Below are 229,025 nucleotides of genomic sequence, written 5' to 3'. Positions count from 1 at the left end.
CTCAAATGGCAGGAGAAACCTAAGGCGCAGTTCGCGGGAAAAACTGCAATTCTTGAATTGCCTTGAACATGAAAATGAAGACCACAGGCTTCGAGTTCGGCTCTACTGATCCAGGAAACTCCGCAGTTTCCGTGACCGGCTTGGATGTTTCAGTTTCCTGAGCGCCTTCGCCTCGATCTGTCTGATCCGTTCCCGGGTCACGCTGAACTGCTGGCCGACCTCTTCCAGGGTGTGATCGGTATTCATGCCGATGCCGAAGCGCATGCGCAGCACCCGTTCCTCGCGCGGGGTCAGGCTGGCCAGAACCCGGGTTGTGGTCTCTTTCAGGTTCTCCTGAATTGCGCTGTCCAGCGGCAGAACCGCGTTCTTGTCTTCGATGAAATCGCCAAGCTGGCTGTCTTCCTCATCGCCGATCGGGGTTTCCAGCGAAATCGGCTCCTTGGCGATTTTCATCACCTTGCGCACTTTTTCCAGCGGCATTTGCAGCTTTTCGGCCAGCTCTTCCGGGGTCGGCTCGCGGCCGATCTCATGCAGCATCTGGCGGCCGGTGCGCACCAGTTTGTTGATCGTTTCGATCATATGCACCGGAATACGGATCGTGCGGGCCTGATCGGCAATCGAGCGGGTGATCGCCTGACGGATCCACCAGGTGGCATAGGTGGAGAATTTATAGCCGCGGCGGTATTCAAATTTATCCACCGCCTTCATCAGGCCGATATTGCCTTCCTGAATGAGATCAAGGAATTGCAGGCCCCGGTTGGTGTATTTCTTGGCAATCGAGATCACCAGACGCAGATTGGCCTCGACCATTTCCTTCTTGGCCTGACGCGCCTCTTTCTCGCCCTTCTGGACCTGGTTCACGATCCGGCGGAATTCGTTGATATCCAGCCCCACATAGGTGCCGACCTGGGCCATGTCGGCGCGCAGTTCCTCCACCTTCGGGCGCGACCGTTCCATCAGCGCCTGCCAGCCGCGACCGGCATTGTCGGCCATCCGGTCAACCCAGGTCGGGTCAAGTTCATAGCCGCGATAGGCCTCGATAAACTCCCGGCGGTTGATCCGGGCCTGATCGGCCAGTTTCACCATTCCGCTGTCAATCGACATGATCCGCCGGTTGATCCCGTAAAGCTGGTCAATCAGCGCCTCGATCCGGTTGTTATGCAGGTGAAGCTCATTCACCAGCTCAACGATTTCCGAGCGGAGTTTCTGATAGGCTTTTTCTTCCTTGGAAGAGAAACTGCTGTCTTCGTTCAGTGTGGCCGAGATCCGCAGATCCTGCATCTCAGACAGTTTCACATAATCGCGCGCGATCAGGTCCAGGGTTTCAAGCACGCGCGGTTTCAGCGCGGCCTCCATCGCCGCCAGGCTCATATTGGCCTGTTCGTCCTCATCATCCTCATCGTCATCCCGGGTGATCGGGTTGCCATCGGCATCCAGTTCCTGCTGCGCTTCCTCTTTGGGTTTGGCGGGCGCGGCATTGTCGTTCGACACTGGCGCAGGCACGACCGGTTCAACGCTTTCCTCGCCTTCCATCGTGCGCCCGAATGTTGCGTCAAGGTCGATCACATCGCGCAGGAGGATATCCTCGTCCAGCAATTCGTCGCGCCAGATCGTGATCGCCTGGAAGGTCAGCGGGCTTTCGCAGAGGCCCGCGATCATCGTGTTGCGGCCGGCCTCGATCCGCTTGGCAATCGCGATTTCGCCTTCACGCGACAACAGCTCGACCGAGCCCATTTCGCGCAGATACATGCGCACCGGGTCATCGGTGCGGTCAAGCTTTTCGGTCTCGGTTGCGGAAACCGCCACCTCGCGGGAGGTCGAGGCCTCAACCACATCGGTGCCTTGTTTGCTGTCGTCGCTGTCTTCGGCCTCGTCATCCTCAATGATGTTGATGCCCATTTCCGACAGCATCGACATCACATCTTCGATCTGTTCGGAACTGACCTGTTCCGGCGGCAGAACCGTGTTCAGCTGATCATAGGTGATGTAGCCCCGCGTGCGCGCCTCGGCGATCATCTTTTTGACGGCGGTTTGGCTCATATCGAGGCTGATTTCCGCCTCGTCGCCGTCTTGCTTGCGATCATCCGTATCTTTGGCCATACGCGATTTCCTTTCACTACAGGGTGATTCGCACCCGTGGCGTCAATTGATGTCTTAGCGCGAATCACTGATTCGCACACCCATATCACCTTTTTTTCTTCTCCCATGCGCGCCGATCTATCAAGTCACGCAGATGGGCCGACATTGCGGCGCGATCTTCGCCCTGATCCGCAGTTTCCGGCGGCTCGGGATGATCGGCGCGATGCCGGGTCTGGATGGCGTGATTCAGGCGCCAGGACAGGTGGCTGTCTTCTTCGGTTGTCTCAAGATCTTCCAGAGCTTCGGTCAGTTCATGGTCGATGCCGCGTCGGGCGGCCAGTTTGGCGAATTCCTCTGCCAGGCACAGCGCGGCCTGTTCGGCATCGCCATCAGGGCGCAGAAAGGGTGCGATGCGCACATGGCCAAGGGAAGACAGGGTTTCAAGGGTTTGTGTCAAATTTGCACTATCAAGTTCGGCATTCAGGCTGTCCGTATCGCGGGCATTTGTGTGCAGCACATGCTGTGCCAGCCGGGTCTGATCGGGGTTCCGCGGGGCCAGACGCTCAAGATCGGCCTCGAACTGGTCGATCAGGCCCGGATAATGGCAAAGCGTGGTCAGTATCAGCGCCGCGCGCAGGTCCGCATCACTTAGGGAGCCCGCCGCCAGAGCCGAGGCGCGGGTTGCCGCAACCGGGGCGGTTGCGGTTTTCGGTCTGAACCCGCCCCGGCCCGGCATGGTGCGATTGCCTTTGAACAACTGCCAGCGCAGATCATTGATCGCCTCGCCATAGTGACGCCGCAGCGACGGGTCCTGTATTTTTGCAATGGCGTTGCGCAGGGTCCTGTCCAGCGCGGCGCGGCGCTCGGGGCTGTCGAAATCCTTGCCATCGGTTTCCCGCCGCCACAGCAGATCCACCATGGGCTGCGCGCCCTCGACCAGTTTGCGCATCGCCACAGCGCCTTTGGCGCGAAGCAGATCATCCGGGTCCTGCCCGTCGGGCATCAGCGCAAAGCGCAGCGATTTGCCCGCCTCCAGCAGGGGCAGGGCCAGGTCGATCAGGCGCATTGCGGCGCGCAGTCCGGCGGTGTCGCCATCCAGCGCGATCACCGGTTCATCGGCGATCCGCCACAGCAGGCGCAGCTGATCTTCGGTGATCGCGGTGCCAAGGGGGGCAACCGTTGCCTCAAACCCGGCCCGGACCAGGGCGATGACATCCATATACCCTTCGGCCACGATCAGCGGCTGGCCCTTGCCTGCGGCCTCCCGCGCGGGGCCGTGATTGTACAGCGCACGGCCCTTGTCGAACAGCGCGGTCTCGCGGCTGTTGAGGTATTTTGCCTGCGCATCGGCGGCCATCGCCCGCCCGCCAAAGCCGATGCAGCGTCCGCGCCCGTCGCGGATCGGGAATATGATCCGGTCACGGAATGCGTCATAGGGCGCGCGCCCGTCATCGGGTTCGCGGGCGATATCGGCGGCGACGATATTCTCGGGCGGAAGGCCCTTGTCGGCCATCGCCTGAAAGGCCGTGTTCTGCCCTGCGGGGGCATAGCCGATCTCGAACCGGTCCAGCGCAGCCTCATCCAGCCCGCGCTGCGTCAGATAATCGCGGGCCGCCCCGCCCGCAGCGGTTTTCAGTTGCAGGCGGAACCAGGCCAGCGCGGCCTCGGTCACTTTGGTCAGTTCGGTCCGGTGATCGGCCTTTTCCCGGGCCTCCGGGTCGCGCGCGGGCATTGGCATGCCGGCCTCGCGGGCAAGAATCTCGACCGCTTCCATAAAGCCCACATTCTCGGTGTCTTTGACAAAGCCGATCGCGTCGCCTTTGGCGTGACACCCGAAGCAGTAATAAAACCCCTTACGGTCATCCACATGGAAACTGGCGGTCTTTTCCTGATGGAACGGGCAGGGCGCCCACATATCGCCCTTGGCCTGATTCGATTTGCGACTGTCCCACACAACCTTGCGCCCCACGACCTGGGTCAGGGAAATGCGGGTGCGCAGTTCATCAAGGAAACCGGGGGGCAGACTCATGCCTTTAAGTATTGGGGCGGGGATGGGCGAAGTCCAGACACAGGCGGTGACCCGGATATCCATTTCGAGTTTGGGATAAAAACTGCATAGAAACAATGGGATAATGGCATAAAGCACCCCGCCATTAACCTGAGTTATGACGTATCGCCAATATCCCGAGAGTGCCGAAAGCGTGGCAGGGCATCGGTGATGCAGGTTTAAGACGGGGTACTTTAGATGTGGTCTGTATCAGATTTCACGCGAAGCGCTGTGCTGCCAGATGCGCCGCAGGGGTGGAAAACTCCAGTTTTCCACGCGGAATTCCGGAGAATTCCACCTCAAAGCGGTTTGCGTTTGATCTGTATCGAAAACCGCTGCCCCTCCCCTTCGGGTCGAACGCGGGTTTCGATGGGGTTGCCTCCTGTAATGCGCAAACCGCTTTTAAAAACTCCACAGAACCAATGGATTGCTGGCATAGTCTGGCCACATTTCTTTCTTAAGCAGTGATTAACCATAACAGGGGCCCGGTTTGCGAAAGGGTGCCTGTCGATGACAGCGACCTGAACAAAATATCTGTGAGGCAGATGTATACCCGCGTACCTATCGTTGAATTCTGCACCGATGAAACCGGTGCCGTGACCGTCGACTGGATGGTTTTGACGGCTGCTGTCATGGGCCTGGGCCTTGCTGCCTGGGCCAATATCGCAACCGAGGTCGAGGATCTGGCGGGAGAGACATCTTCCAGTCTGACCGAGGCCGATATCGTTTTCCAATCACGGTATATGGGACGCAGTATCGAGGATATGGCGCTGGATATGCCTGTCGGCAATCGCGGTGACGCCTGGAAAACACGGCGGGTGAACAGCATTCAGGGGCTGACCGATACGCAATTGACCAATCAGACCCAAACCTGGAGCAACCGCACAGCGGAAACCTCCAATTTTTCGCAGGAACGGATTGATTTCGAACATGATGTGCGCGCACTGGAGATGCAACGGCGCGGGATTTAGAGCGGAATCAGGTGGTTTTCTCTATGTTTCCAACGCTGCGCGGGCAGCAATGCCGGTCATTGCGGTCTCCAGCTCATGCACCGCGGTTGCGGCCATGGATCGGAAGATCAGGATGGTAAAGCCTTGCGCGCCGGTGCGGGTGATCAATACAGACATATGACCGATCAGGCTGCGCGCAGTATGGCCCCGTTTGAAGACGGCACTGCGCAGGTCAAGCGGTGTCAGCCGGGCGAGAGTGGCGGCGGCATCCTTCCCCTCAAGGCGCAGAACGGCCCAGGCATCTGTCTGATCCACCAGCGCGGCGGTTGCCGCCAATGCGGGATCGGGTGCGCCACCGATCAGAAAGGCCTGATCCATGCCCGACCAGCAGGCGGTGATATTCTCGCCGCGTGTGCTGCGGTTCGGCCCCGGGAAGTTCAGCCCATGGGCGGTTTTCAGCGCGGTTGAGGTGGCGCGGGTCTGGCCCGCATAAGGCATCAGCGCGGTGATCGCCCCGGGCGTCTCTTCGCTCAGCGTGACAGTGCCGATCTGACGCGGCAACAGGCCGGAGGCGGCGGGTTTTGCGATCAGGCTAGCCACGAACGCGTCCTCCCTCAGGGTCGAAAAAGACCGGGTCACAGATTGTGCAGAGCGTTTCGACACCGCGCAGATGGTCCACATGTTTCACGGTTTCGCCATGGCGCGCGCGCCCGTCTTTCAGAAAACCCAGCCCCAGATAGCTGCCCAGAGTGGGGGAGTAGCAGACCGAGGTGACATAGCCCTGATCGTTGAGGCGCACCGGGTCGGCACCGGGATCGAACAGATGCGCGCCTGCGGTCAGCTGTTTCACCTCTCCAACCGGTTTCAGGCCGATCAGTTGTTCCCGATCCGGCCCGGTCAGGCCCGCCCGCGCGGCGGCGGTTTTGCCGATACAATCCTTCTTGGCAGAGATCATCCGCCCCATGCCAATGTCAAACGCGGTGGTGCGGCCATGGATTTCCGCATGGGTGATGAACCCTTTCTCGATCCGCAGCACATTCAGGGCCTCCATCCCATAGGCGCCCCCGCCCATGGTTTCGGCCCGGGCCAGAAGATCGCGGAACAGCGCATCGCCATAGCGGGCAGGCACGGCAATCTCATAAGCATGTTCGCCCGAGAAGGAGATGCGGAAAAGCCGCCCCTCGACACCATGAACCCGAACCGGCCCGCAGGCCATGAAGGGCCAGGTGTCGCTGTCGATCGGCGTATCGAGGATGGTGTTCAGCAGGGCGCGCGCTTCGGGGCCCGCCACGGCAAACTGCGCCCATTGTTCCGTCACCGAGATGAAGCGCAGGTCCAGATCAGGGCGCAGCGCCTGATGCACGAATTCCAGATGCGCCATCACCGGTCCGGCGGCGGCGGTGGTGGTTGTCATCACGAAATGTGTATCCGACAGCCGCGCGGTGGTGCCGTCATCTATCACATGCCCGTCTTCGCGCAGCATCAGCCCATACCGCACGCGCCCGGGTTTGAGGGTGGAAAAGCTGTTGGCATAGACGAAATCAAGGAACGTGCCTGCATCCGGCCCCTGAATGTCGATCTTGCCCAGGGTCGAGACATCGCAGATGCCGACGCTTTGGCGGACCATCCTCACCTCGCGGTCGCAGCTTTGCCGCCAGCTGGTTTCCCCCGGCGCGGGGAAATAGCCGGGCCTGTACCACAGTCCGGCCTCGATCATCGGTGCGCCGCGTTGCAACGTGGCCTCATGCGAGGTGGTCATCCGCTCGGGTGCGAAGCCCTTGCCCCTGGCACCTGCGGCTATCGCGCTGATCGAGACCGGCACATAGGGCGGGCGATAGGTTGTGGTTCCGGTCTCGGGGATGCCGCGCCCGGTGGCATCCGCCAGCAGCGCCAGCGCCGCGATATTGGAATTCTTGCCCTGATCCGGGGCCATGCCCTGGGTGGTGTAGCGTTTCATATGTTCGACCGAGCGGAAGTTTTCCTGCGCCGCCAGTTTCACATCCTTCGTGGTCACGTCATTGGCGAAATCAAGCCAGGCGCGCTCCTTGCCCTCCACATACCAAAGCGGCTTGCTGCTGCCGGTCTGGTCGCTGGCCGCAGGAATATCGGGTTCAGGCGCGGCTTTGCCAAGCGCTGTCAGGGCAGTGAGTGCGGCCTGCGCACCTTCGCGCAGGCAGGCATGGGTGGCATAAATGCCGTTGCAGGCCCCGGCAGGGGTCAGGCCGGGCACCGCGCCCTCGGCGGGAACAAAGCCCATGATCTCAGGGTTCCAGACCGGGCGGCTGTTCATATGGCAGGTCAGATGGACCGAGGGGTTCCAGCCGCCGGATATGGCAAGGCAATCCGTGGCGATCTGCGTGTCACTGCCATTGTGGTGGATGGTGATCTCTCTGACCCCGTGGCGGCCTTTGGTGCCGATCACCTGCCCGCCGGCGATCAGCCTGTAATCGCCCTGCGCCTGTGCATCGCTGCGGCTGTCGATCACGGCGGCAACGGGAATACCCGCCTCGATCAGGTCGCGCACGGTGCGGTGCGCATCATCATTGGTGGCAAAAAGCGTGATGTTGCGCCCCGCCGCCACCCCGTAGCGGTGCAGATAGCTGCGCAGGGCGCTGGCCATCATGATGCCGGGGCGGTCATTCATCGGGAAGGCGATGGGGCGTTCCAGCGCGCCTGCGGCCAGCACCGCCTGTTTTGCATGGATGCGCCAGAAACATTCCACCGGCAGGTCGGGATTGTTGCCCGGCACATGCTGACCGACCCGTTCCAGCGCGCCATAGGTGCCGCCATCATAGGCGCCGGTCACAGTGGTGCGGGGCATGATGCGGATGCTGCCGGTGTCCCGCAGGGCAGTCAGCATCTCCGCGACCCACAGGGCGGCCGGTTTCCCGTCAATCTCTTCACGCTCCGACAAAAGCCGCCCGCCGGGCTGTGCGGCCTCATCGGCCAGGATCACATCGGCCCCGGCCCTTGCGGCGGTCAGCGCGGCCATCAACCCGGCGGGGCCTGCCCCGATCACCAGCAGATCGCAATGGGCGAACGCCTTTTCATAGCGGTCCGGGTCGGGCTGACCCGACAGCGCGCCAAGGCCCGCAGCGCGACGGATCACCGGTTCATAAAGCTTTTCCCAGAAGGCGCGGGGCCACATGAAGGTCTTGTAGTAGAACCCGGCGCTCAGAAAGGGGGAGAGCAGATCATTGACCGCCAGCAGGTCATGGGCCAGAGGGCCGATATGGTTCTGGCTGCGGGCCTCCAGCCCGTCGAAGATTTCCTGCATGGTGGCGCGGATATTGGGTGTTTTATGTGCGCCGCTGCCGATCTCCATCAGGGCGTTCGGTTCTTCCGAGCCTGCAGTCAGCACGCCGCGCGGCCGGTGATATTTGAACGACCGGCCGATCAGTTTCACACCATTGGCCAAAAGTGCCGAGGCCAGGGTATCGCCCTCAAAGCCGCTGAAACCCTGCCCGTCAAAGCGGAAGCTGACCGGCCTGTCACGGTTCACAAAGCCCCGGTTTTCAATCCGCATGCCCGGCCCCCGCTTTTGCCAGATCACGGGCCAGGGTGACGCCGGTAATCTCATGGGTCACCGTGTTGCGGTCGACCACCAGCCAGGCGGCACAGCCCGCGGTGTGAAACCACAATTCCCGCGTTGGCCCGGCGGGGTTGTCGCGCAGGTGCAGGTGGTCATCCCAGGCCTCGACACCGGCATCCGCATCGGGGCGCTGCATATGGGTGATATGGCCCTTGGGGGTGAATTCCCGCAAATCCCGATCCCCGCAAAGGGGGCATTTGATGCGCATGGGGCTACACCTTTGCCATGGCAGGGGGAAAGGGGCGGCACCCCTGCGCCATTCAGTGGAGATTATGCTGCGCACCGGTGCCCTCCTCATCCATCAGGTTGCCATGCCGGAACCGGTCAAGCCGGAACCGGGCCGCAGGGTCGTGGTGCCGGTCGGTGGCGATCAGATGGGCGAAACTGAAGCCTGAGCCCGGCACCGCCTTGAACCCGCCATAACACCAGCCGCAGTCGATATAGAGCCCTTCCACCGGCGTCCTGTCGATGATCGGTGACCCGTCCGGTGTCATATCCATGATCCCGCCCCAGCTTCGCAGGGTTTTCGCCTTGCCGATCATCGGCATCAGGGTCAGCCCGGCCTCCATCACATGTTCGGCCATCGGCAGATTGCCCCGCGCGGCGTATGAGCTGTAGAAATCCAGATCGCCGCCAAAGACCAGCCCGCCCTTGTCGGACTGGCTGATATAGAAATGGCCCATGCCATAGGTCACCACCATGTCGATGCAGGGTTTCAACCCCTCGGTCACAAAGGCTTGCAGAATGTGGCTTTCAACCGGCAGGCGCAGGCCCGCCATGGCGGCAACCTGGCCCGAGCGCCCGGCCACCACGATCCCCACCTTTTTGGCCCGGATCGCGCCGCGGGTGGTTTGCACGCCGGTGACCTTGCCGCCTTCGATGTCGATGCCGGTAACCTCACATTGCTGGATCAGATCGACACCGCGCTGATCGGCGCCGCGCGCATAGCCCCAGGCCACGGCGTCATGGCGGGCGGTGCCGCCGCGCGGATGGTAAAGCCCGCCATAGATCGGGAACCGGGTCTGGTCATAATCGAGATAGGGCAGTTTTCGGCGGCACCCGTCCCGGTCCAGCAGGATGGCATCATCGCCCTGGTTGATCATCGCATTGCCGCGCCTTGCATAGGCATCACGCTGGCCATCGGAATGGAACAGGTTGATGATGCCCCGCTGGCTGTGCATCACGTTATAATTCAGTTCGGCTTCCATTCCTTCCCAGAGTTTCAGGGAGTGGGAATAGAACTCGGAATTGCCCGGCAAGATGTAATTGGCCCGCACGATGGTGGTGTTGCGGCCCACATTGCCACCGCCAAGATAGCTTTTCTCAAGCACGGCAATGTTGCGCAGCCCATGTTCCTTGGCCAGATAGAAAGCCGTGGCCAGACCATGACCGCCGCCACCGATAATAAGAATATCATATTCGGGCCTGGGGTCCGGGTCGCGCCAGGCGGGTTTCCAGCCTGTGTTGCCGATCAGGCCCTGGGCCAGAACCTGCAACCCTGAATAGCGCATGCGCCGTCTCCCCGTTCACCGGTGGTCAGTCAACCGGTTTCAGACATACTATTCAATCCCGATGCAGGAAGGAAAGCGCAGCCGCGACATCGGGTTGCCCCGGCGCGACTTGCTGCGTTTCAGCCGGGGGCGAAATGGCCCTGATCCGTGGGGTCGGACGGAACGTCTGAACCAGCCATGTCGCCTGGTAGACAAGGAATCAAAGATGGGCGAGGGCGGCGCGGGCCAGGTCGGTGGCGGCCTTGGGGTCATCCAGCATTGTATCGGGCAGGTGCCAATAGGGCATGGCGGTTTCCTTGCCGCCATCGCGGGTATAGGTCCAGCGTGTCAGGCCCATTTCCGTCAGGTCCTTCTGAAACGGGCCAGCGCCCTTGATCCAGATCGAGCCATCGGAATGCAGCATCGAAAAGATCGTGCCCTCGTGATAGAGGCAAAGCCCGCCCATCATCTTGCGGCTGGTCAGCGGGCCAAGACCGGCAAACAGCTCTTTTGCAAAGGCGATATCGGCGTCAGAGACGCTCATGCCGGTTTTCCGAGCGCCTCGTCAAACTTGATCGACTCGCCACAGCCGCAGGCATCGGTGACATTGGGGTTGCGGAATTTGAAGCCGGATTCCAGCAGCGAAACCTCATAGTCGATCTCGGTTCCGAACAGGAACATCTGTGCCATGGGGGCAATCATCACCCGGGCGCCATCGGCTTCGACCACCTCGTCATTCGGGTCAATCTCGGTCACGTAATCCATGGTGTATTCCATGCCCGCGCAGCCACCCTTCTTGACGCCGATCCGCAAACCCTGATGGGTGTCGCGGGCCATCAGTTTGGCGATCTGCTTTGCCGCGGCGGGGGTAATGCTGACCGCCTGTTTGCCGGGAATGCCGAACATGGTCATGCTCCTTGGACTGACAGATGTAACTTAGGCGACCGGGGCCGGTTGCTCAAGGGTTGCGGGCGTAGATGTGAAAAACCGGGCCAATGCGGTCAGGGCGGCGCGCACCGGCGGCTCGTGGCGGCCTTCATGATGGCTGACCAGCCAGCGTTCCATGCAAAGCTCGGGGATCGGGTCGGACAGGCGGATCAGGCCGGGCGCGCCATCGCCCACAGGAAGGGGCAGCACCACGCGGCCAACGCCCGCGCGGGCCATCTGATAGGCGAAGAGCGGCAGGTTGGAACGGGTGACAATCTGCGCGCCGTGATGAGCCTCGACCCATTGGGCCGAGCGGGTGGCGGCGGCGTCATCGGCGGGGCCGATCCAGCCGGTGATCGCCTTATCCGTCGCATAGATCGCAAATTCGGTGGTGCCGACGCGCTGACCGGCCAGCCAGGGTTGTTCCGGCCGGCGGTTGCGAATGCCGATATCAATCTCGCGGCGGGCGATATCCATCGGCAGTTCACAGTGGATGAATTCCGGCAGCCAGGGGGCATCCGGGCGCCAGATTTCGTCAAGCCGTTCAGAGATATGCAGCGCCGTCCAGGTGCCTGCCGAGATGCGCACCGGAACCGGCCCGGTGGATGTCTGCCGCCATTGGGAGATATCGGCGGCAGCGGTTTCCATCCGCTGGATTTTATCCCAAAGGGTCCGCCCCTCGGCTGTCAGGGTGTAGCCGGACGCACCATGCAGAAACAGGCGGCGGCCAAGCCGGGCCTCGAAAGCGCGCATCCGGCGGCTGAGCGTGGCGGTGCTGACACCACTGGTCTGCGCGGCGCGGGCGATGCCGCCGGTGCGGGCGACGGCGGCGAAATAGGCGTAATCATCCCAATGGGGCTGGCTTTCCATTTTTGCAACTCCAATCGCGGTTCCGGCATCTGCAGGCGGAGGGGGCTGGCAGATATGTATCTCCTGTAGATTAAGCACAGGAGGCCATAATGATGTCCGTAATCAGATCAATTGATATCGAAGATCAGCCCTGGACGGAATACCAGAAAGAACAGGCCGTGTTTGCAAAAATGCAAATGGAGTTGCGGGTATGGTGGCCAAAACGGCTGTATCATGCGCTGCGGCGGCGGCTGTTGCAATCAGGGCGCTGACCCTACATGAAGCCCAGTTCAAGCCGGGCTTCATCGCTCATCATGTCCATGCCCCAGGGCGGTTCCCAGGTCAGTTGAACATTGACGGTCTTGACCCCGTCCAGAGGCTCGATCGCCTCGGCCACCCAGCCCGGCATCTCACCGGCCACGGGACAGCCCGGGGCGGTCAGCGTCATGGTCACATCCACATCGCTTTCGGGTCCGATCTCAACCGTATAGACCAGACCCAGATCATAGATATTCACTGGAATTTCAGGATCATAGACGGACCGGCAAGCCTCGACCACGCTGTCATATAACGGGTGATCCGTGCTGGAGGGCCTGATTAGGGGCGTGCCTTCAAGATGCTCTGGGCTTTGGGTCATGGCGGCTTTCACTGCGCGATTGTTGACAGAAGATATAAGGATTGGAACGGGGGCCGTAAAGGGCCGCTGCGATGCGCAAAAGAGTTGCTTGTTGCGCGCTGGCGCGCATGTGAAGCTGGGTTTTCATGTTTGCGGCGGAGGAGAGGGCCGATATGGACTGGTTGGAGATTGCGCGCCCCTGGCTTGCGCATGAACGTGAGATCGAATTGTCCCATGCCCCGGTGTTGCAGGCTCTGATGGCGCGGACAAATCTGCGTGAAGGCAGCCGGGTTCTGGATATCGGGATCGGGTCGGGTGCCAGCCTGTTGGCGGCGGCAGAGGCCGTGGGGGCCGAGGGGCATGTGCTGGGCCTTGATATTGCGCCGCCTTTGGCCGCCCGCGCGGCTGAACGTGCCCCTGCCCATGCGGAAGTTGCGCTGGGCGATGCCCAGACCCATGCTTTTGCGCCCGCTGCGGTCGATACGGTGATTTCCATGTTCGGCGTGATGTTCTTTGCCGATCCGGTGGCGGCGTTTCGCAACATCCGCTCGGCCGTGAAACCGCAGGGCAGGCTTTGCTTTGCCTGTTGGGCGGACCGCTCTGCAAACCCATGGTTCAGCGTGTCTGCCGAGGCTGCCGCAAGTGTTATGGGGCCGGGGGATACGCCGGATGATCCTCATGCGTCCGGTCCTTTCGCCTTTGCGGATGCGGCGCGCGTCCTGGCGATTTTGCAGGCTGCGGGCTGGCAGGCAGAGGTCAGCACCCGCGATCTGCATCTGACCCCCGGCTGCACTGCGGTGGCGCTGGCCGATCTGCATACAGGGATCGGCCCGGCAACGCGACGGTTGCGGCAGGAGAATGCGGATGAGGCGACACGGAATGCGGTGCGCGCCGCGCTGGTCGCGGGGTTTGCCGGGTTTGAAGAGGCGGGCATGGTGCGGGTGCCCGCGCGCGTGCATCTGTTCCACGCGGTCAATCCGGGCTGAGCCTGCCGATTAAACCTGCCGGGGCTTTGCCAATCCGGGCAATTGGCGCTATCGGGGCCGAATGACCAAATCGTTTTCTTTCGCGTTGACCGCAACCGATGACCGGGCCCGGACGGGTCTGATCTCCACCCCCGGGGCGATATCCGCACACCGGCCTTCATGCCCGTGGGCACGGCGGCCACGGTCAAGGCGATGCTGCCGGAACATGTGCGCGCCACCGGTGCCGATATTCTGCTGGGCAACACCTATCACCTGATGCTGCGCCCGGGGGCGGAGCGGGTCGCGCGTCTGGGCGGGCTGCACCGGTTCATGAACTGGGACAGGCCGATTCTGACCGATAGCGGCGGGTTTCAGGTGATGAGCCTGGCGGATCTGAGAAAGCTGACGGAAGAAGGCGTCAGTTTCAAATCCCATATCGACGGGTCCAGACATATGCTCAGCCCGGAACGCAGCATGGAGATTCAGAAGCTCTTGGGCTCTGATATCGTGATGTGTTTTGACGAATGCCCGGCCCTGCCCGCGGATCGTGACAGCATTGCCAACAGCATGCGCCTGTCGATGCGATGGGCCGCGCGCTCGCGGGAGGCGTTTGGCGACCGGCCGGGCCATGCGTTGTTTGGCATCCAGCAAGGCGGGCTGGAACAGGATTTTCGTGCGGAAAGTGCAGAGGCGCTGAAAAGCATCGGGTTTGACGGCTATGCGGTGGGCGGCCTGGCCGTGGGCGAAGGGCAGGCGGCGATGTTCGACTGTCTGGACTATGCCCCCGATATGTTGCCGCAGGATAAACCGCGTTATCTGATGGGGGTGGGCAAGCCCGATGATATTGTGGGCGCGGTGAAACGCGGGATTGATATGATGGATTGCGTGTTGCCCTCCCGCTCTGGCCGGACGGGGCAGGCCTTCACCCGGCGCGGTGTGGTGAACATCAAGAATGCCCGCCATGCAGAGGACCCGCGCCCGTTGGATGAAAGCTGTTCCTGCCCCGCCTGCACGCAGTATTCGCGGGCCTATCTGCACCATGTGTTCCGGTCTGGCGAGATCATCTCTTCCATGCTGATGACATGGCATAATCTGCATTATTTCCAGATCCTTATGCAGGAAATGCGTGATGCGATCGCCGGAGGCCTGTTTGAAAGCTGGGAGGCCGGGTTTCATGCGGCGCGGGCCGAGGGCGATATTGAGCCGCTTTAAGGGGGCAGAGGATCCATCTTCGCAGGGGCATAAAAAGTCATAAGACAAGCGCAATCGTTTTACTCTGAACCACCCTGCATCACCTTCCCACCCGGCGGCACCGCCGGGCAGCGCCCGCACAGCCCGCACGGGGCGGGCGCTTCGCTTCCTGCCCCTCGATCCGGACGCTGCCCTCTGCGCAATGTATATGGCGCAGAATTTTGGGTGGGTGATTTAGGGTCAGGACCTAAAGCACCCTGCCTTAAACTTGAATCACAAATACCCTGCCACGCTTCGCGTTCTCGGGACATTTGTGATGCGCGATGTCTCAGGTTTAAGGCAGCATGCTGTATTCATTCCGTGTAACATGCCTGCCTGTTTTGCAGGCGGTGCTGTGTCTTGTGCTGATCACGATCTGTGGAGATGTTGATCCGTTTGTAGCCCGCGGAGATCAAATGATCGGGAAACCAGACCCCGCTATTGCCTGTACACCCCCATATTTTGTGGTTTTTTCATGTGGACAACCCAGATCGTGATAAATGTTGCGTTTACCTGACATGCGGCTTGCGCTAAGTGAAAGTCTCATGCGCGGTTGAATTCGCCCCGCCACTGCCCCAGATTAAAACCTCCTGAACCGGAGAGGGCCAGGGGGGCTGCTGCCAAGTCAGGGCCTCGTGCCCTCTTGCCAAGAATAAGGAAGGCAAGATGCCTGAAAATCAGACAATATATCCCGTCCTGCCCCTGCGCGATATCGTAATGTTCCCGCATATGATGGTGCCGCTGTTCGTCGGCCGCGAAAAATCCGTGCGGGCGCTGGAAGAGGTGATGGCCGATGACAAGCAGATATTGCTGTCAGCGCAGATCGACCCGGGTGTCGATGACCCCACCACCGAAGGCATTTACCGGATTGGTGTGCTGGCCAATGTGCTGCAATTGCTGAAATTGCCCGATGGAACCGTGAAGGTGCTGGTCGAGGGCCGGGCGCGTGTGCAGATCACCGGTTTTGCCGACAACCCGGAATTTTTCGAGGCCAGCGTTGCACCGCTGGAGGAAACCCCGGGGGATCAGGCCTCGGTGACCGCGCTGTTGCGGTCGGTCGGCGAAGAATTTGAACGTTACGCCAAGGTGAAAAAGAACATCCCCGAAGAAGCGCTGAGTTCCGTCGCTGAAACGCAGGATCCCGCCAAACTGGCCGATCTGGTGTCGGGTCATCTTGGCATCGAGGTGCATCAGAAGCAGGAGCTTCTGGAAACGCTGGATGTGGGCGAGCGGATGGAGAAGGTCTTTGGCCTGATGCAGGGCGAAATGTCTGTCCTGCAGGTTGAGAAAAAGATCAAGACCCGCGTCAAATCCCAGATGGAGCGGACACAGCGCGAATATTATCTGAACGAACAGATGAAGGCGATTCAGCGGGAGCTGGGCGATGGTGAGGAAGGCGCGGGCGAAGTGGCCGAGCTGGAAGAGAAAATCGCCAAAACCAAGCTGTCGAAAGAGGCCCGCGAAAAGGCCGAAGGCGAGATCAAGAAGCTGAAAAGCATGTCACCGATGAGCGCCGAGGCGACCGTGGTGCGCAATTATCTCGACTGGATGCTGTCGATCCCCTGGGGGGTGAAATCCCGGGTGAAGAAAGATCTGGGCCGGGCCGAAAAGGTGCTGGATGACGATCATTACGGGCTTGAGAAGGTCAAGGAACGGATCGTGGAATATCTGGCGGTGCAGCAACGCTCGAAAAAGCTGAAAGGGCCGATCCTGTGTCTTGTCGGACCACCGGGCGTGGGCAAAACCTCGCTTGGCAAATCCGTGGCGAAAGCCACCGGGCGGGAGTTCATTCGCATCTCGCTGGGCGGTGTGCGCGACGAAAGCGAGATCAGAGGCCACCGGCGGACCTATATCGGCTCGATGCCGGGCAAGATCATCCAGTCGCTGAAAAAGGCGAAAACCACCAACCCGCTGATCCTGCTCGATGAGATCGACAAGATGGGGCAGGATTTCCGGGGGGACCCGGCCTCGGCCATGCTGGAAGTGCTGGACCCGGAACAGAACGGCACATTCGTCGATCATTACATGGAGGTGGAATACGACCTGTCGAATGTGATGTTCCTGACCACGGCAAACTCCTACAACATGCCCGGCCCGCTTCTGGACCGGATGGAGATCATTCCGCTGGCTGGCTATACCGAGGATGAAAAGGCCGAGATCGCCAAACAGCATCTGATCGCCAAACAGGTCAGGAACCACGGTCTGAAAGCGGCCGAGTTCACCCTGACGGACGGGGCGCTGACCGATATCATCCGCTATTACACCCGCGAGGCGGGGGTGCGGAACCTGGAACGTGAGATCGCCAAACTGGCGCGCAAGGCCGTCACCATGATTGTGCGCGGCGCGGCTGACACCGTCACCGTGACGCCGGACAATCTGGAAGACATGCTGGGTGTGCGACGGCATAAATTCGGCCTGGCCGAGGATGATCACCAGATCGGGGTTGTGACCGGTCTGGCCTGGACATCCGTGGGCGGCGATCTGTTGTCGATCGAGGCATTGCGCCTGCCGGGCAAGGGCCGGATGAAGACCACCGGCAAGCTGGGCGATGTGATGAAGGAGTCGATTGATGCAGCTTCGTCCTTCGTGCGGTCAATCAGCCCGTCCATCGGGGTGAAACCGCCGAAATTCGACACGATCGACATCCATGTCCATGTGCCCGAAGGCGCGACGCCAAAGGACGGGCCCAGTGCCGGTGTGGCCATGGTCACCTCGATTGTGTCGGTCCTGACCAAGATACCGGTCCGCAAGGATATCGCCATGACCGGCGAGGTCACCCTGCGCGGCAATGTGTTGCCCATCGGCGGGTTGAAGGAAAAGCTGCTGGCCGCGCTGAGGGGCGGGATCAAGACCGTGCTGATCCCGGCGGAGAATGAAAAGGACCTGCCCGAGATACCCGACAATGTGAAAGCGGGGCTGAAGATCATCCCTGTGTCCCATGTGACCGAGGTGTTGCGCCATGCGCTGATCGAGACGCCGGAGCCGGTGGAATGGGATGAGGCGGCCGAGGAAGCCGCCGCTGCCCAGGCCGCCCTGAAGAACAGCTCTGGCGGCAGCGGCGCCGTCGCGCATTAAGCTCAAAACACCGAAAAAGGCGCGTCCCACCCGGGCGCGCCTTTGCCGTTTGCGGGGGCTGACTATGGCAATACTCGCATCACCCTCGCGCCCGGCGGCACCGCCGGGCAGCGCCTGTACCGCCGCCACGGGGCGCGGGCGCTTCTCGCCCACTCCTCGGTTCGGGCGATGCCCTCCGCGCAATGTATATGGTGCAGAAATTTGGGTGAGTGATTTAGTATTCATTCGATGCATCGGGCCTGCCCCGGATGATCAAATGCCTTGTTGTGTAAGCCACAGGTCTGACCGGTTTTGTCACCGGGGCTGGCCGTATCGCCTATAGACCGTTAACATTTATGACAGCTCAAACAATAAGCAGGGGTCCACTCCCATGGCCACAGCCGCAAAGCCACGCAAATCGACGCCCGCCGGGCGCCGCCCCCGGAAATCACCCGCGACGGCCAGTGCGGCCAAAGCAAAGGTGAAAAAGAAAGAGATATTGCCGGTTCAGAAGAGGGCTGCGGCTGCACAGGCGGAGGACCTGCCGGACACCAAGCCCGAGAAATTCAAACGCGGCGATCTGATCAATGCCGTGGCCGCGCGCAGCCCGGTGAAGCGCAGCGATCTGCGCCTGACGGTGGAACTGGTACTGGACGAGTTGGGCAAGGCGCTGGACAGTGGCAAGGATCTGGTGATCCCGCCCCTTGGAAAGATCACGGTCAAACGCCGCAACCCGGCGAAAAACGGTGATATTCTGGTCAGCCGGATCAAGCTGCACAAGGCGGCGTCCGAAGGTCTTGCGGATGAGGGCGAGGACAGCTAGAAACCCGCTCTACGGGTGATTAGCTCAGTGGTAGAGCGCTTCGTTCACATCGAAGATGTCGGGAGTTCAAATCTCTCATCACCCACCATCCCCACACTTAATAAAATCAATTACTTATCAAAGCCCATCGCTTCTCGGCATGGTAACTCTGCAAAAAGATGATAATTGAATGGCGTTCGAACAATCGCTTAGCACTCTGTTGAGCGTATCCTATAGCGCAAGACCATAATCCTGCAACGCATAGGCATTGCACGAGGGCATCGCCCGAACCGAGGGGAGGGCGAGAAGCGCCCGCCCCGTGGGGGCGGCTCAGACGCTGCCCGGCGGGGCCGCCGGGCGGAAGGGTGATACGGGTGTTTCAGAATTTCAGTCCGAATCTATAATCATCTATTCTACGCTTCTGCCCGCTACCTTTAGGTCGCGCAGGTCCAGATATGGGCAGGCAGCTACAGCAACGAGTTCAAACGCGATCCCCGTGCATCTGCGCACAAATCCTGTTCCCTCACCGGCCTGCCCAAACCGGGCTCAACATTGTATTTTCCGTCAACCAACCCCGTTTGCCGGAGCGCTGATATGAGCTGGAACCCCGCCCTTGACCCGGAATACCCCATCGGCGATGCCGTGGATGCCATCGAAACCGTGATCGTGCCCCGGGCCCGGGATCTGGGCAATTTCGAGGTGCGCCGGGCGCTGCCCGCGCCGAAACGGCAGATGGTCGGCCCGTTCATCTTTTTCGACCAGATGGGCCCGGCGGAGTTTGTTACCGGTCAGGGGGTGGATATCCGCCCGCATCCCCATATCGGCCTGGCCACGGTCACCTATCTTTTCAGGGGCAGCTTTCACCACCGCGACAGTCTGGGCACGGATCAGTGGATCGACCCGGGCGCGGTGAACCTGATGACTGCGGGCCATGGCATCACCCATTCGGAACGGGTGGATGGCGCGGTGCTGAAGGCGCCCTATACGCTGTTCGGCATCCAGACCTGGATCGCTTTGCCGAAAGGGGCGGAGGATGGTCCGGCGGCGTTTGTGCATGCGGGCAAATCCGATCTGCCGCTGCTGGAGGGGGAGGGCAAGGAACTGCGCCTGATCCTGGGCCGGGCTTATGGCGCAGGCGCACCGGTCAAGACCGCGTCCGAGATGTTCTATGCGGATGCGGCTTTGCAACCGGGGGCGAAACTGCCGATGCCCGAGGATCACGAGGATCGGGGCGCCTATGTGGTCTCCGGCACGGTTGAGGTGGCGGGGCAAAGCTTCGGGGCCGGGCAGATGATGGTATTCCGGCCCGGCGACCGGGTCTCGATGACGGCGGGGGCAGAAGGTGCGCGGGTGATGATTCTGGGCGGCGAAACGCTGGAGGGTCCGCGCCATATCTGGTGGAATTTCGTCGCCTCCTCGAAAGAGCGGATCGACGAGGCGAAAGAGGCCTGGCGGCAGGGTGACTGGCAGCATAGCCGGTTCCAGCTGCCGCCCGGGGATGATCAGGAGTTCATTCCCCTGCCTGAAAGATGAATGGGGCAGGGCGGCTGCTCATGGACTGGGGAAAGCCCGTCCGCAAGGGCGCGGCCCGCGCCGGGAAAGCCTGCAATGGGACATGGGTATTTTTGCCGGTTTGCCCGCTTGACGGGAGCCGATGCGCAGCATAGACCACACGGCACGCCAAGACGGATCTCCCGCTGGCGGATGGTGAGCGGTTGTAGCTCAGTTGGTTAGAGTACCGGCCTGTCACGCCGGGGGTCGCGGGTTCGAGTCCCGTCAACCGCGCCACCACCATCCGACCCGGCTGCTGAATTGCGCGCCTGTGCGGTTGTAGCTCAGTTGGTTAGAGTACCGGCCTGTCACGCCGGGGGTCGCGGGTTCGAGTCCCGTCAACCGCGCCAGACCGGAGTCAGGTCGAACTCCGACGAGGTGCAAGCTGTTCTTAGGGTCAGGCCCCCTTAAATCCATGCCATCAGTCTGGCAGATTTTTCGCGTGACGAGGCGCAGGGCTGCCGGAATAGTGGTTCTATTTCAAAGGCCTGCAACGATGCTCACGCGGGACATCCGCCAAACCCGAAGGGCGCCGATTTCACATCATCTCAGCGGCGTGCGCCGCTTGACCGTAGAACACCTATGGCCGGCGCGACGCAACCCACTGATATGTCGTGAAATCGGCGCTGACGGTATGGATTTAAGGGGGCCATCGACCAGAACTCGAACCAGGCACTGTTGTCATCCTCGACACCCTCGCGACACACAGGAATGCCGCAGCCGCCAAAGCCATGCGCGACGCCGGATGCGGGTTCCTGTTCCTGCCGCCCTACAGCCCTGACCTGACCTGACCTGACCTGACCTGAACCCGTGTATGGTTGGCTCCTGCATGGCAAGGGTTTTGTAAGCTTCTGGCATCTGGTCGGCTGCGGCCATGTATTCGGCGTCGTTCTGCAGCAAATGTGCTGCGCGCCATGATGAATGTCCGCGTCGGCTGAAGGCTCCCACTCAATCGAACGCGCTCGGCGGCGCTTCGGATTCATCGGGGTGTTCCTGTTCGCCGTTTCCGTCATTTCGCCATCACCTCACGTTGGCCTTACCATTCTTTGAGACCCTTCTCAGCCGGGTACTTCTCCGACCTGCGGTCTATAGCTCGTTCCGTCACGCAAAAGCGCAAAGATGGTTCTTGCCATGCGCCTCGCCAAGGCGATCGCAACGACCCTTGTCTCCTTTGTCGCCAGCTTTCGCGACAGCCAGTCGGTGCCCATGTGGCGACTTCTGCGCCGGACCATGATCTGCGCCATGGCCCCAAGGTAAAGCAGGCGCCGGATATAACGGTTGCCCATCTTCGAGATGCCACCGCTTCGGGGCTTCCCGCCGGTCGAGTGCTGCTTCGGCGTCAGGCCGAGCCAGGCAGCATAGTCCCGCGCCGAGCCGAAATTGCTGACATCCGGTGTCGTTGCGGCAATCGCGGTTGCGGTCAGCACGCCGACGCCTGGGATCGATGCCAGACGGCGGCTCACTTCGTTGTGCCGGTGAACCTCCTTGATCTCGTCGGTCAGCTGCTCGATTCGCGATTGCGTCTCTGCCAGTTGATCGAACAACACCCGGAGCGGAAGGCGCGCGGCCTCGGGCAAGGCGTCCAACTCCTCTGCCAGGCTCGCGACGCGCTTTGATCCCTTCGCCGTAACGATACCAAACTCAGCCATGTGAGCGCGGATCGCGTTGCCGGTTTGCGTGACCTGACCGACGAGAAAATCCCGCGCCCGGTGCAGGACAAGCGCCGCGGAGTCCGCCTCGCTCTTCACGGGAACAAACCGCATCGAAGGCCGGGTGACCGCTTCGCAGATTGCCTCCGCATCGGCCGCATCTGTCTTGTTCCGCTTGACGTAGGGCTTCACATAGGACGGCGGCATCAGTCGGACCGCGTGGCCCATCTCTTGTCGTTGTCGTCCCCAGTGATGGGATCCCGAACACGCCTCGATGCCGATCAGGCATGCTGGGCGCTCTTCGAAGAACGTGAGAAACTGACCTCTCCGCAGCTGACGCCGAACCACAACATTCCCGTCGCAATCAACGCCATGGATCTGTATGACATTCTTGGCGAGGTCGACGCCGACTGTGCTAACTTCATTCATGGATGGCTCCTCAAGTTGGGACAATGACACCCCATCATGGCGCATCGCGACGCCGGGAGCAGGAGCCATCCACACCATCAATTGAGATGGCGTTCTCGAAACTCAAAGCACACCTACGCAGGATCGGCGCTCGAACCTTCACTGACACGTTCCACGCTCTCACAGAAATCTGTGACCTCTACACGCCAGACGAATGCTGGAACTACTTTAAGGCTGCCGGATATGTCTCAAGTTAAAAGTCGGATGACCTGAGCTAGGCGGCGTCTGCATTTAGGGGATTCCCAAATCGTCATCTGTTTGATTCAAGGTCGAAAACGGGAGGTGATCTTGAGCAGACGGGTTTTGACAGACAGGCAATGGGCGATCATCGAACTTTTGGTTCCATGCAAGCAAGGGGATCGGGGGAGAACGGGCGCGGACAACCGGTTGTTCTTGGATGCGATCCTTTGGCTGGCGCGTGGTGCATCGCCCTGGCGCGACCTGCCGCCGGAATTAGGGAACTGGCGCACGGTCCATTCCCGGCTCCGTCGCTGGAGTGAGCCATGGGAACGCCATCGGTCCGAGAGACGATGGCGAACGCGGGGGTTTGGGAGAATCTTTTCAAAGCGTTAAGCCAAGACCCGGACTTCGAATACGTGCTTGTCGACGCCACCATCTGCAAGACGCATGCGGACGCCACGTCTCAAAACCCTCTCGGCAGATTGCTTGCGCAATCGCCTGCCGGTCAATGGGGGGCTTGAAGCTGCCGGTATTGGCCGCTCCAAAGGCGGCCTGACCACCAAAATCCACGCTGCGGTCGATGCCCTCGGCCTGCCCATTCGGACGATCATTACACCCGGTCAGTGGGGTGACAGCCCGCAGGCGCGCGGGCTGATCGAAGGGCTTACAGCAGCCCAGCACGTCATCATGGATGCCGCCTACGTCGGCTCTCGCGCTTTCCGTTGCGGCTGGCAGTGCATTCGCGGATACAACCATCCGTTTCGCTCACATGAATTCCGAAGGCCACTTCGTGAATGAAGCAGGCACCGCGATGGCAGAGGCCGTGACCGAACGGACCGGCGGTGCCGTCACCATCGAGATGTTCCCGTCCGGTCAGCTCGGCGAGAACTCGCAGATCACAGAACAGATCACGCTGGGTGGCGATCTGATCGGGCAGGTCGGCCCCGGCACCATCGCCAACTACGTGCCGGATTTCGGCGTGATGGTTTATCCGTTCATGTATGCGGACTACAGCGATGCAGAACGACTGCTGGGCAGCGACCTGTGGGCTGGTATCGAGGCGCAGGCCGAAGAGCAGCACAACATCAAGGTGCTGTGCTATTTCGCCTTCGGCATCCGCGATCTCTATACGCGCGAAACCCCGGTTGCCGTGCCGGAAGACATGTCCGGCCTGCGCATGCGCGTCCAGCCTGTGACCATCTACACCGAGATGGTTCGTCAGGTTTTTGACGCCGCGCCGACCCCGATGCCTTGGCCCGAGGTTTACAGCGCCTTCGCACAAGGCGTGATCGCGGCAGGCGAAGCTCCGCCCGCCGCGATCCTCGATCAGCGTCACCACGAGCACGCGAACTACCTTATCCAGACTAACCACATCCTGGACCTCTCGCCCATTGTGATGAGTGCAAGCCTTTACAATGGCCTGAGCGAAGAGAACCAGATGATCGTGCAGGAAGAGGCTGACAACGCCTGCGCCATCATGACCGACACCGCGCTGAGCGGCTATCAGGCTGGCATCGACGAGCTGGAATCGCTCGGCATGACGATCATCTCCGACATCGACTTGTCGCTCTTCGCCGCCCGCGCTGGCGGCATGCCGAGAGCTTCCCGGAGTGGACCGACGGTGTCTTTGATGCTGCACGCGCGGTTATCGAAGCCGAGTAAGCTAAACTATAGTTGCGGAGCCGGGAATCTCCCGGCTCCGCATGTTTACATTTGCTCGCTATGAGGTCGTCGATGAAACTCTACAAGTGGCTCGGCAATGCCGAATTTGCAGTCGTGGGATTGTTGATGATTGCAATGGTTGTGCTCGTCGTTGTGGCCGTGTTTATGCGCTACGTCGTCGTTGCGCCTTTGATATTTTCCTTCGATCTGTCGACCTTGCTATTTGCATGGATCGTGTTTCTGGGCCTCGCGCTTGCCGAGCGCAATCAGGCCCATCTTGCCGTGACGGTGGCTGGCCAGCTGCTTCCGTCGCGGGCTGCGCGCGTCTTGCGCCTGACACGGCAGCTTTTGCTCATCGTCGTTTCCATTTTCGTCACCTGGTACGGGTGGAAGCTGTTCCAGCGCGCCGGGATGACCATTCCGTCCATGCGGATTTCGATCGGCTGGCTTTACGCGAGCTTACCCATCGGTTTCGCACTCCTGACTCTCGCTCAGATCGTGACCTTCGCGCGTATTCTGATTTGCGACGATTTCGACAATGAGGCGACCGACCCATGATGCTTGCGTTAACGGGGATCCTTTTCGTCGTTCTCGTCGCGGCGGGCGTTCCCATTGCCATGGTATTTCTAGCCTTGACGGGCCTGTGGATCGCGGTCGAACCGGCGATCCTCGATGTGGTCGCGGCGCAGCGCCTCGTCGCTGGTACGCAGAGCTTCCCGCTCCTGGCCATTCCTCTTTTTATCCTCACCGGTGAGTTGATGAACATCTCGGGTATCACCCGGCGGGTGATGAAATTCGCCCGTATCCTGACTGATGGCATCACCGGCGGCATTGCCAAGACCAACGTGCTTTTGTCCACGCTTCTGTCGGGCATGTCGGGGTCGGCCAATGGCGATGCGGCCATGCAAGCCAAGATCCTCGTGCCGGAAATGACCTCACGCGGTTATCCGCTCGCCTTCTCGACAGTGGTAACTGCCAGCTCCGCGCTGATTGCGCCGCTGATCCCGCCGGGCATCAGCCTGATCCTGTTCGGCTTCGTCACAGACACCTCGATTGGCGCGCTGTTTGCAGGTGCGATCATTCCAGGCCTGTTTCTGGCGGGCGCCATGCTCTGCCTTGTGCATGTGTTGAGCAAACGCGCCGGTTGGGATCCGGCCGTGCCGAAAGAGAACCGGAAAAAAGAGCCGCTTTTCCCAGCCTTCCTCAGCGCCTTGCCCGCGCTCTTGATGCCGATGCTGATCATTGTGGGGATCCGGGCCGGCATCTTCACGCCGTCGGAGGCCGGCGGTCTGGCGGTGGCCTATGCTCTGGCCTTCCTGCTCTTCTACCGCGAAGCCACCTTCGCGCAATTCCTGACCGCGCTGCGCTCGGCGATCATCTCGACCTCTGCCATCATGCTGGTGCTTGCGGCGTCTGCTGCGTTTACCTGGATTCTCACCTTCAAAGGGTTTCCGCGCGCCGTGGGCGAGGCCTTGTTGACAGCGACGAGCCAACCGCAGCTGATGCTCATCCTGATCGCCGTCATTCTCATCATCGCCGGCATGCTGGTCGAAGGCACCGCGCTGATCCTCGTGCTGGCCCCGATGCTCATGCCGGTGGTCAACGGCCTCGGGATCGAGCCGGTGCATTTCGGCGTGGTCTTCGTGTTCCTGATTCATATGGGGGGGATCACGCCGCCGGTCGGAACGGTGATGTTCACAACATGTACCATTACGCGCCTGCCGGTCACATCTTTTGCCCGCGCCGTGTTGCCTTTCCTTGGCCTCTTCGCCTTGGTGGCTTTGGTGCTGATCATGGTGCCGCAATTGTCGCTGCTACTGGGAGGTTGACGCCGATATGGGAAAACAAGACAAACCACCAGGGACATATCAGGCCCCGGCCGTAGACAAGGCGATCGACGTGTTGGAGTTCCTCGCCAAGCAACCGGAGGGGGCAACGAAAAAGGAACTCACGCAGGCGCTCGATAGATCGATCAGCGAGATCTACAGGATTATCCTCGCTCTCGAAAACCGCCGTTTCCTGTACAAGGATTCCGAAACAGACAGGTATCACCTGTCTCTGAGGATGTTTGAACTGTCTCACAAGTTCCCGCCAACGGCGCGCCTGATCCATGCAGCGCTTCCGGTGTTGGAAGAACTCGCGGGCGAGGCCCTGCAATCCTGCCACCTTGGTGTGGCCGAGGCCGACAAGCTGGTGATCATCGCTAGCGCCGAAAGCCCAATGCCGATGCATTACGGGGTCAAGACGGGCGCTTCCTTTCCGCTGCTCGAAACGGGGTCGGGCGTGGTTCTATCGGCCGATATCGCGCCGTCCCGCGCGACACGTCTGCTGGCCGATTTCTCGGAAGCGGAAAAGCAAGAATACCTCACCCGGTTCGAGGCAATCCGGAAAGCTGGCTATGAGGTGGGGCCAAGTAGCGTGGTCGACGGCATGACGAACATCGCCTTCGCGGTGCGTGACCATAACGACCGTTCTGTTGCGGCGATCACCGTTCCCTACCTTGCTCAATCGCGCGCCAACCAAAGCATTGAGGCTGTTACTGAAATGGCCAGGCGGGCGGCGGAAAGCTTGAGCGCGTCACTGGGCAGCCCGCCTTCTGAAAAGTTGGAGCAATGACATGCCGCTGATCGAGATCTCCAACCTGATGCCCGGTGTCCGGCAGTTGATGTTCAACCGGCCCGACAAGCTCAACGCGCTCTCCACGCCATTGATGGAAGAGTTCGACGCGGCGCTCGACGCGGCGGCGGATGATCCCGCGGTTCGCGTGATGGTTCTGCGCGGGGCCGGTGGAAAGGCCTTCGTCGCCGGGGCAGATATCGCCGAATACCAGGGCGACAAACGCGCGGAGTTCATCGCCTATCAGATGAACTCGCGCCGGGTTTTCGACAAACTCGAGCGGCTGCACAAGCCGGTGATCTGCGCGATCGACGGGTTTGCGCTTGGAGGCGGGTTCGAGATTGCGCTCTGCTGCGACATCATCCTGTGTGCCGAGGCGGCGCAGCTTGGCCTGCCCGAGGGGCGTCTTGGCCTCAACCCGGGCGGTGGCGGCACGCAGCGGCTGGTGCGCGCGGTGGGCAAATACGCCGCCTCCGACCTGATGCTGGCGGGCTGGCGCATGTCGGGTCAGCGGGCCTACGAGCTTGGGGTCGCGGCCGAGGTGACGGATGATCTGGACATGGCAGTGGCGAAACGGGCGCGGGCGTGCCTGAAGATCGCGCCGCTCGCGCAGGGTGAGATGAAGCGCCTGATGCGCGAAGGCGCTGATGCGCCGATCGAAAGCGCCAAGAGCTACGAGCAGGAGGTTCTGTTCCGGCTCTATTCCTCCGCCGACGGGCAGGAGGGCATCGACGCTTTCCTCGAAAAACGCGAACCGCAGTTCAAGGGGCAGTTCAAGGGGGTGTGAGCGGTGAGTTCCGATGTCTTGCAGATGGTTCGCGCCAGCGCCGAACGTATCCCGATCCAGCCGCCGAAATACAAAGGCCTGACGTGGGATCACCCTCGTGGGTATGATGCGCTTGCGGAGGCTGCGCGTCGTGTGAATGCGGGTCGGTCGGAGCCTTTGATCACCTGGGACAAGCAGCCTCTTGAAGGGTTTGAGAGCGCGCAGATCACCGATCTGACCGCGCGCTATGACTTGGTCGTGCTGGACCATCCGCATATCGGCGAGGCGGTGGCGGAGAATTGCCTGATCCCTCTGGAAGAGATGTTCAGCGCCGAGCAATTGGCGGACTGGGAGGCCGAGAGCGTTGGGCCGTCGTTCCGCTCCTACCAGTGGGACGGGTTGCACTGGGCCTTGCCCCTCGATGTCGCCACGCAGGTCGCTGCGCGCCGTCCCGACCGTATCGCCATCGCGCCAACCTCTTGGGACGAGATCGACGAGATCGCGCAAAGCTTGCCCGTGGCGCTGTCGCTTGGCGGGCCGCACGGGTTTTTGAATCTGATCTCGATGGCAGCCAGCGAGGGGGTGATCGTGGCCGGGGACGAGATGCTGCCTGATGCGGTAGCTTTGCCCGTGCTGGAACGCCTGCAGCGCCTTGCCCGCTTGGCGCCGCAAGGCACCGCCGAGATGAACCCGATTGCCCTGCTCGAAGCGATGGGACACAGTGACGAGATCGCGCTGATCCCGCTGGTCTTCGCCTATGTCACCTATGCCCGGGCGGGCCATGCGCCCCATGCGGTGGCGTTTTCCGATACGCCGCGCGCGCCGGGGGGTAAGGGCGGTGTCCTGGGCGGGACGGGGGTCGCCTTCTCGCGCCGCTGCATGCCAGATGCCGAGCTGCGTGCCCATACGGCCGCGCTCCTATCGCGCGACACGCAGCGCCAGCTCTTCCCCGAGTTTGGCGGCCAGCCCTCCGCGCGCAGCGCCTGGACCGACCCGGCCGTGAACGCGGCCTGGGGCAATTTCTATGCCGACACGCTGGAGACAGCCGAGCACGCCCTGCTGCGCCCGCGGTTTGACAGGTTCCCGGCCTTTACCAATGCCGCAGCTTCGCGGATACGTCTGGCGGTCGAAACCGGCGAAGACGAAACCAGAACTTTTTCCGACATCCGCGCCCTGTGGCGCGAGTCCCGCGCCAGTGCGCGCGGGGACCTAGACGACAAGCGAGACTGACCCATGACTGACAAAGCGCTTTCCCACATCACGATCCTGGATTTCTCGCATCTGCTGCAGGGGCCGTTCGCCACGCAGCAGCTGGCCGATATGGGCGCCAATGTGATCAAGATTGAGCGCCCCGGAGCGGGCGACCTGTTCCGCTCACTGACCTTCCGCAACAAATGGGTCGGCGACGGCGAAAGCCCGAACTTCCTTGCGTGGAACCGCAACAAGCGCAGCGTGGCGCTGAACCTCAAATCCCCCGAAGCCCGCGCGATGATCATGAAGATGGCCGAACAGGCCGACGTGGTGGTGCAGAATTTCCGCCCCGGCGTGATGGCACGGATGGGCTATGGCTATGAAGACTTCAAGGCCACGAACCCGCGCATCGTCTATTGCTCGGGCTCGGGCTATGGTGAGGACGGGCCTTACGTGAACCGCCCCGGACAGGACATGCTGGTGCAGGGCCTGACCGGCATCATGAGTGCAACAGGCCAGTCAGACAATCCGCCCACCCCAGTGGGGGCGGGCTTCTCCGACCAGGTCGGCGCGATGAACATGGTTTACGGCATCCTGACCGCGCTCTTGTGGCGCGAACGCTCCGGCAAGGGGCAGGAGGTCAAGGTCAACCTGCTCGCCGGGATGCTCGCCCACCAGAACCAGGAAATGGTCATGGCGATGAACTTCAACGAGGACTTCCAGCGCCCCAATTCCGGCATCGGCCACCCGGGTATGGACGCGCCCTTTGGCACCTACCCGACCAGCGACGGGTGGGTCACCATCGCGATGAGCCCCTACAAGACGCTTGTCGGCGTGCTCGGCAATAACGATCTGCTGCGCTTTGACGACCCTGAAACGCTGTTTGCCGAGCGTGACGCGGTGTGGCGCGCGCTGGCCGCGGAGACCGGCAAATGGAACACAGAAGACCTGATCGCGGCGCTGCTTGAGGCCGATATCTGGTGCGGCGAGGTGAAAACCCATCTCGAGGCCGCCGCCGACCCGCAGGTCGCGCATCTCGGGCTCATGCAAAGCTACGAGCACCCGCGCGCGGGCACCGTCAGGGTCGTCGGTCCCGCCGTCGGCTTCAGCGACACGCCCGCCGAAATCCAACGCCCGGCACCGCTCGTCGGTCAGCACACAAGCGAAGTGCTCAAGGAGTTCGGGATCACCGATGCGGACATTGACGCAGCAATCAAAACCGGTGCGGCAGAACAGGGTGCTTCGTAGATTGATCAAATCTTGTTCTGTGCGAAAGGTCATTCCTGAAAGCCAAGGGGGTCTTGGGATGTCATGGTTGCTTTTGAGACCGTTGCCCCACAAGCCAGTCCGGTGAACACGCCCTGCCAAGTGACTGCTTTCTCGGAGTTTTTGTGATGCAAGATATTTAAGGTGTTTCGAGAAGTGCTTTAATACCCTGAAGGGTAAGGTGGTTCTGGCAGTTCGACCCCCTCGATCTCATGTCGATTACCCTCTCACCCTTTCGCGGTCATCGCATCAAGGGCGATGCGGAACATCTGCATTTCGCCCTGGGCCAAAAGCTCAGGCATCAGTTTCTTCTGGTTGATCCCATTGACGGTACCCAGACAGAATGAGGCGCAGGACACATCCAGCGCTTCTGCCGCGGTCAGAAGTGCCGAGGTTTCCATATCGGCGGCCAGAACCCCGCCATCGCGCAGCATTGCCCGGGTTTCGCCGGCGCGTTTATGGCCTGCCGCATCAATCCCGAACATATCGCGGTAGAAGGCATCAAAGGTGGCGAAGATGCCGGTTTTCGGGGCCGCCCCCCGTTTGGCGGCCGAGGCCACAAGGGTTTGCACAAGCGCCGGATCCGCGACCGGGGGGGCGTCGGATATGGTATAGGCCGCCGATGTCCCTTCAAAGGACAGGGCCGAGGCGCTGATCACGAAATCACCGGGCAGGGCGGGGGGGAAATACATGGCGGTGCCGATCCGCAGAAAGGTTTTGATCCCCAGATAGGCCAGTTCATGCAGAACAATCGTGGCGATCGGGGCCCCCATGCCGAAGGCGGCGATGGTGACCCGTTGCCCGTTATAATTGCCCGTCACGGTTTTCAGCCCGCGCGTTTCCGGCAGGAAATCGGGGGCCTCCAGCAAGTCAGCAATACGGGAAACACGGGCCGGATCGCCGACCAGAATCGCACTGTTCCCGATCTTGTCGGCGCTATGTCCAAGGTACCAGGCGGTTTTCACGAGTTGGTTTCCCTTCGTCTTTTGGTCAACATGTGGCTCACGGCGGCAATGCCCTGACCGGCTGCATATGTGGCGTCGGTGATGCCGGTCATCTCGGCGGCGATATACCCGCCTGCGAAACAATCGCCCGCGCCGGTATTGTCCCGGATGGCCACCGGGGTGACGGGCAGGGTCTGGGTGGTGCCGTCCTGTTCAATCGTCACACCTCCCGGCCCCAGGGTCTGAAGGATGGTCGCCCCGGTTCCGGTGATCATCGACCGTTCGGCCTTGCTGCAGAAAATCACATCGGCACTGTCTTGCAGCCGGGCGATGATCCTGGGGGTGAAACAGGCCGGGTCATTCTTGACGGCCCAGTATAGCCGGGCTCCGGCCGGGCGCAGGGCCAGAATTTCCTCCAGCAGATGCGGCGGGCCGACGGTGATGCAAAGATGGCTGGCCAGAGAGATTGCCCGGCGCTGCGGGTCGGTCAACTGCTCGGCCCCGGCGGGGCCGGGATCATAGAGACAGGCACAACTGCCATCCGCCTGATAGGCCATCACCGCAGAGGGGGATTTCGCCCCGGCTATGGTCGATACGCCATCGGTGTCGATGCCCGAATCTGTCAGGCAGTTTAGCAGGCTGCTCCCCGCCGCATCATTGCCAAGCCACATGACCGGCGTGACCCTTGCCCCCATAAGGGTTGCCTGTGTCGCAATATAGGTCGGGCAGCCGCCCGCGCGCGGCCAGGCATATGGCGTGCGCTTGCACAGCGTTGTCCGGTCGCCCGCAATCTGGCCCTTCAATTGCAGAACGTAATCCAGGCTGGCATATCCGGTGACGACAAGATGGGTCATCGAAGCATCTCCAGCGCGTCGGACTGGCCGATCACATGGCCCAGATAGCGGGCGATATCTTCCAGCGCCGCCTCTCCCAGATGGGGGCGGTTGGTGTTCACCGCGTCGCGGACCACATGAACCTCGAACCCGTTTGCAAACCCGTCCTGTGCCGTTGCGCGGATACAGACATTGGTTTTCACACCGCAGAGGATCAGCCTGCGCACTGCCTGTTCGCGCAGAAACAGGGTCAGATCGGTGCCGAAAAACGCGCTGTAACGGCGCTTGACGATCTCGACCTCGCGCTTGCGGCCCCGGGGGCCGAAGCCGTCGTAATAAGCGGCATTGAAGCTGCCGCTTAAGGAATGCACCGGCAGGTGGATCTGCTCGAAATCCTCGAACCCCTCACGGTGCCTGTCGGCCACATGCACGATCACCGCACCCGTGGCATCGGCCTGTGCGATCAGGGCCTGCACATTGCCGATGATATCGGCGGCTGCGGGATAGGTGTTTTCGCCGGATGGATGCAGAAACCCGTTCTGCATATCAATGACGATCAGGGCCGTGTTCATATCATCGTCTTTCGTTTTGCGCGGATGCTGGTGAAGATCAGGGCCAGAAGGACCATCAGATAAGGGATCATGCCGATCAGTTTCGGCGGAAAGCCCGTGGTTTGCAGGCGAATCTGGCTGGCATCGAGAAAGCCGAACAGCAGACAGGCCATGGCGGTCTGAAATGGTCTGTCCCGCCCGAAATAAAAGGCGGCCAACGCGATGAAGCCGCGCCCGGCGGTCAGCCCCTCGTTGAAAAGGCCAAGCGAGGCCAGCGCCAGATGCGCGCCTGCCAGCCCGGCAAAGGCCCCGGCAAAAGCGGTGGAGGCATCCTGTATCGTCGGGCCATCAAGCCCCAGGGCGCGGATGACCTGCGGGGCATTGCCGGTCGCCCTGATCCAGAGACCGGCCCTGGTATTGGCCAGAAGGAAGGGCAGGGCCAGAACCGTGGCCCAGGACAGAAGGGTCAGCGGGTCAAGATCGGCCAGGGCCGGACCGATCACCGGCAGCCTGTCGATGGCCTGCGGCAGGATATGGGGCAGCAGCACCACATCGGGTTGCCTGAGCGTACCTGAAGAGGAAAACACCCAGGCCAGGATAAACCCGATGGCACCGGCCACCAGCACGTTCAGCCCCAGCCCCGCCACGATCATATTGGCGCGCGCGCGGGTGATGGTCAGCGAAAACACCCAGCCGATACCGGCCCCGGTCAGCGCTGCGGCCAGACAGGCCAGCAGCCAGCTTTGCGTTGCCGATGACACGATCACCGCCACAAAGGCGCCTGCCAGCATCTTCGCCTCAAGCCCGATATTCACGATCCCCGCCTGCCGGTTCACCAGACCGCCCATGGCGGCCAGCAGGATCGGCGTGGTCAGGACAAGGGTGGATACGAGGATCTGTTCAATCAGCATATTGACCGCCCCCCGTTTTGCCGCCTGTCTTCCGGCGGTGCAGAATATGGCCGATCTCAACCACCGCGAAGATCATCACCGTGCCCTGAATGATGTTCACCAGATCCAGCGGTATGTCCGAGAAAAGCTGAATCGTTGTCCCGGCCGAGGCCAGCGCGCCGAACAGCACCGCACCCAGGGCAATCCCGACCGGTGTGTTCCGGCCCAATAATGCCACAGCCATGCCGGTGAACCCGTAACCGGGCGAAAACCCGTCACTGAACCGGTGCATCTGGCCCAGCCCGTGCACGGCCCCGCCAAGGCCCGCCAGAATGCCTGACAGCACCATGACCAGAATGATCATGCGCGGCACCGAGATGCCGACCGCGCGGGAAAACCGTTTGTTCAGCCCGACCAGCGCCCCCTCAAACCCCGACGGGGTGCGGACGCACCAGAGCCCATAGGCCGCAACGCAGATCAGCCCGATCAGAAACCCCGCATGGAGCGTGGAGGGTGGCATCAGGCGGGGCAGGAACGCGGCCTCATGGATCAGGGGCGTGACATTATTCCCCGAAACCGGCGACAGCAGCGGCCCATTCACCAGATAGCCGGTGATCGCGGCGGCAATGAAGTTCAGCATCAGGGTCGAGACGACCTCATCCACCTCATATCTGGCCAGCAGAGCCCCGGGCAGATACAGCCAGATCGCCCCCAACAGGGCCGCGAAAGCCAGGCAGATCGGCACCAGCGCAAGGCCCAGAGAGGCGGGCAGGGTAAACCCCAGAAACACCGCGCCCAGACCCCCCACCAGAAACGCACCCTCCACCCCCACATTGAACACGCCCGATCGAAAGCAGATCGCCGTGGCGGTGGCGGTGAACAGCAGGGGCGTGGCTGCCGACAGGGTGGCCGCGAGCCGCAGGGCATTGCCAAACGCCTCACCCGCCATCAGCGAAAAAACCGCAAACGGGTTTTCGCCGATCCCCAGCAGGACAAGACCGCTGATCACGAAAGAGACCGCAAGCGGCAGGGCCAGCCCGATACTGTTTTGCAGGGCGGCCCCTTTCATCCGGCGGCCCCCACCATCATCCGGCCGATCTCGGCCCGCCCGGTCTGCGGGTCGCTTACGCATCCGGCCACGGCGCCATCGGCCAGAACGATGATCCGGTCTGACAAAGCCTGCAACTCGTCCAGTTCCTCGGAGGCCAGCAGCACCGCGCCGCCGGCTTCGCGAAAATCGCGGATCACATTGTGGATCGCGGCAATCCCGTTCAGATCGACGCCCCTTGTGGGTTGCGAGGCGATCAGCAGGGCGGGCTGCCCGGCACTTTCGCGGGCGAAGACCAGTTTTTGCTGATTGCCGCCTGACAGGCTGTCGGCAGTATCGCGCAGGCGGTCATAGGTGACGGCCAGCGCGGCCAGCCGATCCCTGGCCACCCGGCGCATGGCCGCGCGGTTGAGAAAACCGGCCTTCGCGATGGGGGGGCTGCGATGGCTGCCTGCGATCACATTGGTTTCGATACTGGCCCCAGGCGTCAGCCCCTCATTCTTCCGATCAGCACTGATATAGGCCAGGCCCTGCTGGCGCCGCGCAAGGGGGGTGTCATGGCTGATATCATGGCCTTTGAAGACAATGCTGCCCGCGTGACTGCCCCGTAACCCGGCAATGCATTCGACCAGTTCCACCTGCCCATTGCCCGCTATGCCCGCCAGCCCGAGGATTTCACCGGCATGGAGCGTCAGCGAGATATCCTGCAGGGCCTGGGATTTTTCCAGTGACGGGGCAGACAGGCCGCGTGTTTCCAGCACCATTTCGGTTTCAGGGGGCTTTGGCCGAGCTTTTGCGGGGAGGGCATCGCCGGTATCGCGCATGATATGGGTGGCGATCTCCCCGGCGCTGGTCCGGGCTACGGGTCTCTGGAAAACCGTTTCCCCCTGCCGGATGACGGTCACCTGATCGGCCAGTGCCATCACCTCGTTGATCTTGTGGCTGATGAACAGGATCGTGGCGCCGGTCTCGCGCAGGTTGCGCAACAGGGCAAACAGGTCCTCAACCTGGGGCGGGGCCAGAACAGCGGTGGGTTCATCCAGGATCAACACGGTGCAGTCGCGGCGCAGAAGCCGGATGATCTCGACACATTGCAGAATGTGAACCGGCACGCCTGAGGTGCGGCGCTGCCAGTCGATCCGGGCGCCGATCCGTGTTGCCAGCTCCTGCCCCCGGGTCTCTGCCGCGCGCCAGTCTATGCGGGAGAAGGGCCCCCGGGGCCGGGTCACGGGTTCATCCCCCAGCACCAGATTTTCCAGCAGCGTCAGATCGGGCGCCATCATGAATTCCTGATGCACCATGCCGATGCCGCGCGCCAGCGCATCGCGCGGGCCGCGCAGGCAGACCGGGGCATCGTCAATTATGACATGGCCCCGATCCGGCGGCTCAACCCCCTGCAGCATGCGCATCAGGGTGGATTTCCCCGCGCCGTTCTCGCCGACGATGGCATGAATTTCACCCGGGGCCAGTGCCAGTGAAATACCACGATTGGCCTGAACCGGGCCGTAGGATTTATGAAGGTTCTCTGCCCCAAGCGCGACAGAGATGGCTGGTCGCATCGCCATAACCGGCATGGCCTTTCATGAAATGTCGGGACGCGCGTCTTTGCGGGCATATGTGGTGCTGGCCACACCCGCGCCCCGGATAAGCGCCGATGGCCCTAATTGGTGAAGAAATCCGGGTAGCCCATTGTGGAGACGTCCCAAACCTCGATTTCCCCGGCTATGATATCGCTGCGCATACCGTCGACACGCTCAAGATAGGCGGCGGGAATACGGTCCCGCGTATGGGTCATGTCAGACAGGGCAACGCCGTTTTCGGCCAGACCGAAACTGATCACCTCACCGCCGGGGAAACTGCCCCCGGCATAGGCCGTGATGATCCCGTCAACGGCAACATCGACCCGTTTGATCATCGAGGTCAGAACATGGCCCGGGGCCAGACCATCCTGATCGGTATCCACGCCGATGGCATAATGGCCGCGCGTGGCCGCCGCCTCGATGATGCCGATGCCGGTGCCGCCGGCCACCTGATAGACGATATCGGCCCCCTGATCGAACATCGCATTGGCCATCTGCGCGCCGCGCGCCGGGTCGCCAAAGCTGTCCGCATAGGCCACGATCACGTCAATATCCGGGTTCACGGCCTCGGCCCCCTGAATGAAGCCGACAATGAACTTGTCGATGCCCGGGGCCTGAAACCCGCCGATCACCCCCAGAACCGGGGCCTCGTTGATCCCCTCGATCGAGCTGTCCACCGTTACCTGCGCGGCCAGCGCGCCCGCCAGGAACGAACCTTCATGTTCCGCAAAGACAACCGAGGCGATGTTGTCGCCCGCGCGGGTCTGGTTCATGATCACCCAGTCGGTCTCGGCGTAATCGCGGGCCAGCATCTCCATCGGCTCGCCATGAATCCATTCCAGGCTGATCACCAGACCGAACCCGACATCGGCGGCGCGTCGCATGATCTCTTCTCCCTGGGCCACCACATCGGCGGATTCAATCGGGCGGCCCTCCAGCCCGGTGCTGGCCAGGCCCGCCTCGAACCCGGCAAAGGCGGTGTCGTTCCACGACCCGTCGCCCAGACCGCCCTGGGCGACGATCATCGCAACCGGCCGGTCTTCGGCGCCAGCGGCCCCGGCGGCCAGCAGGGCCATGCCAGAGGCGGTCAGCGCCTTGAATAGATGTGTCATTGTAATTCTCCTAGCTGTCGGTATCGGGAGTGTTTTTGGATTTTATCTGGAAGGGAATCTGATGGGCGATGCCGCGCAGCAGAGAGACCTCATAAGCGTAATACCCGCTTTGATAGATGGCCTCTGTCACTTCGATCAGGCGGCCAAAGCGATCCGTGCTGCGCCGGTTGACGACCATCACGGCCGCTGGCGGGGGCATCGACAGGGCTTGCATCTCGTTCGGCAAGGCAAGGCGGGAGGTGATTTTTTCTTCGGCATTGGTGACCTGAATCCCTCCCGCCTCGAATGCCGCATAAAGAGAGAAATCCGTGATGCCCCGATCGGTCATGCGGCTGGCATAGGCGGGCGGAATTTTGTCCATCACGGTGTTCGGGATGACCGACACATGCAGGGAACTGGCGATATCATCCACCAGTCGCAACCGTGTCAGGCAGACCGCAGGTTCGAAACAGCCGACGGAATTGCATTGCGTCTCGCTGGCCGGTTTCATCGACAGAATTTTCTGGGTGGCCTGCTTTCCCTGGGCCGCGACGGTTTGCGAAAAGCTCATCAATCGCCCGGGTTCGCGGCGCAAAGAGGTGCGGGTCACAAATGTGCCCGCCCCCTGGCGCCGCACGGCGACGCCTTCTTTCACCAGCAGGTCAAAGGCCTTGACCACCGTTCCCCGGCTGATCGCGTAGATGCGGCAGAGTTCCTGTTCAGAGGGAAGACGATCCCCGGAAGCATAGGTGCCGTTCAGGATGTCGCTGCGGATCACATCGGCAAGTTGCTGATATCTGTGGGAGGAATCGGGTTGTTGCATCCGATTATGAAAGATTCGACCAGTTGACTAGTCAAGTATTTTGCAGCCATCCGATCCGTTCCCCCGGAAGGTGCGTGCAGATTGCGCATTTATTATACGATCTCTCTGCAATCCGGTCCTCTCTGTAATCCGGTCGGTCCGCTCGGTCCGTGCCGGGCTTGGCTGTGAGTTCTCCCGGTTATTCACGCGCGGCCTTTCTGAAACACTGACGTTTGCAACAACCGGGCTTTTCGGGCGGTCACGCCTCTTTGTGAAAGCCAAGCGCGCGGATCTGTCTGTCGGCCAGATCGCATAGCAATGTGAACGGCGCGCTGCCGCTGAGGCTGCGGCGATAGATCATGCCGGACTGGAACGAGGCTTTTGCGGCCTGTGTCGCGACCGCGCTGATCCCGGCCCCGAAGCTGGAGGTGATGAAGCTGCTTGGCAGGAAGGACAGATAATCCCCGCGCCGCAACAGCTCAAGCGCCGTCAACATGTTCTCGCAATGCAGGTCCGCCTGCTTTTTCTTGCCGGTCTCGGCGGCGATCATCTCCATGATCATATCCAGATAGGCGACATCGCTTTGATAAGACAGCCAGGAACAGTCGAGCAGGTCCTGCGCCCCGATCCCGGGAAGGGCATGGATCGGATGGGTCTTGCGGGCGACAACGGTAAGGCTGGATGTGAATATGGGGGTGCGGACCAGAAACGAGGACAACCCTTCCTGGCGCTGAAACCCGCCGCAGAAGATGTCGATCTCGCCACTATGCAGCAGGGGGATCGCCTCGGTATAGCTCAGGGATCGCATGGCGAGGGTCAGCCTTGGATAGGCGCGCTGCATCTGTGCGACCGCACCGGGCAGGATAGAGGACATCCAGACCGGGGCACCGGCGATGTTCAGATGGCCGCTTTCCCCATCGCGCAATGTGGCGACATCGGTCCGGGCGAAGGCGCATTCGCGCAGGATGCTGCGGGCGTGTTCCGTGACACGTTCCCCCAGGGGGGTCAGGTGCACACCGCGTCCGTGCCGGTCGAACAAGGGCGCGGCGGCGCTGCGTTCCAGCAGTTTGATGCTGCGGGTGATGGCCGGTTGCGTCAGCCCCAGATGTTCTGCTGCTTTGTGCAACGTGCCATGGTCCACAACGGCGACAAGGCGGGTGAGGTTTTCCAGGTTGTCAAACATATTGATAAGTTTTTGTTATCAATTACACCATTCTGTCAACTGGTGTTTAATGGTGACCCCTGTCACTGTTGCCGCAACATAAAGGTTGAACCGGGGAGGATTCATCATGTCTATCACGCGTATGCGCGGCCTGTCGCGCCGCCATTTCCTGCAATCATCTACAGCGGGGGCCGCCGCATTGGGTCTTGGCGCCGGGTTCGGCCTTGGCCCGGCCATGGCGCAGGGGATACCGGCGGCGATCAATGATATCGCATCGGGCGCCTCGTTGCGCTGGATCGACAGCGGCGATCAGAAAGCGGTGTTCTATCGCCAGTTCTTTGCGGAATATGCCCAGGCGCGGGGGGTGGAGATCATCTATGATCCGCTGCCCTGGAACGAGATCGCGCAGGTCGTGCCGCTTGGGGTGCGCAACGACACGGCCCATGACGTGTTTGCCCTGCCGCAGAACATCAACCCGGCCGATGCCGTCGCCCAGGACTGGGTGCAGCCCTATGATGATTTCATTCCGGATATCGAGGCATGGAAAGCCGGGTTCCCGCAGGGCGCGTTCCTGCCCGGGATCAACGAGTTTGACGGCAAGACCTATGGCCTGCCTTTCACCTCGAACAAGCGCTACGGCACACATCTTCTGTTCAACCGCGCCTATATGGAGGCCGCCGGGTATGCCCCGGAAGATCAGCCCCTGACCTGGAGCGGGTTCCGCGACGCGGCCCGCAAGATCACCGAGGCCGGGGCAGGGCGCTATTACGGGTTCATCATCGGCGGCTCGCAACTGGGCCGCTGGGCGCAGACCGTGCGCAATATGGGCCGCATGGCGGGCGCAAGTGCTGGCGGGGACAGTGTGGTCGAGGCCGATATCGACTTCCGCACCGGGGAATATGTGTTCGACAGCGACGAATATATCGGCGCGGTGGAGCTTCTGATCGCGATGCAGGCCGATGGCAGCATCTTCCCCGGGGTGATGAGCATGAATGCACCGCAGGCGCGGGCCTTCATGCCGCAGGGGGCGGCGGGCATGATCCTGCAGGGCCCGTGGAATATCGGCGGATGGGAAGGGGAACATCCCGATTATGATTTCGGTGTCGCCTCGGGCCCGGTCCCCGATGAAGGCCCGACCGGCAAGCTGACCATCGGGCAGGGGGCTTTGGCGCCGAACACGATGTTCATGTACAAAAACTCGCCGAACGGGGCGATTGTGGGCGATATCTTCCACTATCTCGGCACGCTGGAGGGGCAGACCGCCTGGGCCAATATCGTCGGCGCGGGCGACCCGCCGATCTTCCCCGAGGCGCTTGAACATGCGGATATGTCGGACCGGTCCAAATTCGCGCTCAACATGTTCAATGAACAGATCCGCGTGGGGCCGAACCCGGTTGTCGGCAACAGCGACATTGCCCAGGTCATCGGGGCCTTCCAGGCGCCCGAGGTCAATTTCGCCCGGACCGTGCAAGGCCTTGTCGCCGGTGAACTGACCGGTGTGCGCGAACAGATGAGCGCCCTGAAAGACCGCTATAACGCAGCGCTTGATGCCGCTTTTGCAGAAGCAGGCGCTGCGGGCGCGCAGGTTGACCGGTCTGATCTGGTCTTCTCGAACTGGAACCCGGATGTCGATTTCGGCGCGTCGGATTACTGATACGTTCTCCCTCTGGGGGGTGCTGTGCAGACGCAGCACCCCCCTTTTTTGACTTTTCACCGCTATTCAGCAGAGTGTTCCCATGCGGCGTCGCACCTTCATTCACCGCTATCGCCATCAGTATCTGATGCTGCTGCCGGGGCTGGTGCTGGGCGGCATGTTTGTCTTCTACCCGATTGTGGCCGCCGTGTTTTTCGCGATGCAGGACTGGTCGGGCTTTAACGCCGACAAGGTTTTTGTCGGCTTTGCGAATTTCACCCGGTTGATGAGCGACCCGTTTTTCTGGGCGGCGTTTTCCCGGTCCTTGGTCTTTCTGCTGGGCACCGTGCCCATTCAGATGATCCTTGGGCTTGTGCTTGCGGTCATCCTCAACGACCGGTTGCTGAAACTGTCCAACCTGTTCCGCACCTTCATCTTTCTGCCGGTGGTCACGCCGGTGGCGGTGATCGGCATTGTCTGGACCTTCATGCTGTCGCCGTTCAACGGGCCGATCAACGGGTTCTTGCTGGATATCGGCCTGATTGCGCGCCCGGTGGATTTTCTGGGCTCATCCGACACGGTCATGCCCTCGGTGATCGGGGTCTATGTCTGGAAATGGCTGGGCATCACGGTGATCTACTGGCTGGCCGCGCTGCAGACCGTGCCATCGGATGTGTATGAGGCCGCGCGCCTCGACAATTGCAAGGGCGCCCGGCTGATCTGGTATGTGATCCTGCCCATCGTCGCGCCCTTTGCGGTGATGATCCTGCTGATTTCCGCAGTCGCGGCGCTCAACGTCTTTCCGCTGATCATGTCGATGACAAATGGCGGCCCGTTCTTCGCCTCGGAGGTGATGGAGATTTTCGTCTACCGCAAGGCCTTTGCCACCGGCGACGGGTCGATCCCCGAACTTGGCTATGCGGCGGCCGCAGGCGTGTTTTTCGGGCTTGTGGTGCTGGCGCTGACACTGTTGCAGGCGGTGATTGCGCGCCGCACCCGCCGGGGGCAGACCGCATGAAGCTTCCTGCCGCTCTCAGCCCGCGCCGCATCCTCTTTGGCAGTCACCGGCCCACGGCCCGGGTGGCGCTGGTCAGCCTTGGCCTTACCTGTTTGTGCCTGATCTGGATCTATCCGTTCCTGTGGATGATCTCGACCAGTCTCAAATCAACGGGTGAGATTTTCGCCGGCACCGGTCTCGTCCCGCAGGAGATCGTCTGGGAAAACTACAGCCGCGCCTGGGTCGAGGCCAATATGGGCCGCTATTTCTTCAATACGCTTTTCGTCACCCTGGGCTCGGTTGTGATCGTGACATTCTGCACCGCCACCATGGGCTATGTCCTGGGCCGTTACCGGTTTCCGGGCCGCAACATATTGTTCCTGGGCTTTGTCGCCACGGTGTTCATGCCGCAGGGCTTCACCATCATCCCGATTTTCGAACTGCTCAGCGCTTTGGGCCTGTCCTCCAACCTGATTGGTCTCACCATTGCGACCTCTGGCCATGCGATGGTGATTTTCGTTCTGCTGTTCGCGGGATATTTCAGCCAGTTGCCTGACGAACTGGAAGAGGCCGCGCGGGTCGAGGGGGTCAGTTTCTTCAGGATATTCTGGTATGTGATGCTGCCGCTGGCGCGCCCGATTGTGGTGACCGTGGTGATCATGCAGGTGCTGCACGCCTGGAATGATTTCCTGCTGCCGCTTGTCATCACCCTTGCCAACCCGGCGATCCGAACGCTGTCGGTCGGCATCTACGCCTTCAAGGGGGAGCAGTTTATCGACTGGTCCGGCATGGCGGCCGCGGCAACCATCTCGATCATTCCGATCGTCGTTCTGTTCATTCTTCTGCAACGCTATTTCGTCAACGGCCTTGCAGGGGCGGTCAAGGGTTAGGCAAGGGGCAGTCAGGGTATGAAGCGACCAAATATTCTCCTGATCACCACGGATCAGCAGCATTTCTCGGCGCTTGGCGTGGTGAATGACAAGATCAAAACCCCAAATCTCGACCGGCTTTGCGCGCGTGGAACCCGGTTTGACCGGGCCTATTGCCCAAGCCCTGTCTGCACGCCGTCGCGCGCCAGTATCATCACCGGGCTTTACCCCTCGCAGCACGGGGCCTGGACCATCGGGGTCAAACTGCCCGAAGAGGTGCCGACCCTTGGCGGGCATCTGTCAGAGGCGGGCTATAAGACCGGCCTGATCGGCAAGGCGCATTTCCAGCCCCTTGCCGGGGACAGCCTTGAGCGGCAGCCGACCCTGCGCGATATCCCCTTCTGGCGCGGCTTCAATGGCCCCCATTACGGGTTCGACCATGTGGAGCTTGTGCGCAACCACGCCGATGAATCCCATGTCGGGCAGCATTATGCGGCCTGGATGGAAGACAGGGGCCTGACCGACTGGCAGGACTATTTCCAGCCGCTGCCGGGTGTCAGCGCCAGCCATGCCCCGAAACAGGCCGCAGGCGCGCCCTATTGGGCCCGGCAGGATCGTCACTGGGCGCTGCCCGAGGCGCTGCATTACACCCCGTGGATTGGGGAACGCTCCTGCGCGTTCATCAAGGCCGCTGTTGCGGAAGAGGCGCCGTTCTTCCTCTGGACCAGTTTCCCGGACCCGCACCCGCCCTATACGGTGCCGGAGCCCTGGGCCTCAATGTATGACCCGGATGATATGAAACCCGGCGCGCTGGTGCCGGGAGAACATGACCGCAACCCGCCGCATTTCGCCATGACCCAGGAACAGGACCCGGATTTTTCCGCCTGGCATGACCCGCATGAGGCCCATGGCTGCGCCAGCCATCTTTACCCCCATGATGAGCTGAAAAAGGATATGGCGGTCTATTACGGCATGATGAGCTTCCTTGATCAGGAGGTCGGCCGGATTCTGGATCATCTCGACGATCTTGGCATCGCCGATGAGACGCTGATCGTGTTCACCACCGATCACGGGCATTTTCTGGGGCAGCACGGTCTGGTGGCCAAGGGGCCGTTTCACTATGAAGACATGCTGCGCATTCCGTTCATCGTGTCCTGGCCCGGCAAGGTCCCGCAGGGGCAGGTCAGCGAGGCGATCCAGAGCCTTGTTGATCTGACGCCAAGTTTTCTGGAGGCCGCCGGTCTGGGGGCGCCGGATAATCTTCAGGGCGTATCGCAACTGGATGTCTGGACGGGGCAGGCCGCCTGCGCACGGGATTTCGCGATCTGCGAAAACCGCCATAACCCGCGCATGCCCCATGTGGTCAGCTATGTGAATGCGCGCCACAAGATCAGCGTCTATCGCGAGGGCGGGGAGGGGGAGCTGTTCGATCTTGACCGCGACCCGAGAGAATTGCGCAATCTCTGGTCCGAGCCGGAGGCAGCGGCCGTGAAACAGGCCATGCTTCAGGAAATGGTGCAGGGTTTCCTGAAATCCGAACCGATGAAAATGCCGAGGCTGGCCCAGGCATAAATCCGGCCCATGCGGTCACGCCGAATGCGATAGCGCGGGTCTGAAACTCTGCACCACATATATTTTGCGTGGAGGGCCGGGCCCTGCCCGGCGGGGCCGCCGGGCGGAAGGGGCATGCGGGGGCATTTACCTGTCGCCCGAAGCCGTTTTCCTTGAGGAAAACCAGTGGAAAACGCGCGTTTTCCGGCCCCTGGAGCGGTTTTCGATTCAGATCAAACGCAAACCGCTTCACCTGATCCGCGCGCCGGTCTCCTCATCAAACACCTGAATCGCCTCTGCCGATATCACGAGGTCAACCGGAACATCCGGCGTGATGTCCGCATCCGCCGGATATTGAACCGTCAGTTTTGCGCCACCCGGTGTTCTGCAATAGGCAATCTGGCTGCCCCCCAGATCTTCGATCAGATGGGGGGTGACAGTCAGTTTTGCGCCGGAGCCTGCATTCATGTTTTCCGGGCGGATGCCGATGACGACACGGGTCCCATCGGCAATGGTGACCGGCACGGAAATTTTGAAATCAGGGTCATTGTCCAGTGAGATCATGGTCTTGTCCGAGGATGTGCGGAGGGCTCTTGCCGCAAGAAACGACATTTTGGGTGTTCCCAGAAACCCGGCAACAAAGATGTTGTCAGGATCGAAATACAGTTCTCTGGGTGTGCCCACCTGTTCCAGGCATCCGTCGCGCAGAATGATAATCCGATCCGCCAGCGTCATCGCCTCGACCTGATCATGGGTCACATAGATCATCGTGCGGCCAAGGCGTTTATGCAGTTCGGTCAGCTCCAGCCGCATCTCGACGCGCAGTTCAGCGTCCAGATTTGACAGCGGTTCATCGAACAGAAACACGCCGGGGTCGCGAATGATCGCCCTGCCGATCGCGACCCGCTGTTTCTGCCCGCCGGACAGTTCAGAAGGCCGTCGGTCAAGATAGTCCCCAAGGCGCAGAATCTCTGCAACCTGTTTGATCTTGTCTTCCAGCTGCGCCTTGCTTGCCCCATGCACACGTGTGGCAAAGCCGATATTCTGCTCGACACTCATATGCGGGTAAAGCGCGTAGGACTGGAACACCATGGCCACTTTTCGCTTGCCCGGATCAAGCGATGTCACATCCTTGCCGTTGAAATGAATTTGGCCGGAATTGGCGCCCTCCAGACCGGATATGACCCTGAGCAGGGTCGATTTACCGCAACCCGATGGCCCGACGATGACAACAAATTCGCCATCTTCGATCTCGAGATTTATGTCTTTCAGAACCGGCAAACCGCCGAAAGATTTCTGAAGTGCCGTCGTCTTGATATGGGTCATGTTGTAAAACCAGCCGCGGTTCTGATGGTTTTGATTTCACTCGGATCATACGGCATTCCTTCGGGATGCAGCAGATCATGAAACCATTCACTGGCCTCACCACTTGCCTGCGGGTGGTCCGCAATGACTTTCGGCCAGGGGATATGGGTTTGTGACCGCCCTTTGACCAGGCCCCACTGAAACGCCCCGACCTCATGTTGGCGCAAGACCGGCAACTGGTCCTGAATCCGGCTCCCCATCGGGCGCGCCATCCATTCGGTACAGAAAAGCGGGCGCCCGAACTTGTTGAGATACGCAATCAGAACTTCCATCCTCTCGACGGTGACATATCCGTGGAAGGATATGATATCCGACATTTGCAGCATCGCCTGATCAATGGCATTTTGGTAAGGAATATCATCGGGGACAGTGACATTGTCAAAATCCCCATGGCGCCATGCCCCGGATGTCAGCGGATGTATCGGGTTCACATGAACCGCGGCGTCAAAAGCCTGCTTGAGGAAGTCCAGAGAATTGGGCTCTAACTCAGCTCTCACATCTCTGGTTGTTGCCGCGTTCAGGAAAATCGCGCCATTGCCGGGTTCGTTATAGATATCCCAGAACAGGATACGGGGGTCATCTTTGAATTTTCCGATGACATCCTGAAGAAAATCCAGACAGAATGACCATTGCGACCGGTCCATAACAATCTCGCGGCCCGGGCTGGCCAGGGCCCGCCCGTTATGCACGCCGGGTCTGGGGTCCGGTTGCAGATCGGCATTCGCGGGATCACCGGAAAATCCGCAATCGTCGAACAGGCAGGGCACAACCATGATGTTGTTGCGGCTGGCAATCTCAAGAAAGCTTTCGAATATCCGGGTTTGCCCGGCAATGTCATCAACCCATTGCAGATATTGCAGATTGACGCGCACGGCGTTCATGCCGACAGAGGCGGCCCATCCCAGTTCCCGGTTAATGGCCAGCGGATCATAGGTTTCCTTATGCCACATATCGACAAAGTTTACCGCGTAGCCGGGCAGGAAGTTACAGCCAACAATCCATGGATGAGATGCCTTCCATTGCCATGCTTTATCGGCATCCCAACGGGGATTGAGTGTCTCGTCATCTGTCATATGAGGTCTCTCTGAAAGCGGTCTGTATTATTTATAAAGGCAATGGAGGGCCCCGGCTGTGCTTTGGGGGCCCTCCATCTGTCGGTTACTGGTCGTCCAGAATGTCCTGAACGCCTTCATTGATCGACACCAGAGCCTCGTCAATCGGCACGTCCGCCAGATAGGTGGATTGCAGGATCGACTTGACCACGTCGCGGATGCTCCACGCCACGGTAGACCGGGGCAGGGACCGTGCGATCTCTGCCGAGCCGGCATATTCAGACCGGTGCGGCAGAGTGTTATAGGCCTCGCTGGCCAGAACCGATTCACGGACCGAGAGATGGCCGGTCTTGGCCCAGGCCAGATTGTTGTCATTCAGGAAGTCAAGAAACCCGATGGCGGCCTGATAGGTCTCGGGGTCGTTTGCCTGCAATGATGCCGGAATGGCCCAGGCATGGCTGCCGCCCCAGGTCGCGCCCACATCAAAAAGCGTAGGCTGTGTGGCGACATAATAGTCTGACAGGGCACTTTCCGGGTTTGCAGCCTCGGCGGTGAACTGGTCAACCACCCAGGTGCCGTTGATCAGAATACCCGCTTGCCCGTTGAAGAAATCAGCCTGAGCCGCCGGATAGTCATTGGTGGGGTTTGCAAAACCCTGTTCGACGATATCGACAATCAGCTGAACCGCATTATGCATTTCTTCGGTGTCGAAATTCGCTTCGTCATCAACGATCAGCTCGGCATTCTGCTGAAGCGCGAGCGCCACAACCACATGAGAGCCGATATTCCCGTTCAGATCCAGCGCCAGATAATTTACCCCGGTTGCCTCCTGGAACTGCTGTGCATGGGCCAGCAGCTCTTCGGGTGAACCGGGCAGGATCGGCGCACCATCCGCAACAAGGCCCGCCTGTTCCATCAGCTCCATGTTCACGTGCCAAAGAAGGGTGTGGAAATCCAGCGGTACGGCATAGATCGCGCCATTATGGCTGGAACCTTCCAGGGCGCGGTCTTCCCAGTCCTCGATATCAATACCCGCCGGTGCCAGATCTTCGGACATATCCGCCAGCAGACCGATATCGGCGAATTCGGGAATCCGGCTTTGATGGATCACATGAATATCAGGCGGCGTATTCGCCGCATATCCCGCTTTCATCTGGTCATAGAAACTGGCCCAGGCCACTTCGCGGGTTTCCATTGTGACGCCATTATCCGCCTCGGAATAGGCATTGATCAGGGCCTGAATGATGCAGGCCTCCCCGACCGCATTGGCGAAATCCGTGCCGGCATTCTCACACGCGCCGAAAAAGCGCGCGATCGACAGGGTTGTATCGGCCTGAACAGGCCCCACCATCCCGGCGCAGGCCGCCATCATAATCAAAGTTTTTTTCATCTTCTCCTCCATTTAGATGTTATTTTGTTTGTTTTCAGCCTTTTGAGCCGCCAAGCGCGATCGCCCTGACAACGTATTTCTGGAATATGAGATAGAAGACGATCACCGGGAGCGATGCAAAGATACCCGATGCCATCAACCGTCCCAAACCTTCGGTCTGCGCAAAATTTTCCTGCGATGACGCGATCCCAACTGCCAGCGTGTAATCGGCGGTTCTCTGGATGGCGACAAGCGGCCAGAGATAATCGTTCCACGCGTAAAGAAAGGTCACGATGGCCAGGGTGATCATCGCGGGCCGCATCAGCGGCAGAACAATGCTGAAGAAAATGCGCACCCGGCCGATGTCATCAATCATCGCCGCTTCTTCGATTTCGCGCGGCACACCGCGCATGAACTGATACATCAGAAACAGCCCGATGGGGGTTGCGATACGGGGAATGGCAAGCCCGTGATAGGTGTTCAGCCAGCCCAGATCGGCAAACATCGTGTACATCGGGATGAAAATCGCCTGCTCCGGCACCGCCAGGCCAATCAGGCAGAGCATCAGCAACACCCGCTTGAACGGAAAGTTCATCCTTGCAAAAGCATAACCCGCCGGTGCCGCAACAAGCAGAACACCCAGGGTGGTCATTACCGCAACGATCAGTGAATTCATGAACCAGCGCGGCGTATTGCTCAGCGACATGACGGCGGCATAATTGTCGAAGGTGAATTGCGCTGGGATCAGCCCAAAGGCCACATCCGTCGTGGTGCGTTGCAGCAGATCATTCGGCTGAAAGGACAGCGACAGCATCCACAGGATCGGCACCAGCCAGATGAAGGCGGGGATCGCCATCAAGGTGACGAAAAGCCTTGTATTTACATGTTTGCCCATCAGTCCCGCTGCCCCCGGACAATCAACACCTGCAGGATCGAAAACAGCGTGATGAACATCAGCAGCACGGTGGACATGGCCGTGGCCCGCCCCAGTTTGTTTTCCTGAAACCCGGTGTCATAGATCAACACGACCAGCGACTCGGTGGTTTCCACAGGGCCGCCATCTGTCATCAGCCTGACCTGACCGAAAATCTGAAAATGGGCGATCACGGCAAGCACCATCACCAATACGATTGCGTGGCGCAGATTGGGCAGTGTTATATAGAAAAATGTTCTGACCGGCCCGATATCATCAAGGCGGGCCGCATCATAGATTTCATCCGAGATATCCTGAAGCGCTGCAAGAAACAGCATCATGCTGATCCCGGTCCCCCACCAGACCGTCGCCATGATAATGCCTGCATCGGCAAAACCCTCTGTGGTCAGCCAGGCGATCGGTTCCAGTCCGAATCGCTCAAAAATGCCCGAGACCAGCCCCTGGTTGGGGGACAGCGCCAGTTTCCAGATCAGGGTCACAACCGTGACCGACAGAACCGTCGAGACGAAGAAAATTGTTCGAAAGACTGCAGCCGCCAGGGTTTGCCGGTTCAGCAGGACCGCAAGCACCAGGGCAACAGCGGTCACAAGCGGCACAATCCAGGCGACAAGAAACAGGGTATTCCCGACCCGGGGCCAGAACTGGCGATTATACCAGCGCCCGTCTTCCCCGGGGGCCCAGCCAATTACAAAGGCGGCCACCAGGGCAACAGCGGCCAGAAACCAGTATAACGTCCGGTCATGGGCATGTTTTGCACCTCTATAGGCCAGTAAGGCCGCAAGCGCGACAAGGCCGCCCTGCCACCAGGGCTTCTGCACGGCGCTCCATTCCATGTCCCGGCCCCAGAGAATGCGTTCATAGTTTCTGAAGCCGACAAACTCGACGGCATCGGGGTTCATCGCCACCCTGAGCAGATGCCAGTCATGCAGGGATATCCAGAACCCCTTGAGCATCGGATAAAACAGGAAAAGCCCATAGGCGATAAGAAAAGGGGCAAGAAAGACAAACGCTTGCCGCTCGGTACGTATCAAGATTTTTGCCCCCTGAATTATTAACTAAATATTTTACTAATATTATTTGATTGTCAACAGTCCACCTGCTGCTATGATATCCGCACTGTGTGACTGGGGAGAATATCGAGTTGACGCGCAAACCCACCATGCGGGATATTGCTCGCCTTGCGGGTGTTTCGCAGACAACTGTATCTTTTGTGCTTAACGATAATCCCAATATCTCGGTCCAGGAAAGCACCCGTCAGGCCGTGTTCGACAGCGCAGCCGAGCTTGGCTATGAGCAGGCCAGGCGCAAGCGTCGCAAAAGTGCGATACGGACCATCGGATTTCTGATTGACGAGGTGGCCAGTTCCTCACTGGTCGCAGAGCTCTTCGAAGGTGCGACCGATTTTGCAAATCAATATGGCTGCCAGTTGCCGGTTGTCATCACCAGAGGTTCCCAGGCCGCCGAAGAGGCCGCCCTTGAGGCATGGCGCAACACCGATCTGGTCGGTGTCGTCTATAGCACGATCGTGACGCGCCCGGTGACGCCGGGTGACAAGTTCAGGGATATCAACACCGTACTGCTGAACTGCCACGCAAAAACCTCTGATTTCATCAGCGTCCTGCCGGGGGAAACTCTGGGTGGTCTCAGGGCGACAACCAGATTGGTAGAGGCCGAATGCCGGGACATCATTCATATCACGGGCGAATCCTGGCTGGAGGCGACCCAGAAACGGATCGACGGATTTTATACCGGCCTGGCCACGGCCAATATTCCGGCAGATGAAGGGCGCGTCTATTGTTCAACCTTCAGCATTCAGGGCGGATACGATAATCTGAATGCCATCCTGTCGGAACGCGACTGCCCGGATGGCATTTTCTGCGGCAATGACTGGATCGCCCAGGGCGTCTATCAGGCCCTTGTGGAACATGGGCATCGCCCGGGCCTGGATGTGAAGATCATTGGCTATGACAACCTGTTTTTCTCTGAATACATGGCGCCGCCCCTGACCACGATCAACCTGCCTTACCGGGACATGGCGCAACTGGCGATTGAGCTGCTTCTTGATGCGGAAAGCCAGTCTTCAACAGGCCCCCGGCAGGTGAAGCTGCCCTGCAATCTGGTCCCCAGAGAGTCGGCATAACGCGCTGTTGCGGTCGGTTAAGGTTTCCCTGACTTGTGAAGGCCCATAGGCATGCTCCGCTATCCCCCCTGTCGTCCTTCCAGGACGTTTTTTGTCACCGCCTGTTGATCGCGAAGGTTTTACCGGTCTGTCGCCGGGCTCTCATATCACTGTGGGGGAAAGCTTTATTCTTACATCCAAATCCCGGTTGTATTACGTATGTGGCAACCCGGGGAATGTCATGACACACTCAACAACCACCCGCCCCAAAGTTGTTATCATTGGTGCCGGTTTCGGTGGCATCTCTGCCGCTAAAACGCTGGCTCGCGAGCCTGTCGACATCAAGATCATCGACCGGCGCAACTACCACCTTTTCCAGCCGCTGCTCTATCAGGTGGCCACGGCGGATCTGTCGCCCGCAGACGTGGCCTGGCCGATCCGGGGCATCTTTTCGCGCCAGAACAATGTCAGCGTCGCGCTGACCGAAGTGGTCGATGTTGATCTGGCGGCCAGACAGGTGGTGGGTGAAACGGATCGCTATGAGTACGATTACCTGATTGTCGCCTCCGGCGCGCATCACTCTTATTTCGGGCGGGATGACTGGGAAAAACACGCCCCCGGTCTCAAACGGATCATCGACGCCACCGAGATCCGCAAACAGGTGCTTGTGGCGTTTGAGCGGGCCGAAATCTCGAATTCCGACGCAGAACAGCGGCGCCAGCTGACATTCGTGGTTGTGGGCGGCGGGCCGACCGGCGTTGAAATGGCGGGCGCCATCGCCGAATTGGCCAACCATGCGCTGGCCCGCGATTTCCACCGGATCAACTCCCGCGATGCCCGTATCGTCCTGATCGAGGCGGGTGATCGTCTGCTCAATGCCTTCCCAGAAAAACTGTCGAATAAAGCACAAAAATCCCTCGAAAAGCTGGGGGTCGAGGTCATGGTTGACACACGGGTCGAGGATATCACCGAAGAAGGGGTTCACCTGCAGGGCAGCTTTATCCCTGCGGCGTGCAAGATCTGGGGCGCAGGTGTGGTTGTCAAGAATGTGGGTCAATGGCTTGACGTCGAAACGGATCGCAGCGGTCGCATTCCGGTAACAAAAGACCTCTCCCTGCAAGGCCACCCCGAGGTTTTTGTGATCGGGGATGCCGCCCGGGTGCCTTGGAAAGACGGGCTTGACGTGCCCGGCATCGCGCCGGCCGCCAAACAGGGCGGCGCATATGTGGGCAAACGGATCAGCCAGATGCTCAAGGGCAGGGCCGCAACCGCCCCCTTCGCCTATAAACATGCCGGAACCCTTGCCACCATCGGGCGTCATTCTGCGGTCATAGATTTCGGCAAATTCCAGATGTCAGGCTTCCTCGCATGGTGGCTTTGGGGCATCGCACATATCTACTTTCTGATCGGTGTGCGTAAACCATTGATGGTCGCATTCAACTGGTTCTGGTCTTATCTCACCTTCTCCAAGGGCGCGCGGCTGATCACAGGGTTAAGACCGCTCTATGAAGACCGCGATACCGATCCAAAGCCCACCGCAAGCAAAGCGGGATAAACCGAAACGGCCCTGTTGAGGGGGGGATCAGACCTTGCTTGCCATCTTGATCGGCCCGGATGGCTGGCCTCTGCGCCAGGACGCGACTTTGCTGACCATCTCATGTCTCTCATCGGGTCAGGCTTACACTTTCTCCCGCACTTTGTTATCATAATATGAAAACTGTATCTTTGAAATTGAGAATCATGCATCTCGAACGGCTCATTCGCATCCTTGAAACTGTCGCCATGTCCGGCGGGGGCAGCACAGTCAATGATATCTGCGCGGCAACAGGGTTTCCCAAACCTTCGATCTATCGGCTGGTGCAGGATCTGGTCGCGGCGGGGCTTCTGGCCTCGCCCGAGAAAGGGGTCTTCTGCATCGGTCAGCGGGTCCACCGTATTTCGCGCATGGACAAAAGCGATGCCGAGATCAGCGTCATCGCTGAGCCGCTTTTGTCGGATCTGTCAGACCGGTTCGGGGCCGCCTGTTTCCTGTCACGCCTGCGGGGCGACGGTGTCGAGATCACGCAGGTCGAGGTGCCGTCTGACAAGGCCATTTCGTTTCTGCATCCCGGCCTTGGCCTTCGGCCCATGCATGCATGTTCCTGTGCCAAGGTTATTGCGGCTTATGCAGATGAAGAAACCCAAACCGATGTGATCGGCGGGCGTTTCCGGCAATATACCGATTACACCCAGACCGAGCCCGCCGCATTGAAACGCGAGTTCCACGCGATCCGCGTGCAGGGCTACGGGGAATGCATCCAGGAACTGGAGCTTGGCATCTGTTCTGTCGCGGCACCGGTGCATCTGGACGATCTGGGTGTGGGGCTGAGTGTGGGGGCGACGGGGTCGATCCGGGTTTTCACACCGGAGTTTCGCGCCAGGATCGGCCCTGCATTGATCGCCCTTGCGGAGCGCCTGGCCGAGTGTCTTGGACATCCGGCGCAGACGACTGAAAGATACGCTGCATCATAACATGTGCAGAATACGCCCGCAGCGCACTGGAATTGGACAGGTCATGAAATACACCTCGGCCCATTGGGGCAGCTACCGCATCACCGATACCGGGCTGGAACCGGTGGCCAGTGATCCCGAACCGGCAGTGGCGGGGCAGGGGTGGCTCAGCTCTGCAAGCAACCCCGCGACGCGGATTGCCCGCCCGGCCATTCGCGAAGGATGGCTTGCCTCGCGCGACACCAACAGAACCGGCGATGCGGGTTTTGTCGAGCTTCCCTGGGATGAGGCGCTTGATATCGTTGCCGGGGAACTGAACCGCGTCCGGAATCTGCATGGCAACAGCGCGATCTATGCAGGCTCCTACGGTTGGGCAAGCGCCGGGCGGTTTCACCATGCGCAATCGCAATTAAAGCGGTTCCTGAACTGTATCGGCGGCTGCGCGTGGTCGCGTAACACGTATTCACATGCCGGGGCCGAGGTTCTGTGGCCGCATATCACCGGCGTTACGAACCGGGATTTCACCCATGATCAGACAAGCTGGGACCAGATCGCGGATCATTGCAGGCTTTTGGTGGCGTTCGGGGGGATTTCACCGCGCACCGCGCAAATCTCTTCTGGCGGAACATCGAGCCATGGGGTGCGGGCCTGGCTTGATCAGATGCGGTCCGGCCAGTGCCGGATGATCAATATCTCCCCCATGGCAAGCGATCTGGAAGGGGCAGAGTGGCTGTCGATCCGGCCCGGCACGGACCGGGCGCTGATCCTGGCGCTAAGCCATGTCATCCTGTCGCGCGGGCTGGAGGATCGGGATTTCCTGGCCCGCTGCACGGTTGGCGCGGATCGCTGCCACGCCAGCGTGACGGGAAAGCTGGATGGCATTGTGAAAACACCCGCCTGGGCGGCCCGGATCTGTGGCATTCCTGCGCCCGAGATTGAGGCGCTGGCGCTTGCAATGGCCGAAAACCCGACGATGATCTCGATGGCCTGGAGCCTGCAACGGCAGGACCGCGGGGAAGAGACAATCTGGGCCGCGTTCAACCTTGCCTGCCTGCTGGGCCAGATCGGCCAGCCGGGATGCGGCTATGGGTTCGGATACGGGTCGATGAACACCTCGGGACGTCCGGTGGATCGGTGGGCATGGCCGTCTTTACCGCAGGGGCACAACCCGGTGCAGGATTTCATTCCGGTGGCGCGCATCACCGAGATGCTTGAAAATCCCGGCGGGACGTTCCGTTACAACGGGGCCACATACCGGTTTCCTGACACAAGACTGATCTGGTGGGCCGGGGGCAACCCGTTTCACCATCACCAGGATCTCAATCGCCTGGCCCGCGCCTGGCAGCGGCCCGATACGGTGATCGTCAATGAACATAGCTGGACCGCCACCGCCCGGCGCGCCGATATCGTTCTGCCCTGCACTTCGCCTCTGGAACGCGAGGATATGATGATGATGCGCAAGGACCCGGCGCTGGTCTTCATGTCACCCGCCCGCCTGCCATTTGGTGAGGCGCGGAACGATTATGACATTTTCGCAGATTTGGCAGACCGCATGGGCGTGGCCGAGACCCATGGCGAGGGACGGTCATTGCAGGACTGGCTCAGATGGCTATGGGACAAGGCGCAGGCGGGAGCCAGGGAGCGGGGCATTGCGCTGCCTGATTACGAGACATTCCGGGATACCGGCTGGTTCAACCTGCCCGATGCCGCCAAAAGCACGACGGTGTTTGCGGATTTTGTGAAGGCGCCCGGTGAACATGCCCTGGCGACCCCTTCGGGCAGGTTCGAGATGGCCAGCGATGTGATCGGGGCCATGGGGGGTGACACGGCCGAAACCCCGGGCTGGACGGAGCCGGTGGAAGGGCTGGGCGGGGCCGAAGCCGATGAGCTGCATCTGATTTCGGCGCAGCCGCTGACCCGGCTTCATGCACAAAACGACAGCGGGGCCGAGACGCGGGCCCATAAGGTAAAGGACCGGGAGGTCTGCCGTCTGCATCCCGACACCGCAACGCGCTACGGGCTGGCAGAGGGTGATGTGGCCGAGCTTTTCAACGCGCGCGGTGCCTGCCTGACCGCTGTGGCGATCACAGCCGATATCCGCCCGGATTGCGTTGAACTGCCAACCGGAGCCTGGATGGATACGGTCGAAATGGATGGCCGTCTGATCGAGGTTCACGGCAATCCCAATGTCCTGACGCTGGACAAGGGGTCGTCAGAATTGAGCCAGGGAAATTCGGCCCATACAACGCTGGTGCGGTTGCGAAAATGGCAGGGCAATCTGCCACCCGTTCAGGTCTTTGACGGGCCGCGGTTCGTGATGCGGCCCGCCTGACCCGAAACCAGACCGCCAACGGCGCCAGCCTTGGGGGAACCTACAGCATGCTGCCTTACACCTGAGACATCGCGCATCACAAATACCCTGGGAACGCGAAGCGTGGCAGGGTATTTGTGAGTCAAGTTTAAGGCAGGGTGCTTTAACGCATATCAAAGGGATACCTGCGGAGAAAAGGCCATGCCAATGCCCGTTGCCGTCAAACCGGACACAGACGTTCATAGCTGTGTGAAAGCCCTTGCCGAGACACGGGACAGGCCCCTGCATTGGATGATGTGCGAGGCTTCGGCTGCGGTCTGAAAGATGACCAGAACTGTCGATACCGTGTCTTTTCAGACCATGGAAAGCAGAAGCTTTCGTGTGTTTTCCGGCGTCATCTCAACGGGATTTCCACCAACGCTTGGATCCTTCATCGCACCCTCGACGATCTTGTCAATATCCGGGGTCTCAACCCCCATCTCGCCGAGTGTCCTGGGGATGCTCATCGAGGCATTGAGTGCATCGACATAAGCGCAGAACCCTGTAAAGCCGCCGGCGATGCCCAGATAGGCCGCGGCCTGATCAAAGCGGGTTTCAATGGCGGGTTTGTTGAATTGCAGAACGCCTGGCATGCACAGCGCGTTCGTGGTGCCGTGGTGGGTATGGTATATCGCACCAATCGGGTGCGACAGAGCATGGATCGCGCCCAGGCCCTTTTGGAAAGCCGTGGCCCCCATGGCGGCGGCGGCCATCATCTGGCTGCGCGCCTCAATATCGGTGCCGTCGGCATAGGCCCTTGGCAGGTAGTCTTTCACCAGACGCATGCCTTCCAGTGCGATGCCTTGGGACATCGGGTGAAAATGCGGGCTGCTATAGGCCTCAACGCAATGGGCGAAGGCATCCAGCCCGGTGCCCGCAGTGATGAACGGAGGCATGCCAACGGTCAGTTCCGGGTCACAGATCACGACGGCTGGCAGCATTTTGGGATGAAAGATGATCTTCTTTTCGTGGGTTTCAGAGTTCGTGATGATGCTTGCGCGTCCAACCTCTGATCCGGTTCCTGCGGTTGTGGGCACGGCCACGATGGGTGCGATCTTGTCGGCATCGGCCCGCGTCCACCAATCACCCACATCTTCAAAATCCCACAAGGGTCGCGTTTGGCCCGCCATGAAGGCGATCACCTTGGCAATGTCGATCCCCGAGCCTCCGCCAAACGCGATCACCCCGTCATAGCCGCCGTCGCGGTAGTCTTTGATACCGGCAGCGGCGTTCATATCGGTGGGGTTTTGATCGACATCCGCGAACAGGCCACGGCCCATCCCCGCAGCCTCCAGATGATCAAGCGTGCGCGCCGTGATCTCCATCGTGGCGAGGCCGCGATCGGTGACAAGCAAAGGTTTGGATATACCGGCAACGGTGCAAGCATCCGCAATCTCAGTGATACGTCCCGCGCCGAACCGAACCGATGTGGGGTAGGACCAGTTTGCGGTGATGCACATGGTGTCAGGCTTTCTTAAGGTGATATGATTTTGGCCGCGTAAGATTGTGATAGCCGATGACGGATAACCCGCCGCCGCGTCCGGTATCTTTGCAGCCGGTCCAGCACAGGCCCGGATCAAGATAATCGGCGCGGTTCATGAACACCGTGCCCGTTTCGATCCGGTCGGCGATGGCTTCGGCCCGCTTGGCATCTTGGGTCCAAAGCGATGCGGTCAGGCCAAAGTCGCTGTCGTTCATAAGGGAAATCGCTTCGGCATCATCGCTCACGGACATGATGCCCACAACCGGGCCAAAGCTTTCCTCGCGCATTACCCGCATGTCGTGGGTCACATTCGTCAGAAGTTGCGGCATCAGATAAGCGCCGCCATCTTCCTGGAAGCGGGCCGGGTCGATATGGGCGATGGCCCCCGCCGCGATGGCGTCAGCGGTTTGGCTGCGCACAACGTCTGCAAAGCGTATATGGGCCATGGGGCCAAGGGTGGTGTCGGGGTCCAGCGGGTTGCCCAGTTTATAGCCGTTCACGATGGCAACGGCCTTTTCGACGAAGGTCTCAAACAGGGAGGCATGGACGTAAATCCGCTCAATCCCGCAGCAGCATTGGCCGGAGTTGAACATTGCGCCGTCGATCAGCGTCTCAACCGCCGCGTCGAGATTTGCATCCTCCATGACATAGCCCGGATCTTTGCCCCCAAGCTCCAGCCCGATGCCCGTGAACGTGCCCGATGCCGCCGCCTCCATCGCGCGGCCACCGCTGACCGAGCCGGTGAAGTTCACAAAGCCAAAGCTGCGCGCCGCGATTAGATCTGATGTTGTCTGGTGGTCGAGGAAAACATTCTGGAACACGTCCTCCGGGATGCCAACGGAATGGAACGCCCTGGCCATACGCTCCCCCACCAGTGGGGTTTGCGAGGCGTGTTTGAGCATCACCGCATTGCCTGCGATCAAGGCCGGCGCGACGGTGTTGATCGCGGTCATATAGGGGTAGTTCCATGGGGCCACGACCAGCACAAGACCGTGGGGGACGCGTTTGATTACGCGGCGGAAGGCATCGCTGTCTTCCACCTCGATGGGGGCCAGCGCCTGTTCCGCAATCCCGGCCATATAGGTTGCGCGTTCATTGAAACCGCCAAATTCCCCGCCATACCGCACCGGCCGCCCCATCTGCCAGGCGATCTCGGGCACGATGTCGTCATTCATTGCACCCACGGCGACAACGCCCGCCTGTACAAGCGCGATACGGTCTGACAGGGCGCGCGCGGCCCATTCAGATTGCGCATGTCTGGCGCGCGCGACGGCGGCATCGGCCTGCGTGCGCGACAGCGTCTCGCGGGTCGCATAAACCGACCCGTCAATGGGCGAGATGCATTGGATCGCCATAGGTCTAAGCCCTTTCGAAACCGCGTGCGATTTCCCAATCGGTGACAACCCGGTCAAACTCTTCCTGTTCCCAGGTCGCCGCACGGGTGTAGTGATCCACCACGTCATCGCCCAGGGCGTCGCGCAGGAATTGCGAGGCGCGCAGGGTGTCTGTGGCCGCGCGCAAAGTCTGTGGAATCTCCACGGCGTTTGCGTCCTCATAGACATCGCCCGTGGTCGCCGGGGCCAGCTCCAGCTGATCCTCGATGCCCTGAATGCCCGCCGCGAGCATCACGGCCTGCGCCAGATAGGGGTTCAGGTCGGACCCGCCGATACGGCATTCAACCCGCACAGCTTTGGTGCCTTCACCACACAGGCGGAAGCCCGCAGTGCGATTGTCGACGGACCAGACGGTCTTGGTCGGCGCAAACGTACCTTTTGCGAAACGTTTGTAGCTGTTGACGTTGGGGGCCAGAAAATATGTGTAATCGGGGGCGAACCTGATCAGGCCCGCCATGTACTGCTTCATCAGGGTCGACATGCCATGTTTGGCAGAGGCGTCAAAGAACGCGGCTTCGCCGTCTTTCCACAGGGATTGATGCACATGGGAAGACGATCCCACACGGTCCTTGTGCCATTTCGGCAGGAACGTCGCAGCCCGGCCATTTTGCCAGGCGATTTCTTTGATCGCATGTTTCGCGATGGAATGGTGATCGGCGCAATCAAGCGCGGGGGAATAGCGAATGTTCAGTTCTTCCTGACCCGCTTCCGCCTCACCTTTGGAATTCTCAACGGGGAGCCCCGCCGCAAATAGGTGGTTGCGGATCGGCCGCATCACGGTTTCTTCCTTGGTGGTCTGGAGGATATGATAATCCTCGTTATAGCCGCTGATCGGCTCTAGATCACGGAACCCGCCCTTGCGGATATCGTCAAAGCTTTTCTCGAACAAAAAGAACTCAAGCTCGGTGGCCATTTTGGCCTCAAACCCCAAGGCCTCAAGGCGGGCGATCTGACGTTTCAAGATTGCGCGGGGCGAATGGGGGACGGGCTGATGGGTATGGTGATCAAGGACATCGCACAGCACCAGTGCGGTGCATTCCAGCCACGGGACAGGGCGAATGGTCAACAGATCGGGCTTCATGACATAATCGCCATATCCCGTCTGCCACGAGGTCGAGGCATAGCCATCGGGCGTTGCCATCTCCAGGTCTGTGGCCAGAAGGTAATTGCAGCAATGGGTTTCCTGAAACGAGGTCTCCACAAAATTCACACCGTGGAATCGCTTGCCCATCAACCGGCCCTGCATATCCACAAAACACGCAAGGACCGTGTCGATTGATCCGTCGGCGACGCAGGTCTTCAGCTTCTCAAAGGTCCAGTTTCCGGGCATGTTGTCTTTCTTTCTGCGGATGTGGAGGCCGCCATGGCAGCCCCCACAGGTGATGCGTTCGCCTTAACCGTAGCGGTAGGGGCGCCCCGCACGAACCATATCGGCATTGTACTGCCGGAAGATATCAACCACGCGACGTTTGGTTTCGCTTTCGGCGGCGATTTCTTCCCAGAATTCCTGCGCTGCCGCTTCGACGGTCGCCCATTCCTCATCCGGGATCGTGGTCAGTTCCAACTTGTCGCCATTGACGCGCAGGTTGGCTTCACCCCCCCAATACCACCACTGACGGTAGTAATGTGATTGGTCACAGCACACACGGAACAGCGTTTGCAGGTCTTCCGGCAACTCGTTCCAACGGTCCATATTGGCAAAGAACGATCCCGCCCATGCGCCCGAGATGTTGTTGGTCAGGAAGTAGTTGGTCACGTCGGCCCAACCCACGGTGTAATCCTCGGTGATGCCGGACCACGCGATGCCATCCAATTCGCCCGTCTGCATGGCAACTTCGATGTCTTCCCAGGGCAGGTTCACCGGAACCACCCCGAACCGCGTCAGGAAGCGGCCAGCGGTGGGGAAGGTGAAGATGCGCTTGCCTTCCATATCCGCAAGGCTGCGGATCGGGTCACGGGTGGCGAAATGGCAGGGATCCCATGCGCCGGCCGAGATGTGTTTCACACCAACTGCCGAATACTGCTCGTCCCAGATCTCGTTCAGCCCATACTGGTTGAACAGCACCGGTACGTCGAGGGAGTAGCGCGAGCCGAAGGGGAAATAGCCGCCAAACACGGTGACCTCGGTGGGGGATGCCATCGAGTCGTCGTCAGATTGCACCGCGTCAATTGTGCCGCGCTGCATGGCCTGGAACAACTCTCCGGTAGGGACCAGCTGGTCTGCGTAAAACAGTTCAATCTGCATGCGGTCGCCCGCGATCTGGTTGAACATCGCGATGGCCGGGTCGATCACCTCGGCGGCCAATGCGGCGCCTGCATAGGTCTGCATCCGCCATCTGATCGTGCTTTGCGCCAATGCCGGTGTGGCCAGCGCTGCGGCAGCGGGCGCCATGGCAGCCGCTTTGATAAACTTGCGTCTTGACGTCATTTCTTTTCTCCTTGGTTGGGGACGACCACCTGGACGGCAGTTCATTTATGGTTGGTTATACACGTAGTCAGGAAGCCAGGTGGCGATTCCGGGGAAGATCATGACGAGGGTCAAAGCCACCAACATGATCATCACAAACGGTGTGATCGAGGCATAGATATCGCGCACTGAGATTTCGGGCGGGGCCATCGCCCGCATCAGGAACAGGTTGTAGCCAAAGGGCGGCGTCATATAGGCGATCTGAGTCGTGATCGTGTAAAGGATGCCGTACCAGACCAGGTCAAACCCCAACGCGCCCACCAGCGGCACATAAAGCGGGGCAACAATGACCAGCATCGCCGTGTCATCCAGAAACGTGCCCATAAGGATAAAGCTCAACTGCATAAGGACCAGGATCATCCAGGGGCTAAGGTTCAGGCGTTCGGTGAAGACGCCCTCAATCGCGTTCACCGCCCCCAATCCGTCAAACACCGCCCCAAAGGCCAGGGCCGCGAGGATGATCCACATGAACATACAGGTGATACCCAAAGTGTTGCGGACCGAGTTTTCAAACACCTCGCGGGTCATCCGGCCCTTCAAGATCGCCGCCACAAAGGCCGAGATCGCGCCGATGGCCGAGCTTTCCACAAGAGACGTCCAGCCGTTCACAAACGGCACCATCATCATGGCGAAAATGACCACCGGCAGCAGCCCGGCGCGCAGAAGCCGCAACTTTTCAGCCAGCGGAATGTCACGCTCGCCGGCGTCCAGCACCGGACCCAATGCAGGGTTCAGGCGGCACCGCACGACAATATAGATTACAAACAACGTCGCCATCATCAGGCCAGGAACAACACCGGCCAGCCAAAGCTGACCCACAGGTTGCCGCGCAATCATCGCGTAGAGGACCAGAACCACCGATGGCGGCACAAGGATGCCAAGGCTTGACCCGGCCTGAATGACCCCGGTCACCATGCGCTTGTCATAGCCGCGTTTCAGCAGTTCCGGCAAAGCGATGGTTGATCCGATCGCCATGCCCGCCACGCTCAACCCGTTCATGGCCGAGATCAGCACCATCAGCCCAATCGTGCCGACGGCCAATCCACCGCGTAACCCGCCCATCCAGACATGGAACATTTTATACAAGTCATCGGCGATTTTGCTTTCCGACAGAACGTAGCCCATGAAAATAAACATCGGCAGCGTCAGAAGCGGATACCACCCCATCAGCCCCATCGAGGCCGAGAAGGCGATGTCAAAACCACCTCTGTCGCCCCACAAGAACAGCGCCGCGATGACGGCGACAAACCCAATCGCGCCAAACACCCGCTGCCCCGTCAGCAACATCAGCATCATCGACGAGAACATCAGCGTGGCAATCAGTTCATACGACATCAGGTCAGGTCGCCTTTGATCCGCAGAACGTCTTTGAAAAGTTCTGAAATACATTGAAGGAGCATCAAAAACATGCCCGTCACCATCATAGTCTTGATCGGCCAAAGGTAAGGCCGCCACGATGACGAGGATCGTTCCATGCGCCCGATCTCCTCGGCGCCGGTCACAAGGCCCGCAAAGAAGGAAAACGGCTGTTGTCCCCAATAGCCCAGGGAATAGGCTGTCGAGGCTACCGCGCCGTATAGCAGCACACAGAGATAGAAGATCAGAAACAGGATGGTGAACAGATCGAACCACGCCTTTTTGCGCAGCGACCATTCCCCGTAAAGCAGATCCATGCGGACGTTTGATCCAAGCTGGATCGAATATGGCCCGCCAAGGATATAGTATGTCACCATTACGAACTGCGCCATCTCAAGTGTCCACAGCGTCGGCAAGAAAAACGTTTTGCTGAACGAGGACCACAGCAATATCGCCATCAAAACAAAGATGCCGTACATCATCACACGCCCCACACGGTAATTGACCGCATCCACGGCGCGGATGTATCCCTTCATCAGGCCCGACATCGTAAATCCCCCGGCACCGGCATCTGCGAGACGGCCTCCACAAGCCATTTCGATAGCATGGCGGCCACCGCCTTTTGCTGCCGGGCCGTGGAAATCAGATCATTTCGGATCTCAAGCATAACGTTCAGATACCCCGCGCTTATGGCATGTTCTTTCAGGGTGTGGGTGACGCCATCTTCCGGCCCATAGGGTTGGTTACGTTCCACTTTACAGGCGGTATGCGCGGGCGCGATGTTCAACATCGCATCTGCAAGGCGCGTATCGCTGTCGTGCAGAATGCCGATCTCTACGACCCGCGGTTTGCCATAATAGACTGGCGTAAAGCTATGAACCGTCACGATAATAGGGTCCGAGACCCGTTGGATGGCGCGGCGCACCGCGTCACGAAACGGGTGACAATACGCGTCGATGCGTGCCTGCCGCGATGACGGGCTGAGGTTGCGATTGCCGGGAACGTCAATGACTTCACTGCGCGCGGGCATCGCGTCCGCCGAGCTGGGAGGGCGGTTGCAGTCATAAACCAGACGCGACACCCGCGCCGCGACCAGGCCGGCGTTCAGATGATGTGCCATATGTTGCGCCACCGCCAACGCGCCAGGGTCCCAAGCCGCATGGCTTTTGCGGTCAGCCTGTGACAGGCCAAGGCCGTCAAAGACGGCCGGTATGTGGTAGGATGCATGTTCACACACCAGCACCACAGATGACGCTCCGGTCGCCTTGCCTGCCTGGTCATGATCTTTGGGTAGATGAATGTTGGCTTGCGACACGGCCCCTCCGGTACGATAACCGTCTTGCAGCCCCTGATTTTTGTCAACGGGTTTCGATAAAAATTTACCATGTCGTATCGGGCTGATATTTTTTGATCAAAGAACGGGCAATGCCGATGACCGAAGGCACTTTTACCATCTCGGATCGCATCCAGACACAGCTGGATGATTTGACGCGGGCAGAACGCCAGTTGGCGCATTCCATTCTGGAAAACTATCCCGCGTCAGGTCTGGGGCCGCTCAGCGCGCTGGCCAAAGACGCCAAAGTGTCCGTGCCGACGGTTGCCCGTATGGTCCATAAACTCGGGTTCAGCGGCTATCCCGAATTCCAGACAGAACTGCGCGAAGAACTGAAAGCCAAGGCAAAAAACCCGATCGCCAAGCACGATACATGGGCTGAACGCGCCCCGTCTGAGCATCTTCTGAACCGGCTAACCGCTGCCGTGATGGACAATATCCGGCACACATTGGGCCAGATCGACCCCAAAGACTTTGATGCGGCATGCGAAATATGCGCCGACACGGATCATCATCTCTACATCGTTGGCGGTCGTATAACGCATACTTTGGCCGAATATCTGTTCCTGCACATGCAGGTGATCCGGCCGCAGATCACCCATATTCAATCCACCTCCAACGCATGGCCGCATTACTTATTGGATGTGTCTGCGGGGGATGTGTTCATCATTTTCGACATGCGACGCTATGAGAACAACACGTTAAAATTGGCGGAGATGGCACATAAAAAGGGTGCAAAGCTCATCCTCTTCACGGACCAATGGCGCTCTCCCGTTCATCATCTGGCGGACCTCAGCTTCAGCAGCCGGATCGTTGTGCCGTCTGCATGGGATTCCGCAGTCATGCCGCTTCTCCTGCTGGAGACGATGATTTCGACGGTTCAAAACCTGACCTGGGGCGATACGAAGGATCGCATGGAAACGCTTGAGGCGATGTTCGATCAGACAAAGCTCTTCCGGAAATTCACCTAGATGTTTGATCCCGGGTGTTGATGGCGCCTTGTTTTCCGATGCATGGAGGAAGCACTATGGGGCAGGTTTTGCGCGGCAATCGGCTGCCGAGACGGGCAAGAAGTTCATATTCGGTTATCCCATGCTCAAAGGCGCAGGTCTCCAGGTCGTGTTGGTGATTGATCAACGAAACGATCTGGCCTTCTCGACAGGCGCGGTCCGGCACATCGCTCAGGTCGACGAACAAAGTGTCCGATCCGCCGCTTCCAATGACCGGGGCTGTGTGAGTATCAAGAAAAACGGAGATTTTCTGACCGGGTCGCGGTGAAAAGAGAACGCCGTCCATCGCACCGAACGATACGATCCCGACCAGCATATCTTGTTCTGCTGTAAAAGACCGGTCATACCCGAACCGGGTTCCGGCCTTGAGGTGGCGGCGCTGTATGATCCTGCTTTCGAGGGTTACAACAGGCAGCATCGGGTTCGCCGATCCCCGCATCGGGTTGATGCCAAACAGGGCACTGCCCGGTCGGACGACATCGAAATGGAACTCTGCACCCAGGAATATCCCGGAAGAGGCGGCGACGCTTTTGCGAAACCCCGAAAGCTGAGCCGTCATTTTCAAAAACCTGTCGCGGTCTGCCACATTCCTTTGAGACAACCGGTCATTGCCCGAGGGCAGATGTGCAAGCATCAGGTCCGGCACCATTTCTGCGCACCATTGCGGATCCGAGATGAGGTGGTCCAGTTCTTCCATACCGAACCCGAGCCGATGCAAACCGAGATCGAGTTGCACCGCCATCTGCCCGAACCAGTTTGGGTTGCGACAACGCCCTGGACGCCGTCGCGAGCGAGACATTCGCCTTCGATATTTCTGAACGGTCGGGGGCTGTCAGCGGGTCACGATGTGGTCCGGCGGCCCTGTTTCAGGTGTGTCTGCCGCCTTATCGGGCAAATGCCAGGCATTGCTGCGGGCAAAATGCCGAACATGCAAAAAATGTTGACTCGATCCATAATTCCTTACATTCTAAATATCAGTACAAATGTGCTGATATATAGCACAACAGGGAGACTGAAATGAAGACTATTATCGCAGCTGCTGCAATTGCGGCGACCAGCGTTATTGCCCCTCAGATGGCGGCAGCGCAAAGCGCTACAGTTCAGCAGATTATGGACCGTGGCACGTTGCTATGCTCGGGCCATAACGGCAGCTATTTCGGGTTTGTCGAAGTGAACGATCAGAACGAATGGAAAGGCCTTGATATCGACCTTTGCCGCGCTTTGACGACGGCTATTCTTGGTGACCCGGACGCAAACCAGATTGTACCGCTAAGCTGGGCGCAGCGTTTTCCTGCTTTGCAGTCGGGCGACGTAGACGTGATTATCAAGGCAACCGGTTGGACGATGGGCCGCGACACAGAGCTTGGGCTTCAGTTCAGCCTGCCATACTTCTTTGGCGGTACGCAGTTTATGGCCCATGGCGATCTGGGTATTACCGATGCGACCGGTCTTGAGGGCGGCACGATCTGCGTCGAGGCGGGCACGACAATCGAACGTCTGGCTGCCAATTACATGACAACGATTGGCGTTGAGCACACCATGGTGTCTTATGAAAGCCAGGCGGAGCTGCGCGCGGCATACCTTGCCAACCGCTGTGACGCGTTCGCGGGGTGGGGGCCGAACCTTGCGGTTCTGCGTGCCACTGAACTGGATAACCCCGATGCCCACATCATCCTGAGCGATCAACTGTCGAGCGAGCCGATTTCTGCGGCCATGCGACAGGGCGATGAGGGTTTTGTTGATGTGGTGAACTGGATGCTGGCCGCTTTGTTGATCGCCGAAGAAGAAGGCATCACATCTGCCAATGTCGAAGAGATGGCGGCGAACCCTGCCAACCCGCGGGTTGCACGTCTGCTGGGGGTTGAACCCGGCATGGGCGAGCGTTTGGGTATGCGCGACACATGGGCGCGCGAAATGATTGCTGCGGTAGGTAACTTTGCGGAAATCTATGACCGCAACCTCGGCACAGACAGCCCCTATAACCTTGATCGTGGCTTGAACAGCCTGTGGAGCGAAGGTGGCGTCTTGTACGCGCCGATCCTCGATTAAGACTGCACGAAAGAAAGCTGGACCGCCCCTGTCGTGGGGCGGTCCACTGTGTTTTGACATCCGAGGGGCGGTATCATGGCGACAGCCGAGGAATTGCGTAGATCTGCAAGGCGCCGCAGTCTCACCATACAATCAGCCATTGTGATTTTGATCGTTGTCGCCGTTTGGGGCGCTGTGTCGAACGCACAGTACAACCTGACGCGGTTGAACATGACGAGCGGGTTTTCATTTTTGGAGCGGGACACGGGGTGGGATTATTCGTTCTCCCTGATCGAGCGCTCAATCAGTGACCGGTATTACTACACCCTGTTTATAGGCCTGCTGAACACGCTTTTCGTGGGTTTCATTTGCATCATGACCACCACGTTTTTCGGATTTATCATCGGCACGATGCGCGATGCCCGCCATCCTGCACTTAACTTTGCGGCCAATGTCTATGTCCAGATTTTCCGCAACATCCCGCTGATCCTCCAGGCGGTCTTTCTCTATGCGCTTCTGATTCATATGGGCGGACCTCGGCAAGCCTTGAACATTGGCGACATCGCCTTCCTTTCGGGACGGGGTCTTATGCTGCCGGGCTTGAATGTCAGCCCGGGTGTGGCTGTTGGTTTGCTCTTGGCTTGCGTGGGGATTGCGATTGGATTGATCATCGCGAAGGTGCCCCTTTGGCGGGGGGCGCCATGTGGTTCGGTGGGACAATCGTGCTGTCAGTGCTGACTGCGATGGTTGTACGCCCCGAGGGGGAGGGGCTGTTATCCATTCCCGCGCTGGCAGGTCTGCGGTTTCAGGGGGGCATTTCCGTTCCCATTGAATTGCTGGCATTGATTGTGTCGATCACACTCTATGGCAGTGCCTATATCGCCGAGATCGTGCGCGGTGGTCTTGCCCAGGTGCCACGCGGACTGGTCGAGGCGGGGCAGGCGCTTGGCCTGACGCCTATGTCCATCTGGTCGCGCATCAAGGTGCCGATGGCGCTGCGCAGCATCATTCCCCCGCTTGGCAATCAATGGATTTTCATGATGAAGGCCACGACGATCGGCATCGCCATCGGATTTAGTGATCTGTTTTACATCACCGTCAATTCGATCAGCCAGTCGGGCCAGACGCTTGAGCTTATCCTTATTCTGATGCTGACATTTCTGGGCATTAATTATGCCATCGCGGTCTTCACCAACTGGCTGAATGCGCGATTGCAGTTGAGGGAGCACTAGATGACCGTCACAGACATCGCCCCGCCCGGACGGTTTTCTGAGATCCGCAAGCGGTTCGTCAAGACGGGCTTCGGCTCCCCCCTAGCGATTGTCATCTCCGTCCTCGTGTTCACTTTGCTGGCCTATATCGTCTACCAGTTTTTGGATTGGGCCGTATTTCGCGCCGTGTGGTCGAAAGAGGATGTGGAACTGTGTGGGGATCACAGCGGGGCCTGCTGGTCGGTGATTGATGCGCGGCACCGGTTGATCCTGTTCGGAACATATCCTTTTGAAGAACACTGGCGGTCAACCTTGGCTGCGATCGCGATTGTGGTCACGGTGCTTGTTTCTTGCCTGCCGGCGATGTGGCGCGCGGCGCGCCTTTCCCTGCTGTGGATCGCGGGGTTCGCGGCATATTATCTGTTGATGGAAGGCAGTCTGCTGGGCCTTGCACAGGTCACAACCGACGGCTGGGGGGGCTTGTCGCTGACCCTGTTCCTGTTTGCATCCGTGGTCTTGTTGGGCATGCCGATGGGGCTTGGTCTTGCGCTGATGCGTCGCTCTGCAATGCCGGTGGTGCGGTGGTTCGCTTTGGCGATCATTGATACGGTGCGCTCGCTCCCGCTGGTCACCACCTTGTTCACCGCTGCGGTCGTCGTCCCCCTGTTCCTGCCCGGCTGGCTGGAAGGGGACAAGATCTGGCGTGTGATTCTTGCTTTCGCGCTGTTCTTTGCCGCCTATCAGGCGGAGGTGTTTCGTGGTGGGTTTCAGGCCATTCCAAAAGGGCAGTTTGAGGCCGGCCGCGCCCTTGGCATCAGCTATTGGAGCATTCTGGGCCGCATTGTGTTGCCGCAGGTGTTCCGCCATGCGCTGCCCAGCACGATCAACATGGTCGTGGTGACGTTTAAGGAAACCGCGATTGTGACAATCATCGGGTTCTTTGACATTCTCGCGTCGGGCAAGACCGCCTTTGGCACCGCCGAATGGGCCCCTTATTATATCGAGGTGTTTCTATTCGTCGCCGCGATCTACTGGGTGTTCATTTTTTCGCTTGGCCAATATGGCGAATATTTGAAAGGCCGGATGGCAATCTCGGAACATTAAAGCGGTTTGCGTTTTAGATGAGACAGCCCCATCGGAAACCGCGTTCGAGCGGCTTGCGGTTTGCGCGGTATGGCCCGCGCAAGCCGTCTGTGTTCAGTCGAGGGTAACAGCCCCGTTGGGTGTGCTCACGGTAAAGGACAAGGCGGCATCGCCCGCCTGCACCTCGGCCAGATGATCGACGCGCAGCGCTTTCAGGATCGCCGAAAGCGTGACGGGGGTGGGATAGGTCAGGTGAACCTTGTCCAGAGTGACAGCAAGATCCTGTTGACCTGTGCTTGGGTGGGGCCCGGGTGACCATTCGATGAAGGCGGGCAGCAGGCCTCCCATCGGCAGATGTCCGTCCTTTGGCACCGTTAACCGCCATGACCGGTCCCCACGGGTGAACAGGACGACGTCGCCCAGATCGACAGGGCTGGCCGCGATGACAGCGTCCAGATCATCCGTGCCCACCACCCAGCACAATGCGCGCGGACGCTCTGCCAGCCGTGCCTTGGTGGTTGGATCATCCAGTGTAAACCACCGCACGCGGCCCGGATCGGCAGGGGCGTCCGGGTCAATCGCGATCAGTTCGAAGAAGCTCTCGTTGCCAGACTGCATCACGCAGTTATGCGTGCTCATCGCTTCGTGTTTGCCGCCGCGTGGAACAGTCACACCCAGCTTGGCCTCCATGGCTGCGACTCCCTGGTCCAGCGTGTCTGCACCAATGGCAAAATGGTCTATCTTGTTGTGCATGGTTTACTCCGCTGCGGTGTTGAGATGGGGAAGGGCGGCGGCAAGCTTCGCAAACAGCCCCGTCGCCCCCAGTTCGAATGGCATGTCATATTCACAAGTATTATGTTCTTTGACGTTGCCAGCCACAGCGGAGAGTGTCAATATTCGGCATAAGTGTTTTGTATAATAGCACATTGGTGGCCAGATGAATGAAGACGTGAAAAAGCTGACGGCAAGCCATTGGGGCGTTGGCCTCGCAACAATTCGGGATAACCGCATCCTGGCGGTAACCGGCCACGCGCGCGATCCTGCAACAGCCGGGATCAATAAGAACATCCCCGGCAGCATCCACGGCAAGGCGCGCGTTCTGCGCCCCGCTATCCGCAAAAGCTGGCTTGAGGGGGTGCCGAAGGCTGTGCCTCGGGGGCGCGATGGCTTTGTCGAGGTGAGCTGGGATCATGCGCTGGACCTGATTGCGCAAGAGATGACGCGTGTGCGCCGGGATCACGGGAACAGCTCGATCTTTGCGGGCTCTTACGGGTGGTCAAGCGCGGGGCGATTTCACCATGCGCAAAGCCAGCTCAAGCGCTTTTTGAATACGCAGGGCGGGTTTGTCCGTTCCGAGGGGAATTACAGCTATAACGCAGCGCTTGGCCTGATGCCTCATATTGCAGGACCATTTCGCCAGCATGTGGCCCAGGCAACCCGCTGGACTGTTATCGCAGAACACACGGATCTGGTTGTGATGTTCGGCGGCATGGCGCTGCGGAATACGCAAGTGAGCGACGGTGGTGTCAGCAAACACCGGATGCCCGGAAATCTGGAGAATTGCGCCAAGGCAGGCGTTGAGTTCGTGAATATCAGCCCATTGCGCAGCGATGCCGAAGACGTGCTGAAGGCCGAATGGATGCCCGTACAGCCCGGCACCGACACCGCCTTGATGATGGGGCTGGCGCATACGCTATTGGTTGAAGGCCTGACAGACACGGCTTTTCTGGACAGGTACACAGTCGGGTTCGACATGCTCAAATCCTATCTGCTGGGCGCAGCGGACAACCAGCCAAAGGACGCGGATTGGGCGGCTGATCTGTCAGGTCTTGATCCGGCTGCTATCCGCGCACTTGCACGTCGCATGGCCGCTGGCCGCACGATGATCAACGTGAGTGCCGGGGTGCAGCGCACCGATTTCGGCGAACAGCCGATGTGGATGGGCATTTCGCTTGCAGCGATGCTGGGTCAGATTGGCCTGCCCGGTGGCGGGTATACTGTCGGCTATGGCGTCAACGGCAATATTGGCAATATCGAGCGCCCGTTTCGCTGGGCTGCGCTGTCGCAGGGGCGCAACCCCGTGGACGATTTCATTCCTGTGGCGATGATCAGCGAGATGCTGCTGAACCCGAAGGGCCGTTACCAGTATCAGGGCCGGAAACGGAGCTTTCCCGACGCGCGGCTGGTCTGGTGGGCGGGCGGAAACCCGTTTCACCACCATCAGGATCTGAACCGGTTGCACAAGGCATTCCAGACGCCAGAGACGGTCATCGTGAACGAAATGAACTGGACGGCGACGGCCCGTCACGCGGATATCGTTCTGCCCATTGCTGCCGCACAGGAACGAACAGATTTTGGCGCCGGGAAATCAGACAATGCGCTGGTGCCGATGCCGCAACTTGTGACCCCGCCGGGGGAGGCGCGGGTCGAGTATGATATCTATGCGGATCTGGCAGCGCGTCTCGGGCGTGCAGATGACTTTACCGAAGGCAAAACCAGCGACGCATGGCTGCGCGAGATCTGGGATGTCACCCGCGCACGCGGGCAAGAGAACGGCATCTCTTTGCCGGATTGGGACAGTTTCATTGCAGGCGACGTGATCGATTTACCGGACCCCAGCCCGAACCAGGTGTTTCTCGCTGATTTCCGCGCGGACCCTGTGGCGCAGGCCCTGCCCACGCCAAGCGGGCGGATCGAGATTTTCTCGGAAACGATTGCCGGATTTGCACTGCCCGACTGCCCGGGACATCCCAGTTGGTTCCCGCCACGCGATCGCGCGCAGGACCCTGATGGGGCGTTCCCGTTTGCCATGCTGTCGGGCCAGCCCAAGACAAGGCTGCACAGTCAGCTCGACAATGGTGCCTATAGCCTCAGCCACAAGATTGCAGGGCGCGAACCTGTCTTGATCCATCCAGAAGACGCAGAGGCTTGTGGAATTGGGCAAGGCGATGTTGTGGAACTTTTCAATGCGCGGGGGCGGTGCCTTGCCGGCGCAAAGATCACGGATGAGATCATGCAAGGCTGCGTTTTTCTTTGGACAGGTGCCTGGTTCGATCCGGACTTTGACGCCCCCCAGGCGCGTGACCGCCACGGAAACCCGAATGTTCTGACCCATGATATGCGGACATCATCGCTTACACAGTCCCCGGCAGCGCATTCGACAATGGTTCAGATGCGTCGGTTTGAGGGCACAGTCCCTGCGATCCAAGCTCATGACCCGCCACCTTTCGAACCCGGGACTTAACTGGTAGTCCAAACAGATGGATGCGCAGGATCAAGTGACGGCTATGCCAACAAAACAACCAAAGGTTGATTCCACCCTGTCAAAAGGGTTGCTCATTCTTGAAAATCTTGCCCGCGCGCAATCGGGCAAAGGCGTGACCGAGCTGTCAAAAGAGCTGGGGCTGACAAAGTCGAATACATTTCGCCTTCTTCAAACCCTGACAACGCTTGGATATGTGCAGCACATGCCGGACAAGTCCTATTCGGCAACGCTGAAGACCTGGCGCGTCGGGCGTGCTTCTGTCGAGAACCTGAACCTGCGCGAGATTGCAGCACCTGAATTGTCCTATCTGTCGCGCGAAACGGGAGAGGCGGTGTATCTTGGGGTCCGCGAAAACCTCAACGTGGTGTATATTGACAAGCTGGACAGCCAGAAACCGATCCGGTCATGGAATACAATTGGCGATACCGCGCCTTTGCATTGTGTCGGGACGGGCAAGGCGATGCTGGCAGCCGAATTCGCAAAACTGCGCGACCAGATCAGTGTTGCGCTGACCCATCACACGGATAAGACACTGACGGATATGGCCGCCCTCGAAGCCGATATCGCGCTGACGCTGACCCGCGGCTATGCGTATGACACAGGGGAGTTTCGGGAGCGCATCCTAAGCTTCGGCGCCGCGATTACGTTGCCGGGCGGTGAAGTCGTCGGGGCCCTGGGGATATCGCTTCCGGATATCAATTTACCCGCAGGCGGCGTTGAACAGTTTGGCGGCTTGGTGGCACATGCCGCAGATAGTGTCTCTGCAAAGCTGGGCCGCATTTAAAGCCTTTCGAGTTTTCATTGAGACATGATCATCGCTTTTCGCGTTCGACCGAAGGGAGAGGCCGCGAACAAGTGATTCAATGTTAACTTGAAAGGCTATAGGGCTTCTTTTCTGGAAACGCTATGGGGCCACCCTGTTTCTCCCATGTGGAGAAGCCTTCTTTCAGATGGGCGGCTTTGAAACCCATATCCTGCAACGTGGCCGTTGTGATGGCAGAGCGCCAGCCGGAGGCGCAGTGGAAAACGAATTTCTTGTCTTCTTGCGCAAAGATATCTTTGAAATAGGGGCTGTCAGGATCGACCCAAAACTCGATCATTCCGCGTGGTGCATGAAAGCTGCCTGGAATGAAACCACTGCGCTGGCGTTCGCGTATGTCGCGGATATCAACGACAACGACATCGGGGTCTTCCAGCATTGCAATCAGATCCGTGGTTTCGATTTCTTCGATACGGGCGCGGGCGTCTGCAACCATTTGTGCGGATGACATTTTGAGTTTGGTCATGAGCAAGCCTTTGTATTGATATATGGAACAGTTATTTCGAATATTGACACAAACGGAGTCGTGGTGCAACCTTTCCCAAGAGGATCAACGGTTCGAATTCGGGAATCAACACATGACGCAGCAACACGCCATTTCGCTTTGGGATGTCTCTGCCAAAGAGCAGGATTACCATGCGCCGATGGAGGCCGATAGCACCGTTGATGTGGCGATTGTCGGCGGGGGTTTTACTGGCCTTTCGACGGCACTGCACTGTGCTGAAAAGGGGCTTTCCGCGCATGTTCTTGAGGCTGAACAAATCGGCTTTGGCGGGTCGGGCCGCAATTGTGGGCTGGTGAATGCCGCGCTTTGGCTTCCGCCGCAGAAAGTGCGTGAAAAGCTGGGGCAAACCTATGGGCCGCGTTTCATCCGGAAATTCGGAAGCGGGCCGGAATATGTGTTCTCGCTTATCGAAAAGCACCAGATCCAATGCGAAGTTACACGTAGCGGAACGATCCACGCGGCACACGGCCCCAGTGGCTTTGCCGATCTGAAGGAGCGGCATAAGGAATGGCAACGCCTTGGCGAACCGGTTGACCTTTTGAGCCGTGCAGAAGTTTCGGATATGATCGGGACCACCCATTTCCACGGCGGGCTTCTGGATCAGCGCTGTGGGACGATCAACCCGATGGGGTATTGCCGCGGCCTTGCACGGGCGGCCCTTGCTGCCGGAGCCAAGATCAGCACCGGTGCGCGGGTGACAAAGCTGCGGCGTGATGGCAATCTTTGGAAAGTTGAAACCGCACGAGGGGTGGTGACGGCCAAAGCGGTCGTACTTGGGACCAATGCCTATACAGATACGTTGTGGCCGGACCTGAACCGCGTTTTCACAATGATCCACTATTTCCAGCTGGCGACCAAACCGATGGGGTCGGGGGCGGATCATATCCTGCCCGGCAAACAAGGGTTATGGGATACCGGCCAGATCATGTTCAACATTCGCCGCGATGCCGCCAACAGGCTGCTGGTCGGATCAATGGGCAAGGTTGTCGGCAGCAAGGATCGCGGCCTTTCGCACCGTTGGGCAAAGAAACAGATTGCCCGCATTTTCCCCACGCTTGGTCCGGTTGAATTTGAAGAGGCCTGGCACGGCCAGATCGCCATGACCCCCGATCATTTGCCGCGGATCTACGAGCTTGCGACGAACCTCTTTACGCCCATCGGATATAACGGGCGCGGCATCACAACGGGAACGATGTTCGGTGAAACCATGGCCGGGCTTTTGACAGGGATGGATCGCGCGGATCTGCCGCTTCCAATGACAGAGCTCAGCACCGCGACTTCGGCGCCGATCATGTCGCGGATTTACCAGTCCGCATTTACAGCCAATCAAATTCTAAAGGCGATCTGACCCTTGACAGTTTTCATGAATCGCGTCGGCGTTGATATTGGCGGCACATTTACAGATGTCGCACTCTCCCATGCAGCGGGTCTTGATACCTGTAAGGTTCTGACCAATTACGCCCAGCCGGAACAAGCGATACTCGATGGTATTCAAATCGCGGCGGACAAGGCAGGCGTTGCGATGAGGGATATCGGTCAGGTCATCCATGGCACGACCCTTGTCACCAATGCACTGATAGAGCGGCGCGGCGCAAAGCTGGCGTTCATTACAACCGAAGGGTTTCGCGACGTCATAGAAATGCGGTCAGAAAACCGGTTTGAGCAATATGACCTGAACCTGACGCTGCCAAAGCCCATGGTGCCGCGCGAGGATCGCCTGACGCTTCATGAGCGTATGGGGCCGAAAGGAGAGGTGCTGCTGGCGCTTGATCCGGCCGAGGTCGATGCGATGGTCAAAACCATTCTGGCGGGGGATTATGAAGCTGTTGCGATTGGTCTGATGCATGCCTACGCCAATGATGCGCATGAGGTGCAAATGGCCGAAGCCCTGCGCGCCGCCGCACCTGAGATGTCGATTTCATTGTCTTCGGTTATCTCTCCGCAGATGCGCGAATTGCCGCGCTTTAACACAGTGATCGCCAATGCCTATGTGCAGCCGCAGGTTGCCGATTATCTGGGGCGGCTGGTCAGACGACTGGGTGAGGCGGGTGTTACGGCCCCCGTCTTTATGCTCCATTCCGGGGGTGGGTTGATCTCGGTTGATGTCGCATCCGAGCAACCGGTGCGGCTTCTTGAATCCGGGCCTGCCGGCGGTGCCATTTTCGCCGCTGATTTTGCCCGCGGTCACGGGCTGGACAGCGTGCTGTCTTTTGACATGGGCGGGACCACGGCGAAGATCTGTTTGATCGAAGAAGGCGCGCCCAAAACCGCAAACACTTTCGAGGTCGCGCGCACCTACCGGTTCAAAAAGGGATCAGGCATGACCGTCTCGACCCCTGTCGTTGAGATGGTTGAAATCGGGGCCGGTGGCGGGTCAATCGCGTCTATTGATACGTTGGGGCGCGTTCAGGTGGGGCCCCGCTCGGCCGCCTCGGAACCGGGCCCTGCATGCTATGGGCGCGGGGGCGAAGACCCCACAGTGACCGATGCCAATCTGGTGTTGGGGCGACTTGACCCGGATAATTTTGCCGGTGGCGCAATTGCCTTGTCCCTGCAGGCCGCGGATCGTGCCATTGATGCGAAGCTGGCCCGAAGGTTGCAGATGAACGCGCCAGAGGCCGCCTCTGGCATCACAGAGATGGTCGATGAGAACATGGCCAATGCCGCGCGGGTCCATACGGTCGAAAACGGGCGGGACATCGAGCATTTTACCATGATCGGTTTTGGCGGAGGCGCGCCTTTGCATGCCTGCCGCCTGTGCGAAAAGCTGGGCATCAGGGAATTGATCATTCCCCCGGGTGCAGGTGTCGGATCCGCCATCGGCTTTCTGAAAGCGCCGTTTAGCTATGAAGCTACACGCGGGCTGTTCCAGCGTCTTGACCAGTTCGATGCACAGGCGGTCAATGCTGTGCTGACCGACCTGGAGGCAGAGGCGACGGCCTTTGTCAGCGCAGGCGCAAAGGATGCGGTAACCACCACCCGGGTGACGGCATTCATGCGGTACGCGGGGCAGGGCTGGGAGATTCCGGTTGTCTTGCCTTGCAAAATCTTCGCGGATGCTGATCAGGCTGAGGTGCTTGCGGCGTTCGAGCGTGCGTATCGCAAGTTGTTCGGGCGTGTCATTGACGGGCTTGCGATTGAAATCACGAACTGGTCGCTGGTTGTGGCCTCTGCGCTGCCAGCCACCCCGCCGGTTGAACGCCACGCGCATGGGGCCTCGGTCACGCCGTTGCGCACAAGACAGTTCTTTGACATGGCGTTGCGCAGGATTGTTGATGCGCAAGAGGTTGACCGGGCCGCGATGACCGCTGGAAAAGCCGTCGAAGGCCCCGCGATCATTATCGAAAACGAGACAACCACCATCGTGACCTCCGGGTTTCGCGCCATCGGCCAGGGTGATGGCAGCCTGCGCCTGATCCGCAAGGGAGACAGCTGATGACCCCATCCGCGATTGACTATCAGATCATGTGGAACCGCCTGATTGCGGTTGTCGAAGAACAGGCGACAACGTTGATCCGCACCGCGTTTTCCACCTCTGTCCGCGAGGCGGGCGATTTATCTGCCGGGCTGTTTGACCGTCAGGGCCGGATGATGGCACAAGCCGTGACCGGCACGCCGGGGCATGTGAACGCCATGGCCGAAAGCGTGACCCATTTCGTCCGTGAAATCGGGTCCCAGAACATCTTTGAAGGGGATGTGTTCATCACAAATGATCCCTGGCTTGGCACAGGGCATTTGCACGACATCACCGTGGTGTCGCCGACATTTCGGGATGGCATGCATATCGGGTTTTTTGCCTGTACCGCGCATGTGGTTGATATCGGAGGGCGTGGGTTCGGGCCGGACGGGACTGAGGTTTTCGAGGAAGGCTTGCTGATCCCGATCATGAAATTCGCTCAACGGGGCGAGGTCTCGGACGATCTGATCCGCATTGTCCGCGCAAATGTCCGCGAGCCTGATCAGGTGGTGGGCGATATGTATTCCCTTGCGGCCTGCAACGAGGCAGGGGACCGCCGTTTGCAGACCATGATGGGCGAGTTCGGGATTGCCGACCTTGACGGATTGTCGGATTTTGTGATCGAGACCAGCCGCAAAGCCACCCATGCCGCAATCGCCGCTGTTCCCGATGGGGTGTTCACTCACAACATGCAGGTTGATGGCTATGACGAACCTGTCCTGATGGCGGTTCGGCTGGATATTGCGGGCGACAGGATCAAGGCCGATTTTGACGGCACCTCAGGGATGAGCCGCTTTGGTGTGAATGTTCCGGAAGTCTATACACGCGCATATGCCTGCTATGGGTTGAAATGCGCGATTGCGCCTCAGGTGCCCAACAACACCGGCTCGCTTGAACCGTTCGAGATCACCGCCCCCGAGGGATGTATCCTTGCTGCGAAACGTCCCGCACCAGTGTCGGTGCGCCATGTGCTGGGGCATCTGGTGCCGGATGTCGTGCTGGGGGCTTTGCATCAGGCATTGCCGAACACGGTGCCGGCCGAGGGGGCAAGCGCGCTGTGGAACATCCAGATTTCTGCCAGACCCAGCGACCCCGAGAGCGGATTGCGCAATGCCGAGGTGTTGATGTTCAACTCTGGCGGAACGGGTGCGCGCCCGGCATTGGACGGGTTGTCTGCAACAGCCTTCCCATCCGGCGTGTCAACGATGAGCGTCGAGGCAACAGAACACGTAGGTCCGATCACCGTCTGGCGCAAGGATCTGCGCGAAGGGTCCGGCGGGGCAGGGGCGCGGCGCGGCGGGCTTGGCCAGACAATCGAGATTGAACCGCGCGCTGGCTACGATATCTACTTCAATGCCATGTTTGACCGCGTTGAAAACCCGGCGCGGGGACGCGATGGCGGCGGTATGGGGCAGGCGGGCCGTGTCGAGCTTGCGGATGGGACAAGGCTGCGCAGCAAAGGTCGGCAGCTTGTGAAGACCGGGCAACGCTTGAAGCTGAGCCTGCCGGGGGGGGGTGGATATGGCGATGCCAGACAAAGGGCGCAAGATGATGTCGCCGCAGATTTGCGTGCCGGGCTGGTAACGCCAGAGCAGGCTAAAAATGACTATGGATTTGAAGGATAAACCATGACTGACAAACCTCTCGCTCTGATTACCGGCGCCGCTCAGGGCATCGGCCTTGCCTGCGCGGAAGCACTGGTTGAGGATGGTTATGACGTGATCCTGTCTGACATCAACGCAGATGGGGTGACAGCTGCTGGCAAGAAGATCGGAGCTGTCGCGGCGATTGCCTGCGACATGGGCGACCTTGGACAGATTGAAGCGATGTTCGGCCAGATTGCTGCGGATCACGGACCGCTTAGCGCCCTGGTCAATAACGCAGGTGTTGCCATGCCGGGTGATTTTCTGAGCTATGATGTGGAGACCTTTGAAAAGGTGATCGACATCAATTTGCGCAGTGTGTTTGTCGCAACGCAAATGGCGGCGCGCGTTATGGTTGAACACAAGATTGCAGGTGCGATCGTCAATATGTCTTCGATCAACGCACAAGTGGCAATTCCTGCGATCCCTGCCTATTGCGCGTCAAAGGGCGGTGTCATGCAATTGACCAAAGTCGCAGCACTTGCGCTGGCCAAGAACAATATCCGCGTCAATGCCGTCGGTCCCGGTTCCATTGATACGGAGATGATGGCGGGGGTGAACGCAAACCCCGAAGCTTTCAAAACCGCAATGTCGCGTACCCCTTTGGGCCGCGCAGGGGATGCGCGCGAAATCGGCGATGTGGTGGCCTTCCTGTGCTCGAAAAAGGCCAGCTATATCACCGGTGAGACGATTTATGTGGATGGCGGCCGACTTGGCCTGAACTACACCTGTTAAGCGCGCCCGATATGTCGCGATATCCCGCCACAGACGCTGCCTGGCAAGCTGATCCTGTTGGCTTCTGGGAAGAAGCGGCAATTGATGATCCAGCCATCCTTGATGACATCACGGCGGCGTTGATCGCCCGCAACCTGATCGGAAATGCAAATGATTGAACGGATTCACACCTCTGAGCGGATGAGCAAAATCGTCAAACACAACGGCACGGTTTATATCTGCGGACAGGTCGGCGCAGGCGAGAATGTGGCCGCGCAAACAGCCGATTGCCTGTCGCGCGTTGACGCGTTGTTGATCGAAGCCGGATCAGATCGTGAAAACATGCTGCACGCGACCATCTGGCTGGCGGATATGGCCGATTTCGCTGAAATGAACGCTGTCTGGGACGCGTGGGTTCCAAAGGGGCACGCACCTGCACGGGCCTGTGGCGAGGCAAAGCTGGCCCGCGATGTCCTCAAGGTCGAAATCATCGTCACCGCTGCTGAGAAAACATAGCAAAAGGAGAACGGCCATGAATGCTGCTGTTGAGATGAGGAACGTGAACAAATTCTACGGCACTTTCCACGTCCTTAAAGACATCAATCTGACCGTCACCAAAGGTGAGAGGATCGTGGTCTGTGGCCCTTCCGGTTCAGGCAAATCAACAATGATCCGCACCATCAACCAGCTTGAAGAACATCAGTCAGGGGATATTCTGATCAACGGTGAAACCATCAATGCAGATGCCCCGAATATCGAGGAAATGCGGCGCGAAGTCGGGATGTGTTTTCAGCATTTCAATTTGTTCCCGCATCTGACGATCCTTGAAAACTGCACCCTTGCCCCGATGCTGGCCCGCAAAACACCGCAGGCTGACGCCGAAGACGTGGCCATGGCGTTTTTGAACAAAGTGCAGATTGGCGATCAGGCAAAAAAATACCCTGGTCAGCTATCTGGCGGTCAACAGCAACGTGTCGCGATCGCCCGTGCGCTTTGTATGAAACCCGGGATATTGCTGTTTGATGAACCAACCTCTGCCTTAGACCCGGAAATGATCGGTGAGGTTCTCGACGTCATGGTAACGCTGGCCGAAGAAGGCATGACAATGGTTTGTGTCACCCATGAAATGGGCTTCGCGCGCAAAGTCGCCGACCGGGTTTTGTTCATGGATGCCGGCGAAATCATCGAGGAAAACGACCCGGAGACATTCTTTACGTCACCCGAGAATGCCCGAACGCGGACCTTTCTGGACCAGGTTCTGACCCACTAAAGCACCCTACCTTAAACTTGAATCACAAATACCCTGCCACGCTTCGCGTTCCCGGGACATTTGTGATGCGCGATGTCTCAGGTTTAAGGCAGCATGCTGTAAAGCCTTTCGAGTTTTCATTGAGACATGATCATCGCTTTTCGCGTTCGACCGAAGGGAGGCGTCACGGTCGATGCCATAGTGGCGGCAATCAGCAGTGAAATGGTGACCTGACAGAGGGTTTGAGAAGAAAAATCTTGCCGATCTGCCCGTCAGGGAGAAATCCTTGTTCTCCGGTGCTCGCAATGAAGATCAGATTCCTGAAACAGTTACTTCGGTATAGGTTTCTTGGCGCTAACGTTTTTAAGGGCTTTTGCAAGCTCTTTAGTGACATCTTGGCGGGGTGAACTTTTACGCGTAATCAGTGCAACTTGCCGCTCCAGGCTTGGGCCCTGGAGAGGAAGATAAACAACGCCATCCATTGGCGGATTATTCTTTCGCCGGGGCAAGATAGATACACCGAGATTATGTGCGACCAGAGCCTCTACGGCTTCGATGGACGTCGCCTCCATTCCCGGGTTCACCCGGATGCGATTTTCCCGCAGGTAATAGGCCACTTGCCTGGACAGGAGGCTTCTTTGGTCAAACCACAAAAATGGCCAGCTTCCTAGCAGCTCTGCCTGGCTGTCCGAAGTCGCACAGACCGGGGCAACAAGTTGATACGGTTCTCCGCAAATTGGAATAATTGATAGTTCGTCAATGGCGTCTTCCGGTTCGGTTACCAAGCCCGCGATGACATCGCGGTCCAAAACCCTTTGGATCAGCCGGTTCGACAGGTCTGTATGCAATTCGACGTCCAGTGCGGGATGCTCAGATCGCATTGCAGCCAATGCGGGGACCACCAGATGGGTGATTGTAGATGGCACTGCGCCAATAGATATTTTGCCATGCAGGTCCGACCTCTCGCTGAGAGATAGGATGTCGTCAACGATAAGCCTTAGACGTTTCGCGTGTTCGACCAAGGCCCATCCTTGTTCTGTCAATTCCGGTGGTCGCCGGGATCGGTCGAGTATCCTGATTTGCAATTCGTCTTCCAGGCTGGAGACCTGAAGACTGACTGCCGAATGGCTGAGGTTCACGCTCTTGGCCGCTTCCACCAACGTCTTTTGTTGCGAGATAGCGACCACCGTGTCCAGAAAACGGAGGTTCATGCGACCACAGTATTGTTAGATTTTCTCAATGTATAGTTAAAAAGATACCGTTTTTCAAAGTATATCTAAATCTGCTAGCGTGTTTCATGAACTTGCGAGGAGATCGGGATCATATCTGGGCCGCTGGAAAACCTGCGCGTACTTGACCTCAGCCGCATCTTAGCTGGTCCTTCCTGCACGCAATTGCTTGGAGATCTAGGCGCAGATGTCGTCAAAATAGAGAAACCTGCATTTGGTGACGACACGCGTCTGTGGGGGCCAGCTTATGTTGATCCGATAGATGGTCACCTGCCGCTGAACCCGATCAGGCTTTCGAAGATCCCCGTCACTTATCGGCATTCTCCTCCGAAATGTGGGGCAGATACCGAAAGAGTTTTGAAAGAACTGCTGTCACATCAGACCATGGGAATATCGCAATGAACGACATGAGCCACGCACATGCAGCGGCGCAGGGCGCGGGTACGAGAAATCCATTTTTGCAACGAGCGAAGGATTTATCCCCCGGTTTTGCGGAGCGGGCGAGCCGGTGGGACCAGACCCGCGAATACTGTTGGCCGAATGTTGCTGAAATGGCTGAGCAGGGCCTTATGGGCATGACCATCCCGTCACAGTTTGGTGGCGGCGGCGCGAGCTTTTTGCAGTGCGTTGAAGTGATTGAAGAAATTTCTCGATCCTGCACCCTGTCTGCCCGTATTCTGGTCGAAGCGAATATGGGTGGCATCAGTGCAGTGATGGCCTATGGAACAGACGCGCAGCGCGCCTTTGCGGCCCCCATCGTTCTGGCCGGAGACAAGCCCGCGATCTGCATCACCGAGCCAGGCGCGGGGAGCGCAGCAACCGAGATGACCACGACCGCCCGCAAAAAAGGCGGCGTCTGGCGTTTGAATGGATCAAAGCACTGGATCACTGGCGGTGGGGTGTCAAAGCTGCATCTCATCTTCGCCCGTGCGTTTGACGAAGACGGATCCGAGCTGGGTATTGGCGGTTTCATCGTTCACGTCGACCCCGATCGGAACATCGCGCCCAAAGGGTTCGAAATCACCCGCCGGGAACGTACCATGGGCCTTTGCGGCATGCCCGAGGCAGAGCTTGTCTTCACCGATCTCGAAGTCGCCGATGACATGGTCTTACGCACACCATCGGGCTTCAAGCGCGGCTTTGCCGATTTGATGACGGCTTACAATAGTCAACGCGTAGGGGCCGGCACCATCGCCATGGGTGTCGCCGCTGGCGCCCTTGATCATGCTAAGCGCTATTTGAAAGAGCGGATGCAATTCGGTCGGCCTTTGGCGGAGTTCCAGGGGTTGCAATGGATGATTGCAGATATGGATACCGCTGTTCACGGTTCTAGGCTGATGCTGCACGAGGCTGCGGCCTCTGCAGAATGGGACGGTAACCGCTTCCCGGACTTGACACTTGCTGCACGTGCCAAAATGTTTGCATCTGAGAGTGCTATTAAGGTTGTCAACGATGCACTCCAGATGTTCGGCGCGCGTGGGTATGGAAGCGAAGAACCATTGGAACGCATGTATCGAGATGTCCGAATGTTCACTATCGGCGGTGGCACGGCTCAGGTCTTGAAAACTCAGGTTGCGGCCGGTGCTCTGGGCATCAAGACACCGCAAACACGTGACGGCTATACGAAACTGGCCGCGCAGGCCCATGCAAAGGAAAGCTGAGATGGTATTGAAGGAACACGACGATCCGCATGGCCTGGCCTTTACGGCCAGTTCGCCTGAAAGTGCCGAAAAATTCGCTCAGCTGACATCCTCTTATATGGGGTTTCGACCGGAAACAGGCGCGGTGCTTAAGGACCTGGTCCAATCCGACCCGGACATGCCGATGGCGCAATGCGCCAAAGGCTATTTCGCCAAGCTGATCGGCAGCGCCAATCACTCCGAGCGGGCGGAGAGGATATCTGCCAGCCTTGACACCCATGTGGAAAAGGTCGGCGCGAATGCGCGGGAAAAGATGCATGCCGCCGCCTTGTCTGCCTGGTGTACGGGCGCGTTGGAAAAGACCACCCAGATCTGGGAAGACATCCTGCTTGACCACCCCAATGACGGAATGGCGCTGCGTTTGGCGCATTTTACCCATTTCTATTCCGGTGATGGGCGCCAAATGCGCGACTCCATGGCCCGCATCCTGCCGCTCTGGTCCGAATATCACCCTGATTACGGGTTCTTGCAGGGAATGTATGCCTTTGGCCTCGAAGAGTCCGGCGAATATGAAAAGGCCGAGAAATTCGGGCGCATGGCGGTTGAGCGTAATCCGCGCGACGCCTGGTCGGTGCATTCGGTCGCACATGTGCTTGAGATGACCGAACGCCACCAGGAAGGGATCGAATGGGTTCACGGGCTTGAAAACGACTGGTCCACCGTCAACAATTTCCGCTTCCATCTTTACTGGCACAAATGCCTTTATCACCTTGAACGCGGCGAGTTCGACATCGTCCTGCAAATCTACGACGCTCAGATCGTGTCGGACATCGAATCCGATTTTTACCTCGATATCTGCAATGCGTCCTCGCTGTTGTGGCGACTGGAGATGTTCGGCGTCGAGATCGGGGATCGCTGGGCGAAGCTGGTCGAAGTCTCGACAAAGCATGTGCATGACACAGACCTGATTTTTGTCAGCCTCCACTATTTGATGGCGCTTATTGCGGGGGGTGACAAGGCGGCGGCAACGAAGATGATCGACAATATCCGTCAATGGTCGAGGCTGGATGCGACACAAGCCAAAATTTGCGCAGACGTTGGGTTGGCCTTGGCGGAAGGCCTATATCACGCCCGCAATCATGATTTTGAAAAGGCAATCCGCCTGATGGAGCCCGTGCGTTACGCGATGGACCGAATTGGCGGAAGTAAGGCGCAACGTGATGTATTTCATATGATCCTGCTGGATGCCACGAAGGCCAGTGGCGATGCGTTGCGGGCCCGGGGCCTGTTTGCAGAGCGGCTTGGACACAAAGTGCACTCCAGCTGGACTTGGAAAAACTACAGCGGGATTCTCGAGGCTCTTGGTAGCGACACGCTGGCAAAGGAGGCTGCAAACAATGCGGCTGCTGCGCTGGTGCAATAGGTTTCTTGGGTCGCAAAGAAAGTCGAAGTCTTCGCTGATCTCGATCTGGTGACCCTAAGAAAAACTGCGGGAGAATTGATTTGACTGGGAGTGTTGCACGCCCGAACAGACAGGGCCTCGCGCCGGGTTCGCATTCTGGCCGTGAATGATGACTGCTGCCGAGAAACCCTTTGCCTGATGGCGGATACCAGCATCTCAGGTACCCATGTGGCGCGGGAACCAGATGCGCTCGTCCGCTTGTACGGCAAGCCCGTCGCCATTGTCAGCGACAACGGGACAGAGTTCACCAGCCGGGTGATCCTGAAATGGGCCAACGATAACAATGTCGATTGGCACTACATTGATCCGGGCAAGCCGCAGCAGAACGCCTTTATCGAAAGCTTCAACGGCAGTCTGCGCGATGAACTCCTGAACGAGGAGATGTTCGACAGCCTACAGCATGCTGCCTTACACCTGAGACATCGCGCATCACAAATACCCTGTGAACGCGAAGCGTGGCAGGGTATTTGTGATTCAAGTTTCAGGCAGGGTGCTTTAGACGATGCAAGGCGCAAGCTGGCCCTATGGCGATACGACTACAACAACGTCAGGCCACACTCCCCGCTTGGCAACAAAACACCCGCAGAAGCGCGCCGGGCGCTTGAGCAATTTGAGGACTCTGCTCCCGGCGCGCTTGTCCAAACCGAAACCGAAGAATATGAAAAACAGAACTGCAAACTCTCATTATGAATGAGGGAGCCTCGGGGGGCAGGTCACAGCTATGCCGCCTGCTGCAACCTCGCAGCTACGCTTATCGAGTCACGTTGATTGTCCACGGACCCTAAACGATTTCTGCTCTATTCGGCGGTGATGCAGGCCGGGTCAAATGGCATATCAGCCAGGGCGCGTTTGTCCATTTTCGCGATCTCGGGATGGGACAGCGGGTTGCGCCGCCATTGCTGACATAATGGGTCTGGGGATGATTGCCGCCGGATTTTGCGCCATTGGAAGGGGGTAAGGATGCGTTTCATGACTATAGGGGTACTGCCGTATCACCCTTTTTGGTATGGAGTAGTTTGTAAGCTGAGTTTAGGAAATCTAAATGAGAGAGCTGAACAGGGTACATCTGTCCGGTTTGCGCGCGGTTGAAGCTGTCGGGCGGTTGCAGGGGTTGCAGCCTGCGGCGGCGGAACTGGGCGTGTCTGTCGGGGCGGTCAGCCAGCAGGTCAAGAAAACCGAATCCGCCCTGGGCCGTACCCTGTTTCACCGGACGCCCGCAGGCATGCAGCCGACCGCTGCCGGAGCCGAGGTTCTGACCCATCTCAACCGGGGCATGGCAGAGCTGGCCACCGCTATACGTCTGGCCGGACGCGGGCAGGAGGACCGGCTGGTCGTTTCGGTCGCGCCGATCTTTGCCAGCCGCTGGCTGGTCTGGCGGTTAAGCGATTTTCATTGCCGATACCCGGATATCCGTATCCGGGTGGAGCCGGATGTGGCGCTGGTGAACCCGGATGAAAAAGACGTGGATGTGTGTATTCGTGTGGGCCGTGGCGGCTGGCCCGGGGTCGGGGCCGAAAAGCTTCTGGATCAGCGGATTTTTCCAGTCTGCTCGGCCGGGATCGCGACCTGCCTGACAGACATTTCGGATCTGGCCCATGTGCCGGTGATCCGCGAAAATGAAGCCCTGTATGGCTGGGATGTCTGGCTTGGGGCGCAGGGGTTAAGCGCCGATATTCTGGGCGAGGGGCCGACCTATGCGGATGCCTCGATCTGTCTGAACGCGGCAATTGCGGGGCAGGGGGTGTTCCTGGCCTGGGAAACCCTGGCCTGCCCGGCTTTGGATCTGGGGCAGTTGGTGGCCCCGTTCCCGCAGCGGTTTCCATCGGGCGTGCATTACTGGCTGATCACCCGGCAATCCGGCTTGCGGGCCCGGGCGATTGCACAATTTTCGGCCTGGCTGAAAGAGGAGATGGAAGCCTCGGTCCGGCAATGGCGAAGCTGCGATGTGATGCAGAAACCGCAACAGGAATGATGATGGGTGAATGGGAAAAAATGCAGGCCGGGCAATGATATACATGTCTGGATGAAGATCTGGAAGCGCGCCGCCGGACCGCCCGCCGCGCGGTGCATCAGCATGCGGTGATGGACCCTGATGCCCGCGGTGCGATGGCGCCCCTGCTGCGCGCATTGTTTGCCCATGTGGGCACAGATGTGATGCTGGAGGCACCGTTTCACTGCGCTTATGGGGTGAATATCTCTTTGGATGATCAGGTGTATCTGAATACGGGCTGCGTGATCCTGGACACAGCCCCGGTCCGTATCGGTCCGCAGACCATGCTTGGGCCGGGGGTGCATATTTATTGCGCCGAACATGATCATGATCCGACCCGCCGGGCCGCAGGGGTCGAGATTGCCCGGCCGGTCACCCTTGGCGCTTCGGTCTGGATCGGGGGTGGCGCGACCCTCATGCCCGGGGTCAGCATTGGCGACGGGGCCATTGTCGGGGCGGGTGCGGTGGTGACGCGGGATGTGGCCCCCGGGCAAACCGTGATCGGCAACCCGGCACGGGTCCGGTGAGCGGCGATCTCTGCTCTATAGATTCGGTCTGAAATTCTGCACCACCCCGCACCACCTTTCCCGCCCGGCGGCACCCTCCGCACTATGTATATGTGTTGCAGAGTTTTGGGCCGACGCTATAAAACTGCGATTGTCGAGGGCGCATCAAAGGCAGCAGATCACTCCGCATTCGGAAAAAACAATTGCTGGCCATCGACCATGAAACCTGCAATCGCGGCTTGCCCCGGTGCCGAGATCAGCCAATTGGTGAAGGCCGCCGCGCCGTCTGCATTCACGGTTTCGCAGTGATCGGGGCTGACCGGGATCACGCCATATTGGTTGAACAGGTCCGGATCGCCTTCAAACAGAATCTCATGATCTGCCTTGTTTTCAAAGGCCAGCCAGGTGGCCCGGTCGCTCATCGTATAGGCGCCCATGCCTATGGCAAGGTTCAGCGTGGCGCCCATGCCCGCCCCCGCCTCGCGATACCAACTGCCGGACGCGGCGGCGACATCGGCCACGCCTTCCCACAGGCTGGTCTCCTTGCGGTGGGTGCCGCTGTCATCCCCGCGTGAGGCGAAAGGAGCCCCGGCTGTTGCGATCCTTCCCAAAGCCCCGGCAATATCATCGGCCCGGCGAAGCCCGGCCGGGTTATCCGACGGGCCGATAATGATGAAATCATTATACATCAGATCATGGCGTCCGGTGCCGAACCCGGCCTCGACAAATGCCTCTTCCGCATCGCGGGCATGGACGATCAGCATATCCCCGTCGCAGCGTTCGGCATTGTTCAGCGCCTGCCCCGTGCCCACGGCGACCACCCGAATATCCAGGTCAAGCGCGGCCTCGGCCAGGGGCAGGATATGATCATAAAGCCCGGAATTCTGGGTCGATGTGCTGGATTGCACCAGCAAGATATCCTCGGCCAAAGCAGGGCCGGCCAACAGGGCAGACACCGCCAGAACCGGGGCAAAACGGATCACAGCAACAACCCTCCATCAAGATAGGCGCGGGCTTCCGCGCTGTGCGGTTTGGCGAGAAACACGGATTTATCCGTCACTTCAAGGCATTGTCCGCGATGGATAAAGGCAACCTCATCGGCAAGCCGCTGGATCTGGCCGGGGTCATGGCTGACCAGCAGAACCTTGGTGCCGCGCGCCGCGATCCGGGTGGTGAGGGTTTCCACCGCATGGGTTGCCGCCGGGTCCAGATGGGCGGTCGGTTCATCCAGCATCAGCAAAAGCGGGTTGGCGGCCAGGGCGCGGATGATGGCAAGGCGCTGTGCCTCGCCGCCTGACAATTGCCGCGCGGGCCGGTCCGCCAGCACCGTCAGATTGCCCAGAGCCAGCAACCCGGCCAGCCGGTCAGCGCGATCGCGGCGGCGTACCCGCGCCAGACGCAGCGCATGGGTCAGATTGCCCCGTACCGTGCGTCTGAGCAGCACCGCCTTCTGAAACACCAGCCCGACGCGGCCCTGCATCGGCAGCGGCAGGGCGATCTGCCCGGCCTCTGGCGTCACCAGCCCGGCAATCACGCGAAGCAGCAGGGATTTCCCGGCACCGTTCGGCCCGACAATCGCACTGATCCCGGTGGGGGCCAGCGCCATATCCAACCCGTCAAGCAGGGTGGTCCTGTCGCGTGTGACGCGCAGGCCCCGCATATTCAGGCCCGCCTCTGGCAGGGCGGGGGCGGGAAACGGAATGACCTGCGGGGTTTCAGGCATGGGCGGGGCCTTCCAGCCGGGCGCGCAGGCCCAGAACAGCGGCGTTCAGCACAAGCGTCAGCGCCAGAAGAATCATGCCCAGACCAAGGGCCAGCGGCAGCGCCCCGCGGGATGTCTCCAGCGCGATGGCTGTGGTCATCACCCGGGTGACATGGTCGATATTGCCACCCACCAGCATCACCGCGCCCACCTCGGCCAGGGCGCGGCCCAGACCGGCCAGAAGTGCTGTGACCAGAATGAAACGGGCATCCCATAACAGGGTGCCGATCACATCCAGCTTTCTGGCGCCAAGTACCTGTAATGTCTCACGATATTCGCCATGCATCTCGGTCAGCGCGCCCCGGGTCAGTGCGGCGATGATCGGGGTCACCAGAATGGTCTGGGCAATGATCATCACTGCCGGTGTATAAAGCAGCCCCAAAACCCCCAAAGGCCCCGAGGCCGAGAACAGCAGATAGACAATCAGCCCCACCACCACCGGCGGCAGCCCCATCAGGGCATTGATCAAGACCACCAGCGCCCCGCGCCCTGGAAACCGCAAAACCGCCATCGCCGCGCCCAAAGGCACCCCGATCACGGCTGCCAAAGCCACCGCGCTTAACGACACCTGCAGGGACAGGCCCACAATCCCGATCAGATCGGCATCGCCCCTGAGGATCAGGCCAAGGGCTGTCAGAAAACTGTCGGAAAATGTGGGCATTGGTGCGAATTCCCCCCTTTTTGTCTTTGGCCGCAGAATGCAAACCGGTTGTGGATGTGACAACTGCGATTGCGACCGGATCGGTCATGTCTGCGTCACAAGACCCCCCGATGGCCCAGCAAAAAGGCGCGGCAGGTTCAGACCCGCGCGCGCCCTGTTCTCTTGCCGGATCCGCGGTTTACTTCGCCGGTCCGATCATCATCACCATCTGGCGGCCTTCCATCTTGGGCATGTTTTCCACCTTGCCCATACCTTCGATATCAATGGCAACGCGTTCCAGCAATTCGCGTCCCAGATTCTGGTGTGCCATTTCGCGACCGCGAAAACGCAGGGTGATCTTCACCTTGTCGCCATTTTCCAGAAACTTGGTCACGTTGCGCATTTTCACGTCATAATCATGGGTGTCGGTGTTGGGGCGAAACTTCACCTCTTTCACCTCGATGATTTTCTGCTTTTTGCGCGCCTCGGCCTCGCGTTTCTGGGTCTCGTATTTGAACTTGCCGAAATCCATGATTTTGCAGACTGGCGGGTCCGCATTGGGCGAGATTTCAACCAGATCCAGACCGGCATCTTCGGCCATCTGCAGGGCACGTTCGGGGGTGACAACGCCGACATTTTCGCCTTCGGCGCCGATAAGGCGTATTTCTGTGGACCGGATGCGATCATTGACCCGGGGGCCGGTGTCGCGCGTCGGCGGCGCATTATGAGGTCTGCGGGCTATTGGATTTTTCCTTCTGTAGCCATGTGTTCGAGGTCGCAAATCTAACCGCAGGTGCCCCGTCTTTCAAGACGAATTGCTGGCGATGACCTGCCGAGGGGAGATCGGGCTGCGGTTTCCCATTGTGTCCGGCATTGGTCGCAATTATGAGGCTACTCAGATGAAATTGAACACCCTCGGGGGAGTAATAATTATGAATCGCATTTTGATCATTGTGGCCGTGCTGGTTGCTGTGGCTGTGGGCGGGTATTTCGTGATCCAGAACCGCGAAGAGGCGGCGGCGCTTGAAGAAGCCGCTGCTGCTGCGGAAGCCGCTGCGGAAGAAGCTGCTGCCGCTGCAGAGGAGGCCGCTGCCGCTGCCGAGGCAGAAGCTGCTGCTGCCGCCGAAGAAGCCGCTGCTGCTGCAGAGGCGGAAGCCGAAGCTGCCGCTGAAGAAGCGGCTGCTGCCGTGGAAGAGGCTGCTGCCGCCGCCGAGGCAGAGGCCGCTGCTGCTGAGGAAGCCGCTGCCGCCGCCGCCGAAGAAGCCGCTGCTGCCGCCGAAGCCGCTGCTGAGGAAGCAGAAGCTGCTGCGGCTGCTGCGGCAGAGGAAGCTGCGGCTGCTGCTGCCGAGGCCGCAGAGGCCGCCACCGAGGCTGCCGAGGCAGCCACACCTGATCTGGCGTCCATCCTGTCGGTTGACGGATTCGATGCCGATGCCGCCCTGGCCGCAGTTGACGGGTCAGATCTGAACCCGGTGATGAAAACCTCGCTCAGCACCGCTATCGAAGGCGCACGCGACAATCCGGCGTTGGTTGAAGGTGTTGTGACCCAACTGCGCGAAGCGCTTGGTCTTTAAAGGGGGGCAGGTTGCGGCGCGGCAATGCGCCATGACCGCTGATATCCCGACAGACAGAAAAACCCGCGCTTACCGGCGCGGGTTTTTGCTTTTCCGGCCCTTACCCCGCGGGCGGCCCGTCAGTCCAGAAACGCCTTTTCCACAACATATTGCGCGGGCCGTGAATTGGCGCCTTCCTCCAGCCCGTATTCTTCCAGCATCGCTTTCAGCTCAAGGTTGAAATCCAGATTGCCGCAGATCATCGCCCGGTCATGTTCGGGGCAAAGCGGTGCCACATCCAGATCGCGATAGACCTCGCCCGAGCGTATCAGATCGGTGATCCGCCCCATCTTCGGGCTCTTTTCGCGGGTCGTTGTCGGGTAATAGCGAATCTTGTCGGCAAAGCCTGCGCCGAACAGGTCCGCCAGCACCTCATCCCTGCGGATACTGTCGATCAGCTCCGCGCCATAGGCCAGTTCGCCTGCCTCGCGGCAGGTATGGGTGATGATCACCTCGTCATAATCCGCATAGGTCTGCGGGTCGCGCAGCAGGGAGGCAAAAGGCGCAAACCCGGTGCCGGTGGCAAAAAACCAGATCCGTTTGCCCGGGATCAGCGCGTCATGAACCAGGGTGCCCACGGGTTTGGGTTTCAGAATGATCTGATCGCCCGGCTGAATATGTTGCAGTTTCGAGGTCAGGGGGCCATCGGGCACCTTGATCGAATAGAATTCCAGTTCATCCTCCCAGGAGGGGGAGGCGATGGAATAGGCCCGCAGCAGGGGCCGGGCCTTGCCATTGGCACCCGGCTCCCCCATCAGTCCGATCATCACAAATTCGCCCGACCGGAACCGCAGGGATTGCGGCCGTGTCACGCGGAAGGAAAACAACCGGTCCGTCCAGTGTTTCACGAAGGTCACAACCTGCGCATCGGGCAGGGCGGGAACCGGTTGGGCAATGGTCTGTGTCACGGGGGTTTGCTCTGTCATGCTCATATCGCGGCTCTAACGCCGCCCTCTGTCTTAGGCTTTGATCCGGATCAGGGAAAGGGGGTGTCAGCCGCGCAGGCGCGCCTGATAATCATGGTCCCGCCAATTGGCGCGGGCCTGCCATTGATCTTCGGGCTGACGCGCGGCCAGATCGGCGCTGATTTCCACCTCGTCAAACCCGGCCCGGCGCGCCATCGCATATTGGTCGGCCAGCACATGGCCAAAGGCGCGCAGACGGCCCTTATAGCCAAGCGCACGCAACTGGCGGGCCAGGGTAAAGCCGCGCCCGTCGGCAAAGCCGGGAAACCCGATGCGAATGATCTCGACCCGGTCCAGATGCCCCGACAGCGCCGCCGCATCATCGGCGGGTGTCATCTCCAGCCCGGGTGCATTGGCGGCGAAGCCATCGGCCAAAGCCACAAACCCGCCCTGCCAGTCATCCGCGCCAAACCCGGTATCGCGCACCAGCACCTGATCGCCCATCACATTCCCGCTTTCTTCTTGTTCCAAATACGCATCTGCCACATTTCCCCCGATCACGACACCTGCCGCAGGGGGCCGCGTATCATCCGGCCATCGACAAAATGGATACCGCATTCTTCCTTGTCCTGCCCCTGCCAGCGACCCGATCGCGGATCCTGCCCCGCGGCCACCGGGGCCGTGCAGGGCGCACATCCGATCGACGGATATCCCTTTGCCACCAACGGGTGCCGGGGCAGGCGGTTATTGATCATATAATCCTGCATATCCTGCGGTTTCCAGAAGGCCAGAGGGTTGATCTTGATCCGGATATCGTCCTCTGCCTCGAAAAATTCCAGCCCGGCGCGACTGCCGTTCTGAAACCGTTTCCGGCCGGTGATCCAGGCATCAAACGGGGCCAGCGCATGGGTCAGCGGCTGCGTCTTGCGCAGGGCGCAGCAGGCATCGCTGTTGCGGTGATGCAGATCGCCATCAGGGTCATGGGCGGCCAGCGCGGTCTGGCTGGCGCGGATGATCCGCAGATCTTCCAGACCGAAATGATGGGCCAGATCCTGCTGATAGGCCAATGTTTCGGGGAACAGCATTTCGGTGTCGATAAACAAGACCGGAATGCGCCGGTCGCGGACCGAAATCATATGCAGCAACACCGCCGATTCCGCACCGAAGGCGCTGACCAGGGCAATCCGGCCGATTTCGGCATCGCCAAGCGCGCGGTCGATCACTGCGGCCGCCGAATGGTGCCGGTAGCGGGCGTTCAGGCGCTCCACACGTCTGGCAACCGGGGCAATCGGAACATCACGCGGCATCGGCCTTTGCCTCCTCAGCCGGATAAAGCGCGGCCTTGAACGGGGCCATGCCAAGACGGCGATAGGTGTTCAGGAACGTCTCTGAGCGGTCTTCACGATGGGTCAGATACGCCTGGATCAGCCGTTCAATCGCCGGGATGATGTCATCGGCGCCAAACCCGGGGCCGGCCCGTTCGCCAAGCGTTGCCTCGGCACTGCCGTCGCCCCCAGGGTGATCTGATAATTTTCCACCCCCGCCCGGTCGAGCCCGAGAATCCCGATATGCCCCACATGGTGATGGCCGCAGGCATTGATGCAGCCCGAGATCTTGATCTTCAGCGGGCCGATATCCTGTTCCAGTTTCAGGGCTTCGAACCGGGTGGCGATTTGCTGTGCGACGGGGATCGAACGGGCCGTGGCCAGGGCGCAGTAATCCATGCCGGGGCAGGCGATGATATCCGAGATCAGACCGATATTGGCGGTGGCCAGCCCGGCCGCGCGCAGGGCGGCATAGATCGCCGGCAGATGCCGGCGCGGCACATGGGGCAGGATCACATTCTGCTCATGGCTGATGCGCAGTTCATCATGGGCGTATTTTTCCGCCAGATCGGCCATCACCCGCATCTGACCGGCGCTTGCATCCCCCGGTGTGGCACCATGGGATTTCAGCGAGATCGAGACAATCGCATAGCCATCCTGCCGATGCTTATCCACATTTGTATCCACAAAGGCGCGGAAGCCCGGGTTTATCGCATATGTGCTATCGAAATTCCCGGTTTCAGGCGATATGAATGGCGGGGATGCAAAGTGAGATTTGATTTCTGAAAGCAGTTTTTGATCCGCCCCGGCAAAATGCGCCTTGCGAATGGCGAATTCATCCCCAACCAGACGGCGGATTTCCTCCAGACCCGTCTCATGCACCGTGATCTTGATCCGGGCCTTGTATTTATTGTCGCGGCGACCCAGCAGATTATAGACCGCCACCACGCTTTCCAGATAGGGTAACAGGTCAGCCCCCGGTACAAATTCCGCCAGCACCTTGCCGATCATGGGCGTGCGGCCAAGCCCTCCGCCGACCAGAACCTGATAGCCGATCTCACCCTCGCGTTTCACGATGCGCAGGCCGATATCATGGGCCGCGGTCACCGCCCGATCCCCCGGGCTGCCGGTCACGGCGACTTTGAATTTGCGCGGCAGGAACTGAAACTCCGGGTGGTCGGTGGACCATTGCCGGATCAGCTCGGCCACCGGGCGCGGGTCGGCAATCTCGTCTTCGGCGGCGCCTGCGAAATGATCGGCGGTGACATTGCGGATCGTGTTGCCCGAGGTCTGGATCGCATGCATGCCGACCTCGGCCAGGGCATCCAGCATATCGGGCACATCTGCCAGTTTCGGCCAGTTATACTGAATGTTCTGCCGTGTGGTGAAATGGCCATAGCCCTTGTCCCACCGCTCGGCGATCATCGCCAGTTGCCGCATCTGTCGTGCATTCAGCGTGCCATAGGGGATCGCCACGCGCAGCATATAGGCATGCAGTTGCAGGTAGAGCCCGTTCATCAGGCGCAGGGGTTTGAATTCATCCTCTGTCAGCGATCCGTCGATCCGCCGTTCAACCTGCGCACGGAACTGGGCCGCGCGTTCGGCGAGAAAGGCGGCATCGAACTCGGTGTAACGGTACATTTGCGGGTGCTCCTTTTGGGACCGGTCGTCGTTTTCCCCGGGGAAAACGGCTGGAATTCTCGAGAATTCCAGGGCTCAGCCCATCTCCTGCTTGCCATGGGGGTAGTTTGACGGGCCTTTCGCGCGAAAGGCCTCGCGGAAATGCACCGGTGCGGGGCCATCGGGCCCTGGCCTTGCATCGGCCAGATAGGGGCCAACCACCTGACCGGGCTGCATTTCCGCATCCAGAAGGCGCAATTGCGCATGGGCTTCATCTTCAATCAGCTCGGCCTCTGACATCCGACGGGTCCACCGGTCATCATCGGTCAGATAGACCACATCCCCCTCTAACAGGGCATTCGCGGTCACGATTTTGGGCGTGAAAGCTAGGGGCATCAGGCGTGATCCTTTTGCAGAAGGGGCAGGGCGGCCTCGGCGGCGCGGGGGGAAAGGCCGTAAAGCAGAATGGCCGGCCCGGTCAGCGCGGCGCTGTCGATATCGACGGGCAGTCGGGCAAGCGTGGTGGCAAGCGTCCGGCCCCCGGCCCGTGACGCGTTTTCGACCACCGTCACCGGTGTGTCGGCAGAGGCGCCATGCATCAACAGCCGCCCTTGCAGGAACCGCGCGCCTTTCTTGGCCATATAGATCGCCGCAACCTCGCCCGCGCGCGCCAGCCCGCGCCAGTCATGTTCGGCAAAGCCTTTGACATCATGGCCGGTCAGAAAGCGCAGGGCCGAATTGCGCCCGCGTTTGGTCAGGCTTTGCCCGATCCCGGCGGCGGCGGCCGAGGCGGCGGTGATGCCGGGAATAACGCTCCACGCGAGACCTGCGGCCTCAAGCGCGTCAATCTCTTCATCCAGACGGCCATACACCGTTGGATCGCCGGATTTCAGACGCACCACATAGGCGCCCCGGGCTGCGTGATCGGTGATCAGCCTGCAGATATCGCTTTGCGACATGGAGGGGCCGAACCCCTCTTTTCCGGCATGGATCATCTTTGCTTCACGTCTGGCGAGGTCGAGGATTTCAGGCGCGACAAGCCGGTCATAGATCACCACATCGGCCTCATCCAGTGCGCGGCGGGCCTTCAGGGTCAGCAGCTCCGGGTCCCCCGGACCGGCCCCCACCAGCGCAACACGGCCCGGGGCCGCGCGGCGTGACAGATGGTCCGCAAGAAGGGTCTTTAGCCCCCTTTCAACGATCCCTTTGCCTTCACTTACAATATGTTCCGGCCCGGTCTTGAAGTAATAGTCAGACCAGAAATCGCGCCGGGCCCGGCCCATGGGCAGGGCCTCCACCGCTTTGCGGAAGGTTTTCCCGATCCGCGCCAGTGGTCCCAGATGGGCTGGCAGGCGTGCCTCCAGATCCGCTTTGATCGCGCGGGCCAGAACCGGGGCCGCGCCTTCGGTGCCGATGGCCACGGTGACCGGGTCGCGATCAACGATGGCGGGGGTGATGAACTGGCTTTGGGCCAGATTATCGACCCAGTTGGTCAGCGCACCCTCCGCCTGCGCCAGTCGGGTCACGCGGGCATCTTCGGCCTCATCCTCATTGGCGGCATAGAAAAGCGCGGCACTTACTGCGTCACCGGGGGCCAGGGCGCGTTCTGTCAGGGTCAGGCGTCCCTCTGCCGCCCAAAGGCGGATATCGGGCGCAGGCGCGCTGGCAAAGACGCAGAGCCGCGCTTCGGTTTTCAGAAGCAGGCGCAGTTTGGCCAATGCAGCCTCCCCCCCGCCGGAGACGATGACACGACGGCCCGCTATGGCCAGAAAGATCGGGAAATGCTGCACGGCTATCGAACCTTTTGGCTGCGAATTCCTGATAAAGATAGAATATTTTCCCGTTAATTGGCAGGTATGTCTTGCGAATAGGAACATATGTTCTGTATGCCCTGTGAATGAAGAGTTCACGTTTCGCCATGGGAAAGGGCCAGGAATGTCTGTTCAGATTGATGAGATGGACCGGAAAATTCTACGCGCCCTGCAGGAGGATGCGAGCCGGTCGCTGGATGAGATTGCCCGCGAGGTCGGCTCGTCCAAGACCCCGGTCTGGACCCGGATTCGCAAATTGCGCGAGGCCGGTATCATTGGCCGACAGACGGTCATTCTGGATGCGGAAGCGCTGGGGCTGGAAGCCTGCTTTTTCGTGCTGATCCGGACATCCGAGCATGAGGCAGAATGGCAGCAGGCTTTTCTGGCGGCGCTTCAGGCCCGCCCCGAGGTGATGGAAGCACATCGGCTGGCGGGCGAGATCGACTATATCCTGAAAGTGCGGGTGCCGAATGCGCGGGCCTATGACGCCTTTTACCAGGCGTTGATCTCAGAGGTGCGGATCTATAACGTCACGGCGCTTCTGAGCATGGAAGAGATCAAGTCAACGCCGCTTCTGCCGCTTGCGACAGGACCGTAGAAATCTCGGCACTTTGCTCCAGGCTTTTGTGAACAGGGCATTTATCCGCGATATCCAGAAGTTTCTGGCGCTGTTCCGCATTCAGATCGCCGGTCAGGGTGATGGCACGGGTGAAATGATCCAGCGGCATGGCCGGTCCGGCCGCATCCTGCCCGTGCACCCGGTTATGGGTCACATCGACGGCCACATGATCCAGCGGCCATTTCTTGCGACGGGCGTACATGCGGATCGTCATCGAGGTGCAGGCGCCCAGCCCGGCGGCCAGAAACTGATAAGGCGTCATGCCCTTGTTGGTGCCGCCATAGCTGAGCGGTTCATCCGCATAGACGTGATGAAACGGGCCTGCCTGCACATCCTGCAAAAACCCGTCCGGGTGCGCCTCCGACACGCGGGTGATGCCCTCGGGCGCGCCGATCGGCGGGGCGGGCGGGCGCAGATTGACATAGCGGCTGGCCCAGGCGGCGATCACTTTGGCGGCATATTCAGCATCTTCCTGGCGGGTCACCAGATGGTCGGCACTGTCCAGCGTGACAAAGCTTTTGGGGTGTTTCGCGGCACTGAAAATCTGTGTGGCATTTTCGATCCCCACGATGTCATCACGCGGCGCGTGCAGGACCAGCAAAGCCCTGTTCAGGCTTGAAATCGCGGGCTGAATATTCTCTGCATGCACATCCTCGACAAAGCCCTGGCCAATGCGAATGACGCGCCCGCCAAGTTTTACCTCCCCCACGCCGTCAGCGGCGATCTTGTCCAGCGCGCCGCCGAAATTATGGGTCACATGCCCCGGGTCGAAAGGCGCGCCGATGGTGGCAACCGCGCGGATCGATTCCATCTCGCCCGCGGCGCGCAGAACCGCCGCGCCGCCAAGGGAATGGCCGATCAGCAGGGATGGCGCCATGCTGCGTTCGACCAGCGCGTTTGCCGCAGCGTGCAGATCCGCGACATTCGAGGTGAAAGAAGTGTTTTCGAACTCGCCTTCGGAATGGCCCAACCCGGTGAAATCGAACCGCAGAACCGCAAACCCCATCGCTGCCAGCCGGGCCGAGATGCGCCGGGCTGCGGGAATGTCTTTGCCACAGGTGAAGCAATGGGCCAGAATTGCAGTTGCCAGATGTGGACCGACCGGCAAATCCAGCCGTGCGGCCAGTTCTGCGCCGGTGGAACCGGGAAAGGTAAAACGGTCACTGGGCATTATGCGGGCTCCTTAGCGAGTTGGACCGATAGAATGTGCGCCACTGCGATCTGAAACAACCCGTAGATACTGGATGTCACGGTCTCGTGGTGGAATGTGCGCAGAGGTGAAGGGCCGGGTGTGTTGAAGACAGGATAACAGGCGCGGCGGATTATCCACCCATCAGCCGTTCATCGAACGGGTAATGGGTCAAATCCTCATACCCGTCTTCGGTGATCAGCACCTGGTCTTCCAGCTTGATGCAGAAATCGCCGCCCTCTTCCCCCACCAGCGCCTCGGCGCATAATGTCATTCCGGGTTCCAGTTCATAATCGAACGCGCCTTCAATGATGGTTTCGGGATAGGCGATCAGCGGCCATTCATCGCACAGCCCCACGCCGTGGAACCGGCAGGAATATTGCCGCGCGACATATTTCCGGTCCAGTTGATGGCCACCGAATGTCAACTCGCGGAACGAGACGCCGGGTTTCAGCATCTGTTTATTGACCATGATATGCTCATGGGCGTGCTGCATCGCCGCGATCATATCGGGGCGCGGGGGCCCGTCGCCCACCCACCATGTGCGGCTGATATCGACGCATATCCCGTAGCTTCCGATCAGATCGGTGTCGAAGGCGACGATCTCGTTATTCTGCACCACACGGGGGCCGCATTCCTGAAACCACGGGTTGGTGCGCGGACCCGAGGACAGCAGCCGGGTCTCGATCCACTCGCCACCGCGTTTGATGTTTTCCGCATGCAGTACCGCCCAGATTTCATCTTCGCTGAGGCCGGGCGCGCAGGTGGCCTCCATCTCGGCCACGGCGGTCTCGCAGGCATGGGAGGCACAGCGCATCGCCAGAATCTCATCGGGGCCTTTGATGACCCGGGCCTTTTCGGTGACCTCTTCGCCTTCACATAGCGTGAAACCGGCGGCTTCCAGCGCCCGGGCGCCATGCAGCATGATCTTGTCCACGGCCAGGCGTTTGTTGCCCCCCGCATGGGCGGCCATCACTTCGGCAATCTGGCCGGCAAAGCTATCCGCTGCGGCATCGGTTTTATCACCGACAGAGAAATAGAACATCGACGCGCCGGAGCGGGTCTCGCGCACCAGCGGGTTATGGTCGGCCAGAAAGGGGGAATTCTTGTAATCCCACAGCACCATATGGCCATCGGCCGTCACCAGACAGGCGCGGAACGGGTTATGGGTGTTCCAGAGCTGCATCGAGGTGGAATCGGTCGCGTAGCGGATGTTCAGCGGGTCGAACATCAGCAGCCCGCCATAATCGCGTTCCACCAGTCTTTCGACCAGCCGGTTCAGCCGGAAGGCCCGCATCGCGGCCAGATCGGGCAGGATCAGACCGGCGGCCTCCCATTCGGCAAAGGCCAGAAGGGTCGGCCCGATCTCGACCCGGTCATTGTCATTCGGGGTGCCATCGGGCAGGACTGCGCCCTTGCCGGGGTCGATCTTGCGCTTGGGCAAGCGATAGGCTTCATTCATCGCGGGCATCCTCCACCCCAGGATTTTGGATCAGCCTGCGGGGTCAAACCGGCCCGGGCGCGCCAGAACGCGGCACAGGAAAGGTCGGATTTGGAACATATCTGCCAGAAAACCCTGCCATATGCGCCGTGGATGGCGCCTGTGGGCCGTCGCCTGCCGGGGGTGCAGCCATTGGCAGATGGGGCGGATTGGCTGATGCTGGACGAGGTTTATGCCGATCAGATGGCGCTGCGCCTGCATCTGACCCGGGTAAGGCCCCGGGATGTCATCGCCGCCCTGCCGGGGGCCGGGGACGCCATCGAGGAACTGTATCAGGAGGTTCTGGGCTGGTGTGACGGGCGGCAAGGGTTTCATCGGCACAGGGACCGGATGCATTGCCCCGATGGCCGGGCCGTTTCGCTGAAGGCTGAGGACAGGCTGAGTGTGATCGCGCATCTGGTTCAGGAGGATATCTGCCTGCTGCAAAAACCGGACGGGGCTGGTGAGCACATACTGACCGCCGCGATCCTGTGCTTTCCCGCCTCCTGGACGCTGGCCGAGAAGATCGGCCATCCGCTGGGCGCGATCCACAGACCGGTTGCGCCTTATGATGCGGATATGGCCCCGCGCGTGCAGCGCCTGTTCGACCATCTGCATTGCGACAGGCCGCTTTGGCGTCAGAATGCGCTGCTATATGAAAACCCGGCGCTTTATCAGCCCCGGCGCGCGGCAGACCCGCGCAGGTCAGTGACCGGGCCCCCCGGGTTTCTGCGCTCTGAACGTCAGGTCATGCGCCGCCTGCCGCGCACGGGCGCGATTGTCTTTTCAATCCACAGCTGGGTGGTGCCGCTTGCGGGTCTGACCCGGGAACAACAGGCGTCGCTGGACGAGCTGCGGCAAGAGGATAGAAGCCCCCCATGAGCGATGTCACCGAGCAATATGACGCCTTTCCCTATCCCGAACGCGACCCGGGTGATGAGAAAAAGCGCCTGATCACCGGATCACCCAGCCATCCGCTAGAGATCGACCATTTCCTTTTCGCCGGGCAGCGTGACTGGTCCGTGCCGTTCCGGGTGCTGGTGGCGGGCGGCGGCACCGGCGATGCGCTGATCCAGCTTGCGCAGGTTCTGACCAGTGCGGGAAAGCCTTATGAAATCACCTATCTTGATCTGTCTGCCGCTGCCCGGGACGTGGCCGAAAGGCGCGCCGGGGCGCGGGGGCTGACAGGGATCACATTCCATACGGGCTCTCTGCTGGAGGCCGCCGCATACGGGCCGTTCGATTATATCGATTGCTGCGGCGTGCTGCACCATCTGCCCGCGCCGCAATCGGGGTTCGACGCGCTTGGCGCGGCGCTGGCCGATGGCGGCGGGATCGGGCTGCTGGTCTATGCGCCCTATGGCCGGGCAGGGGTGTACCCGCTGCAGGAGGCATTCGGGGGCTTGTTGCAGGGCAGCCCGCGAGAGCGGCTGCGCCAGGCAAAGGCGATTTATGCGCGCCTGCCCGGCGGCCATCCGTTCAAGCGCAACCCGCATCTGGGGGACCATAATCAGAGCGATGCGGGCTTCTATGACCTTTTGCTGCACAGTCAGGATCGGCCCTACACGATCCGCGAGCTGGTGGAGACACTGGCGGCGGCGGGGCTGGAACTGGTCGGCAGCCCGCAGGCCTATCTGTATGACCCGGCGCCGATGCTTCGCGATCCGGGGCTGTTGGTCGGCATGGATGATCTGACCCGGATGGAACTGGCGGAAAAGCTGCGCGGGACGATCAAAAGCCATATCCTCTATGCGGCCCATAACCGGGCCGGGCGGGTTGCGCGCCCGGTGCCGCAGGCGGTGCCGCATCTGAAAGGGGTGACCGGGGCGAAACTGGCCGGTGTGATTGCCAAAAAAGGCGTGTTGCCGGTGACCCTGCCGGATGAGAAGATCGAGCTTCCGGTCTCGGCCATGGCGGCGGGATGTCTGCGCCATGTGAACGGGCGGGCCAACCTGTCCGAGATCGGGCAGGCGGCGGGGCTGGACCCGATTGCGTTTTCATCGGTCTGGGCGCCGGTGTCAGAGGATCTGACCCGGTTCGGACTGATGTATTATTCCCGGTTATTGAGCGGGTAAGGCATTTACCCTTGTGTCGAGACGCGGTGGAGCGGCCCGGCTCACGCCCCCTGCGGGAGCATTCGCCGACCCGCGTGCCTCTGGCGGGGATATTTCCGAAGCAGAGAAGAGGGGCGGGCGCTTACATTTTGAAATGTTTGGAGAGTTTCAGCCCCTGGCCCTGATAGTTCGAGGCCATGTCGGCGCCATAGAGCCGGTCGGGCAGGGCGGCCATTTTCTCATAAACCAGGCGGCCCACAACCTGGCCGTGTTCCAGCACGAAGGGGGCTTCGTGGCAGCGGACCTCCAGCACCCCGCGCGCGCCGGTGCCGCCAGCTTTTGCATGGCCGAAACCGGGGTCGAAAAACCCTGCGTAATGCACGCGGAATTCGCCGACCATCGCCAGATAGGGGGACATTTCGGCTGCGCAATCGGGGGGGATGGTGACCGCCTCGCGGCTGACGAGAATATAGAAAGCGCCGGGGTCGAGGATGATACGCCCCTCGGAGCTGCGCACATCTTCCCAGAAATCCGCCGGGTCGTAGCCTGCGATTCTGTCCAGATCGATCACGCCGGTATGGGGTTTGGCGCGATAGCCGACCAGATCGCCGGTGGCCGGTTGCAGATCGACGGAAAAGCCCAGACCGTCATCTATCACCGGTATGCCCGAGACCAGCGGGCTTTCCCCGTGGCGCGCGCGCAGATCCGCATCGCTGAGCACCGCCTGCCCGGATCGGAACCGGACCTGGTTGAGCCGCATGCCCGGGCGGACAAGAACACTGAATGAACGGGGGCAGATCTCGGCATAAAGCGGGCCGGTATAGCCGGGGCCGATACGGTCGAATTCCACCCCGCCATCGGTGATTGCCCGGGTCAGAAGATCAAGCCGCCCGGTGGAGCTTTTGGCATTGGCGACCGCGCTGACATTATCGGGAAGCGCCAAGGCCTCCATCAGCGGCACCACATAGACGCAGCCCTTTTCCAGCACGGCGCCGCCGGTCAGATCGACCTTGTGCATTTCAAATTCGGTCAGCCTCTCGGCCACGGGCGCATCGCCGCCGGCCAGAAACGAGGCGCGCACCCGATAGGCGGTTGTGCCAAGGCGCAGATCAAGGCTGGCCGGTTGGATCTGATCCGCCGTGGGTGGCAGCGCGGCGGTGATTTCGCCCCGGTCGATCATCGCGCGGATTATGTGGTCTGGCAGAACGCCCTGCATCTGTGTTGTCCCTTTCTGACCCATCAAAAAACCGCCCTGCCCAATCGGGCCGGGGCGGTTTTTGACGTGGTCGGGCTAGCAGGACTCGAACCTGCGACCTTCCGTCCCCCAGACGGACGCGCTACCAGGCTGCGCCATAGCCCGACGTTCCGCCCTTCTAGCGATTTTGCGGCCATGCGCAAGGTGGAAACCGGGGGGATCACGGGCTGCGTATCAGGGACGCGGTTTGGCCAGCCTGTCGCGGAGCGTCTGCAACCGGGCGAGCGCAAGCGCCAGGTCTGTGCGGCGATCTGCGGGCAGACTGGGGCGGCGACGGGCCAAGGTACGCAAGCTGGTGATCTGCTCATCCGTTTCCGCGATGTCTTCGGGTTCTGGCGGGGCTGGTTGCGCTGGTATCGGTTCCGGTTCAGGCGCGGGTTCTGATGCGGGTTTGGTTGCCGTTTCGGCCTCTGATGCAGGGCCGGTGGAGAGGGTGACGGGCTCTGCTGGCGGGGCTGTTTCGGTCACCGGCTCCATCTCCAGAACATAATTCCCGGGTTTGTGATCGCCTTCCCATGCGCCGTTCAGGGCCTCGGTTCCGGCCTCCTCGAAAGGCGGGCTCAGGCTGGCGATATGGGCGACACCCTCTTCGCGGATCATTTTCTGCACGCCGCGAATGGTCAGGCCCTGATCATGGAGCAGCACTTTGATACCGCCCACCAGGGCCATATCCGCCGGTCGGTAATAGCGCCGGCCACCGGCCCGTTTCACCGGTTTGATCTGCGTGAACTTGCTTTCCCAAAACCGCAGCACATGGGCCGCAACGCCAAGCCATTCCGCCACCTCTCGGATGGTGCGGAAGGCCTGCGGGGATTTGGACATCGGCGCGGCCTTACTTGCGGTTGCCCGCAGCCACGCGATCTTTCATCAGATGGCTGGGCCGGAAGGTCAGCACCCGGCGCGGCAGGATCGGAACCTCCTCGCCGGTTTTGGGGTTGCGGCCCACACGTGCGGTTTTGCTGCGCACGGAAAACGTGCCGAAAGACGAGATTTTCACCTGCCCGCCTTCGACCAGATCATCTGACATGATCTCCAACACCCGTTCGACGAGTTGTGCGCTTTCATTGCGTGACAGGCCGACCTCGCGAAACACCGCTTCGCTCAGATCCATTCGTGTAAGTGTTTTCCCGGCCATACTGTTTTTCCCCGTTGATTTTAGGGCAGCATGAGTGATGGGATTTCTCAAGTCAATATCAAGGGCTTGTGGACAAGCGCTGATTTGCCACCCGAACCGGGTTTACCAGCGCAGAACGACAGCCCCCCAGGCCAGCCCGCCGCCAATGGCTTCCGTCACCAGCAGATCGCCCGGTTTGATCTGCCCGCGCGCCACGCCCACGGACAAGGCCAGGGGAATCGACGCCGCCGAGGTGTTGCCATGATCCTGAACCGTCACAACCACCCGATCCATACCCACACCCATTTTCTGGGCGGTACGGCTGATGATTCGCAAATTCGCCTGATGCGGTACGATCCAGTCGACATCATCGGCCCCAAGACCGGCTTTTTGCAGCGCCAGATGCGCGGTTTCCGCAAGCTTTTCAACCGCATGCCGGAACACCTCGCGACCCTGCATGCGCAGAACCCCGGTGGATTGCGTGGCCGAGACACCGCCATCCACATAAAGCAGATCGCGGAATTCCCCATCGGAATGCAGATCAACCGACAGGATGCCGCGATCTTCCGATCCGCCGGTGGCCTCCTGCCGCTCCATGATCAGCGCGCCCGCCCCGTCCCCGAACAGGACCGAGGTTGTGCGATCCTCCCAATCCATGATCCGGCTGAAGGTTTCCGCCCCGATCACCAGGACGCGGTTTGCCTGACCCGAGGTGATAAACGCATTCGCGGTTGACAGGGCATAGACAAACCCGGCGCAGACCGCCTGGACGTCAAATGCGAACCCGGTTTTCAGGCCCAGCCCGGCCTGCACCATGGTTGCGGCCGATGGAAAGGTCAGATCCGGTGTCGAGGTGGCGACAATCACCGCGTCAATATCTTTCGGCTCCAGCCCCGCATCGGCCAGGGCGGCGCGGGCCGCCGCGATCGCCATTTGCGAGGTGGTTTCCCCCTCGGCGGCGAAATGGCGGCGTTCAATGCCGGAGCGGGCGCGAATCCATTCGTCGCTGGTGTCGATCCGGCTTTCAAACACGGCATTGGGCACCACCCGTTCAGGCAGGTAATGGCCAACACCTACGGCAACTGCGCGACAGGTCATTCTGCGGCGCCTCCGTTATCCAGCATTGCCGCGGCGGCGGCGGCCTCGGCATTGCTCAGCCGCGCGGTCAGCCGTTCGGTAAAATCAGAGGCCGCCAGACGCGCCGCCAGTTTCACCGCTGCCGCGACACCCGTGGGGTCAGAGGAGCCATGTGATTTCACAATAGTGCCGTTCAGCCCCAGAAACACGCCGCCATTCACCCGGCGCGGGTCGATCCGCTTGGACAGGCGGCGCATCGAGGTCAGGGACAATATCGCCGCGATTCTGGACAGGGGTGAGTAGCGGAAAGCCTGTTTCAGCAATTCGCTGATCATCTGGGCCGTTCCCTCGCCGGTTTTCAGCGCCACATTGCCGGTAAACCCGTCTGTCACAATCACATCCACCCGGTCCGAGGGCAGATCGCCGCCTTCGACAAAGCCCACAAATTCGAAATCGGCGGCGGGGGCCACCCGTTCGATCAGTTCATGGGCCATCTTCAACTCGGCCCGGCCCTTATGTTCCTCGACCCCGACATTCAGCAGGCCGACGCGGGGCCGCTCCAGATCAAATCCATTGCGGGCATAGCTTGCACCCATCAGCGCATATTGCAGCAGGTCCTGGGCATCGGCGCGAATATCGGCGCCCGCATCCAGCATCACGTTAAAGCTTTGCGGGTTGCGCGAGGGCCACAGGCAGGCAATGGCCGGGCGGTTCACACCTTCGATCTTGCGCAGCCGCAGCATCGACATCAGCATCAGCGCCCCGGTATTGCCGCAGCTGACCGCCACTTTCGCCTCGCCCGCGCGGACGCATTCCACCGCCGACCACATCGAGGTGTTGGACCCGCTGCGCATCACCAGACTGGGCTTTTCATGCATCGTCACCACGGCATCCGCATGGCGAATATCACAGCGCCCGGCCAGAATCTTCTTGCGTTCAACCAGAGGTGTCAGCTGCGCCTCATCGCCATGGATAATAAATTGCAATGCAGGGTTTTTCGATGCGGATTTGGCAATGCCGGACACAACAGAAGAGGGGCCAAGATCGCCCCCCATAGCGTCAATAGACAGAACCGTGCCGGGAACATCAGCCCCGGTCAATGCTGCCGTATCGGTCATGTGCGCTTAGGCCGCGTCGTCGTCGAGATCAATCTCGTCGGCCTGGGCGACCACTTCACGATCCGCATAATACCCGCATGAGGGGCAGATGTGATGGGGGCGTTTCAGCTCCCCGCAATTGGGGCACTCATTGGGGTTATCAGCCACCAAAGCATCATGGGCACGGCGCATATTGCGCCGCGATTTGGTGATTTTGTTCTGGGGGACAGCCATGTCTCAACCTCAAATTTCCGCGGGGTCGGCCTGGCCGGTTTTACCCCTGGGTTCCGTCTTGTCTATTCCTATCATCTCGCCTGCGCCAATTGCCAACCGGCAGACCCCGTCTAACCGGGCGCAACCTTGGATAAAGATGCGTCATTGCTTGGCTGCGAATGAGGCCGGGAACATACTCGGATTTCCGGGCCATGCAAGCCCTAATCCGGGCCTGTCCACAAAGGCGCTACCCGCCGTCATCCCCGGTTTCGGGATCGCTGTCTTTCAGGGTGTCGCGCAAAGCCGCCAGACCGGCGAACGGGCGGGCATCCTCGTCCCGCATGGGTAGAATGCCGGGGCCGGAAAATACAGCCTCTTCCAGATCGGCGTCTTTGGCTCTTGGATAAAGCGGCAGGTGCAGTGCCAATGCCTCGATCATCACCTCGGCCAGGTCGATGACCGGCTGCAAGGGGTCGATCGTCTCGTCCTCGGGCATTTCAACCTCTTCCTCTGCCGGATCGGGCTGTGGCATATCGGCCAGAAAGCGGCGGATCACATCGGCCTCGACCCGCGTGGTCACCGGCGCCAGCGTGACAACACAGGGCTGAATGACGGTTGCGCCAAGATGGCCCGTCAGATGGAGTTCACCCTCGGCCACCATATCCAGCGTGCCGGCAAACCGCAGCTTGCGCAGCCCGTCGATCTTCAGCGCATCGGCCATCGCCGCCATCTCCGGGGCGGTCGGGATCAGCAAGAACTCCCTGGCCTTGTCACGGCGCAGATCGTGGACGCGTTGGGGCGCGTGGGGCAGGGCGGGGTGTGATATGGTCATTCCGGGACAGCTCCCATGGTATTGTTGACATGCGCACAGCTTGCCCTGTGCGCGCGGGTCGGGTAAGCCGATAAAAAGGATTTGCGGGCCTTGCAAGAGCCTGCGGCAAAAGGGTTGGGCAATGGTGATTGGGCAAAACTCCCCCATTTGGCAGCGGCTGCGGCTTGGATTGGCGGCGTTGGCGGTGTGTGGCGCAGCGGGATGTGCAGCCACGTTCAACAATCACGGGTATATCCCACCCGAAGAAGAACTGACCGCAATTGTGCCCGGCGTGGATACACGCGAAAGTCTGGAAACATCGATCGGCACGCCCGGGGCTGCGGGTGTTATGCGCGATGAGGCCTGGTTCTATACCGATTACCGGGTGCGCAATTTCATCTATCGCGCCCCGCAGATCACGGAACGCAACATTATTGCGGTGTCCTTCGATGATGAGGGCGTGGTGCAGAATATCGAACGGTTTGGCCTGGAAGACGGGCAGGTGGTGCGCCTGTCTCGCCGGGTGACCGATGGCGGTATTGAAGAGGTCACCCTGCTGCGCCAGATCCTTCAGAACTTCGGCCGGATCGACGTGGCCAGCATTCTGGGTGCCGATAACTGATCGGGTGGTATGCATGCGCGCATACCTTTCGACCGCCGGACCAAAACTCTGCAACACATATACATTGCCCGGCGGTGCCGCTTAACAACACATAAAAACTGCTTTAATGGGGATGGGGACAGCGTTGGCTATGCCCGCATCCTGACCCAGGGCCCCGCAAAAGCAGGAGCTTGAGCCTATGTTGAGTTTGTTGAAAGGACGTTATCGCGCCCGGTTTGCCGAAGGCGAGGCGGATCTGCAAGCGGCGCAGAGGCTGCGCTATCTGGCTTTTTGTTCCGGTGCCGGGGGCGGGGCGCAGGCAGGTCTGGATGCGGATGCCTATGACCCGGTTTGCGCCCATGTGCTTGTGGAAGAGGTGAAAACCGGGCGGCTGGTCTGCTGTTTCCGCATATTGCATCTGACGGATGGGGCCGAGATTTCGCGGTCATATTCGGCGCAATATTATGAACTGTCGGCACTGACGGAGTTTGATGGCCCGATGGTGGAGATGGGGCGGTTCTGCATCCACCCCGCCTGCCACGATCCCGATATTCTGCGTGTCGCCTGGGGTGCGATGACCGCCTATGTGGATCGTGAGGGGGTTGAGATGCTGTTTGGCTGTTCCTCCTTCCACGGGGTGGAGGCCCGGGAGTATTATGATGCTTTCGCCCTGCTGAGGGATCGCCATATCGCGCCGAAACGCTGGCTGCCCCGGGTCAAGGCCCCCTCGGTCTTTCGATTCGCCAGCCGATTGCGCCGCAAACCCGATCTGAAACAGGCCCGGGCCAAGATGCCGCCCTTGCTGCGCACCTATCTGTTAATGGGTGGCTGGGTCAGTGATCATGCGGTGGTCGATCTGGAGTTGAACACATTGCATGTGTTTACCGGGCTGGAAATCAGGGCGATCCCGCCTGCGCGCGCCCGCCTGTTGCGCGGTGTTGCCGGATAGGGTGTCACTTTCGCGACCGGTCTGACGCATCCGGCGCCGGGCCCCGATCACCGGCGCAAGGATCGCACTGTCCAGCCATGTACCGCCGAGGTCCCGGATGACCGCCCCGCTGCCGCGTTTGAACCGGGCCAGACCCGGGGTCTGATCGGGCGCGTAATCCCCCAGGTCGAGTATGCGGTGCCCCGATGCGCCAAAGACCTGCATCGCCTGCCATAGCAGCAGATTATGGGCGGATGTTGCCCGGCCCTGCGGATTGGTCCAGCCGATATGGTAACTGGCCACGCTGCCCTGACACAGAAACAACATGGCCGCCATGATCCGCCCATTGGCGCGCGCCGTGAACAATTGCACGGCACCCGGAGACGCGGCGGCCATGGCCAGAATGATGTTATGGGGCAGGGTGCGATACCCCCGACGGTGCTGTTGCGCGATATCATGGGCCAGAAGCCAATGATGCGGGTCGGGGGGAAACGCGGTCTGGCGGGTCACTAGACCGGATTTCTGCCCGTGGCGCAGGCGGTTGCGCCATTTCACACCCATCGCCGCCCAGAAATCTGTCACCAGACCGGTCAGGGGCAGCTCTGCCACTTTGCGGGGGGCGGCGATGCGCAAAAACCCCGCCGCGTCCAATGCCCGGGCATCCGCCGCTGTTTCCGCATTTATGATCAGGTGGCCAAGACCCGCTGCGCGGCGCAGCCCGACCAGCGCCTGATACCCGGGCAGCCCGGCCCAATACGGCCCGCGCGAGATCAACCCGACCGTGCCCAGCACCGGCCAGCGCCGCCGGATCACCAGCGCCTGCCCGCCGGGCAGGCTATGTTGCACGACCGGAACGCCGATACCCGCAAGAGCCTCGGCATAGAGGGGCGATTGTTGCAAGGGCAGAGCAGGGGCAGATGGGTGGCGCGCGGCGTCTGGAGTTTCGGCCTGAAATTCTGAACCACCCCACATCACCCTCCCGCCCGGCGGCACCGCCGGGCAGCGCCCGAGCCGCCCCCCCGGGGCGGGCGCTTCTCGCCCACCCCTCGGCTCGGGCGCTGCCCTCTGCGCACTGTATATGTGTTGCAGATTAAATGGGTGATGCTCTGGCATTAGGCAACCTAAAGCTTTTTGAGTTTAACCTGAAACATATGTCATCACTTTTCGCGTTCGACCGAAGGGAGAGGCAGCGAACAAGTGATTCATGTTTAACTCGAAACGCTATAGCGCCCGATTGCCTAACCGGCGGTTAACCGTAACGGTGCCTGCGCCTGTCGTTACCCCAGAACCACCAGCGCATGGCGTTTCCTGCCCGCGCTCAGTTTGATGGGCTGGCTCAGATCGGCTGCCGAGATCATCAGCCCCGCATCGCTGAGCGGCGCATCATTCAGCCGCGCGCCCTGATCGGCGATCAGGCGTTTGGCCTCTTTCCCCGATTTGGTCAGGCCCGAGCGGGTGATCAGCTGCACAATAGAAATGCCTCCGCCAAGCTCCTCGGCGCTCAGGGTCAGCGTTGGCAGGTCATCGCCCGTGCCGCCATGTTCAAACACGTCGCGCGCGGTCGCCTCTGCCGTTTTCGCGGCATCAACTCCGTGCAGCAACCCTGTGACTTCATTGGCCAAAATGATCTTGGCATCATTGATCCCGGCGCCATCCAGCGCCCCCAGACGGTCACATTCCTCCACCGGCAGTTCGGTGAACATTTTCAGGAATTTGCCCACATCCGCATCGGGCAGATTTCGCCACCATTGCCAGAATTCATAAGGCGACATCATGTCGTCATTCAGCCAGACGGCCCCATCGGCAGATTTGCCCATTTTCTTGCCATCGGCGCGGGTCACCAGCGGGGTGGTCAGGCCAAAGGCCTCTGTCCCCTCGACCCGGCGGATCAGATCGGCACCCGACACGATATTGCCCCATTGATCGGACCCGCCCATTTGCAGGACACAGCCATAGCGGCGATGCAATTCCAGATAGTCATAGGATTGCAGCAACATGTAGTTGAACTCGATGAAAGACAGGGCCTGTTCCCGGTCCAGCCGCGATTTGATGCTGTCAAAGGCCAGCAGCCGGTTGATGGTGAAATGCTTGCCAATGTCGCGCAGGAAATCAATGTAATGCAGCTTGTCCAGCCATTCGGCATTGTTCACCAGCGGCGAGTCCGTCGGGCCATCCCCGTAAGAGATATAGCGCGAGAAAACCTTGCGGATACCGGCGGCATTCTCGTTGATCCTGTCGACTGACAGGATCTTGCGCATTTCATCCTTGCCTGACGGGTCGCCAACCTTGGTTGTGCCGCCGCCCATCAGCGTGATCGGCCGGTGCCCGGTCTTTTGCAGCCAGCGCAGCAGCATGATCTGCACCAGATTGCCGATATGCAGCGAGGTGGCAGTCAGATCAAAGCCGATATAACCGGTCACCACCCCGTTTATCAGGCGGTCATCCATCTCCTGCAGATCGGTACAGTCCTGAATGAAGCCCCGGGTTGTCAGTTCACGAAGGAAATCGGATTTGGGGTGGTAGGTCATGCGCGATGCGTCCATTCTTCTGGCAACGGGTCTATAGCGGGGCGGGTCGTGAAGGGAAAGAGCGAAGCAGGTCCGATGCGCGTTGCAGGTGCAATGTCGGGGACCTCGCTGGACGGGGTCGATCTGGCGGTGATCGAAAGCGACGGTGTGGCGATCACCGGTTTCGGGCAGACCGCATACCGCCCCTATTCCGAGGTGGAGCGGGTGATCCTGCGCAGCGCCCTTGGCCTTTGGCCGGGAGAGGCGGGCGTGGCCGAGGCCGCCGAGGTGATCGAGGATGCCCATCTGGATCTTGCCCGCGATCTGGGCCCGATTGCCGCATTCGGGTTTCACGGGCAGACCCTGGCCCATGCGCCGGGTCTGCGCGGCACCCATCAGGCCGGTGATGGCGAACGTCTGGCGCGGGAGCTTGGCTGCCCCGTGGTCTGGGATTTCCGCAGCTCGGATGTGGAACTGGGCGGGCAGGGCGCGCCTCTGGCGCCATTCTTTCACTGGGCCTGCGCCCGCTGGATCGGGGCCGGGGGGGCCCCGCTGGCGTTTCTTAATCTGGGCGGTGTCGGCAATCTGACCTGGGCGGACCCTTTGGCCGCTGCGCCGGATGCACCGGGGGCCTTGCTGGCCTTCGATACCGGCCCTGCCAACGCCCCGCTGGACGATCTGATGCAGGTGCGGGGGCTGGGGGCGTTTGATCTGGATGGCGCCCTGGCATTGGCGGGGCAGGTGGACAGGGGCGTTGTCGCGGCGTTTCTGGAAGACAGGTTTTTCGTGAAAATACCTCCCAAATCCCTGGATCGGGGGCATTTCGGCCATCTGGTCGAGAAGGTTTCGACCCTGCCCGATGCGGATGCGATGGCCACTCTGGTGGGCTGCATCCTGGGCTCTGTGGTGCGGGGCATGGAGCATATGCCGGCCCCGCCTGCGCAATTGCTGGTGACCGGTGGCGGGCGCAAGAACCCGGCCCTTATGACGGGCCTGCAGACAGCGCTGGATATACCGGTTCTGCCGGTTGAAGCGGTCGGGCTGGACGGGGATTTTCTGGAGGCGCAGGCCTTCGCATATCTGGCGCTGCGGGTGATGCGGGGCATGACCACATCAGCCCCCGGCACAACCGGCGTGGCCGCAGCGGTCGGGGGCGGGCGGATCAGTCAGTAGGGAAAGCCGGGGGGTTAAAGCGCCCGGCCTGAAATTCTGAATCATAATCACCCCCACATCACCCTTCCGCCCGGCGGCACCGCCGGGCAGCGCCCGTACCGCCCCCACGGGGCGGGCGATGCCCTATGCGCAATGTACATATGGTGCAGAATTTTATAGCGTTTCGACTTTACATTGAAGCAGTAGAACGGCTTTCGCGTTTGAGCCAAAGGCGAAAGGCAGCGAAAGGCGTTTCAACATAAAGTCGAAACGCTATAAAGCACCCTGCCTTAAACTTGAATCACAAATACCCTGCCACGCTTCGCGTTCTCGGGACATTTGTGATGAGCGATGTCTCAGGTTTAAGGCAGGGTACTCTAGGAGGACGCTCCATGTCTCAGCGGGTGTAATATGGCCACCTCGCTTCATGATATCTGTGGCCCCGCCAGAACGGGCGGTGCTGCCGCTTCAGCGGCGCAGAATGCTGCGCCCGGCATAACTGGCGGTCTCGGCCAGTTGTTCCTCGATCCGAATCAACTGGTTGTATTTCGCCAGCCGGTCCGAGCGGGCGAGGCTGCCGGTTTTGATCTGCCCGCAATTGGTGGCGACCGCAAGATCGGCAATCGTGGCATCCTCGGTCTCGCCAGAGCGGTGTGACATCACGCAGGTCATCCGGTTGCGATGGGCCAGGTCCACTGCGGCAAGCGTTTCGGTCAGGGTGCCGATCTGGTTGACCTTCACCAGAAGCGAATTGGCCGCGCCCTGATCAATGCCCATTTGCAGTCGGGTCGGGTTGGTCACAAACAGATCATCGCCCACAAGCTGCACCTTGCCGCCAAGGGCGTCGGTCAGCATCTTCCAACCCTCCCAGTCATCCTCGGAACAGCCATCCTCGATCGACAGGATCGGATAATCGGCACACAGCGCCTCAAGATAGGCGACATTTTCGGCAGCACTCAGGGATTTTCCTTCCCCGGCAAAGACATATTTGCCATCCCTGAAATATTCCGTCGCCGCGCAATCCAGCGCCAGCATGATGTCATCCCCGGCAGAATACCCGGCCTTTTCCACTGATTTCAGGATGAAATCCAGCGCATCGCGGGTCGAGGACAGATCGGGGGCAAACCCGCCTTCATCACCGATCCCGGTGGACAGACCCGCCGCCGACAGTTCCTTTTTCAGCGTGTGGAACACTTCCGAGCCCATCCGCACCGCCTCGGCAATCGAGGTGGCGCTGACCGGCATGATCATGAATTCCTGAATATCAATCGGGTTATCCGCATGTTCGCCGCCATTGATGATGTTCATCATCGGCACCGGCAGCACATGGGCCTGGGTGCCGCCCACATAGCGATACAGCGGCTGTGTGGTGAAATCAGCGGCGGCCTTGGCCACGGCCAGCGAGACACCCAGCATCGCATTCGCGCCCAGACGGCCCTTGTTCTCGGTTCCGTCCATCTCGATCATCGTGGCATCAATCGCGGCCTGTTCGGTGGCGTCAAACCCCACCAGACCTTCGGCCAGCTCGCCATTCACGGCGGCCACGGCCTCCTGCACGCCCTTGCCCATATACCGGGTCTTGTCGCCATCGCGTTTCTCGACCGCCTCATGCACCCCGGTGGAGGCGCCCGATGGCACCGCCGCGCGCGCCATGGTGCCGTCTTCCAGCAGCACATCGACCTCAACGGTCGGATTGCCCCGGCTGTCGAGGATTTCGCGGGCGTGAATGTCGATGATGATGCTCATTTGGGTCCTCACAGATCTGATGTTGCAGGGTCTATAGCAGGGCTTGCGCCCGGATCGTAGGTGTTTGTTAGCGGTAACAGTGCCATTGCCCCCCCGTGTCATTTGGCTCGCAATCTCGCCTCGCGGGCAAAGCTGTAGAGCCCGGTTGCAATCACAATCGCCGCGCCGATCAGGGTCAGCGCATCGGGGCGTTCGCCAAAGATCAGCAAGGCGATGATCAGGGCAAAGATCAGGCGGGTATAGCGGAACGGCGTCACCGCGCCGATTTCGCCCACCCGCATGGCTTTGGTGATTGCGAAATAGGCAATCAGCCCCATGGTGATCGCGCCGGTCATCGCGCCCCAGATCAGCGGCTCGGGCCAGACAGCCCCGCCCCCGGTGACCGCCAGAACCGCCAGACCGCCGGGGATAATCGCCGCCAGACTATAGGTCGACAATTGCGCCGCCGAGACAGAGTTGGGGACAGCCCGGGTCGACAGATCGCGGGATGACATGAAGATCACCCCCAGAACCGCGAAGACAACGTTGATATCAAACCCGTCCATCCCCGGACGGATGATCAGCAGCACACCCGCCAGCCCCACGGCAATCGCGCTCCACCGGCGCCAGCCCACAGGTTCCCCCAGAAACAGTGCCGCGCCAAGCGTGACCAGAAGCGGATTGGCCTGCAAAATCGCCGAGAAGGTGGAAAACGGCACCAACGCGATGGCCGAGACAACGCAGATCGTGCCGCACATCTCCGACAGGTTGCGGATCACGACCGGCGGCGTCAACAGAACCGGGGAGACCAGCACAGCCCCCTCACGTTTGGCCAGCGCGGCAAAGATCACCGCGCCCCCAAACCCGAACATCGCCAGAATTTGCCCCACAGGCAGCGTATGGGAGGCGAATTTGATGAACATATCGGCCAGGGCAAAGCCCAGCATCGCCAGCGTCATCCACGCCATGCCACGTATGTTTTCCATGTATCGGGGGCCTTTTTGTCTCGGCTGCCCGTCTGCTCTAACGCCGCAATCAGGCAAGGGAAAGCTCTGGCGCCGGGGCCGGCCCGTTTTCCTTGAGGAAAACCGACGGAATTCTGGAGAATTCCGTTTCCGGGGGCAGTCAGTTCTTTTTCAGAGGCACGCCATAGAGTTCCAGCCTGTGACCCTTCAACTGATAGCCCAGCTTTCTGGCGATCTTTTCCTGCAGGGCTTCGATCTCGGGATCGACAAATTCGATCACCGCGCCGGAATTCATGTCGATCAGATGATCATGATGGTCCCGCTCTGCATCCTCATACCGTGCGCGGCCATCGCCAAACTCCAACCGCTCAATGATACCCGATTCCTCGAACAGCTTCACGGTGCGGTAAACCGTGGCGATGGAAATCCGCGGGTCGCGGGCCGAGGCACGGGCGTAAAGCTCCTCCACATCCGGGTGGTCGGCGGCCTGTTCCAACACCTGCGCAATCACCCGCCGCTGATCTGTCATCCGCAGACCTTTTGTTTCGCAGCGTGCCTCAATCGTGTCGGTCATGGCCGGATCTCCGCCTGAATATCAAATGGGAGTTTTACAGCAGGTCGCATTTTTTCTGAAATACCCTTTTTCAAAATATATGGCCATGCGCCAAAACCTGCGGCGGCCATCGGTCTTGCCGAAATCAAACGCAGAAAACCTTAAGGCAAAGCGACCTGTGCGAAAACCCTGACCATGGGCAATCCGAGGTTTTATAGCGTTTCGAGTTAAACATGAATCACTTGTTCTCTGCCTCTCCCTTCGGTCGAACGCGAAAAGTGATGACATATGTCTCAGGTTAAACTCGAAAAGCTTTAGGTCAACCGTTTGGCCAAAGCCCCCACAGTCAGCCCCTGAACGATGATCGAGAAGACCACCACCATATAGGTCGCCCCAAGGATCAGCGGTTTCCAGTCTCCTTCGGGCAGTGACAGCGCCAGAGCGACCGAAATACCGCCTTTCAGCCCGCCCCAGGTCATGATCGGGATCACCCCTTGAGAAAAATCGCGGAACGGGCGCAGCATCAGAACCGGCACCGAGACCGCAACCAGACGGGCCAGAAGCGCCAGGGCGATGGCCGCAGCCCCGGTGCCCGGAAGGCTCCAGTCGAAGGCAATCGCAAACACCTCGACCCCGATCAGCAGGAACAGGATGGCGTTCAATATCTCGTCGATCAGTTCCCAGAACGCATCCACATACGCGCGGGTGCGTTCCGACATGCCGCCCTTGGGGCCCGTATGCCCGATCAGAAGGCCAGCCACCACCGCCATGATCGGGGCCGATACATGCAGCGCGATGGCCAGTTCATAGCCGCCAAAGGCCAGCCCAAGCGTCAGCAGCACCTCAAGTGAGGGGTCATCAATCCGCCGCATCACCCGAAAGGTCAGCCAGCCAAGCACGGCGCCAAGCGCGGCCCCGCCAAACGCCTCCTGCACAAACAGCAAACCGGCCTCGGCCAGCCCGCCGCCCCCTTCGCCACCGCCATGATGGTCACCGCCGGTGAAGGCCAGGCCAAGCAGGATCAGAAACACCACATAGGCCACGCCATCATTGAACAGGCTTTCGCCGGCAATCTTGGTTTCCAGCGATTTGCGCAGATTGGCGGCCCGCAGCACCCCCAGAACCGCCACCGGGTCGGTCGGTGTGACAATCGCCCCGAAGGTCAGCGCAATCAGCAGGGGCATGCCGGTGATCCAGGAAAATCCGACCCCGATCAGCACCGTTGACAGCCCCACACCGATGGTTGCCATCAGGGCCACCACCCGCCACTCGGCGCGCAGATCCTCGATCTTCACATGCAGCGCACCGGCAAACAGCAGCAGGCCCAGCATCCCCTCAAGCAGGGCTTCGGAAAAGTCGATGCCGGTGACCAGCGCCCGGGCCTGATCGGTGATGCCAAGCGCGGGAAAGACCAGATCGACCCCAAGCGCCACCAGCGAGGCGGCCAGTGCCACCACCAGAATGCCGATGGATGAGGGCAGGCGCAGGAACAGATAATTCATCGCGCCAAAGCCTCCGGCCAGAACGATCAAGAGCGATGTAATCTGTAACAATGTCATGCTGTCCGGCCTGGTCAGAAGATTTTCCTTTTCCTTATCACGGGTCGCTTGCCGTTGACACCGGCGGATGATCCCCGTCTGGTCTGCGCATCGGGCAAGGGGGCAGGGATGCAGCGCAAAGACAATCTGGATGCGTTCGGGGTGGTTTCCCTCACCGGGTTTGCGCTGTTGCTGGCGGTCAATCAGGTGGTGATCAAAGTCAGCAATGACGGGCTGCAACCGGTTTTTCTGGCCGGTCTCCGCTCGCTTGGCGGGGCGGTCTGTATTCTCGCCTGGATGCGGTTGCGGGGCCTTTCCCTGCGAATCGCGCCGGGCACACGACCCGCCGGGCTGTTGGTCGGCGTGATATTCGCGGCGGAATTCATCTTTCTGTTTCTGGCGCTTGATATGACAACCGTCACCCGTTTGTCGGTGATTTTCTACACCATGCCGGTCTGGATGACGCTTGGCGCGCATCTTCTGCTGCCGGGGGAAAAGATCACCCCCGCCAAAGCCATCGGGTTGATCCTGGCCGTTGCCGGCATGGCCTGGGCGATCTTCAATCGCGGCGGGCCTGATGGGGCGGCCTCCCTGACCGGTGATCTTTTTGCCCTCGCGGCCTCGATCTGCTGGGCGGCGGTTGCCTTATGTACCCGCGCCACCGCATTGAAACAGGTCCGCCCCGAGATGCAGCTTTTGTGGCAACTGGTCGTGTCCACCCCGATCCTGCTGCTGGCGGCGCTGTTCTTCGGGCCCTTGTTGCGGGAGCCATCCCTGATCCACTGGCTGGGTCTGGGGTTTCAGATCGTGGCGGTGGTCAGCGCGGGGTTTTTGTTCTGGTTCTGGTTGCTTGGCATCTACCCTGCGGCCTCGGTGGCGTCTTTCAGCTTCCTGTCGCCGATTTTCGGCGTGATCCTGGGCTGGGCCCTGCTGGGGGAACATGCAGGGCCCGAGATATGGATGGCCCTGGCGCTGGTCTGTGCCGGGCTGGTCCTGATCAACCGTCCGTCACCACATCGGCCCAGACCGGCAGATGATCCGACGCCCAGCCCGCCGCGCCCGCGCGCATGACCCCGCTTTGCGCAAGGCTGAGCCCCGGGCCGGTGGCAATCCGGTCCAGCGCCGCGACGGGCCGGAAGGACGGAAAGCTGCGCCCGGGCCTGTGAAGCCGGAAATACGGATCCAGCGGCGCAAACCCCGCCGCCGGGGCCCATTCATTCAGATCCCCCAACAGAACCGTGGGCCAGGAGGGCAGGGCCGCCAGCTCGGCCATGATCTGGGTCATCTGCCGCTGCCGGTCACGTCGGCGCAAACCCAGATGGGTGGTGATGACACGCAGCACGCCATACGGCCCGTCGAGATCGGCAAACACCGCGCCCCTTGGTTCCAGCCCGATCAGCGGCAGGCGGTGGATATGCCCGACCCGCCATCCCGGCGCCAGAAGCAGCGCATTGCCATGCCAGCCCAGGGAAACCGAGTTGGTGGCCAAAGGCGCCACCTGCATCCCGGTCTCTTCCCGGATCAGGGCGCGGGGCAGGGCGGCGCGGCGGGGGCCAAGCCTGCGATCCGCCTCTTGCAGCGCCACCAGATCGGCGCCCAGCCCGGCCAGAACCCGCAGAATCCGGTGCGGATCGCGGCGTTGATCAAGCCCCACGCATTTGCGGATATTATAGCTGACCAGCCGCAGATGCTGCGGGTTTTTTGGGGGCGGTATGCTCATCGGGGTCACAGTGGCAGGCCAATACAGCGTTTCGGGTTTAACCTGAAAACAGATCGTATCGGAAAACGCGTTCGATCCAAGGCTGACCCGAAACGCTTTTCGGCTCTGGGAAAGCCCGGTCTGACGGCATAGACTACAAAGATGGGGATCCTGCGCGGACAAACACCTGTTACCTATGCGGTCTGGAGCATTCTGCTTGCTGCCGCCCTTGTCGGGTTGGGCACGGGGCGATGGACGGTGGTCTTTGTGTCACTTGCCACATTGGCGGTGTCCATGTTGCCGCTGCTGCTGGCACCGCGCCTTGGCATCCGCCTGCCGCGCCGGTTCATCGCGCTGATCGTGGTGTTCACGTTTTCCACCCTGTTTCTGGGCGAAGTGTTTGATTTCTATGAACGCTACTGGTGGTGGGATATTGCCCTGCACGGGCTGTCGGCGGTCACGTTCGGCCTGCTGGGCTTTCTGCTGATCTTCCTGCTGTTTGAAGGCGACCGCTATGCCGCGCCAGCCTGGGCACTGGGCCTGATCGCCTTTTGCATGGGCGTCACCATCGGCGCGGTCTGGGAGATTTTTGAATTCGGGATGGACCAGATTTTTACCCTGAACATGCAGAAATCCGGGCTGATGGACACGATGTGGGATCTGATCGTCGATTGCATCGGCGCGGGTCTGGGAGGTTTCGCGGGATATCTTTACCTCAAAGGCCGCGATCTGGGGGGCAGCCGGGCGATGATTGACGAATTCATCCGCCTGAACCGCCGGTTTTTCAGCCGGTCCCGCAGCCGTTAGAGAGCCAGACCAAAATTCCACACACTCTACGTTATACTTCCGCCCGGCGGCACCGCCGGGCAGCGCCCGAACCGCCCACACGGGGCGGGCGCTTCTCGCCCACCCCTCGGTTCGGGCGCTGCCCTCCACTCTTTCCCGAAACGCGTCAGGTGCCACAGAAGGTGCGTGTGACGGTCTCTTCCGGGGCCGGGGCCGCCTGATAGGCGCGGTTTTCGGGCTGGTCCTCGAAGGGGCGTTTCAGGATGTCGACAAGCTTGAAAAACGGATCGTAATCCCCTGACAGAGAAGCCTTAATCACCTCTTCAACACGGTGGTTGCGCGGGATGAAGGCCGGATTGACCGCTTCCATCGCCGATTGCCGTTCTGCGGGGCTGCGCGTCTCCCGGTCCAGCCGGGTCTGCCAGCGCAGGAGCCAGGTATTGAACGGGCCGGGATCGGTGAACTCGGCGGCGGTCTGTGCCGGGTCAGCGCCCGACAAACCCCGGAAGTAGCGGGTGAAATCGGCCTGTGCCTGCTCCATCAGGGTCAGCAGATCGAAGGCCAGCGCCACATCCGCCTCTTCGACCCGCGCCAGGCCCAGTTTGGCCCGCAAGACCCGGTGCCATTCCAGATCAAAGAGATCGGGGAATGTGTTGATCTCATGAGTGAAAATCTCAATTGCGCTGTCACGCTCCGGCATCAGCGGTAACAGCGCCGTGGCCAGTTGCGCCAGATTCCACACCGCCACATTCGGCTGATTGCCGAACGCATAACGCCCGAACTGATCAATCGAGCTGAACACTTTTTCGGAATGATAGGCATCCATGAAGGCGCAGGGCCCGTAATCAATGGTTTCTCCGGCAATCGACATATTGTCGGTATTCATCACCCCATGGATAAAACCCACCCCCATCCATTTTGCCACCAGCCTTGCCTGCGCCGCGATCACCGCCTGCAACAGGCCAAGCGGGCCGTCCGCGTCGGGGTAGTGGCGCGCAATGGCGTGTGCGCTCAACGCCTGCAACGCCTCGACATCCCTGCGCGCGGCGAAATACTGAAACGTGCCCACGCGGATATGGCTGGCGGCCACCCGGGTGACAATGGCGCCGGGCATCGCCGCCTCGCGCAGCACTGGCTCGCCGGTGGTGACGGCGGCCAGCGCGCGGGTGGTGGGAATGCCAAGGGCGCACATCGCTTCGGATATGATATATTCCCGCAGCACCGGGCCCAGCCAGGCGCGCCCGTCACCCATGCGCGAATAGGGCGTGGGGCCCGCGCCTTTCAACTGGATATCGCGGCGCTGGCCAGCCCGGTCGACCACTTCGCCCAACAGCACCGCCCGGCCATCGCCAAGCTGCGGCGCCCATCCGCCAAATTGATGCCCGGCATAGACCTGGGCCAGCGGGGTGGCCCCATCGGGCAGGGTGTTGCCTGCAAAAATCGCGGCAATCCCGGTGTCATCATTGGGCAGGGTGATGCCCAGCTCTGCCGCAAGGGGGCGGTTCACCGTGATCAGGCCCGGGGCGGCCACGGGCGTGGGCGGCTGCGCGGTGAAAAACCGGTCGGGCAGGCGGGCATAGCTGTTGTCGAACGGGATCTGAACGGTCATCGAACGCTCCTTGCCTTCAGAGGTAGGGCGACAAGACGGGAAATGCCAGATCAGAACCGGGCGAGGCGTTCGGTCAGCAGATCGAAAAACCCGGCCGCATCCACATCCCCCATGAAGGTGGCATTGGGCGCACGGTCGGTCACACGCCACCAATCGGCCACGGTCATGCCCAGGGTCAGGTCTGACCGGGTTTCGACCTCGACATTGATGAACCGGCCCTTGAACAGATCCGGGCGGATCAGCCAGGCGATCACACAAGGGTCATGGAGCGGCGCGCCTTCCGAGCCGTATTTTTCCTTGTCGAAGCGCTCGTAAAAATCGGTCCATTCCGCCACCATCCGGCCCACATGGGTGCCCATGGCGCGAAACGCGGCCACCCGGTCGGCGGTGGTCAGCGCCTTATGGGTCAGGTCCAGTGGCATGATGGTTATGGGAATACCTGATTTAAGCACGATATCTGCGGCTTGCGGATCGACATAGATGTTGAATTCTGCCGCCGGTGTGATGTTGCCCACCTCGAAATAGGCGCCGCCCATCAGAACGATTCCGGCGGCTTTTTCCGCGATATCGGGCGCACGGTTCAGTGCTGTGGCGATATTGGTCAGGGGCCCAAGCGGGCACAGGGTGACGCTGCCGGCGGGTTCGCGGCGCAGGGTGTCGATGATGAAATCAACCCCGTGCTGATCCTGCAAAGGCATGGTCGGATCGGGCAGTTGCGGGCTGTCGAGCCCGGTTTTCCCATGCACATGTTCCGCCGTGATCAGCTTGCGCGACAGCGGGGCGTCACAGCCCGCAAAAACCGGGATATCAGTGCGCCCCGCCAGTTCACAGACAATCCGCGCATTCCGTTCGGTCAGGGCCAGCGGCACATTCCCCGCAACGGCGGTGATGCCCAGAACCTCAATCTCCTCGGGACTGGCCAGCGCCAGCAGGATCGCCACCGCGTCGTCCTGGCCCGGGTCGGTGTCGATAATGATCTTCTGGGTCATGGGAGCCTCTTATTGCTGCGGATGGGTCAAATTCGCCCAGGCAGCAGAAAGAGTCTATGCCTCCGGCGGGGATATTTTGGGACGCAGAGAAGGGGGCCCAAAAAGGGAAAAGACCGCCCGGATCGGGGCGGTCCTTGAAGCGGGTTCGGCGATCAGCGTTTTTCGATATCCACATAATCGCGATAGGACGCACCGGTATAGAGCTGCCGGGGGCGGCCGATCTTGCCCGACGGGTCTGCGATCATCTCTTTCCACTGGGAAATCCAGCCCACGGTGCGGCTGACCGCGAAGATCGGTGTGAACATCGAGGTGGGGAAACCCATCGCCTCAAGGATGATCCCGGAATAGAAATCCACATTCGGGAACAGCTTTTTCTCAGAGAAATACGGGTCCTGAAGCGCCTGTTTTTCCAGTTCCTTGGCCACTTGCAGGATCGGTTTGTTCTCAACCCCCAGAAGGTCCAGAACCTCATCAGCGCTTTCTTTCATCACCGTCGCACGCGGGTCGAAATTCTTGTAGACCCGGTGACCAAAGCCCATCAGGCGGAACGGGTCATTCTTGTCCTTGGCGCGGGCAATGAAGTCCGGGATCCGGTCCACCGTGCCGATCTCGTTCAGCATCTCAAGACAGGCTTGGTTCGCCCCGCCATGGGCCGGGCCCCAGAGACAGGCAATACCAGCCGCGATACAGGCAAACGGGTTGGCCCCGGACGACCCTGCAAGGCGCACGGTCGAGGTGGAGGCGTTTTGTTCATGATCCGCATGCAGGGTGAAAATCCGGTCCATCGCGCGCGACAGGATCGGGTCGGGCTGGTATTCCTCGGCCGGGACGGCGAAGCACATGCGCAGGAAATTCGTGGCATAATCGCAATCGTTGCGCGGGTACACAAACGGCTGTCCGATCGTGTATTTATAGGCCCAGGCCGCGATTGTCGGCATCTTCGCGATCATCCGGATCGAGGCCACTTCGCGCTGCCAGGGGTCGTTGATATCGGTGCTGTCATGGTAAAAGGCGCTCATCGCGCCCACCACGCCCACCATCACCGCCATCGGATGGGCGTCGCGGCGGAACCCGCGGAAGAAATTGGCCATCTGTTCGTGCAGCATCGTGTGATTGGTCACACGGCTTTCGAAATCCTCGGCTTCTGCGGCAGAGGGAAGCTCCCCATAGAGCAGCAGATAGCAGACCTCCAGAAAATGGGATTTCGCCGCCAGCTGGTCGATGGGATAACCACGATGGAGCAATTCGCCCTTTTCGCCATCAATGAAGGTGATCTTGCTTTCGCAGGCGGATGTGGAGGTATAGCCCGGATCATGGGTGAACACATCGCCTTGGCCGTAAAGCTTGGCAATATCGATCACATCCGGCCCGGCAGTGGGTGAATGGATCGGTAAATCAAGTGTTTTACCGTCAAAACTTAGCGTGGCGGTTTTACGATCAGCCATGTCTGTCCCTTTTTGATTGGCCACACCCGACAAGACTGTCGGGAGGGTCGTTTCGGGGGCCTGATCAGGCCCAAGTCCTCATGGCTGACGCCCAAGCGCCATTATCGGGCGGGGGCGGTGGCCTCCGTCAGGCGGGCGATGGTTTCATCGCGGCCAATGACGAGCATCATGTCATAGACACTTGGGGTTACGGTCCGACCGGCAAGGGCTGCGCGAAGCGGTTGCGCCAGTTGACCGAATTTGAGCCCATGCGCCTCGGCCACCGAAGTCAGGATCACCTCTAACGTGTCACGGGACCAGCTATCATTCTGCAATTGCTCAGTCAATTCCGACAGTATGCCACGGGATACATCCGTCAGCGCCGCCTGAGATGCCTCATCCCGGTCAATCGGCCTGTTTTTAAGGACAAACCGGGCTTTTTCAAGCAGGTCAGGCAGGGATTTGGCCCGGTCTTTGAGGCAATACATCGCGCTCAATACTCCGTTATGCTGCGCCTGCGAAAGGGCGGGCTGACCGGTCAGCGCAAGAAATCCCGCGATTTCGGTCATCAGATCGGCATCCGCCATCTGCGCGATATGCCAGGCGGAGACAGAGGCGAGCTTCCTGAAATCCAGCCGGGCAGGCGATTTGCCGATCCCGCCCAGATCGAACCAGGCCTGTGCCTGCGCATCGGTGAACAGCTCATCATCCCCATGGGACCAGCCAAGCCGGGCCAGATAGTTGCGCATGGCTGCCGCAGGGTAGCCCATGGCGGCATATTCCCCGACCCCGAGCGCCCCGTGGCGTTTCGACAGTTTCTTGCCATCTGGCCCGTGGATCAGCGGGATATGGGCGAAGACGGGCAGCGGCCAGCCCATCGCGTGATAGATCTGCGCCTGCCGTGCCGCGTTGTTCAGGTGGTCATCACCGCGGATCACATGGGTGATGCCCATATCATGGTCATCGACCACCACGGCCAGCATATAGGTCGGCGTCCCGTCCGAGCGGAGCAGGACCATATCGTCAAGCTGATCATTGCGGGTGGTCACCTGGCCCTGAACCGCGTCATCGATCACGGTTTTCCCGTCGCGCGGGGCTTTCAGGCGGATCACATGGGGCGCATCCGGGTGGTCTGCGTCGGCCCTGTCGCGCCAGGGGGACAGAAACAGGGTGGACCGCCCCTCGGCCCGGGCCGCCTCGCGGAAGGCGGCGATCTCTTCCTGGGGTGAGAAACACTTATAGGCCGTGCCACTGGCCAGCATTTCCCGGGCGATCCCGGCATGGCGGTCGCGGGCGGCAAACTGGCTGCTGGCCGGGCCATCCCAGTCCAGCCCCAGCCAGTCCAGCCCGTTCAAAATGGCCTCTGTCGCCTCGGGCGTGGAGCGGTCGCGATCCGTATCCTCGATCCGCAACACGAACCGGCCACCCCGGGCGCGGGCATAGAGCCAGTTGAACAGCGCCGTCCGGGCGCTGCCGATATGCAGAAACCCGGTGGGCGAGGGCGCAAATCTTGTGACCACTTGGCGGGCTTGATCGGTCATCTTCATCCTTTCGGCGCGGGCATCCCCTCAGGCGCGTTAACGTCTTGGAAACCATGGAGCGGATAGGTGTCAAAACGCGTGTTTAGGCAACCAGGCGAAAGGTGACAAGGGTGCGCCTGTGGCATCTGATCGACCGGGTTCAACAGGGCCAGCGCGGGGCGTTGATGCCATGGGCGCCGGTGTTTCCGGGCCTTGGCATCGTCTGGTATTTCACCCGGGCGGCAGAACCGGGCTGGCCCGTTTATGTCCTGACACTGCTGTTTGCCTTGCTTGCGCTTGTCGCCGCGCGGCGCTGGCGGCAGGGGGCAGGGCCGATTCTGACCGCGCTTTGCCTGATTGCCATCGGGTTTTCTGTGGCTGGTCTGCGGGCCCATCTGGTCACGGGGCCGGTTCTGAGCTTTCGCTATTACGGGCCGATCGAGGGGCGGATCGTGCGGATTGACCGCTCGGGGTCTGACAAGCTGCGGCTGACACTGGATCAGGTGGTGCTTGAGCGGATGGAGCCGGCGCGGGTGCCGGCCCGGGTCCGGGTCTCGCTTCATGGCGATCAGCGCTGGCTGGTGCCGGAGCCGGGCGCGCGGGTGATGATGACCGGCCATCTGGGCCCGCCGCAGGGCCCGGCGGAACCCGGCGGGTTCGACTTTCAGCGCCATGCCTGGTTTCTGGGGATTGGCGCGGTTGGCTATACCCGCGTGCCGGCTTTGCTGTTGCAGCCCCGGGCGCCGCGTGCGCTGCCGCTGACCCATTTGCGGCTTACGCTTTCGGCGGCCATTCAGGCCCGTATTCCCGGCGCGGCCGGGGCTTTTGCGGCGGCGGTTCTGACAGGCGACCGATCGGGCCTTTCATCTGGCCCGCTTGAGGATATGCGCCGGTCGAATATCGCGCATCTGCTGGCGATTTCAGGTCTGCATATGGGGCTTTTGACCGGGTTCGTCTATGCCAGTCTGCGGTTTGCGCTGGCGCTGATCCCCGGGCTGGCCCTTGGTTATCCGATCCGCAAATGGGCGGCGGTGGCGGCGCTGTTCGCGGGCGCGTTCTATCTGGCCCTGTCCGGGGGCAATGTGGCGACGGAACGGGCGTTTATTCAGGTGGCGGTGATGTTTACCGCTGTGCTTCTGGACCGGCGGGCGATCACGCTGCGCTCTGTCGCGATTGCGGCGCTGATCGTGCTGGCCCATCGGCCCGAGACCCTGATGAGCCCGGGGTTCCAGATGTCTTTTGCCGCCACCACCGCCCTGGTGGCCGTGTTCAACGGGCTGCGTGGCCAGTCCTGGCTGACGGATTTGCCGCCCTGGATCAGGGCAGGGGTGATGCTGGTGATCTCGTCGGTTGTGGCGGGCGCGGCCACCGCCCCGTTCTCGGCGGCACATTTCAACCAGATCGTCGTCTACGGGTTGATCGCCAATCTGCTGAGCGTGCCGGTGATGGGCAGTCTTGTGATCCCGGCGGCGGTGTTTGCCGTGCTGCTCTGGCCGTTTGGGTTGCAGGATGCGGCCTTCTGGGGGATGGAGCAGGGGTTGAACTGGATACTTGCGGTTGCCCATGCGGTTGCAGATCTGCCGGATGCGACCCGGCCCGTTATGGCCCCGCCTGCCGGTGTTCTGGGCCTGATCGCAATCGGGGGGCTGATCTGCATGCTGTGGCAGGGGCGCGGACGCATAACGGGGCTGTTGCCGCTGGCCCTGGCCCTGCTGATCTGGTCTGGTACGGACCGGCCCGATATTCTGCTGTCCCCCTCCGGTCGGCTGGCGGGCGTGATGACAGATCAGGGGCGCGCGCTGAGCAAACCGCGCGGCGATGGGTTTGTGGCCGGGATCTGGCTGGAAAATGATGGGGACCGCGCCGATCAGGAAGAGGCTGCAGCGCGGCTGGGCTGGCAGGCCGACGGGGCGGGGCAAAGGCTTGATCTGGCTGATGGGCAAAGCCTGTGGCATGGGGGCGGCAGACGGGCCGCGCGGGAGGTGGGGGAGGCCTGCGCCCGCCATGACATTGTGCTTGTTTCGGAACAGGTGGAGGCGTTTGCGCCTGACCTGCTGCCGCTTGCCCGCGCCGCGGGCCGGTTGCTGTCAGGTCACGCGCCTGTCACGATCCAGCCTGCCGGGGCAGACCCGGCCTTGACCCCCTGTCTGCTGATCTCTGATGAGACCTTGCAGCAGACCGGCGCCATTGCATTTGAGCAAACCGATGCCGGTCTTCAGATCACCACCGCCCGCAATGTTCAGGGTGCGCGGCCCTGGGCCAGAGGGCGTTAAAGCACCAGACCCAATATATACATTGCGAGTAGGTGGCGACCGAACCGGGGGGAAGCGAAGCGCCCGCGCCCTGCAGAACCGCCGGGCAGATGGGTGATGCGGGGTGGTGTCGGTTTCAGGTGAAACGGCATGGTGCCAGATGCACCGCAGGGGTGGAAAACTCCAGTTTTCCACACGGAATTCTGGAGAATTCCGCCTGAAAGCGGTTGCATTTGATCTGAAGCGATAACCGCTATCTCTTGCCGCTGGTTGAAACGCGAATTTCGATCAAGGCTGTTTCAGTGAAAATGCCAGCCATGCCTTAATATGTGCGGATCAACCCAACCAGCTTGCCCTGCACTTTCACCTGATCATCGCGCAGCATGCGTGTTTCATAGGCCGGGTTTGCGGCTTCCAGCGCAACCATGTTGCCCTTCTGGCGAAAGCGTTTCAGCGTCGCTTCCTGATCTTCGACAAGGGCCACCACGATATCTCCGTTATCGGCGGTCGCGCCTTCCTCGATCACGACGATATCGCCATCATTGATCCCGGCCTCGATCATCGAATCGCCTTTGACCTCAAGGGCGTAGTGATGTTTGCCGGTGCCGATCATCTGCTGCGGCACGGTCACATGGGCGGCGATCTGGCTGATCGCCTCGATCGGTGTGCCGGCGGCGATCCGGCCCATGACCGGTACATCCAGCGCACCATTGGCCGAAACCGCCATCGCGCCTATGGGCAGATCGCCCCTATCCCCGTCTATCACCCGTGGCCGGAAGCCTGATTTCGCCTCCAGCGCCTCGGGCAGTTTCACGATTTCTATTGCGCGCGCCCGATGGGCCAGCCGCCGGATAAACCCGCGTTCCTCCAGCGCCGTGATCAGCCGGTGAATGCCGGATTTCGACCGCAGATCCAGTGCCTCCTTCATTTCGTCAAAAGAAGGGGGCACGCCGTCGCGTTGCATCCGCTTGTGAATGAATTCCAAAAGATCGAGCTGTTTCTTTGTCAGCATCCCGGGTTTCTCCACCTGTTTGATATCGCCTCGTTCAGGGTATGTTCTACCCCTGTTCTTGGTCTGTGTCAACGAATCAGGCGGGTTCGGGCGGATCCAGCAGAAGCGATGCCAGATCGGACAGGCGGCTTAACGGGTCTGTCAGCCCCAGAATGGTATTGGCCAGGGCCTGGCTGCGAAGGGTTCCAAGGGCCGGACCGGCAAGGTCTGCGAATTTCTCGGCAAAGGCGCTTTGGTTGAGCGGGCGCTGCGGGTCGCCGCGCGCATGGGTGTCGCCCGAGGCCAGGCTGCGCCCATCGGTTGTGGTGATGATCACATCGGCCATCCGGTTGGCGGGGAAACGGGCATCATGGCGGGGCGTGCTTGCGACATCAATCCTGCCATGCATGGCAATGGTGTCAGGGTTGATCAGCCCGGCGCCTTCGATCTGTTCCAGTGTGATCCGGCCATGGGCCAGAAACGCGGCCAGGGCGAAGGGCAGGGAGTATTGCGCCTGCGAGCTGGTCTGCGGCAGGCCGGGGAACAGGGCGGCGGCCTCGGCAAAGCTGTTGACCTGCACATGGGCGATATCCGCCGGGGTCAACCCATGGGCCCGCACCAGATCGCGGGCGGCGTCAATCGCCCCATGGGCCCAGCGGCAGATCGGATAGGGTTTGATATACTGATCCTCGATCAGCCAGTTCTGCCCCAGATCCTCCCAGTATTCCGGGGCCTGTTCCACGGTAATCGCGGGGGCGCCGGTAAAGCCCTTTTCGGCCAGAACCGCCGCTGACAGCCCAACCAGAACACCCCAGCCCGACCCGTCATGGAGCATGGTCGGGCTGGCGATCTCGCGCATCATCTGGCTGCGCGGGCCGTGATATTCGGCAATCCCAAGCCCGTGTTGGAGCATGGCCGCATCATGGTTGCGTATCCGTGCCGCCATCGCCGCCACTCCAAGCGCGTTCCAGGCCCCCGATGTATGGTAATCGCTGACCGTTCCGTGGAGCGCTTTTCCGGCCCGGCCCGCAATCTCATAGCCAACCACCAGATGGGCCAGCGCTTCGGGCCCCGACATATCGGGGACGCCCTGCATCAGCGCCGACAGCGCCGGAATGACCGCCACCCCGATATGCCCCTTGCAGGGGTTATAGCCGTCATGGGCGTCCAGATTGTCGATCTGGGTTGCGGCGGCATAGCCCGCCCCGGCAACGCTGACCATGCGTCCGTCAAACATCATCTGCGCGGCAAAGCGGCGCTCTGCACTGCCGTAAAGCGCCATCGCGGTTTCCCGGGCAATGACACCGGCCTGCATCGGGCCTGCGGCCGCCGCCACGCCCACTGTATCAAGCAACAATGACGCGGCCGTGCTTAAGGCGCTGGCGGGCATTTCGGCCCATGACCGTGTCAGCGCAAACCCGGATATCTTATCGAAGTATTGTAACACAGTATCATAGCGACATGGGCAGGGGCGCCGGTCTCGCAATGAAAACGGGGCCTCCCACAAAAAAATCGACACCATGGCGCTGTTTTTTCTTCCCAATCCCATAAGAATCCGTGACAAAACTCTCGGAGAGGCGCGCATGGAGCACCGACCTTATCTAAACTATATCCGGTCTTTCGAGGCTGCGGCTCGGCATCTGAGCTTCACCCTTGCCGCTGAGGAATTGAATTACACACAGGCGGCGATTTCAAACCATGTGCGTTCGCTTGAGGAATATCTCGGCAAACCGCTGTTCATTCGCCATGCCCGCAGTCTGGAACTGACCGGCCCGGGGCAGGCCTATCTGCCGGGCATTCGCCGCGCCCTGCACCAGATCGGCGATGCGACCGAGGCGATTATCACCCGCCCCCATGACCAGAGCCTGGTGATCTCCTGCCCGATCAGCCTGGCAGAGAACTGGCTGGCGGTGCGGGTGGCCCGGTTTCTGGCGGAATATCCCGATTACGCGATCACGCTGAACGGCACGATCTGGGCGGATACAACGGGCGAGGTGGCCGATCTGACGGTCGAGATCAAACCCCAGGACAAGGTCGCCCTTGGTGATGCGCTTCTGGCGCCGGAGCATCTGACGGTGGTGTGCGCCCCGGAATATCAGGTCGGATCAGAAATGCTGTGCCGCCCGGATCAGTTGAGCAGGGCGCAGCTGATCCATATCCTGACGCGGCAGGATTGCTGGGGGCGGTGGCGACACGTCTGGGCCTGGATAATCTGGACCTGCATGGCGGTGTCCGCTCAAACTCGTCCAATGTGGCGCTGGAACTGGCGGCGAACGGGTTGGGCTGCGTGGCTGTGCTGCGCTCGCTGGCCCGGCCCTATCTTGACCGCAACCTGCTGATCGAGCCGTTCCCCTGCGCGGTTGAAAGCCCGTGGAACTATTACCTGACCCGGCCTGCGCACCCCCTGAAACCCCCGGCCCGGCGGTTCCGTGACTGGTTGCTCCGCAACGGTGTGTGATCTTATTGCAGTTTGCGTTTTACAGGGGGCACCCCGTCGCAAACCCCGAGCGCCGGAATTCTCCAGAATTCCGGGTGGAAAACTGGAGTTTTCCACCCCGCTGCAGAATTATAAAGCACCCTGCCTGAAACTTGACTCACAAATACCCTGCCACGCTTCGCGTTCCCGGGACATTTGTGATGCGCGATGTCTCAGGTTTAAGGCAGCATGCTGTAGTCTGGCGCATTACCTGTTTACCCCCGCAATCTTACCCCCTCCGGGTCAAATGGCGGGGCGCTTAGAACCCGGGCGCTATGGGGCTGGCCCAGAACATGTATCTCCACGGCACCCCCGGGGCTGGCAGTGCCGGTTTTGACAAATCCAAGGGCCAGGGATTTGCCGGTATAGGCGGAATAGGCGCCGGAGGTGACCCGGCCGACTGCGGTGCCATCGGGCAGAAAGATCGGCTCTCCGCCGCTGGCATCGGCGCCATGCACCGCGTCCAGTTCGAATATCGAAAGCCTCTCGCGCGGGGTGTTGCCTGCGATGGCCTGATAGGCCTCTTTATGCAGGAAATCCTTGTCCAGCTTGATCAGCCGCTCCAGCCCCACCTCCTGCGGCCAGTATTCCGGGCTGTATTCCCGCCCCCAGGAGCCATAGCTCTTTTCGATCCGCAACACGCCAAGCGCCCGGCCGCCCACCGGCCCGCCGCCCAGATCCCGCGCGGCCTCAACCAGCGCCGTGTAAAGCGCCACCTGCTGATCGGCCTCGCAATGCAATTCCCAGCCCAGATCGCCGGTGAACGAGACCCGCAGCGCGATCACCGGCACACCTGCCACCACCATCTGCCGCGCGCGCATGAAGCGGAAGGCGGTGTTTGACAGATCCTCATTGCTGAGCCGCTGCAACAGTTCCCGCGATTTCGGCCCGGCGACATTCATCCCGCACAGCGCATCGGTGCGGTTGGTGAATGTGGTGCCTTCGGGCAGGGGCACCATGTTGAAAAACCGCTGGTGATAGCGTTCGGCCATGCCAGAGCCGATCATCATGTAATGATCCCCGGCCAGTTTGGTCACGGTGAAATCACCCGCCACCCCGCCACGCACCCCGATCAGCGGGGCCAGACAGGCGCGCCCGGTTTCCGAGGGCATGCGATTGGCCAGAAGCGCCTCCAGCCAGGTTTGCGCGCCCGGCCCCCTGATCTCGTAAGTCGCGAAATTCGAGATATCGAGGATGCCGACGGCGTTCCGCAGCATCAGGGCCTCATCGTTTACCGGGTCAAACCAGTTTTGCCGTTTGAACCCGACGCTTTCCTGAACCCCGGGCCGGTCCGCGAACCACAGCGGATGTTCCCACCCGCAATTCAGACCAAAAACCGCGCCCATGTCTTTCTGCATCCCATAGGCGGGCCGCACCCGGGCCGGGCGCCCGGCGCTGCGTTCCTCATTGGGGAAATGGATCGAAAAGCGGTTGGCATATTGGTCTTCCACCCGGGCCTTGGTGAAGGCTTTACCGGCCCAGGCCCCGTAGCGGGCCAGATCCCAGCCGAACATATCCAGTTTCGGCTCGCCTTGTATCATCCATTCCGCGGCCAGAAGGCCCAGCCCCCCGGATTGGGAAAACCCCGGAATGATCCCGTTGCAGCAGAAATAATTGCGCAGTTCCGGCACCGGGCCGAACAGGGCGGAACTGTCCGGTGACCAGATCATCGGCCCGTTGATCACCCGTTTGATCCCGGCCGAGGCGGCCACCGGCACCCTGTCCATGGCGCGTATGACATTTTCCATGATCCGGTCCAGATCATCGGCGAACAGCTCATGCCCGAAACCCTGTGGCGTGCCGTCCTCGGCCCAGAACCGCATGTCTTTCTCATAGGCGCCGATCAGCAGGCCCTGACCTTCCTGGCGCATGTAATATTCGCCGTCCCGGTCGGCGATCGAGGGCAGGCGGCGGCCTTGCGCGGCCACTTCCGCAATCGTTTCGGTGACGAAATACTGATGTTCTGTCGGCAGAAGCGGCAAGTCCAGCCCGGCCATCGCGGCGACCTCCCGGCCCCAGAGCCCGGCGGCGTTCACCACCCAATCGGTGTGGATGCTGCCATTCGGGGTTTCCACGATCCAGCGCCCGTCGGGTTGGGGCAGGGTGGCCGTGACCGGGGTGAAGCGATGAATTTCCGCCCCCAGGGCCCGCGCGCCTGCCGCATAGGCCATGGTCACGCCGGACGGGTCCACATTGCCGCCATCGGGTTCATACATGATGCAGCGGATACCGTCGAAATCGGCCAGCGGGTGCAGGCGTTCGGCCTCATCCCGGCTGACCTCGTGAAAATTCATCCCGTAATAGCGCGCCTTCGCCTCTTGCAGGCGCAACTGGTATTCCCGGTTTTCGGTCTGGGCCAGATAAAGCGATCCGGGCTGAAAGACGCCGCAGCCCTGACCGGTTTCGGCCTCCAGCTCTTTATACAAGCCCATCGTGTAATGCTGAATCCGGCTGATATTGGTGTTGTCATGCAAGCCGTGGATGCCCGCCGCCGCATGCCAGGTTGAGCCGGATGTCAGCTCGTCACGTTCCAGCAGAACCACATCGCGCCAGCCCAGTTTCGCCAGATGGTAGAGGATGGAACAGCCGACGAGCCCGCCGCCGATCACCACGGCCTGTGCATGTGTTTTCATCGCCTGTCGATCCTTTTCACCGTGGTGTCCTATGCACGGCTAAAGCGCCAAGCCAAAATTCTGCACCACATATGCAGTGCGCGAAGGGCATCGCCCGAACCGAGGGGAGGGCGAGAAGCGCCCGCCCCGTGGGGGCGGTACGGGCGCTGCCCGGCGGTGCCGCCGGGCGCAAGGATGATGTGGAATGTTCCAGAATTTCAGTCCAAATCCATAAAGAGGTTTGCGTTTTCGCTGCATGGAAAACCGCTGTCTCATATAAAACGTGAACTTCAATAGGGGGTTGTCAGCAGGTCAGCAAAGAAAAATATTTATGGCAATGACCTTGGTATTTCGGGGTCATGAACCGGGCGCCGGTCAGAGAGGCACCACTTCAACCACGGCACCGGCGGTCAGCGCGCCCTGATCCGGCGGGCGGACCAGCAGCGCATCCGCATCCGATAACCGGGTCAGCAGCGCACTGTCCTGAGAGGTGAACGGCGTCACCTCTGCCAGATCCGCCCCGGGCGTCACCTGTGCCCGCATGTAATGTTCCCTCGGGCCATTGGCGGGCAGATCGACGGCCAGCCGCGCCCGGGTGCGGCGGCGTTCCCCACTGGGCAGGCCCAGAAAGGCCCGCAACATGGGGATAATGAAGATATGCCCGCAAACCATTGAGGAAACAGGGTTTCCGGGAAGTCCAACCAACGTGGACCCGGCCAGTCGCCCGGCCATGAGCGGTTTGCCCGGGCGCATGGCGATCTTGTAGAAGGCACGCTCCAGCCCCATTGTGTCGGCCACCTGACCGACAAGATCATGATCCCCGACCGAGGCACCGCCAATGGTCACAATCATATCTGCGCCGGCGGCCAGCCCCAGAACCTGTTCCAGGTTTTCGGGCGTGTCCCGGGCGATCGGCAACAGCCTTGCATGCCCGCCTTCAGCCTCGATCATCGCTTTCAGCCCATAGGTGTTCGAGGCGATGATCTGGTCCGGGGCCGGGATCTCTCCGGGTTGCACCAGCTCGTCGCCCGTGGCGATCAGCGCCACATTGGGGCGGCGGGTCACCGGCAGGATCGGATGGTTCATCGAGGCGGCCAGCGCGATATCCGCCGGTGACAGCCTGCGCGGTGCCTCGATCCGGTGGCCTGCGCGGAAATCCCCGCCCGCCGGTCGGATATGCAGGCCCTCGTCCAGCCGGTCGCCCAGGGTGATCTGATCCCCTTCACGGGTGACATCTTCCTGAATGATGATCCGGTCCGCCCCTTCGGGCACCGGCGCGCCGGTGAAAATCCGCACCGCCTGCCCGGGGCCGATCTGCCCCTGCCACATATGGCCTGCGGGGGCCTCTCCGATAATTGTGAAACGGGCACCCGGTGCCACGCCTGCACCCTGAACCGCATAGCCATCCATGGCCGAGGCGGCAAAAGGCGGCTGGTCGCGTTTTGCCAGAACCGCGCGGGCCAGAACCCGGCCTGAAGCCTCGGCCAGCGGCACGGTTTCCGTCTCCAGCACCCGGGTCAGGGCCAGACAATGGGCCAGGGCCTCAGCAACCGAAATCACGTCTCCGCCTCGAACCGCCCGGATTTGCCACCATCTTTCAGCAGCACCCGCAACCCGCCGATTTCCATGCCGCGATCCGCTGCTTTCAGCATGTCATAGACCGTCAGCGCGGCAGTTGAGGCAGCGGTCAGCGCCTCCATCTCCACCCCGGTCTGGCCATTGGTCCTGACGGTCGCGGTGATCCGCACACCGGGCAGGGCGCGGTCGGGGTCCAGCGCCATCGACACTTTGGTGACGGGCAGGGGATGGCAAAGCGGGATCAGATCGGCGGTGCGCTTCGCCCCCATGATCCCGGCCAGCCGGGCCACGCCCAGAACATCCCCCTTCTTGGCAGACCCTTCTTCCACCAGATCAAGGGTTTCGGGCAACATCTTCACCCAGGCTTCGGCCATGGCGATCCGCGCTGTCACCGGTTTGTCCGAGACATCGACCATATGGGCCTGCCCGGCCTTGTCGAAATGGGTCAGCCTTGGCATCAGAGTTGCGCCGTCAGCGGGTTGGCCAGCAGACTGCGCGTGGCGCTGGCCACATCCTGCTGCCGCATCAGGCTTTCGCCGATCAGAAAGCAGCGCGCGCCATATTGCGCCATATCGGCCAGATCATCGGGGGTCGACAGCCCGCTTTCCGCCACCACCAGCCGGTCATCGGGGATCATCCGCACCAGCTTTCGGGTCACATCAAGGGAGGTCTCGAATGTATTGAGATCACGGTTGTTTATGCCCACAAGGCGGGAGGAGAGACGGCTTGCACGTTCCAGTTCGACCGCGTCATGCACCTCGATCAGCGCCTCCATGCCCCAGTCTTTGGCCGTCGCTTCAAGCTCGGCAGCCTGACCATCCTCCAGACTGGCCATGATCAGCAGAATGCAATCCGCCCCAAGCGCCCGGCTTTCGGCCACCTGATAGGGATCATAGAGAAAATCCTTGCGCAGAACCGGCAAGTCGCAGGCGTCCCGCGCGGCGGTCAGAAAGGCATCATCGCCCTGAAAGCTTGGCCCGTCGGTCAGAACACTCAGACAGGTCGCGCCCCCGGCGGCATAGGCCGCGGCCAGGGCGGGTGGGTCAAACTCGGCCCGGATCAGGCCTTTCGACGGGCTTGCCTTCTTGATTTCGGCGATCAGCCCATAGCCTTCGCGGGCGGCCGCACTCAACGCCTCGGCAAAGGGGCGGATGGGGGGGCCGCGCGGGCATCGGCTTCGACCATGTCCAGCGGGCGGGCGGCCTTGCGGGTCGCCACCTCCTCCAGCTTGTAGGCCTTTATCTTTTCCAGAATGGTGGGCGTGGTCATGCGGCCTCCGAGGTGATGCGGGCAAGCGTCTTTACCGCATGTCTGGCCTTGCCGCTATCTATGCTGTTGCGGGCCAGTTCCACACCCTCGGGCAGGGTGGTGACCTGATCCGCGACAATCAGCGCTGCCGCCGCGTTTAACAGAACCGCATCGCGATAGGCGCTTTCGACCCCCTCGAGCAGCGCGCGCAGGGCCTGGCCGTTTTCTTCCGGCGTGCCGCCCAGAATATCCCGCAGGGGGTGCACCGGCAGACCGGCCTCTTCGGGGTGAACCTCACGGCCCCTGATCCGGCCATCCTCCAGCACCGCAACCGAGGTCGGGCCCGAGATCGACACCTCGTCGGTGCCATCCGCACCATGGACCAGCCAGGCCTTTTCGGCCCCAAGCTCCTGCAGGGTTTCGGCCATGGGATAGATCAGGTCGATGGCAAAGGCCCCGGTCAGTTGCCGTTTTACGCCTGCAGGGTTGGTCAGGGGGCCGAGGATATTGAAGATCGTCTTGCAGCCCAGATCCTGGCGGACCGGCATCACATGTTTCATCGCCGGATGATGCATGGGCGCCATCATGAAGCCGATCCCGGCTTCGGCCAGGCCGCGTTCCACAATATCGGGGCCGACCATCACATTGATCCCCAGGGCGCCAAGCGCATCGGCGGCACCGGATTTCGAGCTGAGATTGCGGTTCCCGTGTTTGGCCACCGGCACGCCCGCGCCCGCGACCACAAAGGCGGTGGCGGTGGAGATGTTCAGGGTGCCCATACCGTCGCCGCCGGTGCCGACGATATCCATCGCCCCTTCGGGTGCGGCCACGGCAACGCATTTGGCGCGCATCACCGCGGCGGCGGCGGCGTATTCGGCCACCGATTCGCCACGGGCGCGGATCGCCATCAGCAACCCGCCGATCTGGGCCGGGGTTGCGGCCCCTCGAACAGGTATTCAAACGCCTCTTCCGCCTGCGCCCGGCTCAGCGGCCCTTCGGAGGCGCCATAGATCAGGGGTTTCATCGCGTCGCTCATGCGGCTTCTCCGATCCGGGCTGTGTCGAGGAAATGCTGCAACATCCGGTGCCCGTGTTCCGAGCGGATGCTTTCAGGGTGAAACTGCACCCCCTCGATCGGCAGGTCGCGATGGCGCAGCCCCATGATCGTGCCATCCTCCAGTTCTGCGGTGACCTCAAGCGTATCGGGCAATCCGTCCCGGGCCACAACCAGCGAATGATAGCGCGTGCCCAGAAGCGGCGAGGGCAAGCCTGCAAACACGCCTGTGCCCTGATGCCGGATTTCCCCCAGCTTGCCATGGACGATCTGGCTGTGCTGCACGACCCTGCCGCCAAAGGCCTGGCCAATGGTCTGATGCCCCAGGCAGACCCCCAGAAGCGGTGTGCGGGTTTCCGCCGCCGCCCGGGTCAGATCAAGGCAAATGCCCGCGCGATCCGGGTCGCAGGGCCCGGGGCTGAGCATAATCGCCTGCGGGCTCAGGGCCATGGCCTCCTGCGCTGTCAGGGCGTCATTGCGCAGCACCTGCACCTCGGCCCCCAGTTCCCCCAGATAATGCACCAGATTATAGGTGAAACTGTCGTAATTATCGATCAGCAGCAGCATGGGGCCCGGGCCTTTCCGAAAGGGGTCGAAGGCGACGCGCGCCCGCGTTATACATGTTCAACAGCCGCGCGGCAGGGTCAAGGGACCGGGCACAACCGACGCGGGGCGCAGAATGAGCGGAATGAGGAGCGTTATGGGCAGAGGTCTGATTGTCGGGATGTTCTGGGGCGCGTTGTTTTCGACGATGCTTCTGGTGGTCGTGTCCCTGAACGCGCCCCTGCCACAGCGCGCAGAGGCGGGCGTGGAGGCCGTGCGGCAGGTCTCTGATGAAACCTCTGCTGTTGCGCCTGCACCCGATGCAGCCAGCCCCGTTGTGCAGCAGACAGAAACCCCGGTCGAAACGCCGATAGCGCCTGATCCCGTGCCCTCGCCAGAGGTGGAGACGCCGCCGGAGACGCCGCAGGGTGCAGCCTCGGTCGATGACAGCGGCCCCGAAGATACCGGCCCTGAAAATACGGGCTCCGAAAATACGGGCCCCGAAAATACTGGCCCGGCTGATAATGTGCCTTTGCCCGCAGGGTCGGAATTCAACCGTCCGCCACCGGAAGAACCCGCCGCGCTGCCCGCCAGCGACCTGGCCCCGTCGGCCACGCCCCCGGCAAGCAGCCCGGCGCCGGCGCCTGACCTGCTGACCACATCGCCGGGGACCGACACAAGCCCGGCCCCGCAGCCCGCTGCCAGCGCAGCACTTGATCTGCCCCAGGTGGTCAGCCCGACCCCGGATAGCAGCACCCCCGAGGTGACCGATACCAATGCCGACCCGCTGGCGCCTCCGCCTGAATTGCAACCCACCCCCCTGGGCCTGCCGCAGATCGAAACCGGCCCCGTGGATCCGACCACCGAACCTGCGCCAGCACCCGTTCCGGTTTCCGAGGCCGCGCCTGAAACGGATATGGCGATGGCAGAAACGCCTGCGGTGACCCGCCCGGCTTTGCCCCGGATCGGCGACAGCACGGAAGAGAGCGCAGGGGAGACAGAAGAGATTGCCCCGGCCCCGCCGGAGACAGGGGATGCAGCCGATAGCCGTCCGGCGGTTGAGGCGTATGCCGCGCCGTTTGATGCGGGCGAAACCCGGCCCCTGATGGCGGTGATCCTGATCGACGATCCGGCCTTCGGGCTGGATCGCGGCCTGCTGCAAAGCTTTCCCTTTCCGGTCAGCTTTGCCATTGATCCGACCCGGCCCGAGGCCGCCGCGAATGCCGCCGCCTATCGCGCGGCAGGGTTCGAAGTGCTGCTTCTGGCCGATATGCTGCCCGAGGGGGCCGTGCCTGCGGATGTGGAGGTGGCCCTGGCCGGTGCGTTTGAGATTCTGCCGGAAACGGTGGCCCTGCTTGATACCGAGCAGAACCGGATTCAGGGGGACCGCCCGGTTCTGGATGCGGTGGTGGCGGCGTTGCAGGCATCAGGTCACGGGCTGGTGGCCTATCCCCGCGGGCTGAACGCGGCAGAGCAGAGCGCGGAGCGCCTCGGCGTGCCTGCCGCGACATTGTTCCGCCAGATCGACAGCGAACGGGAACGCGCCACGGTGATCACCCGCTATCTGGATCGGGCCGCCTTTGCGGCCGTGCAGGATGGCAGTGTGATCGTGATTGGCCACACCTATTCCGACACGGTGACGGCGCTGTTTTCCTGGGCGCTTGGCACAAGGTCGGAAAGTGTGGCCATAGCCCCGATCTCGGCCGTTCTGACCCGCTGACACGGGCGGGGGCCTGGCGGTTCTGATGGCGCATTCAACGATATTGAGGCCCGTGGCCCGGGCCACATGATGCTGGATCGGCGCCCGGGGAGCTGCGGGCGGGTCATTGGCCCCGATCCAATCCATCAGATGCCGGGACTGAACACCTATAGCGTTTCAACATAAAGTCGAAACGCTATAGTGGTCCCGTACAGTAAACTGATATGCCCACATCCAGTGTGGGCATATCAACGTGATATTTATCCGTCGAGTTCAGCGATGAGTTCGTCCAGTGACGTACAAACTGCTTCCTGATCACCAGTCGCTGCAGCAGCAGTCATCGACTCCTGCATTCTGGTGGCAATCTCCTGCATTTTTGCTGGATCAGTGGCTGCCAGGGCTTGCATGCTTGCGGTCAGGGCCGCTGTCTTTTCCTGTATGTCCTCCTGCGTGCAGTCAGCGAACGCAGTTGTTGCAAGCATGCTCAAGACCAAGCCGCCAGCTACTTTAATAAAAGTCAATTTCATATGTTTCTCCAATAAAAATTATAGCGAAAACCAGCTGAAAAACTGACTATTGCTGAAAGTGCGGATTGCACATGCAGCACCGGTATGTGCGTTGCAGGGTAAGGACAACATACAAAAAACTGTCGCGCGATTTTCTGCGAAAATCCGCTAACGACATACATTTTTGACCACACTTCTCTGCCGCATGGGGGGGTATACGGGTCAGCTGTTTCCGCGCGGGCTGAACAGGCCCGCATCCTCGGCGGCTTTGCGGATCGCCCGTGATTTGTTCACGGTCTCCTCGAACTCAGCCTCCGGGTCGCTGTCATAGACCACGCCGCCGCCCGCCTGAATATAGAGGGTTTCATCCTTCACCACGGCGGTGCGGAGCGCGATGCACATATCCATGTCACCCCCGGCGCTGAAATACCCGACCCCGCCGCCATAGACGCCGCGTTTTTCCGGTTCCAACTCGTCGATGATCTCCATCGCGCGGACCTTGGGCGCGCCCGAGACGGTGCCCGCGGGCAGACCGGCCAGAAGCGCCGAAAGCGCATCATGATCGTCGCTGAGCTCACCCACCACGTTGGAGACGATATGCATCACATGGGAATACCGCTCGACGATGAATTCTTCCGTGGGGCGCACTGTGCCGATTTTCGACACCCGGCCCGTATCATTCCGCCCCAGATCCAGCAGCATCAGATGTTCGGCCAGTTCCTTTTCATCGGCCAGAAGATCGGCCTCCAACGCCTTGTCCTCATCCGGCGTGGCACCTCGTTTCCGCGTGCCTGCAATGGGCCGGATCGTGACCTGCCCGTCGAACACGCGCACGAGGATTTCGGGGCTGGCGCCGACCACCTGAAACGGGCCGAAATTGAAGAAGAACATGAAGGGCGACGGGTTGGTGCGGCGCAGCGCCCGGTAAAGGGCAAAGGGCGGCTCCGGGAAGGCCTGTGTCCAGCGTTGCGAGGGGACAACCTGAAAGATGTCGCCTGCGCGGATATAGTCTTTGGCCGTTTCAACCGCAGCCAGATACGCCGCTTTGGTGAAATTCGAGACCGGTTCCGCCACGGCGCGGGTGGCGCCCATTTCCCGCGCGGCGCCCATGGGTGCACGTTCCAGATCGCGCAGCGCATCGCCGACCCGCTCAGCCGCCTGTGCATAGGCCGCGCGTGCCGACAAGCCGCCCGCAACCCAGGCCGGCGCCACCACGGTCACCTCTCCCTTGACCCCGTCCAGCACGGCGATGACCGAGGGCCGGATCAGCACCGCATCGGGCAGACCCAACGGGTCGGGGTTCACATCGGGCAGATGTTCCACCAGGCGGATCATGTCATAGCCCAGATAGCCAAACAGCCCGGCGGCGGCGGCAGGCAGGTCATCGGGCATGTCAATGGCGCTTTCGGCCAGCAACCCGCGCAGCGCCTCCAGCGGCGGGGCATCGCAGGGCGCAAACCTGTCGCGGTCAAACCGGGCGTCGCGGTTGATCCGGCTGTCCGTGCCCCGGCATTCCCAGATCAGATCGGGTTTCAGCCCGATGATCGAATACCGCCCCCGGACCTCGCCGCCGGTCACGCTTTCCAGAATGAAACTGTCGCGGCCCGCATCGGCCAGTTTCATCATCACCGAGACCGGGGTGTCCAGATCGGCGGCCAGCCTTGCATAGACCAGTTGGTTGCGGCCCGCGGCCCAGCCTTCGGCGAAGGCGTCATATGACGGGATCAGGGCCAAAGGTCAGGGGAATTGCGCATGGACGGCATTGATCACCGAGGGGTTCAGCGAAATGCCCACATCGGCCTCAAGTGCCTGGCCGAAGCTTTCGAACACATCCTGGGCGATGGATTGCGTGGCCTGTTCCTTGATCAGGGCCACAAGCGCATCGGTGGCCGGGGTGCCGCGCTGGCCGGAATGGATGGCATCAAGCCGTGCGATCACCGCAAAATCCGCCCCGGGGATCACCGCGGTATCGCCGGCAGCATCCAGCTGGAACATCTGCGCGACCAGGGGCGGCGGCAGATCGGGGATGAAATCCTGCCGGCGGATCTGCACCTCCTGCGTGATCGGGGGGCCCAGATCCTCCAGCGCGGTGCCGGTCACCATCCGGCTGACCAGATCCTGGGCATGGGCGGCCAGTTGATCGCGCCGATGCGCGGCCAGCCAGCTTTCGGCCACCGCGTCGCGGATTTCTTCCAGCGGCGGCAGGGTGGGGGGGGTGATCTCATCCAGGCGGAGCGCGAAGACCCCGCCATCGGACAGGTCAAGCAGTTCCGGGAAATCACCATCGCGCAGCAGCGCGGCGGCCTCGCGGAACGCATCATACCCGGCGATCCCGTCATCCGCGCCCGGCACCCAGGCAATCTGCCCCAGGTCCAGCATCGTGTCATCCGCCAGCTCTTCCAGCGTCGCGCCCCCGGCCAGCAGGTCATCCACGTCATTGCGGATGTCGCTGATTGTGCGGCGGGCGGCCTCGGCGGCCAGTTCCGCGCTGAGATCCTCTTCGGCCTCTTCAAAGGGGATGTGATTGGCGTCCAGCACCGCATTCACCCGGAAAATCGCCGGTCCGAACACGCTGTCGACCGGGCCGATAATCTCGGTGTCTTCGGTGCTGAACACGGCCTCGGCGGCGGCGTCGCTTAAATCATCGCGGGCCACCTCACCCATATCCACATCGTCCAGAGACAGGCCGCGGGCCGCAACCAGCGCATCATAATCGCTGTCGCCCGCATCCAGGGCGGCGCGGGCCGCATCGGCCTCCTCCCGCGAGGGGTAGACCAGACGTTCCAGCAGCCGCCGCTCGGGCTGGTTATATTCTGCGCTGCGCCCGGCATAGAGGCTGCGCAGGGCCTCTTCGTCGATTTCCATGTCATCCATGATCATCACCGGGCGGACCCAGGCATAGGTGATCATCCGGGTTTCCGGCCGGGTGAACAGGTCTTCATTGGCGGCATATTCCGCTTCAAGATCGCTTTGGGTCGGGGCGGCCAGCCCGGTGGGCAAATCGGCCTCGCTTACACGCAGGAGGGAAAAATCGCGGGTTTCGGTCTGATAGGCGGTCAGCACATCTGCGAACAGGTCGGGCGCGTCCACCCCGCCGACAATGGCAACCTGCAATATTGAACGCGCCACATCCTCGCGCATATTCTGTTCAAAATCCGCCGGGGTCAGGCCTGCATCGCGCAGGGCAAATTCATATCCCGCCCGGTCAAAATTGCCATTGTCATCCATGAACCCGCTGTTTTCCTGCACCTGACGGGCCAGTTCCTCATCGCCGATCGAGATCCCCATCGCGTTGGTTTCATGGGCCAGGGCCGCGCGGGCAACCAGCCCGTCCAGCACCGCCCGGTCGATGCCCTGCGCGGTCATCTGGCCAAGCGTGGCGGGCCGCCCGGTCTGGGCGGTCTGGGTGCGCATTTCGCGTTGCAGGGCCTGGGCATAATCATTGGCGGTGATCCGGGCATCGCCGACGCTGCCCACAAGGCTGGCCGAACCGCTGAAACTGGTGATCCCGAACCCGGTCAGCGCGATCATCAACAGGCCCAGAATGATCCAGACAAAGATATTCGAGGCTTTTTTGGTGGCGGTTCTGGCCATCGTGGCTGGGTCCTCCCATGGGCGTTTGGGGTGATCTACGCGCTGTGGCCCACGGCGGCAAGAGGCGGGTTAAAGCCGCAGGGTTTTCAGCCGGTCCACCACCCGGGCCAGCCCGGCGCTGTCGGCATTGGCAAAGGCGATCCGCAGGCTGGCCTCGGCCTGGCCATGGCCACCCTGATCGCGGGTCGGGCCGAACATCGTGCCGGGCAGGACCAGAAGCCCCGCCTGATGCACCAGCGCGCGCGCCACCTGATCCGAGGGCCGGTCAAACGGGTGCCGGGCATAGGCGAAATAAGCCCCGCAGCCCAGAAGCTGCCATTCGGGCAGACGCTGGAACCCGGTGATCAGCGCATCGCGGCGGCGCAGGATCTCCAGCCGTTCGCCCGCCAGCCAGTCGCCCAGATTTTGCATGCCCCAAAGCGCGCCGATCTGGCCGATCTGCGGCGGGCAGATCGCAACGGTATCGAGAAATTTCTCCGTCTCAGCCAGCCGGGCGGGAGAGGCCATGACGGCCCCCACCCGGTGCCCGGTCAGCCGGTAGGCTTTCGAGAAGGAATAGAGATGGATCAGCGTCTGGTCCCAATCGGGATCGTGGAACAGGTCATGGGGGGTGCCTGTCGCGGAATGAAAATCACGATAGGTTTCATCGAGGATCAGCGCCAGCCCGTGCCGTCTGGCCAGATCGTAAAAGCCGCGCAGCAGCTCTGCGGGGTATTCCACCCCGCCGGGATTGTTCGGGCTGACCAGAATGATCGCCCGGGTCCGGCGGGTGATCAGCGCCTCTGCCGCGTCCGGGTCGGGCATCAGATCATCGCCGGTGGTCAGCAGAGAGGCCTCGACCCCCTCCATATCCAGCCACATCTTGTGGTTGAAATACCAGGGCGTGGGCAGAATCACCGCATCACCGGCGCCCGCAAGGGTGGACAGAACCGAGGTGAAAGCCTGATTGCACCCGGCGGTGATGGCCACCTGATCGGGGGTGATCTGCCCGCCATAGCCTGCGCTCCACTGGCTGGCCAGTTCCGCGCGCAGGGCGGGCAGGCCCAGAACCGGCCCGTAAAGATGGCTTTCCGGCCGGGAGAGCAAGGCCTCGGCCATCGCGGCGCGCAGGGGGGCGGGCGGCGGCGCGACAGGGGCGGCCTGGCTCAGATTGATCAGTGGCCGGTCATCGGGAAACACAATACCGTCAATCCAGCGCCGCGCCTCCATCACCGGGGGGCATGGGTTGCCGTATACCGTGGGTTTACCGGTGTCGGGGCCATGTTCAGGTGCAGATGCTGATGCGCATGGCTCAGAACGGGATCTCGTCATCCATATCACCGCCGCCCATGCCACCCGCAGGCGCGCCACGGTCACCGCCGCCACCCGGCGCGCCGCCACGGTCATCATTGCCATAGCCACCCCCACCACCGCCGCCATATCCGCCACCGCCACCGCCTTCATTGCGGCTGTCCAGCATGGTCAGGGTGCTGCCAAAGCCCTGCAACACAACTTCGGTCGAATAGCGGTCGGCGCCGGATTGATCCTGCCATTTGCGGGTCTGCAACTGGCCCTCGATATAGACTTTGGAGCCCTTGCGCAGATATTGCTCGGCCACGCGCACCAGACCTTCGCTGAAAATCGCCACCGAATGCCATTCGGTTTTCTCGCGCCGTTCGCCGGTATTGCGGTCTTTCCAGGTTTCCGAGGTGGCAATGCGCAGGTTGCAGACCTTGCCACCATTCTGAAACGAGCGCACCTCCGGGTCTGCCCCCAGATTACCAATCAGGATCACCTTGTTGACGGAACCGGCCATGTCACCTCCAAGAAATATCGTCGCGCGAATCTGCGTCTGACCCAGAGTTAGACCATCCGAAATTGGTGAATGGAAGGTGAATTGCCCGGGCGATGTGTCACCGGGTCTGGAAACGGCTGTGATTTTCCGTATGATGCATGCCTAAGAGAAGGGTGTCGAAGGGGCAGCATGGCGATGGGCGAAACGGGAGGTCTGCGGCAGCGCGTGGCGCTGGTGGCCGGAATGGCCTGTCTGTGTGCCTCGCCGGGGCTTGCAGATAATCTGGACCGGTTCAATTCCGCCACCCGGCTTTTGGACAGTCGCGCCTCGACCCAATATGCCGCATCGGTGCGTCTGACCCCCAATTACAGCGAAGGCGCTGCGGTGGCTTCGGGCATCGTGCCAAGCTGGACCGGCAGCTATCGCGGCCCCTATCTGGATATGGCCCGCACCGCCGCCCGCCGCCATGGCATCCCCGAGGATCTGTTCCTGCGGCTGGTCAGCCAGGAAAGCAACTGGAACCCCAATGCCATCAGTCATGCAGGCGCCATCGGTCTGGCGCAATTGATGCCGGGCACGGCGCGCCTGCTGGGTGTGAACCCGCGCGATCCGTCACAGAACCTTGATGGCGGCGCGCGCTATCTGGCCCAGCAATACCGCACCTTCGGGTCCTGGCGTCTGGCACTTGCAGCCTATAATGCGGGGCCCGAGGCGGTGACCCGCCATAATGGTGTGCCGCCCTTCCGCGAAACCCGGAACTATGTGCGGATCATTCTGGGCGCGGGCTGATCCGGGTTTTGGGTCCGGGCGTAAACTGCCAAACGAACTCCATGAAACCTGTTTACATACAGCAGAGGGCAGCGCCCGCCCCGTGGGGGCGGCTCAGACGCTGCCCGGCGGTGCCGCCGGGCGAAGGGTGGTATGGTATGTTTCCAAATCTGAGGTCAAATTCCTGTAGCAGGTCTCGGAAAACCTGACTCATAAAGGCCCTGCCAAGCGATTACGTTGCCGGGGCTTTTGTGATGCTGGATGGTTCAGGTATGTCGCCAAGCGTTTCAGATCGCCCCCATATCCCGCAATCTTTGCCGCAGGTCGGCCGCCTCTGGCGCGCCTGCCTCCAATGCGAAGACATAGGCATGGGTCAGATAAAAGCTCTGCGCCTGCGGGGTTTCCGCCGCCTCCGAGGCTGCCATGTATAACCGGATCAGCGCCGCGCGATCCCCCGCCTCATGGGCCGCCAGAAGGGCGGCATCCAGCGTCTCTGCATTCATTCCCGCCCGGCGGCCACGCGGCCTGCAACCCAGGCGTGAAACAGATGTGTCGGCCCGTCCATCACCGGTGAGAACCGCCCGCCATCGAAGCCCGGGGCGGCGCGGCCCTGCTGCATGCCCTCGACAACGAAGATGTCTTCCTCGAACACCTCGCGCCATTGGGCGGCATTGCGGTCGCGCAGGGCCGGGTCGGTATCGGGTGCGGCGTAGTAGATATTCACATGTTCGCGGGTCTGCATCGCACTGACCGGCTCCAGAATGATCGAATAGGCATGGTCGCGATGCACCCCGAACAGCACATTGGGAAAGAGTGAGATATATTCCGCGCCGGTCTCCCAATGTTCTGACAGCCCGTCGAAATCGGGGAATGTCCTGCCGGCCTCGTCGCGCAGCTGGCGATAGACATAGCTGCCCTGACCGGAATACTGGCCCGGCGCTTCGATATGGTAGTGATCTTCCAGCCGGGAATAGCTGTTCAGGCCCGGATGCACCCAGGGCAGATGATAGCTTTCACAGTAATTCTCGACCGCCAGCTTCCAGTTCGTCGCCACATCCAGAGTGAACCGGCTGCCCGTGCCCCCATGATAGAGCGGTTGTTCGAATTCGGTCCATCGGGCCATGACATCTGCGTGCATATCGGCAAATTCCGGGGCGTCGCCGGACAGGTTCACAAACACCACATCGCGCCAGATATGGCTGCGGACCTCGATCAGCCCAAGCGTGGCCCGGTCGATCCCGTCATGGCTGTTCTGCCCGGGACCACCCACATGGGGGGTGGCCACCAGACGGCCTGTTTTGGCGTAGCACCAGGAATGATAGGGGCAGCGGATCGCGCCCTCGATCCTGCGCGGCTCGGCCACCAGGATCATGCCCCGGTGGCGGCAGATATTCTGAAACACCCGGACCTGACCGGCATCGTCCCGCAAAAGCAACAATGGCTGGCCCAGAAAGCGGATCGGCACCGCGTCGCCCGCTTCGGGTATGTCGGCCCCGGTGGCAAGCCCGGCCCAGGTCGAGGCAAGCACCGCGTGGTTTTCCTCGGCAATGGTTGCGGGATCGGTGTAATGGGCATTGGGCAGGCCATGGGCCCTCTCGATCGGGGCCTGAACATCTTCCAAGCCGGTTATGCGCATATCATCTGCCATAAGAACGGGCCTTTCGCTGTCATCCGGTGACACCAGGCTGGCGGGGCCGGGCGCGCACGTCTTCTTCAGGCGCGACATGGGGTATGTCGCGAACAAGCCGTGATACGCAGGGGTGGGATGTACGGGGGCAGTGGAAGGTCAGCTCTTGAGCCCACCCTGCTCTCATCTGTTTATCGAAAAGCCGGAAGGTTCCTTCGGAGACAGTATGTCATCATCATCCGTGCTCATGTGTCAGCCCGCCGCTTTTTTCCGCATCTTGGTCGCTTTGCGTTGCTTGGCTTCCATGACCTTGCGCTGTTTGCGGTTCATAGATGGCGCGGAAGGCGAGGCCGGCGCATGTGCAGGCCGTTGAGCCCGGTTTTTGGCTGTGGGCGCATCCGGGCGGTTGGCGAAGGCAGGCGGGATGTTCGGCTTGGGCTTTGTCCGGTTCATCGTGCTGTTGGGATTGAAGCCCGCCAAGCTGTCCGGCGCGGGCATCCGTGTGCCGATCTGTTCCCATTCGTTTGCGAGGTAGATATCTTCCAGCGTCACAGCCGAGCGGGCGAGAATGTAATCCTCTGGTTTGGGCAGCTCTTCACCATGCGCATAGGGGAAGAGGAATTTCTGCTCCTGAAGCGCGCCATCCTCACCTTTCATCATGGCAACCATGTAGCCATCGTCAGAGACCCGCCAGCCTTCGTTTGCGGCCATTTCCATGAAGGACATATGCCGCCCATCCGGCAGAATGATCCATGTGCCGAAGCGGACTTTGCCCTGCTTGGGTTCTGTCCATGAGCCATCCGGCGTTTGCTTCCTTGCCGAGGCGTGGATCATCATGTCGCCCATGGAACCAACGTCACAGTTGGTGGCGGCGCGAAACATTGTGCCATCGCTGCGCATGAGTGCGCCGTCCCTGCGCAGGATATCCATGATCGGGGCGTGCTCGCCTTTGAGCGGCCCATCGGCGCAGTGATACGCATGGCCGGGCGTGGTGCCTGTGCCCCAGAAATCCAGAATATGCGTGGAACTGTTGGTCATGGTGCGTGACACCCGACCGGGTTGCAGACGTCCTTGCTTGTCGTAGGACACAACGAGATCACCGGCTTGCATTTGGTCATGGCGCTTATACCAGACCTTGGAGAGCACCAGCTCTTCGTCATAGCTGCCATCCGGGCGAGGTTTGATTGAGGGATCAAGCGGCCACATTTGAACTGTGGAATCCTCAAGGAAGCAGTATTCAGGGCGGGGGACTGGGCGGAGGGAAGAATCGAGACCGCGGCTATCGAGAATATCGTTTCGAATGGCTCCGAGTTCTGCGTCGGTAAGCAATTCAATATTGATACCGGGTGTCAACCTACCTGTGATAGCTCGGACATCCTCGACTGTGTAACCGAGGGCACGAAGAGTCGTCATAGCTGCCATCCGGGCGAGGTTTGATTGAGGGATCAAGCGGCCACATTTGAACTGTGGAATCCTCAAGGAAGCAGTATTCAGGGCGGGGGACTGGGCGGAGGGAAGAATCGAGACCGCGGCTATCGAGAATATCGTTTCGAATGGCTCCGAGTTCTGCGTCGGTAAGCAATTCAATATTGATACCGGGTGTCAACCTACCTGTGATAGCTCGGACATCCTCGACTGTGTAACCGAGGGCACGAAGAGTCGTCATAGCAACGCTGTTGCTGTTTGTGTTCAAGACCTGATATGAAATGTTTTCCGCATTGATGGCTTCGACAACCGCTTGGATGACTCTCAAATCGTCTTGGAGACCGCTCAAGGGACGTTCTGCTAAGGTATCGATAGAGCGAGTTTTAGGGGAATTAAAAAATGTTGGATCATTCGGCCCCCATAAATATCCGTTAATATCGTGCCCAGTTATAGCGGCTCCTACTGGTGAGATCGAACCATTAGGGGAAGTGGCAAGACCATTTATTTCAACAATTCTGTTTCCCGAATCATCTAAAAATCTGATAGAAAGATGCGCTCCGGCATCCAAGGATGCCGTGCTCACCAATCTCAACTGTGTATGTGTCGTCACCCATTTTGATACCCTCTTATTTCACCATTTTGGTCAAAGCATACTGGCAAAAACTCGCGTCGTGCGAAGAATCCGTCAGGCAATCCTGAAACTGAGCGCCCTTCGTCTATCCATCGCCAAGGATATTCAATTTCTTCGTCTGGGACTCTGATGCCATATCTGTCTGGCCCATCGTGGTCTGTATGATTAATGCACACACTGGAGTTGGTCACAGAGAAAGTGACTTCTGATTGAAAGGAAATATCATAGACTGGCCTTCCGGGGCGAGCGTTAATCAAATGTCTTGTGCGACACTCACCTTCGGCAGGAAGAAGTTCATTTTGCCAAACATCAGTAGCCATCTGAGACAGGGTGCTCAGAATTAGATTTCTGTGAACACCAACGCCTAGAGAAGCAGAGTTTTGGTTTACTATTCTTTCGTATGCCTCAATTTGGCAGCTCGGGTCTGTATTTGTTAAATAAGAGCTTTCAACCGTTCTGTCTGTGCAAGACAGCAGAACGAAACCAAGTAGAAAAGAAAGACCCAATATTAACTTGTTCAAAATAGTTGCCCAAGATGTTTATGTAACTCAATGCACCCAAGCATAAAGGGTGGATACTGGTGAAAAACTCGACCATGCGCCAGCGCAGCCCACTTTGCGAGTATTCTGTCCTGCTGGTTCGTCGGACAGGGCCCTATCAGGGACAAAAAGGCTTGATAGTAGAACGTTTGTTCACTTTCTGAGGCCAAGCTTAAGATCAACGGAGTTTTTCACCAGTATCGGTGGTTTTTGTCACGCGTGCAATCTGAGCGCGAGCGGTCAAGGGCTTAGGCGTTACAAAACCCCATGACAAAACATTTGGCGTTTTGGAAGGTTTTTGGCATCATGCTGCACGCCGTACGAAGGCCCGCTTTGGCGAATAAATCTCCCCAGATGTGCCATCGTTTGAGCGGCTTCCGGCGTTTAAGGTAGCTTGGCAACAATCGACGAGCTGCCGTCTCAGGGCTGAACAGGGGCGCAACATGGCAAAGAGCTTCGATCCACCACATGTCTGGAGCCCTTTCGGGGCCTTTTCTCAGTCTGTCATCTCAGGTGACGGGAAAACAGTTTATCTCAAAGGACAGGTCTCGCTCGGGCCGGACGGTCAGATCATCGGCGACGGTGATATGGCGGCTCAAGTGGCGCAAGTTCTGCGAAATATCTCCGACATCCTTGGCGCGGTGGGCGGACAGATGAGCGACATCGTATCGCTTCAACAATTCACCACAGATATTCAGGCCTTCATGGGGTGTGGCGAGGTGCGGACACGCTTTTTCGAAGCGCCATATCCGGTGACGACCACTTTGGAAGTTTCGTCACTGTACGATCCAAGGCTGCTTGTCGAGATCACCGGTATTGCAGAGATCCCATTGAACCGCTTCATCATGCCTGAAACGGCTCAGGAAAAGCATCAATAGCGCAAAATGAACGGGCGGGCTCGGCTTTCAGGTCTGATGGGGGTGAGCCGCGTTCCAGCACCGAAAGCCGCAGGCCGGAATGGTGTGGCCCGCGCCCATGCAATCCGGTGCGCGGCTTTGCCCCGTATCTGTCGGCGGGGGCTGGCCCAAATGCGTGGGGCATCGGCAAAGGATGGCTGGTGCGGATTTGGATCGGCAATGGCTTGCCGGGGGCAGGGCGCGGATTTCAGCGGCCTGCTGCCGGATTTTCCGATGCCGTCGGACAGGGGGTGAAACCGGGGCCGTCCGGGTCTTGGTATGTGTGGGGCCCGCATGTGGCGGGTTCCGGACACCAACTGTTCTCAAAGGAGATACTACGGATGACCTTTTCCCAAACCACACAGGCCACCGGCCGCCGCACTGTTGCTCTTTGGCTCGGCGCTGTGGCGCTTGTCATGGGGCTTGTTGCCGCCAGTTATGCGATGGGCCAGGGCTCGGCGCTGGATACGGATGGCGACGGGCTGGTCTCATATACCGAGCTTCTGATGGCCATGCCCGATATGACCGAGACCGATTTCGCGACGCTGGACGCCGATGAAAGCGGTGCTCTGGATGCTGATGAACTGACCGCAGGGCAAGAGGCCGGCATCATTCCCGCCAGCTAAGGCGGGGATCGCGTGCATCCGTCCCTTGCTTATCCCCGATCCAACCGGGGCGGATGTCATGCGGAAACCGGTGCGGCTGTTTATGCCTCAGCCGCGCCGGTTTTTACGTTTGTGACTTTAGGGGATAAGCCGCCGCGGGGTGGAAAACTCCAGTTTTCCACGTGGAATTCTGGAGAATTCCGTGATCCGGGTTTGCCGCGCCTCCAATCTGGTGCCATTGGGTCAGGCGGCACAGCAGCATACGCTCAAGCTTACTCTCTCAATGCCCTGCCATGATTTGACGGGCGATTTTTTCGCGTTTGGGCAGGGCAGCGGTTTTGGAAATACCGGCCCCTCCGGGGGGCGTATTTTTGACAAGAAGAAGCGGCAGGCGGGGTTATGTGCCCCGGGCGATGGCCGCCACGCCGGTCCGGGCCAGGCGCACATCGCCAAGCGGGCGCATCAACTCGCAAAACGCGTCGATCTTGTCAGGTGTGCCGGTGATCTCGAACACGAAGCTTTCCAGAGTGGAATCCACCACATTGGCGCGGAAAATCTCCGCGATGCGCAGCGCCTCGACCCGGGCCTCGCCCTTGCTGATGACCTTGATCAGCGACAATTCGCGGCTGACAAACGCCCCTTCGGCGGAGAGGTCCGACACCTCATGCACCGGCACCATCCGTTCCAGTTGGGCCTTGATCTGCTGGATCACCTGCGGCGTGCCGCTGGTCACGATGGTGATGCGCGAGCGGTGGCCGGTATGGTCGACTTCGGCCACGGTCAGGCTGTCGATATTATAGCCCCGGCCCGAGAACAGCCCGATCACGCGGGCCAGCACGCCCGGTTCGTTTTCCACCAGGATTGCAAGCGTATGGCTTTCGATCACATCCGACAGATGGCTGCGGAGGTCATAGGCGGAATGGCTGGTGGAGCCTTTTTTGATTTTGAGCGGGGGCATGAGGGCGTTCCTATGCGGAAGAGGTCTGATATTATTCGCAGCGTATTGCCGAGATGAATTCAAGGTTGGAAGGCTGAGTATCATCCGCAAACCGCACCACAACATCTGTAATCGGGGTTTCGGTTTCCAGAGATTGCAGGATTGGCAGGAAAAATACGCGCGCAGAAGCCTGCGCTGTCTCGTGGATGTTTTCGTTGGATTCCAACATCACTTGTTCTGCACGGTCGATACGTTCATGCGCATTTCTGATTGCCACACGGATCATGCGTTGCCACCGGTTTCCATTTGCCGGGTCGATTTCGCGCGTAGAGGTAAATTCCACATAATGCGGACTTAGCTGTTCGAGAGCCGGGAGGTCGATAAGGGCCGTCCCGTCCTCGGATTGAACTACATTCCATTCCCAGTCAGGTGGAATATCGACACCGAATGCAAAGAGGAAGGACCAGTCGAACAGAACCAGACCTTCGCCAACGCCTTGATCATCAAACACTTCACACTGATCAGTATAGTCCTGTTCGGCAAGGATAACCCGATTGACCGCTGAAAGCTGGCCGAAGCTTGGCGGGTGTGTCTCTTGTTCCTGTGCTTCGGTATAGAAATAGAAGGTTGACCCTGCCAATCCTGCGATCAGTGCGCCTGCCAATAATGTAGGAAGAGAGTTGCTCATACCAGCACCCCGCCATCTGCGCCGATAACGCCCTGGGTTTCCGCCTCGCCCAGCAACATCTCGTTATGGGCCTTGCCCGAGGGGATCATCGGGAAGCAGTTTTCGTGTTTCTCCACCAGGCAGTCAAAAATCACCGGGCCGTCATAGGCCAGCATCTCCATGATCGCGTCATCCAGATCGGCGGGATCGGAACACAGGATGCCCTTGGCCCCGAAAGCCTCGGCCAGTTTCACGAAATCGGGCAGCGCCTCGGACCAGCTTTCCGAATACCGTTCCCCATGCAGCAATTCCTGCCACTGGCGAACCATGCCAAGCCGTTCATTGTTCAGGATGAACTGTTTGACCGGCAGGCGGTACTGCACCGCGGTGCCCATTTCCTGCATGTTCATCAGCCAGGAGGCTTCCCCCGCCACGTTGATCACCAGCGCATCGGGATGGGCGACCTGCACGCCGACCGAGGACGGGAAGCCGTAGCCCATCGTGCCCAGACCGCCCGAGGTCATCCAGCGGTTCGGGTCCTCGAAATTCAGGTATTGCGCTGCCCACATCTGATGCTGACCGACCTCGGTGCAGATATAGCGGTCATGGTCCTTGGTCAGGGCTTCCAGCCGTTGCAGCGCATGTTGCGGTTTAATGGTTTTCTCGGAGGTTTTGAAATCCAGACAGCGGGTCTGGCGCCAGGTGTCGATCTGATCCCACCATCTGGCCAGCGCCTCGGATTTGGTTTTGCTTCCGCGCGTCTTCCAGATGCGGAGCATGTCTTCCAGCACATGGGCCACATCGCCGATGATCGGGAAATCCGTATGGATCACCTTGTTGATCGAAGACGGGTCGATATCCACATGCGCCTTGCGCGAGCCGGGGCTGAAATCGGCGATCCGCCCGGTGATCCGGTCATCGAACCGTGCGCCGATATTGATCATCAGATCGCAGCCATGCATCGCCAGATTGGCCTCGTAAAGCCCGTGCATGCCCAGCATCCCCAGCCAGCTCTTGCCCGAGGCCGGATAGCTGCCCAGACCCATCAGGGTCGAGGTGATGGGAAACCCCGTGGCCTCGACCAGCTGGCGCAGCAGCGCGCTGGCCTGGGGGCCGGAATTGATCACCCCACCGCCGGTATAGAAAACCGGGCGCTCGGCGGTTTCCATCGCCTTGACCAGATCGGTTATCATTTCCGTATCGCCTTTGACGCGGGGCTGGTAATGGCTGATCTTCACATTCTGTTTTTCGGTGTATTCGCCGGTTGCGAACTGCACATCCTTGGGGATGTCGACCAGAACCGGGCCGGGGCGCCCGGCCATGGCGATATGGAATGCCTCATGGATGGTCCCGGCCAGCCGGTCGGTTTCCTTCACCAGCCAGTTCATCTTGGTGCAGGGGCGGGTGATGCCGACCGTATCAGCCTCCTGAAACGCGTCAGAGCCGATCATGAAGGTGGGCACCTGGCCGGTCAGAACGATGATCGGGATCGAATCCATCAGCGCATCGGTCAGCCCGGTGACCGCATTGGTGGCGCCGGGCCCCGAGGTCACCAGAACCACACCGGGTTTGCCGGTGGAACGTGCATAGCCTTCGGCCGCATGCACCGCGCCCTGTTCATGGCGCACCAGAATATGGCGGATCTCGTTTTGCTGGAACACCTCGTCATAAATCGGAAGGACCGCACCGCCGGGATAGCCGAATACCGTATCGACGCCCTGATCTTTCAGAGCTTCAATCACCATTTTTGCGCCGGTCATCTGACGTGTCATCTTCTTCTCATGTCCTTTTGCGGGCCTGACGGGGCAGGCTGCCAGTATCGCGTTAAAAACGCCGGTGTCGCATAAAAAAGCCCCCGGTCTTAACGGGGGCGCATGGGGAACCGATATGGTTGTCGTCACCGACCCATGCGCATCAATCCTACAAGTACGAGAATGCGGTGCATTCCAGAGAGCTCCTTTACATTGCGGGCGGAGAGTAGGAGCGGCTGAAAGACCCGTCAACAGGCAAATCCGCGAATAAACTGTCCTGAGGGCGTTTTTCTGCGCAACTTTCCTGCGCGAACGGGGCGTGGGTTGATTGACAGGCCCGCTGGCGAATCCTATCGTTCCGGCGATTGCCGAGAGAGGACCGATCATGTTGACCCATCCTGTGGTACCCGGACGACAGCGCCTGGGCCGGTAACGGTTCCCATCTTGTGATGTGATGCGCCCCCGATCGCCTCGGGGGCTTTTTTTATGCCTGACGCCGAAACGGATATCACCATGCCCCCGAAGATACGCACGCCGCCCAGGGTTCTGACGCTGATCTGCCTGACAGGTGTGGCGACGCTGTCGCTTAACATGTTCCTGCCCTCGCTGGTGAATATCGCAGAGACGTTTGAGGCAGGCTACAGGCTCGTCAGCCTGTCGGTCGCGGGGTATCTGGCGGTGACGGCGGTTTTGCAGATGCTGATCGGGCCGTTATCGGACCGCTATGGGCGCAGGCCGGTCCTGCTGGCCGCCTTGGCATTGTTTTCAGTGGCCTCTCTGGGCTGTCTGCTGGCGCAGAATATCTGGGTGTTTCTGGCGTTCCGGTTGTTGCAGGGGGCGATCATTGCCGGGTCTGCGCTGGCGCGGGTGGTGGTGCGCGACATGATGCCGCCCGCGCAGGCGGTCAGCATGCTGGGCTATATCGCCATGGCAATGGCCGTGGCCCCGATGCTGGGCCCGATGGTGGGCGGGGTGCTGGATGATCTGTTTGGCTGGCGTGCCAGTTTTCTGGCCTTCACCCTGATCGGGGTCGCGCTTCTGACATTGACATGGGTCGATCTGGGAGAGACCAACAAGAGCCCGTCGGACACCTTCGGGCATCAGATGAAAGCGTATCCGACCCTGCTGCGGTCCAGGGTCTTTTGGGGCCATTCCGGGTGCATAGCGTTTTCCACCGGGGCGTTTTTCGCCTTCATTGCCGGGGTGCCCTTGGTGGCAAGCCTTCTGTTTGACATGTCTGCGGGCAGACTTGGCCTTTACATGGGCTCAATCACTGCGGGGTTCTTTCTGGGCAGTTTCTGCGCCGCCCGTCTGGCACAGCGGGTTGCGATGCCCGTCATGATGCTGGCTGGCCGGATCATTGCCTGTTCCGGTCTGGTTGCGGGGCTTGTGCTGCTTGCGGCGGGAATTGTGCATGAACTGACGCTGTTCGGCGCGACGATTTTTGTCGGGGTCGGGAACGGCATCACGATGCCAAGCAGCAATGTGGGGGTGATGTCGGTCCGCGCTGATCTGGCGGGGACGGCCTCGGGCCTGTCCGGCGCGCTGACTGTTGCGGTCGGTGCCGGTCTGACATGGGCTGCGGGTGTTGTTGTCACCGAAACCACCGGGGCCATGGCATTGCTGGGGCTGATGCTTGCGGTCTCTTTCCTCGGTATGCTCAGCGCGGCATGGGTCGCATATCTTGTGAAAGACCCGGCCTGGCAGAGGGGCGCAGGTGACGGCTGATAAAGAAACGCCGCCGTTGACACCCGGGAATTCCGTTCGTTCCCCTTGGAGGGAAACGTCACCTATGCAGATTGCGGGCTTCAATTCCACACGCATTCATACCGCGCAGGCGGTCTGTTTCGCCTGCATGACCTTTGTGTTTTGCCGAAACCTCCAACACCTGTTTAGGTTAGCGTTAACGATTTGCACGCATAAGCCGAAAATCGGCTGAAAACTGCATTTTGGTAAAAAAATTTGACAGATTTTCCTGTTTCAGGTTGAAAACTGTTTGCTGTGTCACGCGGCTTCGCTAACGTGCGCATACTATAAATCAATAATCCATTGTCTGAAGGGCAATGGAATTCCGAATGGGGAGGATACTATATGGACCGTCGTTCTTTCTTGAGAACGTCTGCGCTTGGTGGCGCGGCTGCAGCATCCACAACGTTGGCAGCACCGGCTTATGCTCAGGGCAACCGGACACTGACAATGGTCACAACCTGGGGCCGCGGCCTTGCCGGGGTGCATGATGCCGCCCAGCATATCGCGGATTCGATCACCGCGATGACCGATGGCCAGCTGACCATTGATCTGAAAGCCGCCGGGGAGCTTGTGGGCGCGTTCGAAGTGTTCGACGCCGTGACCTCGGGTCAGGCTGACATGTATCACGGTGCCGACTATTACTGGGTCAACCAGCATCCGGCCTATGCGTTCTACACGGCGGTGCCGTTCGGCATGACCGCGCAGGAACTGGCCAACTGGTACTACCATATGGGTGGTCATGAGCTGCATAATGAGCTGAACGAGATTTTCGGTCTCAAAGGCTTCCTTGGCGGCAATACAGGCGCCCAGGCGGGTGGCTGGTTCCGCTCGGAAATCAACAGTCCGGAAGATTTCCAGGGCCTGCGTTTCCGTATGCCGGGCCTGGGTGGTCAGGCATTGGGTCGTCTTGGTGCCTCGGTGCAGAACCTGCCCGGCGGTGAGGTTTATCAGGCGCTGGCCTCCGGCGCGCTGGACGGCACCGAATGGATCGGCCCCTGGGCGGACCAGTCGGCGGGCTTCCAGGAAATCACCCAGATCTATTACACCGCCGGTTTCCATGAGCCGGGTGCGGGCCTGTCGGTGACCACCAATCTGGACGTGTTCAACAGCCTCAGCCCGGCCCATCAGAAGGTGATCGAGATTGCGGCGGCCGAAGCGCATCAGTGGAGCCTGTCGCAATTCCTGTCGAATAACGGCTCGGCCCTGCAACAGCTGATTTCCGGTGGTGTTCAGGTCCGCGAATTCCCCGACAGTGTCTGGGATGCGTTCGGCACGGCCTCGGCCGAGGTGCTGGATGAGAATATGAGCGATCCGCTTTTCGCGCGCACCCGTGAAAGCATGATGTCGTCGATGATGGCCTCATCATCCTGGCTGACTGCGTCAGAAGGCACCTATCGCGCGCAACGCGACCGCGTTCTGGGCTGATTTCTGGCTAAGTGTCTGGCCCTGTCCCGATCATCGGGGCAGGGCTGTTTTTAGACCGGCGGGGCCTGTTTCTCCGCATTTTCGACCGAAAAAGGGAGCCTTCCGATGGAGGAAGACGTCGCGGCATCCGGGACTGGCTTTTTCGCAGCCCTCTCAACGCTTGCCGATGGTGTGGTCTGGTTCGTGCAGAACATATTGATGGCGTTCTACAATTTCTTTTACGCCCTGACCCATCCGCAGAGCTGGCTGTTCTGGGGCGATGGCGCGGCGCTGGCGCGGTTCATCTATTATGGCGGGTCGGTCGAATTCTTCTTTGTGGTCTTCACCCTATTTCTGGTGATCACCGCCCTTGGTATGGCCTGGAAACGGCAAATCCTCTGGGGCGGCGTGATCGGGCTGGAATTCATGGCCAACTGGGTTGGCCGTTTTTTTGCCTGGGCGGGTCTGATCATGGTGATCCAGCAGGTGATCATTGTCTTCAGCCAACGGATTTTCGCGCAGGCCTCGCTGACCTTCGGGTTCGGCACGCCGGTGCAGCATGACATCAGCTGGTGGTCGGAAGAGCTGAAACTCTACAATGCGATGATCGTCTGTCTTTGCGTGACCTACACATTCGTGCAGGGCGGGCATGTGCGGGTCGATCTGGTCTATGCGGCGGTATCCCATCGCAGCAAACGCGTGATCGACATGCTTGGATCGCTGTTTTTCATGATGCCCGCGATTGTGCTGACCTGGCTCTTTGCCTGGTATTTCATGTGGCGCCATCTGGTGAACCCGCCGCCCTCGGCCTCGACACCGCTGGACCGGCTGTTGACCCAAGGGGATCGGGGCGTTCTGCGATGGAGCGTCGAGACCACCGGTTTTTCGCCCAACGGGTTCAGCGCCTATTTTCTGTTCAAGGTTCTGCTGGTGCTGTTCTGCGCCATGGTGTTCCTGCAGGCGGTGGCGTTCTTCTGGCGCTCTTACCTCGAATGGCTCGAAGGGGAAGAAAGCGTCGGCAAATATATCGACAAAGACAAACTTGGGGATACGGAGGCCGAACTGGCCGCCGAGATCCATTAACCGGCCAGGGGCGGAACCATAATGTTATTCGGACTTGATGGCGTCGAAATCGGTTTGATCATCGTCTTCCTGTGTCTGTTCGGGGGGATCATGACCGGGTTTCCGGTGGCCTTTGCCATCGGCGGCTCGGCGGTGATCTCTTTTGGTATCATTGCCGCGCTCGACAGTGCCGGTATCCTGACCCATCACGCGATTGATCAGGGGTCACCGGAATATGCGGCACTTGTGGCCGAAGGGGTGGTGCGCGAAAGCATATCGCTGTTCCGATACCCCGATCTGCCCCGGATCGAGGAACATCTGTTCCCCGGTGGCTGGGAAACCGCGCTGGACCGGAATCTGGGCTTTATCGTCAACCGGATGAATGAACGGGTGATCGCGGGCCAGTCGATCGAGACGCTGCTGGCGGTGCTGATGTTCGTGATGATGGGCATCACGCTGGAACGCTCGAAAATTGCCAATGATCTGCTGACCACCATGGCCCGGGTCTTTGGCCCGCTGCCGGGCGGGCTGGCGGTGTCGATTGTTCTGGTGGGCGCGTTTCTTGCCGCCTCGACCGGGATTGTCGGGGCAACCGTGGTGACCATGGGGCTTCTGGCGCTGCCGACGATGCTGCGCAACAATTACTCGCCGGAACTGGCGACCGGGGTGATTGCCGCCTCAGGCACATTGGGGCAGATCATTCCGCCGTCGATCGTGATCGTGCTTCTGGGCACGCTTGCGGGCGATCTTTATGCCACGGGGCAGGAAACCCGGGCGCAACTGGCCGGGTGCCGGGATGCGTTGAGCTATCTGGGCGAACCTGCGGTTCTGTCGGTGGGCACGCTGTTTCAGGCGGCCCTGCTGCCCGGCGTGTTCCTGGCTTTTCTGTACGGGGCCTATGCTTTTGGTTTCGCGCTGCTGAACCCGTCAAAAGCACCCGCGGTCCAGATGGGCACCACGGCGGGAGAGGTGGTGACCCGGAACGAGGCGCTGACCTGGTTTCTGGCCGCGCCCGTGTTGATGATCGGGGCGGTCATTCTTGGGGCCGGGTCCGGGCTGGTGGGCAGCCAGTCCATCCATATCTCAAGCTACAGCGATTCAGGGGAAACCGCATCGCTGCGCACCAATGTGCCCGAGCAATGCCAGATCGCCATGATCGAACTGCACGGGCAGGAGGCCTGGGACGCAGCCCTGGCCGAACAGGCCGCGATCGATGCCGCCGGCGGGGTGGAACAGGCCCATGAACGCAGCGCCGAGGAATTGCTTGCCGCACGCGAAGCCGCGCTTGAGGCCACAGCCCCCATCGGGTCGGGCGTGGCCACGATCTTTGTGATCCTGGCGCTGGTTCTCAGCACCGCGCGGGGGATCTCGCCCTCTTCGGCCCCTGCGCCCTTGCTGATCGGCGGGCTGGGTGTGGTGCTGGCCTTCCTGTTCGACATCCTGTTCATCGGCCCGCTGACCGGGGCCGGGGCCAGTTTCATGATCCTGGCCGTGCCCTTTGCGCTGACCCTTTATGGCTGCGCAGCGGGGATGAAACGGCTGGCCAGGAATGACCTGCTGCGCGTGGTCTTCCCGCCGCTGGTTCTGATCGTGGCGGTTCTGGGCTCGATCCTGGGGGGCATCACCAACCCGACACCGGCTGCCGCCCTTGGGGCCGCAGGCGCGATCATGCTGGCGGCCTATCGCAAGCTGCGTGAAGAAAACACCTCCCCCCGGATCATCCTGATGGCCAGTTTCGCCCTGGTGATCATGATTCTGATCGGGGTGAATTTCGACTTGCGGGTGACGAGGTCAGACGTGGCGGCCGAGGATTGGCTGGCCTATCTGGCGGCGCAGGGCTGTTATCACTTCGCGTTTTTCGGGCTGCTTTATGCCTGCTGGATTCTGTTCCGCAAAGGCGTGCTGACGCCGGTGGTGCGGGAAACCGCGAAAGTCACCTCGATGGTGTTCACCATTCTGATCGGGTCGCAGCTTCTGAACCTTGTGGTGATCTCGTTCGGCGGGGAACATTACATTCAGGATTTCCTGCGCAGTTTCGACAATGAGCTGGCGGTGTTCCTGATCGTGATGCTGGTTTTGTTCATCCTTGGCTTCGTGCTGGATTTTCTGGAGATCATCTACATCGTGATCCCGATTGTGGGCCCGGTGATCTATGGCGGCACGATGGACCCGAAATGGGTGACGATCATGATTGCGGTGAACCTGCAAACCTCGTTCCTGACGCCGCCTTTCGGCTTTGCGCTGTTCTATCTCAGGGGGGTTGCGCCCAGATCGGTGACCACCGGGCATATCTATCGCGGGGTGATCCCGTTTGTGCTGATCCAGGTTCTGGGTCTGGCGATCCTGTGGTTCTTCCCCGGGATTGTGACCATCGTGCCTGAATTGCTGCCCAGCAACTGAGTCAAAGGCGCGGGGGCGCTGCAGCGTCTGAACATGAAATCGAAGCTCTTTATGGAGCGCCAGACTGAAATCCTGCAACGCATATGCATTGCGCAGAGGGCATCGCCCGAACCGAGGGGTGGGCGCTGCCCGGCGGTGCCGCCGGGCGGAAGGATGATGTGGGGTGGTTCAGAATTTCAGTTCGAAGCTATGGGCCGCGCAAGCCTGTTCCGGCGTTGGTGGATAGGCGCGCCCGTAACCGCAAGGTCCTGTGGGGGTTGCGGGGTTCGGTCCGCCTCCGGCGGGCGTATTTGGGACAAGAAGAAGGGGCGCGCCCTGATTTGCGGGCTCCCCCAGGGGTGTACCGGGTTTCAGTCACTTTCAGTGGGTGCGCGGGTGTCGGGCAGGGTGATCTGCGCGACCTGTTGGGCGATGGGGTCCACCGAAAGCGGATGGGTCTGGTTTGAGTGATCCTCGGGCTGGCCGATATCCTGCCATGCTCCGTTGAGATAGATTTCCACGGCGGCGAATTTCGCCTTGTAGCCCATCTTGTTCGATCCCGGCACCCAATAGCCCAGATAGACATAAGGCAGTCCGGCCTCGCGGGCGATGTCGATATGATCGAGGATCACATAGGTGCCAAGCGATTGTGCGGGCAGGTCGGGGCGAAAGAAGCTGTAGACCAGGCTGAGCCCGTCATCGAGCACATCGGTCAGGCAGACGGCTGTCAGCGTATCATCCGCAGTGTCGCGATATTCGATCACCCGGGAGCGGACCGGGGTTTCTTCAATCATTGCGGCGAATTCGAATACATCCATATCGGCCATCCCGCCATCCGCATGGCGGCTGTCGAGATAGTGGCGGAACAGCGCGTATTGTTCTTCCGTGGCCCAGGGGGAGCGCGCGATACGGGTCAGATGGGCATTGCGGCGGATGCTGCGGCGCTGGCTTTTCGACGGGGTGGAATCCGCAACCCGGATCCGGGCCGACAGGCAGGCGGAACAATCCGCGCAGGATGGGCGGTAGAGGACATTCTGCGACCGGCGAAAGCCCTGTTTCGACAGGGAATTGTTCAGCTTATCCGCATGTTCCCCCTGCAGGGCGGTGAACAGTTTGCGTTCCCGCCGTCCTTCCAGATACGGGCAGGCCTGGGGGGCGGTGACATAGAACTGTGGGGCAAGGGGAAGTGTGTGGCGCATATCCGGCAGGTTAAGTTCGTGATGTGTCTGAACAAAGCCTGCACCAGCCGCCCCCATAGGAGCAACCGGTTTTTAAAGGATTAGGTCCTGACCCTAACGCTGCTTTCAACGGGGCCGGTTAATTGCGGCGGACCCGATCAGCATGTCGTGGAGACCCTGATGTCTGTTTCCGGTCACCATCAGCACCAGCGACAGGAGTTGCGGCAGGGCAAAGGCCGAACAGGTCAGATAGGCCAATGTGTGGACCGCCGCCTCGGTGCCCGACAGTTTCGCGCCGGTGGCGCCGCGCAGCTGAATATTCATCACCCGCATGCCGATGGTGGCGGATCCTCCGGCGATGGTGGCGCTGCGGTAGAGAAAGCTGAGCACCAGATACCAGACCGGCCAGATAAACAGCGGAATGGTCAAGAGCATCAGCCCGAGGATCAGGGCGATCAGGGTGGTGATCACCACATCAATCAGCCAGGCAAACAGCCGTTTGGCGGGGATGCCGTCGTAAAAGACGGATTGGTAATGCGGATCGGGCAGGCGAGATGTCATGGGAACAGACATGGGCTGGTATGGCCTTTTTGAAAAGGGGGGATGGAAAAATGCGGCCCCGGCTTCAGGGATAAGGGGCGGGGCCGCAGGGGTGTCGGGTCAGGCCATGGCCGGGGTTGCACTGTCTTGCGACCCGCGATTGGTCGCGGCGCGTTTGTCGAGGAACCGGTCAAACTCGGATTTGTCCTTGGCCTCGCGCAGCCGGGTCAGGAACCCTTCGAACTCGGCCTGTTCCTGTTCCAGCCGACGCATCAGCGCGTCGCGATAGGCGTCAAAACTGGCATTGCCGCTCGATTGTGGTTCGGGCGCGGGCATATTGGGGCGCAATGATTTGATCCGATCATTCAGAGCGGCCTGGCCGTTCAACGCCGGCAGCCGGGCCCATTGCCAGGCAAAAAGCACGGCCAGAACAACGCCGATCACGCCAAACAGCGCCATGGCGACAATCGAGACCGAGATCGCGAACCCGGCATAAAAAATCAGGGTGAGAATCTGCACCGGCAGGGGGATATAGGCCGGGGCGTGGTCGGCGGGATCGGTTTGGGTGTCAGATGTCATCTTGTCCTATCCTGTTGCTGAAATGTGGGGACCGGGCTTTAACCAGCAAAACATGATGCGGCCCCGGGGGGAAGGGGCCCGCATCTGGCATCCGCGCGATCAGGCGTCTGCCGGTTCTTCGTTTTCGACCGGTTTCACCTTGGAGCGATCCTCCATGAACTGGTCGAACTCGGCCTTGTCCTTGGCATCCCGCAGGCGTTGCAGGAACTCTTCGAAGGCGCTTTGTTCCTCCTCCAGCCGACGCAGGGTGTCTGCCTTGTAGCTGTCGAAGGCGGTGTTGCCTGATGTGCGGAACTTATGGCCATGCATATGGGCATGACGGCGGGATTTGCAGGAACCATTGAACATGCGTTTGCTCCAGATCATATAGAACAGAAAGGCCAGTCCGACGGGCCAGAAGAAGATGAAGCCAAGGATCATGGCGGCCAGCCAGGCACCTTTGCCCTTGCTGTCCAGCCAGGCCTCGGCCCGGGAAAACCAGCCCTGAGCGGTTTCGGCGGAGGTGGCAACGACGGTGGTGGTGGTCATCTGTGTGTGCTCCTTTGTGCTGTCGTTTCTATGTTAATGTTAATCACATTAACTCATATGGTATCTCATATGCGGGACGCAAGAGGGGGTGTGCGGAAAAGTAAATCTTTTTTACATTTTGTGTGTATGTATGTAGCGCGACACGAGGTTTTTCAGTCTGTGACACAGAGTTTTTCAGCAACGCGTTTTTGCGGATTCGACGTTTAGGGAGGTTCTATTACCTCACCCGGACCTTCTTTAAACGTCATTTAAAACCTCTTTCAAAGCTCCCCACGCGCGCGCTGCAGCCAGCGGGACCACCCCATTACCGGCCGCAGCGGATCGGTCCAGCCCATAGGCCAGCCCATCAGATGGTCGGTAAATTCCGGGTTTAAGGCCGGGCCGCTCGTCGAGTATTTCTCCCCACAACCGAAACTCACCCGGACCTGGTGCGAAGAGGGGAACGGTGCCGGCGTCCAGCCCGATGCGATCAGGATATCCCAAAACAGCGTCCACGCGCTCGCGGCATTCTTGATGCCGATCTGTTTGCCTGTCTGATTCAGGTCGGTCTGGAATTTCAGACCTTCCGGCCCTGCCATGATGCAGGCTCTGTTGCCGCTGCCCTTGTAGGTCGGTGTGGGCCACAATGAAGAGACGATCGCGCCGGTGCGCCGCGCCGACTTCAAGCGCTGATTGGATGCGCGCAGCAACCCGATAGCCCATTCGTTGAAGGTCTCCCACGACGTCTCTGAGACCAAGGGTGAGATGGCCGGGGACGTTTTCGAAGAAGCACCATTCCGGCAGAACCTCTCCGATGATCCGGGCGACGTCAGGCCAGAGATGGCGTGGGTCATCTTCTCCCTTTCGCAGACCGCTGAGCGTGAAGGGTTGGCACGGATAACTGAATTATATTTTCGATGTCTCTGCTCATGGCGTCATTTAGCCACTACAGGCCCACTCAGCCAAGCCTGTAGTGGCCACTCATTGCGGGACTAGCCTCTACGGGCTAGTTTGCCGCATGGACCCGATTCTAGACGCAATTGATCAAGCGCTTAAAAAAAAGAACCTTTCTGACGCCGCTGCTTCACGATTGGCAGTCGGCCATCCATCATTGATCAAAAATTTTCGGATGCCTCGAGATGGGGAAAAACGCTACAACGTGCCTTCTTTGCAGAGGTTAGCCGACGTTTTGGAGCTTGAATTCTATTTCGGGCCTCCACGTGACGCAGTAGATTCGTCTAAGTCAGTGACCGTTGAACACGCACTGATTGAAGGCGAGAGCTATACCGCGCTACCGCTGATGGATGCTGACGTCTCTGCCGGCCCAGGCGCAGAATCGGGAAGCCAGGAGATTGATGGCCTCATCGCATTTCGAAGCGATTGGCTGTCCTCCGCCAATATCTCAGCTTCTGACGCCTGCATAGTTCGGGTGCGCGGCGGCAGTATGTTGCCGCGCCTGCGCGATGGTGATCTGGCCTTGATTGATCGGTCACGGCGCACGATCCGCAATGGCGCCGTCTATGCCTTCACCGATATCGACGAGCAGCTTAGGATCAAGCGGCTTGACCGGCCCGATGAAAAAACCCTTATTCTTCACTCCGACAACCCGGACAATCCCTCGGAACTGCGACGCGGCCTCGATATAAACCGCGTCATCATTCACGGTCAGCTGGTCTGGTCTTGCCAGTCGTGGGGTTAGGGGAGGTATCATAATGAAGTATTTCAAAACTCTTTTTGTGTGTCTTGGCTTACAAACGCTTCTGTCTACGACGGCGCAAGCGGATGACGGTTTTGAGGCCGCCTGCTTGGCTTATTTAGAGTGCATCATACATGACCACGCTAATATTGAGATATTAAGTATAGGGGAGCTTCAGCGTGCTGAAGCGGCTTTCGAAGATTACTTTGGGATCGCAGATGATGACATCAGGGCTTGGAAACTGGCAATGCGGATCGCCAACCCCTCGGAAAATACCCGTTACATCCAGGCTCAAATGGATTTCGACAATAACGATTATGATTTACTCTCGTTTCCGATCAATTTCCACCATAACCCCGCCTATGGTGGCCTGCCATTCCGGTCTGTCCGGTGCAGTGTGGTTGTTCCGGCGGGTCTTAGTTATGATGAGGCAGAAGCTGTCTCACTCTCTATGTTCGGCGTACGGATCAACGGCGTCGCACTTTATGATCGTGTGCTTTCCGGCCGTCCACTTTAGCTAAAATCAGTTCCCAGTTGTCAACGTCAACTAACTACCCATTCAAACCCTTAACTTACTGATTTCATATCTTTTACCCCTTTCTGGGAAGACGGTCGCGAACCGGGAAGCCGATTTCCCACTTCTTCCCAGTTCGGTTTGCTCGAACCGGGGGGCAATACACCGTTAAAACACCAGTTATTCCCATATTTAAAAGGCTATTTAAGCGCTCGCCCCGCGACGCCGCCCTGCGCGCCCGTTTTGTCGTCACTGCAATCGTAGCGCCCATTTAGGTGCCTCACTGCAAAACCTTCGCACATCGCCTGGCGCCACCTCTCAAGCACCCAATCACCCTTATTTCATTGGGCCATTCTGCCACTTCCGAAATAGTCCGGGGTCATCCTGATTCCCTGCAGAACTCTGTGTCATAGCTCAACTTCGCTTTCGGCGCTGGATTGTCATTTTATAGCGAATCAGTTATATAATGATTAAAGCATATAAAGGAGGCCGCGATGCAGCTTGACCGCACGTTTTCCGCCCTGTCCGACCCCACCCGCCGGGCAATCCTGGCCCGGCTGGCCGAGGGGGAGGCCACCGTCACTGACCTGATGCAGCTGTCGCAGATCAGCCAGCCGGCCATATCCCGGCATCTGAAAGTGCTGGAACAGGCCGGGTTGATCGCGGCGCGCGTGGCCAGGCAATCCAGACCCCGGGTGCTGAAGGCCGAGGCCTTGACCCCGGCGCGCGACTGGCTGGAGGCGACCCGCGCGGCCTTTGAACAGAATTACGCCCGGCTTGATACGCTTCTGGCAGAGTTGCAGGGCGGGGCAGAAACGGGAGAGGCAGAATGACAGAGACCACATATACGGCACAAGTCTCACAATCAGGCGAGACCGGGATTGAGGTGCGCCGCCGTTTTGCAGCCCCCCGAAATCTGGTTTTCCGCGCCTTCACCGACCCGGAACTGATGCAGCGCTGGCTGCTTGGCCCGCCGGGCTGGACCATGACGGTTTGCGAGATGGACCTGCGTGTGGGCGGCGCCTATCGGTGGCAATGGAAAAACACGGGCGATGGCACGTATTTCGGGCTGTTCGGCACGTTTCTTGAGGTTGTTGTGCCCGAACGGCTGGTCGAGACGCAAACCTATGACCCCGGCACATTGGGGGGTGAGAAAGGGCCGCCCTGTACCTTCACGCTGAGTTTCGACGATCTGGATGGGGAAACGCAGGTCACCACGCGCATCGTCTATGCCACGCCCGAGGCCCGGCAGGCGGCACTTGATTTTGGCATGACCGCCGGGATGGAGCAAAGCTATCAGGCGCTGGATGCGCTGATCCCGGACGTGTCGGGTTAAAGCCGGGGTGCTGTAGGGGGTACGGCGCAGAAGCGGCAGACAGGAGATGCCCGATACCCGAGACCTGTTCTGATCCGGCCCAAATATCTGCCCCGTTGGATGCCGGGATCAAGGTTTAAGGCTGTTCCGGTAGAGGAGTGGCACGCCGACTGTGCCAGACGGCGCGCAGAAAGTTCCAGTGCTTCGCACGTTTGCGGGCAGACAGCAGCATAAGAGGGGAGAGCAGTTGCACGAGGCCGACCGCAAGCGCATGGACAAACGGGCAGGGGAGGCCATGCTTGCGCGCCGCATAGACCCGGGACTGTCCCATATGCCGGGCTTTCAGGGCTGCGATTTCCGGGCTTCGGGGGCTTGACCTTCCGCCACTATGGTGGATGCGCGCCTCATGGATATACATCAGAGGGCCAGATTCCGCCTTCAGCCGTAAACTCAGATCATCATCCTCATGATAGAGAAAGATATGCGGGTCAAATCCGCCAATCCTGTCGAATGCCTTGCGCCGCACAAGCAAAGCGGCGCCTGAGAGGATCGGCACCTCTGTGTCTTCCGAAGGGGCCTGGCGTGGCAGCCACATATGACGCGGTAAAAGCACACTGGAGCGGCGGAAAGCCGGGAGACCGCTTGCCGAAAGGATGGCCGGATTGAAGGCGGACGCCTGCGGGTAACGGTCTGCGCCAGCCAGCAGAGCGTTGATCGCGCCCGGCGCAAGGGTCGTGTCGGGGTTCAGAAACAGGATCAGTTCGGTTGTGGCGCGGGCGGCCCCCAGATTGCAGGCCCGGCCAAAGCCCAGGTTTTCAGGGCTTGCAACACATGTTGCGCCATGGGCTTCGGCCATTGCCTCGATCTCTGCCACATCTGCAGAGCCATTATCGACCAGCACGACCGCTATGTTTTCCGGCAGCGAGGCAAGCATGGCAGGAATGACCGGGCTGCTGTTGAAGCATACGCTGACAAGAGTGATCCGTTCCAAGGGTCTGGTCCATATCGGTTGATGCAAATGAGGGACTTGGAGCTTGCCCCGTTTTGGTCCGGGCTTCATGCGACCTTTCGGGTTTCGTTCAATTGGGCTGCAAATTCACTCGGCGTCAAGGTGCCGGGCGAGGAATGCGGCCCGCCCTTTACCCGCGCCCGCGCGCCTCAAACCGGGGCAGCATGGCCGAGAAATCCTGACCCTCGCCACCTTCCGTCTCGACAAATTGCTGGTAGAGCGCGGTTGCGGCCTGGCCCATGGGGGTATCCGCATCCGCCGCATCCGCCGCCTGTTGGCTCAAACGCAGGTCTTTCAGCATCAGTTCGGCGGCAAAGCCGGGTTTATACCCATTGTCAGCCGGGCTTTGCGGGCCCACACCCGGGGCCGGGCAATAGGCATTCATCGTCCAGCTATAGCCAGATGAGGTTGAGACCACATCGAACATCGCCTGCCGGTCGAGGCCCAGCTTGTCGGCCAGGGCAAACGCCTCGCAGGTGGCGATCATCGTCACTCCCAATATCATGTTGTTGCAGATCTTTGCGGCCTGTCCGTTTCCGGCCCCGCCGCAATGAACGGCTTTCTGGCCCATGATCTCAAACAGCGGTGTGGCGGTGGCAAAAGCCGCCTCATCCCCGCCCACCATGAAGGTCAGTGTCCCCGCCGAAGCCCCGCCGACACCGCCCGAGACCGGCGCGTCAAGAAAGCCCAGACCCGCCGCCGCTGCGGCCGCACCCGTCTCGCGGGCGGCGTCGACCTCGACAGTTGAACAATCCACCAGCACCGCCCCGGCTGTCATCGCGGGCAGGATTTCCTCTGCCACGCGCCGCAGGATCGCGCCATTGGGCAGCATGGTGATCACCACATCCCGACCGCTTGCCGCTGCTGCGGCGCTTTCGGCTTTGGTCACGCCGCCCGGCATATCGGCCACCAGGTCGAACCCGGTCACCTCATGACCGGCTGCCGCCAGATTGGCCGCCATCGGCGCCCCCATATTCCCCAGGCCGATAAATCCGATATTCATGGTCTCTGTCTCCCTTATATCTCTGGCGCGTCTTCGGCCCGGACCGGGCGCAGCATCTGTGCAACCTCGGCGGGGGATACATCGCGCGGGGCGCCATGGGCCCATTTCGGTGCCCGGTCCTTGTCGATGATCTGGGCGCGGATGCCTTCCAGAAAATCCCCCTGTTCCATCGACCGTGAGGTGAACCGGTATTCCTGCCTCAGGGCCTCGGCGATGCTGTCGCGGGTCCGGGCGCGATGCACAAGCTCCACCGCACAGGCCATCGCCAACGGGGCGTTGCGGTTGATCTTCTTCAGCGCGTCGCGGGTGAATGCGCTGTCTGTTGTCTCCAGTATCGTCAGAATATCGCGCAGGGTTTCGCCACCGAAAGCCCTGTCGATCTCGGGCTGTGCAGCGGCCAGCGGGCTGTCCGGGGCGGGCAGGGCGCTGCGATCCACGGCTTGCCAGTCAGCGGTTTCACACAAGGTGTCAATCAGGGAGGCCCAATGGGCGCGGGGCATGTAATAATCCGCAAACCCGGCGAATATGGCATCGCCCGGCCCCATACGTGCGCCGGTGATGCCCAGATACTCGCCAACCCGCCCGGGCGCCCGGGCCAGAAGCAGCGAGCCGCCCACATCAGGGACCAGCCCGATGCCGCATTCGGGCATGGCGATCTGGCTGTCCTCCCCCACAATCCGGTGGGAGCCATGGCAGCCCACACCCACACCACCGCCCATGGTGAAACCGTGCAGGAAGGTCACCACCGGTTTGGGAAACTCGAACAGCCGCCGGTTCATCCGGTATTCATCGGCCCAGAATCTCTGCCCATAGGTGAAATCACCCCGGGTTCCGGTTTCATACATCTCGGCCAGATCGCCCCCGGCGCTGAAGGCCCGATCCCCCGTGGCGTCGATGATCAGAAGGGCGACCACCGGGTTATCGGCCCAGGTGATCAGCGCCTGCTCGATCGCCAGGCACATCTCATAGGTGACCGCGTTCAGCGCATCGGGGCGGTTCAGCGTGATCCGCCCGGCGCGGCCTTCAACGCGGATATGGATGTCAGTCACGATTTATCACCCTTACTCATCTGTTTTGCCCGGCACCGCCGGGCTGCGCCCACCCAGGTTCGGGCACTTCCGGTTGCCCGCATTTTCAATCCCGCCCTGCCAGCAGATGGCGGGCGGTGATCATCCGCATGATCTCGTTCGTGCCTTCCAGAATCTGATGCACCCGCAGATCGCGCACGATTTTTTCCACCCCGTAATCCGCCAGATAGCCATAGCCGCCATGTAGTTGCAGGCAGTGATCGGCAATCCGGCTGCCCGCCTCGGTGACGAATTTCTTGGCCATCGCGCAGTGTTTCGAGGCATCGGCCGCGCCCATGTCCAGTTTCCATGCCGCCTGCCGCAGGAACACCCGCGCCGCCTGCAACTCGATCTCCATATCCGCCAGCCGGAATTGCAGGGCCTGAAACTGGTCAATCGGCTGCCCGAACGCTTTCCGCTCGCCCATATAGGTCAGTGTGGCGGTCAGCGCCGCCTGCGCGGCCCCAAGCGAACAGGCGGCGATGTTCAACCGGCCGCCATCCAGCCCTGACATTGCATAAGTGAAACCTTTCCCCTCTTTTCCCAGAAGATTATCGGATGATATGTTGCAATCATCCAACTGCACCTGCCGGGTTGGTTGCGAACGCCAGCCCATTTTATCTTCCAGCCCGCCGAAACTCAGCCCCTTTGCGCCATCCTCGACAATCACCGAAGAGATGCCGCGCGGCCCGTCCTCGCCGGTGCGCACCATCACCACATAGGCGTCGGAATAGCCCCCGCCCGAGATGAAAGCCTTGCTTCCGTTCAGCACATAGCCCTCATTCGTCCGCTCGGCCCTTGTCTTCAACGCCGCCGCATCCGACCCGCTGCCCGGCTCCGTCAGGCAATAGGACAACACCGTTTCCATGCTGACGGCTTTTTGCAAAAACCGCGCCTGCAAACCGGCGCTGCCGAATTTCTCGATCATCGCGGCGCACATATTGTGGATCGACAGAAAGGCCGCGACCGAGGGACAGGCCATGGACAGCGCCTCGAACACCAGCGTTGCATCCAGCCGGGTCAGGCCGGAGCCGCCGTTTTCGTCAGAGACATACAGCCCGCCGAACCCCAGCTCCGCCAGTTTCGGCCACAGGTCTTTCGGGATGCTGCCCTGTTTTTCCCAGGTCAGGGCATGGGGGGCGATATGGTCTGCGCCGAACCCTTTGGCCATATCGAAAATGGCCTCCTGTTCTTCGGATAATGCGAAATCCACCGGTTCCCTCCCTGTGTGAATTGAACACTTGTTTAATTACCGGCTGCGGCCGGGCTATTGCAAGCCCACAGAGATCGGCATGGCATTCCCCGATCATGTGCCGCAGCCCGATGCCACGCCGGACATTCCCGGGCGCGGGGATCGGGGTGCCGCTCTCACTCCATGACCGGAATGGTGAACTCGCCCCCCTCCTTGATGCCGGAAGGCCAGCGCGCGGTCACCGTTTTGGTCCGGGTGTAGAAGCGGAACGCATCCGGTCCGTGCTGGTTCAGATCACCGAAACCCGATTTCTTCCAGCCGCCGAATGTGTGATAGGCCAGAGGCACCGGGATCGGCACATTGATCCCCACCATGCCGATATTGATCCGGCTGGCGAAATCCCGCGCCGTATCCCCGTCACGGGTGAAAATCGCGGTGCCGTTGCCATATTCATGATCCATCGCATAGCCGATGGCCTCTTCATAGGTTTTGGCCCGCACGGTGGACAGGACCGGGCCGAAAATCTCGGTTTTGTAGATATCCATATCCGTGGTGACGCGGTCAAACAGATGCGCGCCGACGAAATAGCCATCCTCATAGCCCTGCAATTTGAAATCGCGGCCATCGACAACCAGATCCGCGCCCTGGTCGATACCGGTCTGCACCAGCCGTGCGATATTGGCCTTGGCGGCGGCCGTCACCACGGGGCCGAAATCCACGTCATTGCCTGCCGTATAAGGCCCGATCTTCAGCGCCTCGACCTTCGGGGCCAGCTTTTCGATCAACCGGTCGGCGGTGTCTTCGCCCACCGGCACCGCAACCGAGATCGCCATGCAGCGTTCACCGGCCGCGCCATAGCCCGCGCCAACCAGCGCATCGGCGGCCTGGTCCATATCCGCATCGGGCATGATGATCATATGGTTCTTGGCGCCGCCGAAACACTGCACCCGTTTGCCATTGGCGCAGCCCCGGGAATAGATATATTCCGCAATCGGGGTTGAGCCGACAAAGCCGATACCGGCAATGGTCGGATTGTCGAGGATCGCATCGACGCTTTCCTTATCGCCATTGACCACCTGCAACACCCCGTCGGGCAGCCCGGCCTCCTGCAGCAGTTCGGCCAGCATCAGCGGCACCGACGGGTCCCGTTCCGAGGGTTTCAGGATGAAGGCATTGCCGCAGACCAGTGCAGGCGCCATTTTCCACATCGGGATCATCCCCGGGAAGTTGAAGGGTGTGATGCCGGCGGCCACGCCAAGCGGCTGGCGCAGGGAATACATGTCGATCCCGGGCCCGGCGCTGTCGGTGAACTCCCCTTTCAGGTGATGGGGCGCGCCGATGCAGAATTCGACGACTTCCAGACCGCGCACCACATCGCCCTTCGCATCGGGCAGGGTTTTGCCATGTTCCCGGCTCAGCGCCTCGGCCAGCTTGTCCATATCGCGGTTGAGCAGATCGACAAACCGCATCATCACCCGGGCGCGGCGTTGCGGGTTCATCGCGGCCCAGGCCGGTTGTGCGGCGGCGGCATCGGCGACGGCGGCGTCCAGTTCCGCCTTTGTGGCCAGCGGCACCTTGGCCTGAACCTCACCCGTTGCGGGGTTCATCACATCGGCAAACCGGCCTGATGTGCCTTTGACATGTTTGCCGTTGATCCAGTGGCTCAGCTCTTCCATCTCGCATCCTCCCAATAAGTGTCCCGCACAGGGTAGCCTTGCAAAGCTGTGCGGAAAAGGGGCAGGTTCTCAAAAGCGTTTTGCAAAAATGCAGGGATGAACCGAATGGCCAATTGGGATGATTTGCGGGTTTTCCTGTCTGTCGCCCGGGCGCAAAGCCTGACCGCCGCGGGCAAGGCCCTGCGCATGGACCCGGCCACCGTGGGCCGCCGCATCGCCCGGCTTGAGGCGCAGATCGGTACGGATCTGTTCCTGAAATCCCCGCAGGGCTATGGGATGAGCGAGGCGGGCCTGCGCCTTCTGCCTGCCGCGGAAGAGGCCGAGGGCGCGCTGAATGCGGGGCTGGGCGATCTGACCGGCGCGGGCGAGGGGTTGAGCGGGACCATCCGCATCGGCGCCCCGGATGGCTGCGCCAATTACCTGCTGCCCCGGGTCTGCGCCGCGATCTGTGACGCCCATCCGGGGCTGGATGTGCATATTCTGGCCTTGCCACGTGTCGTCGATCTCAGCCGCAGGGAGGCTGATCTGGCGATTGCCGTCTCGCGCCCGCGCACCGCCCGGCTGAAGGCCGAAAAGCTCAGCGATTATCGCCTGTCGCTGGCCGCGTCCAAAGGCTGGCTGGCGCGCAACGGGCCGTTGAAAACCCGGGCCGATCTGATGGCCGCGCGGATGATCGGCTATATCCCCGACATGATTTTCGACGCGGAACTGGATTATCTGACGGAACTGGGCCTGACCCAGGTGCCGCTGGCCTCGAACTCGGTCTCGGTGCAGTTGAACTGGGCGCGGGCGGGGGCCGGGCTGGCCGTGGTCCATGATTTTGCCCTGCCCGCCGCGCCCGAGCTTTGCCGCGTTCTGCCCGATCAGGTGGCGCTGACCCGGTCTTTCTGGCTGATCCGCCATGCCCAGGCCAGCCGCGACCGCCGGTTGCAGCGTTTCGCCGATCTTCTGGCACGCGGGCTGCGGCGCGAAATCGCAATTCTGGAGGCGCGCGTGCTGGCAGCAGAGGCGGGGTCGCAACCCGCGCCGCAAATGTGACAGAAACCCTGCTTGACAGAAGCACGCGGCGCAGGGGACGCTGGCAACAGAGGGGAGAGCCACGTCACAGCTCTTAAGGGAGATAGCCAATGCTCGTGCAACAAATTCTCAAAAGCAAACCCGATACAGGCGTGGCCACGATCGCGCCGGGCCGTTCCGTAAAAGATGCGGTGGAGGTGTTGTCGAAGCGCCGGATCGGCGCGGTGGTGATTTCGCCCGATGGCAAATCCGTAGCCGGTATTCTGTCAGAGCGCGATATCGTGCGGGAACTGGGCGCGCGGGGCCCTGCCTGCCTGTCGGAAACTGTGGATATGCTGATGACTGCCGAGATTATCAGTTGCCGTGGTGATGAAAGTTCTGACGATGTGCTGGCCAAGATGACCACAGGCCGGTTTCGCCATATGCCGGTGATGGAGGGCGATGAGATGACCGGCCTGATTTCCATCGGCGATGTGGTCAAGGCGCAACTGTCGCAGCTTGCGATGGAGAAAGAGGCGCTTGAGGGCATGATCAAAGGGTTCTGAGCCCGGTTGATCCTTCTTGGCCCGGGCTAGGGGCGGGTCTGCCGGAACCGTTGCGGGGAAAAGCCGCAGTCTGCGGCCATGGGGTTGCCAAGGCAGAACAGAGATGCTGCGATGGCAAAGACAGGACTTGGAAGGGAAATCTGCAATGCGTGTAGGGTTGTACCCGGGCACTTTTGACCCGATTACGTTTGGTCATGTGGATATCATCCGGCGCGCCTGTCAATTGGTGGACCGGCTGGTGATCGGGGTTGCGATCAACCGCGACAAGGGGCCGTTGTTCACGCTGGAGGAACGCGTGGCGATGGTCGAGGCGGAATGTGCGGTTCTGGCCGAAAAGAACGGCACCGAGATTGTCGTGCATCCGTTCGAGAACCTGCTGATTGACTGCGCCCGGGATGTGGGTGCCGGGATCATCATTCGCGGCCTGCGCGCGGTGGCGGATTTTGAATATGAATTTCAGATGGTTGGCATGAACCGCAAGCTGGATGCAGAGATCGTGACCGTGTTTCTGATGGCCGAGGCGGACCGGCAGGCCATCGCCTCGAAACTGGTCAAGGAAATCGCGCGGCTGGATGGCGATGTCTCTCATTTCGTACCCGCCGCCGTGCATCAGGCGCTTCTGGGCAAATTCCGGGGGTAAGGGCGCGGCACCCTAAAATTCTGCACCATATATGTATTATGCAGAGGGCAGCGCCTGCGCCCCGTGGGGGCGGCTCAGATGCTGCCCGGCGGTGCTGCCGGGCGAAAGGGTGGTGGGGGATGGTGTGGAATTTCAGGCCGAAGCTATAGGGCAGCTTCTATATGCTTTTCCTTTCCGCGCCGTGGCAGTAGGGTCCGCCGCGAATGCAGATATAGGAGCACCACATGGCCGAGATCAAAGACCCTGAAAACACCATCCTGATAGAGCTGTCCGGCGGTATGGTCACCATTGAACTGATGCCCGATGTGGCGCCTCAGCACAGCGCGCGGATGAAGGAACTGGCCCGCGACGGGTCTTATGACGGTGTGGTCTTCCACCGGGTGATTGACGGGTTCATGGCCCAGACCGGCGATGTGGCCCATGGCAAGGAGGGGGGCAATCTGCGCGCGGCGGGCACCGGCGGGTCCGACAAGCCTGATCTGCCGGCGGAATTCTCGAAACTGCCCCATGACCGGGGCACGCTTGGCGCGGCCCGCTCGCAGAACCCGAACTCTGCCAACAGCCAGTTTTTCATCAACTTTTCGGACAATCACTTTCTGAACGGGCAATATACCGTCTATGGCCGGGTGATCGACGGGATGGACCATGTGGATGCGATCACCATGGGGGAGCCGCCCGCGACACCTGACACGATGATCAGCGTCAAAGTGGCCGCCGATGCGTAAGCCAGCCATTGCCGCCATATGCCTTCTTGTGGCCAGCCCGGTGCTGGCCACGGGGCTTGAGATTGACGTCGCGGGCGAGGCCGAGGGCACGATTGTCATCGACCTGTTTGAAGAGCTTGCCCCGGGCCATGTGGAACGGATCACGGCGCTGGCAGAGGATGGCGCTTATGATGATGTTGTCTTCCACCGGGTGATTGACGGGTTCATGGCCCAGACCGGCGATGTGCAATATGGCCGTCTGGGGCAGGATATGCGCTATGCGGGCCGGGGCGGTTCTGACGGTCCCGATCTGGCGGCGGAGTTTTCCGACTGGCCTTTTGAACGCGGCATTGTCGGCATGGCCCGCGCCGGGGACCCGGATTCCGCCAACAGCCAGTTCTTCATCATGTTCGAGGAATATCCCTCGCTGAACGGGGAGTATACCGTTGTCGGCGAGGTTGTGGGCGGCATGGATGTCGTGGACGCGATCAAGATCGGTCGCGGCCAGAACGGTGCTGTGATCGGCGCGCCGGACCGGATGGTGGCGCTGCGCGTGCTGGACCATGACCCTGAGTCTGAACCTGCGCCGGAGGAAGCCGCAACCGAATAACGGCGCCATCAGACAATCGCACAGCCGCGTGAGCAGGGCCGGGCCGTGATCTGCCCCATGATGTCTCTTTGCCTTCGCCTATCATGCGTTCTGACCCGATGGGGACGGGATGCTTGGCAACTGACGGCTTGACCTTGTGTCCCATGGTGCCTAGCAGGCTGCCATGGCCCGCGCCCCTTTGCTGCAACTCAATGACATCTCGCTAAGCTTCGGCGGTGATCCGGTATTTTCCGGTCTGGACCTTGTGGTGCAGGAGGGCGACCGGGTTGCGCTTGTGGGGCGCAACGGATCGGGAAAATCAACGCTTCTCAAGGTGATGTCGGGGTTTGTTGAAGCTGATAGCGGCACAAGGACCCTGCCACCCGGCAGCCATACCGGCTATATGGAGCAGGAGCCGGAATTTGCCGGGTTTGCCACGCTTGGCGATTATGCCCTGGCCCGTCTTGGCCCCGATCAGGCCTGGCGGGTCGAGGCGGCGGCCGAGGGGCTGAAACTGCCGCTTGAGGCGGACATTGCCAAAGCCTCGGGCGGGGAACGCCGCCGCGCCGCGCTGGCCCGGGTGCTGGCCGAAGCGCCGGATCTGATGCTTCTGGATGAACCGACCAACCATCTGGATATCGCGGCGATCCGCTGGCTTGAGGCCGAACTGTCCCAAACCCGCACGGCCTATGTGCTGATCTCACATGACCGGGCGTTTCTGACCGCGCTCACCCGCGCCACGCTTTGGGTGGATCGGGGCAGGGTGCGCCGCCAGGAAAAGGGTTTTGCCGATTTCGAAGCCTGGCGCGACAAGACATGGGAAGAGGAAGACCTCGCCCGCCACAAGCTGGACCGCAAGATCAAGGCGGAGGGCCGATGGGCGGTGGAGGGCATCTCGGCCCGGCGCAAGCGCAATATGGGCCGGGTCCGCGCCCTGGGCGATCTCAGGGCGGAACGTGCAGGCATGATCCGGCGGCAGGGCACTGCCGGCATGGTGCTTGAGACGGGCACACAATCAGGCAAGCGGGTGATTGAAGCCAAAGGGATTTCAAAACGTTACGGGGACAAGCTTATCCTTTCCTCCTTCGATCTGCGCATCCTGCGGGGGGATCGCATTGCCTTTGTCGGCCCCAACGGGGCGGGCAAAACCACCTTGCTGAACCTGCTGACCGGTCAGGCGGCGCCTGATACGGGGCAGGTGACCCTTGGCACCGGGATCGAGATGGCGGTGTTCGATCAGACCCGCAGCGCGCTGGACCCGGAGGCAACGCTTTGGGACAGTCTGACCAATGACCCGCTCATGGGGGTGAATGGCCGGTCTGATCAGGTGCTGGTGCGTGGCCAGCCGCGCCATGTGGTGGGCTATCTGAAGGATTTCCTGTTCGATGAGGCCCAGGCCCGGGCGCCTGTCAGATCGCTCTCGGGCGGCGAAAAGGCCCGCCTGCTGCTGGCTCGGATCATGGCGCGGTCTTCCAACCTGCTGGTGCTGGACGAACCCACCAATGATCTGGATGTGGAGACGCTTGACCTGTTGCAGGATCTGCTTGGTGAGTATCCGGGCACCGTGTTGCTGGTCAGCCATGACCGGGATTTTCTGGACCGGGTTGCCACCACCACCGTGGCGATGGAGGGCGATGGGCAGGCCACGATCTATGCCGGGGGCTGGAGCGATTATCAGGCACAGCGGGGCGCTCGGGCGGAACCGGGGAAAGTGGCGGCGAAACCCTCCCGCCCAGTGGCTGCAAAACCGGTTGCCGGGGCAGGGGCAAAACCGAAACCCGCCCTGTCCTTTACCGAGGCGCATCGCCTGAAGGAACTGCCGCAGGTGATTGCCCGGTTGGAAGTGGAGATTGCCCGGCTGGAAAGCCTTCTGGCCGATCCTGACCTGTTCACGAGAGAGCCGGTGAAATTCCGCAAGGCGACAGAGGCGTTGACCGCGCGCCAGACATCCCTGTCAGAGGCCGAAGACGACTGGCTGATGCTTGCGGAAAAGGCTGAAGGGCAGGGCAGTTGAAATGACCTGCAGCGAAACCGGTATTCGCCGCAAAGCCTGAGCGCCGGAATTCTCCAGAATTCCCTGTGGAAAACTGGAGTTTTCCACCCTCTCGGCCTTGTGCCGGGTGGTGCAGGATTTGAGTGCTGTTCTACCCGCGGGACGCAAATTGCGTCAGGGCAACCCCGGCTGCCATCACGAAAATTCCTGCCGCCCGTATCGGAGACAGGCTGGCGGTCTGCGCGCCGAACAGCCCGAAATGGTCAATCGCGGCGGCCGAGATCAACTGCCCGAGCAACACGAAAAACACCGCGTTCCCGACCCCGAATGTAGGCGCAACCCAGGTGATTGACAGAACATAGAAGGCGACCAGCAAACCGGCCAGAAACAGATGTCTGGGCTGATCCGGCAGTTCCGACAGCGCCGCCGCCCCGCCGCTGAGCACAAGGGCGACACCCGTGGCCAGCAGCGCCACGATGAACAGGATCAGCGCTGCCGCCGCTGGCGACCCGATATTCGCGCCCAATCTGGCATTCAGCGCGGCCAGAAGCGGTATGCCGATCCCGGCCGCCAGCATGATCAATGCCTGATGAGTCATTCCAAACCTCTGATAAACCGGGGGATTCTACGAACAAATCCCCTGTAACTCCACACCCTCCCAGGGCAGATATACCCTCACCCCGTCTGAACTGGACTGCAAGGGGGTCACCGGCATCACCTGTTGCAATAACCGCTCCAGCCGTCCGGTGCGGGCGCCATCCGGGTCCAGGGTCCGGCAGCAGACATATTCCTCCACCAGACTGGCCTGTTGTTCATAACCGTAATCCAGAAAGGCGAATGTGCTGTCGCCATCGAAAAGATAGGGGTCCTCGGTGCGCAGATGTTCGGCAAAGGCGCGGGCGGGATGATAGCCTGTGATCTCCCGGTTCTGCCATTGCCAGATATGGGTCATCTCATGGGCAAAGAACATCGCGGCGACCAGGTGCATGCCGCCATCCGCAGTGCGGATATAATCGGGTATCGCGTAATCCTCGCGCACATGCAGCCGGTTGAACAGCACAACGCCCGCAACGCGCCCCTCGATTGTCTCACCTTCGGGTTCGGGGAAAATCCTTTCCCGGCAGGTGGTTCTGGGCCGTACCGGATAGCTGCGCGTCGACAGGCCGATCAGCGGATTCTCGACAATCCGCACGTGGTCCACATCCAGCCCCGGGCCCTGCACCCCGCTGACAAAGGCACGCTCTGCCGGGGTCAGCGGGCGGCCACAGGCGGCAAGGGTCAGGCAGATCAGAAAAACTGTCAGGCGCATGGAGACCACGATAGACCTGCGGCGGCAGTATGGGAATGCCGGTCATGATCCCCCGGGCTCTTTGACCCGGATCAAGGCGCAGGGTCACGATCCGCGAGACCCTGCTGACCAGCCGCAAAAGGGTGGACCAGATGCATGACCGGAAACCATATAACAGTGATCTGTTTCGCAGCAATCTGCCCGGTTTCGCGGCATCGGTTCGGGCAGGCGGAAACCGGGTTTGAAATTACTATGCCCCGCCTCCAGACGGTGCTTTCCGTTTCCTGATCTCGTGATACTGTTTTCACCATGGTCTGAGAGGGAAGATATATGAGCCAGGGCCCCAAGCCCCCGAAGGCCGCATACCCCCGCCGGGTGGCGGCATGCCGTTGAAGCACCGGTTCAGAACAGACGCGGCGCTGGGGCTTGTTCAGGTCTCTCCACCGCTGATCTATGCGCTGGTGATGCTGGCCGCGCCGTTGGGCACAATTGTGCTGTTCAGTTTCTGGACCCAGGATTTCCTGACCATCGACCGGAGTTTCACGCTCAATAACTACCGGGAGGCGGTGACCGACCCGCTTTATTCCGAGCTTCTGTTCCGCTCGTTGCGCATTGCGGGAGCGGTGACGGCGGCGACCGTGCTTCTGGCCTTTCCCATCGCCTATTTCGTCAGCTTTCAGGTGCGCCCCGCGCGTAAATCGCTCTGGCTGTTCCTGATCACCATCCCGTTCTGGACCAGCTATCTGATCCGGGTGTTCCTGTGGCGGGTGATCCTGGCCTATGACGGGCCGGTCAACGGCACGCTGATCAGCCTTGGCATCATTGACGAACCGCTCAGCTGGATTCTCTATAACGCCAACGCGGTGGTGATCACGCTGGCCCATGCCTTTGCGCCTTTTGCGATCCTGCCGATTTTCGTGAGCCTGGAAAAGATTGACCGCAGCCTGCTGGAGGCTGCCCGCGATCTGGGGGAAAGCCGCACCGCCACGTTCTTCCGGGTGACCCTGCCGCTGGCCATGCCCGGCGTTCTGGCCGCCATACTGATCGTCTTCATCCCGACCATCGGCGATTATGTCACCCCGCGTCTGGTGGGCGGGTCCGGCGGCACGATGATTGCGAATATGATCCAGACCCAGTTCATGCGCCTGAACAATGCGCCCATGGGTGCAACGCTGGCGGTCATCGCCATGCTCAGCGTGACATTGATCTCGCTGGTGCTGGTTCTGGCCACACGCCGCTGGACCCGCAGCAGATGAAGGGCCTGCGCATATACGCGATTGCCTATCTGGTGTTTCTCTATGCGCCGATCATCCTGTTGCCGGTCTTCGCCTTCAACGATGGCACGATCATCGCCTTCCCCTGCAGGGGATCACCTTTCACTGGTTCATCGAACTGGGCCGGACCGAGGCGTTGCATGACGCCACGCTCAATTCCCTCTTCATCGCGGTCACCACTGCCGTGCTGTCCACCTGTCTGGGCCTTTTTGCCGCCCGGGCGGGCAACCGGCACAGCTTTCCGGCCAAGGGCGGCATTCTGGGCTTCATCATGCTGCCGCTGGTCCTGCCCGAGATCATTGTCGCGGTCTCGCTGCTGGTTGCGATGCTGCAGGTGGGTCTCGCGCCATCTATCTGGACGGTGATCGCGGGCCATGTGCTGATCTGCACGCCCTTTGCCATTGCCATTCTGAACGGCAGTTTCGCAAATATGGATCAAAGCCTGGAAGAGGCCGCAGTCGATCTGGGCGAGACCAGAATGTCCACCTTCCGGCTGGTGACCCTGCCGCTGGTGATGCCGGGCATCATTGCCGCGCTGCTGATCTGTTTCACGATCTCGCTGGATGAGTTCATCATCGCGTTTTTCCTGTCGGGCAATGAACCGACATTGCCGGTCTATCTGTGGGGGCAGTTGCGCTTTCCGGGCCGGTTGCCGGTGATCATGGCGCTTGGGACGATCCTTGTGCTTCTGTCGATCATTCTGCTGATCATTGCCGAATATTTTCGCCGCCGTGGCCTGCGCCGGGCCGGGCTGAAAGATACCGGAGGCTACCTGTGACCATTGCAACATCCGGGCCGATCATCACGCTGGAAGCCGTGCAGAAATATTATGGGGAGTATCACGCCCTGCGCGGCATTACCGCCGAGATCGGGCAGGGCGAGTTCTTTTCGCTTCTGGGCCCCTCGGGCTGTGGCAAGACCACATTGCTGCGCGCCATTGCAGGGTTTGAGGAAATCAGTGCAGGCCGGATCGTGCTGGATGGCCGCGATATGGAGGGTGTTCCGCCGAACAGGCGGCCCACCAATATGGTGTTTCAGAGCTATGCGATCTTTCCGCATCTGAGCGTGGCGGAGAATGTGGGCTTTGGCCTGCGCAAATCCCCCATGAGCCGGGCGGGGAAAAGAACCGCCATAGGCGAGGCGCTGGAAATGGTGGGGCTGGAGGGCTATGGCACCCGCGCGGCCCATGCCCTGTCTGGCGGGCAACGGCAGCGGGTGGCGCTGGCGCGGGCGCTGATCCTGAAGCCGAAGGTGTTGCTGCTGGATGAGCCGCTTTCGGCGCTGGACAAGAAAATGCGCGAACAGATGCAGACCGAGTTGCGCCGGTTGCAGCGCCAGGTCGGGATCACCTTCATTCTTGTGACCCATGATCAGGAGGAAGCGCTGATCATGTCAGACCGGATCGCGGTGATGTTTGAGGGGCAGATCGCGCAACTGGCCCCGCCGCAGGATCTCTATCGCCGCCCCGCCAACAGGCAGGTGGGGGCGTTTGTCGGAATGATGAATTTCCTGCCCGCAACGGTGACAGATACATCCGGCCCGGAGATTGAAATCGAGGTGGCGGGGCTGGGGCGGGCCAGGCTGGACCCGGGGCAATGCCCTACCGGCACCAGCGGCGCGGCCAGTATCGGCTTGCGCCCTGAAAGCATGACCCTGGTGTTTGACGGCCAAAGCGCCGAACGGGTTGCCCAAGGGGTTGTTGAGGAACGCATCTATTACGGCGACATGACCTATTACGATATCCGTCTTGAGGGCACGACCAGCATTGTGCAGGTCTCGATGCGGAATATGCCGGGGCGCCGGGTGCTGGAGCGGGGGGACCGGGCCGATCTGGCCTGGGATGCCCGCGCGATGGTGCTTTTCACATAAGCGCCGCAGCCGGGGGGCGCGCTGGAATTCTCCAGAATTCCATGTGGAAAACTGGAGTTTTCCGCCTTGGTCAGCCCTTTCGCACCAGATAGGCCGTCGCCCCCGCCAGTGTTTCGCTGCCCAGAAACCCGTGCCCCTGTTCGGCGCAGAAATGCGGGACATCCACGAAAGCCGCCGGATCATCGGCCAGAAGCCGTGCCACCTGACCGCTGGTCAAAGCCTCCATCCGTTTGCGCAACCGCAGCACAGGCAGGGGGCACAGCAGCCCGCGGGCATCAATCTCCAGATCGTATTCCATCAAGCCCACATAAATCGCGCCTGTAACACTGTCCACGGATATGTGACCGCGTGCTACGTGACCTTTGCCCCGCACCGGGATAGGGAGGGCATATGTTCGGGATCGACATATTCGACGCATCGCTTTTACCTGCGATGCTGGTCGCACTCAGCGCCGGTGTGTTGAGCTTTCTGAGCCCATGCGTTTTGCCCATTGTGCCGCCCTATCTTGCCTATTTGGGCGGTATCTCCATGCATGAGATGGCCGCGACCGGCGCGGCGAGGCGCAAGGCGGTGAAGGCCGCGATGTGTTTTGTGCTTGGCCTGTCCACTGTGTTTTTGTTTCTGGGCTTTACCGCATCGATATTCGGGCAGTTCTTCCTGGCCAACCAGATGCTTCTGGCCCAGATATCCGGGGCGGTGATCATCATTTTCGGCCTGCATTTTCTGGGAGTTTTCCGTATCCCCATTCTGGATCGGGAGGCGCGGCTGGATGCCGGCAACCGGGGCGGGTCTGCCTTTGGGGCCTATATTCTGGGTCTGGCCTTCGCATTCGGCTGGACGCCTTGTATCGGCCCGCAACTGGGCGCGATCCTGTCGATTGCTGCGACGGAAAGCAGCGTTCAGCGGGGCACCGCCCTTCTGGGGATTTATGCCCTTGGTCTGGGGCTGCCATTTCTTCTGGCCGCGGCGTTTATCGAGAACGCCATGGGGGTGATGACCCGGCTGAAACACCATATGAAGACCATCGAACGGGTCATGGGCCTGTTGCTGGTCGCGGTCGGCATGGCGCTGATGCTGGGCACATTTTCCAGCTTTGCCTTCTGGCTTCTGGAAACCTTCCCCGCCCTCGGTCTTCTGGGCTGAATTGCCACAGGCGCGCGCCGTTGGCTGTTTCCGGTCAGGAATATTTCCATAGCAACCCAAAGCTGCTTTAAACTGCGGTCATGAGTGACAGCACGCCCCAACAGGTTCATCGTCGCCGGGTGATGTATGTTCCCGGCTATGACCCGGTCCACCCCCGCAAATACCGCGAACGCTACCGCCGGGAGGCAGCGGCACAGGCCGCCATTTCGGGCTATGAGATCGCCATGGGGCCAAAACGGACCGATGGCAAATTCGGCTGGCATCTCAGCGCAATGATCGATGGCTGCGCTGTGGAGACGGATGTGGAGGTCATGTACTGGGCCGATATCGTCCGCGCCTCGATGAGCCATGGCATCCTCGCCACCTATGGCCAACTGGCCCGCACGGCCTGGGCCTATATCGGGTCCGGGGCGCTGTTCCGGCTGATGCGGTTGCGCAAGGGGCCGGTGATTGCGGCGCTCTACCCTGTGGTTTTCCTGCTTGTGCAACTGGTGCTGGCGATTTGTATCGGGGTCGCCAGCGCCCTGGCGGTCGAATGGGTCGGGGTGCAGCTTATCGGCATTCCCCTGTCTGTCTTCGGGCTGATCCTGGGGCTGGTCATGGTCTGGGCGGTGCTGGACCTGTTCCGGCGATATGACAACCGGTTTCTGGCTTATTATCTGATGCATGATTATGCGTTTTCAGCCCGTTATGGCGGGGCCTATCCGCTGGCGCAGGAAACCCGCATGGCCGCATTCGCAGACCGGATCGAGGCGGCGCTGAACGCGGACCCGGATGAGGTTCTGATCGTCGGCCATTCCTCGGGCGCCTATCTGGCGGTGTCGATCCTGGCCGATCTGATCCGCGCCGGGCGGGTGCCTGACGGGGGCCCGAAACTGGCGCTGCTGAGCCTGGGGCAGGTGATCCCCATGGTGTCTTTCCTGCCCAATGCCCACCGGCTTCGCGCCGATCTGGCCTTTCTCAGCATGCGCGACGATATCACCTGGGTCGATGTCACGGCACCGGGCGATGGGTGCGCCTTTGCGCTTTGTGATCCGGTTGCGGTTACCGGTGTCGCGCCCGAAGGGAAACGCTGGCCTCTGGTGATCTCGGCGGCGTTCACCCATACGCTCAGCCCGGCGCGCTGGAAAGCCCTGCGCTGGCGGCTGTTCGAGCTGCATTTCCAGTATCTCAACGCTTTCGACCGGCCCGGGGATTATGAATATTTCCGCATCACCGCTGGACCTGAAACCCTGCAATCGCGCTTTGCCGGGCGGGCCCCGTCGAAAAGCCGGATTGAGCGACCGGTGAACCGCTACAGGGATCAGGCCGCATGATCCCGCCAAAACCGGCTGCGCGCCCGGACCGTGTGTCGCTGCTGCGCTATCTGCGGCTTTTCCGGCAGGATATCCTGTCGGCCCAACCGGCGCGGCTCTACCGGGCCTGGATGGCGGAATTCCGAACCGTATTTTTCCGGTCTTACCTGCTGAACCAGCCATCGCTGGTTGAAACGGTGCTGAAAAAGCGGCCCGATGATTTTCCGAAATCCGGCCGGGTGGGGGAAGGGTTGCGCCCGCTTCTGGGCAATTCGGTGTTTCTGACAAATGGCGAGACCTGGAAACGCCAGCGCCGGATCATTGACCCGGCTTTTGAAGGCGGGCGGCTGCGCGATACGTTTCCGGCGATCAGGGCGGCAGGCGAAGCGGCGGTGGCGCGGATGGGGGAAGGCATCACCGATCTGGAACCGCAGATGAGCCACGCGGCCGCGGATGTGATTTTTCGCACGCTTTTTTCGATCCCGATCGAGAATGAGATTGCGACACAGGTCTTTGCCGAGTTCCAGGCCTATCAGCGCACCCAGCCGATCCTGAATCTGGCCGCCTTTCTGCGGCTGCCACGCTGGATGCCGCGCGGGCACCGGGCCAGAACCCGGGCAACGGCACGGTCGATCCGGGCGCTGATCACCCAATTGACCGCGGACCGGATGGCCCGGATTGCCGCAGGCACGGCGCCCGACGATCTGGCGACCAAGATCATGACCACGGCGGACCCGGTGACGGGGCAGACCTTCTCGACCGGGGAAATGGTTGATCAGGTGGCGATTTTCTTTCTGGCGGGCCATGAAACCAGCGCCAGCGCGCTTGGCTGGGCGCTGTATCTTCTGGCGCTGTTTCCCGACTGGCAGGCGCGGTTGGCCGAAGAGGCGGAGACCGCGCTGGAGACCCGGGATTTTTCGGTCATCTCGCGGCTGAAGGTCAGCCGGGATGTGTTTCGCGAGGCGCTGCGCCTGTACCCGCCGGTGCCGATGATGGTGCGCGAGACCACCTGCCCGGAGCGGTTTCGCAACCGGGATATTCCCACGGGCAGCCAGATGGTGATCTCGCCCTGGCATCTGCATCGTCATGAACGGCTTTGGGATAATCCCGATGGGTTCGACCCGGGCCGCTGGAGCACGGAAAATGGCAAACGCTGCATGCGTGAGGCCTATATTCCGTTTTCCGCCGGGGCGCGGGTCTGCACCGGGGCCGGGTTTGCAATGGTGGAAGGGCCCTTGTTGTTGTCGATGCTGGTCAGGGCGTTCCGGTTTGAACGGGTTGCAGGGCGCGATCCCGTACCGGTTGCGCATCTGACGGTGCGGGCGAAAGATGGGATCTGGGTGAAGGTCTCGCGGCGCTGAGGTGCTGTGATCCGTGATTGCCGGAATTCCCGGGAATTCCGTTCGGAAAACGGGAGTTTTCCCGAGACCGGATATCAGGGAAGGTCTTTCGTCACTGAGGCTGTTTGCGGGTAATTTTTGGAATTCTCGAGAATTCCGTCTGGAAAACTGGAGTTTTCCAGCGCGCCGGATTGAAAGGCATCCGGAATTCTCGCGAATTCCACACGAAAAACAGGTGTTTTTCGGCCATCCTATCGGACGATACGCACCGGTTCCTGATTGCAGAAAACAATCATCTGGCCCGCATTCTCGACCGCCCGAAACCCGCGTCTTTTCAACTCCGCCACAAAGGCCGGGCGTCCGATATAGCGCTCAATATCCCGCAGGCTGCGGCGGATCACCTTACCGTCGCGCACGGCCTTGGACTGAAAGACATCCGCAAGAAAAGCCTCAGGCGAAATATGGGGCGGCAGGTTCATCATCGACATGCCGCCATGCTCGCAGATCCTGGTTAACGCGCGGTTACCTCGCGCAGCACAAACACCCGGATCGCCGAGGCCAGCCCGCTTTCCATGCCCCGCGCCTCATCGATCTCACTGGCCAGTTCATTGACCGAGATACCGCGCGCGGATGCGATCTGTTGAAACGTATCCCAGAACGCATCCTCCAGCGAGACCGATGTGCGGTGCCCCCGCAATGTCAGTGATCGTTTGCGGGGCCGGGCAGTCATTCACTGTCGCATTCATGCCCGTCAAGCAATTGGCGGGCCTTTTCATCCCGTGTGGCCTCCAGCATCCGTTCGGCCTTGGTCCGGCCATGACGGGTTGCATTGGCATCGGCGCGGGCCTTGTCTGCCTTGCGATCCCGCGCTTTCCGCGCCTTGCTGAAACTGGCGATGCTGCTCACTTGGGCCCCACCATGTTTTCCGGGCGCACCACGGCCTCGAATGTCTCGGCATCCACAAAGCCAAGCTTGATGGCTTCCTCTTTCAGGGTGGTGCCGTTCTTATGGGCGGTCTTGGCGACCTTGGTGGCATTGTCATAGCCGATGGTCGGGGCCAAGGCTGTGACCAGCATCAGGCTTTCGCGCATCAGCTTGTCGATCCGGGTCTCATCGGCTTGCAGCCCGTCCACCAGATTGTCGGTGAAGGCCCCGGCGCTGTCACCCAGAAGCTGCATGGATTGCAAGACGTTATAGGCCATCATCGGCTTATAGACATTCAGCTCGAAATGCCCTTGTGACCCGGCAAAGCCCACAGCCGCATCATTGCCCATCACATGGGCACAAACCTGGGTCAGCGCCTCACATTGGGTGGGGTTCACCTTACCCGGCATGATCGAGGATCCCGGCTCATTCTCGGGCAGGATCAACTCCCCCAATCCGCACCGGGGGCCGGACCCCAGCAGGCGAATGTCATTGGCGATCTTGAACAGCGAGGCCGCAACGGTTTTCAGCGCGCCCGATATCTCCACCATTGCGTCATGGGCGGCCAGCGCCTCGAACTTGTTGGGGGCGGTGACAAAGGGCAGGCCGGTGATCCGGGCCATATTGCCGGCCACCTCTTCGGCCCATCCGGGGGATGTGTTCAGCCCCGTGCCCACAGCGGTGCCGCCCTGGGCCAGTTCACAGATGCCGCCAAGGGCGGTCTTGACCCGTTTGATGCCCATGGCCACCTGATGGGCATAGCCCGAAAACTCCTGGCTGAGCGTCAGGGGGGTGGCATCCTGGGTATGGGTCCGGCCGATCTTGATGATGCCCTCGAACGCCTTGATCTTTGCCTCCAGCGCCCGGTGCAGTTTTTCCAGCCCCGGGATCAGAACCTCATGGGCGGTCACCGCCGTGGCGATATGCATCGCCGTCGGGAAAGTGTCATTGGAGGATTGACCCATATTGCAATGGTCATTCGGATGCACCGGAGATTTCGCGCCGATCTCGCCGCCCAATATCTCGATCGCGCGGTTTGCGATCACCTCATTGGCATTCATATTCGACTGGGTGCCTGACCCGGTCTGCCACACGACCAGCGGGAAATTATCATCCAGCTTGCCGTCGATCACCTCTTGCGCGGCGGCGACCACCGCATCGGCCAGCCCGGCCTCCAGCTTGCCGCTGGCCTTGTTCGCCTCGGCGCAGGCGCGTTTGATGACCCCAAGGGCGCGGACAATCGCCACCGGCTGCTTTTCCCAGCCGATTGGGAAATTCATGACGGAACGCTGTGTCTGTGCGCCCCAGTATTTATCTGCGGGAACCTCCAAGGGGCCAAAACTGTCGGTCTCGGTACGGGTTGCGGTCATCCTGGCCTCCATAGGGTCTGTCATTGTCTTGGGGCATAGCGCGGGCCGGGTGCCCGGCGCAACGGCCAGAATAGCGCAGCATCTATCCCGTTGGGCCAGTCGGCGTGATATTCTGACGGAACCGATAGACCCGGGCGGGCGGCATATTCCACCAGATTTTCGGGCTTGTTTCCCAGATCAGCCCCAGGTCATTGCGCACGGCGGATGTGATCGGCGGTTTTGGGCCATAGGTGAATTGCACATAGTCCCGCCCGGGCCGAAGCTTTGCCACCGTGCCGGTCAAAATCGCGTGTTGCAGCGCCACAGGCATCGACAGAAGCGGCAGGCCCGAGATCACGGCCTGTGCATTTTCCACCGGCAGGGCACCGATATCACCTGCCGAGATCTGGTGCACATTCAGCCCCGGAAACCTGTCGCACAGACGGGTGCAGAATTCCGGGTTCATCTCGATCGAATGAAGCTGTTCCGCCGGCAGGCCCCGGTTCAGAATGGCCCGGGTGATCTTGCCTGTCCCCGCACCCAGTTCGATCACCGGGCCATCTTCGGGGTCAACCCGCGCCGCCATCTCGCGCGCCAGCCCTTCCGAGGACGGCGCCAGCGCCACAACCTGATGCGGGCGTTTCAGAAGCTGGGTCATGAACAGCCGGAAATCATTCGACATATCGGGGAGATGCCCTTTGGAGAGAATACTTCAAATGCCACAGGCCATGACCGGGCGGGTTTGGCAAGATCAAAGGCCCGCCGACAGGTTCGGGCCGTGTGTTTCGGCGATCCGTTGACGCCGCAGGGACACCTGTCACTCGAATGGCCGCTGCCAGCAATTGTCTCTTGCGGCGCGCAGCGGCAGATCAGTGGGTTTTGCGGAACCGGTCCAGGCTGACCACCTCGGCATCTTTTGGCGCCGGGGTTTCGGGTGTATCTTCCGGGTCGTCAGGTGTTTCGGGCGGGCTCGGGTCATCCTCGGGGTCATCCTCGCCGCTGGTGTTGGTTTCAAAGCGCAGGCCGAATTCCACCGACGGGTCCACGAAGGTCAGGATCGCCTCGAACGGGATGCGCAGGGATTCCGGGTTGTCGCCGAAATTCAGGGCGATCGAGAACCCTTCATCATCCACTTCAAGCGCGTCATACCAGTGCTGGATGACAATCGTCATCTCCTCGGGGTAGCGCTCTTTCAGCCAGGGGGCGAGTTCTGCCCCCGCATGGCCGGTATCGAAGGTGACAAAGAAATGATGTTCCCCCGGCAGGCCATGATCGGCCACATCCTGCAACACCGTCTGGATCAGCCCCCGCATCGCACGATGCATCAGGCGGCCATAGGCGATGGACTCCGGCTGTGTATCAGGCATGTCATCCCCGGGTGGCGATCTCTGCCCTCACCATAGAAGATTCGTTTCGGAAGGAAAGCGGGTGCGGGCCGCGTCTTGCTCTCCTGCAGGAAAGGCATGCCGTTTATTGCTGCGATACTTGCGGGGTGGATCGGGTCATGACGGCGCCCCGCCTTACATCTGAATCACCGATGCCCTGTCAGCCCTTCAGCGCTACCCCACATCACCCTCCCGCCAGGCGGCACCGCCGGGCAGCGCCCGTACCGCCCCCACGGGGCGGGCGCTTCTCGCCCACCCCTCGGTTCGGGCGCGGCCCTCTGCACAATGTATATATGGTGCGAATTCCAGCCCGGTTCATCAAGCGAATGGGGGGAAGTGCGGGCTTGTGTTGCCCCAGAATCTTTCGCCTTGGCGAAAGGCGCGTTGTCAGGCGAGAAGGTGAAAGTGCAGGCTTCTGTTGCCAGGTGCCTGCGAACCCCGCCTTACACGGCTAGGTGCAAGGGCTTAAAGTCGGCGACTTAAGCAGCTTACGCTGCCAGAGCCATTGCCGGAGCACGGTTGTCATTTGCAACTGTACGTTTCGGACCGATAACGGTGGTACCTCACCGGGACAAAGCTAACCCCTTTAGACGTTCGTCGATCCTGTTTCGGCCCCATGATCCGCAAATGACGGAGATTTGGTGGAGCCGCCGGGTACCGCCCCCGGGTCCGATCCGCTTATGACGAGCGCGTTTATGTCCATAGTTCCGTTGCCGGAACGTCCCGAATATAGGCGGGGCAGGCCCGGTTTTCAAGCGCCTGCAGCCTGCCATGGCCAGGGCCGGGCCCCGGGAAATATCTGTCTCAACGGCAGCGCCGGACGGGGTCACAGCCGATATCGCGGCGCATATGGTCCGACAGGCTGTCGACATCGTGTGCATGGCCCCGGGCGATCACATCCCCGAATGCGCGGCCAAAGCGGCGGGCCAGACGGGGCAGGCCGTGTTTGATTTCATGACGGGACATATCTGATCTCCAATGCTATAGGTTTTATTGATGCCTTGAGGAAAAGATGAAACCTGTTGCCCTTTTTTACAAATTGAATGCAGGGATATAGGCATAAGGAGAATCTATGCATAACCCGTCCGCCATGCCGCCGCTCGCCGCGATCCGGGTGTTCGAGGCTGCGGCCCGGCATGAGAATTTCACCCGCGCCGCGGCTGAGCTTTCGATGACCCAGGCCTCGGTCAGCTATCAGATCAAGGTGCTGGAGGAGCGGATCGGCGCGCCGCTGTTTCTGCGCCAGCCGCGCAAGGTGGTCCTGACCGAGATCGGTCGCCAGCTGGCCGCGCCCACCATCGAGGCTTTTGAAAAGCTGCGCATCACCTATGGCACGGGGCAGGACAGGCTGGGCCGCACGCTTTCGATCAGCACATTGCCGTCATTTGCCAGCAACTGGCTGGCGCAGCGGATCGGCGGGTTCCAGATGGCCCATCCCGATCTGGCGGTGCGGGTGGATGCAAACCCCGACAATATTGACTTTGCCCGGTCCGAGGTTGATCTGGCGATCCGCTATGGCCAGGGCGACTGGCCGGGTCTGGAGGCGGATTTTCTGATGCCGTGCGAATTCACCCCGATGCTCAGCCCGGATCTGCTGGCCCGGGCAGGGGGCACCCTCAACCCGGCCGATCTGCTGGACATGCATATGATCGACCCGACAGATTCTTTCTGGCGGTTCTGGTTTGATCAGGCCGGTGTCTCGACCCCGGATCTGACGACGCGGGTCGGCAGCCAGCTTGGGTCGCAGGTCACCGAGGCCCGGGCGGTGATGGCCGGGCAGGGGGTGGCGATGTTCACGCCCCGGTTCTTTCGCTATGAGCTGGAAACCGGACGTCTGGTGCAGCCGTTTGATCTGGTTGTGACGGATGGGCGGGGCTATTGGCTGATCTACCCCAAAGCCCGGCGCAATGTGCCCAAGATCAAGGCGTTCCGCCGCTGGATACTGGCGGAAGCCGAGGCCGATAACGCCGCTGCGGGGGCGGATTGAGGGCGGGGGCGGGCGCTTCTCGCCCACCCCTCGGTTCGGGCGCTGCCCTAAAGCACCCTGTCTTAAACTTGAATCACAAATACCCTGCCACGCTTCGCGTTCTCGGGACATTTGTGATGCGCGATGTCTCAGGTTTAAGGCAGCATGCTGTAGAAACACCGCGCATGTCCAGCGGTTCATCCCGGTGATGCCCTGTGCCCCGTTTCACCCACCCCCGTGTTCAAAACGCGGGGCGGTCTCTCTTCCGCCGGGTCAAAACCCGGCTTTGATCCGCTCAAACGCTTCCGCCTGGCGCTGGCGCTGTTCGTTCGAGATCGGCAATTGTGCCAGAACCGGCACGGTGACCGCGCCCAACCCGTTGGCCTCCAATGTGGCGTCCCCAAGCGAGGCGAGCGCCACCGTGTTGGCCGAGCCGAAGCCGCCCTCGATCAGCGGTTGTGCCGAGGCGACCGACAGAAGCGCATTCACGTAATCATAGGCTTTGGCTTCATCACCGGGTGCCTCCGCCATGTTCACATAGCCGCAGAGCCAGACCGATGTCCCCTCAACGGTGTTGCGTTCAAACCCGACGGGGAACCCTTCATCGGCCAGTGCGACCGGCACCTCGTTCCAGGCCCAGGCCACCAGAACCTCGCCCGATCCCATCAACTGGCCCAGCTCGCCGGGGTCGGTCCAGTAGGTGCGCAGGTTTTCATGGATCTCGCGCAGCCAGTCGGTGGCAGCCTCGAACTGGGCATCGGTGACGTCTGACCAGTCGCTGACACCGGTGGCCAGATAGGCCAGCGCATAGGCATCATCCACATTGTCGGGGATCGACAGACGCCCGGCAAACCCCGGATCGGTGAACACCTGAAGCGAAGCGACCTGATCGGCGCTGACCTCATCGGTGTTATAGGTCACCGCGGTTGATCCGTAATCGGTGGGCAGAAAGAACAGATCGGCCGAGCCGGACATCACATCCTCCCCCACAAGCGACCCGTCGAGATCGCCGAAGGCGGGGATAGTGGCGGCATCCCAGGGCTCGATAATCCCCGAGGCCTGCCAGCGCGGGACAGAGCCTGCGCAGATATGGGTCACGTCAGACTGAAACCCCGAGACAAGCCGCTGAAACGCTTCATCTTCATCGCCGAAGAACACGAATGTGGGGCTTTCGCCATGGCTGTCGATATAGGGCTGATGAAAGGAGGCATCCTCGAACCCGGAATAATCAAAAACCAGCAGGTCATCATCCTGGGCAAGGACGGGCAGGGCGATCAGGCATGCGGCGGCAGTGCCAAGCAACAGGCGGTGGGTCATGGTGGGAAATCCTCATGCGGGTGAAAGAGGTGGCAAACCAGACAGCAGGTTAGGAAAGCCCGGCCAACCCCGCAAGCGAAAACAGACCGCTCAGGCGGGGCGTTGCCCGGCCCGCGCGGACATGACCGATTGCCCAAGATCCCTGGTGTAGGTTTCCAGTTCTTCCAGCCGCCTCATAGCGGTCCGGCCATCCCTGGCGTCCAGGGCATCGGTGATGCCCGTATGCAGTGCCAGGATGGCCTCGCGGGAGCGGGCGGTGAAGGTGATCATGTTCATCAGCGGCTGCATCGCCTCGACCGCGCCGGCCAGTTGATAGCTGAGCACCGGGTTGCCGGCCCCGTCGACCAGCGCCCGGTGAAACGCCACATCCGAGGCGCAGAACGCCTCATCGGTCAGGCCCGGCTGTGACTGGCGATAAATCTCGGCCCGCATGGTGGCCAGATGATCGGCGCTGCGGCGCCTGGCCGACAGGGGCGCGCAGGCGCGTTCCAGCGCAAACCGGGCCTCACAGGCGGTGTCAAACCCCACCGAATTCATGCTGAGCAGCAGGGTCGAGGTGGTGATCTGCTGGCTATAGGCCTGTTCATAAGACAGCCGGTTCACAAACGCCCCGCCCGAGGCCCCGCGCTGGGTGCGGATCAGCGATTGCGCCGCCAGCCGTTTCAGCGCCTCGCGCACCGTGGGCCGGGAGACCTGAAACTGTTCGGCCAGCTCTGCCTCCGACGGCAGACGGGCATCAACGATCAGCGCGCCCGAGACAATCGCATCGCGGATCGCCTTGGCGATCTGCGCCGAGAGATCGGCGGAACTGTTGGGGTCGATTTTCATTTGTCAGACATTTAAAGCTCTGACATTAAGGATGGCAAGGTGAGTCTTGCCTTGGGAGGGGCAGATGTGACGCAATTCTCGATCCGTTCTGTCATGTGGCTGGGCTTTTTCGCCCTGATCCTCTGGGCCTGGTGGGTGATGTATACCATGTCCACCGGCATGGGGCTGGATCTGATCGGCCGCCCCGATGAGATGGCCGCGCGGATGGCGGCGATGGACCCGCGGATGGATATGGCGATGCCGATGGCCGAGTTCTGGCCGCTGTTCGGCATGTGGGCGATCATGATGGCGGCGATGATGCTGCCGACGCTTGTACCGACATTGCGGGTTTATGATGATCTGATATCAAGCGCGACCGGATCGCGCGCGGGCTGGCTGGGGCTTGTGCTGGGCTATGCGCTGGTCTGGATCGGGTTCGCAGCACTGATCACGGCTGTGCAACTGGCGCTGCTGTTCGGGGGTGTCATTGACATGCTGGGGATCGCCCGCTCGCCTTGGGTGTCGGCAGGTTTGCTGCTGGTTGTGGGGGCTTTCCAGTTCACCCGCGCGAAAGAGATCTGCCACGGTGTCTGCCTCAGCCCGATGAGCTATTTTCTGGGTCACTGGCGCCCAGGCTTCGGCGGCGGGCTGCGGATGGGGCTGGGCCTTGGCGCGTTCTGTGCGGGCTGTTGCTGGGGCTTCATGGCGCTTGGCTTCGTGGGCGGGATGATGAGCCTGCTGTGGATGGGTCTTGCCACGTTTTTCATGGTGCTGGAAAAGCTGCCCCAGATCGGTCAGCGCCTGACCAGACCCCTTGGCCTGTGCCTGATCTTAAGTGGGGTCGCCGTTTTTGTCAGCCCGTTTTTCCAAGGATAAGGGAGAGATCAATGCCCCCCAGAAAACGCCCCGATGCGGACCGTCTGCCGGTCAGCCAGCGGATCGACAGCCGGATGGAGACCAACCCCAAGCGGCGGCGGATGACGCCGACGGATTGGGCGATCAGGGGGGAGCTGTTCCTCAACTGTTCCTGCACGGTCTTTTGCCCCTGTGTGGTCTCGCTGGGCCAACATCCGCCCACCGAGGGCGATTGCAAGGCCTGGATGGCGATTGCCATCGACGAGGGCCATTATGAGGGGGAGGATCTGGCGGGTCTGAATGTGGGCCTGATGGTCGAGATACCGGGCCGGATGGCCGAAGGCGGCTGGCAGGTGGCGGCCTATGTGGATGATCGCGCCAGCGAGAAAGCCTATAACGGTATCCTGCAAATCTTCTCGGGCGCGGCGGGGGGCACCACGGGGCTGTTCACCATGCTGGTCAGCGACATCGTGGGGGCCGAACGCGAAAAGGTGGAGATCGTGCGCGAAGGCCGGAAACGCGGCTTGTATGTGGGCCGGAAAATCCAGGGCGAGATCGAGATGCTGGATGGTGCCAGCCCGGATCATCCGGTGATGGTGTCGAATTCCAAATACTGGATGGGGCCCGATATCATCGCGGCGGTTGGTCTGAAATCCAAAGTGCGGGATTTCGGGCGGGTCTGGGATTTCGGCGGCAAATCGGCGGAAATCTGTGCGATTGACTGGTCAGGATCGGCAGGAGGGCGGAGATGATCACACCGGGCTGGTGCCATACCATGGCGCGCTACAATATCTGGCAGAACGAGAACCTGTTTGGCGCTGCCGACATGTTGGACGATGCCGCCCGCAGGCAGGATCGGGGGGCCTTTTTCGGCTCGATCCAGGGCACATTCTCCCATCTTCTCTGGAGTGACCTGTCCTGGATGAGCCGGTTTGACGATGGCCCGGCCCCGGATTGCGGGATCAACGACAGCGCCGGTTTTTTTGACGACTGGTCGGCCCTGAAACGGGACCGCAAGGCCACGGATGCGCGGATCGAAGGCTGGGCCGCGCGGCTGGACCCGGATGATCTGACCGGCGATCTTGTCTGGTTTTCCGGGATGACGGGCCGTGAGATGCGCAAACCCCGGGCGCTGTGCATCATGCAGTTGTTCAATCACCAGACCCATCATCGCGGTCAGGTCCATGCGATGTTGACGGCGGCAGGCGCGGATCCCGGATCCACGGATCTGCCCTTCATGCCGGATGTGATCTGATGTCGGTGCTCGCAACCTCCCGCCGGGTGCGGCGCACACCGTTTTCAGACGGGGTCGAGGCTGCCGGGGTCACCGCCTATTCGGTCTATAACCGGATGTTGCTGCCCGCCAGTTTCCGCAGTCTGGAGGAGGATTACCACCATCTGAAAGAGGCGGTGCAGCTTTGGGATGTGGCCTGCGAGCGGCAGGTGGAACTGCGCGGCCCCGATGCGGGCCGTCTGATGCAGATGCTGACCCCGCGCGATTTGCGCGGCATGCTGCCGGGGCAGTGTTATTACGTGCCGATTGTCGATGAAACCGGCGGCATGCTGAATGACCCGGTTGCGGTGAAACTGGCCGAGGACCGGTGGTGGATTTCCATTGCCGACAGCGATCTTCTGCTCTGGGCCAAGGGCGTGGCGCAGGGATTTCGCCTGGATGTGCTGGTGGATGAACCCGATGTGTCGCCGCTGGCGATCCAGGGGCCGCGCGCCGATGATCTGGTGGCCCGGGTGTTCGGTGACGGGGTGCGCGACCTGCGTTTCTTCCGTTTCGGATATTTCGATTTTCAGGGCCATTACCTGGTGGTGGCCAGATCGGGCTATTCGAAACAGGGCGGGTTCGAGATTTACGTGCATGACGCCGATATCGGCATGCCGCTCTGGAATGCGCTGATGGAGGCGGGGCGCGATCTGGATGTGCGCGCGGGCTGCCCCAACGGGATCGAGCGGATCGAGGGCGGATTGCTGAGCTATGGCAATGACATGACCCTGGCCAACACCCCCCATGAATGCGGGCTGGGCCGGTTCTGCGACACGCTGACCGCAGTTGGCTGCATCGGTCGCGATGCCCTGCTCAGGGTGGCGCGCGAAGGTCCGGTGCAACAGGTCCGTCCGATTGCGATTGCGGGTGATACCCTGCCGCTTTGCGACCGGCCCTGGCCGCTGATGGCGGCGGGCAAGCGGGTGGGGCAGGTGACCTCGGCTGCCATGTCACCGGATTTCGGCGGCGGTGTGGCCATCGGCATGGTGCGGATGACCCATTGGGAGCCGGATACGGAATTGCAGGTGATGACCCAGGACGGCCCCCGTGATGCGGTGGTGCGAGACAGATTTTGGATTGAATAAGGAGAAAGATGATGCGGGCCCTGATCGTGGAAAAGGATGAGGAAAGCGGCAAGACCAGCGCCGCGGTACAGGAGATCGGCGATGAGCGCCTGCCCGAGGGCGAGGTGATGGTTGCGGTTGAATATTCCACGCTGAATTACAAGGACGGGCTGTGCATCGGGCCGGGGGGCGGATTGGTGCGCACATACCCCCATGTGCCGGGGATTGATTTTGCCGGAACGGTCGAGGCCTCGGATGATCCGCGCTATGCGCCGGGCGACAAGGTGGTTCTGACCGGCTGGCGCGTGGGCGAGGCCCATTGGGGCGGCTATGCGGAAAAGGCCCGGGTCAGGGCCGATTGGCTGGTGCCCCTGCCCGAGGGGTTGAGCACAAGGTCGGCCATGGCGGTGGGCACCGCCGGATTCACCGCGATGCTGGCGGTGATGGCGCTGGAAGATCACGGGCTGACACCTGAAAAGGGCGAGGTTCTGGTGACCGGCGCCGCAGGCGGCGTTGGCTCGGTCGCGACGGCGATACTGGGCAATCTGGGTTATCAGGTGGCCGGTGTCACCGGGCGGCCTGAACAGGAGGCTTATCTCAAAGAGCTTGGCGCAGCGCGGATCGTGGCCCGCGAAGAGATCAACGAGACCGTGAAACGCCCGCTGGAGGCCGAGACCTGGGCGGGCTGTGTCGATGCGGTTGGCGGGGCGATGCTGGCCCGGGTGCTGGGGCAGGTGTATTATGGCGGCTCGGTCGCGGCGGTGGGTCTGGCCGGGGGCGCCGGGCTTCCGGCGACGGTGATCCCGTTCCTGCTGCGTGGAGTGAACCTGCTGGGCATCGACAGTGTGATGCAGCCCTATGACAACCGGGTGCGGGCCTGGGCGCGGATTGCCAGCGATCTGCCGATGGACAAGCTGGAGGCGATGATCCACCCCGCCGGGCTGGCGGATTTGCCTGAACTTGGGGCGGCGATCCTGAAAGGCGGTGTGCGTGGCCGTGTTGTGGTTGATGTAAGCGCCTGACTGCCCCGGTTGTTTTGGGCTATTGAGCGCGCTGGCGCGCGCAGGGTTTCCCCCTCGCCTGGCCCGCGCTGCGGGCCAGGCTCAGGCTTCGCCTCCGGCGGGGATATTTTTCAAGCAGAGAAGCGGGGGCTTGAATTATGGGGCACCGCGCTAGATGGATCATGAGCTTGAAACAGGCGGTGAGATGACCCCCAGGCCGATCATTTACTGGATGCGCCGGGATTTCCGTCTGGCGGATAACCCGGCTTTGGTGGCGGCCTGTGCATCCAGGCGCCCGGTGATCCCGGTGTTCATTCTTGATGAGGTGGTGGAGGGCCACAAACCGGCGCCGAAATGGCGTCTGGCGCTTTCGGTCACCCGTTTTGCAGAGGTGCTGGCGGGGCAGGGTGGCCGGCTGATCCTGCGCCGGGGGCGGGCGCTGGATGTGTTGCGCGCGCTGGTGGCCGAGACCGGGGCGGGCTCGGTGCACTGGGCGCGTTTATATGACCCCGACAGCAAGGCCCGTGACGAGGCTGTGAAGGCCGGGTTGAAGGCCGATGAGCTGGAGGCGGTCAGCCATCCGGGCCATGTGGTGTTTGAACCCTGGACCGTGCAGACCGGGACCGGCGGGTTTTACCGGGTGTATTCGCCGTTCTGGCGGGCGGTGCGCGGGCGCGAGGTGGCGGAGCCTCTGGCGGTGCCGAAGCTGAATTTCCCGGAGATCTGGCCTGCAAGTGACGATCTGGCAGATTGGCATATGGCGGCGGCAATGGGGCGCGGGGCCGGGGTGGTGCGCCCGCATCTGACCCTTGGTGAAGCCGCGGCGCAGGACCGGCTGGACCGGTTTCTGGACAGCCGGATCGGGGCCTATAAGGTGGCGCGGGATTTTCTGGATCAGGACGCGACATCGGGGTTGAGCGAGCCGCTGGCCTATGGCGAGATCAGCGCGCGCGTCTGCTGGCATGCGGGGCAGGGCGCAATGCTGCGCGGCGAACCGGGGGCGGAGCATTTTCTGAAAGAACTGATCTGGCGCGATTTCGCCTATCATCTTGTGTTTCACACGCCGCATATCACCCATGGCAACTGGCGCGCGGAATGGGATGGGTTTCCCTGGCGCGGCGACAATTCGGAGGCCGAAGCCTGGCGGCGCGGGCGCACCGGCCTGCCGGTGATTGATGCGGCCCTGCGCGAGATGTATGTCACCGGGCGGATGCATAACCGGGCGCGGATGCTGGTGGCTTCATATCTTACCAAACATCTGATGACCGATTGGCGTATCGGGCGCGACTGGTTCGAGGCCTGTCTGGTGGACTGGGATCCGGCCTCGAACGCCATGGGCTGGCAATGGGTCGCCGGATCAGGACCCGATGCCGCCCCCTATTTCCGCATTTTCAACCCGGAAACCCAGAGTGAGAAATTCGACCAACAGGGGCTTTATCGCCGTAAATGGGTGGCCGAGCTTAGCGCCGATCCGGGAGCCGAGGCGCTGTCGTATTTCGAGGCGATCCCGCAGGCCTGGGGCATGGGCGCGGATGATCCTTACCCGGAGGCGCCGGTTGTGGGGCTGGCCGAGGGCCGGGCGCGGGCGTTGAGCGCTTATGAAAACCGGGGGTTCTGACGGGCCGCCCGCAGCACAGACAAACAAATCAGCTTGAGCCGGGGGGCGTGTTTCGCGCAGGATGACCGGATCGGAATGGAAAGATGCGATGACAGTCAAAACCACCACCGCCGGAGAGGCTGACCTGCCCCGCTATTTCGGTGCGGTTTTCGAACAGGCCCGGGCGATGGCCAATGGCCGTCTGGATATGTGCCTGCCTGACGGGCGCGTGTTTCGGGCCGAAGGGGCAGGGCCGGGGCCGGTGGCAAAGCTGGATATCCACAACCCGGATATTTTTGCCCGTCTGATCCGCGAGGGTGATCTGGGATTTTGCGAGGCCTATCTGGATGGCTGGTGGTCGACCCCCGATCTGCAGGCGTTCATGGATCTGGCCCATGCGGAGAATGACGAGATTTATGACGGGTTTCTGGGCCTGAAACTGCTGCGCGCCTATGAGCGGATGCGGTTCTGGATGCAGTCAAATTCAAAACGGCAGGCGCGGAAGAACATCTCGCACCATTATGATCTGGGCAATGCGTTTTACGGGCTCTGGCTGGATGATACGATGACCTATTCCTCGGCGCTTTACCGCACCGGGCAGGAGGCGCTTGAGGTGGCGCAGATGCAGAAATACGCCTCAATGGTGGATGAGATGGGCGCGCGGCCCGGCGATCATGTGTTGGAGATCGGCTGTGGCTGGGGCGGGTTTGCGGAATATGCCGCGAGGGAGCGGGGGCTGAAAGTCACCGGGCTGACCATCTCGAAAGAGCAGCATGATTATGCGGTGGCACGGATGGAACGCCTTGGGCTGAGCGACCGGGTCGAGATCAGGATGCAGGATTACCGCGATGAGCGCGGCAGCTATGACGGGATCGCCTCGATCGAGATGTTCGAGGCGGTGGGGCAGAAATACTGGCCGGTCTATTTCAAAAGCCTGAAAGACCGGCTGAAACCGGGGCGGCATGCCACGCTTCAGATCATCACGGTGCAGGACCGGCGATGGGAAATCTATAAACGCGGTGTCGATTTCATTCAGAAATACATCTTTCCCGGGGGCATGTTGCCCTCACCGACCGCGTTGCGGGCCGAAGTGGAGAAAGCGGGTCTGAAGGTCACGAGGTCGATCGAATTCGGCGAAAGCTATTCCCAGACCCTGCGAAGATGGTATGATACGTTCAACGCACGCTGGGAGGAGGTCGCCGCCCTGGGTTTTGACGACAGGTTTCGCCGGATGTGGAATTTCTACCTTACCTCCTGCGCCGCAACATTTCATTTCGGCAATTGCGATGTCACGCAGATCACCGTGACAAGGCCGCTTTAGGATGCTGACAGCGGCCAAACTTGTGGCGGCATTGCTGTTTGCCGGTGTCGGCTATGGCGCCGCCTATCTGGTGACGGATACGTTCCCCGAGGGTCAGCTTGCCACCTATTTCCCGGCCTCGATCGCGGGGATCGGCCTGTGGCAGGGCTGGTATGTGATGGGAGGCCGCGCGGGCCATGGCTATTATGCGGCGCTTGGCAACGGGTTCCGCACCTCGGTTCAGATCACGTTTTTCGGATTGCTGCTTTTTGCGCTGCGCGAGATGTTCATGCGCTCGGCCAGTTTGCGTTATGACGGGCCGGGCGAAGCGGTGATTGCGACATTGGAGTTGTTTCTGGAATATTTCTGGCAGATGCAGACCGCCCCGGTGCTGGTGACCCTGACACTGGGCGGGGCTTTGGCGGGTCTGTTGACGGAAAAAGCTGCCCGGTCCTGGAGGTGAAGCGTTTCGACTTACTGTTGAACCGCCTTTCGCTGCCTTTCGCCTTTGGCTCAAACGCGAAAGCCGTTCTACGGCTTCAATGTAAAGTCGAAACGCTATAGGGCAGAGATCAATGGACAGTTTGTTTTTCTACGGCACATTATGCTATCGGCCCTTGCTTGGGCTGGTTCTGGGCCGTGTGCCCGATCTGCTGGCGGCGCGGCTGGATGGGCATAAGGTCAGCTGGGCCGAGGGGCAAAGCTTTCCGATGATCGACCCCGTTGCGGGGGCCGGGGCCGAGGGTCTGTTGCTGCGCGATGTCACCGAAGAAGACCGCGCGCGGCTGGATCATTACGAGGGCGCCTTTGCCTATGGGGTCAAGACGGTGGAGGTGGAGACCGGCGCGGGGCCTGTTGCCGCCCATGTCTATATGCCCGAGACCCCGCTCTGGCCTGCGGGCGCGCCCTGGTCGCTGGAGGATTGGCTGCGGGACTGGGGGGCCCTTACACTGGAGGCCGCCGCCGAAATCATGGCGCTTTACGGGACGGAAGACGCTGCCAGTATCGCAACACGGTTCGGGATGATCCGGTCGCGGGCGCAATCCAGATTGCGCGCGGCAGACTGGGAGCGTGCCCGCAGCATCAGCGCCGATTTCACCCGCGATGATATCGAGCTGGCGCATCTGGCCACCCCCTATCGGAAGTTCTTCATGATCGAGGAATATACCGCCCGTCATCGCCGGTTTGACGGCACGCTGTCGGCGCCGGTTGACCGCGCGGTATTTCGGGCCGCTGATGCGGTGACCCTGCTGCCCTATGATCCCCTGCGCGACCGGGTTCTTCTGATCGAACAGCTGCGTCTTGGCGCCTATGCACAGGGCGATCGCTTCCCCTGGTTGCTGGAACCGGTGGCGGGGATCATTGATGCGGGCGAGGCCCCCGAAACCTCGGTCCGCCGTGAAGCGCTGGAAGAGGCGGGGGTTGAGATCGGCGCGCTGCATCTGGTCGGACAGTATTACCCCTCACCCGGCGGCATGGCGCAGCTTTTGATCTCGTATATCGGGCTGGCGGATCTGCATGATGATCTGCCGGAAGTCGGGGGGCTTGATGCGGAGGGGGAAGATATCCGCTCACATCTGGTCGGATTTGCAGAAGCGATGGAGATGTTGCGCACGGGCGAGCTTGCCGTCGCCCCTTTGATCATCTCGATACAGTGGCTGGCGGCCCATCGCGATGCCCTGCGTGACGGGTCTTTGACCGCTTGAGTTTGGCGCCCGGCACGCCTATCCCTTGTGAACGGTTCGATTGGCAGGGAGCACGCAGATATGAATGTCCATAATGATCTGGCCCAGGCGATTGGAAACACCCCCCTGATCCGGCTGAATGCGATCAGCGTGGCCACCGGCTGCGAGGTGCTGGGCAAGGCGGAATTCATGAACCCCGGCCAGTCGGTCAAGGACCGGGCGGCCCTGTTCATCATCCGCGACGCCATCGCGCGCGGTGATCTGAAACCGGGCGGCACGATTGTCGAGGGCACGGCGGGCAATACCGGCATCGGTCTGGCGCTGGTGGGGGCGTCCATGGGGTTCAGAACCGTGATCGTCATCCCCGAGACGCAGAGCCAGGAAAAGAAAGATATGCTGCGCCTGGCGGGTGCGACACTGGTTCAGGTGCCGGCGGCGCCTTACAAGAACCCCAATAATTACGTGCGGTATTCTGAACGGCTGGCCGCGGAGCTGGCCAAAACCGAACCCAATGGCGCGATCTGGGCCAATCAGTTCGACAATGTGGCCAACCGGCAGGCCCATATCGAAATGACCGGGCCGGAGATCTGGGCGCAGACCGACGGCAAGGTGGACGGGTTCATCTGTGCGGTTGGCACCGGCGGCACGCTGGCCGGTATCGGCATGGCGCTGCAACCCAAAGGCGTGGCCATAGGTCTGGCGGACCCGGACGGGTCGGCGATTCACAGTTTCTACACCACGGGTGTGTTCAAATCCGAAGGTGGCTCGATCACCGAGGGGATCGGGCAGGGGCGGGAGACCGCAAATCTTGTGGGCTTCACCCCGGACCATTGCTTCAAAATCTCCGATGCGGAGGCTTTGCCGATGGTGTTTGACCTGCTGGCCGATGAGGGGCTCTGCCTTGGCGGGTCGTCGGGCATCAATGTGGCGGGCGCGGCCCGTATGGCCCGCGCGATGGGACCGGGCCATACAATTGTGACGATCCTCTGTGACTATGGCACACGGTATCAGTCCAAACTGTTCAACCCGGATTTCCTGCGCGAAAAGGGCTTGCCTGTCCCCTCGTGGCTGGACAGTCCCGATATGGATTTGCCGGGCGTTTTTGAATGATTGCAATGCTTCGGCATGGTCTGACAGTTTGGCTGCTGATGGTGGCCCTGGCCTTTCCGGCCACGCTTCTGGCGCAGGATGTGCCGGATTATGACCGGTGGGCCGATGTGGCCGATCAGGCCGAATATGTCATCGACGGGCAACGTGCCACCGATGAGGCGCTGGAAATCCTGCGTGCACGGCTGGTGGATTGGCGCGGCCGGTTCCAGCAGGCACAACAGATCAACGCCTCGCGGATCGACAGCCTGCGCGCGCAGATCGACGCGCTTGGGGCGCCGCCCGCAGAGGGTGAAACCGAAGCCTCCGATATCGCCGCGCAACGGTCGGACCTGAATGGCCGTCTGGCCGAGCAAGAGGCCCCCGTGCGCCGCGCAGAAGCCGAGCTTCAGCGCGTGCAGGGCCTGATCGGAGAGATTGACGCCCTGATCTCGGAGCGTCTGACCGGGGAGCTGCTGTCGCTGGGGCCATCGCCGCTGAACCCGGCCAACTGGCCCGGTGCGTATGATGCGCTGGCGCATTGGCTGGTCGAGACCGGGCTTGAGATCGACACGCTGGTTGCGTCGCGGCTGCGGCAGGCCGAGTTGAAGGGAAACGCGCCGCTGATTGTCGTATATCTGTTGCTGGCACTGGTTCTTCTGGGCCGGGGCTGGCGGTGGGTCGGGCGGGTGATGCAACCTGCCATCGCGCGCGAAGAAGCCTCACCAGCGGCGCGATTAAGCCTGTTTTTCTTGTCGCTTCTGCAATGCTTTGTCCCGATTATCGGTCTGGCGGCCATTCAAAATGCGCTTGAGATCACCGGGTTTGTCGGCCTGCGTGGGCAGGTTCTGGTCGGCCTGATCACACCGATTGCGATCATTCTGATGGTCTCGGTCTGGCTGGGCCGTCAGGTTTTCCCGGTGCGCGAAACTGCCGTCAGACCGCTGAGCCTGACCCCGGGCGAACGACGTCAGGGGCGCTGGACGGCCATTGCCATGGGCGTGACGATCGGGGCCGGCACGGTCATAGACGATATTGCCACCAATGGCGGGTTTGAGGATGCCGCGCAGCTGACGCTGTTTTTCCCCGTGGTGGTGATGCTGGGGCTTTTGCTGGTTCGGCTTGGGCGGTTGCTGACCAGCCATGTCAGGCAGGAAACCACCGATGGCCAGGAACTCAAGGTCTATGGCCGGATCATGCGCGTGCTGGGCTGGGCCGCGATGGGGCTGGGCATTGCCGGGCCTGTCCTGGCCGGGATCGGCTATCACACTGCCGGTGTCAGCTTTCTGATGCCCTTCACCATCAGCCTGGCCCTGCTGGCGCTGGTGCGCATCCTGCAACGGCTGGTGGGCAATCTTTATGGTGCGCTGACACGGCGCAAGGAGGGGCTTGAGGACGCATTGGCGCCAACGCTGATCGGCTTCCTGCTGGCGATCCTGTCGCTGCCGCTTTTCGCGATGACATGGGGCATGCGCCCGGCGCAGATGCTGGATATGTGGCGCCAGGTGATCGAGGGTGTCTCGGTCGGCGGCGTCATGATCAACCCCGGCAATTTTCTGGTTTTCGCTCTGGTCTTCGGCGCGGGCTATACCGTCACCCGGTTGTTGCAGGCGACGCTGAAATCCTCGGTTCTGCCAAAGACCAGACTGGATGCAGGCGGGCGCACGGCGATCCTGTCGGGCACCGGTTATCTGGGGATATTCCTCGCCGCAATCCTTGCGATTACCGCCGCCGGGATCGACCTCAGCTCTCTGGCGATTGTTGCCGGCGCCTTGTCTGTCGGCATCGGGTTCGGGTTGCAGACCATCGTGTCGAATTTCGTCTCCGGCATCATTCTGCTGATTGAGCGTCCGATCAAGGAGGGGGACTGGATCGAGGTCAACGGGATGATGGGTTATGTGCGCGAAATCTCGGTGCGCTCCACCCGGATCGAAACCTTCGACCGGTCCGATGTGATTGTGCCCAATGCGGATCTGATCTCGGGTGTGGTCACCAACATGACCCATCACAACAACACGGGCCGCGCGATTGTGCCCGTGGGCGTGGCCTATGGCACCGATACCAGACGGGTCGAGGCGATCCTGCGGGAGGTGGCAGAGGCACATCCGATGGTTCTGCTGAACCCGCCGCCCAACATCATCTTTCAGGGATTTGGCGCAGACAGCCTGGATTTCGAAATCCGGGCGCTGCTGCGGGATGTGAATTTCGTTCTCAGTGTGAAAAGCGACCTGAACCACGGGATTGCCGCGCGTTTTGCCGAGGAGGAGATCGAAATTCCCTTCGCGCAGCGGGATGTCTGGTTCAGAAACCCGGAAGCCTTGCAGAACATGCCTGAGACGGCGGCGCCGCAAAAACCGCATCCGGCCCCCCGCGATGCCGGTCATGATGATCTGAACATGCCTGATGCCGACACGCCCGATGGAGATGCCGCCCCATGACCGAGACATTGTTTCTGCTGGATGCCTACCGGAAAACCGCGCCGGGCGTGGTGACCGGCCTGACCGATGAGGGCGGGATCATCCTTGACACTTCGCTGTTTTATGCCCGTGGCGGCGGCCAGCCCGGGGATAGCGGCATGCTGGATTGGGCCGGGGGGCGCATACCCGTCGCCACGGCCGTCAAGGGGGAGGGCGGGCAGATCATCCTGCTTCCGGCAGAGCCTGCCGCGCTGCCGCCGGTCGGGGCGTCGGTGGAACAGCGGATAGACTGGGACCGGCGCTTTGGCCATATGCGCAGCCATACGGCCCTGCATCTTCTGTCTGTGGTGATCCCGCTGCCGGTGACCGGTGGCGCGGTCGGGGCCGATAAGGGGCGGCTGGATTTCAACATGCCCGATGCGCCGGAGGACAAGCTTGTTTTGCAAGGCAGGCTGAACGCCCTGATCGAGCGGCGGCTTGATGTGCGCGAGGACTGGATCAGTGAGGCGGAGTTGGAGGCCAATCCCGGGCTGGTCAAGACCATGTCGGTCCAGCCGCCGAAAGGCGCGGGCAAGATCCGCCTGATCCGGATCGGGCAGGGCGACGGGCAGGTTGACCTGCAACCCTGCGGCGGCACCCATGTGGTCAATACCGGTGAGATCGGCAAAGTCACCATCGGCAAGATCGAAAACAAAGGCCGCCAGAACCGCCGGGTGACCTTGGTGCTGGACGGTTAAGGCCTTTCGGGATCTGCCTGATACCAAAGAGATCGGTTTTCGTTGTTGGACCAGAGGCGAGAGGTATTGAAAGTGCCGCACCCGCCGATCTGGCCCCCGCACGGAATTGACGACCAGCCCCCCGATTTCCCTTGCACGCCCCGGGCGCCCTGCGCTATCCCCCGACGGCATTGGAGCGGTGGCCGAGTGGTCGAAGGCGCACGCCTGGAAAGTGTGTAGGCGGGAGACCGTCTCCAGGGTTCGAATCCCTGTCGCTCCGCCATTTTGTTTTCCGTACTGCAAATCCCCCCTAACACCTTGAAAGGTATAGTGGTTTTTGGTGTTCGAAACCCTGTTTTCCGGCCGTAGGTAATCCGCTCTGCAAAGGCCAGTTTAAGGACGGTTCTTTGCAGGGCCAGATTGCCACTTTCCCATAGTTTCCAGGGGTTTGAGAGGAATGTGAGGGCGTGTTCGAACATTTGCTCGAAGGTGCCCTGTGATGGCCCCTGATGTTCAAACTTTTCATTGAGAATGAGCTTGCCCCGCTCCAACTGGTCGATCCGCTTTTCATAGGCCGCGATGACCTTGGGTAATCCCCCATTTTTAGTGGGGTCCAGCCGTAGAATTCACGCGGCTGTTTTCAATTTCATGGCGGGTGTTATGCCGCCGATACCCATGTTGGGTCGCTCGTTGTTGTAAGTCCAGAGCCATTCAGTCGCCTTATCTTGTGCCTCCTCAATCGTTTCAAAGATGTATTGTCCGAGCCACTCGCCACGAACAGTGCGGTTGTAACGTTCTATGTTCGCGCGGTGGCTTTCCGGATCAGGGATTTCAGCTTTGAGAACGCCATCTCTATGGGGTTGAGGTCTGGGCTGTATGGCGGCAGGAACAGGAACCATGCGCCGATGCTGTGCAGAGCTTCAGCGGCGGCAGGTGCCTTGTGGCTGGAGAGGTTATCAAGAATGACAACGTCACCCTCGCGCAGGGTCGGCACCAGTTGGGTTTCGGTGTAGAGGGTGAACATCTCGCTGTTCATGGCCCCGTCGATGACCCATGGGGCGTCCAACCGATCATGGCGCAGTGCACCAATGAAGGTCTGGGTGCGCCAATGGCCGAAGGGTGCGTGATCGACCAAGCGCTGGCCATAAGGAGCCCATCCGGTTGTCTTGGCCATGTTGGTCTTGACCGAAGTCTCGTCGATGAAAGCCAGCCTGTCCAGATAGTTGGCCATGAAGGGCTATTGTCTAGCCCCCAATCTTTGGGTCATTTCTGATTAGAGTTTCTGGCACGGGTGGCCTCATGTTCAAGGCCTGATGTGGCCGCGATGCACGTCGATACCATGCGTCTCGGCCAACTCCGAGACCAGTTCATCGAGCGTGATCTCTCCTTTCCCGGCCACGCGGGCTTCGATCCAGTCAGCTACGCTCGCCAGTTTGCCGTGACCGCCACCGTTGCCTTGCGGACGTGGTGCCAGCGACCCGGTTTCGCGCCGCAGTTTGATCAAGTCGTTCACAAACCGGGGTGACACACGAAAGTGTCGTGCCGCTTCACGGTGACCGTGTCCTTCATCCACAAACGCAACAACACGTTCGCGTAACTCTATCGGATGTGGCTTGCCCATCTGTGACCCCATATCTGCCTCACACACAAGGAATCACATCATGAGCAATCTGGGAATCCTGAATCAGGATGACTGCAACACGCTCTAGTATCACACGTTCTCTGTCACTTTGTTGCTTGATTGTTCGATAGTTTCCATCAGAATCTTAATTCCCTTTGGGCGTTTTTCTCGATATCTAACGATTTTCTTGAGTTCTGGGTAGAAGCTCCAATCCCAGGAAGAATAGTCACCTCCCGTCACAGTCGCGATCCTGGTCATCTTATAGCCGAAGCCGTCCTCACAAACGACTTGTACAATAGTTCCGCTGCGCAAGAGGCATCCGTTGCCGTCATGCAAGACCCAAGGCCCCCACTCATCATTTGAATTTCGTGGCTTTGTTGCTACCATTAGATACCTCACAGATGAATAGCGTTTCGGATTTCGGCATCGCTTAGATGGCCCTGGGGTTTCAACAATTTTCTTACTACCAGGAGCATGCGAGGAGCGAACTATTGACGCCAACATCTTATACAACGGACGAGCACAATTCAGAGAATCTCTTGTACGCCATCCCATGGTTGAGCCCTGACAGAATAGCACACATGAATAGAATCTGCCCGTCAGATCTGAGCTGAATGTGGATGCTGTGAGTCGCGGTTTTTAGGACCATCTCAACGTTGAGTGTCTCGGACTTTTCCTCTATCGACCAATTCTGGAGCCAGCTGGCAGCAAGAATTCGACTGACCTCTCCAAGCCTTCGGCACTCTGCGTCGTCTCCCAATATGGAAATGCAAGAAGCACCGTTAGCGGTATCGCAGGAGCCGAAAATTATCCCATCCGACCCAATTTGAACGGGGGTCGCTTCTGTGGGCATGTGCTTTGTGAGTTCGAATGAATCGCGAGGAATAGTATTGGGCAATACAGCAGCTTCGTTTTCGGAACGTATGAGAGCAATGCGGTCTGCGATTTCATTGAGTTCCATTGCTAGAGCATCTGCGCCCGAATCCGTCCACGCATCGTTTTTTGGGCCTTTGGCTTCTACGTTCTGGCGGGAGTTCGACATGAATAGAATACGCTGGAAAGAGCGTCTCGTTTCGCGCTCCATTCGGTCTCGGATTTTGAGAAGGTCGTCTCTCCGACGCAATTTATCGGCTCGGGAAACAACGAGAATGCAGTCCTTTGGTCGGGAGGCACTGAGCGCATCAAAGATTGATTTCTCTGTTAGGCGCCATGCCTGCGACGCGATCGTTACCCATATGAAGATATCGGACGACTGGACAAGAGCCTTGTGCTCTTCCGACAAGTCCTCGGCGTTCGAGAGCGGAACCTCAACAAACTCGAACCTGGAAATCGCAGGGCAAACGAACATAGCCTTGGCACTTTCGGCGATGCAGGATTGCGCGCGGCTCTTTGCTGCTTTCACATCAACGCTGTTGCCCATGGCATCGTAATATTCCACCATAGTTTCTTCGCCCCACTCGGCGTAGATCGTCGGCCGTTGAACCTGCCCCATATTGTCGTTCAACAGGTTTGTGCTGAAAAGCGCATTGAGCAAAGCCGATTTACCGGACCGAACTTCGCCGCACACAGCGACACGAAGAACGCGCGACCCTTGTTGCGAATGAGTATTCTGTTCATGGCAGTCTAACATGTCTCGGTCTTCCCATTCTGCCCTTACGCGGCGCTCGAAAGGTCTGGCTTCTGTAACCCGGCTTCAAGAGCGGACAAGTTTACCATGCGTCGGTCGAGAATGTTGATCTTGCTTTGCAACCTATGCGCCATTGCCCTCTGTTCTTCTGGGTCTCCGGCAAGCTTTGCCAAGGCGGTCCGATCCCGCTTGAGGCGGTGGGTCTCGTCGCTGATCGCCGCATCTACCATTCTCAGCATAACCCGAATGCGCGACATGCCGGCGCTGGCACGCTCAACCTGGGCATCGTTGAAGGCCAGCAGAACCTTTTGAATTGGCTGGTGCATTTCTTCAGTGGCAATGGTCCGAAGTGCGGCGATTGTTTTGGGCCAGTTCGGTGTTGCATCTCTGGCCCAGAACTTCCAGCCGCGATCCATGACGACTTCCAAAGTGATTTTCTTCTTTACGAGCAGTACGGTAGATGCGAAATCATCGAATGGGATGCCGCTGAGATCAATGTCCGCAACGGATTCGTCGAATGTATCACTGATGAGGTTCCGGCAGGCGTGCAGACAATTGTTCAACGTGACATCCGTCGTGGCCCGTGATTTTTCGAAGGCCCTGGTCACATCTGTTTCGATAATGCGCTGAAGCGGACCCAGATCGATTTCCAGTGGCCTTGGCTTGTCGCTGGAGAGGCTTGTACGAAGCACTCGATCATCGACGAGACTGTCTTGCTTTCCCAGGAACGTCTGAACCTGCTCGACCAACTTGGTTTCCAGCTTCGACCACGATTTCGAGACCAGGGATTCTATCTGCTCTTCGGCGTTGTCGACCAATTCGCTGATCCGGGATTGGATCTCCGAAAGCTTGCCGATTTCACCGGCAATCTCGTTTGCAGCGGCCTCCGCCACGGTGCCTTGGATGCTTTCGACCTGACTATGGATCGAAAGCCTCTCTTGCTTTGTCACAAATTGGGTTGCACTGATCTCTGCCCGAACGTCACCGAGAATCTTGGCAAGCTGGCCGCGGCCGACGCCATTGTCGATTACGCGGGACAGGGCAGTTCGGACGTCGTCGAGCCCGGAACCAAGCAACAGTCGGTCAATCGGGTTCTTGGGAACGTGCGAATATTTCCTCTGCAGGTATTCGGACAATTCCGGGGTATCGAGCGTATCGCGCAACATTGCGGCTTCGTCATCAACACGCATCGCAATGTTCGCCATGAATGCACTGCCGACGACGACGGCGAAGTCTATGTTGGGGATGGCAAGCCGCAGACGATGTTCAACATCGGCAACAACTCGCGGAACTTCGACACTGTAGTCGTCCAGTTCATCGATCCGGTTGAGGAAGACAAGAACATCCTTGTTGTCCTGCTTGGCAAGAATCCGGATGAGGGCGATGTCGACATCCGTCAATGGCTGGTGCGCTGAAAGCGCGACGATAAAGACGTCCGAGTTATCGAGGCTGCGACAGGTGAACTCGTCGCGCACGAGAAACGGGTCGTTCACACCCGGCGTGTCGGTGACAATTGTGGGAACCTGAAACTCGGGCATACGCATGCTTGCATTTGCTACCTTCGTCAGGGTCGCGTAGCGCCCCAACGCTGATTTATCGGATTTTTCATCGTCAGCCGGACCGGCGCAAACATAGCGCTGCAGCAGATCGGGCGTCAGGAAATCATATTCGTGGCTTTTGCCCAGAAGGGTTTCGTAGTGCGAACCGAGGCGCTGCTTTGCTTGCGCCTTCATGGTTTCCGATTGTTTGCGTAAAAGCTCTGTGTCGAAGCCGGGCAAAAGCTGCTCGGTCAGCTTACGGATGCGCGACCCGCCATCAACGATCTCTTGCCAGTCGTTTTCATCGAAGAAATCGAACCTTGCACCTGCAATGGGATCGCCCGGGATATTGATGCGAATATTCGTGACCACAGAGGTCCAGGGGTTCACATCCGAGGGCAGCAGATTGTCCTGTCGAAGAAACGCATTGAGGAATGTAGATTTGCCGGCCTTGACCTGACCGATAACGGCGACCTTCACGGCCCAATCGTTGAGTGCAGTTTGGATTTCCCTGAAATTCCCACGTGCCTTCCGATCAACCGTTTTGTCGATTTGACCGAGTGCATCTTGCAAGAAATCAAGTTCGGATTTGAGTTGTGGTGCGATTTTCATGCTTCGGCCTCCATGAATTCGCGAATGGTCAAGAGTTCGCCCTGTTCGCTATTGTCAGTGTTCTCCTGGAGCACATGCTTTGGTCCGGCATGGGCTTGTTGCTCGACATAAGAGATGAGAATGTCCACACCGCCCAGGATCGCTTCCGGGTCTGAACGGTCGATGTCCTTCAAGACACGTCGCCAGAGTTCCTTTGCAGACAACGAAGGCACCGTCCTCTGCTGTGTGTCCTCTGACTCCACATCATCGAAAAGTGGAGGAGCGTCCTCAGCAGGCAAGCTGAACTCTGCCTCCGGACGCATTTTCTTGTCGTCCTTTGAGTGCGCAACGTCATTGAGGGCTTCGTCAGCACCCGATTCCGCATTGAATTCGTCGTCCTTTGCAGGTGTTGGATCATCTTCGATTTGACCTACGGTGTCACGCTTGTCCGGGAACTGTAGACTACAGGATTTATCAAATGGCTTTACGCGACGCGGAATGATAGCTGGCTGGGATTGACCGCGAAGTCCCTGGTCGTCAGCAGCTTTCTCCTGTTTCGCCGCAAAGGATGCGACCATCGCGTTGCTTTGGCCCAGTTGCCCCGCCCTCGGCGCGATATCCCTGATCACCATCTCGGAGACGCCGGCAACATCGCGTGGGTCGATCAATGCAGCCATCTTGAACGTGCTGAAGAAAGGCCTCGCCTCGCGCTGGACCCGTCGAAGGACACGGTCGGCCATCTGTGTGTCCGGCATTCGGTCCGCATGGGTCACCAGAAGCGTCGCGTCACCGACAAGTTGGTCTGGTAGCTCCTTCCAGAAGGCTTTTTCGCTTTGTCGCCAGGCCTGCGTCGCATTGGTGCACCAAATGACGCTGTCGGCGTAGCTTAGCATCTCTTCCCAGCTTTCGGTCGAGATATTGGGGTCGGAGCTTCCTGGGGTGTCGATGATATCGATCGCCTTCAAGATCTCCGCTGGGTGCGACACGATGATGAAGCGGGTGTCCTTCAACGAAACCTCGTCATAGGACTTGATCGCTTTCACAGTGTTGGACAGCGTGACCGCCGCCATGGCGGGCGCTCCGCCAACGATCCAAACCGGCGGCAACGCCGTCGCGGTCACGTTCGATGGCAGAACGTCATCATGCAGCAATCCCGTAATCAGGCGAGTCTTGCCTGCACTGAATTCTCCGGCAATCAAAATCCTGGGCTTGCGGCGCCCGGAGCTGACTTCCGCCTCTTCATCCGAAACACTTTTCGCGATTGCAACCACTGTAGGACGTTGGTCTTGCTTGTAGCGTTTCATGCCGAAAGCCTCCGTTGTGATGCTCGTTCTTCACTTTCCGAGCGGTTGCGATCGAAGTGTTCTACAATCGCATGGCAGAAGGCGCCTTGTTGGTCGGAAAACTCCTCTACGATGGCGCGAGTACGTTGCACGGTCGGCTCGAAAAAACTGGAAATGAGGTCCTCGATAAGTGGATTGGTCTCTGCCTCGATGACTGTTCTGTAACGCTTTTCAGCTGCGCTCTTTCGCCCGATGCGCCAGTATTTTCGCCACCACGAACCCTGCAGATCAAGGGTCATGGTTCGTGCAATGACCGTCGGAGGTTTGTGCTGTGCCTGTTCCGGGAATTCGATGGAATCTCCTTCGCGGAATACGCCCAAATCGTTCTCCAGGATGTCCTGAATACCATCAAGGACATCGTCGAAGGCGGTTTCGCCGACGCGGCGCAGTTTCGCACAATACGAGGTGTAACCGGTCTTCATCATCATCCGCAGACTGCTCGGGTCGTGCGACCATGACCCAACCTCGCTCGATAGTTCCAAGTGCGATTGCAAGGCAAGTAGAGCGGATTCGACGAAAGCTTCTTGCGCGCGTTCTAGACGTTCGCGCAAGCCCGCCTGCAGTTCGTTGGCTTTGGCGTCAAAATTGCTCAGGCTCTTGTCACGGATATTTGCGACTTGTCGTGACATCTCCTCGGACGTCATCTTGATATTGGATAAGCTTAGAGGGCTTTTGACCCCTATATTTTCGACGGTCTCACTCATCTCGATCATCGAGTTGAGCTCCTTGCGGATGTCGTTGAGAAAGGCACGGCCGGGGCCTTCAACCACACGGATAGAAATGGCTTCTAGCAAGCGCACGATGCCCGAGGAGACCATGGCCCGTTGGCGCAATTCTTCTAGGTCTTCGGTGTCGCCGTTGTACAACTTGGCTAGGGCCGCCCGGCTGGCGGGAAGCATCTGTACCTTGTCCGAATTGGCAAAGTTCGCCCAATACCCTGATCCGAAAATGATTTCGATGCCGCTTCCGATACCAAGGCGGTTCAAGGTGGCCTTGATGGATTTCTCGATGTTCTCCTGCTCCGTAGCCGGATCCTCCAGTTCATCGATGCGGTTTACAAAGATAAGCACTTCGCGGGCGTCGATACTGCAAATGATCCTGAGCAGAGCTAGGTCCATGTTGGAAAGGGCTTGGTGCGCGGAAAGAACGACAACGCAAACGCGACTATCGCTGATCGCGTTTAAGGTAATCTGCTCGCGCATCATGAACGTATCGTTCACTCCGGGCGTATCGCGTACACACAATCCCTTGGGCAGATGCGGAAGATTCAAGTAGAGATCTGCGGTCTTGGTGATGTCTGCATAGACCCCTTCGGTTGACCCCGCCTCGACTTCATCGACATCACCGTAGCAAATGTAGCGGTCGATTGTGTCTTTATCCAAGGTCGGGAAGGCGCGAGAGCTGCCTAGAAGCTGATGAAACTCATCTCCTAGCCGTTCTTGCGTCGATCGCTTCATTTCGGCAATTTGCTCGCGGACTTCGTCGGCTTCGCCTTCGAAACCGGCGCGCTCCGCCATCTGGCCAAGCCGGCCGCCTGTCGCAACCAATCGATCCCATTCGTCCTGATCGAAAAACTGGAAGACGGCCTTGGCATTCGGGGGCTGGTTGCGGTTGTTGAGATGGAGTGCTGTGATAACGGAGGTCCAGGGATTCACATCTGAGGGCAACAAGTCCTCTTTGCCGATAATGGCGTTCAAGAGGGTGCTCTTGCCGGCCTTAATTTGTCCGATGACACTTACTGATGGCTCGAACGCGTTAATGCCGTCCAATACGTCTTCAAGTGGATCTTGGGCGAAGGAAAGTGCGTCCCCGGCGAAGCGATTGATGGCTTCTTCGATTGTATCAAGCTCTTCCCAGAAGGCATTCAACTTTTCGAAGCCATCGCGGTACTGTTTCATAAAATCTAGTCGATCCGACATTTGACGGCCCTTCTACTCAATCCACCTTCTCGGTGGCTGTTCAGATGAGATCGTTGGCGCAACTGTGACACGCCCGATGTTCCCAACGGAGCGTGTCACAAGGGAAAGTGCATCAGACTTTCAGTTCGCCTTCGACTTTCTTCACAGTCATACGCGCCATGCCAAGATTCGCCTTCTTGCGATCCAACGCGACATAGACAAACACCATTGGATTTGACTCCAAAGGACGGATCAAATGCAGTTGCGTCCCGAGCGAAATGAGAATGTCCTCAATTGAGTCGTTCAGGTCCAGTGCTGCCATCGCTTCGTTCTTGGCACGGACAACTTCAGTATTGGCCGCGCCGGCCGCTTCGATGTCGAATTTCGTTCCAGACGTCTGCTGCGCCAGCATGAGGCCGGATTCGCCATCGACGAGGCATGCTGCGATGAATCCGCTGATATCTGCGAGCGGGCTGAGGTCAGTGTTGCTAGAGTTAGCCATTTTAGTCTCCATAGAGTTCATGTGTGTCAGTGGAGACGGTTTCTCCGCTGCGTTTGGCACCGGTGTGGCCAGAATATGATTTCTTTAGGATTCGTGATAGTTTTGAACTATCGATATTGACGCCACCTGAGCTTGAGCCAACCGTTCGACAAGCAACAAGATGGCTTACTCGAACGGTTGGTCGAAACCTCAAACCCAAAGGTCATAGCGGCGCTTGAAGGAAAAATCGAAACGCTGGAAGAGGAAAAGCTGCTGATGAACGATAAAATGGCGCATGAATCGAAACCAAAAGCAAAGATGGGCGACGTGTTCGAACTTTTGCGCGACTTCCTGTCAAGCCCTTGGAATATCTATGAAAACGGCTCACTGACCGTGCGCAAAACCATCCTGAAAACGGCCTTCAAAGCGCCTTTGGTGTATGATCGAAAAACCGGACTTCGAACTCCACAAGTATCTGTAATGTTTGAGTTTTCGCGGATTTCACATCAAAATGTGAAATGGTGCACCGGAGAAGACAAACCTAGAACCTTCTGAGTGCGATCAGATCCTGACAGAATTGGAGGAATGGACAAGCATTCTTCGGACTGAGCCGGAAGTTATCCACAGGTTGGCGGCGTTTGCTGAGGCGGCGAAAGATGCTCCAGATCAAGGTGAGGACGATCCGGGGCTGGCTTCTTCATTTGAGGAGCCTGCGCCATGACCCGTCTTGCATCATCGAAAGATCCCAACGTCGCGCCTGTGTTCTCAAAAGCGTCCAAGCAAAAGGCGCGTACCACATTGTCGCCGCTCACCCTGCGCCTGACGCCCCATGAACGGGCACGGTTGGAAGAGCTCGCGGCGGGCATGACACTCAGTGCTTATGTGCGGGCTTGTGTCTTTGCTGAGGATGCCAAGCTGAGAAAGACCCGTCCAGCGGATCAGGTTGAGGAAAAGAAGGCAGCGGCTGAGGCATTGGCTCTGCTGGGGCAATCGCGGATTGCCAGCAATCTCAATCAACTTGCCTATCGCCAAGGCGATCGCAACGACCCTTGTCTCCTTTGTCGCCAGCTTTCGCGACAGCCAGTCGGTGCCCATGTGGCGACTTCTGCGCCGGACCATGATCTGCGCCATGGCCCCAAGGTAAAGCAGGCGCCGGATATAACGGTTGCCCATCTTCGAGATGCCACCGCTTCGGGGCTTCCCGCCGGTCGAGTGCTGCTTCGGCGTCAGGCCGAGCCAGGCAGCATAGTCCCGCGCCGAGCCGAAATTGCTGACATCCGGTGTCGTTGCGGCAATCGCGGTTGCGGTCAGCACGCCGACGCCTGGGATCGATGCCAGACGGCGGCTCACTTCGTTGTGCCGGTGAACCTCCTTGATCTCGTCGGTCAGCTGCTCGATTCGCGATTGCGTCTCTGCCAGTTGATCGAACAACACCCGGAGCGGAAGGCGCGCGGCCTCGGGCAAGGCGTCCAACTCCTCTGCCAGGCTCGCGACGCGCTTTGATCCCTTCGCCGTAACGATACCAAACTCAGCCATGTGAGCGCGGATCGCGTTGCCGGTTTGCGTGACCTGACCGACGAGAAAATCCCGCGCCCGGTGCAGGACAAGCGCCGCGGAGTCCGCCTCGCTCTTCACGGGAACAAACCGCATCGAAGGCCGGGTGACCGCTTCGCAGATTGCCTCCGCATCGGCCGCATCTGTCTTGTTCCGCTTGACGTAGGGCTTCACATAGGACGGCGGCATCAGTCGGACCGCGTGGCCCATCTCTTGTCGTTGTCGTCCCCAGTGATGGGATCCCGAACACGCCTCGATGCCGATCAGGCATGCTGGGCGCTCTTCGAAGAACGTGAGAAACTGACCTCTCCGCAGCTGACGCCGAACCACAACATTCCCGTCGCAATCAACGCCATGGATCTGTATGACATTCTTGGCGAGGTCGACGCCGACTGTGCTAACTTCATTCATGGATGGCTCCTCAAGTTGGGACAATGACACCCCATCATGGCGCATCGCGACGCCGGGAGCAGGAGCCATCCACACCATCAATTGAGATGGCGTTCTCGAAACTCAAAGCACACCTACGCAGGATCGGCGCTCGAACCTTCACTGACACGTTCCACGCTCTCACAGAAATCTGTGACCTCTACACGCCAGACGAATGCTGGAACTACTTTAAGGCTGCCGGATATGTCTCAAGTTAAAAGTCGGATGCTTTAGGGTCAGGCCCCCTTAAATCCATACCGTCAGCGCCGATTTCACGACATATCAGTGGTTTGCGGCGCGCCGGCCATAGGTGTTCTACGGTCAAGCGGCGCACGCCGCTGAGATGATGTGAAATCGGCGCCCTTCGGGTTTGGCGGATGTCCCGCGTGAGCATCGTTGCAGGCCTTTGAAATAGAACCACTAAAGCGAAATCGTTTTATTCTGCACCATCGCTCATCAAAATTCGCGTTTGAGATCAGCGCTTGCTGATCGAAAGGCAGCGAATTTTGATTCAGATTAAACGATTTCTGCTCTATTCCGGCAGCCCTGCGCCTCGTCACGCGAAAAAATCTGCCAAACTGATGGCATGGATTTAAGGGGGCCTGACCCTAGGGCGTAGACCTATAAATGGCGATGTGCTTCAAGATGTGAAATCTGGGAGGTTTCATGTCGTCGAATTTCCGGCTCACCGAAGAACAGTTCAATAAAATCAGTCCTTTGCTGCCAAACAAGCCCCGAGGCGTGCCACGGGTGGATGATCGTCGTGTCTTGTCCGGGATCATTTTCTGTATCCAGCGAGGCTATCGCTGGTCCGATGTGCCGCCCGAATATGGCCCGGCAAAGACGCTCTACAACCGCTGGAAACGTTGGTCCGAGGCAGGCGTTTTCGAACGTGTCTTTGACGCGCTGGCGCGCGAGACGGCCGACCTGTCGACACTCATGATCGATGCGAGCCATGTCAAAACGCATCGGATCGCAGCGAACGGTGTCAAAAAAACAGCCCGGGCGGACGGAGCATCGGCAAGACCAAAGGCGGGCTGAATTCGAAGCTGCATCTGGTTTGCGACGGTGGCGGTTGCCCGGTTCACTTGGGGCTGACTGCGGGAAATCGGGCCGATATTTCCCAAGCACGCCAGTGCCTTGAACCCTATGTCGCCAAAGGCTGCACCGTCATCGCGGACCGTGGCTATGACGCCAATCACCTGCGTGACTGGCTGACCAAGGCAGAGGCAACAGCCTGCATCCCGCCCCGCAAAAACCGCAAGGTGCAGTTTGAATATGACGCAGATCTCTACAAAACCCGCAATATCGTAGAGCGCATGTTCAATCGCCTGAAAGACTGGCGACAACTCAGCCTGCGCACATTCCGATGCCCCAACACCTTCCTCGCGGCCGCCCACATCGCCGCTACAGTGATTTGGTTCTTATGAGTCTACGCCCTAGTCACCTGTATCTAAAGTTCGCGGCATAAGGTTTGCTGAGTTTGCTGGCAGAACCGTTTGACGGATGCGAGGATTTCGTCTGCGGATTTGACCCACTTGTACGGCGTTGGGTTCTCGTTGTGGGCCTCGATGAATGCCACAATGTCGGCCTCCAACTCTACGGTTGATCGGTGCACGCCCCGCTGTAGCTGCTTGCGGGTCAATTCGGCGAACCAGCGGTCCACCTGGTTGATCCATGACGCTGACGTAGGCGTGAAGTGGACGTGCCAATGCGGGCGGCGCGCCAGCCAAGCCTTGACCCTCGGCGTCTTGTGGGTGGCATAATTGTCCATGACGATATGCACGTCGGGGCCTGCGGGCACGTGCCGGTCGATCTTTTTGAGAAAGTCCGGAAACTCTGTTGCACGATGCCGTTTGTAGCACTTTCCGATCACGGCACCGGTGGCAATATCCAGAGCGGCAAAGAGCGAGGTCGTACCGTGGCGGATGTAAGTGTGAGTTCTCCGCTCAGCCACGCCGGGCGCCATGGGCAGGACCGGCTGTTCCCGATCCAGCGCTTGAATCTGGGATTTCTCGTCTACGCACAACACGATAGCCCGGTTCGGCGGCGACAGGTACAACCCGACAATATCCTGCACCTTGTCCACGAACAGCGGATCGGTTGAGAGTTTGAAAGTCTCGCTGCGGTGTGGCTGTAGCCCGAATGCGTTCCAAATCCGCCGAATTGTTGTGTGAGACAGCCCCGTCGCGGCAGCCATTGAGCGGATCGACCAGTGGGTTGCGTCCTTTGGCATGGTGTTCAGCGTGCGCTCGATCACCTCGGCCACCTGTTCATCCGACACCGTGCGCGGGCGACCGGGGCGGTATTCGTCGGTGAGGCCTTCGATCCGATCCTGTGCAAAACGCCTGCGCCATTTGCCCACCGTGTGCTCGTGCACGCCAAGCTGTGCAGCCACTTCCTTGCTGGGCAGCCCCTCGGCGCACAACAGGATCATCCGACAGCGATCCGACAAAGACCGGGGCGTCTTGTGCTGCCGAACCTGACCTTCGAGAAAGCGGCGCTCTTCATCGCTCAGCACCACCGCATCCGCAACCCGTCCAACCATCGCATCACCTCCTGAAGCTCAGTTCAAACAATGATACGAATTACAGTTCCAGGTGACTAGGGTCAGGACTCAATTGGTCCACCAAACGATTGCGGCTACGAGAAAGACTGCGGACAGGAATACATCGGCACGCTTATCGTAACGTGTTGCTATTCTGCGGAAATCCTTGAGGCGACAGAACATGCGCTCAACCACATTGCGCCCGCGATACGCGTGCCTGTCATAGGAATGTGGGTGTTTTCGCGTGGGATTTGGCGGGATCACAGATTCGCATCCGCGTTCGGCGATGGCGGTTTGCGTTTGATCTGAATCGAAAACCGCTGCCTCTCGCCTTCGGCTCGAACGCGGTTTTCGATGGGGTTGCCTCATCTAAAACGCAAACCGCTTTAGCCAGTCACGCAACCGCCGCGCGTCGTAGGCGCGGTCTGCGAGGAGACGGCGCGGGGTCGGGATGCGTGTCAAAAGCTCCGCAATGCCGTTCAGATCATGCGCTTGGCCCGGTGTCAGGCACAGCGCAACCGGCCTCCCCGCCTCGTCGGTGACGGCATGAATCTTGGTCGCCCGTCCACCGCGAGATCGTCCGATGGCTTGTGCATACTCCCCCCTTTTCCGCCCGAGGCCGAACGGTGTGCCTTGATCGATGTGCTGTCAGCGCTGGTCGTGCCGATCACGCCAGAGGAGCCTGATAAGACATAGAAAACATCCTCCCAGACCCCCTGCTTGGACCACCGGTTGAAGCGATTGTAGATCGTGGTGTAGGGGCCATAATCGGTCGGACAGTCGCGCCAGCGGGCACCTGTCCGGAGCATGTGCAGGATGCCGGAGATAACCCGCCTGTCATCCACCCGCCGCGCCCCACACCGTCCGGTCGGCAAATGCGGCTGGATCGATGCCCATTCCTCGTCGCTGAGCCAATAAAGGTTCGGTGCCATCAAAATCTCCCGCCTGTTTGGAACAGGAGTGAAGCAGATCAAACACTCAAGCGAAATCCCCCAATTGAGTACGAACCCTAGTCGAAACGCCACGCTGCCGGATGCGTCGAGAGGGGTGGAAAACTCCAGTTTTCCACGGGGAATTCTGGAGAATTCCGCCTGAAAGCGGTGTGCGTTTGATCTGGACTGAAAAGGGCCAAGAAAAAGGGGCAGCCCCTTGGGCCACCCCGATCATGATGAAATGCACATATTGCGCGGGTGAAATTCCCGCAGGGCCTCATGGGACAGAGTTTTGGGCCGCGCATTCTGCGGGATCCCGTGACCGGCGCCTTTGGGGGGCAAGGCGCCGGTTCCCGGGCGGGGCAGACTGCCAGGCTCAAACAGGTGAGGCAGATGCCGCTGACGCTGGCCTGCCGATATGTCAATCAGGTAAAGCGTTGATGACATTTATATAACGATCCGGTCTTTGGCCCGAAAACCTGTGGATGACCCGCCGATTGCCACCCCGGAGCCCGGCAGATATAGCATGCTGCCTTAAACCTGAGACATCGCGCATCACAAATACCCTGTGAACGCGAAGCGTGGCAGGGTATTTGTGATTCAAGTTTCAGGCAGGGTGCTTTAGGCTGCGCCCCATACCGAACCTGAAGGGAGTCCCGCCCATGGCCCTGTTGGCCGATCTGCCCCGTAATGAAGATGGCATTGCCACTGCGCTTGGCATTCTGACCCAACGTTTTGGTGCACGGCTTGAGACCGGGCAGGCCCTGCGCGAACAGCATGGGCACACCACCACCTGGTTGCGGAACCAGCCCCCCGATGCGGTGATTTTCGCCCAATCCACCGAAGAGGTGCAGGAGATCATGCGCATCTGCGCCACCCATCAGGTCCCGGTGATCCCGTTTGGCACCGGCACTTCGCTGGAAGGCCATGTGAACGCGCCCGCAGGCGGGATCTGCATTGATCTCAGCCAGATGAACAGCATTCTTGCGGTCCATCCCGAGGATATGGATGTGGTGATCCAGCCCGGGGTGACGCGCAAGGCGCTGAACACCTATCTGCGCGATACCGGGCTGTTCTTCCCGATCGATCCCGGCGCCGATGCCTCGCTTGGCGGGATGGCGGCCACCAATGCCTCGGGCACCAATGCGGTGCGTTATGGCACGATGAAGGATAATGTGCTGGCGCTGAAAGCCGTGCTTGCCTCGGGCGAGGTGCTGAAAACCGCGGCCCGGGCGCGCAAAACCTCCGCCGGGTATGACCTGACCCGCCTGATGGTGGGTTCGGAAGGCACGCTTGGGCTGATCACCGAGATCACGCTGCGCCTGCAGGGCATCCCCGAGGCGACCTCGGCGGCCACCTGTTCCTTCGGGTCGGTCGAGGCGGCGTGCAACACGGTCATCGCCACCATTCAATACGGGCTGCCCGTGGCGCGGATCGAGTTGCTGGATGCGCTGACCGTGCAGGCCGTCAACGCCTATTCCAAGCTGACCCTGCCGGAAACCCCGTTGCTGTTGCTGGAATTCCATGGCTCCCCCAGGGGTGTGCAGGAACAGGCCGACGCATTCGGCGAGATCGCGGAAGAGTTCGGCGGGCATGATTTTCAGGCCACCGCGCGGGAGGAAGACCGCAATCGTCTCTGGCAGGCGCGTCATGATGCGTATTGGGCGTCTCTGGCCCTGCGCCCGGGGGCCAAGGCGATCTCGACCGATGTCTGTGTGCCTGTCTCGCGGCTGGCCGATTGTGTGACCGCAGCACAGGAAAAGGCCGCTGAAATGGGGATCACCGCCCCGGTTGTCGGCCATGTGGGGGATGGCAATTTCCATGTCTTGCTGCTGATCGACATCGAGGACAGCGCCGAGGTTGCGCGCTCTGAAACCTATATCGGCTGGCTGAATGATCTGGCGATTTCCATGGATGGCACCTGTACCGGGGAACATGGCATCGGTCAGGGCAAGGCGCAGTATCTGGTGCGCGAGTTGGGCGATCCCGCGATGACGGCCATGGCGGCGATCAAATCCGCGCTTGACCCGCTGAATATCCTGAACCCCGGCAAGACCGGCCTGCCATCCCCCTGACATGTCCCGATCCCGGCGTCAGCCACAGAAAAAATTACTGAGCCAGCACGCAGGACGCCCCTTCTTTCCCAGCCCATAAGGAACCGCATCTATCCGGTCGCGCGGGATGGCTTTGCGCGGCGGTGATGGGGGCCAATGACGGCATCCTGTCCACCGCATCGCTGATTGCCGGTGTTGCGACGGGGCAGGTGCATTAAAACACGTCTCGACTGCCTGAAACATCTATACCAGCCTCCCGCCCGGCGGCACCGCCGGGCAGCGCCCGAACCGCCCCCACGGGGCGGGCGCTTCGCTTCCTGCCCCTCGGTTCGGGCGATGCCCTCTGCGCAAATCCTCTTCGGGCCGAACGCGTTTTCGATGGATCTACCTCATATAAAACGCAAACCGCCCTAGTCATCGGGCCGGACGATATGTTCGGGTAACGCGACATGGTGCAGCGTGTCGAGATCGAACAGGGTCAGGCCATTTCTGTCGCCGATGAAAAACGCCGCCGCGTCCCCCTCGGCAATCCGGTTCGGGCTGCCGGTCAGCAGTCGCCAGGGGGCATCAAACGCATAGGGCAGGGTCTCGACCGGGGGAACATCCAGCACTTTCGCCAGATAGAGGGCGCAGTGCAGCAGGCTGGTATCGGCGCCCGCCAAAGTGCCGTCGCTCAAGGTCAATTGCCCGCCCTTGCGGGTGATCTGCCGCCCGTTCAGGGCGAAACCCTTGGCCCCGGTGCCTGCCACGGCCATCGCATCGCTGACCAGCAGAACCGCATCGGGCCGGGCGCGGGCGGCCAGCCGCAGGCCCGCATCATGCAGATGATGCCCATCGGCGATCAGCCCGAAGGCTTCGGCCCGGTCCAGCGCCGCGCCCGCCAGCCCCGGCGCCCGGTGATGCAGGCCGGACATGGCGTTGAACAGATGTGTGGCCATCCGCGCGCCGGCCTCAAACGCGGCAATCGCGTCGTCATAGGTGCAGGCGCCGTGCCCAAGCGCAACAATCACCCCGGCCTCGGCCAGCGTCGATATCTGCTCAAGGCTTACCTGTTCCGGGGCAAGCGTGATCATCAGCGTCCCAAGCCGGGTTTTCGCCTTCAGATAAAGCGCCAGGTCTTCCGCATTCATCGGGCGCAGCAGGCCCGGATCATGGGCCCCCGGTATCGCCAGATGCGGCCCTTCCAGATGCAGACCCGAAAGACCCGGCACCGAAAGCCGGGCCTTGGCCAGAAGCTCAATCACCCGCGCGGTCGCCGCAAAACTGTCCGAGATCAGGGTGGGCAGGATATGGGTTGTGCCCAACCGGCGATGGGCCAGCACAATCTGTCCGATATCCTCCGGGGTCCGGCAGTCGCCCAGCATCAGCCCGCCCCCGCCATTGACCTGCAAATCAACCAGACCGGGAGAGATCACCCGGGCGCCCGGGATGGCCATGCTATCGCGAATATCGGCAATCCGGCCATCGTCGACGGTGATATCCACACCGCGCCGCCAGCCATCGCCATCCAGAATATCCACGTTCCTGAACAGGGTCATGGCAGCGCCTCAGCCAGTGCCAGCGCGCCGTCAAGGGCGGTGCCAAGCGGGGGCACCAGCCCCGCCTGCATCTCAGGGGGAAGATGGGGCGCTAGCGCCACACCGAAACCGCCGCCCAGCACCAGCGGCGCGCTGGCCACATGACCCAGATCGTGCAACCCCCGGTGCAGCTCGGCCAGGGTCTCGGACAAAAGCCGTTCTCCCAAAGGGCTGTCTTTATGTAGCAGGACCAAAGGCGCCAGCGCGGCGTAATCCGCAGGTTCCGCATCTTTCAGGTCGATCAGCGGATGGGGCGGCAAATGCGCCATCACCGCCCTGGTCAACCCATCCTCGGCAAACCGCCCCTCTGCCGCCTGCAGGCTGAGCGTCACCGCCCGGCGGCCCAGCCAGGCGCCCGAGGCTTCATCGCCCAGATCAAAGCCCCATCCGCCCAGATGGGTCACCTCATCCCCGGCCTTGCGGATGAAAAACGACCCGGTGCCCAGACTGACCAGACTGCCATCGCCGCCGTCAAAGGCCCCGTAAAGCGCGGTGACGCTGTCATCGACAATCCTCGCGGGAAAGGGCAGCCGATCGGTCAGGGTTTTCGCAAGAACCGGCAGGCGGCAGCCCGCGATCCCGGCGCAGATCCGGGCATCCTGCAAGGCTGCAAGGGGCTGTCCGGCCTTGTCCAGCATGCGGGTCAGGGTTTCGGTGATCTCTGCCGCTGCACGGCCCGCATCGGTGAAGGCGTTGGCGGGACCGCCCCGGGCACGGGTCACCGCGCCATCCGGCAGTCGAAGCGCCACCCGGCAGCCGCTGCCGCCCCCATCGATTCCAATTGTCAGGCGCCCTGTCATGGGGCCAATCTACGGAAGCCGGGCCGCGCCCGCCAGCCCGTCAGAGAGGCACGATAACACCCTCACGCGCCGATTGCTGCGCGGCCAGCCCCATGCGGACCGCCGCAATCCCGTCTTCCAGGCTGACTTCGGGGGCTGTGCCGGTCTGCAACGCCTCCAGAAACAACTTGTGCTGGTAATAGGTGGCGCCGTTATGGTCGCCCGCCTCCAGCAGGGTCGGGTCCACCGGCACGTCGATCTCGACCGGGCCCTGCGGGGCGCGCGGGCTGACCACCACGCGGGGCACCGGCGGCGTGCCCAGATGATCGGGCCACATCCGCATCGGGCCGGGCACCAGCGCTTCCAGTTTGCCGGTCGGGCCCACGGCAGAGAGTTCCTCCTGATAGCGGGATCCTTCGGCGAACATGCAAAGCTCCAGCATCGCGCGGGCCCCATTGGCGAAATCAACGATGACATAGCCATTGTCCCAGATATCCGGGGCCTCGCCGCCATAGCGTTCCTCCAGATGGTTCACCGCCTGGCCCGCGCTGGCGATCACCCGC

Annotated in this window: 202 protein-coding genes, 5 tRNA genes, 1 other RNA gene and 20 pseudogenes (2 of these 228 only partly in view); 104 read left to right on the top strand and 124 right to left on the bottom strand. The window is 60.6% G+C overall.

What is annotated here, in order from left to right; genetic code table 11:
- Positions 1-66 carry the 3' portion of a T4SS efffector SepA family protein gene (locus E2K80_RS08950; RefSeq protein WP_135374695.1) on the top strand. It extends 486 nt beyond the left edge of the window, so only the last 66 of its 552 coding nucleotides appear in the window; the start codon falls outside the window, past its left edge; the stop codon is at positions 64-66.
- 36 nt (positions 67-102) lie between these two features.
- Here the strand turns inward: E2K80_RS08950 and rpoD are convergent, their stop codons facing one another.
- Both rpoD and dnaG read right to left on the bottom strand, forming a co-directional pair.
- Positions 103-2,100, bottom strand: coding sequence for an RNA polymerase sigma factor RpoD (gene rpoD, locus E2K80_RS08945; protein ID WP_135374693.1), 1,998 nt, complete (start codon positions 2,098-2,100; stop codon positions 103-105).
- A gap of 85 nt (positions 2,101-2,185) precedes the next feature.
- Complete coding sequence (dnaG, locus tag E2K80_RS08940) at positions 2,186-4,108, bottom strand: DNA primase (RefSeq protein ID WP_135374691.1); 1,923 nt, start codon at positions 4,106-4,108, stop codon at positions 2,186-2,188.
- Positions 4,109-4,671: 563 nt separating this feature from the next.
- Here dnaG and E2K80_RS08935 point away from each other — a divergent pair.
- Complete coding sequence (locus E2K80_RS08935; RefSeq protein WP_135374689.1) at positions 4,672-5,097, top strand: hypothetical protein; 426 nt, start codon at positions 4,672-4,674, stop codon at positions 5,095-5,097.
- Positions 5,098-5,118: 21 nt separating this feature from the next.
- On the opposite strand, the gene E2K80_RS08930 is transcribed toward E2K80_RS08935, so the two are convergent.
- The 7 genes from E2K80_RS08930 to E2K80_RS08900 all read right to left on the bottom strand — a co-directional run bounded on the left by E2K80_RS08930 (position 5,119) and on the right by E2K80_RS08900 (position 11,955).
- The gene (locus tag E2K80_RS08930) at positions 5,119-5,676 is read right to left on the bottom strand and encodes a sarcosine oxidase subunit gamma (protein WP_238475703.1); all 558 of its coding nucleotides are present in this window, start codon (positions 5,674-5,676) and stop codon (positions 5,119-5,121) included.
- Positions 5,669-8,602 carry a sarcosine oxidase subunit alpha family protein gene (locus tag E2K80_RS08925; protein ID WP_135374685.1) on the bottom strand — a complete coding sequence of 978 codons (2,934 nt, stop codon included), beginning with the start codon at positions 8,600-8,602 and terminating at the stop codon, positions 5,669-5,671. The genes E2K80_RS08930 and E2K80_RS08925 overlap by 8 nt, the downstream gene beginning before the upstream one ends.
- Positions 8,592-8,876, bottom strand: a complete 285-nt coding sequence (locus E2K80_RS08920; protein ID WP_135374683.1) for a sarcosine oxidase subunit delta — start codon at positions 8,874-8,876, stop codon at positions 8,592-8,594. Before E2K80_RS08920 ends, E2K80_RS08925 begins: the two co-directional genes overlap by 11 nt.
- A gap of 52 nt (positions 8,877-8,928) precedes the next feature.
- The gene (locus tag E2K80_RS08915; RefSeq protein ID WP_135374681.1) at positions 8,929-10,179 is read right to left on the bottom strand and encodes a sarcosine oxidase subunit beta family protein; all 1,251 of its coding nucleotides are present in this window, start codon (positions 10,177-10,179) and stop codon (positions 8,929-8,931) included.
- Positions 10,180-10,378: 199 nt separating this feature from the next.
- Entirely contained in the window at positions 10,379-10,702 is a 324-nt protein-coding gene (locus E2K80_RS08910; protein ID WP_135374679.1) for a TfoX/Sxy family protein, read from the bottom strand.
- A complete protein-coding gene (locus E2K80_RS08905) occupies positions 10,699-11,064 on the bottom strand; it encodes a HesB/IscA family protein (protein ID WP_135374677.1) in 366 nt (121 codons plus the stop codon). Before E2K80_RS08905 ends, E2K80_RS08910 begins: the two co-directional genes overlap by 4 nt.
- Before the next feature lie 30 nt (positions 11,065-11,094).
- Positions 11,095-11,955, bottom strand: a complete 861-nt coding sequence (locus E2K80_RS08900; protein WP_135374675.1) for a LysR family transcriptional regulator — start codon at positions 11,953-11,955, stop codon at positions 11,095-11,097.
- An 89-nt stretch (positions 11,956-12,044) separates the two neighbouring features.
- Here E2K80_RS08900 and E2K80_RS19105 point away from each other — a divergent pair, with 89 nt between their 5' ends.
- The gene (locus tag E2K80_RS19105; protein ID WP_168193148.1) at positions 12,045-12,206 is read left to right on the top strand and encodes a hypothetical protein; all 162 of its coding nucleotides are present in this window, start codon (positions 12,045-12,047) and stop codon (positions 12,204-12,206) included.
- A 2-nt stretch (positions 12,207-12,208) separates the two neighbouring features.
- Here E2K80_RS19105 and E2K80_RS08895 read toward each other — a convergent pair whose 3' ends face one another.
- Positions 12,209-12,571 carry an SUF system Fe-S cluster assembly protein gene (locus E2K80_RS08895; protein ID WP_135374673.1) on the bottom strand — a complete coding sequence of 121 codons (363 nt, stop codon included), beginning with the start codon at positions 12,569-12,571 and terminating at the stop codon, positions 12,209-12,211.
- A gap of 152 nt (positions 12,572-12,723) precedes the next feature.
- Between E2K80_RS08895 and E2K80_RS08890 the strand changes: the two genes are divergently transcribed.
- The 9 genes and pseudogenes from E2K80_RS08890 to E2K80_RS20060 all read left to right on the top strand — a co-directional run.
- On the top strand, positions 12,724-13,536 hold the full coding sequence (locus tag E2K80_RS08890) for a class I SAM-dependent methyltransferase (protein ID WP_168193147.1): 813 nt from the start codon (positions 12,724-12,726) through the stop codon (positions 13,534-13,536).
- 61 nt (positions 13,537-13,597) lie between these two features.
- Positions 13,598-14,727 (top strand): annotated as a pseudogene (gene tgt / locus E2K80_RS08885) (tRNA guanosine(34) transglycosylase Tgt).
- A 684-nt stretch (positions 14,728-15,411) separates the two neighbouring features.
- A complete protein-coding gene (gene lon / locus E2K80_RS08880) occupies positions 15,412-17,820 on the top strand; it encodes an endopeptidase La (RefSeq protein ID WP_135374669.1) in 2,409 nt (802 codons plus the stop codon).
- Positions 17,821-18,190: 370 nt separating this feature from the next.
- Entirely contained in the window at positions 18,191-18,622 is a 432-nt protein-coding gene (locus E2K80_RS08875) for an HU family DNA-binding protein (protein WP_135374667.1), read from the top strand.
- A gap of 13 nt (positions 18,623-18,635) precedes the next feature.
- A tRNA-Val gene (locus E2K80_RS08870) sits at positions 18,636-18,710 on the top strand.
- A gap of 485 nt (positions 18,711-19,195) precedes the next feature.
- Positions 19,196-20,134, top strand: a complete 939-nt coding sequence (locus E2K80_RS08865; protein WP_135374665.1) for a pirin family protein — start codon at positions 19,196-19,198, stop codon at positions 20,132-20,134.
- 178 nt (positions 20,135-20,312) lie between these two features.
- Positions 20,313-20,389, top strand: a tRNA-Asp gene (locus E2K80_RS08860).
- Positions 20,390-20,425: 36 nt separating this feature from the next.
- Positions 20,426-20,502, top strand: a tRNA-Asp gene (locus tag E2K80_RS08855).
- Between the two features lie 324 nt (positions 20,503-20,826).
- Positions 20,827-20,943 (top strand): annotated as a pseudogene (locus E2K80_RS20060) (transposase); the annotation flags it as partial.
- A 267-nt stretch (positions 20,944-21,210) separates the two neighbouring features.
- On the opposite strand, the gene E2K80_RS08845 reads toward E2K80_RS20060, so the two are convergent.
- Positions 21,211-22,230, bottom strand: a complete 1,020-nt coding sequence (locus tag E2K80_RS08845) for an IS110 family transposase (protein WP_135373736.1) — start codon at positions 22,228-22,230, stop codon at positions 21,211-21,213.
- Between the two features lie 65 nt (positions 22,231-22,295).
- Here E2K80_RS08845 and E2K80_RS19560 point away from each other — a divergent pair.
- From E2K80_RS19560 to E2K80_RS08795, 9 genes and pseudogenes are all read left to right on the top strand, one after another.
- A pseudogene (locus E2K80_RS19560) lies at positions 22,296-22,466 on the top strand (IS630-like element ISSpo6 family transposase); the annotation flags it as partial.
- A 91-nt stretch (positions 22,467-22,557) separates the two neighbouring features.
- Positions 22,558-23,151, top strand: a pseudogene (locus tag E2K80_RS19555) (IS5 family transposase); the annotation flags it as partial.
- 67 nt (positions 23,152-23,218) lie between these two features.
- Complete coding sequence (gene dctP, locus E2K80_RS08825; RefSeq protein ID WP_168193144.1) at positions 23,219-24,175, top strand: TRAP transporter substrate-binding protein DctP; 957 nt, start codon at positions 23,219-23,221, stop codon at positions 24,173-24,175.
- Positions 24,176-24,183: 8 nt separating this feature from the next.
- On the top strand, positions 24,184-24,669 hold the full coding sequence (locus E2K80_RS08820; RefSeq protein WP_168193143.1) for a TRAP transporter small permease: 486 nt from the start codon (positions 24,184-24,186) through the stop codon (positions 24,667-24,669).
- A complete protein-coding gene (locus tag E2K80_RS08815; protein ID WP_135374657.1) occupies positions 24,666-25,940 on the top strand; it encodes a TRAP transporter large permease in 1,275 nt (424 codons plus the stop codon). The genes E2K80_RS08820 and E2K80_RS08815 overlap by 4 nt, the downstream gene beginning before the upstream one ends.
- A gap of 7 nt (positions 25,941-25,947) precedes the next feature.
- Positions 25,948-26,727, top strand: a complete 780-nt coding sequence (locus tag E2K80_RS08810) for an IclR family transcriptional regulator (protein WP_135374655.1) — start codon at positions 25,948-25,950, stop codon at positions 26,725-26,727.
- A 1-nt stretch (position 26,728) separates the two neighbouring features.
- Entirely contained in the window at positions 26,729-27,514 is a 786-nt protein-coding gene (locus tag E2K80_RS08805; protein ID WP_135374653.1) for an enoyl-CoA hydratase/isomerase family protein, read from the top strand.
- A gap of 3 nt (positions 27,515-27,517) precedes the next feature.
- Positions 27,518-28,723 carry a carbohydrate ABC transporter substrate-binding protein gene (locus E2K80_RS08800; RefSeq protein ID WP_210405449.1) on the top strand — a complete coding sequence of 402 codons (1,206 nt, stop codon included), beginning with the start codon at positions 27,518-27,520 and terminating at the stop codon, positions 28,721-28,723.
- A 3-nt stretch (positions 28,724-28,726) separates the two neighbouring features.
- Positions 28,727-29,932 carry a CaiB/BaiF CoA transferase family protein gene (locus E2K80_RS08795; protein WP_135374650.1) on the top strand — a complete coding sequence of 402 codons (1,206 nt, stop codon included), beginning with the start codon at positions 28,727-28,729 and terminating at the stop codon, positions 29,930-29,932.
- A gap of 245 nt (positions 29,933-30,177) precedes the next feature.
- On the opposite strand, the gene E2K80_RS08790 is transcribed toward E2K80_RS08795, so the two are convergent.
- From E2K80_RS08790 to E2K80_RS08750, 9 genes are all read right to left on the bottom strand, one after another.
- Entirely contained in the window at positions 30,178-30,915 is a 738-nt protein-coding gene (locus E2K80_RS08790) for a nucleoside phosphorylase (RefSeq protein ID WP_210405448.1), read from the bottom strand.
- On the bottom strand, positions 30,912-31,748 hold the full coding sequence (locus E2K80_RS08785) for a carbohydrate kinase family protein (protein ID WP_135374648.1): 837 nt from the start codon (positions 31,746-31,748) through the stop codon (positions 30,912-30,914). The genes E2K80_RS08790 and E2K80_RS08785 overlap by 4 nt, the downstream gene beginning before the upstream one ends.
- Positions 31,745-32,299 (bottom strand): cysteine hydrolase family protein, encoded by a 555-nt coding sequence (locus E2K80_RS08780; protein ID WP_135374646.1) that lies wholly within the window; start codon positions 32,297-32,299, stop codon positions 31,745-31,747. Before E2K80_RS08780 ends, E2K80_RS08785 begins: the two co-directional genes overlap by 4 nt.
- The gene (locus E2K80_RS08775; RefSeq protein WP_210405447.1) at positions 32,296-33,189 is read right to left on the bottom strand and encodes an ABC transporter permease; all 894 of its coding nucleotides are present in this window, start codon (positions 33,187-33,189) and stop codon (positions 32,296-32,298) included. Before E2K80_RS08775 ends, E2K80_RS08780 begins: the two co-directional genes overlap by 4 nt.
- Positions 33,179-34,237, bottom strand: a complete 1,059-nt coding sequence (locus E2K80_RS08770) for an ABC transporter permease (protein WP_168193142.1) — start codon at positions 34,235-34,237, stop codon at positions 33,179-33,181. Before E2K80_RS08770 ends, E2K80_RS08775 begins: the two co-directional genes overlap by 11 nt.
- Positions 34,234-35,781: an ABC transporter ATP-binding protein gene (locus E2K80_RS08765; protein WP_168193141.1), complete on the bottom strand. Its 1,548-nt coding sequence runs from the start codon at positions 35,779-35,781 to the stop codon at positions 34,234-34,236. Before E2K80_RS08765 ends, E2K80_RS08770 begins: the two co-directional genes overlap by 4 nt.
- 95 nt (positions 35,782-35,876) lie before the next feature.
- A complete protein-coding gene (locus E2K80_RS08760; RefSeq protein WP_135374639.1) occupies positions 35,877-36,908 on the bottom strand; it encodes a BMP family lipoprotein in 1,032 nt (343 codons plus the stop codon).
- 10 nt (positions 36,909-36,918) lie between these two features.
- The gene (locus E2K80_RS08755) at positions 36,919-37,710 is read right to left on the bottom strand and encodes a GntR family transcriptional regulator (protein WP_135374637.1); all 792 of its coding nucleotides are present in this window, start codon (positions 37,708-37,710) and stop codon (positions 36,919-36,921) included.
- Positions 37,711-37,948: 238 nt separating this feature from the next.
- Positions 37,949-38,872 (bottom strand): LysR family transcriptional regulator, encoded by a 924-nt coding sequence (locus E2K80_RS08750; protein ID WP_135374635.1) that lies wholly within the window; start codon positions 38,870-38,872, stop codon positions 37,949-37,951.
- Positions 38,873-38,978: 106 nt separating this feature from the next.
- Between E2K80_RS08750 and E2K80_RS08745 the strand changes: the two genes are divergently transcribed.
- The 4 genes from E2K80_RS08745 (at position 38,979) to E2K80_RS08730 (ending at position 43,922) form a co-directional block, all read left to right on the top strand.
- On the top strand, positions 38,979-40,505 hold the full coding sequence (locus E2K80_RS08745) for an ABC transporter substrate-binding protein (protein WP_238475702.1): 1,527 nt from the start codon (positions 38,979-38,981) through the stop codon (positions 40,503-40,505).
- An 82-nt stretch (positions 40,506-40,587) separates the two neighbouring features.
- Complete coding sequence (locus E2K80_RS08740) at positions 40,588-41,502, top strand: carbohydrate ABC transporter permease (RefSeq protein WP_135374633.1); 915 nt, start codon at positions 40,588-40,590, stop codon at positions 41,500-41,502.
- Complete coding sequence (locus E2K80_RS08735; protein WP_135374631.1) at positions 41,499-42,371, top strand: carbohydrate ABC transporter permease; 873 nt, start codon at positions 41,499-41,501, stop codon at positions 42,369-42,371. The genes E2K80_RS08740 and E2K80_RS08735 overlap by 4 nt, the downstream gene beginning before the upstream one ends.
- 18 nt (positions 42,372-42,389) lie before the next feature.
- On the top strand, positions 42,390-43,922 hold the full coding sequence (locus tag E2K80_RS08730; protein ID WP_135374628.1) for a sulfatase family protein: 1,533 nt from the start codon (positions 42,390-42,392) through the stop codon (positions 43,920-43,922).
- Positions 43,923-44,150: 228 nt separating this feature from the next.
- On the opposite strand, the gene E2K80_RS08725 is transcribed toward E2K80_RS08730, so the two are convergent.
- The 5 genes from E2K80_RS08725 to E2K80_RS08705 form a co-directional block, all read right to left on the bottom strand.
- Positions 44,151-45,227, bottom strand: a complete 1,077-nt coding sequence (locus tag E2K80_RS08725) for an ABC transporter ATP-binding protein (RefSeq protein WP_135374624.1) — start codon at positions 45,225-45,227, stop codon at positions 44,151-44,153.
- Positions 45,224-46,339, bottom strand: a complete 1,116-nt coding sequence (locus tag E2K80_RS08720) for a 1,4-beta-xylanase (RefSeq protein ID WP_135374589.1) — start codon at positions 46,337-46,339, stop codon at positions 45,224-45,226. The genes E2K80_RS08725 and E2K80_RS08720 overlap by 4 nt, the downstream gene beginning before the upstream one ends.
- An 85-nt stretch (positions 46,340-46,424) precedes the next feature.
- Positions 46,425-47,708 carry an extracellular solute-binding protein gene (locus E2K80_RS08715; protein ID WP_168193140.1) on the bottom strand — a complete coding sequence of 428 codons (1,284 nt, stop codon included), beginning with the start codon at positions 47,706-47,708 and terminating at the stop codon, positions 46,425-46,427.
- A gap of 34 nt (positions 47,709-47,742) precedes the next feature.
- Positions 47,743-48,582, bottom strand: coding sequence for a carbohydrate ABC transporter permease (locus E2K80_RS08710; protein WP_135374585.1), 840 nt, complete (start codon positions 48,580-48,582; stop codon positions 47,743-47,745).
- The gene (locus E2K80_RS08705) at positions 48,582-49,652 is read right to left on the bottom strand and encodes a carbohydrate ABC transporter permease (RefSeq protein ID WP_135374583.1); all 1,071 of its coding nucleotides are present in this window, start codon (positions 49,650-49,652) and stop codon (positions 48,582-48,584) included. The genes E2K80_RS08710 and E2K80_RS08705 overlap by 1 nt, the downstream gene beginning before the upstream one ends.
- Before the next feature lie 128 nt (positions 49,653-49,780).
- On the opposite strand from E2K80_RS08705, the gene E2K80_RS08700 reads away from it, so the two are divergent.
- The 4 genes from E2K80_RS08700 (at position 49,781) to E2K80_RS08685 (ending at position 55,562) form a co-directional block, all read left to right on the top strand.
- A complete protein-coding gene (locus E2K80_RS08700; RefSeq protein WP_274379262.1) occupies positions 49,781-50,761 on the top strand; it encodes a LacI family DNA-binding transcriptional regulator in 981 nt (326 codons plus the stop codon).
- 220 nt (positions 50,762-50,981) lie between these two features.
- Positions 50,982-52,295 carry an NAD(P)/FAD-dependent oxidoreductase gene (locus E2K80_RS08695; protein WP_135374579.1) on the top strand — a complete coding sequence of 438 codons (1,314 nt, stop codon included), beginning with the start codon at positions 50,982-50,984 and terminating at the stop codon, positions 52,293-52,295.
- Positions 52,296-52,480: 185 nt separating this feature from the next.
- Entirely contained in the window at positions 52,481-53,251 is a 771-nt protein-coding gene (locus E2K80_RS08690; RefSeq protein WP_168193139.1) for an IclR family transcriptional regulator, read from the top strand.
- A 43-nt stretch (positions 53,252-53,294) separates the two neighbouring features.
- Positions 53,295-55,562 (top strand): molybdopterin-dependent oxidoreductase, encoded by a 2,268-nt coding sequence (locus E2K80_RS08685; RefSeq protein WP_135374575.1) that lies wholly within the window; start codon positions 53,295-53,297, stop codon positions 55,560-55,562.
- A gap of 332 nt (positions 55,563-55,894) precedes the next feature.
- Here the strand turns inward: E2K80_RS08685 and E2K80_RS08680 are convergent, their stop codons facing one another.
- The 7 genes from E2K80_RS08680 to E2K80_RS08650 form a co-directional block, all read right to left on the bottom strand.
- Positions 55,895-57,040, bottom strand: a complete 1,146-nt coding sequence (locus E2K80_RS08680; RefSeq protein ID WP_135374573.1) for an iron-containing alcohol dehydrogenase — start codon at positions 57,038-57,040, stop codon at positions 55,895-55,897.
- 4 nt (positions 57,041-57,044) lie between these two features.
- Positions 57,045-58,418 carry an aldehyde dehydrogenase family protein gene (locus tag E2K80_RS08675; RefSeq protein ID WP_135374571.1) on the bottom strand — a complete coding sequence of 458 codons (1,374 nt, stop codon included), beginning with the start codon at positions 58,416-58,418 and terminating at the stop codon, positions 57,045-57,047.
- A 4-nt stretch (positions 58,419-58,422) separates the two neighbouring features.
- A complete protein-coding gene (locus E2K80_RS08670) occupies positions 58,423-59,787 on the bottom strand; it encodes a glutamine synthetase family protein (protein ID WP_135374569.1) in 1,365 nt (454 codons plus the stop codon).
- A gap of 63 nt (positions 59,788-59,850) precedes the next feature.
- The gene (locus tag E2K80_RS08665; RefSeq protein WP_135374567.1) at positions 59,851-60,885 is read right to left on the bottom strand and encodes a TRAP transporter substrate-binding protein; all 1,035 of its coding nucleotides are present in this window, start codon (positions 60,883-60,885) and stop codon (positions 59,851-59,853) included.
- 45 nt (positions 60,886-60,930) lie between these two features.
- The gene (locus E2K80_RS08660; RefSeq protein WP_135374565.1) at positions 60,931-62,259 is read right to left on the bottom strand and encodes a TRAP transporter large permease; all 1,329 of its coding nucleotides are present in this window, start codon (positions 62,257-62,259) and stop codon (positions 60,931-60,933) included.
- On the bottom strand, positions 62,259-62,828 hold the full coding sequence (locus E2K80_RS08655; protein ID WP_135374563.1) for a TRAP transporter small permease subunit: 570 nt from the start codon (positions 62,826-62,828) through the stop codon (positions 62,259-62,261). The genes E2K80_RS08660 and E2K80_RS08655 overlap by 1 nt, the downstream gene beginning before the upstream one ends.
- Positions 62,816-63,595, bottom strand: coding sequence for an N-formylglutamate amidohydrolase (locus tag E2K80_RS08650; RefSeq protein ID WP_135374561.1), 780 nt, complete (start codon positions 63,593-63,595; stop codon positions 62,816-62,818). The genes E2K80_RS08655 and E2K80_RS08650 overlap by 13 nt, the downstream gene beginning before the upstream one ends.
- A 116-nt stretch (positions 63,596-63,711) precedes the next feature.
- Here E2K80_RS08650 and E2K80_RS08645 point away from each other — a divergent pair, with 116 nt between their 5' ends.
- The gene (locus E2K80_RS08645) at positions 63,712-64,584 is read left to right on the top strand and encodes a MurR/RpiR family transcriptional regulator (protein ID WP_135374559.1); all 873 of its coding nucleotides are present in this window, start codon (positions 63,712-63,714) and stop codon (positions 64,582-64,584) included.
- Here the strand turns inward: E2K80_RS08645 and E2K80_RS08640 are convergent.
- Positions 64,577-65,365 (bottom strand): alanine racemase, encoded by a 789-nt coding sequence (locus tag E2K80_RS08640; protein ID WP_168193138.1) that lies wholly within the window; start codon positions 65,363-65,365, stop codon positions 64,577-64,579. The two genes, E2K80_RS08645 and E2K80_RS08640, sit on opposite strands and share 8 nt — an antisense overlap.
- Positions 65,366-65,640: 275 nt before the next feature.
- Here E2K80_RS08640 and E2K80_RS08635 point away from each other — a divergent pair, with 275 nt between their 5' ends.
- The 4 genes from E2K80_RS08635 to E2K80_RS08620 all read left to right on the top strand — a co-directional run bounded on the left by E2K80_RS08635 (position 65,641) and on the right by E2K80_RS08620 (position 68,966).
- Positions 65,641-66,672, top strand: coding sequence for an amino acid ABC transporter substrate-binding protein (locus tag E2K80_RS08635; RefSeq protein WP_135374555.1), 1,032 nt, complete (start codon positions 65,641-65,643; stop codon positions 66,670-66,672).
- A gap of 75 nt (positions 66,673-66,747) precedes the next feature.
- On the top strand, positions 66,748-67,389 hold the full coding sequence (locus E2K80_RS08630; RefSeq protein ID WP_135374553.1) for an ABC transporter permease subunit: 642 nt from the start codon (positions 66,748-66,750) through the stop codon (positions 67,387-67,389).
- Positions 67,353-67,883 (top strand): ABC transporter permease subunit, encoded by a 531-nt coding sequence (locus tag E2K80_RS08625; RefSeq protein WP_135374551.1) that lies wholly within the window; start codon positions 67,353-67,355, stop codon positions 67,881-67,883. Before E2K80_RS08630 ends, E2K80_RS08625 begins: the two co-directional genes overlap by 37 nt.
- Positions 67,884-68,966 carry an amino acid ABC transporter permease gene (locus E2K80_RS08620; protein ID WP_135374549.1) on the top strand — a complete coding sequence of 361 codons (1,083 nt, stop codon included), beginning with the start codon at positions 67,884-67,886 and terminating at the stop codon, positions 68,964-68,966.
- A 93-nt stretch (positions 68,967-69,059) separates the two neighbouring features.
- On the opposite strand, the gene E2K80_RS08615 is transcribed toward E2K80_RS08620, so the two are convergent.
- Entirely contained in the window at positions 69,060-69,698 is a 639-nt protein-coding gene (locus E2K80_RS08615) for a VOC family protein (protein WP_135374547.1), read from the bottom strand.
- Between the two features lie 184 nt (positions 69,699-69,882).
- Between E2K80_RS08615 and E2K80_RS08610 the strand changes: the two genes are divergently transcribed.
- Both E2K80_RS08610 and E2K80_RS08605 read left to right on the top strand, forming a co-directional pair.
- Positions 69,883-72,189, top strand: a complete 2,307-nt coding sequence (locus E2K80_RS08610) for a molybdopterin-dependent oxidoreductase (RefSeq protein WP_135374545.1) — start codon at positions 69,883-69,885, stop codon at positions 72,187-72,189.
- A gap of 16 nt (positions 72,190-72,205) precedes the next feature.
- Positions 72,206-72,994 carry an IclR family transcriptional regulator gene (locus E2K80_RS08605; RefSeq protein ID WP_338014594.1) on the top strand — a complete coding sequence of 263 codons (789 nt, stop codon included), beginning with the start codon at positions 72,206-72,208 and terminating at the stop codon, positions 72,992-72,994.
- An 82-nt stretch (positions 72,995-73,076) separates the two neighbouring features.
- Here E2K80_RS08605 and E2K80_RS08600 read toward each other — a convergent pair whose 3' ends face one another.
- The gene (locus E2K80_RS08600) at positions 73,077-73,496 is read right to left on the bottom strand and encodes a rhodanese-like domain-containing protein (protein WP_135374541.1); all 420 of its coding nucleotides are present in this window, start codon (positions 73,494-73,496) and stop codon (positions 73,077-73,079) included.
- 112 nt (positions 73,497-73,608) lie between these two features.
- On the opposite strand from E2K80_RS08600, the gene E2K80_RS08595 reads away from it, so the two are divergent.
- From E2K80_RS08595 to E2K80_RS08570, 7 genes are read left to right on the top strand one after another with little or no spacing between them, the layout of a single operon-like run.
- Positions 73,609-74,883, top strand: a complete 1,275-nt coding sequence (locus tag E2K80_RS08595) for an NAD(P)/FAD-dependent oxidoreductase (RefSeq protein ID WP_135374539.1) — start codon at positions 73,609-73,611, stop codon at positions 74,881-74,883.
- A 3-nt stretch (positions 74,884-74,886) separates the two neighbouring features.
- Complete coding sequence (locus tag E2K80_RS08590) at positions 74,887-76,971, top strand: hydantoinase/oxoprolinase family protein (protein WP_338014593.1); 2,085 nt, start codon at positions 74,887-74,889, stop codon at positions 76,969-76,971.
- Entirely contained in the window at positions 76,971-78,617 is a 1,647-nt protein-coding gene (locus tag E2K80_RS08585) for a hydantoinase B/oxoprolinase family protein (protein WP_135374537.1), read from the top strand. The genes E2K80_RS08590 and E2K80_RS08585 overlap by 1 nt, the downstream gene beginning before the upstream one ends.
- 3 nt (positions 78,618-78,620) lie before the next feature.
- Positions 78,621-79,370: an SDR family NAD(P)-dependent oxidoreductase gene (locus tag E2K80_RS08580; RefSeq protein ID WP_135374535.1), complete on the top strand. Its 750-nt coding sequence runs from the start codon at positions 78,621-78,623 to the stop codon at positions 79,368-79,370.
- Between the two features lie 11 nt (positions 79,371-79,381).
- On the top strand, positions 79,382-79,528 hold the full coding sequence (locus tag E2K80_RS19100; protein ID WP_168193137.1) for a hypothetical protein: 147 nt from the start codon (positions 79,382-79,384) through the stop codon (positions 79,526-79,528).
- Positions 79,521-79,865: a RidA family protein gene (locus tag E2K80_RS08575; RefSeq protein ID WP_135374533.1), complete on the top strand. Its 345-nt coding sequence runs from the start codon at positions 79,521-79,523 to the stop codon at positions 79,863-79,865. Before E2K80_RS19100 ends, E2K80_RS08575 begins: the two co-directional genes overlap by 8 nt.
- A gap of 16 nt (positions 79,866-79,881) precedes the next feature.
- Positions 79,882-80,619 (top strand): amino acid ABC transporter ATP-binding protein, encoded by a 738-nt coding sequence (locus tag E2K80_RS08570; RefSeq protein ID WP_210405471.1) that lies wholly within the window; start codon positions 79,882-79,884, stop codon positions 80,617-80,619.
- A 308-nt stretch (positions 80,620-80,927) separates the two neighbouring features.
- On the opposite strand, the gene E2K80_RS08565 is transcribed toward E2K80_RS08570, so the two are convergent.
- A complete protein-coding gene (locus E2K80_RS08565; RefSeq protein ID WP_135374529.1) occupies positions 80,928-81,809 on the bottom strand; it encodes a LysR family transcriptional regulator in 882 nt (293 codons plus the stop codon).
- 102 nt (positions 81,810-81,911) lie between these two features.
- Here E2K80_RS08565 and E2K80_RS19550 point away from each other — a divergent pair.
- The 4 genes and pseudogenes from E2K80_RS19550 to E2K80_RS20055 form a co-directional block, all read left to right on the top strand.
- Positions 81,912-82,094, top strand: a pseudogene (locus tag E2K80_RS19550) (CoA transferase); the annotation flags it as partial.
- A 131-nt stretch (positions 82,095-82,225) separates the two neighbouring features.
- Positions 82,226-83,488 (top strand): 3-sulfinopropanoyl-CoA desulfinase, encoded by a 1,263-nt coding sequence (gene acdA, locus E2K80_RS08555; protein WP_238475699.1) that lies wholly within the window; start codon positions 82,226-82,228, stop codon positions 83,486-83,488.
- Position 83,489: 1 nt separating this feature from the next.
- Positions 83,490-84,890: a tetratricopeptide repeat protein gene (locus tag E2K80_RS08550; RefSeq protein WP_210405446.1), complete on the top strand. Its 1,401-nt coding sequence runs from the start codon at positions 83,490-83,492 to the stop codon at positions 84,888-84,890.
- 114 nt (positions 84,891-85,004) lie between these two features.
- Positions 85,005-85,619: pseudogene (locus E2K80_RS20055) on the top strand (integrase core domain-containing protein); the annotation flags it as partial.
- A gap of 107 nt (positions 85,620-85,726) precedes the next feature.
- On the opposite strand, the gene E2K80_RS19095 reads toward E2K80_RS20055, so the two are convergent.
- Positions 85,727-85,900 (bottom strand): hypothetical protein, encoded by a 174-nt coding sequence (locus tag E2K80_RS19095; RefSeq protein ID WP_168193044.1) that lies wholly within the window; start codon positions 85,898-85,900, stop codon positions 85,727-85,729.
- Between the two features lie 71 nt (positions 85,901-85,971).
- Here E2K80_RS19095 and E2K80_RS08535 point away from each other — a divergent pair, with 71 nt between their 5' ends.
- Both E2K80_RS08535 and E2K80_RS20050 read left to right on the top strand, forming a co-directional pair.
- Positions 85,972-86,901 carry a LysR substrate-binding domain-containing protein gene (locus E2K80_RS08535; RefSeq protein ID WP_135374527.1) on the top strand — a complete coding sequence of 310 codons (930 nt, stop codon included), beginning with the start codon at positions 85,972-85,974 and terminating at the stop codon, positions 86,899-86,901.
- A 398-nt stretch (positions 86,902-87,299) separates the two neighbouring features.
- Positions 87,300-87,440: pseudogene (locus tag E2K80_RS20050) on the top strand (DapH/DapD/GlmU-related protein); the annotation flags it as partial.
- Positions 87,441-87,604: 164 nt separating this feature from the next.
- On the opposite strand, the gene E2K80_RS08525 reads toward E2K80_RS20050, so the two are convergent.
- The 4 genes from E2K80_RS08525 to infC all read right to left on the bottom strand — a co-directional run bounded on the left by E2K80_RS08525 (position 87,605) and on the right by infC (position 90,608).
- Positions 87,605-88,408 carry a substrate-binding domain-containing protein gene (locus E2K80_RS08525; protein WP_135374525.1) on the bottom strand — a complete coding sequence of 268 codons (804 nt, stop codon included), beginning with the start codon at positions 88,406-88,408 and terminating at the stop codon, positions 87,605-87,607.
- A complete protein-coding gene (locus E2K80_RS08520; RefSeq protein ID WP_135374523.1) occupies positions 88,405-89,148 on the bottom strand; it encodes an ABC transporter ATP-binding protein in 744 nt (247 codons plus the stop codon). Before E2K80_RS08520 ends, E2K80_RS08525 begins: the two co-directional genes overlap by 4 nt.
- The gene (locus tag E2K80_RS08515; RefSeq protein WP_135374521.1) at positions 89,141-89,848 is read right to left on the bottom strand and encodes an ABC transporter permease; all 708 of its coding nucleotides are present in this window, start codon (positions 89,846-89,848) and stop codon (positions 89,141-89,143) included. The genes E2K80_RS08520 and E2K80_RS08515 overlap by 8 nt, the downstream gene beginning before the upstream one ends.
- A 178-nt stretch (positions 89,849-90,026) precedes the next feature.
- Positions 90,027-90,608 (bottom strand): translation initiation factor IF-3, encoded by a 582-nt coding sequence (gene infC / locus E2K80_RS08510; RefSeq protein ID WP_238475698.1) that lies wholly within the window; start codon positions 90,606-90,608, stop codon positions 90,027-90,029.
- A 151-nt stretch (positions 90,609-90,759) separates the two neighbouring features.
- Here infC and E2K80_RS08505 point away from each other — a divergent pair, with 151 nt between their 5' ends.
- A complete protein-coding gene (locus E2K80_RS08505) occupies positions 90,760-91,401 on the top strand; it encodes a hypothetical protein (RefSeq protein WP_135374519.1) in 642 nt (213 codons plus the stop codon).
- A 119-nt stretch (positions 91,402-91,520) separates the two neighbouring features.
- On the opposite strand, the gene E2K80_RS08500 is transcribed toward E2K80_RS08505, so the two are convergent.
- The 6 genes and pseudogenes from E2K80_RS08500 to cysG all read right to left on the bottom strand — a co-directional run bounded on the left by E2K80_RS08500 (position 91,521) and on the right by cysG (position 97,080).
- Positions 91,521-92,366, bottom strand: coding sequence for a ferredoxin--NADP reductase (locus tag E2K80_RS08500; RefSeq protein ID WP_135374517.1), 846 nt, complete (start codon positions 92,364-92,366; stop codon positions 91,521-91,523).
- Positions 92,367-92,432: 66 nt separating this feature from the next.
- Positions 92,433-92,849 (bottom strand): DUF934 domain-containing protein, encoded by a 417-nt coding sequence (locus tag E2K80_RS08495; RefSeq protein ID WP_135376531.1) that lies wholly within the window; start codon positions 92,847-92,849, stop codon positions 92,433-92,435.
- 53 nt (positions 92,850-92,902) lie between these two features.
- A complete protein-coding gene (locus E2K80_RS08490; RefSeq protein ID WP_135374515.1) occupies positions 92,903-93,652 on the bottom strand; it encodes a phosphoadenylyl-sulfate reductase in 750 nt (249 codons plus the stop codon).
- A pseudogene (locus tag E2K80_RS08485) lies at positions 93,642-95,311 on the bottom strand (nitrite/sulfite reductase). The gene E2K80_RS08490 and the pseudogene E2K80_RS08485 overlap by 11 nt, the downstream one beginning before the upstream one ends.
- Positions 95,312-95,386: 75 nt before the next feature.
- The gene (locus E2K80_RS08480) at positions 95,387-95,686 is read right to left on the bottom strand and encodes a DUF2849 domain-containing protein (protein ID WP_135374512.1); all 300 of its coding nucleotides are present in this window, start codon (positions 95,684-95,686) and stop codon (positions 95,387-95,389) included.
- Positions 95,686-97,080 carry a siroheme synthase CysG gene (cysG, locus tag E2K80_RS08475; protein WP_135374510.1) on the bottom strand — a complete coding sequence of 465 codons (1,395 nt, stop codon included), beginning with the start codon at positions 97,078-97,080 and terminating at the stop codon, positions 95,686-95,688. The genes E2K80_RS08480 and cysG overlap by 1 nt, the downstream gene beginning before the upstream one ends.
- 145 nt (positions 97,081-97,225) lie before the next feature.
- On the opposite strand from cysG, the gene E2K80_RS08470 reads away from it, so the two are divergent.
- A complete protein-coding gene (locus E2K80_RS08470) occupies positions 97,226-97,699 on the top strand; it encodes an Lrp/AsnC family transcriptional regulator (protein WP_135374508.1) in 474 nt (157 codons plus the stop codon).
- On the opposite strand, the gene E2K80_RS08465 is transcribed toward E2K80_RS08470, so the two are convergent.
- On the bottom strand, positions 97,659-98,891 hold the full coding sequence (locus E2K80_RS08465) for a bifunctional alpha/beta hydrolase/OsmC family protein (RefSeq protein ID WP_135374506.1): 1,233 nt from the start codon (positions 98,889-98,891) through the stop codon (positions 97,659-97,661). The genes E2K80_RS08470 and E2K80_RS08465 overlap by 41 nt on opposite strands.
- Positions 98,892-99,042: 151 nt before the next feature.
- Positions 99,043-100,371, bottom strand: coding sequence for a dimethylsulfonioproprionate lyase DddP (gene dddP / locus E2K80_RS08460; RefSeq protein ID WP_135374504.1), 1,329 nt, complete (start codon positions 100,369-100,371; stop codon positions 99,043-99,045).
- 90 nt (positions 100,372-100,461) lie between these two features.
- Between dddP and E2K80_RS08455 the strand changes: the two genes are divergently transcribed.
- On the top strand, positions 100,462-101,271 hold the full coding sequence (locus E2K80_RS08455) for a heme-dependent oxidative N-demethylase family protein (protein WP_238475697.1): 810 nt from the start codon (positions 100,462-100,464) through the stop codon (positions 101,269-101,271).
- Positions 101,268-102,464: a class I SAM-dependent methyltransferase gene (locus E2K80_RS08450; protein WP_135374502.1), complete on the top strand. Its 1,197-nt coding sequence runs from the start codon at positions 101,268-101,270 to the stop codon at positions 102,462-102,464. Before E2K80_RS08455 ends, E2K80_RS08450 begins: the two co-directional genes overlap by 4 nt.
- A 121-nt stretch (positions 102,465-102,585) precedes the next feature.
- Here the strand turns inward: E2K80_RS08450 and E2K80_RS08445 are convergent, their stop codons facing one another.
- The 8 genes from E2K80_RS08445 to E2K80_RS08410 all read right to left on the bottom strand — a co-directional run bounded on the left by E2K80_RS08445 (position 102,586) and on the right by E2K80_RS08410 (position 108,031).
- Complete coding sequence (locus E2K80_RS08445) at positions 102,586-103,659, bottom strand: 2'-deoxycytidine 5'-triphosphate deaminase (RefSeq protein ID WP_135374500.1); 1,074 nt, start codon at positions 103,657-103,659, stop codon at positions 102,586-102,588.
- Positions 103,660-103,726: 67 nt separating this feature from the next.
- Positions 103,727-103,803: transfer RNA gene (locus tag E2K80_RS08440), tRNA-Pro, on the bottom strand.
- A 69-nt stretch (positions 103,804-103,872) separates the two neighbouring features.
- Positions 103,873-104,520 carry a MerR family transcriptional regulator gene (locus tag E2K80_RS08435; protein ID WP_135374498.1) on the bottom strand — a complete coding sequence of 216 codons (648 nt, stop codon included), beginning with the start codon at positions 104,518-104,520 and terminating at the stop codon, positions 103,873-103,875.
- A 10-nt stretch (positions 104,521-104,530) separates the two neighbouring features.
- On the bottom strand, positions 104,531-104,833 hold the full coding sequence (gene ihfA, locus E2K80_RS08430) for an integration host factor subunit alpha (RefSeq protein WP_135374496.1): 303 nt from the start codon (positions 104,831-104,833) through the stop codon (positions 104,531-104,533).
- A gap of 102 nt (positions 104,834-104,935) precedes the next feature.
- The gene (locus E2K80_RS08425; protein WP_135374494.1) at positions 104,936-105,910 is read right to left on the bottom strand and encodes a beta-ketoacyl-ACP synthase III; all 975 of its coding nucleotides are present in this window, start codon (positions 105,908-105,910) and stop codon (positions 104,936-104,938) included.
- Positions 105,907-107,007: a phosphate acyltransferase PlsX gene (gene plsX, locus E2K80_RS08420; RefSeq protein WP_135374490.1), complete on the bottom strand. Its 1,101-nt coding sequence runs from the start codon at positions 107,005-107,007 to the stop codon at positions 105,907-105,909. The genes E2K80_RS08425 and plsX overlap by 4 nt, the downstream gene beginning before the upstream one ends.
- Positions 107,008-107,013: 6 nt before the next feature.
- The gene (rpmF, locus tag E2K80_RS08415; RefSeq protein WP_135374488.1) at positions 107,014-107,220 is read right to left on the bottom strand and encodes a 50S ribosomal protein L32; all 207 of its coding nucleotides are present in this window, start codon (positions 107,218-107,220) and stop codon (positions 107,014-107,016) included.
- Positions 107,221-107,446: 226 nt separating this feature from the next.
- Positions 107,447-108,031 carry a YceD family protein gene (locus tag E2K80_RS08410; protein ID WP_135374486.1) on the bottom strand — a complete coding sequence of 195 codons (585 nt, stop codon included), beginning with the start codon at positions 108,029-108,031 and terminating at the stop codon, positions 107,447-107,449.
- 121 nt (positions 108,032-108,152) lie between these two features.
- Here E2K80_RS08410 and E2K80_RS08405 point away from each other — a divergent pair, with 121 nt between their 5' ends.
- Positions 108,153-108,632: an outer membrane protein assembly factor BamE gene (locus E2K80_RS08405; RefSeq protein WP_135374484.1), complete on the top strand. Its 480-nt coding sequence runs from the start codon at positions 108,153-108,155 to the stop codon at positions 108,630-108,632.
- 178 nt (positions 108,633-108,810) lie between these two features.
- Positions 108,811-109,560: a GNAT family N-acetyltransferase gene (locus E2K80_RS08400; RefSeq protein WP_135374482.1), complete on the top strand. Its 750-nt coding sequence runs from the start codon at positions 108,811-108,813 to the stop codon at positions 109,558-109,560.
- A 129-nt stretch (positions 109,561-109,689) separates the two neighbouring features.
- Here E2K80_RS08400 and E2K80_RS19540 read toward each other — a convergent pair.
- A pseudogene (locus E2K80_RS19540) lies at positions 109,690-110,100 on the bottom strand (GNAT family N-acetyltransferase); the annotation flags it as partial.
- A gap of 716 nt (positions 110,101-110,816) precedes the next feature.
- Positions 110,817-112,067 carry a tyrosine--tRNA ligase gene (tyrS, locus tag E2K80_RS08390; RefSeq protein ID WP_135374478.1) on the bottom strand — a complete coding sequence of 417 codons (1,251 nt, stop codon included), beginning with the start codon at positions 112,065-112,067 and terminating at the stop codon, positions 110,817-110,819.
- Positions 112,068-112,142: 75 nt separating this feature from the next.
- On the opposite strand from tyrS, the gene E2K80_RS08385 reads away from it, so the two are divergent.
- Positions 112,143-113,219: an anhydro-N-acetylmuramic acid kinase gene (locus tag E2K80_RS08385; RefSeq protein ID WP_135374476.1), complete on the top strand. Its 1,077-nt coding sequence runs from the start codon at positions 112,143-112,145 to the stop codon at positions 113,217-113,219.
- 447 nt (positions 113,220-113,666) lie between these two features.
- Here the strand turns inward: E2K80_RS08385 and eno are convergent, their stop codons facing one another.
- The 4 genes from eno to E2K80_RS08365 form a co-directional block, all read right to left on the bottom strand.
- Entirely contained in the window at positions 113,667-114,944 is a 1,278-nt protein-coding gene (gene eno / locus E2K80_RS08380; protein ID WP_135374474.1) for a phosphopyruvate hydratase, read from the bottom strand.
- Between the two features lie 98 nt (positions 114,945-115,042).
- On the bottom strand, positions 115,043-115,909 hold the full coding sequence (locus tag E2K80_RS08375) for a DMT family transporter (protein WP_135374472.1): 867 nt from the start codon (positions 115,907-115,909) through the stop codon (positions 115,043-115,045).
- Between the two features lie 139 nt (positions 115,910-116,048).
- The gene (locus E2K80_RS08370; protein WP_135374470.1) at positions 116,049-116,462 is read right to left on the bottom strand and encodes a Fur family transcriptional regulator; all 414 of its coding nucleotides are present in this window, start codon (positions 116,460-116,462) and stop codon (positions 116,049-116,051) included.
- Between the two features lie 293 nt (positions 116,463-116,755).
- Entirely contained in the window at positions 116,756-118,000 is a 1,245-nt protein-coding gene (locus E2K80_RS08365; protein WP_135374468.1) for a cation:proton antiporter, read from the bottom strand.
- A 108-nt stretch (positions 118,001-118,108) separates the two neighbouring features.
- On the opposite strand from E2K80_RS08365, the gene E2K80_RS08360 reads away from it, so the two are divergent.
- Positions 118,109-119,050, top strand: a complete 942-nt coding sequence (locus E2K80_RS08360) for a DMT family transporter (protein WP_135374466.1) — start codon at positions 118,109-118,111, stop codon at positions 119,048-119,050.
- Here the strand turns inward: E2K80_RS08360 and E2K80_RS08355 are convergent.
- Positions 118,977-119,699, bottom strand: coding sequence for an endonuclease/exonuclease/phosphatase family protein (locus E2K80_RS08355; RefSeq protein ID WP_135374464.1), 723 nt, complete (start codon positions 119,697-119,699; stop codon positions 118,977-118,979). The genes E2K80_RS08360 and E2K80_RS08355 overlap by 74 nt on opposite strands.
- 141 nt (positions 119,700-119,840) lie before the next feature.
- Here E2K80_RS08355 and E2K80_RS08350 point away from each other — a divergent pair, with 141 nt between their 5' ends.
- Entirely contained in the window at positions 119,841-120,485 is a 645-nt protein-coding gene (locus E2K80_RS08350; RefSeq protein ID WP_238475696.1) for a hypothetical protein, read from the top strand.
- A 145-nt stretch (positions 120,486-120,630) separates the two neighbouring features.
- On the opposite strand, the gene E2K80_RS08345 is transcribed toward E2K80_RS08350, so the two are convergent.
- The 4 genes from E2K80_RS08345 to gltX all read right to left on the bottom strand — a co-directional run bounded on the left by E2K80_RS08345 (position 120,631) and on the right by gltX (position 126,033).
- Positions 120,631-122,073 (bottom strand): protein adenylyltransferase SelO, encoded by a 1,443-nt coding sequence (locus E2K80_RS08345; RefSeq protein WP_135374462.1) that lies wholly within the window; start codon positions 122,071-122,073, stop codon positions 120,631-120,633.
- 50 nt (positions 122,074-122,123) lie between these two features.
- Entirely contained in the window at positions 122,124-123,062 is a 939-nt protein-coding gene (locus E2K80_RS08340; protein ID WP_135374460.1) for a nucleoside hydrolase, read from the bottom strand.
- A 152-nt stretch (positions 123,063-123,214) separates the two neighbouring features.
- Positions 123,215-124,507 carry a citrate synthase gene (gene gltA, locus E2K80_RS08335; RefSeq protein WP_135374458.1) on the bottom strand — a complete coding sequence of 431 codons (1,293 nt, stop codon included), beginning with the start codon at positions 124,505-124,507 and terminating at the stop codon, positions 123,215-123,217.
- Positions 124,508-124,608: 101 nt separating this feature from the next.
- On the bottom strand, positions 124,609-126,033 hold the full coding sequence (gltX, locus tag E2K80_RS08330; RefSeq protein WP_443216552.1) for a glutamate--tRNA ligase: 1,425 nt from the start codon (positions 126,031-126,033) through the stop codon (positions 124,609-124,611).
- 95 nt (positions 126,034-126,128) lie between these two features.
- On the opposite strand from gltX, the gene E2K80_RS08325 reads away from it, so the two are divergent.
- Positions 126,129-128,279, top strand: coding sequence for a ComEC/Rec2 family competence protein (locus E2K80_RS08325; protein ID WP_238475695.1), 2,151 nt, complete (start codon positions 126,129-126,131; stop codon positions 128,277-128,279).
- 301 nt (positions 128,280-128,580) lie between these two features.
- Here the strand turns inward: E2K80_RS08325 and lexA are convergent, their stop codons facing one another.
- Both lexA and E2K80_RS08315 read right to left on the bottom strand, forming a co-directional pair.
- Positions 128,581-129,270, bottom strand: coding sequence for a transcriptional repressor LexA (lexA, locus tag E2K80_RS08320; protein ID WP_135374454.1), 690 nt, complete (start codon positions 129,268-129,270; stop codon positions 128,581-128,583).
- Positions 129,271-129,346: 76 nt separating this feature from the next.
- Positions 129,347-130,696: an MmgE/PrpD family protein gene (locus tag E2K80_RS08315; protein WP_274379258.1), complete on the bottom strand. Its 1,350-nt coding sequence runs from the start codon at positions 130,694-130,696 to the stop codon at positions 129,347-129,349.
- Between the two features lie 73 nt (positions 130,697-130,769).
- Here E2K80_RS08315 and E2K80_RS08310 point away from each other — a divergent pair.
- Positions 130,770-131,707: pseudogene (locus E2K80_RS08310) on the top strand (LysR substrate-binding domain-containing protein).
- A gap of 233 nt (positions 131,708-131,940) precedes the next feature.
- Here E2K80_RS08310 and E2K80_RS08300 read toward each other — a convergent pair.
- The 6 genes and pseudogenes from E2K80_RS08300 to E2K80_RS08275 form a co-directional block, all read right to left on the bottom strand.
- Positions 131,941-134,358: a GcvT family protein gene (locus tag E2K80_RS08300; RefSeq protein WP_135374446.1), complete on the bottom strand. Its 2,418-nt coding sequence runs from the start codon at positions 134,356-134,358 to the stop codon at positions 131,941-131,943.
- Positions 134,359-134,712: 354 nt separating this feature from the next.
- Positions 134,713-135,897 (bottom strand): molybdopterin molybdotransferase MoeA, encoded by a 1,185-nt coding sequence (locus tag E2K80_RS08295; RefSeq protein WP_135374444.1) that lies wholly within the window; start codon positions 135,895-135,897, stop codon positions 134,713-134,715.
- Positions 135,894-136,373, bottom strand: coding sequence for a cyclic pyranopterin monophosphate synthase MoaC (gene moaC, locus E2K80_RS08290; RefSeq protein ID WP_135374442.1), 480 nt, complete (start codon positions 136,371-136,373; stop codon positions 135,894-135,896). The genes E2K80_RS08295 and moaC overlap by 4 nt, the downstream gene beginning before the upstream one ends.
- A pseudogene (gene trpC, locus E2K80_RS08285) lies at positions 136,373-137,184 on the bottom strand (indole-3-glycerol phosphate synthase TrpC). The gene moaC and the pseudogene trpC overlap by 1 nt, the downstream one beginning before the upstream one ends.
- Positions 137,181-138,199, bottom strand: a pseudogene (gene trpD / locus E2K80_RS08280) (anthranilate phosphoribosyltransferase). The pseudogenes trpC and trpD overlap by 4 nt, the downstream one beginning before the upstream one ends.
- A complete protein-coding gene (locus tag E2K80_RS08275) occupies positions 138,196-138,783 on the bottom strand; it encodes an anthranilate synthase component II (protein ID WP_135374440.1) in 588 nt (195 codons plus the stop codon). Before E2K80_RS08275 ends, trpD begins: the two are co-directional and overlap by 4 nt.
- A 133-nt stretch (positions 138,784-138,916) precedes the next feature.
- On the opposite strand from E2K80_RS08275, the gene E2K80_RS08270 reads away from it, so the two are divergent.
- Positions 138,917-140,479 (top strand): divergent polysaccharide deacetylase family protein, encoded by a 1,563-nt coding sequence (locus tag E2K80_RS08270; RefSeq protein ID WP_168193135.1) that lies wholly within the window; start codon positions 138,917-138,919, stop codon positions 140,477-140,479.
- A 239-nt stretch (positions 140,480-140,718) separates the two neighbouring features.
- On the opposite strand, the gene E2K80_RS08265 is transcribed toward E2K80_RS08270, so the two are convergent.
- From E2K80_RS08265 to E2K80_RS08245, 5 genes and pseudogenes are all read right to left on the bottom strand, one after another.
- A complete protein-coding gene (locus E2K80_RS08265; RefSeq protein WP_135374436.1) occupies positions 140,719-140,985 on the bottom strand; it encodes a hypothetical protein in 267 nt (88 codons plus the stop codon).
- Positions 140,986-141,186: 201 nt separating this feature from the next.
- The gene (trpE, locus tag E2K80_RS08260) at positions 141,187-142,698 is read right to left on the bottom strand and encodes an anthranilate synthase component I (protein ID WP_135374434.1); all 1,512 of its coding nucleotides are present in this window, start codon (positions 142,696-142,698) and stop codon (positions 141,187-141,189) included.
- 3 nt (positions 142,699-142,701) lie between these two features.
- Positions 142,702-144,558, bottom strand: a complete 1,857-nt coding sequence (locus tag E2K80_RS08255; protein WP_135374432.1) for a peptidylprolyl isomerase — start codon at positions 144,556-144,558, stop codon at positions 142,702-142,704.
- Positions 144,559-144,627: 69 nt separating this feature from the next.
- Positions 144,628-145,820: pseudogene (locus E2K80_RS08250) on the bottom strand (aminotransferase).
- Positions 145,821-145,849: 29 nt separating this feature from the next.
- Positions 145,850-146,353 carry a single-stranded DNA-binding protein gene (locus tag E2K80_RS08245; RefSeq protein ID WP_135374430.1) on the bottom strand — a complete coding sequence of 168 codons (504 nt, stop codon included), beginning with the start codon at positions 146,351-146,353 and terminating at the stop codon, positions 145,850-145,852.
- A 174-nt stretch (positions 146,354-146,527) separates the two neighbouring features.
- Here E2K80_RS08245 and E2K80_RS08240 point away from each other — a divergent pair, with 174 nt between their 5' ends.
- Positions 146,528-147,121 (top strand): lytic transglycosylase domain-containing protein, encoded by a 594-nt coding sequence (locus E2K80_RS08240; RefSeq protein ID WP_135374428.1) that lies wholly within the window; start codon positions 146,528-146,530, stop codon positions 147,119-147,121.
- 266 nt (positions 147,122-147,387) lie between these two features.
- Here E2K80_RS08240 and E2K80_RS08235 read toward each other — a convergent pair whose 3' ends face one another.
- From E2K80_RS08235 to E2K80_RS08225, 3 genes are all read right to left on the bottom strand, one after another.
- The gene (locus E2K80_RS08235; RefSeq protein WP_135374426.1) at positions 147,388-147,603 is read right to left on the bottom strand and encodes a hypothetical protein; all 216 of its coding nucleotides are present in this window, start codon (positions 147,601-147,603) and stop codon (positions 147,388-147,390) included.
- Entirely contained in the window at positions 147,600-148,736 is a 1,137-nt protein-coding gene (locus E2K80_RS08230) for an aromatic ring-hydroxylating oxygenase subunit alpha (protein ID WP_135374424.1), read from the bottom strand. The genes E2K80_RS08235 and E2K80_RS08230 overlap by 4 nt, the downstream gene beginning before the upstream one ends.
- A 243-nt stretch (positions 148,737-148,979) precedes the next feature.
- A complete protein-coding gene (locus E2K80_RS08225) occupies positions 148,980-150,140 on the bottom strand; it encodes a hypothetical protein (protein ID WP_135374422.1) in 1,161 nt (386 codons plus the stop codon).
- 308 nt (positions 150,141-150,448) lie between these two features.
- Between E2K80_RS08225 and E2K80_RS08220 the strand changes: the two genes are divergently transcribed.
- The 3 genes from E2K80_RS08220 to E2K80_RS08210 all read left to right on the top strand — a co-directional run bounded on the left by E2K80_RS08220 (position 150,449) and on the right by E2K80_RS08210 (position 152,844).
- The gene (locus E2K80_RS08220) at positions 150,449-150,913 is read left to right on the top strand and encodes a hypothetical protein (RefSeq protein WP_135374420.1); all 465 of its coding nucleotides are present in this window, start codon (positions 150,449-150,451) and stop codon (positions 150,911-150,913) included.
- A gap of 852 nt (positions 150,914-151,765) precedes the next feature.
- Positions 151,766-152,200, top strand: coding sequence for a RidA family protein (locus tag E2K80_RS08215; protein WP_135374418.1), 435 nt, complete (start codon positions 151,766-151,768; stop codon positions 152,198-152,200).
- Positions 152,201-152,559: 359 nt separating this feature from the next.
- A complete protein-coding gene (locus E2K80_RS08210) occupies positions 152,560-152,844 on the top strand; it encodes a hypothetical protein (protein WP_135376526.1) in 285 nt (94 codons plus the stop codon).
- 376 nt (positions 152,845-153,220) lie between these two features.
- Here E2K80_RS08210 and ilvN read toward each other — a convergent pair whose 3' ends face one another.
- From ilvN to E2K80_RS08195, 3 genes are read right to left on the bottom strand one after another with little or no spacing between them, the layout of a single operon-like run.
- Positions 153,221-153,781, bottom strand: coding sequence for an acetolactate synthase small subunit (gene ilvN / locus E2K80_RS08205; protein WP_135374416.1), 561 nt, complete (start codon positions 153,779-153,781; stop codon positions 153,221-153,223).
- Between the two features lie 31 nt (positions 153,782-153,812).
- On the bottom strand, positions 153,813-154,448 hold the full coding sequence (locus tag E2K80_RS08200; protein WP_135374414.1) for a hypothetical protein: 636 nt from the start codon (positions 154,446-154,448) through the stop codon (positions 153,813-153,815).
- The gene (locus E2K80_RS08195; RefSeq protein ID WP_135374412.1) at positions 154,445-156,199 is read right to left on the bottom strand and encodes an acetolactate synthase 3 large subunit; all 1,755 of its coding nucleotides are present in this window, start codon (positions 156,197-156,199) and stop codon (positions 154,445-154,447) included. Before E2K80_RS08195 ends, E2K80_RS08200 begins: the two co-directional genes overlap by 4 nt.
- A 465-nt stretch (positions 156,200-156,664) precedes the next feature.
- Between E2K80_RS08195 and E2K80_RS08190 the strand changes: the two genes are divergently transcribed.
- The 4 genes from E2K80_RS08190 (at position 156,665) to E2K80_RS08175 (ending at position 162,793) form a co-directional block, all read left to right on the top strand.
- Positions 156,665-157,906 (top strand): multidrug effflux MFS transporter, encoded by a 1,242-nt coding sequence (locus E2K80_RS08190; RefSeq protein ID WP_238475692.1) that lies wholly within the window; start codon positions 156,665-156,667, stop codon positions 157,904-157,906.
- A 363-nt stretch (positions 157,907-158,269) separates the two neighbouring features.
- Positions 158,270-159,352: a TRAP transporter substrate-binding protein gene (locus E2K80_RS08185; RefSeq protein WP_135374410.1), complete on the top strand. Its 1,083-nt coding sequence runs from the start codon at positions 158,270-158,272 to the stop codon at positions 159,350-159,352.
- 105 nt (positions 159,353-159,457) lie between these two features.
- Positions 159,458-160,414 carry a TRAP transporter small permease subunit gene (locus E2K80_RS08180; RefSeq protein WP_135374408.1) on the top strand — a complete coding sequence of 319 codons (957 nt, stop codon included), beginning with the start codon at positions 159,458-159,460 and terminating at the stop codon, positions 160,412-160,414.
- A 21-nt stretch (positions 160,415-160,435) separates the two neighbouring features.
- Positions 160,436-162,793 carry a TRAP transporter large permease gene (locus tag E2K80_RS08175; protein WP_135374407.1) on the top strand — a complete coding sequence of 786 codons (2,358 nt, stop codon included), beginning with the start codon at positions 160,436-160,438 and terminating at the stop codon, positions 162,791-162,793.
- Between the two features lie 350 nt (positions 162,794-163,143).
- Here the strand turns inward: E2K80_RS08175 and E2K80_RS08170 are convergent, their stop codons facing one another.
- The 5 genes from E2K80_RS08170 to E2K80_RS08150 all read right to left on the bottom strand — a co-directional run bounded on the left by E2K80_RS08170 (position 163,144) and on the right by E2K80_RS08150 (position 166,446).
- Complete coding sequence (locus E2K80_RS08170) at positions 163,144-163,971, bottom strand: arginyltransferase (RefSeq protein ID WP_135374405.1); 828 nt, start codon at positions 163,969-163,971, stop codon at positions 163,144-163,146.
- A 105-nt stretch (positions 163,972-164,076) separates the two neighbouring features.
- A complete protein-coding gene (locus tag E2K80_RS08165) occupies positions 164,077-164,511 on the bottom strand; it encodes an RDD family protein (RefSeq protein WP_168193134.1) in 435 nt (144 codons plus the stop codon).
- Positions 164,512-164,610: 99 nt separating this feature from the next.
- On the bottom strand, positions 164,611-165,069 hold the full coding sequence (locus E2K80_RS08160) for a DUF2852 domain-containing protein (protein WP_135374402.1): 459 nt from the start codon (positions 165,067-165,069) through the stop codon (positions 164,611-164,613).
- A gap of 99 nt (positions 165,070-165,168) precedes the next feature.
- Complete coding sequence (locus E2K80_RS08155) at positions 165,169-165,597, bottom strand: DUF2852 domain-containing protein (RefSeq protein ID WP_135374400.1); 429 nt, start codon at positions 165,595-165,597, stop codon at positions 165,169-165,171.
- Positions 165,598-165,834: 237 nt separating this feature from the next.
- The gene (locus E2K80_RS08150) at positions 165,835-166,446 is read right to left on the bottom strand and encodes a DNA cytosine methyltransferase (protein ID WP_135376524.1); all 612 of its coding nucleotides are present in this window, start codon (positions 166,444-166,446) and stop codon (positions 165,835-165,837) included.
- A gap of 148 nt (positions 166,447-166,594) precedes the next feature.
- Here E2K80_RS08150 and E2K80_RS08145 point away from each other — a divergent pair, with 148 nt between their 5' ends.
- From E2K80_RS08145 to E2K80_RS08130, 4 genes are all read left to right on the top strand, one after another.
- Complete coding sequence (locus E2K80_RS08145) at positions 166,595-167,275, top strand: S24 family peptidase (RefSeq protein WP_135374398.1); 681 nt, start codon at positions 166,595-166,597, stop codon at positions 167,273-167,275.
- A gap of 13 nt (positions 167,276-167,288) precedes the next feature.
- Positions 167,289-167,789 (top strand): hypothetical protein, encoded by a 501-nt coding sequence (locus E2K80_RS08140; RefSeq protein WP_135374396.1) that lies wholly within the window; start codon positions 167,289-167,291, stop codon positions 167,787-167,789.
- Between the two features lie 491 nt (positions 167,790-168,280).
- Positions 168,281-168,619: an ArsR/SmtB family transcription factor gene (locus tag E2K80_RS08135; RefSeq protein WP_135374394.1), complete on the top strand. Its 339-nt coding sequence runs from the start codon at positions 168,281-168,283 to the stop codon at positions 168,617-168,619.
- The gene (locus E2K80_RS08130; RefSeq protein ID WP_135374392.1) at positions 168,616-169,122 is read left to right on the top strand and encodes an SRPBCC family protein; all 507 of its coding nucleotides are present in this window, start codon (positions 168,616-168,618) and stop codon (positions 169,120-169,122) included. The genes E2K80_RS08135 and E2K80_RS08130 overlap by 4 nt, the downstream gene beginning before the upstream one ends.
- A gap of 115 nt (positions 169,123-169,237) precedes the next feature.
- On the opposite strand, the gene E2K80_RS08125 is transcribed toward E2K80_RS08130, so the two are convergent.
- The 5 genes from E2K80_RS08125 to E2K80_RS08105 form a co-directional block, all read right to left on the bottom strand.
- Positions 169,238-170,092 (bottom strand): glycosyltransferase family 2 protein, encoded by an 855-nt coding sequence (locus tag E2K80_RS08125; RefSeq protein ID WP_135374390.1) that lies wholly within the window; start codon positions 170,090-170,092, stop codon positions 169,238-169,240.
- Between the two features lie 148 nt (positions 170,093-170,240).
- Positions 170,241-171,113, bottom strand: coding sequence for a 3-hydroxyisobutyrate dehydrogenase (gene mmsB / locus E2K80_RS08120; protein ID WP_135374388.1), 873 nt, complete (start codon positions 171,111-171,113; stop codon positions 170,241-170,243).
- 14 nt (positions 171,114-171,127) lie between these two features.
- Positions 171,128-172,162 carry an enoyl-CoA hydratase/isomerase family protein gene (locus E2K80_RS08115; RefSeq protein WP_135374386.1) on the bottom strand — a complete coding sequence of 345 codons (1,035 nt, stop codon included), beginning with the start codon at positions 172,160-172,162 and terminating at the stop codon, positions 171,128-171,130.
- An 85-nt stretch (positions 172,163-172,247) separates the two neighbouring features.
- Entirely contained in the window at positions 172,248-173,393 is a 1,146-nt protein-coding gene (locus E2K80_RS08110) for an acyl-CoA dehydrogenase family protein (protein ID WP_135374384.1), read from the bottom strand.
- 155 nt (positions 173,394-173,548) lie between these two features.
- Complete coding sequence (locus E2K80_RS08105) at positions 173,549-175,048, bottom strand: CoA-acylating methylmalonate-semialdehyde dehydrogenase (protein WP_135374382.1); 1,500 nt, start codon at positions 175,046-175,048, stop codon at positions 173,549-173,551.
- 96 nt (positions 175,049-175,144) lie between these two features.
- On the opposite strand from E2K80_RS08105, the gene E2K80_RS08100 reads away from it, so the two are divergent.
- The 6 genes from E2K80_RS08100 (at position 175,145) to E2K80_RS08075 (ending at position 180,557) form a co-directional block, all read left to right on the top strand.
- The gene (locus E2K80_RS08100; RefSeq protein ID WP_443216551.1) at positions 175,145-176,086 is read left to right on the top strand and encodes a LysR family transcriptional regulator; all 942 of its coding nucleotides are present in this window, start codon (positions 175,145-175,147) and stop codon (positions 176,084-176,086) included.
- A gap of 89 nt (positions 176,087-176,175) precedes the next feature.
- Positions 176,176-176,610 (top strand): CBS domain-containing protein, encoded by a 435-nt coding sequence (locus tag E2K80_RS08095; RefSeq protein WP_135374380.1) that lies wholly within the window; start codon positions 176,176-176,178, stop codon positions 176,608-176,610.
- A gap of 145 nt (positions 176,611-176,755) precedes the next feature.
- Positions 176,756-177,250, top strand: coding sequence for a pantetheine-phosphate adenylyltransferase (gene coaD / locus E2K80_RS08090; protein ID WP_135374378.1), 495 nt, complete (start codon positions 176,756-176,758; stop codon positions 177,248-177,250).
- A 224-nt stretch (positions 177,251-177,474) separates the two neighbouring features.
- Positions 177,475-177,975 carry a peptidylprolyl isomerase gene (locus tag E2K80_RS08085; protein WP_135374376.1) on the top strand — a complete coding sequence of 167 codons (501 nt, stop codon included), beginning with the start codon at positions 177,475-177,477 and terminating at the stop codon, positions 177,973-177,975.
- A complete protein-coding gene (locus E2K80_RS08080; protein WP_135374374.1) occupies positions 177,968-178,564 on the top strand; it encodes a peptidylprolyl isomerase in 597 nt (198 codons plus the stop codon). The genes E2K80_RS08085 and E2K80_RS08080 overlap by 8 nt, the downstream gene beginning before the upstream one ends.
- A gap of 163 nt (positions 178,565-178,727) precedes the next feature.
- Positions 178,728-180,557, top strand: a complete 1,830-nt coding sequence (locus E2K80_RS08075; protein WP_135374372.1) for an ABC-F family ATP-binding cassette domain-containing protein — start codon at positions 178,728-178,730, stop codon at positions 180,555-180,557.
- Between the two features lie 130 nt (positions 180,558-180,687).
- Here the strand turns inward: E2K80_RS08075 and E2K80_RS08070 are convergent, their stop codons facing one another.
- Positions 180,688-181,134: a DMT family transporter gene (locus tag E2K80_RS08070; RefSeq protein ID WP_135374370.1), complete on the bottom strand. Its 447-nt coding sequence runs from the start codon at positions 181,132-181,134 to the stop codon at positions 180,688-180,690.
- Between the two features lie 27 nt (positions 181,135-181,161).
- On the bottom strand, positions 181,162-181,845 hold the full coding sequence (locus E2K80_RS08065; RefSeq protein WP_135374368.1) for a hypothetical protein: 684 nt from the start codon (positions 181,843-181,845) through the stop codon (positions 181,162-181,164).
- Between the two features lie 362 nt (positions 181,846-182,207).
- Between E2K80_RS08065 and E2K80_RS08060 the strand changes: the two genes are divergently transcribed.
- From E2K80_RS08060 to E2K80_RS08050, 3 genes and pseudogenes are all read left to right on the top strand, one after another.
- A complete protein-coding gene (locus tag E2K80_RS08060) occupies positions 182,208-183,080 on the top strand; it encodes an ABC transporter permease (RefSeq protein ID WP_135374366.1) in 873 nt (290 codons plus the stop codon).
- Positions 183,077-183,876, top strand: a pseudogene (locus tag E2K80_RS08055) (ABC transporter permease). Before E2K80_RS08060 ends, E2K80_RS08055 begins: the two are co-directional and overlap by 4 nt.
- Complete coding sequence (locus E2K80_RS08050; protein WP_238475690.1) at positions 183,873-184,967, top strand: ABC transporter ATP-binding protein; 1,095 nt, start codon at positions 183,873-183,875, stop codon at positions 184,965-184,967. Before E2K80_RS08055 ends, E2K80_RS08050 begins: the two are co-directional and overlap by 4 nt.
- A gap of 70 nt (positions 184,968-185,037) precedes the next feature.
- Here E2K80_RS08050 and E2K80_RS08045 read toward each other — a convergent pair whose 3' ends face one another.
- Positions 185,038-185,265 carry a sulfurtransferase TusA family protein gene (locus E2K80_RS08045; RefSeq protein WP_135376521.1) on the bottom strand — a complete coding sequence of 76 codons (228 nt, stop codon included), beginning with the start codon at positions 185,263-185,265 and terminating at the stop codon, positions 185,038-185,040.
- A 92-nt stretch (positions 185,266-185,357) separates the two neighbouring features.
- On the opposite strand from E2K80_RS08045, the gene E2K80_RS08040 reads away from it, so the two are divergent.
- The 3 genes from E2K80_RS08040 to E2K80_RS08030 all read left to right on the top strand — a co-directional run bounded on the left by E2K80_RS08040 (position 185,358) and on the right by E2K80_RS08030 (position 188,766).
- Positions 185,358-186,110, top strand: coding sequence for a cytochrome c biogenesis CcdA family protein (locus E2K80_RS08040; RefSeq protein ID WP_135374364.1), 753 nt, complete (start codon positions 185,358-185,360; stop codon positions 186,108-186,110).
- Positions 186,111-186,190: 80 nt separating this feature from the next.
- Entirely contained in the window at positions 186,191-187,426 is a 1,236-nt protein-coding gene (locus tag E2K80_RS08035) for a hypothetical protein (protein ID WP_135374362.1), read from the top strand.
- Complete coding sequence (locus E2K80_RS08030; RefSeq protein ID WP_135374360.1) at positions 187,423-188,766, top strand: cytochrome P450; 1,344 nt, start codon at positions 187,423-187,425, stop codon at positions 188,764-188,766. Before E2K80_RS08035 ends, E2K80_RS08030 begins: the two co-directional genes overlap by 4 nt.
- A gap of 230 nt (positions 188,767-188,996) precedes the next feature.
- Here E2K80_RS08030 and E2K80_RS08025 read toward each other — a convergent pair whose 3' ends face one another.
- The 8 genes from E2K80_RS08025 to E2K80_RS19085 form a co-directional block, all read right to left on the bottom strand.
- Complete coding sequence (locus tag E2K80_RS08025; protein WP_338014589.1) at positions 188,997-189,233, bottom strand: N-(5'-phosphoribosyl)anthranilate isomerase; 237 nt, start codon at positions 189,231-189,233, stop codon at positions 188,997-188,999.
- A gap of 23 nt (positions 189,234-189,256) precedes the next feature.
- Complete coding sequence (locus E2K80_RS08020) at positions 189,257-189,475, bottom strand: ribbon-helix-helix domain-containing protein (RefSeq protein WP_135374358.1); 219 nt, start codon at positions 189,473-189,475, stop codon at positions 189,257-189,259.
- Positions 189,472-189,651, bottom strand: a complete 180-nt coding sequence (locus E2K80_RS08015) for a DUF4169 family protein (protein WP_135374356.1) — start codon at positions 189,649-189,651, stop codon at positions 189,472-189,474. The genes E2K80_RS08020 and E2K80_RS08015 overlap by 4 nt, the downstream gene beginning before the upstream one ends.
- Entirely contained in the window at positions 189,648-191,039 is a 1,392-nt protein-coding gene (gene fumC, locus E2K80_RS08010) for a class II fumarate hydratase (RefSeq protein WP_135374354.1), read from the bottom strand. The genes E2K80_RS08015 and fumC overlap by 4 nt, the downstream gene beginning before the upstream one ends.
- Positions 191,040-191,121: 82 nt before the next feature.
- Positions 191,122-191,700: a class I SAM-dependent methyltransferase gene (locus E2K80_RS08005; RefSeq protein ID WP_135374352.1), complete on the bottom strand. Its 579-nt coding sequence runs from the start codon at positions 191,698-191,700 to the stop codon at positions 191,122-191,124.
- A gap of 187 nt (positions 191,701-191,887) precedes the next feature.
- Positions 191,888-192,385, bottom strand: a complete 498-nt coding sequence (locus E2K80_RS08000; RefSeq protein ID WP_135374350.1) for an SspB family protein — start codon at positions 192,383-192,385, stop codon at positions 191,888-191,890.
- A gap of 422 nt (positions 192,386-192,807) precedes the next feature.
- Positions 192,808-193,162, bottom strand: a transfer-messenger RNA (tmRNA) gene (gene ssrA / locus E2K80_RS07995).
- Between the two features lie 45 nt (positions 193,163-193,207).
- Positions 193,208-193,369: a hypothetical protein gene (locus tag E2K80_RS19085; RefSeq protein ID WP_168193133.1), complete on the bottom strand. Its 162-nt coding sequence runs from the start codon at positions 193,367-193,369 to the stop codon at positions 193,208-193,210.
- A 106-nt stretch (positions 193,370-193,475) separates the two neighbouring features.
- Here E2K80_RS19085 and E2K80_RS07990 point away from each other — a divergent pair, with 106 nt between their 5' ends.
- Positions 193,476-194,390 carry a LysR substrate-binding domain-containing protein gene (locus E2K80_RS07990; protein ID WP_238475689.1) on the top strand — a complete coding sequence of 305 codons (915 nt, stop codon included), beginning with the start codon at positions 193,476-193,478 and terminating at the stop codon, positions 194,388-194,390.
- A gap of 252 nt (positions 194,391-194,642) precedes the next feature.
- Here the strand turns inward: E2K80_RS07990 and E2K80_RS07985 are convergent, their stop codons facing one another.
- Positions 194,643-195,686, bottom strand: coding sequence for an extracellular solute-binding protein (locus E2K80_RS07985; protein ID WP_135374346.1), 1,044 nt, complete (start codon positions 195,684-195,686; stop codon positions 194,643-194,645).
- 90 nt (positions 195,687-195,776) lie between these two features.
- Positions 195,777-196,514, bottom strand: coding sequence for a FadR/GntR family transcriptional regulator (locus E2K80_RS07980; protein WP_135374344.1), 738 nt, complete (start codon positions 196,512-196,514; stop codon positions 195,777-195,779).
- A 93-nt stretch (positions 196,515-196,607) separates the two neighbouring features.
- Between E2K80_RS07980 and E2K80_RS07975 the strand changes: the two genes are divergently transcribed.
- From E2K80_RS07975 to E2K80_RS07915, 13 genes are all read left to right on the top strand, one after another.
- Positions 196,608-197,369: a DUF2182 domain-containing protein gene (locus tag E2K80_RS07975; RefSeq protein ID WP_135376519.1), complete on the top strand. Its 762-nt coding sequence runs from the start codon at positions 196,608-196,610 to the stop codon at positions 197,367-197,369.
- An 11-nt stretch (positions 197,370-197,380) separates the two neighbouring features.
- Positions 197,381-198,100, top strand: a complete 720-nt coding sequence (locus tag E2K80_RS07970; RefSeq protein ID WP_135374342.1) for a DUF1326 domain-containing protein — start codon at positions 197,381-197,383, stop codon at positions 198,098-198,100.
- On the top strand, positions 198,097-198,603 hold the full coding sequence (locus tag E2K80_RS07965; protein ID WP_238475688.1) for a DinB family protein: 507 nt from the start codon (positions 198,097-198,099) through the stop codon (positions 198,601-198,603). Before E2K80_RS07970 ends, E2K80_RS07965 begins: the two co-directional genes overlap by 4 nt.
- Positions 198,603-199,709 (top strand): dimethylsulfoniopropionate demethylase, encoded by a 1,107-nt coding sequence (locus E2K80_RS07960; protein ID WP_135374340.1) that lies wholly within the window; start codon positions 198,603-198,605, stop codon positions 199,707-199,709. The genes E2K80_RS07965 and E2K80_RS07960 overlap by 1 nt, the downstream gene beginning before the upstream one ends.
- An 8-nt stretch (positions 199,710-199,717) precedes the next feature.
- On the top strand, positions 199,718-200,710 hold the full coding sequence (gene acuI / locus E2K80_RS07955; protein ID WP_135374338.1) for an acryloyl-CoA reductase: 993 nt from the start codon (positions 199,718-199,720) through the stop codon (positions 200,708-200,710).
- A gap of 184 nt (positions 200,711-200,894) precedes the next feature.
- A complete protein-coding gene (locus E2K80_RS07950) occupies positions 200,895-202,307 on the top strand; it encodes a cryptochrome/photolyase family protein (RefSeq protein WP_135376517.1) in 1,413 nt (470 codons plus the stop codon).
- A gap of 88 nt (positions 202,308-202,395) precedes the next feature.
- A complete protein-coding gene (locus E2K80_RS07945) occupies positions 202,396-203,607 on the top strand; it encodes an SAM-dependent methyltransferase (RefSeq protein ID WP_135374336.1) in 1,212 nt (403 codons plus the stop codon).
- A gap of 1 nt (position 203,608) precedes the next feature.
- Entirely contained in the window at positions 203,609-204,049 is a 441-nt protein-coding gene (locus tag E2K80_RS07940) for a TrgA family protein (protein ID WP_135374334.1), read from the top strand.
- 112 nt (positions 204,050-204,161) lie between these two features.
- Positions 204,162-205,292: a gamma-glutamylcyclotransferase gene (locus tag E2K80_RS07935; protein WP_135374332.1), complete on the top strand. Its 1,131-nt coding sequence runs from the start codon at positions 204,162-204,164 to the stop codon at positions 205,290-205,292.
- A gap of 60 nt (positions 205,293-205,352) precedes the next feature.
- Complete coding sequence (locus E2K80_RS07930) at positions 205,353-206,381, top strand: cysteine synthase A (RefSeq protein WP_135374330.1); 1,029 nt, start codon at positions 205,353-205,355, stop codon at positions 206,379-206,381.
- A complete protein-coding gene (locus tag E2K80_RS07925; RefSeq protein ID WP_135374328.1) occupies positions 206,378-208,795 on the top strand; it encodes a DUF3772 domain-containing protein in 2,418 nt (805 codons plus the stop codon). The genes E2K80_RS07930 and E2K80_RS07925 overlap by 4 nt, the downstream gene beginning before the upstream one ends.
- The gene (locus E2K80_RS07920) at positions 208,792-209,511 is read left to right on the top strand and encodes an alanyl-tRNA editing protein (protein ID WP_135374326.1); all 720 of its coding nucleotides are present in this window, start codon (positions 208,792-208,794) and stop codon (positions 209,509-209,511) included. The genes E2K80_RS07925 and E2K80_RS07920 overlap by 4 nt, the downstream gene beginning before the upstream one ends.
- Before the next feature lie 172 nt (positions 209,512-209,683).
- Positions 209,684-209,773: transfer RNA gene (locus tag E2K80_RS07915), tRNA-Ser, on the top strand.
- 343 nt (positions 209,774-210,116) lie between these two features.
- On the opposite strand, the pseudogene E2K80_RS07910 reads toward E2K80_RS07915, so the two are convergent.
- From E2K80_RS07910 to E2K80_RS07875, 8 genes and pseudogenes are all read right to left on the bottom strand, one after another.
- Positions 210,117-210,296: pseudogene (locus tag E2K80_RS07910) on the bottom strand (integrase core domain-containing protein); the annotation flags it as partial.
- Positions 210,290-210,703 (bottom strand): annotated as a pseudogene (locus E2K80_RS07905) (IS630 family transposase); the annotation flags it as partial. The pseudogenes E2K80_RS07905 and E2K80_RS07910, both read right to left, overlap by 7 nt.
- 90 nt (positions 210,704-210,793) lie before the next feature.
- Entirely contained in the window at positions 210,794-211,111 is a 318-nt protein-coding gene (locus tag E2K80_RS07900; protein ID WP_135373741.1) for a helix-turn-helix domain-containing protein, read from the bottom strand.
- A gap of 505 nt (positions 211,112-211,616) precedes the next feature.
- Positions 211,617-212,741, bottom strand: a complete 1,125-nt coding sequence (locus E2K80_RS07895; protein ID WP_135374322.1) for a hypothetical protein — start codon at positions 212,739-212,741, stop codon at positions 211,617-211,619.
- Between the two features lie 23 nt (positions 212,742-212,764).
- Entirely contained in the window at positions 212,765-214,888 is a 2,124-nt protein-coding gene (locus tag E2K80_RS07890) for a dynamin family protein (protein WP_135374320.1), read from the bottom strand.
- Entirely contained in the window at positions 214,885-216,171 is a 1,287-nt protein-coding gene (locus E2K80_RS07885) for a dynamin family protein (protein WP_135374318.1), read from the bottom strand. The genes E2K80_RS07890 and E2K80_RS07885 overlap by 4 nt, the downstream gene beginning before the upstream one ends.
- Positions 216,168-218,108: a dynamin family protein gene (locus tag E2K80_RS07880; RefSeq protein ID WP_168193132.1), complete on the bottom strand. Its 1,941-nt coding sequence runs from the start codon at positions 218,106-218,108 to the stop codon at positions 216,168-216,170. Before E2K80_RS07880 ends, E2K80_RS07885 begins: the two co-directional genes overlap by 4 nt.
- A gap of 133 nt (positions 218,109-218,241) precedes the next feature.
- Positions 218,242-218,622 carry a roadblock/LC7 domain-containing protein gene (locus E2K80_RS07875; RefSeq protein ID WP_238475687.1) on the bottom strand — a complete coding sequence of 127 codons (381 nt, stop codon included), beginning with the start codon at positions 218,620-218,622 and terminating at the stop codon, positions 218,242-218,244.
- A 120-nt stretch (positions 218,623-218,742) separates the two neighbouring features.
- Here E2K80_RS07875 and E2K80_RS07870 point away from each other — a divergent pair, with 120 nt between their 5' ends.
- Together E2K80_RS07870 and E2K80_RS20045 are read left to right on the top strand one after the other, a co-directional pair.
- The gene (locus tag E2K80_RS07870; RefSeq protein WP_135374312.1) at positions 218,743-219,144 is read left to right on the top strand and encodes a hypothetical protein; all 402 of its coding nucleotides are present in this window, start codon (positions 218,743-218,745) and stop codon (positions 219,142-219,144) included.
- 162 nt (positions 219,145-219,306) lie between these two features.
- Positions 219,307-219,552 (top strand): annotated as a pseudogene (locus tag E2K80_RS20045) (hypothetical protein); the annotation flags it as partial.
- 63 nt (positions 219,553-219,615) lie between these two features.
- Here E2K80_RS20045 and E2K80_RS07865 read toward each other — a convergent pair.
- Positions 219,616-220,554, bottom strand: a pseudogene (locus tag E2K80_RS07865) (IS110 family transposase); the annotation flags it as partial.
- 65 nt (positions 220,555-220,619) lie between these two features.
- Between E2K80_RS07865 and E2K80_RS19530 the strand changes: the two are divergent.
- Positions 220,620-220,790, top strand: a pseudogene (locus tag E2K80_RS19530) (IS630-like element ISSpo6 family transposase); the annotation flags it as partial.
- Positions 220,791-221,238: 448 nt separating this feature from the next.
- A protein-coding gene (locus E2K80_RS07855) for an IS5 family transposase (protein WP_135372318.1) occupies positions 221,239-222,002 on the top strand; the annotation gives its coding sequence in 2 pieces (ribosomal slippage) (positions 221,239-221,577 and positions 221,580-222,002; 762 coding nt in all).
- Between the two features lie 23 nt (positions 222,003-222,025).
- Here E2K80_RS07855 and E2K80_RS07850 read toward each other — a convergent pair.
- Both E2K80_RS07850 and E2K80_RS07845 read right to left on the bottom strand, forming a co-directional pair.
- Positions 222,026-223,120: an IS630 family transposase gene (locus tag E2K80_RS07850; RefSeq protein WP_135372316.1), complete on the bottom strand. Its 1,095-nt coding sequence runs from the start codon at positions 223,118-223,120 to the stop codon at positions 222,026-222,028.
- Between the two features lie 69 nt (positions 223,121-223,189).
- Positions 223,190-224,052, bottom strand: a pseudogene (locus E2K80_RS07845) (IS5 family transposase).
- A gap of 662 nt (positions 224,053-224,714) precedes the next feature.
- Between E2K80_RS07845 and E2K80_RS07840 the strand changes: the two are divergent.
- The gene (locus tag E2K80_RS07840) at positions 224,715-226,127 is read left to right on the top strand and encodes an FAD-binding oxidoreductase (protein ID WP_135374310.1); all 1,413 of its coding nucleotides are present in this window, start codon (positions 224,715-224,717) and stop codon (positions 226,125-226,127) included.
- A 389-nt stretch (positions 226,128-226,516) separates the two neighbouring features.
- Here the strand turns inward: E2K80_RS07840 and E2K80_RS07830 are convergent, their stop codons facing one another.
- The 3 genes in view from E2K80_RS07830 to E2K80_RS07820 are tightly spaced (at most 40 nt apart) and all read right to left on the bottom strand, a layout consistent with a single transcriptional unit that may run on beyond the window.
- On the bottom strand, positions 226,517-227,644 hold the full coding sequence (locus tag E2K80_RS07830) for an N-acetylglucosamine-6-phosphate deacetylase (protein ID WP_135374308.1): 1,128 nt from the start codon (positions 227,642-227,644) through the stop codon (positions 226,517-226,519).
- Positions 227,641-228,483, bottom strand: a complete 843-nt coding sequence (locus tag E2K80_RS07825) for a BadF/BadG/BcrA/BcrD ATPase family protein (RefSeq protein ID WP_135374306.1) — start codon at positions 228,481-228,483, stop codon at positions 227,641-227,643. Before E2K80_RS07825 ends, E2K80_RS07830 begins: the two co-directional genes overlap by 4 nt.
- Before the next feature lie 40 nt (positions 228,484-228,523).
- On the bottom strand, positions 228,524-229,025 hold the 3' end of the coding sequence (locus E2K80_RS07820) for a Gfo/Idh/MocA family protein (RefSeq protein WP_135374304.1). It continues 578 nt past the right edge of the window; only the last 502 of its 1,080 coding nucleotides appear in the window; its start codon lies beyond the right edge, outside the window; its stop codon occupies positions 228,524-228,526.

The sequence above is a fragment of the Rhodophyticola sp. CCM32 genome, from assembly GCF_004751985.1.
In the GTDB taxonomy this organism is placed as follows: domain Bacteria; phylum Pseudomonadota; class Alphaproteobacteria; order Rhodobacterales; family Rhodobacteraceae; genus Rhodophyticola.
Note: the sequence above shows the minus strand (reverse complement) of the source record. Positions and strands in the feature narration are given on the sequence as shown.

Coding starts and splice junctions, on each gene's coding strand:
- rpoD (WP_135374693.1), bottom strand. CDS start 2,100: ATGGCCAAAGATACGGATGATCGCAAGCAAGACGGCGACGAGGCGGAA.
- dnaG (WP_135374691.1), bottom strand. CDS start 4,108: ATGAGTCTGCCCCCCGGTTTCCTTGATGAACTGCGCACCCGCATTTCC.
- E2K80_RS08935 (WP_135374689.1), top strand. CDS start 4,672: ATGTATACCCGCGTACCTATCGTTGAATTCTGCACCGATGAAACCGGT.
- E2K80_RS08925 (WP_135374685.1), bottom strand. CDS start 8,602: ATGCGGATTGAAAACCGGGGCTTTGTGAACCGTGACAGGCCGGTCAGC.
- E2K80_RS08920 (WP_135374683.1), bottom strand. CDS start 8,876: ATGCGCATCAAATGCCCCCTTTGCGGGGATCGGGATTTGCGGGAATTC.
- E2K80_RS08915 (WP_135374681.1), bottom strand. CDS start 10,179: ATGCGCTATTCAGGGTTGCAGGTTCTGGCCCAGGGCCTGATCGGCAAC.
- E2K80_RS08910 (WP_135374679.1), bottom strand. CDS start 10,702: ATGAGCGTCTCTGACGCCGATATCGCCTTTGCAAAAGAGCTGTTTGCC.
- E2K80_RS08905 (WP_135374677.1), bottom strand. CDS start 11,064: ATGTTCGGCATTCCCGGCAAACAGGCGGTCAGCATTACCCCCGCCGCG.
- E2K80_RS08900 (WP_135374675.1), bottom strand. CDS start 11,955: ATGGAAAGCCAGCCCCATTGGGATGATTACGCCTATTTCGCCGCCGTC.
- E2K80_RS19105 (WP_168193148.1), top strand. CDS start 12,045: ATGATGTCCGTAATCAGATCAATTGATATCGAAGATCAGCCCTGGACG.
- E2K80_RS08895 (WP_135374673.1), bottom strand. CDS start 12,571: ATGACCCAAAGCCCAGAGCATCTTGAAGGCACGCCCCTAATCAGGCCC.
- E2K80_RS08890 (WP_168193147.1), top strand. CDS start 12,724: ATGGACTGGTTGGAGATTGCGCGCCCCTGGCTTGCGCATGAACGTGAG.
- lon (WP_135374669.1), top strand. CDS start 15,412: ATGCCTGAAAATCAGACAATATATCCCGTCCTGCCCCTGCGCGATATC.
- E2K80_RS08875 (WP_135374667.1), top strand. CDS start 18,191: ATGGCCACAGCCGCAAAGCCACGCAAATCGACGCCCGCCGGGCGCCGC.
- E2K80_RS08865 (WP_135374665.1), top strand. CDS start 19,196: ATGAGCTGGAACCCCGCCCTTGACCCGGAATACCCCATCGGCGATGCC.
- E2K80_RS08845 (WP_135373736.1), bottom strand. CDS start 22,230: ATGAATGAAGTTAGCACAGTCGGCGTCGACCTCGCCAAGAATGTCATA.
- dctP (WP_168193144.1), top strand. CDS start 23,219: ATGAATTCCGAAGGCCACTTCGTGAATGAAGCAGGCACCGCGATGGCA.
- E2K80_RS08820 (WP_168193143.1), top strand. CDS start 24,184: ATGAAACTCTACAAGTGGCTCGGCAATGCCGAATTTGCAGTCGTGGGA.
- E2K80_RS08815 (WP_135374657.1), top strand. CDS start 24,666: ATGATGCTTGCGTTAACGGGGATCCTTTTCGTCGTTCTCGTCGCGGCG.
- E2K80_RS08810 (WP_135374655.1), top strand. CDS start 25,948: ATGGGAAAACAAGACAAACCACCAGGGACATATCAGGCCCCGGCCGTA.
- E2K80_RS08805 (WP_135374653.1), top strand. CDS start 26,729: ATGCCGCTGATCGAGATCTCCAACCTGATGCCCGGTGTCCGGCAGTTG.
- E2K80_RS08795 (WP_135374650.1), top strand. CDS start 28,727: ATGACTGACAAAGCGCTTTCCCACATCACGATCCTGGATTTCTCGCAT.
- E2K80_RS08785 (WP_135374648.1), bottom strand. CDS start 31,748: ATGACCCATCTTGTCGTCACCGGATATGCCAGCCTGGATTACGTTCTG.
- E2K80_RS08780 (WP_135374646.1), bottom strand. CDS start 32,299: ATGAACACGGCCCTGATCGTCATTGATATGCAGAACGGGTTTCTGCAT.
- E2K80_RS08775 (WP_210405447.1), bottom strand. CDS start 33,189: ATGCTGATTGAACAGATCCTCGTATCCACCCTTGTCCTGACCACGCCG.
- E2K80_RS08770 (WP_168193142.1), bottom strand. CDS start 34,237: ATGAAAGGGGCCGCCCTGCAAAACAGTATCGGGCTGGCCCTGCCGCTT.
- E2K80_RS08765 (WP_168193141.1), bottom strand. CDS start 35,781: ATGGCGATGCGACCAGCCATCTCTGTCGCGCTTGGGGCAGAGAACCTT.
- E2K80_RS08760 (WP_135374639.1), bottom strand. CDS start 36,908: ATGACACATCTATTCAAGGCGCTGACCGCCTCTGGCATGGCCCTGCTG.
- E2K80_RS08755 (WP_135374637.1), bottom strand. CDS start 37,710: ATGCAACAACCCGATTCCTCCCACAGATATCAGCAACTTGCCGATGTG.
- E2K80_RS08750 (WP_135374635.1), bottom strand. CDS start 38,872: ATGTTTGACAACCTGGAAAACCTCACCCGCCTTGTCGCCGTTGTGGAC.
- E2K80_RS08745 (WP_238475702.1), top strand. CDS start 38,979: ATGTCTATCACGCGTATGCGCGGCCTGTCGCGCCGCCATTTCCTGCAA.
- E2K80_RS08740 (WP_135374633.1), top strand. CDS start 40,588: ATGCGGCGTCGCACCTTCATTCACCGCTATCGCCATCAGTATCTGATG.
- E2K80_RS08735 (WP_135374631.1), top strand. CDS start 41,499: ATGAAGCTTCCTGCCGCTCTCAGCCCGCGCCGCATCCTCTTTGGCAGT.
- E2K80_RS08730 (WP_135374628.1), top strand. CDS start 42,390: ATGAAGCGACCAAATATTCTCCTGATCACCACGGATCAGCAGCATTTC.
- E2K80_RS08725 (WP_135374624.1), bottom strand. CDS start 45,227: ATGACCCATATCAAGACGACGGCACTTCAGAAATCTTTCGGCGGTTTG.
- E2K80_RS08720 (WP_135374589.1), bottom strand. CDS start 46,339: ATGACAGATGACGAGACACTCAATCCCCGTTGGGATGCCGATAAAGCA.
- E2K80_RS08715 (WP_168193140.1), bottom strand. CDS start 47,708: ATGAAAAAAACTTTGATTATGATGGCGGCCTGCGCCGGGATGGTGGGG.
- E2K80_RS08710 (WP_135374585.1), bottom strand. CDS start 48,582: ATGGGCAAACATGTAAATACAAGGCTTTTCGTCACCTTGATGGCGATC.
- E2K80_RS08700 (WP_274379262.1), top strand. CDS start 49,781: ATGCGGGATATTGCTCGCCTTGCGGGTGTTTCGCAGACAACTGTATCT.
- E2K80_RS08695 (WP_135374579.1), top strand. CDS start 50,982: ATGACACACTCAACAACCACCCGCCCCAAAGTTGTTATCATTGGTGCC.
- E2K80_RS08690 (WP_168193139.1), top strand. CDS start 52,481: ATGCATCTCGAACGGCTCATTCGCATCCTTGAAACTGTCGCCATGTCC.
- E2K80_RS08685 (WP_135374575.1), top strand. CDS start 53,295: ATGAAATACACCTCGGCCCATTGGGGCAGCTACCGCATCACCGATACC.
- E2K80_RS08680 (WP_135374573.1), bottom strand. CDS start 57,040: ATGTGCATCACCGCAAACTGGTCCTACCCCACATCGGTTCGGTTCGGC.
- E2K80_RS08675 (WP_135374571.1), bottom strand. CDS start 58,418: ATGGCGATCCAATGCATCTCGCCCATTGACGGGTCGGTTTATGCGACC.
- E2K80_RS08670 (WP_135374569.1), bottom strand. CDS start 59,787: ATGCCCGGAAACTGGACCTTTGAGAAGCTGAAGACCTGCGTCGCCGAC.
- E2K80_RS08665 (WP_135374567.1), bottom strand. CDS start 60,885: ATGACGTCAAGACGCAAGTTTATCAAAGCGGCTGCCATGGCGCCCGCT.
- E2K80_RS08660 (WP_135374565.1), bottom strand. CDS start 62,259: ATGTCGTATGAACTGATTGCCACGCTGATGTTCTCGTCGATGATGCTG.
- E2K80_RS08655 (WP_135374563.1), bottom strand. CDS start 62,828: ATGTCGGGCCTGATGAAGGGATACATCCGCGCCGTGGATGCGGTCAAT.
- E2K80_RS08645 (WP_135374559.1), top strand. CDS start 63,712: ATGACCGAAGGCACTTTTACCATCTCGGATCGCATCCAGACACAGCTG.
- E2K80_RS08640 (WP_168193138.1), bottom strand. CDS start 65,365: ATGGCGGTGCAACTCGATCTCGGTTTGCATCGGCTCGGGTTCGGTATG.
- E2K80_RS08635 (WP_135374555.1), top strand. CDS start 65,641: ATGAAGACTATTATCGCAGCTGCTGCAATTGCGGCGACCAGCGTTATT.
- E2K80_RS08630 (WP_135374553.1), top strand. CDS start 66,748: ATGGCGACAGCCGAGGAATTGCGTAGATCTGCAAGGCGCCGCAGTCTC.
- E2K80_RS08625 (WP_135374551.1), top strand. CDS start 67,353: ATGTGGTTCGGTGGGACAATCGTGCTGTCAGTGCTGACTGCGATGGTT.
- E2K80_RS08620 (WP_135374549.1), top strand. CDS start 67,884: ATGACCGTCACAGACATCGCCCCGCCCGGACGGTTTTCTGAGATCCGC.
- E2K80_RS08615 (WP_135374547.1), bottom strand. CDS start 69,698: ATGCACAACAAGATAGACCATTTTGCCATTGGTGCAGACACGCTGGAC.
- E2K80_RS08610 (WP_135374545.1), top strand. CDS start 69,883: ATGAATGAAGACGTGAAAAAGCTGACGGCAAGCCATTGGGGCGTTGGC.
- E2K80_RS08605 (WP_338014594.1), top strand. CDS start 72,206: ATGGATGCGCAGGATCAAGTGACGGCTATGCCAACAAAACAACCAAAG.
- E2K80_RS08600 (WP_135374541.1), bottom strand. CDS start 73,496: ATGACCAAACTCAAAATGTCATCCGCACAAATGGTTGCAGACGCCCGC.
- E2K80_RS08595 (WP_135374539.1), top strand. CDS start 73,609: ATGACGCAGCAACACGCCATTTCGCTTTGGGATGTCTCTGCCAAAGAG.
- E2K80_RS08585 (WP_135374537.1), top strand. CDS start 76,971: ATGACCCCATCCGCGATTGACTATCAGATCATGTGGAACCGCCTGATT.
- E2K80_RS08580 (WP_135374535.1), top strand. CDS start 78,621: ATGACTGACAAACCTCTCGCTCTGATTACCGGCGCCGCTCAGGGCATC.
- E2K80_RS19100 (WP_168193137.1), top strand. CDS start 79,382: ATGTCGCGATATCCCGCCACAGACGCTGCCTGGCAAGCTGATCCTGTT.
- E2K80_RS08575 (WP_135374533.1), top strand. CDS start 79,521: ATGATTGAACGGATTCACACCTCTGAGCGGATGAGCAAAATCGTCAAA.
- E2K80_RS08570 (WP_210405471.1), top strand. CDS start 79,882: ATGAATGCTGCTGTTGAGATGAGGAACGTGAACAAATTCTACGGCACT.
- E2K80_RS08565 (WP_135374529.1), bottom strand. CDS start 81,809: ATGAACCTCCGTTTTCTGGACACGGTGGTCGCTATCTCGCAACAAAAG.
- acdA (WP_238475699.1), top strand. CDS start 82,226: ATGAACGACATGAGCCACGCACATGCAGCGGCGCAGGGCGCGGGTACG.
- E2K80_RS08550 (WP_210405446.1), top strand. CDS start 83,490: ATGGTATTGAAGGAACACGACGATCCGCATGGCCTGGCCTTTACGGCC.
- E2K80_RS19095 (WP_168193044.1), bottom strand. CDS start 85,900: ATGAAACGCATCCTTACCCCCTTCCAATGGCGCAAAATCCGGCGGCAA.
- E2K80_RS08535 (WP_135374527.1), top strand. CDS start 85,972: ATGAGAGAGCTGAACAGGGTACATCTGTCCGGTTTGCGCGCGGTTGAA.
- E2K80_RS08520 (WP_135374523.1), bottom strand. CDS start 89,148: ATGCCTGAAACCCCGCAGGTCATTCCGTTTCCCGCCCCCGCCCTGCCA.
- E2K80_RS08515 (WP_135374521.1), bottom strand. CDS start 89,848: ATGCCCACATTTTCCGACAGTTTTCTGACAGCCCTTGGCCTGATCCTC.
- E2K80_RS08505 (WP_135374519.1), top strand. CDS start 90,760: ATGAATCGCATTTTGATCATTGTGGCCGTGCTGGTTGCTGTGGCTGTG.
- E2K80_RS08500 (WP_135374517.1), bottom strand. CDS start 92,366: ATGACAGAGCAAACCCCCGTGACACAGACCATTGCCCAACCGGTTCCC.
- E2K80_RS08495 (WP_135376531.1), bottom strand. CDS start 92,849: ATGGGCGATCAGGTGCTGGTGCGCGATACCGGGTTTGGCGCGGATGAC.
- E2K80_RS08490 (WP_135374515.1), bottom strand. CDS start 93,652: ATGCCGCGTGATGTTCCGATTGCCCCGGTTGCCAGACGTGTGGAGCGC.
- E2K80_RS08480 (WP_135374512.1), bottom strand. CDS start 95,686: ATGCCCCTAGCTTTCACGCCCAAAATCGTGACCGCGAATGCCCTGTTA.
- E2K80_RS08470 (WP_135374508.1), top strand. CDS start 97,226: ATGTCTGTTCAGATTGATGAGATGGACCGGAAAATTCTACGCGCCCTG.
- E2K80_RS08465 (WP_135374506.1), bottom strand. CDS start 98,891: ATGCCCAGTGACCGTTTTACCTTTCCCGGTTCCACCGGCGCAGAACTG.
- dddP (WP_135374504.1), bottom strand. CDS start 100,371: ATGAATGAAGCCTATCGCTTGCCCAAGCGCAAGATCGACCCCGGCAAG.
- E2K80_RS08450 (WP_135374502.1), top strand. CDS start 101,268: ATGAGCGATGTCACCGAGCAATATGACGCCTTTCCCTATCCCGAACGC.
- E2K80_RS08445 (WP_135374500.1), bottom strand. CDS start 103,659: ATGCAGGGCGTTCTGCCAGACCACATAATCCGCGCGATGATCGACCGG.
- E2K80_RS08435 (WP_135374498.1), bottom strand. CDS start 104,520: ATGTCCAAATCCCCGCAGGCCTTCCGCACCATCCGAGAGGTGGCGGAA.
- ihfA (WP_135374496.1), bottom strand. CDS start 104,833: ATGGCCGGGAAAACACTTACACGAATGGATCTGAGCGAAGCGGTGTTT.
- E2K80_RS08425 (WP_135374494.1), bottom strand. CDS start 105,910: ATGACCTGTCGCGCAGTTGCCGTAGGTGTTGGCCATTACCTGCCTGAA.
- plsX (WP_135374490.1), bottom strand. CDS start 107,007: ATGACCGATACGGCAGCATTGACCGGGGCTGATGTTCCCGGCACGGTT.
- rpmF (WP_135374488.1), bottom strand. CDS start 107,220: ATGGCTGTCCCCCAGAACAAAATCACCAAATCGCGGCGCAATATGCGC.
- E2K80_RS08410 (WP_135374486.1), bottom strand. CDS start 108,031: ATGACCATATCACACCCCGCCCTGCCCCACGCGCCCCAACGCGTCCAC.
- E2K80_RS08405 (WP_135374484.1), top strand. CDS start 108,153: ATGGTGATTGGGCAAAACTCCCCCATTTGGCAGCGGCTGCGGCTTGGA.
- E2K80_RS08400 (WP_135374482.1), top strand. CDS start 108,811: ATGTTGAGTTTGTTGAAAGGACGTTATCGCGCCCGGTTTGCCGAAGGC.
- tyrS (WP_135374478.1), bottom strand. CDS start 112,067: ATGACCTACCACCCCAAATCCGATTTCCTTCGTGAACTGACAACCCGG.
- E2K80_RS08385 (WP_135374476.1), top strand. CDS start 112,143: ATGCGCGTTGCAGGTGCAATGTCGGGGACCTCGCTGGACGGGGTCGAT.
- eno (WP_135374474.1), bottom strand. CDS start 114,944: ATGAGCATCATCATCGACATTCACGCCCGCGAAATCCTCGACAGCCGG.
- E2K80_RS08375 (WP_135374472.1), bottom strand. CDS start 115,909: ATGGAAAACATACGTGGCATGGCGTGGATGACGCTGGCGATGCTGGGC.
- E2K80_RS08370 (WP_135374470.1), bottom strand. CDS start 116,462: ATGACCGACACGATTGAGGCACGCTGCGAAACAAAAGGTCTGCGGATG.
- E2K80_RS08365 (WP_135374468.1), bottom strand. CDS start 118,000: ATGACATTGTTACAGATTACATCGCTCTTGATCGTTCTGGCCGGAGGC.
- E2K80_RS08360 (WP_135374466.1), top strand. CDS start 118,109: ATGCAGCGCAAAGACAATCTGGATGCGTTCGGGGTGGTTTCCCTCACC.
- E2K80_RS08355 (WP_135374464.1), bottom strand. CDS start 119,699: ATGAGCATACCGCCCCCAAAAAACCCGCAGCATCTGCGGCTGGTCAGC.
- E2K80_RS08350 (WP_238475696.1), top strand. CDS start 119,841: ATGGGGATCCTGCGCGGACAAACACCTGTTACCTATGCGGTCTGGAGC.
- E2K80_RS08345 (WP_135374462.1), bottom strand. CDS start 122,073: ATGACCGTTCAGATCCCGTTCGACAACAGCTATGCCCGCCTGCCCGAC.
- E2K80_RS08340 (WP_135374460.1), bottom strand. CDS start 123,062: ATGACCCAGAAGATCATTATCGACACCGACCCGGGCCAGGACGACGCG.
- gltA (WP_135374458.1), bottom strand. CDS start 124,507: ATGGCTGATCGTAAAACCGCCACGCTAAGTTTTGACGGTAAAACACTT.
- gltX (WP_443216552.1), bottom strand. CDS start 126,033: ATGAAGATGACCGATCAAGCCCGCCAAGTGGTCACAAGATTTGCGCCC.
- lexA (WP_135374454.1), bottom strand. CDS start 129,270: ATGCTGACAAAGAAACAGCTCGATCTTTTGGAATTCATTCACAAGCGG.
- E2K80_RS08300 (WP_135374446.1), bottom strand. CDS start 134,358: ATGAAAACACATGCACAGGCCGTGGTGATCGGCGGCGGGCTCGTCGGC.
- moaC (WP_135374442.1), bottom strand. CDS start 136,373: ATGCCAAGGCTGACCCATTTCGACAAGGCCGGGCAGGCCCATATGGTC.
- E2K80_RS08275 (WP_135374440.1), bottom strand. CDS start 138,783: ATGCTGCTGCTGATCGATAATTACGACAGTTTCACCTATAATCTGGTG.
- E2K80_RS08270 (WP_168193135.1), top strand. CDS start 138,917: ATGGGCAGAGGTCTGATTGTCGGGATGTTCTGGGGCGCGTTGTTTTCG.
- E2K80_RS08265 (WP_135374436.1), bottom strand. CDS start 140,985: ATGAAATTGACTTTTATTAAAGTAGCTGGCGGCTTGGTCTTGAGCATG.
- E2K80_RS08255 (WP_135374432.1), bottom strand. CDS start 144,558: ATGGCCAGAACCGCCACCAAAAAAGCCTCGAATATCTTTGTCTGGATC.
- E2K80_RS08245 (WP_135374430.1), bottom strand. CDS start 146,353: ATGGCCGGTTCCGTCAACAAGGTGATCCTGATTGGTAATCTGGGGGCA.
- E2K80_RS08240 (WP_135374428.1), top strand. CDS start 146,528: ATGGGCGAAACGGGAGGTCTGCGGCAGCGCGTGGCGCTGGTGGCCGGA.
- E2K80_RS08235 (WP_135374426.1), bottom strand. CDS start 147,603: ATGAATGCAGAGACGCTGGATGCCGCCCTTCTGGCGGCCCATGAGGCG.
- E2K80_RS08230 (WP_135374424.1), bottom strand. CDS start 148,736: ATGCGCATAACCGGCTTGGAAGATGTTCAGGCCCCGATCGAGAGGGCC.
- E2K80_RS08225 (WP_135374422.1), bottom strand. CDS start 150,140: ATGACGACTCTTCGTGCCCTCGGTTACACAGTCGAGGATGTCCGAGCT.
- E2K80_RS08220 (WP_135374420.1), top strand. CDS start 150,449: ATGGCTTCGACAACCGCTTGGATGACTCTCAAATCGTCTTGGAGACCG.
- E2K80_RS08215 (WP_135374418.1), top strand. CDS start 151,766: ATGGCAAAGAGCTTCGATCCACCACATGTCTGGAGCCCTTTCGGGGCC.
- E2K80_RS08210 (WP_135376526.1), top strand. CDS start 152,560: ATGACCTTTTCCCAAACCACACAGGCCACCGGCCGCCGCACTGTTGCT.
- ilvN (WP_135374416.1), bottom strand. CDS start 153,781: ATGCCCCCGCTCAAAATCAAAAAAGGCTCCACCAGCCATTCCGCCTAT.
- E2K80_RS08200 (WP_135374414.1), bottom strand. CDS start 154,448: ATGAGCAACTCTCTTCCTACATTATTGGCAGGCGCACTGATCGCAGGA.
- E2K80_RS08195 (WP_135374412.1), bottom strand. CDS start 156,199: ATGACACGTCAGATGACCGGCGCAAAAATGGTGATTGAAGCTCTGAAA.
- E2K80_RS08190 (WP_238475692.1), top strand. CDS start 156,665: ATGCCTGACGCCGAAACGGATATCACCATGCCCCCGAAGATACGCACG.
- E2K80_RS08185 (WP_135374410.1), top strand. CDS start 158,270: ATGGACCGTCGTTCTTTCTTGAGAACGTCTGCGCTTGGTGGCGCGGCT.
- E2K80_RS08180 (WP_135374408.1), top strand. CDS start 159,458: ATGGAGGAAGACGTCGCGGCATCCGGGACTGGCTTTTTCGCAGCCCTC.
- E2K80_RS08175 (WP_135374407.1), top strand. CDS start 160,436: ATGTTATTCGGACTTGATGGCGTCGAAATCGGTTTGATCATCGTCTTC.
- E2K80_RS08170 (WP_135374405.1), bottom strand. CDS start 163,971: ATGCGCCACACACTTCCCCTTGCCCCACAGTTCTATGTCACCGCCCCC.
- E2K80_RS08165 (WP_168193134.1), bottom strand. CDS start 164,511: ATGACATCTCGCCTGCCCGATCCGCATTACCAATCCGTCTTTTACGAC.
- E2K80_RS08160 (WP_135374402.1), bottom strand. CDS start 165,069: ATGACATCTGACACCCAAACCGATCCCGCCGACCACGCCCCGGCCTAT.
- E2K80_RS08155 (WP_135374400.1), bottom strand. CDS start 165,597: ATGACCACCACCACCGTCGTTGCCACCTCCGCCGAAACCGCTCAGGGC.
- E2K80_RS08145 (WP_135374398.1), top strand. CDS start 166,595: ATGGACCCGATTCTAGACGCAATTGATCAAGCGCTTAAAAAAAAGAAC.
- E2K80_RS08140 (WP_135374396.1), top strand. CDS start 167,289: ATGAAGTATTTCAAAACTCTTTTTGTGTGTCTTGGCTTACAAACGCTT.
- E2K80_RS08135 (WP_135374394.1), top strand. CDS start 168,281: ATGCAGCTTGACCGCACGTTTTCCGCCCTGTCCGACCCCACCCGCCGG.
- E2K80_RS08130 (WP_135374392.1), top strand. CDS start 168,616: ATGACAGAGACCACATATACGGCACAAGTCTCACAATCAGGCGAGACC.
- mmsB (WP_135374388.1), bottom strand. CDS start 171,113: ATGAATATCGGATTTATCGGCCTGGGGAATATGGGGGCGCCGATGGCG.
- E2K80_RS08105 (WP_135374382.1), bottom strand. CDS start 175,048: ATGGAAGAGCTGAGCCACTGGATCAACGGCAAACATGTCAAAGGCACA.
- E2K80_RS08100 (WP_443216551.1), top strand. CDS start 175,145: ATGAACCGAATGGCCAATTGGGATGATTTGCGGGTTTTCCTGTCTGTC.
- E2K80_RS08095 (WP_135374380.1), top strand. CDS start 176,176: ATGCTCGTGCAACAAATTCTCAAAAGCAAACCCGATACAGGCGTGGCC.
- coaD (WP_135374378.1), top strand. CDS start 176,756: ATGCGTGTAGGGTTGTACCCGGGCACTTTTGACCCGATTACGTTTGGT.
- E2K80_RS08085 (WP_135374376.1), top strand. CDS start 177,475: ATGGCCGAGATCAAAGACCCTGAAAACACCATCCTGATAGAGCTGTCC.
- E2K80_RS08080 (WP_135374374.1), top strand. CDS start 177,968: ATGCGTAAGCCAGCCATTGCCGCCATATGCCTTCTTGTGGCCAGCCCG.
- E2K80_RS08075 (WP_135374372.1), top strand. CDS start 178,728: ATGGCCCGCGCCCCTTTGCTGCAACTCAATGACATCTCGCTAAGCTTC.
- E2K80_RS08070 (WP_135374370.1), bottom strand. CDS start 181,134: ATGACTCATCAGGCATTGATCATGCTGGCGGCCGGGATCGGCATACCG.
- E2K80_RS08065 (WP_135374368.1), bottom strand. CDS start 181,845: ATGCGCCTGACAGTTTTTCTGATCTGCCTGACCCTTGCCGCCTGTGGC.
- E2K80_RS08060 (WP_135374366.1), top strand. CDS start 182,208: ATGCCGTTGAAGCACCGGTTCAGAACAGACGCGGCGCTGGGGCTTGTT.
- E2K80_RS08045 (WP_135376521.1), bottom strand. CDS start 185,265: ATGGAATACGATCTGGAGATTGATGCCCGCGGGCTGCTGTGCCCCCTG.
- E2K80_RS08040 (WP_135374364.1), top strand. CDS start 185,358: ATGTTCGGGATCGACATATTCGACGCATCGCTTTTACCTGCGATGCTG.
- E2K80_RS08035 (WP_135374362.1), top strand. CDS start 186,191: ATGAGTGACAGCACGCCCCAACAGGTTCATCGTCGCCGGGTGATGTAT.
- E2K80_RS08030 (WP_135374360.1), top strand. CDS start 187,423: ATGATCCCGCCAAAACCGGCTGCGCGCCCGGACCGTGTGTCGCTGCTG.
- E2K80_RS08025 (WP_338014589.1), bottom strand. CDS start 189,233: ATGTCGATGATGAACCTGCCGCCCCATATTTCGCCTGAGGCTTTTCTT.
- E2K80_RS08020 (WP_135374358.1), bottom strand. CDS start 189,475: ATGACTGCCCGGCCCCGCAAACGATCACTGACATTGCGGGGGCACCGC.
- fumC (WP_135374354.1), bottom strand. CDS start 191,039: ATGACCGCAACCCGTACCGAGACCGACAGTTTTGGCCCCTTGGAGGTT.
- E2K80_RS08005 (WP_135374352.1), bottom strand. CDS start 191,700: ATGTCGAATGATTTCCGGCTGTTCATGACCCAGCTTCTGAAACGCCCG.
- E2K80_RS08000 (WP_135374350.1), bottom strand. CDS start 192,385: ATGCCTGATACACAGCCGGAGTCCATCGCCTATGGCCGCCTGATGCAT.
- E2K80_RS19085 (WP_168193133.1), bottom strand. CDS start 193,369: ATGTCCCGTCATGAAATCAAACACGGCCTGCCCCGTCTGGCCCGCCGC.
- E2K80_RS07990 (WP_238475689.1), top strand. CDS start 193,476: ATGCATAACCCGTCCGCCATGCCGCCGCTCGCCGCGATCCGGGTGTTC.
- E2K80_RS07985 (WP_135374346.1), bottom strand. CDS start 195,686: ATGACCCACCGCCTGTTGCTTGGCACTGCCGCCGCATGCCTGATCGCC.
- E2K80_RS07980 (WP_135374344.1), bottom strand. CDS start 196,514: ATGAAAATCGACCCCAACAGTTCCGCCGATCTCTCGGCGCAGATCGCC.
- E2K80_RS07975 (WP_135376519.1), top strand. CDS start 196,608: ATGTGGCTGGGCTTTTTCGCCCTGATCCTCTGGGCCTGGTGGGTGATG.
- E2K80_RS07970 (WP_135374342.1), top strand. CDS start 197,381: ATGCCCCCCAGAAAACGCCCCGATGCGGACCGTCTGCCGGTCAGCCAG.
- E2K80_RS07965 (WP_238475688.1), top strand. CDS start 198,097: ATGATCACACCGGGCTGGTGCCATACCATGGCGCGCTACAATATCTGG.
- E2K80_RS07960 (WP_135374340.1), top strand. CDS start 198,603: ATGTCGGTGCTCGCAACCTCCCGCCGGGTGCGGCGCACACCGTTTTCA.
- acuI (WP_135374338.1), top strand. CDS start 199,718: ATGATGCGGGCCCTGATCGTGGAAAAGGATGAGGAAAGCGGCAAGACC.
- E2K80_RS07950 (WP_135376517.1), top strand. CDS start 200,895: ATGACCCCCAGGCCGATCATTTACTGGATGCGCCGGGATTTCCGTCTG.
- E2K80_RS07945 (WP_135374336.1), top strand. CDS start 202,396: ATGACAGTCAAAACCACCACCGCCGGAGAGGCTGACCTGCCCCGCTAT.
- E2K80_RS07940 (WP_135374334.1), top strand. CDS start 203,609: ATGCTGACAGCGGCCAAACTTGTGGCGGCATTGCTGTTTGCCGGTGTC.
- E2K80_RS07935 (WP_135374332.1), top strand. CDS start 204,162: ATGGACAGTTTGTTTTTCTACGGCACATTATGCTATCGGCCCTTGCTT.
- E2K80_RS07930 (WP_135374330.1), top strand. CDS start 205,353: ATGAATGTCCATAATGATCTGGCCCAGGCGATTGGAAACACCCCCCTG.
- E2K80_RS07925 (WP_135374328.1), top strand. CDS start 206,378: ATGATTGCAATGCTTCGGCATGGTCTGACAGTTTGGCTGCTGATGGTG.
- E2K80_RS07920 (WP_135374326.1), top strand. CDS start 208,792: ATGACCGAGACATTGTTTCTGCTGGATGCCTACCGGAAAACCGCGCCG.
- E2K80_RS07900 (WP_135373741.1), bottom strand. CDS start 211,111: ATGGGCAAGCCACATCCGATAGAGTTACGCGAACGTGTTGTTGCGTTT.
- E2K80_RS07895 (WP_135374322.1), bottom strand. CDS start 212,741: ATGTTAGACTGCCATGAACAGAATACTCATTCGCAACAAGGGTCGCGC.
- E2K80_RS07890 (WP_135374320.1), bottom strand. CDS start 214,888: ATGAAAATCGCACCACAACTCAAATCCGAACTTGATTTCTTGCAAGAT.
- E2K80_RS07885 (WP_135374318.1), bottom strand. CDS start 216,171: ATGAAACGCTACAAGCAAGACCAACGTCCTACAGTGGTTGCAATCGCG.
- E2K80_RS07880 (WP_168193132.1), bottom strand. CDS start 218,108: ATGAAACAGTACCGCGATGGCTTCGAAAAGTTGAATGCCTTCTGGGAA.
- E2K80_RS07875 (WP_238475687.1), bottom strand. CDS start 218,622: ATGGAGACTAAAATGGCTAACTCTAGCAACACTGACCTCAGCCCGCTC.
- E2K80_RS07850 (WP_135372316.1), bottom strand. CDS start 223,120: ATGGTTGGACGGGTTGCGGATGCGGTGGTGCTGAGCGATGAAGAGCGC.
- E2K80_RS07840 (WP_135374310.1), top strand. CDS start 224,715: ATGGCCCTGTTGGCCGATCTGCCCCGTAATGAAGATGGCATTGCCACT.
- E2K80_RS07830 (WP_135374308.1), bottom strand. CDS start 227,644: ATGACCCTGTTCAGGAACGTGGATATTCTGGATGGCGATGGCTGGCGG.
- E2K80_RS07825 (WP_135374306.1), bottom strand. CDS start 228,483: ATGACAGGGCGCCTGACAATTGGAATCGATGGGGGCGGCAGCGGCTGC.